The sequence below is a fragment of the Mesorhizobium sp. M0239 genome (genome assembly GCF_040321815.1).
GTDB lineage: Bacteria > Pseudomonadota > Alphaproteobacteria > Rhizobiales > Rhizobiaceae > Mesorhizobium.
In genome coordinates this window covers 1-223,433 of sequence record NZ_JAMYSG010000006.1, presented here as the reverse complement: position 1 = coordinate 223,433, position 223,433 = coordinate 1, and the positions used below count along the sequence as shown (strand labels likewise).

The 223,433-nt window shown below is 62.5% G+C and carries 231 protein-coding genes, 1 tRNA gene and 3 pseudogenes (1 of these 235 running past the window's edge); 107 read left to right on the top strand and 128 right to left on the bottom strand.

The features are described 5' to 3' along the window. Positions 1–368 carry the 5' portion of a response regulator transcription factor gene (locus NKI99_RS08385; RefSeq protein WP_352610521.1) on the bottom strand. 280 nt of this gene lie to the left of the window's left edge, so the window shows 368 of its 648 coding nt (coding positions 1–368); it begins with the start codon at positions 366–368; its stop codon lies off the left edge, out of view. Between the two features lie 309 nt (positions 369–677). Beyond that, positions 678–754 (bottom strand) — tRNA-Met (locus NKI99_RS08380). Positions 755–994: 240 nt separating this feature from the next. Between NKI99_RS08380 and NKI99_RS08375 the strand changes: the two genes are divergently transcribed. Further along, entirely contained in the window at positions 995–1,960 is a 966-nt protein-coding gene (locus NKI99_RS08375; RefSeq protein ID WP_352610520.1) for a Gfo/Idh/MocA family protein, read from the top strand. A 24-nt stretch (positions 1,961–1,984) separates the two neighbouring features. On the opposite strand, the gene mnmA is transcribed toward NKI99_RS08375, so the two are convergent. Further along, positions 1,985–3,175, bottom strand: a complete 1,191-nt coding sequence (gene mnmA / locus NKI99_RS08370; RefSeq protein ID WP_023809913.1) for a tRNA 2-thiouridine(34) synthase MnmA — start codon at positions 3,173–3,175, stop codon at positions 1,985–1,987. 288 nt (positions 3,176–3,463) lie between these two features. On the opposite strand from mnmA, the gene sciP reads away from it, so the two are divergent. Then, complete coding sequence (gene sciP, locus NKI99_RS08365; protein WP_013529904.1) at positions 3,464–3,739, top strand: CtrA inhibitor SciP; 276 nt, start codon at positions 3,464–3,466, stop codon at positions 3,737–3,739. A 64-nt stretch (positions 3,740–3,803) separates the two neighbouring features. On the opposite strand, the gene NKI99_RS08360 is transcribed toward sciP, so the two are convergent. Beyond that, positions 3,804–4,730 (bottom strand): NADP-dependent oxidoreductase, encoded by a 927-nt coding sequence (locus NKI99_RS08360; RefSeq protein WP_023809912.1) that lies wholly within the window; start codon positions 4,728–4,730, stop codon positions 3,804–3,806. 90 nt (positions 4,731–4,820) lie between these two features. On the opposite strand from NKI99_RS08360, the gene NKI99_RS08355 reads away from it, so the two are divergent. Further along, positions 4,821–5,219, top strand: a complete 399-nt coding sequence (locus NKI99_RS08355; RefSeq protein ID WP_023809911.1) for a winged helix-turn-helix transcriptional regulator — start codon at positions 4,821–4,823, stop codon at positions 5,217–5,219. A gap of 86 nt (positions 5,220–5,305) precedes the next feature. Here the strand turns inward: NKI99_RS08355 and NKI99_RS08350 are convergent, their stop codons facing one another. Next, positions 5,306–5,683, bottom strand: coding sequence for a flagellar export protein FliJ (locus tag NKI99_RS08350; RefSeq protein ID WP_013529907.1), 378 nt, complete (start codon positions 5,681–5,683; stop codon positions 5,306–5,308). Positions 5,684–6,135: 452 nt separating this feature from the next. Here NKI99_RS08350 and ctrA point away from each other — a divergent pair, with 452 nt between their 5' ends. Next, positions 6,136–6,831, top strand: a complete 696-nt coding sequence (gene ctrA, locus NKI99_RS08345; protein WP_006203583.1) for a response regulator transcription factor CtrA — start codon at positions 6,136–6,138, stop codon at positions 6,829–6,831. Between the two features lie 102 nt (positions 6,832–6,933). Here the strand turns inward: ctrA and NKI99_RS08340 are convergent, their stop codons facing one another. Next, positions 6,934–7,338, bottom strand: a complete 405-nt coding sequence (locus tag NKI99_RS08340) for a response regulator (protein ID WP_128303696.1) — start codon at positions 7,336–7,338, stop codon at positions 6,934–6,936. Between the two features lie 239 nt (positions 7,339–7,577). Beyond that, positions 7,578–8,207 carry a histidine phosphotransferase ChpT gene (gene chpT / locus NKI99_RS08335; RefSeq protein ID WP_024504504.1) on the bottom strand — a complete coding sequence of 210 codons (630 nt, stop codon included), beginning with the start codon at positions 8,205–8,207 and terminating at the stop codon, positions 7,578–7,580. 391 nt (positions 8,208–8,598) lie between these two features. Here chpT and NKI99_RS08330 point away from each other — a divergent pair, with 391 nt between their 5' ends. Together NKI99_RS08330 and NKI99_RS08325 are read left to right on the top strand one after the other, a co-directional pair. After that, complete coding sequence (locus NKI99_RS08330) at positions 8,599–9,135, top strand: DUF1134 domain-containing protein (RefSeq protein WP_245273156.1); 537 nt, start codon at positions 8,599–8,601, stop codon at positions 9,133–9,135. A gap of 189 nt (positions 9,136–9,324) precedes the next feature. Further along, entirely contained in the window at positions 9,325–10,461 is a 1,137-nt protein-coding gene (locus tag NKI99_RS08325) for a coiled-coil domain-containing protein (RefSeq protein ID WP_352610518.1), read from the top strand. 91 nt (positions 10,462–10,552) lie between these two features. Here the strand turns inward: NKI99_RS08325 and NKI99_RS08320 are convergent, their stop codons facing one another. From NKI99_RS08320 to NKI99_RS08295, 6 genes are all read right to left on the bottom strand, one after another. Beyond that, the gene (locus NKI99_RS08320) at positions 10,553–11,368 is read right to left on the bottom strand and encodes a TrmH family RNA methyltransferase (RefSeq protein ID WP_352610517.1); all 816 of its coding nucleotides are present in this window, start codon (positions 11,366–11,368) and stop codon (positions 10,553–10,555) included. Between the two features lie 164 nt (positions 11,369–11,532). Further along, positions 11,533–11,877 carry an ArsR/SmtB family transcription factor gene (locus NKI99_RS08315; RefSeq protein ID WP_023809905.1) on the bottom strand — a complete coding sequence of 115 codons (345 nt, stop codon included), beginning with the start codon at positions 11,875–11,877 and terminating at the stop codon, positions 11,533–11,535. Between the two features lie 152 nt (positions 11,878–12,029). Then, entirely contained in the window at positions 12,030–12,809 is a 780-nt protein-coding gene (locus NKI99_RS08310; RefSeq protein WP_023809904.1) for a HugZ family pyridoxamine 5'-phosphate oxidase, read from the bottom strand. 31 nt (positions 12,810–12,840) lie between these two features. Continuing rightward, on the bottom strand, positions 12,841–14,016 hold the full coding sequence (locus NKI99_RS08305) for a CaiB/BaiF CoA transferase family protein (RefSeq protein ID WP_352610516.1): 1,176 nt from the start codon (positions 14,014–14,016) through the stop codon (positions 12,841–12,843). A gap of 6 nt (positions 14,017–14,022) precedes the next feature. Then, positions 14,023–14,784: a 3-hydroxyacyl-CoA dehydrogenase gene (locus NKI99_RS08300; RefSeq protein ID WP_128303701.1), complete on the bottom strand. Its 762-nt coding sequence runs from the start codon at positions 14,782–14,784 to the stop codon at positions 14,023–14,025. A 60-nt stretch (positions 14,785–14,844) separates the two neighbouring features. Continuing rightward, positions 14,845–15,381, bottom strand: coding sequence for a GNAT family N-acetyltransferase (locus NKI99_RS08295; RefSeq protein WP_352610515.1), 537 nt, complete (start codon positions 15,379–15,381; stop codon positions 14,845–14,847). A 275-nt stretch (positions 15,382–15,656) separates the two neighbouring features. On the opposite strand from NKI99_RS08295, the gene NKI99_RS08290 reads away from it, so the two are divergent. Beyond that, positions 15,657–16,649, top strand: a complete 993-nt coding sequence (locus tag NKI99_RS08290) for a glutathione S-transferase family protein (RefSeq protein WP_023809900.1) — start codon at positions 15,657–15,659, stop codon at positions 16,647–16,649. 1 nt (position 16,650) lies between these two features. Here the strand turns inward: NKI99_RS08290 and NKI99_RS08285 are convergent, their stop codons facing one another. After that, a complete protein-coding gene (locus NKI99_RS08285) occupies positions 16,651–17,145 on the bottom strand; it encodes an NUDIX domain-containing protein (RefSeq protein WP_023809899.1) in 495 nt (164 codons plus the stop codon). 53 nt (positions 17,146–17,198) lie between these two features. Between NKI99_RS08285 and NKI99_RS08280 the strand changes: the two genes are divergently transcribed. Continuing rightward, positions 17,199–18,128, top strand: a complete 930-nt coding sequence (locus NKI99_RS08280) for a metallophosphoesterase family protein (RefSeq protein WP_128303702.1) — start codon at positions 17,199–17,201, stop codon at positions 18,126–18,128. Here the strand turns inward: NKI99_RS08280 and NKI99_RS08275 are convergent. The 4 genes from NKI99_RS08275 to leuA form a co-directional block, all read right to left on the bottom strand. Next, the gene (locus tag NKI99_RS08275) at positions 18,112–18,729 is read right to left on the bottom strand and encodes a hypothetical protein (RefSeq protein ID WP_023809897.1); all 618 of its coding nucleotides are present in this window, start codon (positions 18,727–18,729) and stop codon (positions 18,112–18,114) included. The genes NKI99_RS08280 and NKI99_RS08275 overlap by 17 nt on opposite strands. Before the next feature lie 113 nt (positions 18,730–18,842). Next, complete coding sequence (locus tag NKI99_RS08270; RefSeq protein ID WP_023809896.1) at positions 18,843–19,646, bottom strand: alpha/beta fold hydrolase; 804 nt, start codon at positions 19,644–19,646, stop codon at positions 18,843–18,845. A 198-nt stretch (positions 19,647–19,844) separates the two neighbouring features. After that, entirely contained in the window at positions 19,845–21,620 is a 1,776-nt protein-coding gene (locus NKI99_RS08265) for a tetratricopeptide repeat protein (RefSeq protein ID WP_023809895.1), read from the bottom strand. 184 nt (positions 21,621–21,804) lie between these two features. Then, entirely contained in the window at positions 21,805–23,481 is a 1,677-nt protein-coding gene (gene leuA, locus NKI99_RS08260) for a 2-isopropylmalate synthase (protein ID WP_352610542.1), read from the bottom strand. 712 nt (positions 23,482–24,193) lie between these two features. On the opposite strand from leuA, the gene NKI99_RS08255 reads away from it, so the two are divergent. Both NKI99_RS08255 and NKI99_RS08250 read left to right on the top strand, forming a co-directional pair. Further along, positions 24,194–25,360, top strand: a complete 1,167-nt coding sequence (locus NKI99_RS08255; RefSeq protein WP_023809892.1) for an ATP-grasp domain-containing protein — start codon at positions 24,194–24,196, stop codon at positions 25,358–25,360. A 4-nt stretch (positions 25,361–25,364) separates the two neighbouring features. Beyond that, a complete protein-coding gene (locus tag NKI99_RS08250) occupies positions 25,365–26,141 on the top strand; it encodes an esterase family protein (protein ID WP_023809891.1) in 777 nt (258 codons plus the stop codon). Positions 26,142–26,164: 23 nt separating this feature from the next. Here NKI99_RS08250 and NKI99_RS08245 read toward each other — a convergent pair whose 3' ends face one another. Beyond that, positions 26,165–27,700 (bottom strand): MFS transporter, encoded by a 1,536-nt coding sequence (locus tag NKI99_RS08245; RefSeq protein ID WP_352610514.1) that lies wholly within the window; start codon positions 27,698–27,700, stop codon positions 26,165–26,167. 146 nt (positions 27,701–27,846) lie between these two features. Here NKI99_RS08245 and NKI99_RS08240 point away from each other — a divergent pair, with 146 nt between their 5' ends. After that, positions 27,847–28,731: a LysR family transcriptional regulator gene (locus NKI99_RS08240; protein WP_352610513.1), complete on the top strand. Its 885-nt coding sequence runs from the start codon at positions 27,847–27,849 to the stop codon at positions 28,729–28,731. A gap of 122 nt (positions 28,732–28,853) precedes the next feature. Further along, positions 28,854–29,933 carry a siderophore-interacting protein gene (locus tag NKI99_RS08235; protein ID WP_023809889.1) on the top strand — a complete coding sequence of 360 codons (1,080 nt, stop codon included), beginning with the start codon at positions 28,854–28,856 and terminating at the stop codon, positions 29,931–29,933. Between the two features lie 36 nt (positions 29,934–29,969). On the opposite strand, the gene NKI99_RS08230 is transcribed toward NKI99_RS08235, so the two are convergent. From NKI99_RS08230 to NKI99_RS08210, 5 genes are all read right to left on the bottom strand, one after another. After that, the gene (locus NKI99_RS08230) at positions 29,970–31,073 is read right to left on the bottom strand and encodes an AbrB family transcriptional regulator (RefSeq protein WP_352610512.1); all 1,104 of its coding nucleotides are present in this window, start codon (positions 31,071–31,073) and stop codon (positions 29,970–29,972) included. Between the two features lie 90 nt (positions 31,074–31,163). Next, complete coding sequence (locus tag NKI99_RS08225) at positions 31,164–31,409, bottom strand: type II toxin-antitoxin system Phd/YefM family antitoxin (protein ID WP_023809887.1); 246 nt, start codon at positions 31,407–31,409, stop codon at positions 31,164–31,166. Between the two features lie 28 nt (positions 31,410–31,437). Further along, the gene (locus tag NKI99_RS08220; RefSeq protein WP_127290228.1) at positions 31,438–31,746 is read right to left on the bottom strand and encodes a putative quinol monooxygenase; all 309 of its coding nucleotides are present in this window, start codon (positions 31,744–31,746) and stop codon (positions 31,438–31,440) included. 63 nt (positions 31,747–31,809) lie between these two features. After that, positions 31,810–32,589: an SDR family NAD(P)-dependent oxidoreductase gene (locus NKI99_RS08215; RefSeq protein ID WP_352610511.1), complete on the bottom strand. Its 780-nt coding sequence runs from the start codon at positions 32,587–32,589 to the stop codon at positions 31,810–31,812. 150 nt (positions 32,590–32,739) lie between these two features. After that, positions 32,740–33,177 (bottom strand): DsrE family protein, encoded by a 438-nt coding sequence (locus tag NKI99_RS08210; RefSeq protein WP_023809884.1) that lies wholly within the window; start codon positions 33,175–33,177, stop codon positions 32,740–32,742. Positions 33,178–33,279: 102 nt separating this feature from the next. Here NKI99_RS08210 and NKI99_RS08205 point away from each other — a divergent pair, with 102 nt between their 5' ends. Further along, the gene (locus NKI99_RS08205) at positions 33,280–34,371 is read left to right on the top strand and encodes a hypothetical protein (protein WP_352610510.1); all 1,092 of its coding nucleotides are present in this window, start codon (positions 33,280–33,282) and stop codon (positions 34,369–34,371) included. Between the two features lie 245 nt (positions 34,372–34,616). On the opposite strand, the gene NKI99_RS08200 is transcribed toward NKI99_RS08205, so the two are convergent. Both NKI99_RS08200 and NKI99_RS08195 read right to left on the bottom strand, forming a co-directional pair. After that, positions 34,617–35,564, bottom strand: coding sequence for a cation diffusion facilitator family transporter (locus tag NKI99_RS08200; protein ID WP_352610509.1), 948 nt, complete (start codon positions 35,562–35,564; stop codon positions 34,617–34,619). Between the two features lie 5 nt (positions 35,565–35,569). Next, positions 35,570–37,759: an anthranilate synthase gene (locus NKI99_RS08195; protein ID WP_352610508.1), complete on the bottom strand. Its 2,190-nt coding sequence runs from the start codon at positions 37,757–37,759 to the stop codon at positions 35,570–35,572. Positions 37,760–38,077: 318 nt separating this feature from the next. On the opposite strand from NKI99_RS08195, the gene NKI99_RS08190 reads away from it, so the two are divergent. After that, entirely contained in the window at positions 38,078–38,848 is a 771-nt protein-coding gene (locus tag NKI99_RS08190; RefSeq protein ID WP_023809880.1) for an isocitrate lyase/PEP mutase family protein, read from the top strand. A gap of 273 nt (positions 38,849–39,121) precedes the next feature. Here the strand turns inward: NKI99_RS08190 and NKI99_RS08185 are convergent, their stop codons facing one another. The 4 genes from NKI99_RS08185 to NKI99_RS08170 form a co-directional block, all read right to left on the bottom strand. Beyond that, on the bottom strand, positions 39,122–40,177 hold the full coding sequence (locus NKI99_RS08185) for a succinylglutamate desuccinylase/aspartoacylase family protein (RefSeq protein WP_352553384.1): 1,056 nt from the start codon (positions 40,175–40,177) through the stop codon (positions 39,122–39,124). Positions 40,178–40,264: 87 nt separating this feature from the next. Continuing rightward, on the bottom strand, positions 40,265–41,437 hold the full coding sequence (locus NKI99_RS08180; RefSeq protein ID WP_292702147.1) for an MFS transporter: 1,173 nt from the start codon (positions 41,435–41,437) through the stop codon (positions 40,265–40,267). Positions 41,438–41,562: 125 nt separating this feature from the next. Next, on the bottom strand, positions 41,563–42,939 hold the full coding sequence (locus tag NKI99_RS08175; RefSeq protein ID WP_352610507.1) for an FAD-containing oxidoreductase: 1,377 nt from the start codon (positions 42,937–42,939) through the stop codon (positions 41,563–41,565). Next, positions 42,936–43,397, bottom strand: a complete 462-nt coding sequence (locus NKI99_RS08170; protein WP_352610506.1) for a DUF4126 domain-containing protein — start codon at positions 43,395–43,397, stop codon at positions 42,936–42,938. Before NKI99_RS08170 ends, NKI99_RS08175 begins: the two co-directional genes overlap by 4 nt. 140 nt (positions 43,398–43,537) lie before the next feature. On the opposite strand from NKI99_RS08170, the gene NKI99_RS08165 reads away from it, so the two are divergent. Continuing rightward, complete coding sequence (locus NKI99_RS08165) at positions 43,538–44,095, top strand: sugar O-acetyltransferase (RefSeq protein ID WP_352610505.1); 558 nt, start codon at positions 43,538–43,540, stop codon at positions 44,093–44,095. Positions 44,096–44,100: 5 nt separating this feature from the next. Here NKI99_RS08165 and NKI99_RS08160 read toward each other — a convergent pair whose 3' ends face one another. Next, entirely contained in the window at positions 44,101–45,096 is a 996-nt protein-coding gene (locus tag NKI99_RS08160) for a GlxA family transcriptional regulator (protein ID WP_352610504.1), read from the bottom strand. A 126-nt stretch (positions 45,097–45,222) separates the two neighbouring features. Here NKI99_RS08160 and NKI99_RS08155 point away from each other — a divergent pair, with 126 nt between their 5' ends. After that, positions 45,223–45,867: a cysteine hydrolase family protein gene (locus NKI99_RS08155; RefSeq protein WP_352610502.1), complete on the top strand. Its 645-nt coding sequence runs from the start codon at positions 45,223–45,225 to the stop codon at positions 45,865–45,867. Positions 45,868–45,932: 65 nt separating this feature from the next. Here the strand turns inward: NKI99_RS08155 and NKI99_RS08150 are convergent, their stop codons facing one another. The 8 genes from NKI99_RS08150 to NKI99_RS08115 form a co-directional block, all read right to left on the bottom strand. After that, positions 45,933–47,612, bottom strand: coding sequence for a formate--tetrahydrofolate ligase (locus NKI99_RS08150; RefSeq protein ID WP_023809872.1), 1,680 nt, complete (start codon positions 47,610–47,612; stop codon positions 45,933–45,935). 312 nt (positions 47,613–47,924) lie between these two features. Further along, positions 47,925–49,049, bottom strand: a complete 1,125-nt coding sequence (locus NKI99_RS08145) for a DUF2333 family protein (RefSeq protein WP_013529949.1) — start codon at positions 49,047–49,049, stop codon at positions 47,925–47,927. Between the two features lie 105 nt (positions 49,050–49,154). Further along, positions 49,155–50,465 (bottom strand): DUF6638 family protein, encoded by a 1,311-nt coding sequence (locus NKI99_RS08140; protein WP_352610501.1) that lies wholly within the window; start codon positions 50,463–50,465, stop codon positions 49,155–49,157. A gap of 195 nt (positions 50,466–50,660) precedes the next feature. Beyond that, a complete protein-coding gene (locus tag NKI99_RS08135) occupies positions 50,661–52,571 on the bottom strand; it encodes an AAA family ATPase (RefSeq protein ID WP_352610500.1) in 1,911 nt (636 codons plus the stop codon). A gap of 24 nt (positions 52,572–52,595) precedes the next feature. After that, positions 52,596–53,741 (bottom strand): hypothetical protein, encoded by a 1,146-nt coding sequence (locus NKI99_RS08130; RefSeq protein ID WP_352610498.1) that lies wholly within the window; start codon positions 53,739–53,741, stop codon positions 52,596–52,598. A 31-nt stretch (positions 53,742–53,772) separates the two neighbouring features. Beyond that, positions 53,773–54,861 (bottom strand): hypothetical protein, encoded by a 1,089-nt coding sequence (locus tag NKI99_RS08125; RefSeq protein ID WP_352610497.1) that lies wholly within the window; start codon positions 54,859–54,861, stop codon positions 53,773–53,775. Between the two features lie 311 nt (positions 54,862–55,172). Continuing rightward, positions 55,173–55,562 (bottom strand): c-type cytochrome, encoded by a 390-nt coding sequence (locus NKI99_RS08120; protein ID WP_352610496.1) that lies wholly within the window; start codon positions 55,560–55,562, stop codon positions 55,173–55,175. Positions 55,563–55,656: 94 nt separating this feature from the next. Then, positions 55,657–56,514, bottom strand: a complete 858-nt coding sequence (locus NKI99_RS08115; RefSeq protein WP_128303730.1) for a LysR substrate-binding domain-containing protein — start codon at positions 56,512–56,514, stop codon at positions 55,657–55,659. Between the two features lie 101 nt (positions 56,515–56,615). Here NKI99_RS08115 and NKI99_RS08110 point away from each other — a divergent pair, with 101 nt between their 5' ends. Continuing rightward, positions 56,616–57,512 (top strand): DMT family transporter, encoded by an 897-nt coding sequence (locus NKI99_RS08110; protein WP_128303731.1) that lies wholly within the window; start codon positions 56,616–56,618, stop codon positions 57,510–57,512. 70 nt (positions 57,513–57,582) lie between these two features. Here NKI99_RS08110 and NKI99_RS08105 read toward each other — a convergent pair whose 3' ends face one another. After that, positions 57,583–58,194 (bottom strand): thymidine kinase, encoded by a 612-nt coding sequence (locus tag NKI99_RS08105; protein ID WP_023809864.1) that lies wholly within the window; start codon positions 58,192–58,194, stop codon positions 57,583–57,585. A 258-nt stretch (positions 58,195–58,452) separates the two neighbouring features. Here NKI99_RS08105 and NKI99_RS08100 point away from each other — a divergent pair, with 258 nt between their 5' ends. From NKI99_RS08100 to choV, 3 genes are all read left to right on the top strand, one after another. Next, entirely contained in the window at positions 58,453–59,388 is a 936-nt protein-coding gene (locus NKI99_RS08100) for a choline ABC transporter substrate-binding protein (protein WP_023809863.1), read from the top strand. Positions 59,389–59,511: 123 nt separating this feature from the next. After that, positions 59,512–60,366, top strand: a complete 855-nt coding sequence (gene choW, locus NKI99_RS08095) for a choline ABC transporter permease subunit (protein WP_127266555.1) — start codon at positions 59,512–59,514, stop codon at positions 60,364–60,366. Next, on the top strand, positions 60,363–61,544 hold the full coding sequence (choV, locus tag NKI99_RS08090; protein WP_023809861.1) for a choline ABC transporter ATP-binding protein: 1,182 nt from the start codon (positions 60,363–60,365) through the stop codon (positions 61,542–61,544). The genes choW and choV overlap by 4 nt, the downstream gene beginning before the upstream one ends. Before the next feature lie 51 nt (positions 61,545–61,595). Here choV and NKI99_RS08085 read toward each other — a convergent pair whose 3' ends face one another. Continuing rightward, the gene (locus NKI99_RS08085) at positions 61,596–63,002 is read right to left on the bottom strand and encodes an ATP-binding protein (protein WP_023809860.1); all 1,407 of its coding nucleotides are present in this window, start codon (positions 63,000–63,002) and stop codon (positions 61,596–61,598) included. Continuing rightward, positions 62,999–63,715, bottom strand: a complete 717-nt coding sequence (locus tag NKI99_RS08080; protein WP_013529960.1) for a response regulator — start codon at positions 63,713–63,715, stop codon at positions 62,999–63,001. Before NKI99_RS08080 ends, NKI99_RS08085 begins: the two co-directional genes overlap by 4 nt. A gap of 252 nt (positions 63,716–63,967) precedes the next feature. Here NKI99_RS08080 and NKI99_RS08075 point away from each other — a divergent pair, with 252 nt between their 5' ends. The 4 genes from NKI99_RS08075 (at position 63,968) to clpS (ending at position 65,669) form a co-directional block, all read left to right on the top strand. Beyond that, positions 63,968–64,270, top strand: a complete 303-nt coding sequence (locus NKI99_RS08075) for a hypothetical protein (RefSeq protein ID WP_023809859.1) — start codon at positions 63,968–63,970, stop codon at positions 64,268–64,270. 39 nt (positions 64,271–64,309) lie between these two features. Next, positions 64,310–64,543: a hypothetical protein gene (locus NKI99_RS08070; protein ID WP_013529962.1), complete on the top strand. Its 234-nt coding sequence runs from the start codon at positions 64,310–64,312 to the stop codon at positions 64,541–64,543. A 215-nt stretch (positions 64,544–64,758) separates the two neighbouring features. Next, on the top strand, positions 64,759–65,124 hold the full coding sequence (locus NKI99_RS08065; protein WP_352610495.1) for a hypothetical protein: 366 nt from the start codon (positions 64,759–64,761) through the stop codon (positions 65,122–65,124). A gap of 239 nt (positions 65,125–65,363) precedes the next feature. Then, entirely contained in the window at positions 65,364–65,669 is a 306-nt protein-coding gene (gene clpS, locus NKI99_RS08060) for an ATP-dependent Clp protease adapter ClpS (RefSeq protein ID WP_023809857.1), read from the top strand. Positions 65,670–65,671: 2 nt separating this feature from the next. Here clpS and NKI99_RS08055 read toward each other — a convergent pair whose 3' ends face one another. Genes NKI99_RS08055 through NKI99_RS08040 form a run of 4 tightly spaced genes read right to left on the bottom strand, consistent with a single transcriptional unit; the run spans position 65,672 to position 72,596 of the window. Beyond that, complete coding sequence (locus NKI99_RS08055; RefSeq protein WP_352610494.1) at positions 65,672–67,750, bottom strand: hypothetical protein; 2,079 nt, start codon at positions 67,748–67,750, stop codon at positions 65,672–65,674. A gap of 57 nt (positions 67,751–67,807) precedes the next feature. Continuing rightward, positions 67,808–70,630, bottom strand: coding sequence for a DUF4159 domain-containing protein (locus NKI99_RS08050; RefSeq protein ID WP_352610493.1), 2,823 nt, complete (start codon positions 70,628–70,630; stop codon positions 67,808–67,810). After that, entirely contained in the window at positions 70,627–71,592 is a 966-nt protein-coding gene (locus NKI99_RS08045; protein WP_023809854.1) for a DUF58 domain-containing protein, read from the bottom strand. The genes NKI99_RS08050 and NKI99_RS08045 overlap by 4 nt, the downstream gene beginning before the upstream one ends. Further along, positions 71,592–72,596 carry an AAA family ATPase gene (locus NKI99_RS08040; RefSeq protein ID WP_352440366.1) on the bottom strand — a complete coding sequence of 335 codons (1,005 nt, stop codon included), beginning with the start codon at positions 72,594–72,596 and terminating at the stop codon, positions 71,592–71,594. Before NKI99_RS08040 ends, NKI99_RS08045 begins: the two co-directional genes overlap by 1 nt. Positions 72,597–72,750: 154 nt before the next feature. Between NKI99_RS08040 and NKI99_RS08035 the strand changes: the two genes are divergently transcribed. The 3 genes from NKI99_RS08035 to NKI99_RS08025 are packed head-to-tail and all read left to right on the top strand — an operon-like array spanning position 72,751 to position 75,274. Next, on the top strand, positions 72,751–73,380 hold the full coding sequence (locus tag NKI99_RS08035) for a DUF1285 domain-containing protein (protein ID WP_352440367.1): 630 nt from the start codon (positions 72,751–72,753) through the stop codon (positions 73,378–73,380). Continuing rightward, entirely contained in the window at positions 73,380–74,012 is a 633-nt protein-coding gene (locus tag NKI99_RS08030) for a CoA pyrophosphatase (protein ID WP_023809851.1), read from the top strand. The genes NKI99_RS08035 and NKI99_RS08030 overlap by 1 nt, the downstream gene beginning before the upstream one ends. Continuing rightward, the gene (locus NKI99_RS08025) at positions 74,009–75,274 is read left to right on the top strand and encodes a CCA tRNA nucleotidyltransferase (RefSeq protein WP_352610491.1); all 1,266 of its coding nucleotides are present in this window, start codon (positions 74,009–74,011) and stop codon (positions 75,272–75,274) included. Before NKI99_RS08030 ends, NKI99_RS08025 begins: the two co-directional genes overlap by 4 nt. 1 nt (position 75,275) lies before the next feature. Here the strand turns inward: NKI99_RS08025 and NKI99_RS08020 are convergent, their stop codons facing one another. The 3 genes from NKI99_RS08020 to hemF form a co-directional block, all read right to left on the bottom strand. Beyond that, on the bottom strand, positions 75,276–75,461 hold the full coding sequence (locus NKI99_RS08020) for a DUF1059 domain-containing protein (protein ID WP_013529972.1): 186 nt from the start codon (positions 75,459–75,461) through the stop codon (positions 75,276–75,278). A 227-nt stretch (positions 75,462–75,688) separates the two neighbouring features. After that, positions 75,689–75,949 carry a DUF1344 domain-containing protein gene (locus NKI99_RS08015; RefSeq protein ID WP_023809849.1) on the bottom strand — a complete coding sequence of 87 codons (261 nt, stop codon included), beginning with the start codon at positions 75,947–75,949 and terminating at the stop codon, positions 75,689–75,691. 310 nt (positions 75,950–76,259) lie between these two features. After that, complete coding sequence (gene hemF / locus NKI99_RS08010; protein WP_352610490.1) at positions 76,260–77,174, bottom strand: oxygen-dependent coproporphyrinogen oxidase; 915 nt, start codon at positions 77,172–77,174, stop codon at positions 76,260–76,262. A gap of 167 nt (positions 77,175–77,341) precedes the next feature. Between hemF and NKI99_RS08005 the strand changes: the two genes are divergently transcribed. Next, complete coding sequence (locus NKI99_RS08005) at positions 77,342–77,599, top strand: hypothetical protein (protein WP_013529975.1); 258 nt, start codon at positions 77,342–77,344, stop codon at positions 77,597–77,599. On the opposite strand, the gene soxR is transcribed toward NKI99_RS08005, so the two are convergent. Next, positions 77,596–78,057 (bottom strand): redox-sensitive transcriptional activator SoxR, encoded by a 462-nt coding sequence (gene soxR, locus NKI99_RS08000; protein ID WP_023809847.1) that lies wholly within the window; start codon positions 78,055–78,057, stop codon positions 77,596–77,598. The genes NKI99_RS08005 and soxR overlap by 4 nt on opposite strands. Before the next feature lie 140 nt (positions 78,058–78,197). Beyond that, positions 78,198–78,656 carry a tRNA (cytidine(34)-2'-O)-methyltransferase gene (locus NKI99_RS07995; protein ID WP_127290158.1) on the bottom strand — a complete coding sequence of 153 codons (459 nt, stop codon included), beginning with the start codon at positions 78,654–78,656 and terminating at the stop codon, positions 78,198–78,200. Positions 78,657–79,120: 464 nt separating this feature from the next. On the opposite strand from NKI99_RS07995, the gene NKI99_RS07990 reads away from it, so the two are divergent. The 5 genes from NKI99_RS07990 to NKI99_RS07970 are packed head-to-tail and all read left to right on the top strand — an operon-like array spanning position 79,121 to position 84,123. Beyond that, on the top strand, positions 79,121–79,516 hold the full coding sequence (locus tag NKI99_RS07990) for a hypothetical protein (protein WP_023809845.1): 396 nt from the start codon (positions 79,121–79,123) through the stop codon (positions 79,514–79,516). Between the two features lie 29 nt (positions 79,517–79,545). Continuing rightward, entirely contained in the window at positions 79,546–81,432 is a 1,887-nt protein-coding gene (locus NKI99_RS07985; protein WP_352610488.1) for an ABC transporter ATP-binding protein, read from the top strand. A gap of 10 nt (positions 81,433–81,442) precedes the next feature. Then, positions 81,443–83,326 (top strand): ABC transporter ATP-binding protein, encoded by a 1,884-nt coding sequence (locus NKI99_RS07980; RefSeq protein WP_352610487.1) that lies wholly within the window; start codon positions 81,443–81,445, stop codon positions 83,324–83,326. Between the two features lie 4 nt (positions 83,327–83,330). After that, a complete protein-coding gene (locus tag NKI99_RS07975) occupies positions 83,331–83,810 on the top strand; it encodes a GNAT family N-acetyltransferase (protein ID WP_352610486.1) in 480 nt (159 codons plus the stop codon). 1 nt (position 83,811) lies between these two features. Beyond that, entirely contained in the window at positions 83,812–84,123 is a 312-nt protein-coding gene (locus NKI99_RS07970; RefSeq protein WP_023809841.1) for a DUF6665 family protein, read from the top strand. 62 nt (positions 84,124–84,185) lie between these two features. On the opposite strand, the pseudogene NKI99_RS07965 reads toward NKI99_RS07970, so the two are convergent. The 3 genes and pseudogenes from NKI99_RS07965 to NKI99_RS07955 all read right to left on the bottom strand — a co-directional run bounded on the left by NKI99_RS07965 (position 84,186) and on the right by NKI99_RS07955 (position 85,229). After that, a pseudogene (locus tag NKI99_RS07965) lies at positions 84,186–84,531 on the bottom strand (cupin domain-containing protein). Continuing rightward, positions 84,532–84,954 carry a type II toxin-antitoxin system VapC family toxin gene (locus tag NKI99_RS07960; RefSeq protein WP_023809840.1) on the bottom strand — a complete coding sequence of 141 codons (423 nt, stop codon included), beginning with the start codon at positions 84,952–84,954 and terminating at the stop codon, positions 84,532–84,534. Next, positions 84,954–85,229, bottom strand: coding sequence for a type II toxin-antitoxin system Phd/YefM family antitoxin (locus tag NKI99_RS07955; RefSeq protein WP_031212730.1), 276 nt, complete (start codon positions 85,227–85,229; stop codon positions 84,954–84,956). The genes NKI99_RS07960 and NKI99_RS07955 overlap by 1 nt, the downstream gene beginning before the upstream one ends. Before the next feature lie 260 nt (positions 85,230–85,489). On the opposite strand from NKI99_RS07955, the gene petA reads away from it, so the two are divergent. From petA to NKI99_RS07925, 6 genes are all read left to right on the top strand, one after another. After that, the gene (gene petA / locus NKI99_RS07950) at positions 85,490–86,050 is read left to right on the top strand and encodes a ubiquinol-cytochrome c reductase iron-sulfur subunit (RefSeq protein ID WP_023809838.1); all 561 of its coding nucleotides are present in this window, start codon (positions 85,490–85,492) and stop codon (positions 86,048–86,050) included. A 16-nt stretch (positions 86,051–86,066) separates the two neighbouring features. Next, positions 86,067–87,368 carry a cytochrome b gene (locus tag NKI99_RS07945; protein WP_013529985.1) on the top strand — a complete coding sequence of 434 codons (1,302 nt, stop codon included), beginning with the start codon at positions 86,067–86,069 and terminating at the stop codon, positions 87,366–87,368. Positions 87,369–87,396: 28 nt separating this feature from the next. After that, positions 87,397–88,269: a cytochrome c1 gene (locus NKI99_RS07940; RefSeq protein WP_023809837.1), complete on the top strand. Its 873-nt coding sequence runs from the start codon at positions 87,397–87,399 to the stop codon at positions 88,267–88,269. A 127-nt stretch (positions 88,270–88,396) separates the two neighbouring features. Beyond that, a complete protein-coding gene (locus NKI99_RS07935; protein ID WP_023809836.1) occupies positions 88,397–89,092 on the top strand; it encodes an acid phosphatase in 696 nt (231 codons plus the stop codon). Between the two features lie 175 nt (positions 89,093–89,267). Continuing rightward, positions 89,268–90,413 (top strand): alpha-hydroxy acid oxidase, encoded by a 1,146-nt coding sequence (locus NKI99_RS07930; protein WP_128303835.1) that lies wholly within the window; start codon positions 89,268–89,270, stop codon positions 90,411–90,413. 9 nt (positions 90,414–90,422) lie between these two features. Further along, positions 90,423–90,968 carry an adenine phosphoribosyltransferase gene (locus NKI99_RS07925; protein WP_013529989.1) on the top strand — a complete coding sequence of 182 codons (546 nt, stop codon included), beginning with the start codon at positions 90,423–90,425 and terminating at the stop codon, positions 90,966–90,968. A 45-nt stretch (positions 90,969–91,013) separates the two neighbouring features. On the opposite strand, the gene NKI99_RS07920 is transcribed toward NKI99_RS07925, so the two are convergent. The 4 genes and pseudogenes from NKI99_RS07920 to NKI99_RS07905 form a co-directional block, all read right to left on the bottom strand. Further along, positions 91,014–91,484, bottom strand: coding sequence for a MaoC family dehydratase (locus NKI99_RS07920; RefSeq protein ID WP_023809834.1), 471 nt, complete (start codon positions 91,482–91,484; stop codon positions 91,014–91,016). After that, entirely contained in the window at positions 91,481–91,957 is a 477-nt protein-coding gene (locus tag NKI99_RS07915) for a MaoC family dehydratase (RefSeq protein ID WP_352610485.1), read from the bottom strand. Before NKI99_RS07915 ends, NKI99_RS07920 begins: the two co-directional genes overlap by 4 nt. Positions 91,958–92,084: 127 nt before the next feature. Next, positions 92,085–92,696 (bottom strand): annotated as a pseudogene (locus NKI99_RS07910) (CorA family divalent cation transporter); the annotation flags it as partial. 236 nt (positions 92,697–92,932) lie between these two features. Continuing rightward, positions 92,933–94,167 (bottom strand): annotated as a pseudogene (locus NKI99_RS07905) (solute carrier family 23 protein). Between the two features lie 234 nt (positions 94,168–94,401). Here NKI99_RS07905 and guaD point away from each other — a divergent pair. Next, positions 94,402–95,766, top strand: coding sequence for a guanine deaminase (gene guaD, locus NKI99_RS07900; protein WP_023809830.1), 1,365 nt, complete (start codon positions 94,402–94,404; stop codon positions 95,764–95,766). 67 nt (positions 95,767–95,833) lie between these two features. On the opposite strand, the gene ychF is transcribed toward guaD, so the two are convergent. From ychF to NKI99_RS07880, 4 genes are all read right to left on the bottom strand, one after another. Continuing rightward, entirely contained in the window at positions 95,834–96,937 is a 1,104-nt protein-coding gene (gene ychF / locus NKI99_RS07895; RefSeq protein ID WP_023809829.1) for a redox-regulated ATPase YchF, read from the bottom strand. 91 nt (positions 96,938–97,028) lie between these two features. Continuing rightward, positions 97,029–97,754: an aminoacyl-tRNA hydrolase gene (gene pth / locus NKI99_RS07890; protein WP_023809828.1), complete on the bottom strand. Its 726-nt coding sequence runs from the start codon at positions 97,752–97,754 to the stop codon at positions 97,029–97,031. Between the two features lie 23 nt (positions 97,755–97,777). Next, complete coding sequence (locus NKI99_RS07885; protein ID WP_023809827.1) at positions 97,778–98,419, bottom strand: 50S ribosomal protein L25/general stress protein Ctc; 642 nt, start codon at positions 98,417–98,419, stop codon at positions 97,778–97,780. Between the two features lie 249 nt (positions 98,420–98,668). Continuing rightward, positions 98,669–99,703: a class I SAM-dependent methyltransferase gene (locus tag NKI99_RS07880; protein WP_023809826.1), complete on the bottom strand. Its 1,035-nt coding sequence runs from the start codon at positions 99,701–99,703 to the stop codon at positions 98,669–98,671. 292 nt (positions 99,704–99,995) lie between these two features. On the opposite strand from NKI99_RS07880, the gene NKI99_RS07875 reads away from it, so the two are divergent. From NKI99_RS07875 to NKI99_RS07840, 8 genes are all read left to right on the top strand, one after another. Beyond that, complete coding sequence (locus NKI99_RS07875; RefSeq protein WP_128303836.1) at positions 99,996–102,002, top strand: putative bifunctional diguanylate cyclase/phosphodiesterase; 2,007 nt, start codon at positions 99,996–99,998, stop codon at positions 102,000–102,002. Between the two features lie 481 nt (positions 102,003–102,483). Then, positions 102,484–103,917 carry an LLM class flavin-dependent oxidoreductase gene (locus tag NKI99_RS07870; protein ID WP_352610484.1) on the top strand — a complete coding sequence of 478 codons (1,434 nt, stop codon included), beginning with the start codon at positions 102,484–102,486 and terminating at the stop codon, positions 103,915–103,917. 91 nt (positions 103,918–104,008) lie between these two features. Beyond that, a complete protein-coding gene (locus tag NKI99_RS07865) occupies positions 104,009–104,803 on the top strand; it encodes an ABC transporter ATP-binding protein (RefSeq protein ID WP_031212725.1) in 795 nt (264 codons plus the stop codon). Next, a complete protein-coding gene (locus NKI99_RS07860; RefSeq protein WP_023809823.1) occupies positions 104,800–105,681 on the top strand; it encodes a branched-chain amino acid ABC transporter permease in 882 nt (293 codons plus the stop codon). Before NKI99_RS07865 ends, NKI99_RS07860 begins: the two co-directional genes overlap by 4 nt. 3 nt (positions 105,682–105,684) lie before the next feature. Beyond that, complete coding sequence (locus NKI99_RS07855) at positions 105,685–106,755, top strand: branched-chain amino acid ABC transporter permease (RefSeq protein ID WP_128303761.1); 1,071 nt, start codon at positions 105,685–105,687, stop codon at positions 106,753–106,755. After that, complete coding sequence (locus NKI99_RS07850; protein WP_502905541.1) at positions 106,752–108,083, top strand: ABC transporter substrate-binding protein; 1,332 nt, start codon at positions 106,752–106,754, stop codon at positions 108,081–108,083. Before NKI99_RS07855 ends, NKI99_RS07850 begins: the two co-directional genes overlap by 4 nt. A gap of 205 nt (positions 108,084–108,288) precedes the next feature. Beyond that, positions 108,289–109,518, top strand: a complete 1,230-nt coding sequence (locus tag NKI99_RS07845) for an ABC transporter substrate-binding protein (protein ID WP_352610541.1) — start codon at positions 108,289–108,291, stop codon at positions 109,516–109,518. Positions 109,519–109,567: 49 nt separating this feature from the next. Continuing rightward, complete coding sequence (locus NKI99_RS07840) at positions 109,568–110,350, top strand: ABC transporter ATP-binding protein (RefSeq protein WP_352610483.1); 783 nt, start codon at positions 109,568–109,570, stop codon at positions 110,348–110,350. Between the two features lie 96 nt (positions 110,351–110,446). On the opposite strand, the gene NKI99_RS07835 is transcribed toward NKI99_RS07840, so the two are convergent. Then, on the bottom strand, positions 110,447–110,875 hold the full coding sequence (locus NKI99_RS07835; protein WP_352610482.1) for a MarR family winged helix-turn-helix transcriptional regulator: 429 nt from the start codon (positions 110,873–110,875) through the stop codon (positions 110,447–110,449). Between the two features lie 151 nt (positions 110,876–111,026). On the opposite strand from NKI99_RS07835, the gene NKI99_RS07830 reads away from it, so the two are divergent. Next, complete coding sequence (locus NKI99_RS07830) at positions 111,027–111,884, top strand: alpha/beta fold hydrolase (protein ID WP_352610481.1); 858 nt, start codon at positions 111,027–111,029, stop codon at positions 111,882–111,884. A gap of 71 nt (positions 111,885–111,955) precedes the next feature. On the opposite strand, the gene NKI99_RS07825 is transcribed toward NKI99_RS07830, so the two are convergent. Beyond that, a complete protein-coding gene (locus NKI99_RS07825; protein ID WP_352610480.1) occupies positions 111,956–113,197 on the bottom strand; it encodes an MFS transporter in 1,242 nt (413 codons plus the stop codon). A gap of 173 nt (positions 113,198–113,370) precedes the next feature. Between NKI99_RS07825 and NKI99_RS07820 the strand changes: the two genes are divergently transcribed. Beyond that, positions 113,371–114,255 carry an AraC family transcriptional regulator gene (locus NKI99_RS07820; protein ID WP_352610479.1) on the top strand — a complete coding sequence of 295 codons (885 nt, stop codon included), beginning with the start codon at positions 113,371–113,373 and terminating at the stop codon, positions 114,253–114,255. A 112-nt stretch (positions 114,256–114,367) separates the two neighbouring features. Here NKI99_RS07820 and NKI99_RS07815 read toward each other — a convergent pair whose 3' ends face one another. The 7 genes from NKI99_RS07815 to lgt all read right to left on the bottom strand — a co-directional run bounded on the left by NKI99_RS07815 (position 114,368) and on the right by lgt (position 120,197). Then, complete coding sequence (locus NKI99_RS07815; protein ID WP_013530002.1) at positions 114,368–115,303, bottom strand: ribose-phosphate pyrophosphokinase; 936 nt, start codon at positions 115,301–115,303, stop codon at positions 114,368–114,370. Between the two features lie 63 nt (positions 115,304–115,366). Continuing rightward, the gene (locus NKI99_RS07810) at positions 115,367–115,498 is read right to left on the bottom strand and encodes a hypothetical protein (RefSeq protein WP_281040476.1); all 132 of its coding nucleotides are present in this window, start codon (positions 115,496–115,498) and stop codon (positions 115,367–115,369) included. 42 nt (positions 115,499–115,540) lie between these two features. Next, on the bottom strand, positions 115,541–116,161 hold the full coding sequence (locus tag NKI99_RS07805; protein ID WP_352610477.1) for a hypothetical protein: 621 nt from the start codon (positions 116,159–116,161) through the stop codon (positions 115,541–115,543). A gap of 43 nt (positions 116,162–116,204) precedes the next feature. Then, positions 116,205–117,356: a M24 family metallopeptidase gene (locus tag NKI99_RS07800; protein ID WP_128303766.1), complete on the bottom strand. Its 1,152-nt coding sequence runs from the start codon at positions 117,354–117,356 to the stop codon at positions 116,205–116,207. Next, complete coding sequence (gene pgeF, locus NKI99_RS07795) at positions 117,356–118,150, bottom strand: peptidoglycan editing factor PgeF (protein WP_128303767.1); 795 nt, start codon at positions 118,148–118,150, stop codon at positions 117,356–117,358. The genes NKI99_RS07800 and pgeF overlap by 1 nt, the downstream gene beginning before the upstream one ends. A gap of 107 nt (positions 118,151–118,257) precedes the next feature. Beyond that, on the bottom strand, positions 118,258–119,346 hold the full coding sequence (locus NKI99_RS07790) for a class I SAM-dependent methyltransferase (RefSeq protein ID WP_128303768.1): 1,089 nt from the start codon (positions 119,344–119,346) through the stop codon (positions 118,258–118,260). After that, positions 119,343–120,197: a prolipoprotein diacylglyceryl transferase gene (lgt, locus tag NKI99_RS07785; protein WP_352610476.1), complete on the bottom strand. Its 855-nt coding sequence runs from the start codon at positions 120,195–120,197 to the stop codon at positions 119,343–119,345. The genes NKI99_RS07790 and lgt overlap by 4 nt, the downstream gene beginning before the upstream one ends. Before the next feature lie 166 nt (positions 120,198–120,363). Here lgt and NKI99_RS07780 point away from each other — a divergent pair, with 166 nt between their 5' ends. From NKI99_RS07780 to NKI99_RS07770, 3 genes are all read left to right on the top strand, one after another. Continuing rightward, a complete protein-coding gene (locus tag NKI99_RS07780; protein WP_023809810.1) occupies positions 120,364–120,666 on the top strand; it encodes an accessory factor UbiK family protein in 303 nt (100 codons plus the stop codon). A 344-nt stretch (positions 120,667–121,010) separates the two neighbouring features. Further along, positions 121,011–121,511: a type III secretion system chaperone family protein gene (locus NKI99_RS07775; protein ID WP_013893499.1), complete on the top strand. Its 501-nt coding sequence runs from the start codon at positions 121,011–121,013 to the stop codon at positions 121,509–121,511. A gap of 27 nt (positions 121,512–121,538) precedes the next feature. Further along, on the top strand, positions 121,539–121,898 hold the full coding sequence (locus tag NKI99_RS07770) for a tRNA-binding protein (RefSeq protein WP_023809809.1): 360 nt from the start codon (positions 121,539–121,541) through the stop codon (positions 121,896–121,898). Positions 121,899–121,978: 80 nt separating this feature from the next. Here NKI99_RS07770 and NKI99_RS07765 read toward each other — a convergent pair whose 3' ends face one another. The 4 genes from NKI99_RS07765 to NKI99_RS07750 all read right to left on the bottom strand — a co-directional run bounded on the left by NKI99_RS07765 (position 121,979) and on the right by NKI99_RS07750 (position 125,927). Beyond that, positions 121,979–123,001 carry a glycosyltransferase family 4 protein gene (locus tag NKI99_RS07765; RefSeq protein WP_352610475.1) on the bottom strand — a complete coding sequence of 341 codons (1,023 nt, stop codon included), beginning with the start codon at positions 122,999–123,001 and terminating at the stop codon, positions 121,979–121,981. A gap of 221 nt (positions 123,002–123,222) precedes the next feature. Continuing rightward, positions 123,223–124,638, bottom strand: a complete 1,416-nt coding sequence (locus tag NKI99_RS07760) for an ATP-binding protein (RefSeq protein ID WP_023809807.1) — start codon at positions 124,636–124,638, stop codon at positions 123,223–123,225. A gap of 49 nt (positions 124,639–124,687) precedes the next feature. Beyond that, positions 124,688–125,407, bottom strand: a complete 720-nt coding sequence (locus NKI99_RS07755) for a response regulator (protein ID WP_013530014.1) — start codon at positions 125,405–125,407, stop codon at positions 124,688–124,690. Further along, complete coding sequence (locus tag NKI99_RS07750; RefSeq protein ID WP_023809806.1) at positions 125,394–125,927, bottom strand: MarR family winged helix-turn-helix transcriptional regulator; 534 nt, start codon at positions 125,925–125,927, stop codon at positions 125,394–125,396. Before NKI99_RS07750 ends, NKI99_RS07755 begins: the two co-directional genes overlap by 14 nt. 246 nt (positions 125,928–126,173) lie before the next feature. On the opposite strand from NKI99_RS07750, the gene NKI99_RS07745 reads away from it, so the two are divergent. The 3 genes from NKI99_RS07745 to NKI99_RS07735 all read left to right on the top strand — a co-directional run bounded on the left by NKI99_RS07745 (position 126,174) and on the right by NKI99_RS07735 (position 128,306). Beyond that, positions 126,174–127,067 (top strand): branched-chain amino acid aminotransferase, encoded by an 894-nt coding sequence (locus tag NKI99_RS07745; protein ID WP_023809805.1) that lies wholly within the window; start codon positions 126,174–126,176, stop codon positions 127,065–127,067. A gap of 145 nt (positions 127,068–127,212) precedes the next feature. After that, complete coding sequence (locus NKI99_RS07740; RefSeq protein ID WP_352610474.1) at positions 127,213–127,530, top strand: hypothetical protein; 318 nt, start codon at positions 127,213–127,215, stop codon at positions 127,528–127,530. A gap of 137 nt (positions 127,531–127,667) precedes the next feature. After that, entirely contained in the window at positions 127,668–128,306 is a 639-nt protein-coding gene (locus tag NKI99_RS07735) for an MBL fold metallo-hydrolase (protein WP_024505622.1), read from the top strand. A gap of 126 nt (positions 128,307–128,432) precedes the next feature. Here the strand turns inward: NKI99_RS07735 and NKI99_RS07730 are convergent, their stop codons facing one another. The 3 genes from NKI99_RS07730 to NKI99_RS07720 all read right to left on the bottom strand — a co-directional run bounded on the left by NKI99_RS07730 (position 128,433) and on the right by NKI99_RS07720 (position 129,789). Beyond that, positions 128,433–128,861: a BA14K family protein gene (locus NKI99_RS07730; protein WP_023809802.1), complete on the bottom strand. Its 429-nt coding sequence runs from the start codon at positions 128,859–128,861 to the stop codon at positions 128,433–128,435. 182 nt (positions 128,862–129,043) lie between these two features. Beyond that, positions 129,044–129,256, bottom strand: coding sequence for a cold-shock protein (locus tag NKI99_RS07725; RefSeq protein WP_013530020.1), 213 nt, complete (start codon positions 129,254–129,256; stop codon positions 129,044–129,046). Between the two features lie 320 nt (positions 129,257–129,576). Continuing rightward, positions 129,577–129,789 (bottom strand): cold-shock protein, encoded by a 213-nt coding sequence (locus NKI99_RS07720; RefSeq protein ID WP_006202520.1) that lies wholly within the window; start codon positions 129,787–129,789, stop codon positions 129,577–129,579. A gap of 492 nt (positions 129,790–130,281) precedes the next feature. Between NKI99_RS07720 and NKI99_RS07715 the strand changes: the two genes are divergently transcribed. Next, a complete protein-coding gene (locus tag NKI99_RS07715; protein WP_352610473.1) occupies positions 130,282–130,704 on the top strand; it encodes a Kazal-type serine protease inhibitor domain-containing protein in 423 nt (140 codons plus the stop codon). A 31-nt stretch (positions 130,705–130,735) separates the two neighbouring features. Here NKI99_RS07715 and NKI99_RS07710 read toward each other — a convergent pair whose 3' ends face one another. From NKI99_RS07710 to NKI99_RS07680, 7 genes are all read right to left on the bottom strand, one after another. After that, on the bottom strand, positions 130,736–132,247 hold the full coding sequence (locus NKI99_RS07710) for an EAL domain-containing protein (protein WP_352610472.1): 1,512 nt from the start codon (positions 132,245–132,247) through the stop codon (positions 130,736–130,738). 190 nt (positions 132,248–132,437) lie between these two features. Next, entirely contained in the window at positions 132,438–132,656 is a 219-nt protein-coding gene (locus NKI99_RS07705; RefSeq protein ID WP_136615974.1) for a hypothetical protein, read from the bottom strand. 99 nt (positions 132,657–132,755) lie between these two features. Then, the gene (locus NKI99_RS07700; protein ID WP_164482279.1) at positions 132,756–132,893 is read right to left on the bottom strand and encodes a hypothetical protein; all 138 of its coding nucleotides are present in this window, start codon (positions 132,891–132,893) and stop codon (positions 132,756–132,758) included. Positions 132,894–132,932: 39 nt separating this feature from the next. Continuing rightward, positions 132,933–133,214, bottom strand: coding sequence for a hypothetical protein (locus NKI99_RS07695; protein WP_023809799.1), 282 nt, complete (start codon positions 133,212–133,214; stop codon positions 132,933–132,935). Beyond that, positions 133,211–133,480, bottom strand: coding sequence for a hypothetical protein (locus tag NKI99_RS07690; protein ID WP_352610470.1), 270 nt, complete (start codon positions 133,478–133,480; stop codon positions 133,211–133,213). The genes NKI99_RS07695 and NKI99_RS07690 overlap by 4 nt, the downstream gene beginning before the upstream one ends. A 144-nt stretch (positions 133,481–133,624) precedes the next feature. Next, positions 133,625–133,831 (bottom strand): cold-shock protein, encoded by a 207-nt coding sequence (locus tag NKI99_RS07685; protein WP_023809797.1) that lies wholly within the window; start codon positions 133,829–133,831, stop codon positions 133,625–133,627. Between the two features lie 219 nt (positions 133,832–134,050). Continuing rightward, the gene (locus NKI99_RS07680) at positions 134,051–134,461 is read right to left on the bottom strand and encodes a hypothetical protein (RefSeq protein WP_352610469.1); all 411 of its coding nucleotides are present in this window, start codon (positions 134,459–134,461) and stop codon (positions 134,051–134,053) included. Between the two features lie 94 nt (positions 134,462–134,555). Here NKI99_RS07680 and NKI99_RS07675 point away from each other — a divergent pair, with 94 nt between their 5' ends. Further along, positions 134,556–136,178 carry a tetratricopeptide repeat-containing sulfotransferase family protein gene (locus NKI99_RS07675; protein ID WP_352610468.1) on the top strand — a complete coding sequence of 541 codons (1,623 nt, stop codon included), beginning with the start codon at positions 134,556–134,558 and terminating at the stop codon, positions 136,176–136,178. A gap of 144 nt (positions 136,179–136,322) precedes the next feature. Here NKI99_RS07675 and NKI99_RS07670 read toward each other — a convergent pair whose 3' ends face one another. Further along, positions 136,323–136,676 carry a DUF1428 domain-containing protein gene (locus tag NKI99_RS07670; protein WP_023809794.1) on the bottom strand — a complete coding sequence of 118 codons (354 nt, stop codon included), beginning with the start codon at positions 136,674–136,676 and terminating at the stop codon, positions 136,323–136,325. 75 nt (positions 136,677–136,751) lie between these two features. Next, positions 136,752–137,180 (bottom strand): VOC family protein, encoded by a 429-nt coding sequence (locus NKI99_RS07665; protein WP_023809793.1) that lies wholly within the window; start codon positions 137,178–137,180, stop codon positions 136,752–136,754. Positions 137,181–137,416: 236 nt separating this feature from the next. Here NKI99_RS07665 and NKI99_RS07660 point away from each other — a divergent pair, with 236 nt between their 5' ends. Continuing rightward, positions 137,417–138,031, top strand: a complete 615-nt coding sequence (locus NKI99_RS07660; RefSeq protein WP_352610467.1) for a glutathione S-transferase family protein — start codon at positions 137,417–137,419, stop codon at positions 138,029–138,031. Positions 138,032–138,054: 23 nt separating this feature from the next. Here NKI99_RS07660 and NKI99_RS07655 read toward each other — a convergent pair whose 3' ends face one another. The 8 genes from NKI99_RS07655 to NKI99_RS07620 all read right to left on the bottom strand — a co-directional run bounded on the left by NKI99_RS07655 (position 138,055) and on the right by NKI99_RS07620 (position 147,577). Further along, a complete protein-coding gene (locus NKI99_RS07655) occupies positions 138,055–138,213 on the bottom strand; it encodes a hypothetical protein (RefSeq protein WP_352610466.1) in 159 nt (52 codons plus the stop codon). Positions 138,214–138,349: 136 nt separating this feature from the next. Further along, positions 138,350–138,658, bottom strand: a complete 309-nt coding sequence (locus tag NKI99_RS07650; RefSeq protein WP_127268663.1) for a HigA family addiction module antitoxin — start codon at positions 138,656–138,658, stop codon at positions 138,350–138,352. Between the two features lie 27 nt (positions 138,659–138,685). Next, entirely contained in the window at positions 138,686–138,964 is a 279-nt protein-coding gene (locus NKI99_RS07645; RefSeq protein WP_023809788.1) for a type II toxin-antitoxin system RelE/ParE family toxin, read from the bottom strand. A gap of 78 nt (positions 138,965–139,042) precedes the next feature. Further along, positions 139,043–140,569: an ABC-F family ATP-binding cassette domain-containing protein gene (locus NKI99_RS07640; RefSeq protein ID WP_352610465.1), complete on the bottom strand. Its 1,527-nt coding sequence runs from the start codon at positions 140,567–140,569 to the stop codon at positions 139,043–139,045. A 388-nt stretch (positions 140,570–140,957) separates the two neighbouring features. Beyond that, a complete protein-coding gene (gene uvrB / locus NKI99_RS07635) occupies positions 140,958–144,128 on the bottom strand; it encodes an excinuclease ABC subunit UvrB (RefSeq protein ID WP_352610464.1) in 3,171 nt (1,056 codons plus the stop codon). Between the two features lie 128 nt (positions 144,129–144,256). Further along, positions 144,257–145,879 carry a DUF2778 domain-containing protein gene (locus NKI99_RS07630; RefSeq protein WP_352610463.1) on the bottom strand — a complete coding sequence of 541 codons (1,623 nt, stop codon included), beginning with the start codon at positions 145,877–145,879 and terminating at the stop codon, positions 144,257–144,259. Positions 145,880–146,024: 145 nt separating this feature from the next. Further along, positions 146,025–146,279 (bottom strand): hypothetical protein, encoded by a 255-nt coding sequence (locus NKI99_RS07625; RefSeq protein WP_155930561.1) that lies wholly within the window; start codon positions 146,277–146,279, stop codon positions 146,025–146,027. 35 nt (positions 146,280–146,314) lie between these two features. After that, a complete protein-coding gene (locus NKI99_RS07620) occupies positions 146,315–147,577 on the bottom strand; it encodes a hypothetical protein (RefSeq protein WP_023809781.1) in 1,263 nt (420 codons plus the stop codon). A 106-nt stretch (positions 147,578–147,683) separates the two neighbouring features. Between NKI99_RS07620 and NKI99_RS07615 the strand changes: the two genes are divergently transcribed. After that, a complete protein-coding gene (locus NKI99_RS07615; RefSeq protein WP_352610462.1) occupies positions 147,684–148,742 on the top strand; it encodes a CapA family protein in 1,059 nt (352 codons plus the stop codon). A gap of 84 nt (positions 148,743–148,826) precedes the next feature. Further along, positions 148,827–149,777, top strand: coding sequence for a hypothetical protein (locus NKI99_RS07610; protein ID WP_352610461.1), 951 nt, complete (start codon positions 148,827–148,829; stop codon positions 149,775–149,777). A gap of 13 nt (positions 149,778–149,790) precedes the next feature. Here NKI99_RS07610 and NKI99_RS07605 read toward each other — a convergent pair whose 3' ends face one another. Next, entirely contained in the window at positions 149,791–150,711 is a 921-nt protein-coding gene (locus NKI99_RS07605) for a YegJ family protein (RefSeq protein ID WP_352440385.1), read from the bottom strand. Positions 150,712–150,723: 12 nt separating this feature from the next. Between NKI99_RS07605 and NKI99_RS07600 the strand changes: the two genes are divergently transcribed. The 4 genes from NKI99_RS07600 to NKI99_RS07585 all read left to right on the top strand — a co-directional run bounded on the left by NKI99_RS07600 (position 150,724) and on the right by NKI99_RS07585 (position 154,099). Further along, complete coding sequence (locus tag NKI99_RS07600) at positions 150,724–150,966, top strand: DUF1344 domain-containing protein (protein WP_352610459.1); 243 nt, start codon at positions 150,724–150,726, stop codon at positions 150,964–150,966. Between the two features lie 232 nt (positions 150,967–151,198). After that, entirely contained in the window at positions 151,199–152,821 is a 1,623-nt protein-coding gene (locus tag NKI99_RS07595) for an FAD-binding oxidoreductase (RefSeq protein WP_352610457.1), read from the top strand. A 17-nt stretch (positions 152,822–152,838) separates the two neighbouring features. Further along, positions 152,839–153,471, top strand: coding sequence for a hypothetical protein (locus NKI99_RS07590; protein WP_352610454.1), 633 nt, complete (start codon positions 152,839–152,841; stop codon positions 153,469–153,471). Between the two features lie 97 nt (positions 153,472–153,568). Beyond that, positions 153,569–154,099 (top strand): dihydrofolate reductase family protein, encoded by a 531-nt coding sequence (locus NKI99_RS07585; protein ID WP_352610452.1) that lies wholly within the window; start codon positions 153,569–153,571, stop codon positions 154,097–154,099. Between the two features lie 33 nt (positions 154,100–154,132). Here NKI99_RS07585 and NKI99_RS07580 read toward each other — a convergent pair whose 3' ends face one another. The 3 genes from NKI99_RS07580 to NKI99_RS07570 form a co-directional block, all read right to left on the bottom strand. Next, positions 154,133–154,654 (bottom strand): hypothetical protein, encoded by a 522-nt coding sequence (locus NKI99_RS07580; protein WP_023809774.1) that lies wholly within the window; start codon positions 154,652–154,654, stop codon positions 154,133–154,135. Positions 154,655–154,804: 150 nt separating this feature from the next. Beyond that, a complete protein-coding gene (locus NKI99_RS07575; protein WP_023809773.1) occupies positions 154,805–155,935 on the bottom strand; it encodes a hypothetical protein in 1,131 nt (376 codons plus the stop codon). Positions 155,936–155,941: 6 nt separating this feature from the next. Next, positions 155,942–156,376, bottom strand: coding sequence for a hypothetical protein (locus NKI99_RS07570; protein ID WP_127294990.1), 435 nt, complete (start codon positions 156,374–156,376; stop codon positions 155,942–155,944). Positions 156,377–157,090: 714 nt separating this feature from the next. Between NKI99_RS07570 and NKI99_RS07565 the strand changes: the two genes are divergently transcribed. Beyond that, complete coding sequence (locus tag NKI99_RS07565; RefSeq protein WP_023809771.1) at positions 157,091–158,029, top strand: diacylglycerol/lipid kinase family protein; 939 nt, start codon at positions 157,091–157,093, stop codon at positions 158,027–158,029. Positions 158,030–158,108: 79 nt separating this feature from the next. Here NKI99_RS07565 and NKI99_RS07560 read toward each other — a convergent pair whose 3' ends face one another. From NKI99_RS07560 to NKI99_RS07550, 3 genes are read right to left on the bottom strand one after another with little or no spacing between them, the layout of a single operon-like run. Continuing rightward, positions 158,109–159,026: an NAD(P)-dependent oxidoreductase gene (locus NKI99_RS07560; protein ID WP_023809770.1), complete on the bottom strand. Its 918-nt coding sequence runs from the start codon at positions 159,024–159,026 to the stop codon at positions 158,109–158,111. Next, positions 159,023–160,234 (bottom strand): mandelate racemase/muconate lactonizing enzyme family protein, encoded by a 1,212-nt coding sequence (locus NKI99_RS07555; protein WP_023809769.1) that lies wholly within the window; start codon positions 160,232–160,234, stop codon positions 159,023–159,025. The genes NKI99_RS07560 and NKI99_RS07555 overlap by 4 nt, the downstream gene beginning before the upstream one ends. Continuing rightward, complete coding sequence (locus NKI99_RS07550) at positions 160,231–161,847, bottom strand: GMC family oxidoreductase (protein WP_352610540.1); 1,617 nt, start codon at positions 161,845–161,847, stop codon at positions 160,231–160,233. The genes NKI99_RS07555 and NKI99_RS07550 overlap by 4 nt, the downstream gene beginning before the upstream one ends. A gap of 257 nt (positions 161,848–162,104) precedes the next feature. Here NKI99_RS07550 and NKI99_RS07545 point away from each other — a divergent pair, with 257 nt between their 5' ends. The 3 genes from NKI99_RS07545 (at position 162,105) to NKI99_RS07535 (ending at position 164,128) form a co-directional block, all read left to right on the top strand. Further along, entirely contained in the window at positions 162,105–163,046 is a 942-nt protein-coding gene (locus NKI99_RS07545) for a phosphoribosylaminoimidazolesuccinocarboxamide synthase (protein WP_352610450.1), read from the top strand. 366 nt (positions 163,047–163,412) lie between these two features. After that, a complete protein-coding gene (locus NKI99_RS07540; protein WP_023809765.1) occupies positions 163,413–163,808 on the top strand; it encodes an acyl-CoA thioesterase in 396 nt (131 codons plus the stop codon). A gap of 116 nt (positions 163,809–163,924) precedes the next feature. Further along, on the top strand, positions 163,925–164,128 hold the full coding sequence (locus NKI99_RS07535) for a hypothetical protein (protein ID WP_352555037.1): 204 nt from the start codon (positions 163,925–163,927) through the stop codon (positions 164,126–164,128). 150 nt (positions 164,129–164,278) lie between these two features. On the opposite strand, the gene NKI99_RS07530 is transcribed toward NKI99_RS07535, so the two are convergent. Beyond that, positions 164,279–164,647 (bottom strand): winged helix-turn-helix transcriptional regulator, encoded by a 369-nt coding sequence (locus NKI99_RS07530; RefSeq protein WP_164780174.1) that lies wholly within the window; start codon positions 164,645–164,647, stop codon positions 164,279–164,281. An 89-nt stretch (positions 164,648–164,736) separates the two neighbouring features. Here NKI99_RS07530 and NKI99_RS07525 point away from each other — a divergent pair, with 89 nt between their 5' ends. After that, a complete protein-coding gene (locus NKI99_RS07525; RefSeq protein WP_023809763.1) occupies positions 164,737–165,342 on the top strand; it encodes an NADPH-dependent FMN reductase in 606 nt (201 codons plus the stop codon). A 62-nt stretch (positions 165,343–165,404) separates the two neighbouring features. Here the strand turns inward: NKI99_RS07525 and NKI99_RS07520 are convergent, their stop codons facing one another. Next, positions 165,405–166,379 carry an MBL fold metallo-hydrolase gene (locus NKI99_RS07520; RefSeq protein ID WP_352610448.1) on the bottom strand — a complete coding sequence of 325 codons (975 nt, stop codon included), beginning with the start codon at positions 166,377–166,379 and terminating at the stop codon, positions 165,405–165,407. Then, positions 166,283–166,687, bottom strand: a complete 405-nt coding sequence (locus tag NKI99_RS07515) for a winged helix-turn-helix transcriptional regulator (protein WP_023809761.1) — start codon at positions 166,685–166,687, stop codon at positions 166,283–166,285. Before NKI99_RS07515 ends, NKI99_RS07520 begins: the two co-directional genes overlap by 97 nt. 97 nt (positions 166,688–166,784) lie before the next feature. Here NKI99_RS07515 and NKI99_RS07510 point away from each other — a divergent pair, with 97 nt between their 5' ends. Next, on the top strand, positions 166,785–167,765 hold the full coding sequence (locus tag NKI99_RS07510; RefSeq protein ID WP_352610446.1) for a quinone oxidoreductase family protein: 981 nt from the start codon (positions 166,785–166,787) through the stop codon (positions 167,763–167,765). A 109-nt stretch (positions 167,766–167,874) separates the two neighbouring features. After that, positions 167,875–168,801, top strand: a complete 927-nt coding sequence (locus NKI99_RS07505; RefSeq protein ID WP_023809759.1) for a DMT family transporter — start codon at positions 167,875–167,877, stop codon at positions 168,799–168,801. A 10-nt stretch (positions 168,802–168,811) separates the two neighbouring features. On the opposite strand, the gene NKI99_RS07500 is transcribed toward NKI99_RS07505, so the two are convergent. Continuing rightward, positions 168,812–169,720 (bottom strand): alpha/beta fold hydrolase, encoded by a 909-nt coding sequence (locus NKI99_RS07500; RefSeq protein ID WP_352610444.1) that lies wholly within the window; start codon positions 169,718–169,720, stop codon positions 168,812–168,814. Positions 169,721–169,829: 109 nt separating this feature from the next. Between NKI99_RS07500 and NKI99_RS07495 the strand changes: the two genes are divergently transcribed. Then, complete coding sequence (locus NKI99_RS07495) at positions 169,830–170,528, top strand: CGNR zinc finger domain-containing protein (RefSeq protein ID WP_032908926.1); 699 nt, start codon at positions 169,830–169,832, stop codon at positions 170,526–170,528. 55 nt (positions 170,529–170,583) lie between these two features. On the opposite strand, the gene NKI99_RS07490 is transcribed toward NKI99_RS07495, so the two are convergent. After that, positions 170,584–172,089, bottom strand: a complete 1,506-nt coding sequence (locus NKI99_RS07490; protein ID WP_128303796.1) for a winged helix-turn-helix domain-containing tetratricopeptide repeat protein — start codon at positions 172,087–172,089, stop codon at positions 170,584–170,586. A gap of 231 nt (positions 172,090–172,320) precedes the next feature. Between NKI99_RS07490 and NKI99_RS07485 the strand changes: the two genes are divergently transcribed. Beyond that, entirely contained in the window at positions 172,321–172,575 is a 255-nt protein-coding gene (locus NKI99_RS07485) for a DUF1127 domain-containing protein (RefSeq protein ID WP_023809755.1), read from the top strand. A gap of 381 nt (positions 172,576–172,956) precedes the next feature. Here the strand turns inward: NKI99_RS07485 and NKI99_RS07480 are convergent, their stop codons facing one another. Beyond that, positions 172,957–173,310 carry a winged helix-turn-helix transcriptional regulator gene (locus NKI99_RS07480; RefSeq protein WP_128303797.1) on the bottom strand — a complete coding sequence of 118 codons (354 nt, stop codon included), beginning with the start codon at positions 173,308–173,310 and terminating at the stop codon, positions 172,957–172,959. A gap of 129 nt (positions 173,311–173,439) precedes the next feature. On the opposite strand from NKI99_RS07480, the gene NKI99_RS07475 reads away from it, so the two are divergent. Together NKI99_RS07475 and NKI99_RS07470 are read left to right on the top strand one after the other, a co-directional pair. Next, a complete protein-coding gene (locus tag NKI99_RS07475) occupies positions 173,440–174,324 on the top strand; it encodes an NAD(P)-dependent oxidoreductase (protein WP_352610442.1) in 885 nt (294 codons plus the stop codon). A 1-nt stretch (position 174,325) separates the two neighbouring features. Then, positions 174,326–174,718: a hypothetical protein gene (locus NKI99_RS07470; RefSeq protein ID WP_352610440.1), complete on the top strand. Its 393-nt coding sequence runs from the start codon at positions 174,326–174,328 to the stop codon at positions 174,716–174,718. 27 nt (positions 174,719–174,745) lie between these two features. Here NKI99_RS07470 and NKI99_RS07465 read toward each other — a convergent pair whose 3' ends face one another. The 3 genes from NKI99_RS07465 to NKI99_RS07455 form a co-directional block, all read right to left on the bottom strand. Then, a complete protein-coding gene (locus tag NKI99_RS07465) occupies positions 174,746–176,056 on the bottom strand; it encodes a hemolysin family protein (protein WP_352555047.1) in 1,311 nt (436 codons plus the stop codon). Between the two features lie 105 nt (positions 176,057–176,161). After that, positions 176,162–176,593: a hypothetical protein gene (locus tag NKI99_RS07460; RefSeq protein ID WP_352610438.1), complete on the bottom strand. Its 432-nt coding sequence runs from the start codon at positions 176,591–176,593 to the stop codon at positions 176,162–176,164. A gap of 12 nt (positions 176,594–176,605) precedes the next feature. Then, entirely contained in the window at positions 176,606–177,307 is a 702-nt protein-coding gene (locus tag NKI99_RS07455) for an LssY C-terminal domain-containing protein (RefSeq protein ID WP_352610436.1), read from the bottom strand. A 110-nt stretch (positions 177,308–177,417) separates the two neighbouring features. Here NKI99_RS07455 and NKI99_RS07450 point away from each other — a divergent pair, with 110 nt between their 5' ends. Then, entirely contained in the window at positions 177,418–178,131 is a 714-nt protein-coding gene (locus NKI99_RS07450; protein WP_352610435.1) for a gamma-glutamylcyclotransferase, read from the top strand. Between the two features lie 12 nt (positions 178,132–178,143). Here NKI99_RS07450 and NKI99_RS07445 read toward each other — a convergent pair whose 3' ends face one another. From NKI99_RS07445 to NKI99_RS07435, 3 genes are all read right to left on the bottom strand, one after another. Further along, a complete protein-coding gene (locus tag NKI99_RS07445; protein ID WP_352610433.1) occupies positions 178,144–178,947 on the bottom strand; it encodes an extensin-like domain-containing protein in 804 nt (267 codons plus the stop codon). Between the two features lie 116 nt (positions 178,948–179,063). Further along, entirely contained in the window at positions 179,064–180,143 is a 1,080-nt protein-coding gene (locus NKI99_RS07440; protein WP_352610539.1) for an extensin-like domain-containing protein, read from the bottom strand. 186 nt (positions 180,144–180,329) lie between these two features. Next, positions 180,330–180,755 carry a DUF3775 domain-containing protein gene (locus NKI99_RS07435; protein WP_352610431.1) on the bottom strand — a complete coding sequence of 142 codons (426 nt, stop codon included), beginning with the start codon at positions 180,753–180,755 and terminating at the stop codon, positions 180,330–180,332. A 143-nt stretch (positions 180,756–180,898) separates the two neighbouring features. Between NKI99_RS07435 and NKI99_RS07430 the strand changes: the two genes are divergently transcribed. Continuing rightward, positions 180,899–181,438, top strand: coding sequence for a tetratricopeptide repeat protein (locus NKI99_RS07430; protein WP_352610429.1), 540 nt, complete (start codon positions 180,899–180,901; stop codon positions 181,436–181,438). A gap of 273 nt (positions 181,439–181,711) precedes the next feature. Continuing rightward, complete coding sequence (gene greA, locus NKI99_RS07425) at positions 181,712–182,185, top strand: transcription elongation factor GreA (RefSeq protein ID WP_027039333.1); 474 nt, start codon at positions 181,712–181,714, stop codon at positions 182,183–182,185. 55 nt (positions 182,186–182,240) lie between these two features. Here greA and waaC read toward each other — a convergent pair whose 3' ends face one another. The 3 genes from waaC to rfaD are packed head-to-tail and all read right to left on the bottom strand — an operon-like array spanning position 182,241 to position 185,163. Then, positions 182,241–183,218, bottom strand: a complete 978-nt coding sequence (waaC, locus tag NKI99_RS07420) for a lipopolysaccharide heptosyltransferase I (protein ID WP_352440408.1) — start codon at positions 183,216–183,218, stop codon at positions 182,241–182,243. Beyond that, positions 183,215–184,222, bottom strand: a complete 1,008-nt coding sequence (gene waaF / locus NKI99_RS07415) for a lipopolysaccharide heptosyltransferase II (RefSeq protein WP_352440409.1) — start codon at positions 184,220–184,222, stop codon at positions 183,215–183,217. The genes waaC and waaF overlap by 4 nt, the downstream gene beginning before the upstream one ends. Beyond that, positions 184,195–185,163 carry an ADP-glyceromanno-heptose 6-epimerase gene (gene rfaD, locus NKI99_RS07410; protein ID WP_352440410.1) on the bottom strand — a complete coding sequence of 323 codons (969 nt, stop codon included), beginning with the start codon at positions 185,161–185,163 and terminating at the stop codon, positions 184,195–184,197. Before rfaD ends, waaF begins: the two co-directional genes overlap by 28 nt. A gap of 147 nt (positions 185,164–185,310) precedes the next feature. On the opposite strand from rfaD, the gene NKI99_RS07405 reads away from it, so the two are divergent. The 6 genes from NKI99_RS07405 (at position 185,311) to NKI99_RS07380 (ending at position 189,490) form a co-directional block, all read left to right on the top strand. After that, positions 185,311–185,547 (top strand): type II toxin-antitoxin system Phd/YefM family antitoxin, encoded by a 237-nt coding sequence (locus tag NKI99_RS07405; RefSeq protein WP_023809741.1) that lies wholly within the window; start codon positions 185,311–185,313, stop codon positions 185,545–185,547. Further along, complete coding sequence (locus tag NKI99_RS07400; RefSeq protein WP_352440411.1) at positions 185,540–185,953, top strand: hypothetical protein; 414 nt, start codon at positions 185,540–185,542, stop codon at positions 185,951–185,953. The genes NKI99_RS07405 and NKI99_RS07400 overlap by 8 nt, the downstream gene beginning before the upstream one ends. A 36-nt stretch (positions 185,954–185,989) precedes the next feature. After that, complete coding sequence (locus tag NKI99_RS07395; RefSeq protein WP_352440412.1) at positions 185,990–186,622, top strand: LysE family translocator; 633 nt, start codon at positions 185,990–185,992, stop codon at positions 186,620–186,622. Between the two features lie 142 nt (positions 186,623–186,764). Continuing rightward, positions 186,765–188,258: a D-glycero-beta-D-manno-heptose-7-phosphate kinase gene (rfaE1, locus tag NKI99_RS07390; protein WP_023809739.1), complete on the top strand. Its 1,494-nt coding sequence runs from the start codon at positions 186,765–186,767 to the stop codon at positions 188,256–188,258. Positions 188,259–188,265: 7 nt separating this feature from the next. Next, positions 188,266–188,838, top strand: a complete 573-nt coding sequence (locus NKI99_RS07385) for a D-sedoheptulose-7-phosphate isomerase (protein WP_352610426.1) — start codon at positions 188,266–188,268, stop codon at positions 188,836–188,838. After that, positions 188,831–189,490: an HAD family hydrolase gene (locus tag NKI99_RS07380; protein ID WP_352610424.1), complete on the top strand. Its 660-nt coding sequence runs from the start codon at positions 188,831–188,833 to the stop codon at positions 189,488–189,490. Before NKI99_RS07385 ends, NKI99_RS07380 begins: the two co-directional genes overlap by 8 nt. A gap of 4 nt (positions 189,491–189,494) precedes the next feature. On the opposite strand, the gene NKI99_RS07375 is transcribed toward NKI99_RS07380, so the two are convergent. Then, the gene (locus NKI99_RS07375; protein WP_352610422.1) at positions 189,495–190,289 is read right to left on the bottom strand and encodes a glycosyltransferase family 2 protein; all 795 of its coding nucleotides are present in this window, start codon (positions 190,287–190,289) and stop codon (positions 189,495–189,497) included. Between the two features lie 251 nt (positions 190,290–190,540). Continuing rightward, complete coding sequence (locus NKI99_RS07370) at positions 190,541–191,020, bottom strand: Lrp/AsnC family transcriptional regulator (protein ID WP_023809735.1); 480 nt, start codon at positions 191,018–191,020, stop codon at positions 190,541–190,543. Positions 191,021–191,267: 247 nt separating this feature from the next. Between NKI99_RS07370 and trxB the strand changes: the two genes are divergently transcribed. Together trxB and NKI99_RS07360 are read left to right on the top strand one after the other, a co-directional pair. After that, positions 191,268–192,242, top strand: coding sequence for a thioredoxin-disulfide reductase (gene trxB / locus NKI99_RS07365; protein WP_023809734.1), 975 nt, complete (start codon positions 191,268–191,270; stop codon positions 192,240–192,242). 79 nt (positions 192,243–192,321) lie between these two features. Next, positions 192,322–193,218: a LysR family transcriptional regulator gene (locus NKI99_RS07360; RefSeq protein ID WP_023809733.1), complete on the top strand. Its 897-nt coding sequence runs from the start codon at positions 192,322–192,324 to the stop codon at positions 193,216–193,218. Between the two features lie 177 nt (positions 193,219–193,395). On the opposite strand, the gene NKI99_RS07355 is transcribed toward NKI99_RS07360, so the two are convergent. Together NKI99_RS07355 and NKI99_RS07350 are read right to left on the bottom strand one after the other, a co-directional pair. Beyond that, a complete protein-coding gene (locus NKI99_RS07355; RefSeq protein WP_023809732.1) occupies positions 193,396–193,893 on the bottom strand; it encodes a methyltransferase family protein in 498 nt (165 codons plus the stop codon). 719 nt (positions 193,894–194,612) lie between these two features. After that, complete coding sequence (locus tag NKI99_RS07350) at positions 194,613–196,664, bottom strand: elongation factor G (protein ID WP_352610420.1); 2,052 nt, start codon at positions 196,662–196,664, stop codon at positions 194,613–194,615. Positions 196,665–196,973: 309 nt separating this feature from the next. Between NKI99_RS07350 and NKI99_RS07345 the strand changes: the two genes are divergently transcribed. The 3 genes from NKI99_RS07345 to NKI99_RS07335 all read left to right on the top strand — a co-directional run bounded on the left by NKI99_RS07345 (position 196,974) and on the right by NKI99_RS07335 (position 199,068). Continuing rightward, a complete protein-coding gene (locus NKI99_RS07345; protein WP_128303813.1) occupies positions 196,974–197,369 on the top strand; it encodes a (R)-mandelonitrile lyase in 396 nt (131 codons plus the stop codon). Between the two features lie 182 nt (positions 197,370–197,551). Continuing rightward, the gene (locus NKI99_RS07340) at positions 197,552–198,049 is read left to right on the top strand and encodes an MFS transporter (RefSeq protein ID WP_352610418.1); all 498 of its coding nucleotides are present in this window, start codon (positions 197,552–197,554) and stop codon (positions 198,047–198,049) included. After that, a complete protein-coding gene (locus NKI99_RS07335) occupies positions 197,950–199,068 on the top strand; it encodes an MFS transporter (RefSeq protein WP_352610538.1) in 1,119 nt (372 codons plus the stop codon). The genes NKI99_RS07340 and NKI99_RS07335 overlap by 100 nt, the downstream gene beginning before the upstream one ends. Before the next feature lie 90 nt (positions 199,069–199,158). On the opposite strand, the gene NKI99_RS07330 is transcribed toward NKI99_RS07335, so the two are convergent. Beyond that, complete coding sequence (locus NKI99_RS07330) at positions 199,159–200,361, bottom strand: pyridoxal phosphate-dependent aminotransferase (protein ID WP_352610416.1); 1,203 nt, start codon at positions 200,359–200,361, stop codon at positions 199,159–199,161. 206 nt (positions 200,362–200,567) lie between these two features. Here NKI99_RS07330 and NKI99_RS07325 point away from each other — a divergent pair, with 206 nt between their 5' ends. Genes NKI99_RS07325 through NKI99_RS07315 form a run of 3 tightly spaced genes read left to right on the top strand, consistent with a single transcriptional unit; the run spans position 200,568 to position 203,050 of the window. Then, positions 200,568–201,458 carry an EAL domain-containing protein gene (locus tag NKI99_RS07325; protein WP_352440418.1) on the top strand — a complete coding sequence of 297 codons (891 nt, stop codon included), beginning with the start codon at positions 200,568–200,570 and terminating at the stop codon, positions 201,456–201,458. Next, positions 201,455–202,390: an EAL domain-containing protein gene (locus tag NKI99_RS07320; protein WP_352610414.1), complete on the top strand. Its 936-nt coding sequence runs from the start codon at positions 201,455–201,457 to the stop codon at positions 202,388–202,390. Before NKI99_RS07325 ends, NKI99_RS07320 begins: the two co-directional genes overlap by 4 nt. Before the next feature lie 51 nt (positions 202,391–202,441). Then, positions 202,442–203,050 carry a glutathione S-transferase family protein gene (locus NKI99_RS07315; RefSeq protein ID WP_128303818.1) on the top strand — a complete coding sequence of 203 codons (609 nt, stop codon included), beginning with the start codon at positions 202,442–202,444 and terminating at the stop codon, positions 203,048–203,050. 236 nt (positions 203,051–203,286) lie between these two features. Here the strand turns inward: NKI99_RS07315 and NKI99_RS07310 are convergent, their stop codons facing one another. Then, positions 203,287–203,499, bottom strand: a complete 213-nt coding sequence (locus tag NKI99_RS07310; RefSeq protein ID WP_010910991.1) for a cold-shock protein — start codon at positions 203,497–203,499, stop codon at positions 203,287–203,289. A gap of 276 nt (positions 203,500–203,775) precedes the next feature. Here NKI99_RS07310 and NKI99_RS07305 point away from each other — a divergent pair, with 276 nt between their 5' ends. Continuing rightward, positions 203,776–204,105 carry a hypothetical protein gene (locus NKI99_RS07305; RefSeq protein WP_023809723.1) on the top strand — a complete coding sequence of 110 codons (330 nt, stop codon included), beginning with the start codon at positions 203,776–203,778 and terminating at the stop codon, positions 204,103–204,105. 26 nt (positions 204,106–204,131) lie between these two features. Here NKI99_RS07305 and NKI99_RS07300 read toward each other — a convergent pair whose 3' ends face one another. After that, positions 204,132–205,022 (bottom strand): LysR family transcriptional regulator, encoded by an 891-nt coding sequence (locus NKI99_RS07300; RefSeq protein ID WP_352610412.1) that lies wholly within the window; start codon positions 205,020–205,022, stop codon positions 204,132–204,134. A 156-nt stretch (positions 205,023–205,178) separates the two neighbouring features. Between NKI99_RS07300 and NKI99_RS07295 the strand changes: the two genes are divergently transcribed. Next, the gene (locus NKI99_RS07295; protein WP_023809722.1) at positions 205,179–206,081 is read left to right on the top strand and encodes an MBL fold metallo-hydrolase; all 903 of its coding nucleotides are present in this window, start codon (positions 205,179–205,181) and stop codon (positions 206,079–206,081) included. A gap of 1 nt (position 206,082) precedes the next feature. Then, positions 206,083–206,472, top strand: a complete 390-nt coding sequence (locus tag NKI99_RS07290) for a nuclear transport factor 2 family protein (protein WP_128303820.1) — start codon at positions 206,083–206,085, stop codon at positions 206,470–206,472. 304 nt (positions 206,473–206,776) lie between these two features. Here the strand turns inward: NKI99_RS07290 and NKI99_RS07285 are convergent, their stop codons facing one another. Continuing rightward, positions 206,777–207,346, bottom strand: a complete 570-nt coding sequence (locus NKI99_RS07285; RefSeq protein WP_023809720.1) for a methylated-DNA--[protein]-cysteine S-methyltransferase — start codon at positions 207,344–207,346, stop codon at positions 206,777–206,779. Positions 207,347–207,527: 181 nt separating this feature from the next. Here NKI99_RS07285 and NKI99_RS07280 point away from each other — a divergent pair, with 181 nt between their 5' ends. The 5 genes from NKI99_RS07280 to NKI99_RS07260 all read left to right on the top strand — a co-directional run bounded on the left by NKI99_RS07280 (position 207,528) and on the right by NKI99_RS07260 (position 212,282). Further along, positions 207,528–208,433 (top strand): lytic transglycosylase domain-containing protein, encoded by a 906-nt coding sequence (locus NKI99_RS07280; RefSeq protein WP_023809719.1) that lies wholly within the window; start codon positions 207,528–207,530, stop codon positions 208,431–208,433. 5 nt (positions 208,434–208,438) lie between these two features. Beyond that, entirely contained in the window at positions 208,439–208,927 is a 489-nt protein-coding gene (locus tag NKI99_RS07275; RefSeq protein ID WP_023809718.1) for a GNAT family N-acetyltransferase, read from the top strand. Between the two features lie 251 nt (positions 208,928–209,178). Beyond that, positions 209,179–210,447 (top strand): ABC transporter substrate-binding protein, encoded by a 1,269-nt coding sequence (locus NKI99_RS07270; protein WP_352610409.1) that lies wholly within the window; start codon positions 209,179–209,181, stop codon positions 210,445–210,447. A gap of 46 nt (positions 210,448–210,493) precedes the next feature. Beyond that, positions 210,494–211,456 (top strand): carbohydrate ABC transporter permease, encoded by a 963-nt coding sequence (locus tag NKI99_RS07265; RefSeq protein WP_352610406.1) that lies wholly within the window; start codon positions 210,494–210,496, stop codon positions 211,454–211,456. Position 211,457: 1 nt separating this feature from the next. Continuing rightward, positions 211,458–212,282 (top strand): carbohydrate ABC transporter permease, encoded by an 825-nt coding sequence (locus tag NKI99_RS07260; protein ID WP_352610404.1) that lies wholly within the window; start codon positions 211,458–211,460, stop codon positions 212,280–212,282. A 13-nt stretch (positions 212,283–212,295) separates the two neighbouring features. Here the strand turns inward: NKI99_RS07260 and NKI99_RS07255 are convergent, their stop codons facing one another. Then, positions 212,296–212,631, bottom strand: a complete 336-nt coding sequence (locus NKI99_RS07255; protein ID WP_352610401.1) for a hypothetical protein — start codon at positions 212,629–212,631, stop codon at positions 212,296–212,298. Positions 212,632–212,776: 145 nt separating this feature from the next. Here NKI99_RS07255 and NKI99_RS07250 point away from each other — a divergent pair, with 145 nt between their 5' ends. Both NKI99_RS07250 and NKI99_RS07245 read left to right on the top strand, forming a co-directional pair. Continuing rightward, positions 212,777–213,520: a DUF899 family protein gene (locus NKI99_RS07250; RefSeq protein WP_352610399.1), complete on the top strand. Its 744-nt coding sequence runs from the start codon at positions 212,777–212,779 to the stop codon at positions 213,518–213,520. Between the two features lie 210 nt (positions 213,521–213,730). Further along, positions 213,731–214,285: a DUF4142 domain-containing protein gene (locus NKI99_RS07245; protein WP_352610397.1), complete on the top strand. Its 555-nt coding sequence runs from the start codon at positions 213,731–213,733 to the stop codon at positions 214,283–214,285. Positions 214,286–214,569: 284 nt separating this feature from the next. Here NKI99_RS07245 and NKI99_RS07240 read toward each other — a convergent pair whose 3' ends face one another. After that, positions 214,570–214,890, bottom strand: a complete 321-nt coding sequence (locus NKI99_RS07240; protein ID WP_352610396.1) for a DUF1476 domain-containing protein — start codon at positions 214,888–214,890, stop codon at positions 214,570–214,572. A gap of 204 nt (positions 214,891–215,094) precedes the next feature. Here NKI99_RS07240 and NKI99_RS07235 point away from each other — a divergent pair, with 204 nt between their 5' ends. From NKI99_RS07235 to NKI99_RS07220, 4 genes are all read left to right on the top strand, one after another. Next, the gene (locus tag NKI99_RS07235) at positions 215,095–215,478 is read left to right on the top strand and encodes a DUF6152 family protein (RefSeq protein ID WP_352610394.1); all 384 of its coding nucleotides are present in this window, start codon (positions 215,095–215,097) and stop codon (positions 215,476–215,478) included. After that, a complete protein-coding gene (locus NKI99_RS07230) occupies positions 215,479–215,940 on the top strand; it encodes a DUF6644 family protein (protein ID WP_352610392.1) in 462 nt (153 codons plus the stop codon). 350 nt (positions 215,941–216,290) lie between these two features. Further along, on the top strand, positions 216,291–216,683 hold the full coding sequence (locus NKI99_RS07225) for a RidA family protein (protein WP_352610390.1): 393 nt from the start codon (positions 216,291–216,293) through the stop codon (positions 216,681–216,683). A gap of 336 nt (positions 216,684–217,019) precedes the next feature. Beyond that, positions 217,020–219,575: a P-loop NTPase gene (locus NKI99_RS07220; RefSeq protein WP_352610387.1), complete on the top strand. Its 2,556-nt coding sequence runs from the start codon at positions 217,020–217,022 to the stop codon at positions 219,573–219,575. A 105-nt stretch (positions 219,576–219,680) separates the two neighbouring features. Here NKI99_RS07220 and carB read toward each other — a convergent pair whose 3' ends face one another. Continuing rightward, positions 219,681–223,184 carry a carbamoyl-phosphate synthase large subunit gene (gene carB / locus NKI99_RS07215; protein WP_352610386.1) on the bottom strand — a complete coding sequence of 1,168 codons (3,504 nt, stop codon included), beginning with the start codon at positions 223,182–223,184 and terminating at the stop codon, positions 219,681–219,683. Positions 223,185–223,433: the final 249 nt, after the last annotated feature.

Below are 223,433 nucleotides of genomic sequence, written 5' to 3'. Positions count from 1 at the left end.
CACTTCTTGCCCGCCGCCACCGCATTCACGCATTCGATGAGAAAGCGGTGGCTGATGCCGTCCAGAAACAGGCCGTCGACGTCGAGCGTCTGTATCTCCTTGACATCGAGCCTGCCGGTTGGCTGCACGATGAAGATGATGCCGAGAGCGCTGTTGCCGGCCTTCAGCCGTGAGGAAAGACCTGATGTCTGCTGGTCCGCGAGATCCACGCCCACGATGACGATATCAGGCTGATGGCGCTCCACATGAGCGAGAACGTCCACAGGGCGGCGACACTGGGCGACGACATCGTGTCCAGCCTTCTGCAAAACCCATTCCAGACCGGCGAGATATACCCCTCGCGGGTCCGCCACGACCAACGTCGACATGCGAACACCGTCCGTAAAAAACGCAACGAACTTGGTTAAACACCCGTTAAATCAGGAAACCAGAGCCTAGGCAGATTGTCAAGGAATAGCTAATATGCATGTTGCTATAATACGCGGCCGACAGGCGGGCTCCTCGCACCGCAGCAGGCCGGCTGACGATTCCGATTCCTGCAGAGGCGATACTGGACTTGATTGAAATGTCAGCGTTTCGATCGCGCCAGGATTCGCCGAAGCGAAATCGCGGGACATCTCACCGTGCTGCCAGGAGAGAATGCCTTTCCGACGGCATCAAAACGAATGTGAAGAACTTGGTAGCGGGAGAGGGACTTGAACCCCCGACCCCAGGATTATGATTCCCGTGCTCTAACCAACTGAGCTACCCCGCCAGGGCGGCGAAAGACCCGAAATCCGCCTCAAATCGAAAGGCATGTCGGGGGCGTTCGCCAAGGTCGCGCGGATATAAGGTTGGGAGGGTGAGCCTGTCAAGCTTCGAAGCAACCGGCTTGCCGGCTTATCGTCATTATCGAAAAGCTTTGCCGTGCGGACATTTGGTTGCCGCCGCCGGGGTTGAGTTCGAAGGGGCACGTCGCTATGTCTCGGCCAAGAGTTTTTAGAGTTTGAAACAGATGAAGCCGCGCATAGCAGTCCTCGGTTGCGGATACTGGGGCAGCAACCACATCCGCACTCTCAAGGCGCTCGGCGCGCTGCACGCGGTCTCCGATACCAACCGGGCTCGGGCAGAAGGCTTCGCCAGCGAGCAGGACTGCCTGGCGATCGAGCCGGACCAGTTGTTCGTGCGTGACGATATCGACGCCATCGTCATGGCGCTGCCGCCGCAATTCCATGCCGACCTTGCGGTACGCGCCGTCGAGAACGGCAAGGACGTGCTGGTGGAAAAGCCGATCGCGCTGACGGTTGCCGATGCCGAGCGCGCGGTGCGGGCGGCCAAGGACAATGGCCGCGTCTTCATGGTCGGCCATGTCCTGCGGTTCCACCCCGCCTTCGAGACGCTGAAAGGGCTGATCGACAAGGGCGAACTCGGCGAAGTGCGCTACATCCACTCGCACCGCCTCGGCCTCGGCAAGTTCCACACAGAGAACGACGCGCTGTGGGACCTGGCGCCGCACGATCTGTCGATGATCCTGGCGATCACCGGCACCGAGCCGATCGAGGTGCGCGGCGAGGGGGCCGCGCTGCTCGACAGTCTCAGCGACTTCGCGCATCTGCACATGCGCTTTCCCAACGGCCTGCGCAGCCATCTCTTCACCTCGCGGCTCAACCCCTATCGCGAGCGGCGGCTGACCGTGGTCGGCACCAAGGCGATGGCGGTGTTCGACGACGTCGAGCCATGGGAACGCAAGCTAGCCGTCTACCGCCACGCGGTGTGGCAGGACAGCGGCCAATGGGCCTTCACCACCAATGAGCCGTCCTATGTCGCGGTTGCCCAGGGCATGCCGCTGACACGCGAGCTGGAGCATTTTATCCAGTGCATCGAGACGCGTGCCGAACCGCGTACCAGCGGCGAGGAAGCGATCAGGGTGCTGCGCATCCTGACCGCCGGCACGGTCACCCACACCAAGTCGAATTCCTGAAGCGCGGATTATTCGGCGGGAACCTTATTCGGCAGGTATCTGGGCCGGCCTGGCGGCAAGCCGGGTCAGCATCGCCTCGGCCTCGGCGCCACGCTCCGAACGCTCGATGAAGCCGCCGCCGAACACGCGAGCTTCGTTGCCGTCATCGGAGTAGAGCACGCAGGCCTGGCCCGGCGCGATGCCGGACTCGCCGTCGATCAGTTCCACCCATGTGGCACCGGCACGATGATGCAGCACGGCCGGGCGCGGCGGCCGCGTCGAGCGGACCTTGGCGAACAGCTCCAGGCCGCCAGCAGGGACGTCTGTGAGCGGTCCGTCGCCCAGCCAGTTCATATTGCGCAGATAGATCTTGTGCGTCTCCAGCGCCTCGCGCGGGCCAACCACGACGCGAGCGCGGTCGGCATCGAGGTGGACGACGTAAAGCGGCTCGCCGGAAGCGATGCCGATGCCACGGCGCTGGCCGATCGTGTAGCGCAGGATGCCCTCATGGCGGCCGAGCACGCGGCCGTCGATGTGGACGATGTCGCCCGGATTGGCGGCGGTTGGCTTCAGCTTGGCGATGATGTCGGAATACTTGCCCTGCGGCACGAAGCAGATGTCCTGACTGTCCTGCTTGGCGGCAACCGCCAGCCCCATCTCCTCGGCAATGGCTCGAACCTGAGGCTTCGGCAGGCCGCCAAGGGGAAAGCGCAGATAATCGATCTGTGCCTGCGTGGTGGCGAACAGGAAATAACTCTGGTCACGGTCGGCGTCGACCGGCCTGTAGAGCGCGCGGTGGGCGCCGTTGGCGCCGGAACGGATGTAGTGGCCGGTGGCCAGCGCGTCGGCGCCGAGCTCCTTGGCGGTGGCCAGGAGGTCGGCGAACTTCACCGTCTGATTGCAGGAAACGCACGGGATCGGCGTCTCGCCGGCGACGTAGCTCTCGGCGAAGGGATCGATAACCGCCTTGCGGAAGCGTTCCTCGTAGTCGAGCACATAATGGGGGATGCCGAGCGTCTCGGAGACACGGCGGGCATCGTCGATGTCCTGCCCGGCGCAGCATGAGCCGGCGCGGTGCGTCGCCGCGCCGTGGTCGTAGAGCTGCAAGGTGACGCCGACGACGTCGTAGCCCTCACGTTTCAGCAGGCCGGCGACGACAGAGGAATCGACACCGCCCGACATGGCGACGACGATGCGGGTGTTTTCGGGACGTCCGGGAAGATCGAGACTGTTCATGATGCTTTCGTTCTGCACGGCGCCTCAATGCCAATGTCGAGAATATAGGTCAAGCTTTACCGGCGCGCCAGCGTGCAGGGCGATTCACCGGTTGCGTCCGATCTCCGCCAGGGGATGCATTTTCCCCGGCAAATCAGGGTTTGCGGGCAGATGTTTCAAATGCCGGCGAAAAGACTAACGCGGCGTTCATGATCCTTACCTAGTCATTAGGGTCTGCTTAGGCAATTTTTAAAGCTGTGGCGGTAACGTGGCGGGGATTGGGTCTTTGAGTTTTTTGTAGAGAGTACGATGACCGATCTGGTTAGACCGAGAGTCAAATATGTTATCGGGCCTGACGGCAGCCCTCTTACGATTGCCGATCTGCCGCCGACCAATACACGTCGCTGGGTTATCCGGCGTAAGGCGGAAGTGGTTGCGGCCGTGCGCGGCGGGCTTTTGAGCCTGGACGAGGCATGCCAACGCTACAAGCTCACCACCGAGGAATTCCTGTCCTGGCAGGCGTCGATCGACGAATATGGCCTTGCCGGGCTGCGCACCACACGCATCCAGCAATACCGGCACTGACCATTGCGAATTTAGACGAAGGGCGCGGCTAACCCCGCGCCCTTCTGTTTTTCACCGCTCCCGCTCAGAGCGATAGCACAACCTTGCCGATCGGCTTGGTGGCGAGGAAGGCGTGAGCGGCTCCCGCATGGTCCAGCGGGAAGCTCTTCGCCACATGGACGGCAAGCTTGTTGGCATCGATCAACCGAGCCAGTTCCAGCAGGCCCTCACTGTCGGGCACGACGGACATACGCTCGACCCGAATGTCTCGCGCGCCGGCCTGGGCCCTTGTGTTGTCGCTGACATCGAGCAATGACACCAGCACGCCGCCACGCTTGAGCACCTTCAGCGAGCGTTGGGCGTGGTCGCCGCCCATTGGATCCAGCACCAGATCGATGTCGCGGATCTGATCGGTGAAATCGCCCTTGGTGTAGTCGATGACTTCGTCGGCGCCCAGTTTGCGGACGAAATCGAGCTTGCCCGGGCTGGCCGTGGCGACGACGTAGGCGCTGCGCGCCTTGGCGATCTGCACCGCCAGATGACCGACGCCGCCAGCTCCCGCATGCACCAATACGCGCCGATCCGATTTCAGTCGGCCGTGACGAACAAGCCCTTGCCAGGCGGTGAGGCCGGCCAGCGGCAAGGCGCCCGTCTGGAGGTGGTCCGCGCCCTTCGGCTTCAGTGCGATTTGATCGGCAGGCACGGCAGCCAGCTCGGCATAGGCCGCCGCCTGCTTGGGGAAGCGCGGCATGCCGAACACCTCGTCGCCGATCTTGAAGCCGGTGACGCCGGGGCCGAGTGCTTCGACAGTTCCCGAGATGTCCCAACCCAGGATGAAGGGCGGCTCGCCGAGCAAGGGGTAGTAGCCGGCACGGACGGCGCCGTCGACCGGATTGATGCCTGCGGCCTTGACGCGAACCAGCACTTCGCCGGCCTCTGGCGTGGGATCCGGCTGATCGGCGATGACAAGGACGTCGGGTCCGCCGACGGATTTCTGGATAACGGCACGCATTGAGATGTCTCCTGCTCGGTTGATGCCACTATCATTTGGATAGTAATAGTCTCTTGTCCAGTATGTACCTTCCTGATATATACGCACCCCATGGATAGTGAAGATGATTGCGGTTTCGGCTATGATGCGTTCCGGCGGACGTGTCCTTCGCACACCGTGCTGGAGATGCTGGCCAGCAAATGGGTCTATCTGGTGGTTTGCGCGCTGCGCAAAGGCCGGCTGCGCAATGGCGAGCTCGCCCGCAAGCTCGAAGGCATCACGCCGAAGATGCTGACGCAGACGCTGCGGGTGCTCGAGCGCGACGGCCTGGTGCGGCGCGAGATCTTCCCGGTCATTCCGCCGCGCGTCGAATATGAATTGACCGAGCTCGGCCAGAACCTGGCGGGACTGCTTACCCAGATCAGGTCATGGGCGGAGCAGCATGCGCCGGATATCAAGGATGCCCGTGCAAGGGCAATTGCCGAGAGTGAAGGGGATTGGGCCGCGTAGGGCGGATTCATTTTTCACGCCGGAGCCGCAAGCCGCGACAATGCGCCAGCCTGATGGCGGGCGTTGGCGCGGCAAACCGCCAGGTCTTAGCCGATCATGGCGCTGCGGCCACCGACTTCCGCTTCGCGGATCTTCGTGTCGCGCGATTCCAGCATTTCCGCCTTGGAAAGCTCCGCTTCAGCTTCGCCGAGTAATGATTCGGCGGCGCTTCGCTGCTGGGCGAGGTCGCTTTGGGAATTCCTGAGGTTGTCGCGGCGCAGGCGAGCCGCCTTGGCGAAGGTCGGATAGGCGAAATGGTTGATGTCGGTGATGCCGGCCTTCTTTTCCTCGGCGGTGATCTGAAGCTCCAGTTCGACGGCCATGCGTTCGAACTCGGCGATCATCATGTCGAGCTGCAGCAGCTGCCGCCGCTTCTCATTCACCTGAAACTGTTTCAGCCGAACGAGGTTTTCACGTGACTTCATGATTCGGTACTCCCGGAAACGCACACCCGCATCTATCGTCCAAACCACCTGGAAACGCCCAGGCCGCACCCGTGTCCACCGCCTTTCCCCTAACTATGGGAAACAAAACCCTAAAGTTTTTTGCCGACGGTAACCATTCGTTTACGGGCATTGTTAATCATACGGGTCAGGACTTAAGGCCGGGTAAAAATTCCGGCCACCGATGCGGAAGCGACGTCGATGAGTCCCTGGAGTCGCTTAGTCCAGGTTGTTAATGTGTTGCATTAGGAATTTGGTTCTGAGATTCGTTATTAGATTCAAGAGGGTGTAGAAAGAGGTTAAAAAATCTGGTACCGTCATGGACGGGAAATTAGGATTTGTTAACCATTCAATGGCAGCCTCTGCACAAGGCAACCACTGCTCCGGGTCCGGACGGGTCGTGAAATGGTCCGGCAGCAGAAAAGGGGAATGAAATGCGTGTTCTGCTGATAGAAGATGACAGTGCAACCGCACAAAGCATCGAACTGATGCTGAAATCGGAAAGTTTCAACGTCTACACGACCGATCTCGGTGAAGAGGGCGTCGATCTAGGCAAGCTCTACGACTACGATATCATTCTTCTCGATCTCAACCTGCCTGACATGTCGGGCTACGAGGTCTTGAGAACGCTTCGCCTTTCCAAGGTCAAGACACCTATTCTCATCCTCTCCGGCATGGCCGGCATCGAGGACAAGGTGCGCGGCCTCGGCTTCGGTGCAGACGACTACATGACCAAGCCGTTCCACAAGGATGAGCTGGTTGCCCGCATTCATGCCATCGTGCGGCGCTCCAAGGGCCACGCCCAGTCGGTCATCACCACCGGCGACCTGGTGGTCAACCTCGATGCGAAGACAGTCGAAGTCGGCGGCCAGCGCGTGCACCTGACCGGCAAGGAATACCAGATGCTGGAGTTGCTTTCGCTGCGCAAAGGCACCACGCTGACCAAGGAAATGTTCCTCAACCACCTCTATGGCGGCATGGACGAGCCTGAGTTGAAGATCATCGACGTCTTCATCTGCAAGCTGCGCAAAAAGCTCGATGCGGCATCGGGCGGTCAGAACTACATTGAAACGGTCTGGGGGCGCGGCTATGTGCTGCGCGAACCGGAAGACATTCGCGTCAGCGCCTGAGCGACGAATCGTTCGAATCTTTTCAAAAAAACCCGGCTTCGGCCGGGTTTTTGCATGACGGGCTGGTAACGGTCTGTTTTTGGGCTTCCGAGCAGGAAACCGTCACGCACTTTTTCTGGAATTGCTCAAGGGTGCCGAATCAGTTGCGCTCTTCAAGGTGCGAAAGCGCTCGAGCAGTTGCGGGCGGTTGAACGGCTTCAAGAGATAGCCCTGGGCGCCGGCGCGCTTGGCCCGCATGATCGAAGCAATATCGAGCTCGACCAGGGAAATCAGGATCTGCGGCCTTATCGGGCTCTCCATGGCGCGGACGCGACGGATGAGATCGACCGCCGGTACGTCGGGCAAGGCGCCATCGACGACGATGATGTCGGGCATGTCGGCGGCGCACATCTCCAACGCGTCAAGTCCGCTGGCGGCCTCGATGACAATCATTTCGGAGCCGCCCAGGATGCGTTTTGCAACCTTCCTGATGACGCTTGAATCGTCGACGAACATGCAGCGTTTCATTTCCGGGTCCTCTTTGCCTTCTGGCAGTCCGGTAGCGTCGGGGGCATCCAGGGCGGACCATAGGCCAATCTGGTAAAGAAGCCGAAAAGGCGTTAGGTAAAATTTTTACAAAGATAGGCAGGTGCCTGCTTTTATTCGCGAATGCTTTGGCACTGCCTGGACGACCAGATGCATCTCAAGTCGATGAGCTGGAATTACAGATTTCAATGTAGAAATACTTCGCTTTATCGGCTGCGCAATCAGGCCGCAGAAAGGACGATTTCTTCCGGCGTCGCGTGGATCGATATCGTCATGCCGGCTTCGCGCGCCAGAAGCAGCGTGTAGTAGGGCTGCACGGAATGCGCGTCGATCGGTTCCTCCGGCTTGTGGCCGGAATGCAGTTCGAGGAACTTCGGCGGCACACGCAGCATCGGGCCGGCCGACGCAAGCGCGAAACGCGGTTCGGTCTCAAGATTTTCCAGCGTCACGGAAAGCTTGCCGCCGCGCGGAATGGCGGCATTGGCGACGAGGATCAGGTTGAGCAGCAGCTTGACCTTGTTCTTGGGCAGCAACGCGCGGGGCCCGTTCCAGGTCAGTTCCGGCTTTTCGTTCTTGAGGAAGGCGATGGCGACCGCTTCGGCATCGCCGGTATCGATCAACATGCCGGCCGAGCCGGCGGCACCGAAGGCGATGCGGGCGAACTGCAGGCGGGCCGAAGCGTTGCGGGCGCTCTGGCGGATCAGCTTCATCGCGTCCTCGTCGGCGCCGCCTTCATCAAGCAATTCGAGCCCGTTGTTGATCGCGCCGACCGGCGAGATGATGTCGTGGCAGACCCGACTGCACAAAAGCGCTGCCAGATCGGGTGCGGAAAGGGTGAACAGATCGGCCATCGGCGAAAAATCCCTGCAAAATCTCACAACTCATGGCCGGGCGATCGATCGTCGCCTGCCACACGAATCACGCACTCTCTCCTCGGGCTTTCTGAATACACAGCGCCCGTGCGTGCAGCAACAAATCCAAATTGTGGTTGTGGCAAATGGCGTGTTCACGCAGGCTGCCGGCCCCACTTGAGCGACCCCAAACAGCCTTCGAACCGCCATGTTCATGTGTGAGCTTAATGGTTGAAAAAGGATTACGGCATAGTTTGCCCCTAACAGTTACCCTTAACGGCCGGCTAAAAGAGCCGTACGGGGTGCGAGGCGTCGGCGAAGGTGCTCCCTGACGGAGATTGGAAGCATGTTTTCCCGATACTACGACCGGAGCTTTCTCCGTGTCTTCTCAATGGCGGTCACGCTCCTGGGCGTTCTCGTCTTCTCGACTTCAGCCCTGCGGGCCCAGGAATACACCGCTCAGGAGATTGTCGATTCCGGTCACAAATTTTTTGGCGCGACATCGGGCGGGCTCGCCACGGTGATCGAGAAGATTTTTGCCTCCTACGGCCTGCCCAACGGCTATCTGCTGGGCGAAGAAGGCTCGGGTGCGCTGATCGGTGGCCTGACCTATGGCGAAGGCACGCTCTACACCAAGAATGCCGGCGACCACAAAGTGTTCTGGCAAGGCCCGTCACTCGGCTGGGATTTCGGCGGCGAGGGGTCGCGGGTGATGATGCTGGTCTACAATCTCGACGATGTGGGCAGCCTCTACAACCGCTATGGCGGCGTCGCCGGTTCGGCCTATGTGGTGGCTGGCGTCGGCTTCAACGTGCTGAAGAACAACAATGTGATTTTGGTGCCGATCCGCACCGGTGTCGGTGCCCGGCTTGGCGTCAATCTCGGCTATCTGAAGCTTACCGAGCGCGCCACCTGGAATCCGTTCTAAGCTGAAGTCCTTGGCTGTCGTTGCCCAAAACCGGGACCGCTTTTGGGTCGACATGCATTAAACTCGTGGCGTTGCGGCAAACCCTTGCCGCAACGCTGGATTTCCGCCATGTCAACGTGGCACAGTCAAGCGCTCTATGCGCTTTTGGTTTATCTGGTTTGATGCTTACCGGCCACAACGGGTAGTCACTTGGTCCAGTCGGTCCTGTTCTTCGTCCTCGGCTTTCTCTGCGCTGGCTTTCTGGCGCTCATGGTGGCTCCGGCCATATGGCGTCGTGCGGTCGCGCTTACACGCAGACGCGTCGAATCCTCGATCCCTCTGACGCAAACCGAGATCCAGGCGGACAAGGATCGCATCCGCGCCGAATACGCTATGACGACGCGCCGCCTGGAAATCGGCGTCAAGGCGTTGCGAGAGAAGGCGGCCGAACAACTCGTCGAGATCAATCGCGGTCGCGAGGCCATAAAGGGCCTGGCGGTCGAGCGGACGGACAAGAACCAGGCGCTGACCGAGCTGGGCGCGAAGAACGAAGCGCTGCGTCAACGAGAGGGCGAGTTGCAGCAGCTTTCGGAGCGGCTGAAGGAAACCGAGCGCAAGCTGGAAAAGCGCGCAGTTGAGCTGGAAAAGCTGGAGCGCATGTATGACGACGCCAGTTTTTCCTCGAGCAGCCGGCAGATCGAGCTCGTGGCGCGAGAGTCCGAAATGCAGAAGCTCGCCAGTGACATTGCGATGCTGCGCGGCCAGCGCAAGGAAGCCGACAGGCGCGGCCAGGAAATCGTGGCTGAAAGCAAGGCCGCGCGGGAGGCCCTGAAAGCCGAGAAGAAAAGGACCGCCGAGCTCGACAAGAAGGTCGAGCGGCTGCTGGCCACACTTGCCGATCGCGAAGACAAACTCGACCGCCGCGAAAAGGAACTGGCACGCATGCGCGAAAGATCGAAATCCGAAGACAGCGCGCCAGCCTTGCGGCTGGTCGGCAAGGGCGGCGATGTCGCGGGGAGCGATGATTTCGACAAGGCAATCGCCAAGCTCGACAGCGACCGTGAGCAGCTCGAGGCGAGGCTGGCGGCGCTGGCGCGAGAGAACAAGCGGCTGAAGGCGGATCTCACCGCACTGGCAGTGTCCAAGGCCACGGACAGCAGCTCCGCCTTGCGCGAGCAGATGAACGAACTGGCGGCGGAGGTCGTCCATCTGACGGCCAAGCTCGAGGGGCCTGGTTCGCCGATCGCCAAGGCATTGGCGATACCGTCGGACGCACGCTCCGGCAATGGTGACCGCAGTCTTGCCGACCGCGTGCGCGCGCTGCAGAAGGCTGACGCGACAAGCTGAATCAGGCCTCTTTAGAGTATTTCACCGTTTCACGGAAACGGCGAAATGCCCGAACTCTTTGCTTTGACGCAATTCTGGACGGAAAACCGCTTCACACTTTTCCTAGAATTGCTCTAGCCGAAAAATGATGCAGCGCGATGGCTGAAGCCGCGGCGACATTCAGGCTGTCGAAGGCTTCCGCCATGGTAATCCGCACGTTGCGCAGGCTTGCGAGCAGGTTGTCCGGCAAGCCTTCGCCCTCGGTGCCGAGATAGAGCGCCAGGCGCTTACTGCGCTGCGCATCGCGGATGTCGGTCTTCCCGCGTGGCGACAGCGCGAATTGTTCGAAGCCACGTCGGGCGAGCATCGTTGTGAAGCCGGCGGTATCGGAGAACGATGCGAAGGGGATCTTGAGCGCGGCGCCGACCGAAACGCGGATCGCCTTGCGATAGAGCGGGTCGCAGCATGTCGCATCCAGCAGAACAGCGTCAGCGCCAAAGGCGGCGGCATTGCGGAAGATCGAGCCCACATTGTCATGGTTGGCGATACCGACGAGCACTACGACGAGCGCCCGAGGCGGCAAGCCATCGAGCAGGTCTTCGGCCGGCTGCGGCTCTCCCTTGCGGCCAATGGCCAGGATTCCGCGATGCATATGAAATCCGGCGATAGCGTCCATCACCTCGCTGGTGGCGACATAGACCGGGAGGTCGGCGGGCGCCTTGCTCAGGATGTTGTCGAGACCTGCCAGCCGGTTTTCCAGGACCAGGATCGATTCGGCGGCAAAGCGCCCGGTCGAGAGCAGCAGGTCGAGCACCACCTTGCCTTCGGCGACGAAGCGGCCTTGCCGGCCGGCGAGGTCACGCTCGCGAATGTCGAGATAGGCAGCGACGCGCGGATCTTGCGGGTCGTCGATGCGAATGGGATCCATGCATTCCTCGCGACCGTCGCATCGGCCCGAAAATCCGGACCGCTTCCCGGCGCTCACCTTGTTTGGAAAGCACGATGCGACAATTCGGGACAATCAGCCAGCTCTGTACGCCCCGGATGGGCGCATGTCGCTCTGAAATCACCGGCGAGATCGGCGCTATGTGGTCAGGTTCCAGCACGGCGCAAACGGTGCGCCATCTGGGACAGGTCATCCTTGCCGCTGCCGAAAATGCCGTCCAGCATGACAAGCAGTTCTCGCACGGCGTCGGATTTGCAGGAGTAGTAGATCATCTGCCGGTCGCGGCGGGTCTCGACCAGGTCGAGCGCCCGCAACTTGGCGAGGTGCTGGGACAGGGCGGATTGGCTGAGCATCACCTTCTCAGCAATGGCTCCAACCGACATTTCACCTTCGGCGAGATAGCTCATGATCAACAGTCGCTTCTCATTGCCCATCAGCATGAGAAACTCTGCCGCCGATTCGGCGTTCACGATTAGCTTTGTCGAGACCATCGATCCCCCATGCTTCCTGTTCATCCCGACGCCATGGGGGCAATGGCGTCTGATTCCATAAATTCACTTGTCGATCGGCGCTGGCGATTCAGCGTCACCAAAAGGTAGAGCATTTCACTTAAATCTCAAGTGTTGCTTTTGATCCAGCATAATTAAGTCTCAGTCCCGGCGTCGGCCATGGCTCGGCCGGCCTTGGCCATATCGACCAGAACGTGCCGCAATTCGCCTGCCGCCGCCAAAGGGTGTGGGTAAAAGACCCGGCAAACATCGTCGCCCGACACCAGATCCATGCCATCGGCATCGAATCCGGCAACACGCCAGCCGTTTCCGGACGCTTTGGCGAAATGCTGTGCGTAAACGGCGATTGCGTCGAGATGGTCGGCGTTCATGTGGTCGATGGCGGATTGTTCGCGCGCCGCGAGTTCCTCGACGACCGGTCCGCTGGCGAGCAAATCCGATCGATCGAGCTGATAGGCCTTGCCGAAGCCGCCGTTGAGGCTGGCGCGTTGCGGACCGAGGCGAAAGATCGAAAAGTCGCCGAGACCGGCGTAAAGATTCGCCCTGGGATTGTGATTGAGATAACGGCGCTCGGTGCGGGCGTGTTCGGCTGATCCGCGCTCAAGCCGTGCCGCCTGGCAGATCAATGTCAGGCGCGGGTGCGCCAGCGGGTCGCCCTTGCCCGGTTCGCCGAGCAACAGGGAACAGCGCGGATCGGCAAGCAGAGCGCCGGTGTGCGCCGAAAGCATCGAAACCAGGATCAGCGGCGCGCCGTCGATGTCGGTGGCCACGCCGACCCTGCTGGCCAGCGGCGAGCCGGTTTGCGGTTCGATCACCGCCAGGGCGCCAAAGCGGGCGCTGCGCAGAAGCGTCTTCGCCAGCCGGATCGCTTCGGCGTCCGTCTCGCGGATCACGTCCTTTTTCGGCTCGTCCAAGGCAGCACCACAGTAAGTTGATCTTTCTTCTCTAGTTATCGGTCAGCAAGCTGGATTTGACAAGATCGTCGATCTCGGCTTTCGCAAAGCCGAAACGTGCCAGAATTGCCGATGGCGACAAATCCTCATTGCCTGGCATAGTGGCCAATGTCGGTTGCGAGCTCGAGAAACGCGGCGCGGGGGCCGGGCGCTCAAATGCACCTGTCGTCACAGAGGCGTTGCGTGCCCGATTGTGCGGGTGGTGCTTCGCCTCTTGCAGCGACAGGACGGGGGCCACGCAGGCATCGGTTTGCGCAAACAGCAGGTCCCAGTTGTCGCGCGCTTTCTGCCGGACCCGTTCGGCAATGGCGGCGCGCATCGGCGGCCACAGGGCCTTGTCGTACTGGCCGGACACAAAGCGCCCGTCGAGCGGCAGCAGCCTGGCGAATTCGGCGAAGAATTGCGGCTCGAGGCAGCCAATGGCGATGTGCCCGCCATCCGCCGTCTCATAGGTGTCGTAGAACGGGGCGCCGGAATCGAGCAGGTTCGCGCCGCGCTTGTCGCTCCACAAGCCGGCCGCCGTCAAGGCGTGCAGGGGCACCGCCAGCATCGAGGCACCGTCGACCATCGCGGCGTCGATGACTTCACCCTTGCCCGTGCGCGAACGTTGGAACAGGGCGGCCAGCACGCCGGCAATCAGCATCATGGCGCCACCGCCATAGTCGGCGACAAGGTTGAGCGGCGGGACGGGACGGCCGTCGGCATGGCCGATGGCGTGCAGCACGCCGCTATAGGCGAGGTAGGTGATGTCGTGGCCGGCGCGGCCGGCGAGCGGGCCGTCCTGGCCGAAGCCGGTCATACGGCCGTAGATCAGCGCGGGGTTACGCGCCAGCACCGCTTCCGGGCCGAGGCCGAGCCGCTCCATCACGCCCAGGCGAAAGCCTTCGAGCAACATGTCCGCCTTTTCGGCAAGGCGCAGCAACAGATCGGTGCCTTCACGGCGCTTCAGGTCTAGGCGCAGGACGGCGCGGCCATGGCGGTCGATGTTGTACTCATCCGGCAGCGACAGGAGTTGACTCGTCCCCGCCCGTTCGATGCGCAACACTTGCGCGCCCATCTCCGACAGCATCAGGCCGGCCAGCGGCACCGGGCCGAGCCCGGCCATCTCGATCACCTTCAGCCCGGCCAGCGGCCCGGTTTTAGCGGCAGCGGACAGGCCGGCGCTCATGACCTTCTATTTCGGCGCCATGCGAATGGCGCCGTCGAGGCGAATGGTCTCGCCGTTCAGCATCTGGTTCTCGACGATGTGCAGGGCGAGAGCAGCATATTCGGATGGTTCGCCCAGGCGCGACGGGAATGGCACGGCGGCGCCCAGCGAATCCTGAACTTCCTGCGGCATGCCGGCCATCATAGGCGTCTTGAAGATGCCGGGAGCGATGGTGCAGACGCGGATGCCGGAACGGGCAAGATCGCGCGCCACCGGCAGCGTCATGCCGACGACGCCGCCCTTGGAAGCCGCATAGGCGGCCTGACCGATCTGGCCATCATAAGCGGCAACCGAAGCGGTGTTGACGATGACGCCGCGCTCGCCGCCCTGCAGCGGCTCGAGCTTCGACGCGCGCTCGGCAACGAGGCGGATCATGTTGAACGTGCCGATCAGATTGACCTCGATCACCTTGCGATACTGATCAAGGGGGTGGGGACCATCCTTGCCGATCGTCTTCACGCCGATGGCGATGCCGGCGCAGTTGACCAGGATCCGTGGCTGGCCAAGCTTGGCCGTAACGTCGGCGAGGGCAGCGGTCCCGCTGTCGGCGCTGCTGACGTCGCACTGGACGGCTATACCGCCGATCTCGGCCGCGACCTTGGCCGCGCGATCGATACCGACATCGAAGATGGCGACGCGGGCGCCCTTGGCCGCCAGCGCGCGCGCCGTTGCCTCGCCAAGGCCGGAGCCGCCGCCGGTGACGATCGCGATCTGGCCGTTCGGGTTCATGGCGTCATCCTTTGATCTCAGGAACAGTGGACGGATCAGGCGCCAGATCGATGGGAAAGGTCAAGCCATCGCCGCGGCAGGATCGGCCACCCTGGCCTGATCGGCGTGGCCGACCTCGCCCAAGAGCCTGGCGACCGCGCCCGGCGCGATCTCGTGCGACAGCAGCCGGTCGAGATCGACGGGGCGCGGCATCGAAATCTGGCCGCGCGGAATCCGCTTGAAACCGAGCGGCCCGTAATAGGGCTCGTCACCGACCAGCATGACGGCAGGTGCGCCGGTCTTGGCGGCGGCCTCCAGCGCGATCGCCACCAGCCGGCGGCCGATGCCGAGATTCTTGAAGGCCGGCCGCACCGCGAGCGGCCCGAGCATCAATGCGCGGCCGGCGCCGGCGGCGATGCGGGTCATGCGCACCGAGGCGACGACAAGGTCGCCGTCGACGGCGACAAAGGACAGCGAGCGCTCGTGCCCTCCGGCTTCACGGATCTTGTAAGCGGCCAGCACAAAGCGGCCGGGCCCGAAGGCTTCGTCGTTGATGGCTTCGATCTCGGGGTCGTGCGCCGGGGTTTCCGGCAGGTATTTCACGTCGGCAAGGCTCATGGTCGTTGCGGTCCGATACAAGGAGGAGAGGTTTGCTGCAAACGGCAGCATTCGCCAGTCAGCGCTTCATCAAGCGCGGGCGCCCTTTCGTCGTCGGTCAAACCGGATCAAAGCAAAGTCGAACATGCGGATTGTCCGCTAGCATCAATTTCCCGCCGCTGCAATCGGCCGTTTTTGTCCGTCATTTCTGCCAAGTGACGGTCTGTTCAGCACCTGACGTCTTCGACAGGGCAGCCTTGTGCCTACATCAACCAACAGGACGCAAGGAGATTTGCATGGGATTGCTGGTTGAAGGAAGATGGCAGGATCGCTGGTATGATACGGCGGACAATGGTGGCAGCTTCGTGCGGACGCAGTCGCAATGGCGCGACTGGATCACTGTTGACGGCAAGCCGGCTGAAGGCCGGACGCGCGGTTTCAAGGCCGAGCCCGGCCGCTATCACCTCTATGTCTCGCTTGCCTGTCCGTGGGCCCACCGGACGTTGATCTTTCGCGCGCTGAAGAAGCTGGAAGGCGTCATATCGGTGTCGGTGGTGCATCATTTCATGGGCGCCAACGGCTGGACGTTCGTGGCTGAGGACGGCGCCACGGGCGACACGCTTTACGGCCTCGACTTCCTGCACCAGATCTATGCCAAGGCCGATCCCGCCTATTCGGGCCGGGTGACGGTGCCGGTGCTGTGGGACAAAAAGGAGCAGACCATCGTCTCCAATGAGTCTTCCGAAATCATCCGCATGCTGAATTCAGCCTTCGACGAATGGGGCGACGCCAGCCTCGATTTCTATCCGAAGGCGTTGCGCGGCGAGATCGATCGGATCAATGCGCTGGTCTATCCCGCGGTCAACAACGGCGTCTATCGCGCCGGCTTCGCCACCACGCAACGTGCCTATGAAGAGGCGTTCGGTGAATTGTTCACAGCGCTGGATACGCTGGAGGAGCGGCTGTCGAAGCAGCGCTATCTCGTCGGCGATCGTATCACCGAAGCCGACTGGCGGCTGTTCACCACGCTGGTGCGCTTCGATCCGGTCTATGTCGGCCATTTCAAATGCAATCTGCGCCGTATCGCCGACTACCCGAACCTGTCCAACTATCTGCGCGATCTCTATCAGGTGCCTGATGTGGCCGGGACGGTGAATCTGCATCATATCAAGGCGCATTATTACGGCAGCCACCAGACAATCAATCCGACGCGGATCGTGCCTGTCGGACCGGATCTGGATTATGCCGCACGGCATGACCGGGCGCGCTTCGAGAAAGCGGCAGCCTGATCTACCAGTAGGGCGAGGGCTGCTCGCCGTCAAAAACCTCGGCGATCCGGCGCAGCGTCGCCGGCGTCGTGCCCTGCGGCAAGCCGTCGAGCGGGAAGAAGCCGGCTTCGGCGATTTCGTGGTCCGGCAGCTTCGGCGCCGTCTGGCTGAAATGCTCGAGCAAATAAAAGCCGACATGGTCGCGGCGGCTGGAGCGGCGGTTGAAATGCATCGATTTGAGCACCGGCGGGGCGGTGAGAGCGATGTTGCCTTCCTCGGCCAGTTCACGGGCCAGTGCCTCGTTCATCGTCTCGCCGACTTCGACGCCGCCGCCGGGAAGCTGCCAGCCCGGTACATAGGTATGGCGAATAAGGAAGACGGACCTGGACGCCCTGTCGTGGATCAAGCCGCGCACGCCAAGCGTCATCGGCCTCCGCAGCACGAAATAGAGATGGAACAGCCTGGCCCTCAAACCTGGCCAGCCGGTCTGGCGGAAGGCATCTTCAGGGCTCGTCATTGATAGCGAAACCGTGGGTGGAAAGCCGCGCGCGGGTCGCCTATGAAGGTTGTATGTTCAGGCTCGCGCATATTTCCGATGTCCATCTGGGGCCGCTCCCCGATGTATCCTATCGCGATCTCGCCTCCAAGCGCGTGCTCGGCTATGTCAACTGGCAGCGCAACCGCCGCCGCCATATGCATGATGCGGTCATTGACACGATCGTCGCCGACATCAAGGCGAACACGCCTGACCACCTCGCCGTCACCGGCGACCTGGTCAATCTGGCACTTGACGGCGAGATCGAGATGGCCAGGCACTGGTTGGAGACGCTGGGGCCGGCGCATGATGTTTCGGTCGTTCCGGGCAACCACGACGCCTATGTGCCAGGCGCCTTCGACAAGGTCTGCCGATCCTGGGCGGCGTGGATGAGCGGCGACGGCGTCAACACGCCGGTCGATCGTAACGCATTTCCCTATCTGCGCGTGCGCGGCAACGTCGCGCTGATCGGTGTCTCGACGGCGCGCGCCACGGCACCCTTCATGGCCAATGGTTTCTTCATGGAAGGCCAGGCGAAGCGGCTCGGCAAAATCCTCGGGGATACCGCCGGACAGGGGCTGTTCCGCGCCATCATGATCCATCATCCGCCGGTGCGCGGCGCGGTCCCGCAGCACAAGCGGCTGTTCGGCATTGCCCGCTTCAACAAGATCATTCGCCGCCACGGCGCCGACCTTGTCCTGCACGGCCATTCACATCTGCCGTCGCTGTTCTTCATCGGCGATCGCGGAGTCAGGATCCCAGCGGTCGGCGTCGCCGCCGCCGGCCAGGCGCCGGGCGGCAAGAACCCGGCGGCGCAGTACAATCTGTTCGACATTGACGGCGAGACGGGCAATTGGCGGATCCGGCTGACGCGGCGCGGCCTGACCGGGCCGTCCATGCCGCCATCCGATCTGCAGACGCTGGAACTCGGTGCCGTGACTGGCGCCGCTATGGCCGCAAGCTGACTACCATGGCGACGATGCGGTCCCAGAACAGGACGATGGACACGAGAAGACCGACCAGGGCACCGGCAGCCACAAGGCCAAGCCCGGACAGAAAGGCCGACCAGCGTTTGCCGCGCGCCGTCGCGCGCAGCGGCGGTTCGGCTTCCGGCACATAGGCACGTTTCATGCCGGCGACGGCCGGTTCGACGCCGCCTTCCAGCATCCTCTGACGCTCGACAATGCGCTCCGCGACATAGCGTGTCACGGAATGGGCAACCGGCTTCATCTCGGTGGATTCGGCAAGCACCACCCGGCCGATACGGGTGTCCTTGAGGAAGCGATAGGTCCGGCGGTCGCGCCCCATGGCGACATGACTGATGGCGTCGATCCACAAGCGCGGCTGCAAGCCGGACGAGACGACAAAGTCGAAATTGTCCATGTCGGCCGGAACATCGGCAAAAACCGGTGCCAGTTCGGCGGCGAGCAGATCGAGGCGCATGCGATGCGCCTCGCGCATGTCGACGACGACGTCGTCGCGGTCGGCGAAGGCATTTTTGACATCACGGATGGCATCGGACAGTTTCTTGGACTGGTCGATGGTCTTCTCGCCTGCTTCCTTCATCGGCGTCTGCCTCGTGGGTTTGGTTAACACCGGGTTAACACAGCCGCCGGCAAAATGCACTGGCGAGATCGACGGCCCCCGGGGTGCCCAGGAAGGTTGTCGTGCGAAAAAGGTCAGCTGGCTGCTGCGGCGAATTTCTGGCGATGTGGCCTGGCGCGACGATTGGTGTTGCGGCGAATGATCTCGGCAACAAGGCCGGGGGCTTCCTCAGCCAGCATATGGCCGGCCTCCAGCACGTGGTGCACGTGAAAATGCGCCGGCAGGTCATCCGCCTGGGTAAAGGGCAGCACCGCATCGTTGGTTCCCCATGCCACCATCACTGGCATGTTCAGTCCATCGAGGCGATCGTGCGGGATGACGCCTTGCCGACCGTCCACGGTCATGGCGGCTGCGATCTCGACCAGCTTTTCGAGTTGGCCGGGTCGCCTGCGCATTTCCCAAAGGGTGTCCACCATATGTTCGAGTGGCGGGGCTGAAGGTCCCGACATGACGGCGAGGCAGGAGCGGATCTCGGACCGATCCGAGGCTTCGGCATAGCGGCGCAATAGCGGTCCATTGATTTCGGGGCCAAGGCCGCCCGGCGCCAGAAGCGTCAGCGAGGCTATCTTTTCAGGCTCGGCCAGCGCCATCAGCGCCGCCACGGCACCGCCCATCGAGTGGCCCACGAGATGAACGCGCTTCAGGCGACGCTCAGAGAGATCGGCGAGCACGGCCTTGGCCGCCACCCTGGCCGGACCGGCGGCGGGAAAATCGAGCGACATCCCATACCCAGGCAGATCATAGGCCAGCGTATGCGTGGAAGGCGTCAGGGCGGAAATCACCTCGCGCCATACATCATGGCAGCCGCCGAAACCGTGCAGCAGGACGATGGCCTTCGAGCCAACACCCTCTTCGGCGGCAAAAAGTGATGCGGTCATGAAAGCTGATTTTTTTGTTATTGCAGAATGCGCGACACCAATGATGGCTGAATTGCTCCTAGTCCAACGTGATGACCAGTAAAATTTTCGCGATTTGTACGGTTGTGTACAGAACTTGGCCACCAATCGGCAATCGGCGATCGGAGCGCAGGAAATCCATCGGGACGCGGCGCAGCCAGTGCGCGGACGTCGATGGTGTCAGCTTGGGCTGCCGAGCCCGGCAGCGCGGAGTGCCTGGACCAGCCGGTCGGTCAGGTCGGCCGGATATTTCCGCTCGACGAAAGTCGCCCGCGGATCGGCGGCAAATTTGGGGAACTCGGTGGTCAGCTGTTTCAGCAGCGTGCTCACCAGATGGTCCTGTCCGGCAGCCTTGGCGCCGACCAGCCGCGCCGCCAGATAGTGTGATTTCGTTGCCGTCGTTCTCAGTGCCATGCTGGCCGCGACCGCCTTGTTCATGTCGCCGAGCATGAACTCACCAACGAACAGCCCGTAGTCCCACCATGTCGGGTGCCCGCTGAAGGTCTCCGCCGCATGATCGAGGATCGGCGTTCCCTCGGCATATCGTCCGGCGAAGATCAGCCCGTAGCCGTAAGCGGCGGCCATGCCGAGGTCGTAGGGGTTGAGTTCATAGGCCTTGCGCATCCAGCGGATCGCTTCGTCCGTATTGCCGAGGCGCGAACTGACATAGCCGTAGGAGCGATGCGCATAAGGGCTGGTCGGACCCATCTGCACGCCGCGATGGGCAAACTCGACGGCTGTCTCAATCGTCGCATTGGGCGGATAGGCGTAATGATCGGACACCGCCTCGAGATGCAGGGAAGCAAGTTCCGAATAGACGAGCGAGGACTTGGTTCCACCATTGGCCAGCTTCTCGAGGCAACGGTAGGCTGCCTCATGGGTCCTGGCGTTCTGGTCGAGATAATATTTGCCGTTGAGCAGCAGACATTGCGTCAGGCCGTTTGGCGTGCCGGTCTGCTCGATATAGTTGTAGATGGTGCCGGAGGCGGGGAGTGCCGAGCTCAGCATGTCGGCGATACGGTCTTCGACCGCGGCAGGTGCGCTGTCGGCGGGGGTGAGATTGCGCGATAGAAGCACCCGTCCGGACGCCATGCTTTGCAGTTCGATCGTGATGTCGCCCGCGTCCGGTCCGGGCAGGACGTCGAATATGAAGCTCGCAGCGTCGTCAGCCGGATCGCCGACGGTGTCGCGGCCGATGAAGTCGATGGTATCGAAGCCACTCAGGCCGGCGCGCAGCGATGCGGCGACACGGCTGGCGTCGGGGCCGTCAGCCTTGAGTCCGATATAGACTTGCGGAAGGGCGTCAGCCCTTGCCGATGCCGTGACGCTTGCGCTTGCGCCAGCGATCTCCGGCGTTGCCGAGATGTCGCCGCCTGCCAGCAAGGCAGTGCTGCCCTGGCGAAGGATCAGTACGCCCAGCATGGCGATGACCAAGGCGATCGCCATCCAGAAAAAGCGGAGATGGCGCGCCACCGAGGGGGCAGGCGAAATCGGTACGGAAGCCAGAGACATCGCGTCCAGCATGCCCGTGCCGGCTTCGTTGGACCGATCGGCGGATACGACGCCGTCCAGCCTGAGTTCGGGAACAGCCTCGGCAATATCCGGCAGGCGGATCGCGTTCAATTCATAGGCAGGAACATAGCCGCCGCGCGGAATGGCGATGCGGACCGGCTCGGCAATTCCCTCATTGGCAAAATAGTGCTGCAGAAGCTCGCGCAGCCTGCCTGCCTGCACACGCACCACGGCATCGGTGGACGGATCGAAGTCGCCGTCCTTGCCGAAAACATCCATGGCAATGGAAAAGCCCTTGAGCCTGTCGGCTTCGCCGGCCTGTTCACGTTCGACAAGATAACGCAGCAGCTTGCGCGCGCGTTCGGATCGGCCGAACGTTTGGCTGGCAAGCAGTCGCTCCAGTGTCTCGCGCACTGCGGGGGCGGCAGGCGTGGCATGCTGCAAGTGTCGATCCTCTCGAAGTCGGCACAGGTTGAGGCGCGATCATATAGGTCCCGCACCACCACACAAGTATACACCCCGTTATGCGATCACGTACCCACCGGATAATTCCGCGGTGGTTAATGGCCCGAAAGATCGGAACCGTTCACCAGGTTGGGAGGGTTCCGATCTTTGTTCCCGTCGGGCGTCAGCCGGCTTTTTTACCGACGATACGGTTCGCGGCAGACATCACCGCCTCCAGTGAGGCGGCGACGATGTTGGTGTTGATGCCGGCGCCGAACAGCTTGCCCTGGGGATACTCCATCTCGACATACGAAATGGCTGACGCGTTCGAGCCGCGCTGCATCGAGTGCTCGGAATAGTCGAGCACCGACATCTCGACGCCGACATGGCGCGACAGCGCATCGACGAAGCCGTCGATCGGACCGGTGCCTGTGCCGGAGATCGTCACTTCCTTGCCATTGTCCAGGATGACCGCCTCGACGACGCGCCGGCCCTTGATTTCGGTGCTGGGATAGGTGTGGTGATCGAGGAATTTCAGCCGCGCGGCCGGCTGATCGACATAGGTCTCGAGAAAGCGCTCGTAGATACGCCTGGCCGGCACTTCCTTGCCCTCGGCGTCGGTGATCGCCTGGATTTCCTGGCTAAATTCGATCTGCAGATTGCGCGGCAAGTTGAGGCCGTAATCGGCCTGCAGCACATAAGCGATGCCACCCTTGCCGGACTGCGAGTTGATGCGGATGATGGCTTCATAGCTGCGGCCGACATCGGCCGGATCGATCGGCAGATAGGGCACTTCCCACAGGCTCGTATTGGCCTTCTTCAGCGCCTTCATGCCCTTGTTGATGGCATCCTGGTGCGAACCGGAAAAGGCGGTGTAGACGAGTTCGCCGACATAGGGGTGGCGCTCGGGGATCTTCAACTGGTTCGAATATTCGTAGACGTCCTTCATCCGGTTGATGTCGGAGCAGTCGATCAACGGATCGACACCTTGCGTGTACATGTTCAGCGCCAGCGTGACGATGTCGACATTGCCGGTGCGCTCGCCATTGCCGAACAGCGTGCCTTCGACACGGTCGGCGCCGGCCATCAGGCCGAGTTCGGTGGTGGCGATGCCGGTGCCGCGGTCATTGTGCGGATGCAGCGAGACCAGCAGGTTCTCCCGGTTGTCGAGGTTGCGGCACATCCACTCGATGCGGTCGGCATAGATGTTGGGTGTCGACATCTCGACCGTCGAGGGCAGGTTGACGATCAGCTTGTTGTCCGCCGTCGGCCTGACGATCTCGGTGACGGCGTTGCAGATCTCCAGCGCCACTTCGAGTTCGGTGCCGGTAAAGCTCTCCGGCGAATACTCGAAGCGAAAGCCTCCGCCGGCCTTGGCCGCCATGTCGGTGATCATCTTGGCGGCGTCGGTGGCGATCCGCTTGATGCCGCCGACGTCCTTTTCGAAGACGACGCGACGCTGCAGCTCGCTGGTCGAATTGTAGAAATGGACGATCGGGTTGGTGGCGCCCTTCAGCGCCTCGAAGGTGCGGGTGATCAGCTCCGGCCGGCACTGCACCAGCACCTGCAGCGAGACATCGGCGGGCACGTTGCCTTCCTCGATGCACCAGCGGGCAAAGTCGAAATCGGTCTGCGAGGCCGACGGGAAGCCGATCTCGATCTCCTTGAAGCCCATGTCGAGCAGCAGGCCGAACATGCGTGCCTTGCGCTCATGGCCCATCGGATCGATCAGCGCCTGGTTGCCGTCGCGCAGGTCGACCGAGCACCAGATCGGCGCCTTGTCGATGACCTTCGAGGGCCATGTGCGGTCGGTGAGGCCGACGGTCGGATAGGACTGATATTTGCGGGCTGCGTCGGACATGCCCTTGTTCTGGATGCTTCGTTCCGCATCCTTGCCGGCTACCGCGGCATCGGAACGGATCTCTTCTCGTGCGTTCATCGTCTTTTCTCCCGGCGGCTCATGGATCCACCCTCAGGTGGATTGATGGCGAGCGGCGCCTTACCAGAATTTCGTTCGCTTGATGTGATTGCCAAGGAGCATGCGCTTGCGCGGCGGTTCGACCGCCGGGCGCTCCTTCAGCGAACCCGGCGATCGCCGATAAGGCCGAGAAGAAGCAGGGTCGAAGCCAGCGCGCGCACGGTCTCGCCGGAAAAACCGGTCGGACGGGAAGCGTTGGTGGTGCGCGTGTTCATGGCTGATCTCATATAGGAGCGGCTTGTGGGAGGCAAGTGGGGCCGCATTGCGAGTAATGCTGATGACTGCGAGTTCGGCAGTGTTGGCAGCTTTTGTGCCGGCAGCTTTCCACGATAGGAATTTTTTCTTGACTCGGTGACCTCAGCTATGGTACATATTCGTCCATGGTGCTGATCTGCGCCAGTGACCCGCCGCACAGGCGGGTTTTTCGTTTGATGCTCCGTCAGCCAACGCGCCGAAGGCTCCGAGGGAACCCGAGTTCGGTGCCTTGGCATTGCTGGCCGGATCTTGCTGGATATTGTCCCCACCGCACGTGCCCTTCCCCAGGCGCTGCAAATGCGCCAGACTTGGGCATCGACGGGTTGCGATGGGGTTGTCCATGAATTTCGTGTTCTTCTCGCCGCATTTTCCCGCCAACGGCGCGGATTTCTGCGACCGTTTGAAGAAGGCCGGAGCCAGGGTGCTCGGCATCGGCGACGCACCCTATGACGCACTCGACGCCAAGCTGAAGGCGGCGCTTTCAGAATATTACCGTGTCGCCGACATGGAAGACTACGATCCGGTGTTCCGGGCGATGGGGCATTTCATCCACAAATGGGGCCGCATCGACCGTTTCGAATCGCTCAATGAACATTGGCTGGAGCTGGAAGCCAACATCCGCTCCGACTTCAACATCTACGGCACCAAGCTCGATTTCGTGAAGAATCTGAAGCGCAAGAGCCGCATGCGCGCCTTCTTCCGCAAGAGTGGCGTCGACACCATCGCGCAGCGCAAATGCTCCGACCGTGCCGGGGCCATGACTTTCATCCGGCGCGTCGGCTATCCGGTGGTGGTCAAGCCCGACAGCGGTTCCGGCGCATCGAACACCTTCAAGATCTCCAACGCCAAAGAGCTCGACCAGTTCTTCCGGGACAAGCCCGAGGACGTGACCTTCGTCATGGAGCAGTTTATCGAGGGACTGGTGGTGACTTATGACGGGCTGGTCAACCGCGACGGCGAGGTGGTGCTGGCGGCCAGCCACCGCTATGACCAGAGCATCATGGAGGTGGTCAACAAGGACCGCCACATGAGCTACACCTGCTTTCCCAAGGTTAGACCGGCGATCGAGGAGGCCGGCCGCAAAATACTGAAGGCGTTCGACGTGCGCGAACGCTTCTTCCACATCGAGCTGTTCGAGACCAAGGACGACCGGGTCATCGCGCTGGAGGTCAACATGCGCCCGCCCGGCGCCTGGATGACCGATGCGATCAACTATACGTTCGACGTCGACGTCTATGCGGCATGGGCCGATATGGTGGTCAGAGATGCCGCCGGCGGCCCTTACGAGGGCAAATACTTCACCGCCTATGCCAGCCGCAAGCGACGCCTCCACTATTTGCACAGCCATGAGGACGTGCTAGCCGCGCACCGCGACAAGATCGTCCACCATCAGGCCATCGAAGAGGTTTTCAGCCGCGCCATGGGAAATTACGCCTATCAGATGCGCTCGAAGGACGAAGCAGCGTTGCGCGAGGCAGTCGCCTATATCCACGCGGAAAAGGCGTGAGGCGATGGACATTTCCTATCACAAGAATTTCTCGAGCCAGCTCGGCCGCGACATGGAATACAAGCGCTACGGCCATGCCGGCCGGCCGGTGGTGGTGTTTCCGACCTCGCAGGGCCGGTTCTACCAGTTCGAGGATTCCGGCGGCGTAGGCGCACTGGCCGAATTCATCGACACCGGCCGCATCCAGCTGTTCACGGTCGACGGCGTCGATTCGGAATCCTTCTTCGACAAGCATGCGGACGCCGCGCACCGCATCGCCCGCCACGAGGCCTATTTCCGCTATGTGCGCGAGGAGGCGCTGCCGGAGTTCCTGTCCGCAGCCGAGCAGGCCAATGGCGGCCGCAAGCTGAAGCCGCTGTTCTCGGGCTGTTCGATGGGCGGCTATCACTCGTCGAACTTCGTCTTCCGCTTTCCCGAACTTGCCAGCGGCGTCATCGCGCTGTCGGGCGTCTATTCGGCGCGCGACTTCTTCGGCAAAGCGCTCGAGGGCGACATTTTCTACAACTCGCCGCTGGACTATCTGCCCGGCATCGTCGATCCCAAACTGCTGACCCGGCTGAAGGCGCTCAGGCTGATCTTCTGCTGCGGGCAGGGCGCATGGGAAGAGCGGATGCTGGTCGAGACGCGCAGGTTGGAACAAATCCTGCGCGACAAGTCCATTCCCGCCTGGGTCGATTATTGGGGTGGCGATGTCAGCCACGACTGGCCGTGGTGGCACAAGCAACTGGTCTATTTCTTCGGCCGCTGGCTGGATGAGGACCTGATGCACAGGCTCGATTGATAGCGGGGGCCGTCCGCTGACTGCTACCCTTCCTGCGGCACTGCCTGGACGTCGACACTTTCACCTGAAGCCGATCCGCGACGCAGGCCAAGGAAGACGACGATGGCGGTGACGACGGTGATCGCCGCCAGCACGATCAGCAGCCTGTCGAACGCCGTCTCGTAGGCCTGGACCAGAACGATGGCTCCGGCCTGGGGCAGATGTTGTGCTGCTTCGCCGAGATTGCCGGTCACCAGCAGCTGGGCTGCCGCCGCTGCCTCCGTCGAAGATGCCATTCCTTGTGAGGCGAGCTGCGCGGCGGTAAAGCCGGAAAGGGTCGCCATGACGATCGCCAGCGCTACACCCTCGGAGGCAACGCGGGTGGTGTTGAAGATGCCGACCGCCATGCCGGCGCGCTCTCTCGGCACGACACTGACGGCAAGCCCGTCCATCAATCCCCAGGGCAGGGCGATGCCGACGCCGATCAGCATCAGCGGCGCCCCCAGCGCACTATCGACCGGTGGTGTCAGGCTCAGCCAGACAAGCCCGGCGGCAGCGACAAGCAGGCCGACGCCGCAGATCGTGGCCGGCGCGATCCAGCGCGCCAGCTGTCCGGCTAGCATCGGCAGGATCAGCAGCGGGCCTGATAGGCAGATCATCAATTGCCCGGCCTTGATCTCGCTCATGCCCTCGATGCCGATGAAGCGGATCGGCAACAGGACGAGCAGGACGACGAAGGCGTAAGCGGGTGCCGCAGCCAGAAACTGGACGCCGACGAAGCGGGGATAGGCAAACAGCGTGAGGTCAAGCATCGGCCGTTGTGCGCGTCGCTCGACAAAGACGAAGGCGACAAAACAGATGACAGAAGCGGCCAGAAGGGTGACGACAAGGGGATCGGCCCAGCCGCACTGCGGGGCCTGGAGCACGCCATAGGTCAGCGACGCCAGCGCGATCGTGAAGGTGCCGGCTCCCGCCCAGTCGAGGCCAGTCGCATCCGGATCTCGCGATTCCCTGATGGTGCGCAGGCCGAGCATGGCGGCGGCAATCGCGAGTGCTGCAACCAGAAGAAAAATCGACCGCCAGCCGAATGCAGAGATGAGCAGGCCCGACGCGATCGGGCCGAAGGCGAGGCCGATGCCGAAACTGGTGCCGAGAAAGCTGAAGGCGCGCAGCCGCAATGGCCCTTCGAATTCCTGGGCAAGTGCCGAGGCGCCGCCAGCAAAGGCGGCCGCACTGCCGATCCCCTGCGCGGCCCGGAAAATGTCGAACCAGATGATGTCCGGCGCCAGCATCGCGCCCAGCGATGCCAGGACATAGAGGGAGAGGCCGACGAGGAAGAGGCGCTTGCGGCCATGGTTGTCGGCCAGAGCGCCCGACGCCATCAGGGTGGCGCCAAAGGTCAGCATGAAGGCGTTGGTCACCCAGTTGAGCTCGATCGGACTGCCGCCGAGATCGGCCGCGATGCGCGACAGAGCGACGGCCGGACCGGTGAAGGTCAAGGGCATCGTCATCGCGGCAAGGCACACGGACAAGAGCACGAGCCATCTCTCGGCAGAGCCGGTTGTGGTCCTAGAAGTCATGGATTTCCCTATCTGAAGCAGTATCTGCCGGTAGCCGCGCGGTTGCGGAGCCGGTCGTGATGACAAGATAGGTCGCCGGCATTTCAGGAAAAATAGTGTTATATCTCCTGGTATATCGGACTGAAACGCTCGAATGGAATGACGCGATGGATCGTCTCAACGGCCTCCTGGCCTTCGCCCGCACCGCCGAGCTCGGCAGTTTCGTCGCTGCCGGGCGGGGACTTGGCATCTCGGCTTCCGCCGTCGGCAAAAGTGTCGCCCGTCTCGAGCAGGAACTCGGCGTGCGGCTGCTGCAGCGCAGCACGCGGCGGATTGGCCTGACGGAAGAGGGCAGACTGTTCGACGAGCGCGTGCGCCGCATCCTCGACGACATCGACGATGCCGAAGCGATGCTGTCGCGGACACGGGAAACACCGCGTGGGCGGCTGCGCATATCCACCCCGATCGTCACCTATCATCTGCTGCTGCCGGTGCTGTCGGAGTTCATGGCCCGCTATCCCGAGATTGAGCTCGACATCGATTTCAACGACCGGATCGTCGACGTCATCGACGAGGGCATCGATGTCGCGATCCGTAGTGGCGAACTGCCGGATTCGCGCCTTGTGTCGAGACCCGTTGCGCCCTTTCGCATGCTGCTGTGCGCGGCGCCCTCCTACCTCGACCGCCATGGCGCCCCCAGCGTGCCGGCTGATCTCACCAGGCATTTCGGCATAAACTTCCGCTTCCTGAACAGCGGCAGGCTGCTGGAGTGGCCGTTCACTACCGGAAGCGCCGAACCGCAGATACGCTCGATGCTGACATGCAACAACATGGAGGCGTTGAAAGGCGCCACGCTCGCCGGGCTCGGCATCGCCTGCATGCCGGATTTCCTGGTGCGCGAGGCGCTGCACGAAGACAGGCTGCGTACCGTCCTCGACGGTCATGTCGACGGCCGTGGCCAGTTCCGGATGCTGTGGCCCTCCAATCGCCATCTGTCGCCGAAGGTGCGCGTCTTCGTCGACTTTCTTCCCGAGCGGCTTGCTGCGCGGTAGGCGTTCATCGCTAAATATGAATTTTAGAATCAAGTTTATGTGGAAACGCCGCAGCGGCTGTGGCATGTCGCTGACGGCGGTGGCGCTGCGGCGCTTGCCGAATTGTTGCGAAGGACTGAGCGATGGACCAACTGAACGCGCAAACCCGGATCAGCGACGCGGCGATCAGGTTGGTGATGGACCGGCTGCGCGCAGAGCACAGCGAATTCGAGATTGACACTGGCGTTGCCGACCAGTGGGAGCTCCGCCTCTACTACGGCTCGTTGAGCGCTACGCTTGATGATGAAAGCGTGCTGATCCGGGTCGCGGCGACAGACGAAACCTGCCTGTCCTACATGAAGATGACGGTCGCCGGCCATGTCGCCGAACATCTCGGCACGACCAAGGGCATCCATTGGCAAGGTGACGGCAGCGACGCCGGTACGCCGGTCTTCTTCCGCGAGATCGCGGTGATGTCGTCAACGCGGATATCGGCGCACATGCAGCGCCTGCGCTTCGCCGGCAAGGATCTCGGCCGATTTACCCATGGCGGCCTGCACATGCGGCTGCTGCTGCCGCCGCCTGGCCGCCGGCTGGTTTGGCCGACGATGGGCGCTGACGGCTTGATCGTCTGGCCTTCTGGCGACGATGCGCTTGCCGTGCGGGTCTACACGATCCGGGCGGTGGACGCCGCAAGCGGTTGGCTCGACGTCGATTTCGTGTTGCATCCAGGCCAGGAGACGCCCGCCGCCGCCTTCGCGCAAAGCGCACAGGCAGGAGACGTGATCGGCATGATCGGACCCGGTGGCGGCGACGCCCCGGTGGCGCAGACCTTGCTTCTGCTCGGCGACGACACCGCACTGCCAGCCATCGGCCGGATTTTGGAGCATTTGCCGGCGTCAACCCGCGCCGAGGCACTGATCGAGGTCGATGGCCCGGATGACCGGATCGCGCTGGCGCAAGGGGACAATGTCGATATCACCTGGCTCTACCGGCACGGCCGAGAGGCCGGCACCGCCGGCCTGTTGCCAGCCGCCTTGCGGGAGCGCAGCCACATGGCGCTTGCCGACGGTCTTTATGTCTGGGCCGGATGCGAATTCGGCGATTTCCGGGAGATCCGCAAGATCGTGCGCAAGCAATGGAACCTATCGCGCAACCGGCACCTGGTCACCGCCTACTGGCGCCGCGACGCGCAAAGCGAGGATGAGGGCGGCGAGGAATAATCCGCGGCTTATGACCGTCTCCGGCGTCGGTTTTGCCTATTGTCTGACGCTTCTCGCCACCAGCCGCGCGACGCTCGGGCCGACCAACAGCACGATCAGGAAGCGTGCCGACTGCAGGGCCATGACGAAGGAGATGTCGACGTTCTGCGCTGCGGCGGCGATGATGGCGATGCTGTCCATGCCGCCGGGGCTGGTCGCCAGGTAGGCGGTCAGCGGATCGATGCCAAGCAGATGGCTGATCATGAAGGCCATGCCACCGCAGAAAGCGATCAACGCCACGATCGAGGCGATGATCTGCGGCAGAGCGCGCGCCGCATGGCGCAGGATCGCCCTGGTGAAGTTCAGGCCGATCGACCAGCCGACCATGGCGTAGCTGACCGCCAGCAGCCATTGCGGCAATTGCATCTCCACGCCCAAGCCGAGATGGACGACGGTGCCGAAGACGAAGGTGCCGAGAAAGAAGGGCGAAGGCAGCCGGCACAGCTTTCCCGCCAAGCCGCCGATAAACGCGATGCCGATGGTGGCGGCGAAGGCTTGGGCGTCGATCGGCGGGAACCAGACGATGGCGGGGATTTCGACGCCGGATGTGTCGACCCACATCTTGGCAACGAGTGCCGCCGTCATCGAGACGAAGATGACGCGCAGATATTGCATGAAGGCGACGAAACGCTGGTCAGCGCCGAAGGCACCGGCCATCAGCACCATGGCGGTGGCCGCACCCGGCGACGAGCCCCAGACGGCGGTGGTGCCGGGCAGGATGCGCCAGCGGCTGATCAGCCAGCCGAGCAGGCTGGAGGCCGTGACGGTTGCCACCACGACACCGAGAAACAGCGGCCATTCCTTGTAGAAGACCGGAAAGATGTCGGCCGAGATCGAAGCGGCTACAAGGCAGCCGACGATCGCCTGGGCGGCGCCGAACAGAAGGCGCGGCACGCGCACCGTGGCACCATTGGTGCCGGCGACGATGGCCGCCAGCATCGGCCCGATCAGCAGCGCCGCCGGCAGGGCCGCGAGTTCCAGCGCGCCGGCGAACAGCAGGGAAACAACCAGCAGGGCAAGCCACTGCCAGAGCTTGCGCATCCGCGCCATGCGCTCGAGTGTGGGCAGGTCCGGGGAGGGCTGCTCGGCCGAGGAATCCATGTTTCGCTCTTAGACCCGCAGGGCGAAAAATGCGAACCGCGGTTCATAGAAAACTATTGTTTCACCCGTCCAGGTGTCGAGTAACAGGTTTCATAAGCCGGCGTCGAACCGTTGCTCGATCTCATTGCGACCCATGCGGTCGAAATCGTCGGGGACGGAAAACTGGCCGGCCATAAAACCGACCCGTCGCGCCTGCAGAGCCGGTTGTTCGATCGGCACGATTCTGGCCAACGGCTTGCCGGCTTTGGCAATAACAAACGACTCGCCTTGGGCTGCACGTCTCACAAGGCGCGACAGATGGGCTTTCGCATCGCGAATGTTTACTGTCTGCGTCAAAGGTTGCTCCTCAAAGTTGGCATCGAACTCACCCCGTCTTGCCGTCGGCCAGGCCGAAGCCGCCGACAGGGTGGGTTTCGACCTGGAATTCGAAGCCGGCGATGAACGGCCGCGCCTTGGCGATCGCCGCCTGGACTTCGGGAAGCTGCAGCGAGGCCTTGTGGCTTTCGGCGTCGGTCCATACTTCGGTGACCCAGATCGCATCGGCATCCGCGGGGTCGCGGGCGATGATGTAGTTCAGGCAACCCGGCAGGGCGCCGGTGCTGGCGCGCAGGAGGTCGATGACCGCGTCACGCTGGCCGCGCGCCGCCCGCATCTTGCCGATCAGTCCGTACATTCCGTTGTCTCCCTTTGAGGTTTTCGACAAGAACATGCAGATCGCCAGTATGCCGATAGCCGCTCAAGGCATCAACTGGCCGCCATTCACCTCGATCACCTGGCCGGTGATGTAGCCGCTCAGAAGATCGGAAGACAGGAACAGATAGGCGCCGACGCAATCCTGCGCCGTGCCGGCACGCCCCTGCGGAATGGTAGCGATCATGCCCTTCATCTGCTCGTCGGTCGAATAGCGCTCGTGGAACGGCGTCAGGATAGTGCCGGGCGCCACCGCGTTGACGCGGATGCCGAAGCCGATCAGTTCCTTGGCCATGCCGCGCGTCACATTGGAGACGAAGGCCTTGGCCGAGCCATAAAGCCCGGCGCCGCCGCCGGCGCCATTGCGGGCGGCGATCGAGGAGGTGTTGACGATGAAGCCGCCCTGTTTCTTCAGCCACGGGATCGCCTTGCGCGAAGCAGTCAGTACCGAACGGGCGTTGAGGTCCATCACAGCGTCGTAATGCGCCTCGGTCTGCTCGGCATAGGGAATGCGGCCAAGCATGCCGCCGGCATTGTTGACCAGCCCGTCGAGGCGGCCGAAATATTGCGCGCTATCCTCGACGACGCGCTCGACATCGGCGGCAACGGAGAAATCGCCCTGAACGAGAAACACCTCGCCGCCCTTGTCGGCAATCGTCAGGCCGAGCTTCTCGGCGGCGTCTTGACTCGAATTGTAGTGCAGCGCCACCTTGCATTTCTGCGCTGCATAGGCCAGCGCGAGCGCCGCTCCGATGCCGGTCGACGCACCGGTGACCAGCACTGCCTTGCCGGCAAGATCGGGTATGCTGAGTGTGGTGGCTGGCACGGTTCTTCCTCCGGGACGTCTGCCTGTCCTTCGTAGGCCCTTGCCACCCCGGTGTTCAAGCCTTTGAGCAATTCAAGGAAACGTGTGAAACGGTTTCCCGGGAAAAGGAGTAGCGCTTTCCCTTGGGGAATTTGCGCCAAGCAAACCGCTCTACGGGTGCAGATAGGCGTAACCTTGGCCTTGCAGTTCGGCGAGTTTGACGACGCCGCCCTTGTCGGCGGCATGAAACCCGGCGAGCAGGTCGGGGAGCGAAATATCCATGCCTTGCATGGTGTTGGCGCAAGCATGGGATTCCAGCCCCTGCCGCACCAGGCCGGCGAAGCGCCCGGAAATCGCGGCCGATATTCCCTTCGACTTGAAGCTGGCCAAGGCCGGACCATGCACGACCAGCACGATGTCGACATTGCCGCCGGTGCCCTCATAGTGGTTCTTGATGTTGCCGAGCACGAAATTGACCTTGTCGGTGTCGCTCAAGTGGTAGGCGACTTTTTGCCTTGTGGGCTCGGTGGCGGCTGCCTGTGCTGCCCGCAAACCGAGAAGCGTTCCGGTTCCGGCAAGAACCGCGCGGAACATGTCGCGCCGACGCATGGCATCCTCCTTCGCTTGGCGGCCCGCCGCGAATTGCGTGGCTGCGGCCGCAATACTAGCATAAATTGACGTTGCGTCCTGTCGATGCGGAGGAGAGATCACGTGGCGTTCAGGGCAGGGGAATGGAAGACAATTGCTGGCGCGGCGCTGATTGCCACGCTTGCCGGCTCGGCCTTCGCCGATGATGCACTCAAGCTCACTGAACTCAGTCCCAACGGCACTGACGCCTGTTTCGGCCGCGTCTATGATGCGGCGCATCTCAAGGCGCACCCGAAGCAGAAGGTGGCGCGGATCTTCTTCTACTACGGCCATGATCCGGTCAGCCGGCCGAATGAAGAGCCGACCGTGAATTCCGACACTTCTTACAATGCCTTCATCGCCACCTCCGTGCGCGGCGCCAAGGCGCCGGAATGGGCCGGCGGCTGGTGCAATCATGTGTCGGAGGACGGCAAGACAGGCCCCATCCATTGCGGTATGGAGTGCGACCGGACGCTTGCATCGCTGAAGGTCGACGACAAGGGCCGGCTGCTTCTCTCGGATCTGCAGCCCGACATCTATCTCGATGCCGGATCGGAAGAGGAGCTTGGCGCAGCGGAGTATGACAGGCAGGCGCTCGGCTCGGAGGACGACAATTTCCGCCTCGACCCGATGCCGGCGGCGACCTGCAAGGCCGAGTTCGCGCGCATCGATCCGATCGCCCCTGCGCTCGGGGCTCCACTGCGCGAGCGGCTGAAGCCGGACCAGGCATTCTGCTATGGGCGCGACTACGATGCAGCGCATCTCGGCTCGCACCCCGATCAGCTCACCAAGTCGATCGGGGTTTTCCGCGGCCCGGTCGAACTGGCGTCGTTTGCTTCAGGGGGCGACGCAGCCAACTGGCCTGATGGCGCCGACATTGCCGTTACCGTCACCACACGGCAGAAATCGGCCAAAGTCACGCAGACCTATTCCTGCCAGGCCGAAGCCGACCAGTGGCGCTGCGCGGCCAGTTCGAAGATGAGCGATTTCTCCTGCGACATCGCGCAGAAGGAGATTTTCCTCAAGCGTGGTGCCGATGGCACGATGATGCTGGCCAATCCCAACAGTGCACTCGCGATCGTCGACCTGTGTTCGAAGGCCGCCGACGGCAAGACGAAATCCGACGACAAGGTCTATCGGCTGCAGCCGATGCCGCAATCGGCATGCGCTCCGTAAGCACCCAGCGTTTTCGTCATCCTATGGCGGAGCAAGGAGCGAAGCGACGCGGCGCAGACCATAGGATCCATGCCGTGACATCCGAGCGCTGCTGCGGTGCAGAATTCTGTTCCGCTGCACTCTGAGGCCAAGGTCGCGGCATGGATACTCGGGTCTCCGCGACGGAGCTTCGCTCCTGCTCCGCCCGTGGATGACGAAGTCGAGGGGCTTTGGCTAATTTTCCAAGGTCGTGACGGGAGACCGCCTCACGCAAACGGCACGGCCGTCGTGCCCTTGGGGAGCTTGGCCTCGTCGTCGGGCTCGACATGGATGGTGACGCGCACCGAGGGGATTTCGGCCTTCAGCGCGTCCTCTATCCGGTCGCAGATGACATGGCTGGCGCCGACCGACATGTCGGCATCGACGACCAGATGAAACTCGATGAAGGTGGCGCGGCCGGCGATGCGCGTCTTGAGGTCGTGCACCTCCAGCGCGCCCTTGCAATTGGCCGAGATGACGTCGCGGATGCGCATGTGTTCCTGGGTGTCGACGGCGCGGTCCATCAGGCCGTTCATCGACGAACCGATGACGTGCCAGCCCTGCCACAGGATGTTCAGCGCCACGAGGACGGCAAGTGCCGGGTCGAGAATCTGCCAGCCGGTCAGGATCGCTCCGACCAAGCCGCCGAAGACGCCGATCGAGGTGACCACGTCGGTCATGATGTGGTTGCCGTCGGCAACCAGCGCCGGTGACTTCTCCGCCCTGCCGGCGCGGATCAACGTCCAGGCCCAGAAGGCGTTGATGACTGTAGCGACGCCGTTGACGGCAAGACCTTCCCAGGGCTGTTCGAGCGGTGCCGGGGTCTGCCAGTGGCGCCAGACCTCGTTGAGGATCAAAAGGGCGGCGAGCACGATCAGCACGCCTTCCAGCACCGCCGAGAAATACTCGGCCTTGTGATGGCCGAAAGGGTGGTCCTGGTCGGCCGGCTTGTGGCTGACCTGGATCGCCCAGAAGGCTGCAACCGAGGCGATGACGTTGACGATCGATTCCAAGGCGTCCGAGTAGAGCGCCACGGAGCTGGTGACGTACCAGGCGGCAGCCTTCAGCGCGAGCACGACAAAAGCGACGATAATCGACCAGAAGGCGAGATTGGCGATTTTGCGCTTCGCGGCCGCCTTGGCCGCGATCGCCATCGTGTTCTCGGCTTCGGCCATGATCGTCAGGCGGCCTTTTCCTTGGCCTTGCGGGGCAAGTGGGCGACGATGTTCTCGATGATGCGCATGCCGGCATTGTGGCCGAGCGTCATGATCGATTCCGGGTGGAACTGTACCGCGGCGATCGGCTCCTTGCGGTGTTCGAAGGCCATGATGACACCGTCCTCGGTTTCGGCCGTGACGATGAAATCGTCGGGCAGGCGAACCGGATCGGCGAAGATCGAATGGTAGCGGCCGACGGTGACTTCCTTGGGCAGGCCGGAGAAGATGATGCCCGGCTTGGAAACGCGGATGCGCGACGGCTTGCCGTGCATCGGCACATGCAGCTGCCTGAGTTCGCCGCCATAGGCCTCGGCCAGCGCCTGCAGGCCAAGGCAGACGCCGAAGATCGGCAGGTCGCGGGCGCGCGCCTTCTTGATGGTGGCGGCGCAGTCGAAATCTTTCGGCGTGCCGGGGCCGGGCGACAGCACGACGAGGTCGGGCTTCAGCCGGTCGAAGACTTCCTCCGGCACCGGCGAGCGGACGGTCGAGACATTGGCGCCGGTCTGGCGGAAATAATTGGCCAGCGTGTGAACGAACGAGTCCTCGTGGTCGACGAGCAGGATGTTGACGCCGTCGCCGACGCGCGCGGTGGTTCGCTCGGTGCTGGCGGAATTGCCTGTCTTGGCGTCGCGAATGGCGGAGAGCATGGCGGATGCCTTCAGTTCGGTTTCGGCTTCTTCTTCCTCGGGAATGCTGTCGAACAGCAATGTGGCGCCGGCGCGCACTTCGGCAATGCCGTCCTTGATACGGATGGTGCGCAGGGTGAGGCCGGTGTTCATGTCGCCGTTGAAATTGACCATGCCGATCGCGCCGCCATACCAGGCGCGCGGGCTTTTCTCGTTCTGCTCGATGAAGCGCATGGCCCACAATTTCGGCGCGCCGGTCACGGTGACCGCCCAGGCATGCGACAGGAAGGCATCGAAGGCATCCATGCCTTCGCGCAGCCGGCCTTCGATGTGGTCGACGGTGTGGATCAGGCGCGAATACATCTCGATCTGCCGGCGGCCGATGACGCGCACCGAACCCGGCTCGCAGACCCGCGATTTGTCGTTGCGGTCGACGTCCGAGCACATGGTCAGCTCGGATTCGTCCTTCTTCGAGTTGAGCAGTTTCAGGATCTGCTCGGAGTCCGAAATGGCATCGTCGCCGCGCTTGATGGTGCCCGAGATCGGGCAGGTCTCGACGCGGCGGCCGTTGACGCGAACGAACATTTCGGGCGAGGCGCCGATCAGGTATTCGCCTTCACCCAGATTAATGAAGAAGGAATAGGGCGAGGGGTTGATTGCCTTCAGCTTGCGCGAAATCTCGGATGGCTGCGTCTCGCAGCGCTCGTAGAACATCTGGCCGGGCACGACCTCGAACAGGTCGCCGCGCTTGAACGAATCCATCGCCTTGCGCACCAGATCGGCGTATTCGCCGGGTTCATGGTCGCCGCGCGGCGGGATGCGGTCGGGGCTCTTGAACGGCTCGGCGATTTCGTCGCGCGGCAGCCCTTCGGTTGAAAACCCGTCGCCGGCATAGTCGTAGCGGTCGGTCCAGGCCTTGGCCGAATAGTGGTCGACGACCAGGATCTCGTCGGGCAGGAAAAGCACCAGATCGCGCTGGCTTGGCTTGCGCTCGAGCTTGTAGTCGACCGGGTCGAATTGGAAGGCGAGGTCGTAGCCGAAGGCGCCGTAGAGGCCGAGGTTGGCGTCTTCCTCGGTCTTGAACAGAGCGGTGATGGCGCGCAGGACCGTAAATACCGAAGGCACGCGGCTGCGCTCCTCTTCAGTGAAGACACGGCCGGGCTTGGCGACGTCGAGGCGGATCAGTTTCTCCGACGTCTCGGCGATGGTGACGTCGGCGAGGTCGCCCAGCGTCTTGCCGATGACCGGCAACAGCGTCTCGCCACGGCCGTTCAGCGCCTCGATGCGCATGGCACGGCCGCGCGCCGAGACGACCAGCGGCGGATCGATGATGGCGGTGTCCCAGCGCGTGTAGCGGCCGGGATATTCATAATTGGAGGAAAACACCGCACCGCGGCGCGAATTCAGGCCGTCGACATAGGCGTCAATCGCACCTGCATAGGGCCGGTCGTGGCGCGCGCGCGTGATGGTTATGCCACCCGCGGTCACGAAACTTTCCGCGCCGTTTTCCAGAACCTTCATCGTCATTGCCGTCTCCATCAGCTTCTTGGGCAACGGACCCGGGAATGGCTTGGAAAAAACAAATGGCCGCCCGGACTTTCCGTTGCGGCCACCCTCTCTTTTCACGCGCACGTGTTCGAACAGGCCGCTGTCAGCAGGCCCACCACCAAATGGTCTTGATCGAACGCATGTTCATGGCAAAATCCATAGCTGCGAAAGGGAGGATACGCAACAGGTTTGAAAAGCCTGTCCGGTGGCTGTCGCTTCTGCGCCTCATGGTACATCGCCAGAACCGGCTATGGCGCTTAGAATGTTCATCAACAGCAGGAAGACGAGAAAACAATCATGACCGAGCAGATCGAGCGTGCGCGGACGTTCCATTCCCTCCACGTCAAGGGAAACCCGATCGTTCTCTACAACGTCTGGGATCCGGGTTCGGCCAAGATCGTCGAGAAAGCGGGCGCCAAGGCGATCGCCACCGGAAGCTGGCCGGTGGCGGCCGCCTTCGGCTATGCCGATGGCGAGAAAATCCCGCTGGAGCTGGCGCTCGACAACATCAAGCGCATCGTCACTGCCGTCGACCTGCCGGTGACCATGGACCTCGAGGGTGGTTACGGCGTCGACCCGGAAATTGTTGCTCGCACGGTAACGTCGGCACTGCGGGCCGGCGCTGTTGGGTTCAATTTCGAAGACCAGGTTGTCGGTGGCAGCGGCCTGCACGACATCGCTGTTCAGGTAAAACGCATCGAAGCCGCGGCGGCGGCCGTCAAGGCTTCCGGGATACCGGCGTTCATCAACGCTCGAACCGACATCTTCCTCAAGGCGAAACCGGATGCGCATGATGACGCCCTGCTCGACCAGGCCATAGAGCGCGCACAGGCCTTCGAAAAAGCTGGCGCGCACGGCTTCTTTGCGCCGGGCCTTGGCGATGAGGGCCTGATCGAGACACTCTGCAAGGCAATCGCGTTGCCGGTCAACATCATCGCGCTGGCGCATGTGCCGCCGCGCCAGCGGCTGGCGGAACTGGGTGTCGCCCGCATCAGTCACGGCCCGGTGCCTTACCGGCAGATGGCCGAATGGCTGGAGGCGAAGGCGCGGCTGGCTATTTCGGGCTAGGCGGTGATGCTGCATGCAACGGGTTTGGGATTGGCCGAAGCCTCGCAACTTCGTCATCCACGGGCGGAGCAGGAGCGAAGCGACGTCGCGGAGACCCGAGGATCCATGCCGCGACCTCAGTTGAAGGGCGCAGCGGAACAGAATTCTGAACGTAGCGACGCTTTGAAGTCGCGGCATGGATTCTAGGGTCTGCGCCGCGTCGCTTCGCTCCTTGCTTCGCCCTAGAATGACGAAGCTATGGAGTGCTTCGGCAAACTACGAGGCAAAGCTTTCTCAATCTTCCAGCGTCCCCGACCGGGCGTCGGCGCTCTTCCTGTCGCCGACCAGCTTCAACAGATCCTCGCCGGCGCGGATGATGCGGCGCGAGCGGCGGGTCAGGATGATGCCATCCTGCGGCGCAAACACTTCGGTGCGGCCATCGGTTTCACCCGGTGCATGGACGATGGTGGCTAGGCGCGCGCCCTTGGCGACGCGGTCGCCGGGTTTCACGTCGTAGAGCACGGCACCGGCCCGTGGCGCCGGCATCATGTCGATGTTTTCCAATGGCGCCACGAAGCCGGTGAAAGGACCCGGCGCGGGCAGGGCGCTATCGGCGATCACGCCGCGTGCCGTCAGCAGCCGGTAGAGCCCGTCGGCGTCAGAGGCGGCCAAGGCGCCGTCGACATCGAGGATGCCGCGATATTCGACCGTGGTGGCGACGCGGCGGTCGAGCTTGGCTACATCAGCTGGGACATTCTGGTAGGGCATGATCGAGGCGCCCTCGAAGGTGCCGTCGGTGTCCTCGCTCCACAGCACGACTGCGTCGACGCCCATGGCCGCGGCGCAATCGGCCATATCAGGCCACAGGCTGGTGTGGACGTAGAGATAGGCGAGGCCCTCGTCATCGCAGTGCAGGTCGAGCACGATGTCATGGCCGAACGACAGCTGCACCAGCCGCGTCTTCAGCCGCTGGTCGACGCTGCCAAGGGTGGTGTCGGGCAAGAGGGCTGTGTCGGGCGCGGCGAGCAGCGGAAAGCCGCGGTTGAAATTGGTGCGCGTGCCGAGATGGAAGCGGCCCTGATGCTCGCCGAAATGATATTGCGCCCGGCCGACAGGGTTGGCCCAGGGCACGACGGTGAGGTTGCCCTTGATGCGGCCTTCGGCCTCCGCCCTGGCGAGCATCGGCATCAGCGCGTCGATGGCGACGACGCCCGGCAACTCACCGGCATGGAGCGCCGCCTGCAGATAGGCCGAAGGAGCAGCCTTGTCGGAACCAGTGAAGCGGAACAGCGGGAATTCGTAGCAAACCCCTTCGCTTTCGCCGGCGATGCGCTCGATCGATTTCTGCATGACTTCCTCCATCAAGGACCAGAAGACATGCGATTTGAAGGCGCCTATGTCGATTGGTCCAGCCCGCCGCGCTATGGGCGCAAGAGACTATTCAGCCGGGAGCGGGATGACCGGCGCGCGCCGGTCCAGCGCCTGCGACAGCACGGCGACGGTGACCGCCAACAAAGCGAGTGCTGCGCCGACCAGCGGCAAATTGGCATAGGAAACACCGGCGGAAAGGGCTACGCCGCCGATCCAGGCGCCGCTGGCATTGCCGACATTGAAGGCGCCCTGGTTCAGCGTGGCGGCGAGGTTCGGTCCCTCGGAGGCCGCCTCGACGACCCGGATCTGCAGCGGCGGCACGACGACGAAGATGAGCAGGCCCCACAGGAAGACGATGCCGACGGCAACGCTGGCGATTGCGCCGAACTGCCTGAAGCCAACGAAAAGCAGGGCCATCAGCAGCAGCGTGCCGATCACTGTCGGCATCAGTTTCCAGTCGGCCAGTCTGCCGCCGATAATGTTGCCGATGGTCATGCCCGCGCCGAACAGCAGCAGAACCCACGTGACTGCCGAGGTCGACAAGCCCGACACCTCGGTGAGGTAGGGTTTGATGTAGGTGAAGACGGTGAACAGGCTTGCGGAAGTCAGCGCCGCGATCAGCATGGCCAGCCAGACCTGCAGCTTGCCCAGCACGCGCAGTTCGCCGCGCAAGCCGCCACCGCTTGGCTGGGCGACATCGGACGGCACCAGCCAGGCGATCGCTGCCACCGAGATCAGGCCGATACCGACCACGGCAACGAAGGTGGAGCGCCAGCCGAAGGCTTCGCCAAGTGCGGTTCCGGCGGGAACGCCAAGGATGTTGGACAGCGTCAGCCCGGCGAACATCAGCGCGATGGCGCTGGCGCGTTTGTTGCGCGGCACCAGGCTGGCGGCAACGACCGAGCCGATGCCGAAGAAGGCGCCATGGCCGAACGCGGTGAAAACGCGCGCGGCCATCAGCGTCCAGTAGTTGGGCGAGATGGCGCAAAACAGATTGCCGACGACGAACAGCACGGCCAGCCCGACCAGCACCGGCTTGCGCGGCAAATGCGCGGTGGCCATCGCGACGATCGGGGCGCCGAAGACGACGCCCAGCGCATAGCCGGTGACCAGCAGACCCGCCGAAGGGATCGACACGCCGAGGTCGGCCGCGACCTCGGGCAGCAGGCCCATGATGACGAATTCGGTGGTGCCGATGCAGAAGGACGCAATGGCAAGCGCAAGGATCGGCAAGGGCATGGGGCGTCCAGACTGAATCGGTTCAAATCCAGACTGCGCGAAGGACGCCGCCGTGCGCAAGCGGCATTGCTGCATTGCAGCGATGCAGAAAAGGAAGAGCTTTGAAATGGGTCGCCAACAGGCTGTCAAGCCAGCGGCTTCAGTTCCTGAGCAATGGTGGGCAACAGTTCCGAGACATTCGGGTGGATATGCACGGCACGCGCGAGCGTGTCGACGGGCGCCTTGGCGTACATCAGGTCGAGCACGCAATGGATAACCTCGTCGCCGCCGGGTCCGAGCACCGAGCAGCCGAGGATCTCCCTCGTGTCTGCGTCGACCAGGATCTTCATGAAACCCTGCGTCTCGCCCTTTTCGATAGCGCGGCCGACGCGGGTCATCGGCCGCTGGCCGACCAGCGCGCGACGGCCGGATTTCTTCACCGCGGCCTCGGTCATGCCGCAGCGGCCGAGCGGTGGGTCGATGTAGAGCGCATAGGCTTCGATGCGATCACTGACCTTGCGCGGATCATTGTCCAGCAGGTTGGCGGCGACGATCTCGTAGTCGTTGTAGGAGGTGTGGGTGAAGGCGCCCCTGCCGTTGCAGTCGCCCATCGCCCAGATGCCGGGCACGCTGCTGCGCAACTGGTCGTCTACAGAGACGAAGCCGCGCTTGTCGACCTCCACGCCAGCCCTCTCCAGGCCGAGGTCATCGGTGTTGGGCGTCCGCCCCAGAGCCAGCAGCACGTGAGAGCCGACCACCGGCGGTTTGCCGGCGGAGAAGGTCACGGCAATGTCCTGGCCTTGTCTGGCGAAAGCGATGTCGTCGGCGCCGAGATGGACCGCGATGCCTTCGTTTTCGAGGATCGACAGGATGGCGGCAGAGACGTCCTCGTCCTCGCGGCCGGTCAGGCGTGGGCTCTTTTCGATGACTGTGACCTCCGAGCCGAAGCGGCGGAACATCTGTGCGAATTCGAGCGAGATGTAACTGCCACCGACGACGATGAGATGGCGCGGCAGCACGTCGAGATTCATCATCGAGGAATTGGTCAGATAGTCGATGTCGTGGATGCCGGGCAGGTCTGGGACCGAGGCGCGGCCGCCGGTGTTGAGGAAGATATTTTCGGCGGTCAGCAGATCGTCGCCGACGCGCACCGTGTTGGCGGATTCGAAACGCGCATGGCCGCGATAGAGGGTGCATTTGTCCATGCCGGCAATCCAGGTCTCGAGATTGGTGCGAGCGTCGATCGTCACCTTGTCCTTGCGCGCCTTGATCCTGGCATAGTCGACGCCGACGGGGCCACTGAGCGTCACGCCGTAGTCGGCGGCGCGGCGCGCCAGATGCGCGGCATAGGCGCTGGCGACCATGGTCTTGGTCGGCATGCAGCCGGTGTTGACGCAAGTGCCGCCGACCAGCTTGCGCTCGATCAGCGCCACGCTCCTGCCGGCGGCCGTCAGCCGGCCGGCCAGCGGAGGGCCAGCCTGTCCGGCACCGATGATGATGGCGTCGAAGGTTTTCGTCGTCATGCCACCGCAGCCACGATCAGCAGACCGCCGATGATCGCCACCGCGTCCTCGATGAAGGCGGCGGGCGGATCCTTGCCGAAGGCGGCTGCGAGCCGGCCGCGAGCTTCAGCGCCGCCCAGCGTGCCGATGACAGCGCCGATGGCGCCGGCAATCAAGCCGCCGATGGTGGCGCCGCCTGTCGCGCCGATCACCGCGCCGGTGAAGGCGCCCATGACGATGCGGGCGCCGAATTGCTGCGGCACTTTACGGCTCGGCGTCGACGGCAACTGGTCGGTGACCAGTTCGACGATGGCCAGGATGGTGAAGATGCCGACAGCCGCCCAGTGATTCATGAAGCTCGCCCAGGTGCCGGCAACCGGCAGCCAGCCGAGATAAGCGCCCCAGGCAACGGCAGCCGGCGCCGTCATGGCGCGAAGACCGGCAATGACGCCGATCAGAAGTGCGAGAATGTAGAGCATGGTCGATCCCCCTCGATCACCGGGCCAAGACGGCCTTGAGACACAGGCTACCATAGGTCCAATATTTGGCCAGTACTGGCATCGGCGCTTTTCTGTTGGCCGCACTTGTGCTTTGCAAGGACGTGAACTGGAGACGCGTCATGGTCGAAAGCGAGCGCGTGAAGATGGCGGCCGGCGAATGGTACACCTGCCTCGATGATGAGCTGGAGTCCTTGCGTGTTGTCGCGCGTGACGCGGTGTTCGAGCACAATTGCCTGCCGCCGCGGCAGCGCGGCAATCTCGGGCCGGGCTTGAAAACTTTGCTCGGCAACGCCGGTGAGGGCGCCCGCATCGAGGCGCCGTTCCACTGCGCCTATGGCTTCAACATCTTTCTCGGCGACGGGGTCTTTCTCAATGCCGGCTGCACCATCCTCGACACAGCGAGTGTGCGCATCGGCAAGGGAACGCTGCTCGGTCCCAATGTGCAGATCTATTGCGCCGAGCATCACAAGGAGGCCAGTGGGCGGCAGGCCGGACTGGAGATCGCCCGACCCGTCGAGATCGGCGCCAATGCCTGGATCGGCGGCTCAGCCGTCATCCTTGGCGGCGTCAGCATTGGTGAAGGTGCCATCGTCGGTGCGGGGGCGGTGGTAACGCGCGACGTGGCTGCGAACACCACGGTGCTCGGCAATCCGGCGCGGGCGATCAAGCGAGGCTGAACAGGTCAGGACGATAGGACGTACGTCATGCGCTCGTCCTGATCGGTCCTTCTGGAGAATTCCCGCCGGTATTGCGCCGGCGATGTCTTGAGCCGTGCCGAAAAATGCTGGCGCAGCGAGGTGGCGCTGCCGAAGCCGGCTTCGAAGGCCACTATGTCCATGGATTTCTCCGTCGCTTCCAGCAAACGCTGCGCCAGTTCGATCCGCTGGCTGGTCAGCCAATCGCCAAAGCTGGCGCCGATCGATTTCTGAAAGCGACGGGTAAAGGTGCGGCGGGTCAGGCCAGCGGCCTCGGCGACGCTGTCGAGGCTATGCGTCTCGCCAAGCGTCGCACGAACTGAGTCCAGGGCCTGGGTGAAGCGGTCGGCGTCGGCGCTTCTTGCCACCGGATGCTCGATGAATTGCGCCTGCCCGCCCTGCCGATGCGGAGAAAGAACGATCTGGCGGGCGAGCCGCAATGCCGCTTCCGCGCCGTAGCGGGCGCGCACGATGTGGAGACAGCAGTCGAGACCGGCGGCGACGCCGGCCGAGGTCACGATGTCGCCATTGTCGACATAGAGCACCGAAGCGTCGACGGCGACGTCGGGATGGAGTTTCTGCAACTGTTCGGAATAGGCCCAGTGCGTAGCGGCACGACGGCCCGAAAGCAGCCCGGCCGCGGCAATGGCGAAGGTTCCGAGGCACAGGCCGACGATCAAGGCGCCGCGTTGGTGCGCCCGGCGCAACGCCTCCATCAGCGGCGGCGATGCCGGCTCGCCGAGATGATGCCAGCTTGGAATGATGACGATATCGGCGCCGTCGAGGCCTTCGAGCCCATGCGGCGCGGCAATTGTCAGTCCGGCCTCGGTGTGGATCGGGCCGGGCTTGACCGCGCAGATGCGGAAGTCGAAGCGCGGCAGGCCAAGCGCCGTCCTGTCCTCTGCGAAGACCAGGCAGGGCACGGAAAGATGGAACGGGCTGATGCCGTCGAAGGCGAGGACGGCAATGATCGGGTCGGTCATGGGTGCTTCCGGCAGTTGAATGCGATTGTCCCAATTCTTTCGAATGATGTCAATTGGGCCACTTTCGGCAACCCAGCCACCCGGCTATTTTCGGTCCATCGCATTCGAGCCGGAAAGGAAAACACCATGTCTGACCCAGCCAACACCACGCCACGCCGGGCGCTGATCGTCGTCGATGTGCAGAACGACTATGATGGCGGCAGTCTTGCCATCCAGCATCCGCCGTTCCGCGACAGCGTCGTCCATGTGGCGCGGGCGATGGATGCAGCGACTGCTGCTGGCATCAAGGTGGTGGTCGTCAAGCAGATGGCGCCCGAGACATCGCCGATCTTCGCTAGGGGAAGCCATGGCGGCGAACTGCATCCCGAAATCGCCAAGCGTGAGCGCGACTATTATGTCGAAAAGAACCTGCCCTCCGCCTTCACCGGCACCGACCTCGAGGACTGGCTGCGCGCCAACGCCATCGATACGATCACGGTGGTCGGCTACATGACGCATAATTGCGACCTGTCGACCATCATCCACGCCGTGCATATGGGCTTTGCCGTCGAGTTCCTGTCGGATGCGACCGGCTCGGTGCCTTACGCCAACAGCGCCGGCTACGCCTCGGCCGAGGAGATCCACCGCGTGGTCACGATCATCCTGCAGTCGCGCTTCGCCGCCGTGCTCAAGACCGCCGAATGGGTCGAGTGCCTGAAGACCGGCGCGCTGCCGGAACGCGACACCATCTTCGGCTCCAACCAGCGGGCGCTCTCGCGCAGCGCTGCTTAGGGTTATCCGAAAACAGAAGGGCGCCGCATCGCTGCGGCGCCCTTTGCGGTTTGAACTGAAGGATTTTAGAACAGGCCTTCGATCTGGCCCATCTCGTTGAGGAAGATCTTTTCCGAGGACGGCGCCTTGGGCAGGCCGGGCATGGTCATGACCTCGCCGCAGATGATGACGACGAAGCCGGCACCGGCCGAAAGCCTGACCTCGCGCACCGGCACCGTGTGGCCGGTCGGCGCGCCGCGCAGGTTCGGGTCGGTCGAGAACGAGTACTGCGTCTTGGCCATGCACACCGGCAAGTGGCCGTATCCGGCGTCTTCCCAGGCCTTGAGCTGGTCGCGCACCGACTTGTCGGCGATCGCTTCCGAGCCGCGATAGATGCGCTGGACGATGGTGTTGATCTTCTCGAACAGCGGCATGGCATCGGGATAGAGCGGCGCGAACTGCGAAGCACCGGATTCGGCCAGTGCCACCACCTTGTTGGCGAGATCCTCGATGCCGGCCGAGCCGTGCGCCCAGTGCTTGCACAGGATCGCCTCTTCGCCCATCGAGGCGACATAGTCCTTCATCGCCTGGATCTCGGCGTCGGTGTCGGAGTAGAAGTGGTTGATGGCAACCACCGCCGGCACGCCGAACTGGCGGATGTTCTCGATGTGGCGGCCGAGATTGGCGCAGCCCTTCTTCACCGCTTCGACGTTTTCCTTGCCGAGGTCTTCCTTCTTGACGCCGCCATTCATTTTCATGGCGCGCACGGTGGCGACAATGACGGCCGCCGCCGGCTTGAGGCCCGCCTTGCGGCACTTGATGTCGAAGAACTTTTCAGCACCGAGGTCAGCGCCGAAGCCGGCTTCGGTGACGACGTAGTCGGCGAGCTTGAGCGCCGTCGTGGTGGCGACGACCGAGTTGCAGCCATGCGCGATGTTGGCGAACGGGCCGCCATGCACGAAGGCCGGGTTGTTCTCCAGCGTCTGCACCAGGTTCGGCTGCATGGCGTCCTTCAACAGCACGGCCATGGCGCCGTCGGCCTTGAGGTCGCGGGCATAGACCGGCGACTTGTCGCGGCGATAGGCGACGATGATGTCGCCGAGGCGCTTTTCGAGGTCCTTCAGGTCGGTCGACAGGCACAGGATGGCCATGACTTCCGAGGCGACGGTGATATCGAAACCGCCCTCGCGCGGGAATCCGTTGGCGACGCCGCCGAGCGAGCAGATGATTTCGCGCAGCGCGCGGTCGTTCATGTCCATGACGCGGCGCCAGACGACGCGGCGGGTGTCGATGCCGAGCTCATTGCCCCAGTAGATGTGGTTGTCGATCAGCGCCGAAAGCAGGTTGTGCGCCGTGGTGATGGCATGGAAGTCGCCGGTGAAGTGGAGGTTCATGTCCTCCATCGGCACGACTTGCGCATAGCCGCCGCCGGCGGCACCGCCCTTGACGCCGAAGTTCGGGCCCAGCGAGGCCTCGCGGATGCAGATGATCGCCTTCTTGCCGATGCGGTTCAGGCCGTCGCCGAGACCGACCGTGGTCGTGGTCTTGCCTTCGCCGGCCGGCGTCGGGTTGATGGCGGTGACGAGGATCAGCTTACCGTCCTTGTTGCCCTTCACCGATTTGATGAATTCAGCTGAGATCTTGGCCTTGTCGTGGCCATAGGGCAGCAAATGTTCGGTCGGGATACCGATCTTCTGGCCGATCTCCTGGATCTGCTTTTTCCTGGCGCCGCGCGCGATCTCGATGTCGGACTTCACTTCGGCCATGACGGCTTTCCTCTGGATTGGACGATGGAGGGGACGGGTTGATCTTACTCGCAGGCAGGTTGGACCCGGGCGCGGGCATGTTCTAACCCTGTCGCTGCCGCGGCGTCAACTTTCATGCAACTATGTTTCCTATAGAGAAAATTCCTCTGCGGACCGGCCGACCTGTCATCGGTTCTTCCTGGCTCCGTTGCCGCGCCGTATAGAAGCCAGAGGACACGCCGCGCCGCCGTCTCAAAACAGCCGCACAATGCACGGAATGCGACAGAGGCGACGGCGCAAATTCGCCATCGCCTGGTCCCTAATGGAACAGCGCTACTGCGTCAGAACGTTGCTGATTTCGACCATGTTGGAGCGCACCCTGAGCACATAGAAGCCCATCGTCGTCAGATGCGTCGGCAACAGCCAGCCATCCTCGCGGCCATTGGCGATGATGAAAGGCTGGATCTTCAGCGCCGAAACGAACTGCGAGTCCATTGTGTCCCACAGGTTCTGCAGATGCTTTTCCTTGATGACGTCCTCGAAGTCGGCCTGGGCGCCCTTCATCAGGCCGTAATAGCCATAGAGCTGGCCATAGGCGAACCAGTAGCGGTCGTCGGCGCGGAAGTCGAACCAGCCATTGTTGTGGTTCTCGGCGCGTTCCTTGAGGATCGCCGAGGTCGAGCCGATGTCGGACGAGATGCGGTCGATATACTGTTTCAGATTGTCGGCGCGGGCGTCGAATGTCGCCTGGCAGGTAGCAAGGCGAGCGTTGAAGGAACGCAGCATGCGCACAGCGTCGCGATAGTAGCTCGGTGTCGGCGTCTTGGGGCCGAACGGGTTCAGGCCGAAATACCAGGTCTCCTCGTCGAACTGCAGGTTGCCGCGGGCATTCTGCAGATCGCTGTCGATCTGCGAGGTGGTGCGGACGCGGCCGAGATTGTCAGCGAGTTCGGTCGCGGTGCGCCGCACCGCCTGGTTGATGCCGCGCTGGAAGGAGGCCTTGTTGTCCATCCACGGCGTGTTGTCCCAGTCGATGCCGAACAGGCCAAGCTTGTAGAGGATCATCGACGAGATCCAGGCATTCTGGTTGACGTTGAAGTCGGTCAGGTCGGCGGCGATCTGGGCAATGCCGGAGTTGCCGCAGGTCTTGGCGGTGTCGGTGCCGGCGCCGGCGGAGACCTGTTCGCCGGCGGAGACATTGCGCTTCTCGAACGTGTAGGTGTCGGGATAGTTCGGGTTGAAATTGTTCCACCATTGGGTGGCGTAGAAGAAATTGGCGTAGAGGCCGATCAGCACCAGCAGGGCGAGGCCGACCGCCGCCTTGAGGATCCAGCCGCGCTGCGTGTACCAGCGCCCGGCCCACAGGAACGGCCACAGGATGACGCCGATCAACAGGCCGATGCCGCGGCCAATCCACTGGAAAATGCGGGTGAAGAAATTCACGATCGGATCGAGCATGGCTGTGTCACCCCCTCAAAGCATGACGCCAAAAAGTTGCAGGCTTTTTGGATAACATCATGCGCCAAAACAAGAAGTTAGAACGACATAACGATTCATTTCGTTCTAGTCAGTCAGGCCGTAGAGGCGTGTGCGAAACGCCACCTTGTCCTTCAAATATGTGGTTTTGAGAACGTCCACAACATGCGATCGCCACGCGTCGCTGAAGCCGCCATAGTCCTCATAAAAGCCGTCCTTGTTGAAGATGTAGCGCGAAACGAAGTCCGACGGTACGAAATCCGAGATCAGCCGGTTGGTCAGCCAGGCGTCGGGGTGGTCAGGCTTGGCGCGGATGACAAGGAAACGTTGCTGCGGGAAGACATCCTCGATCTTGAGGTGGCCGAGTTGGGCGATCTCGCGCTTGGCGGCGTTGAGGAACGGAAAATTGCCGTCTCTGGTGATCAGGTCGGCATGGCTCTGGATCCAGGTCTGCAGCCAGACCTTGTCGACATCGGTCAAATTGCGGTTCGGCTCGGCATCGCGGATCAGCGCGCGCACCACCATCTCGGCGCGGTGCTCGAGATAGCCCGAGGTCTCCACCCAGGAGGCACGCGGCAGCTCGATGCGGCCGGTGGTGGCGAGGAACTTGAACACCTTGTCGGCGTCGTTGATCGAGAGATAGCTGACCTGCCACGGCCGCGAGCGGCGGAAACCGGGGGCGGCCGGATCGCTGATCACCGTCGTTATATCAGGGTCGACGAACACGTAGAGACCGCCGAAGTGACTGGTCCAGTAGGCATTGTGGCGGAAGATCACCTGGTCGGGCACCAGCGCGTTCTCGCGGATGTCGCCGCAGATCTTGGCAAGCTCCACCATCCGGTTCAGCATGGCGCTGTCGCGCCAGGCATCGGGCTCCTGCTTCAGCCGGTCCACGAGCTTGCCGAGTTCGGCGGCCTTGCCCAGCACATCCTCGGCCGACAGCACCTTGAATTCGACCTGGCTGATCGACAGCAAATCCTCGATGTCGTTGACCTTCGGAATGGAATCCTCGATCTCGCCGTAGATGACGTCCTTGATCGTCAGCGCATCGATGGCGCGCCGGTTCCTGGACATGAACTCGAACATCAGTTGCGAGGTGTTGGAGAAGGCGGTGTGCACCACCGGCAGGTCGATCTGCGACGGCGTCAGGATGATGAAGCGGCGGTTGACCTCGTTGGGATCGAGATAGTCATAATCATCGCATTCCTCGGCCACTTCAGGCGAGAAGCCGGTGCGGTCGATCTGCAAGCTCTTTAGTTTGGTCGGCTTCAAGCCGAATGCGGCGAGCGCCTTGTTGTAGCGCTGGATCAAATGCGGCTCGTCGACCGTCAGCAGCCGGCCATAGATCAGCTCGTTGTCGCGCAGGAGATCGGGTTTCTTGGCGGGTTTTGTGGTCAAGGTGCATCGCTCCCGAGGAGCGTGCCAGCACCCCCCTCTGGCCTGCCGGCAATCTCCCCCTCAAGGGGGGAGATTGGCAGCGTCGTCCGTGTCGCTTCTCCAGATAGGTCGAAGATTGGCAAAAGCGATGGTGAAAGTCGATCTCCCCCCTTGAGGGGGAGATGGCCGGCAGGCCAGAGGGGGGTAGGCGCGCACTCACGCATTCCACAGCCCCTTCTTCTTCATCTCCTCCATCTCGCGCGCGGCCCGTTCGCGCAGGCGGGCGTCGCGCAGCAGCTTTTGTACGGCGGAGTCGTCGGACTTGTCGGAATAGCGGAACTCCGAGTCGGCGTAGCGGTTGATCTCCTGCATGACCATGTCCATCGAAAAGGGGCCGCGCAGTTCCTCGATCATCGCTTTCTTCTCGTCATAACCCTTGCGCATGAAGACTTCCGGCTTCTCGAACCAGTCGTCGGGAAGCTCGATGTCCATGGCGCGCATCTTGATGGCGTCGGTGACGTTTTTGATGGCGCGGCCGGTGAAGCGGGGCTCGGCATCCTTGATCAGGTGCAGATAGGTGCCGATGTCGGCCATCGTTTTCGGCGCGCCGTTCTCCTTCATGTAGCGCTCGTAGACCTTCATCAGCCCGTCTTCTTGCGGCTTCTCGTGCCCCTCATAGGCTTCGGTCACGGCGCGCTGGATTTCCTGCGCGGCGTAGAGATCGTGGTCGCCGAGCGGGATCTTGTGGTTTTTTCCCGCCAGCAGGACAAAAATATCGATGTAGTCGTTGCGGCTCTGCGGCCCGTCGACCAGCCAGCGGGCGCCGGCGCGCTGGCGCAGCGCGTCGTCGACATTTTCGGGATAGTTGGAGAACATGCCGAACGAGCAATTGCCGCGCACCACGGTCGCGGCACCGGCGAAGGCATCCATCAACACGCCGGTGATTTCCTGCTGGCCGGCCGAGGCGCGGTCGTCTGAGCGGCGCGCCGCCACCTGGTCGATGTCGTCGATGGTGCCGAATCCGATGACGCGCGGGTTCAGCACATTGTTGATGAACTGGCGGCAGTTCTGGCCTGATTTGCCCTGATAGGACGAGATCTGGTCGACGCCGAAATTCTCGTAGGCGAAGGGATAGCCGGCGACCTGGCAGTAGCCGTTGACGAGGCCGGCGATCATCTGGATCAGGGTCGTCTTGCCGGTGCCGGGGGCGCCGTCGCCGATGAAGGTGAACAGGAAGCCGCCGAGTTCGACGAACGGATTGAGTTCGCGCTCGAAGTCGTAGGCCATCAGCATCTTGGCGAGCTTGACCGACTGGTATTTGGCGATGTGATTGCCGACGACCTCTTCCGGCTTCTTGAATGTCATCACCAGCGGTTTTGAACGCTTGCCCGGCGCGACGTCGAAACCATCGAGGGTGAAATCGTCGGCATCGATACGGATATGCGCGCTCTCGAACGGGCCGATGCCGTCGAAGCGGCCCTTGCGGGCCAGAAGCCCGTCGATGGCGACGCGGGCGAAGGCACGCGCCCTTGTCATCAGGTCGGCGTCGTCGGACGATCCCGAGATCGCCTTGTCGAGGCCGGCCAGGATCGACTTCACCGCATCCTGCGGCGTGTCGAACAGGAAGTCCGGTTCGGGACTGTCGTTGGGCGCCTCGCCGTCGCTGTCGATCAGCTGGAACAGGTAGGAGGCGAGGCTGAAGGCCGAAATGTAAGCCGAGGCCGACAGAAGCTTCTTGAAGGTAGACGCCTCGTCGCCTTCGAGCGGCGCGCGGGTGTTCTTGGCCTGCAGACTTTCAAGGTCCGAGCCCTCGGCAAAGACGTCCGATATTGCCAGCGCGATCGCCGTGCCGCGCCGGGCGCGAAACAGGAGCGTGTGCTGCGGGATGGTCAGCAGCTGATCATCGGGATGAACGGCGCCGACGGTCTTCGACAGCTCGACCTCGCGCGTGCGGCGCACCGAACCGACCGAGACGGTCGAAACGAAGCGGCGGTTGGTGCCGGCAAGTGCTGTGCCGGAGGAGCTAGACGGGTCCTCCAGCACGACGACACGGGTGATGAAGCTCTGCGCGGTAGCGCGGTGCTTCTCGATGGCGGCTTCCGGGATGGTGGTCAGGCCGGTATCCATGAAGGGTGCTCCGTGGTGTGACGGTCAGACGTCTGAGATGACCTGTCCGTTGGACAGGATGTGAACCTTGTAGCCGGCAAAGATCTTCTGTGCCTCGCCGGCGGCGTAGAGCGCCTGATAGGCCTCGTGCGGGATCAGCGCGTGGTTTTCATAGCTCGACACGCCCTGGCGCGCGGCTTCCAGATCGTCGGTGTTGATGAAGAATTCCTGGGTCGTCTTCTCGCTGGAAAACAGGCCCTTGCGGCCGGGCTTCTCGGCCTTGGAATAGACCTCCTGGATGGTCCAGGTCAGCAGCCAGGCATTTTCGGGCTTGCGCACCTTGGCGAGTACCTCGGTCACCGTCGAATTGTTGTCGGTAATGCCAGCCGAATAGAACGGGCCGAGCACGACGCGGCGCAGCTGCTTGGGGTGCAGCGGCTCGAAATCCTTGTCGAGATTGACCGCGATGGTCGCCGGCGACAGCGTGTAGGCGGAGTTCTTCTCGGTGAAATCGTCGAAACGGTGGGCAAGCTCGGGATTGAGCAGGCCATCGACCGGCAGCGGAATGTCAATCGTCTCGTTCAGCTTGCCGTTTCTATCGACAAGCTGGCGAATCATCGTTTCGGACGAATCCTCCACTGTCACCATGTAGACTAGCGGCAGGTTGGCGCTGCCGTCGAACGTCGCCCAGTGGACGAGATAATAAGGCCGCCCCGTCTTCGGATTGACCGAGACCTTGGCCGTTTGCGCCAAGGTGAACGGGCCGAACGTGTTCTCGCTTTTCACGTCCTCGAGATAAAGCCGCTCGGCTATCGACTTCTGCAGCGCCGCGGGGAATTCCTTGTGGCGCAGGATGAAGTCGGCCATTTCCTCGCGCAACTCGCCGGCGAGCGGAATGTTGGCAAGCCGCGCGTCGGCCTGGCGTCGGTCGTTTTCCAGTTCGAGCAAGTTCTGGAACACCGGAAATCCGCTTTCGGCGCGCGAAATGTGGAATGTGTCCATGAAGCCGAGCCGGTTGCGCCAGCAGGAAAACGACTTGTCGAGCCTGGCGATGTGTTCGGCGACGATCTTGGCGACGATGCCATGCCGGTAGAGCGGCGAGCGATCGTCGCGCATGAACACTTCAAGGCCGCTGAGTGCGGCCGTGATGGCGGAAAAATACCGTGCCGCCGTTTCGTTTTCGGGGGTCATGCCTGTGCGCTCGCGGGCAGTCCTGTCACTCCTAAGACTGCACGTAGTTCGCCGAATTGTGCTTCTTCAGCACCTCGTCGAAGCGGCGGGCAAAGGCATCGTCGGCCAGCTTCTTGCGGCGCTGGATGTCGGCGGTAGCGACCATGTTCTTCTCGTGCATCTCGAGCAGGTCGCCGATGTGCTTTTGCGAAGCAGCACCGATGCCGGCCATGGTTTCCTCGGCGGTGTTGTCGACCTGGCTGCCCAGCGTGTTGATCTTGTGGGCGACGTCCTGCTGGGCGGCGGTCTTCAGCGAATCTTCCAGCGCTTTGTAGAGCACGATGCGCTGCTCGGTATCGATGGTCAGCTTGTTGATCAGCGTCGATTGCGCGGCGATCTGGTTGTTGAGCGAATCGACGAAGGTCTGGAACATCGAGGTGTAACGCTCGAGCGTCTGGCTCTCGGCCAGCAGCTCCTGCTCCTTGGCCTGCTTTTCGTTGTATTCCGTCGCCAGCTTGGAGCGTTCGCCTTCGAGCTGCGTGCGGTCTTTCTGGCTGGTCGAAGCGGCGATCTTGTTTTCGATGTCGAGCAGCATCGGGTTGAGCTCCTCGATGCGCTTCTGCACGGCTTCGAGATTGGTCATGGTGGTCTTGCGGCGCTCGATAACCTGAGACAGGCTGGTTTCCGAGGTCTTGTAGCGTTGGTCGAGAACCTCTTTCTGCGCCTTCAATATGCCGACGATGGTGTCGGATTTGACCAGCAGTTCCTGCAGATTGCCGGCCAGCGACATGTTGCGAACGCGGTCGGTGCGCATGCGCTGCTTGCTCTGGCTGGAGAAGATGCCAATGAATTTTTCCCAGCCGGTGTAGTTCTTCATGCTCTCGAACTCGGCGCCGAAGACGTTGGTGGCGTCCTCCAGCCCGATGATCAGGTCGGCAATGTTGCCTTCCATCACCTTCTGCTGCTTCAGCACATCCTCGATGCGGGCGTTCTCGAGGTTGAAATTTGCGTCGCCGATCTTCTTGTCTGATGTGGCAAGCGTATCAAGCATGGTGCCGGATTGCTCGATCTTGGAGCGCATGTCCTGCACGACCTGCTTGGTCTTGGCAATTTCGGCGTCGAAATTCTGCAATGTCGCCATTGGGGCCTCCCGCTTCGGCATGACGTCGCTGGTCGCGAACAGCGGCGAATATATGTGGGGCATCAGGGGATTGAAAGACGTGAAGATAAGGGCGGCGTGAAAACAAAAAAATTCGTCAGGGTCTTGAAAACCAGTGAAGGCGTGGGCTTAGCGTGATTAGCTTGCCGACCAGCCATAGTTCAGCTGTCATTGAACTTTCATGCTGCAAGGCGAAGGCGCACGGATGCCTTTGTATTGGGCAAACCGCCGAAGCAATCGCGGCCGCGATATGCGAGGAGAAAGCCGGCTTTACAGAGCTGACGAACAGCGGATCAGGGCTTGGGATCGGCCTTCAGATAAGCAATGACGTTGGCGATGTCGTCGTCTTTGGCCAGGCCGGCAAACGCCATCTTGTTGCCGGGCACTTTCAGCTTGGGTGCTCTGAGATACTCGGCGAGATTGGCTTCATCCCAGACCAGGCCGGCGGCGCCGGCACTCTTCATCGCCTCGGAATAGCGGCCAAGAAAACTCTCCGCACTTCCGGCGGTGCGACCAACGACGCCCAGCAGATGCGGACCGACCTTGTCGCGGTCGGTGGCTGCTTCATGGCAGGCCATGCACCGGTTGAAGGCCTTCTTGCCCAGGGCCGGGTCGCCGCCGGCATGGGCCACAAGCGAGCTGGCAAGGAGAAGGATGCTGGCGGACGAAGCGGCTCGAAACATGCTGCCTCCGGAGAGTTCTGGCTGGCGGCCTTATAGTACCGAGGCTTTAACAAACGCTGCATCGCGGCGGGATTGCGGAAGACAGGCCCGCGAGTCAGGCCTGTTGTGCCAGATCGCGGCGCAGGAAATCATTCAGCCGCTCGACCGCCTGGGTCGTCGACAGCGGGTTGCGAAGGATGCCGATTTCGAGGTCCGGCAGCACCGGAAGCCCTTCATTGCCGCCGACGATGCGCAGCGACGGTGGTACGCTGCGCAGGGCGAGGCCAGCCACCGCGAGCCCGGCCTGGACGACGGCGATCAGGCCAAGCAGAGAGGCGCTTGAATAGGTACAGCGATAGGAGCGGTCGGCATCGCCAAGCGCCTGCAGAACATTCATCCTGGCGGCGCAGCCCGGTTCGAACAAGGCGACCGGAAGCGGATCGGTCTCCCAGGCGACATGGTTTGATGAGGCGACCCAGACGAAGCGTTCCAGCCGGATCACCTCAAGCGGCTGCTCCGGCAAGCGGGTGATGATCGCCAGATCCAGCCGCCCCTCCGCCAGCGTCTTCACCAGCGCGGTCGACTGTTCGCAGATCAACTCCACCGTCACCAGGGGATGCTCCGCCGCGAAGCGTGAGAGCACGGGCGGCAGGAGGAAGGCGGCATAATCGTCGGGCACCCCCAAGCGGACGCTGCCTGTTTCCTTAGGCCGGGTGACGCTTGCCCAGGCTTCATCCGACAGTTTCAGCAACCGGCGCGCATAGATCAGGAAATCCTCGCCGATCGCATTGGGAGTGACGGTTCTGGGACCACGCACCAGAAGCTGGTTGCCGACCATCTCCTCCAGCCGCTGCATCTGCATGCTGACCGCCGACTGGCTGCGGCCGACCCTGGGTGCTGCATTGGAAAGGCTGCCGCTCTCGACGACGGCGACAAAGGTTTTCAGCAGATTGAGATCGAGTGGCGCGGCCATGGTGCTATCAGTATATCGAATAGGTCATCACAAATCTATTCGCTTGTTTGAAGGTGGCGCCAGTGACCAGATGGTTGCTGGGATCGCTGGGAAACCACCACATGACGGACGCCTCGACAGCCCGCTTTCCGGCCGCGAGCCTTGCTCTGGCAATGGTGATCGCCGGTACGGTCGGCGCCTTCGCCACGGAATCGGGGCTGCATCCCGTTGCCGTCGTCTTCTGGCGATGTGTGTTCGGCGCGATATTCCTTTTCTTATGGTGCCTGTTGCGCGGCTATCTGCCGGATCGGACGCTGTCGCCGTCTCGGCTTGCCCTTGCAGCACTTGCCGGCGTGTGCATGGTGCTGAGCTGGACGGCCTTCTTCGCCGGCTTCGCCATGACATCGATCGCCACGACGACGATTATCTACCATATCCAGCCGTTCTTCGTGGTCCTGATCGGTGTCGTCTTCCTCAAGGAGCGCATCTCGCTCGACCAACTGCTGTGGATGCTCGGTGCGTTTCTCGGCGTCGTGCTGGCCAGCGGCCTCGTCTTCGCGCACGGCCACGACGATGCCAACTGGGCGCCGGGCATTGCGCTGACGCTGGGCGGCGCAATGCTCTACGCCGTTACAACGATCCTCGCCAAGGGCCTTGGTCAGCAGCGCGCCGAAATTACGGTACTCTGCCAAACACTGGTTGGGGTCGTCATGCTCGCCCCGTTTGCCGGCATCGGCCAACATATTGCGCCTGCGTCATGGGGCTGGCTGCTCGGCATCGGCGTGCTGCACACTGGCATCGCCTACGTGTTGATGAATTCGGCCTTTCCGCGCCTGACGACACCGGTGATCGGCGTCATCACCTTCATCTATCCCGTCGTCGCCATCATCGTCGACTGGGCGATCTATGGGCATCCGCTCGGACCGGCGCAGGCTGCCGGCATGGCGCTGATTGCAGTGGCGACGCTGGGTGTGCGGCTGGGTTGGCGGTTTCCGAAGTGGCGTGTCTCGACCGTATGAGCCCGGTGCAATTCCAAGAAAAGCACATAGCGCTCCCCCTGGGAATTGCTCCAAAAACCAAGAGACAGAGTCAGCCCTTGATAAAGCCGATGAAGTCGTCGGGCGCGGCGCGGCCCATTTCTTCTTCCCAATGACGGCGGCAGAGCGAGACATAGACGTCCTTGCCGATCGCCACCTGCTCGCCCAGGCGCGCCACTTTGCCATCGGGGCCGAGGCGCACGACCATCGTCGCCTTGCGGCCGCAGCGGCAGATTGTACGCACTTCGCGCAAATCGTCGGCGATGGCCAGCAGCGCGCGCGAGCCGGAAAACAGCTTGCCCTGGAAATCGGTGCGCAGGCCGTAGCACATGACCGGGATATTCAGCCGGTCGGCGATGCGGGCGAGCTGCCAGACCTGCTCCTCCTCGAGGAACTGCGCCTCGTCGACGAAGACGCAATGCACTGACGTATGCGCGTGATGATCGGCGACGCGGGTGAACAGATCGTCGCCATCGCGGAACATCTCGGCTTCCGTCTCCAGGCCGATGCGCGACGAGATCAGGCCGGTGTCGCCCTTGCGGTAGTGGCCGGCGACGAACAGCATCGTGCCCATGCCGCGCTCGCGATAATTGTAAGAGGCCTGCAAGAGCATCGTCGTCTTGCCGGCGTTCATAGTCGCGTAGTGGAAGTAAAGCTTGGCCATGCCGCTCTTTTAAGCCGACTTGCCCTGATACGGGGAGGGGCGGTCGCCCGCATTCCCCTGAAAAAGCCCGCCCGTCTTCGAAAAAACCGTCCGGCATGGCAAAAGCGCCTGATGTGTCGCTGATTGGCCAGCCCGCGCCGTTGATCGTGATTGTCTTAATGCTTGAAACCACACCAGAATGGTGTTTGGCTGACGAAACAAGGCGGGCATAGAAACCGTAGCTACGCTTCGCCAAAGAATCACAATGGGAGACTGTCTATGTCGCGTATGAACTCTTTCGTCGCCGGCCTCGGCCTGGCGGCTTTTTTGTCCACCAGCGCTGCCTTTGCCGGCGATCCGGCGAGCTGCAAGGCGGTGCGTCTTTCCGATGTCGGCTGGACCGACATCCAGGCGACGACCGGCGTCGCATCGGTACTGCTCACCGCGCTCGGCTACGAACCGCAGACGATCCAGCTGTCGGTGCCGGTGACCATGGCGTCGCTGAAGAACAAGGATCTTGATGTCTTCCTCGGCAACTGGATGCCGTCGATGACCAACGACATCAAGGACTACACCGCCGACGGTTCGGTCGAGACCATCAGCGAAAACCTCAGTGGCGCCGGCTACGGTATCGTCGTGCCGACCTATGTCGCGGACGCCGGCGTCAAGACGCTGACCGACCTCGGCAAGTTCAAGGACAAGTTCGACGGCAAGATCTACGGCATCGAGGCCGGCAATGATGGTAACCGCATCATCCTCGACATGATCAAGAACCCGAAGGACAATCTCGAAGGCTTCGAGCTGGTCGAATCCTCGGAGGCTGGCATGCTCACGCAGGCCGAGCAGTCGATCAAGAGCAATGAGTGGATCGCGTTCCTCGGTTGGACGCCGCATCCGGTGATGGGTGCCATGAAGATCACCTATCTCGATGGCATGGGCGACAGCGGCTTTGGCGCAGCCACCGTGCATACCAATGTGCGCAAGGGTTACACCACCGAGTGCCCGAATGCCGGCAAATTCATCGCCAACCTGAAGTTCAATCTCGACATGGAAGGCGAGATAATGGACGCGATCCTCAAGGGCGCCGATGCCAATACGGCTGCGACCGACTGGCTCAAGAAGCATCCGGACGCGGTTGCTCCATGGATTGCCGGCGTGACCACTTTCGATGGCGGCGACGCGGCTGCAGCCGTGAAGACTGCGCTCGGAAGCTGAGCAGGTCTTGCGTTCGGCGTGACCGATCAAGAAGGGCAGTCACTTTAGAAGGGGCTGCCCTTTTTCATATCCTGTGACAAGATGACCGTCCGGCAAGGACGGCGACTGTCAAAGAGGGGCAAGATGGATCCGATTTCAAAATTCTTTGTCAGTTACAAGATCCCCATAGGCGAATGGGGCAAAGCGTTCTTCACCTTCCTTACCGACAATTTCAACACCTTCTTCCGCGGTCTCTCCGGCGGTTTGAATTTCCTGCTCGACGGAGTGGTCGACACGCTGCTGCTGGTACCCCCGGTCCTTCTCATCGCGCTGATTGCACTGCTTGCCTATTATCTGCAGCGATCGAGAGGCTTGGCCGTGGCTGTCTTTCTCGGGTTGCTGTTCATCCTTAACCAGAACCTCTGGAAGCAGACGGTAGAGACGCTGGTGCTGGTGGTTGCCGCCGCCGCCGCCTCGATGGCCATCGGTGTGCCACTCGGTATCTGGGCGGCGCACAAGCCGAAGGTCTATCGCGTCATGCTGCCGGTGCTCGATTTGATGCAGACGCTGCCGACCTTCGTCTACCTGATCCCGGTGCTGACGCTGTTCGGCCTCGGCAATGCGCCCGGCCTCATCGTCACGATCATCTTCGTCATCCCGACCGCGGTTCGTCTCACGCATCTCGGCGTCGTCTCGGTGCCGAAGTCGATCGTCGAGGCCGGCGAGGCGTTCGGCGCCACCAAGAGCCAGTTGCTGTGGAAGGTGGAGCTGCCCTCGGCGCTGCCTACCATCATGGCCGGTCTGACGCAGTGCATCATGCTGTCGCTGTCGATGGTGGTGTTTGCCGCACTGATCGGCGCCGGCGGCCTCGGCACCGAAATCAACCGGGCGCTGGGTTCGCGCAAGATCGACCTCGGGCTTGAGGCGGGCCTCGCTATCGTCGTTTTGGCCATCGTGCTCGACCGGATGACCCGCATCGCCGTTGGAGGCAAGAAATGACCGTCGCCGTCGATTTCCGGAACGTCGATATCGTCTTCGGCGCCGACCAGGCCGGATCGCTGAAGATGGTCGACGCCGGAGCCAGCCGCGCCGAGATCCTCGACAAGACCGGCAATGTACTGGGTTGCGCCGGCGCCAGCCTGACCGTGAACGAGGGCGAAATCTCCGTGCTGATGGGTCTCTCCGGTTCGGGCAAGTCGACATTGCTGCGGGCGGTCAACCGGCTCAACGTGGTGTCGCGCGGCCAGGTGCTGGTCAAGGATGGCGACAAGACCGTCGACGTCGTCACCTGCGACGAGGCGACCCTGCGGCGCCTGCGCCAGAAACAGGTGGCGATGGTGTTCCAGCAGTTCGGCCTTTTGCCCTGGCGTACGGTGGAGGAGAATGTCGGTCTCGGCCTCGAACTCGCCGGCGTACCGGAAGCCGAGCGCAAGGAGCGCGTGCAACGCCAGCTCAAGCTGGTCAATCTCGACCAGTGGTCGAAGAAATACGCGCATGAGCTGTCGGGCGGCATGCAGCAGCGCGTCGGCTTGGCGCGGGCCTTCGCCACCGAGGCGCCGATCCTGCTGATGGACGAGCCGTTCTCGGCGCTCGACCCGCTGATCCGCACCAAGCTGCAGGACGAATTGCTGCAACTGCAGGCCGAGTTGAAGAAGACCATCATCTTCGTCAGCCACGACCTCGAGGAGGCGCTGAAGATTGGCTCCCACATCACCATCATGGAGGGTGGGCGCATCGTGCAAACCGGCGCGCCGGAGGACATCGTGCTGCGGCCTGCCAACGACTATGTCCGCGACTTCATCGCCAATGTGAACCCGCTGTCGGTGCTGACCGCCTGGAACGTGATGCGCGACCGTCGCGATCTGGAGCACGGCAAGGACGGCTGGGTGTGGCTCGACCGCCGCAAGACGACGCGCTTCAAGATCGACGATCACGGGCTGGTGGCGGCGGCCGAACGCGACGGCAAGCCGGCGGTGTGGGTGTCGTGCGCCGACGTCGAAGGCCAGCCCGAGGAAGTAGCGCAGGTGTTCTGGGCCAATCCGGGCACCTCGCTGAAAACCGTCATGCTGGCCATGCACCGCTCGCAGACAGCACCCGTGGCGCTGTTCGACGACCAGTCGCGCTTCGTCGGCGCCATCGGCATCCGCGATGTGCTGAGCGCGGTGCTGCGGCGGTAACGCCAAATTCGTGGACGCCGCCGCGGGCAGCGGAGGCTGCTTGAATGCTTTTTATGCCGCCAGCGGCAGGCGCAGTTGCGTCAGCAGGCCACCGCCCGGGTTGTTGGACAGGCGGATCTCGCCACCTGCGGCGCGCGCGATGTTGCGGGCAATGGTCAGGCCGAGGCCCAGACCGCCGGTCTGGCGGTTGCGCGATTGTTCGAGGCGCACGAACGAGCCGAACACGGCGTCGATCTGTGCCTGCGGTATCCCGGGCCCTTCATCGCGGATGGTGAGCAGGATCATGTCTTCCGACCGGCGCAGCGAAAGATGCGCCTTCTTGCCGTAGGTGACCGCGTTCTGCACCAGATTGGTGACGCAGCGCTTGAGCGCGACCGGCCGCGCCATGCAGATCAGCCCGCGCGAACGGGTCTCGTCGTCGAACGACACGTCGTCATAGCCGTCGGCGATCGATTCCACGAGCGACCAGAAATCGATGCGTTCGTTCTTTTCCTCGGTCACTTCGAAGGTGGCGAAGTCGATCACCGAGCTGGCGATGCCCTCGACGTCGGCGAGGTCGTGCGCCAGCGCCTCGCGGACCGCCGATTTGCGCAACAGCTCCAGGCGCAGGCGCATCCTGGTCATCGGCGTGCGCAGATCATGCGCCAATGCCGCCGCCAGATGTTCGCGGTCCTCGACATATTCGCGCAACCTCGCCTGCATGGCGTTGATCGCCTTGGCGGCGGCACGGACCTCGCGGCTGCCGCTCTCGGCGATCGGTGGGCTCTTCAGATCCTTGCCGATCCGGTTCACGGCGGTTTCCATCATCCGGTAGGGCGCCGTCAGCCGGCGCAGCGACCAGATCGACATGATCACCACCAGCCCTGCGATCAGCGAATAAAGCGGCAGGCTGTCGAAGCTCAGGATCGGGCCGACGGGCGTGATCGGTTCGGTGAAGTTCAGCCATTGGCCGTCGGCGAAGCGCAGCGAGGCCGTCAGCTTGTCGCTCTGGGCGAAGTCGGCGGCCAGCACCAGAAGGTCACGCTCGACCTGTCCGATGTCGGGTCCCGGCGCCGTGCCGTCCGCGTCATCGGCCTCGCGCGTCGCCGGATCGCGGCGCACGCGTGCATCGGTGATGCCGAATTTCGACAGCCGGCCGACGAGGATGTCTTCGAGTTCGGCCAGTTCGTCGTCGCCGGCGATCGACGAAGTGACCGCCGGCGTGTCCGAAACGGTGAGCGCGTAAGTGGAGTTGAAGAGGCCGGTCGCCGTCGCCTTGCGCTCGTCCGGACTGGCGTCATGCATGAGCTGAACCAGCGAGAAGGCACGGTCGTTGAGCCGGTAGAGGTCGACGACGCCGTTGGCGGCGGCGCGGTCGCGCGACACGATATAGAGGGTCGCGACCTGGCTGATCAGCAGGCCGGCAATGACGATCAGCAGCACCCAGACAGGCAAGGTCTGCGGCAGGAAACGTCTCATTCGGAGGTCGTCTCGGGCAGGAACTGGTAGCCGCCGCTGCGTACGGTCAGGATCAGCTTGGGCGTCTTCGGGTCATCCTCCATCTTGCGTCGCAGCCGGCTGACCAGGATGTCGATGCTGCGGTCGAAGGAATAGTCGCTGTCGCCGCCGGACAGCTCGATGAGCTGGTCGCGGGTCAGCACGCGCTGCGCGCTCTTGACGAAGGTCTGCAGCAGATTGAATTCGGCCATGGTCAGTTCGACCCTGACATCGTCGGGTGCGATCAGCCGGCGCCGAGCACAATCCATCGTCCAGCCGGCGAAGCGGTAGATCTGCTTGGTGGTGGCGCGCTTCGGCTCGGCGGCGCCATTGCGCCTGAGCACGGCGCGGATACGCGCCAAAAGCTCGCGCGGGTCGAAGGGTTTGGGCACATAGTCGTCGGCGCCCATTTCCAGGCCGACGACGCGGTCGGTCGTCTCGGTGACGGCGGTCAGCATGATGATCGGCGTCGAATACTGGGCGCGCAGGTCGCGGCACAGCTCCAGCCCGCTCTTGCCGGGCAGCATCACGTCGAGGACGATGAGGTCCACCTGGACGCGCCGCAGGATGGTCTCCATCTCGATGCCGTCGGCGGCAACCGAGGTGTGCAGGCCCCGCTTCTGGAAGAATTCCTGCAGCAGGTCGCGGATACCCTTGTCGTCGTCGACGATCAGTATGTGTGCGTCGGATTTCACAGCAGCCCTGTCATTGTTGCCAAGCCCTTCTGTCTTTGATTGCCAAGCCCTTCTGTCGCAACCCACACGATAGAATTCAGGCCATATGTTGGCCAGTGGCTATGACGGGTTCACACCGGCTTTCTCAGACACAATCCAGAAACAAAATTCTACAGTTCAGAAAAACTCCTGAAAAATTTCAAGGGCATAACTGATCTCGTGGCGGTCAGGTCATCGGCTGCGACGCTAGTCTCCGGGTTTACGGATAAACCGATGCCAAGGTTGTCGATCAGTTTGTTGGGTGCGTTGCTGGGCTTCTGCCTGGTCACTGCCGCTGTCGGACAATCGGACGCAAAGGTGACGCTCACAACCCGGAGCGAACGGTGCGCCAATCTTAGCCACCAATTTGATGAAGCCCTCGAAACCCATGCCACGGCAACGCAGGTCACCGCGGCAAAGGCACTTCAGAGAAAGGGCAACCGGTACTGCGCCGCCAAGAAACAGGCGCAGGGCATCCGGATGCTCGCCAGTGCTTTGAAGCTGCTTGGAGTGACGCCGAACGACCCGGTTCAGTAACACTCCGAAACTTGACCCGCATAAAAAGGAAACGAAGCCATGAAAAAGTCCATCCTCTCCGCAACCGGTCTCGCCGTCGCTCTCGCCTTCGCGATGCCGGCTCTCGGCAACGCCGCCGCCACCACGACCGCTGCTCCGGCTGCTTCGACGACCACTGCTCCGGCGACTGCCGCTCCGGCCAAGGCTGCTCCGAAGAAGGTCGTCAAGAAGACCGTCAAGAAGCACAAGAAGGCTGCCGAGAAGGCCGTCAAGAAGGACGCCCCCAAGACGTAATAAGGTCCGGCACAAAATGCCGGTCTGTTGACCAAGGCCGCTCCAGCTGGTTTCGGCTGGAGCGGCCTTCTTCCTGTCCGAACCGCTGAAGCCCTGACATTGGCGATGAAGCGGGTCGATGGTTCAACCGATCTTTGGCGAAGTCTGGCACCGGCAGCTTCCGCCTCGACTGACACTTAACCCGTTTGCAACGCCGGCCGTGTAGGACAATCCGCATGAAGAAGCGGCTTTCGTCCATTTTGCGCTCGATGGTGATCGGCGGCCTGGTTGCCACCGGCGTCGCCAGGGTGCTGATCCTGTTCACCGCCAGCCCGGTGCCCGATCCGGCCAGCGGACGCACCGAGCCTTCGCTATTCGCGCCGGCGATTTCCACCAACTGGGACTACATCACGCCGGCACAGACCTGGCTGCTGGTCGTGCTGACCGGCGCGACGCTGATCTGCGTCGCCGCATGGCCGATCGCGACCTGGCTGGAACGCCGGGCGGATGCCGGTGGAAACCGCTTTCGGTCCGATATGCCGTCGGCCACGGCCGCTCGGCAGATTCCGAGCCGCCGCATGTTCGGCCGTCAGGACCGTTGAACGGCAACCGACACTTTCCCACATAGTTGCGAATGGCCGCGCCCGCGGACATCGGCTTTGCGCGTCGCTCGAAATAGACGGCCGCTTTCGCTGGTGCCAGAATGGCGGCAAGGTTGCTACGCCAGAGCAATTCACCGTTTCGCGGAAACGGCGAACTGTTCTGATCTTTTGTCTTGACGCAATTCCGGGCGGAAAACCGTTTTACACTTTTCCTGGAATTGCTCTAACGGTCGGTTCCGATGCCTGAAATCACCACAAAACCGCGCGTCCAGGTCAAGCCGCAGGTCGAACGGCCAAAGCTCTACAAGGTCATCCTCATCAATGACGATTTCACGCCGCGCGAATTCGTGGTGACGGTGCTGAAGGGCGAGTTCAAGCTCAGCGAAGACCAGGCGCACCGGGTGATGATCACCGCGCATCGGCGTGGCGTCTGCGTCGTCGCCGTGTTCACCAGGGATGTCGCCGAGACCAAGGCGACGCGTGCCACCGATGCCGGCAAGGCCAAGGGCTATCCGCTGATGTTCACGACGGAGCCGGAAGAGTAGCCCTACCGTCCTTCGCGGTACCACATCGAACCCATTGCCAGAAGCAGCAGGCCGAGGCCGAGGAAGCCGCCGAACAGCGGCACGCGCGAGACGGCCTTGAGCACGCTGTCGTCCGTGGTGCGCAGTCCGATCCAGTCGTTGCCGGACGCGGCACCAGCCGAGCGCACCGGCACGATGGAGGGCAGCGTCACGTCGCTGCCAAGGGCTGTGGACGACGCCAGCCGGCGCACGCTGCCGCCGGTGGCTTCTGCCGGCGCCTTCAGCCGGCTTTCGGTGGAAATGACGTCGGCGAATTCCGGTGCGTTGACCGGCCCGACATGGGCGAGCGCGGTCAGGTCGCCATTGGCGACCTGATAGAGGCCGATCTCGCTGGTCTCGACGCTGCCGAGGAAGACGCCGGGCTCGGATTTCTCGAGCTTGACGGTCAAGGTCTTGCCGGACGGGGTGATGATCTGCGCGGGGCCGGGATCGTCGGCCATCGTCTGGCGGCGGATTTCCAGCACCATGCCGCGGCCGTCGGCGGTCAGCCGCTCTTCCTCGAGTTCAGGCTCCTTCATCAGCCAGTGGGCGATGCGCCGGTAGAGCTGGACATGCGGGCCGCCGCCCTCGAAGCCGCGCGCCCACAGCCAGCCCTGATCGGACAGCAGCATGCCGACGCGGCCTTCGCCCTTGCGGTCGAGCAACAGCAGCGGCCGGTTGTCGGCGCCCTTCATCACCACTGCGCCTTCGGGATTCTGCACGCCGATGGTGCGGAACCAGCGGCTCCAGTGCGGCGGCTCGGTAGCAGAGCCATCCAGCCCACGCGTCACCGGATGGCGCTGGCCGAGTTCGGTGAGGCGCGGATAGAAGGCCTTGTCGACCACCTCGCCGGTCGGCATCGCCGGCAGGGCGGACATCAGCGGCGTGCGCGCGATCGAGCTTTCGCCGGCATATTCGGGGCCGGCCGCGATCAGCAGCGCGCCGCCCTTTTCGACATATTCGGAGATGTAGTCGTAATAGAGGATCGGCAGCACGTCGCGGTGCTGGTAGCGGTCGAAAATGATGAGGTCGAAATCCTTGATCTTCTCGACGAACAGCTCGCGGGTCGGGAAGGCGATAAGCGACAATTCGTTGATCGGCGTGCCGTCCTGCTTTTCCGGCGGCCGCAGAATGGTGAAGTGGACGAGATCGACCGAGGCATCGGATTTCAGCAGATTGCGCCAGGTGCGCTCGCCGGCATGCGGCTCGCCGGAGACGAGCAGGACGCGCAGGTTCTCGCGGATGCCGTCGATCAGCGCGATGGCGCGGTTGTTGGTGTCGGTCAGTTCGCCCGGTTCGCGGTCGATGGCGAGTTCGACGATGTTGCGCCCGGCACCCGGAATGGTCACCTGCAGCGGCATCGCCTGGCCAACGGTGGCGTGCTCGACCGCGACCTGTTCGCCATTGACCGAGACGCGCACATCGACCGGGCCGGTCTCGTTTTCGGTCGAGATGACGCGGTAGGTCATGTCGAGCGGCTTGCCGACAAGGCCGAAGCGCGGCGCGTTCTCGAAGCGGATGCGGCGGTCCTTTTCGTGGTCGTTGCCGGTGATCAGGGCATGCAGCGGGGCGTTGAAATCGGGCGCGCCCGGGGGGGCGTCATGGACCTCGCCGTCGGTGATCATGATGGCGCCGCCGATGCGTGACGGCGGCACGTCGCGGAAGGCGCCTTCCAGCGCACCGAACAGCCGTGTCTCGGTGCGCTCCTCGGCGGCCTCGGATTTACCCGCCTCGACGAGGCGCACGTCGAACTGCTTGAAGCGGCCAAGCCGCTGCTGCAGCCCCGCCAGCGCTTCGTCGGTCTGTTTGGTGCGGTCGCCGATATCCTGGCTCTGGCTGCGGTCGACAATGAGAGCAACGACGCTTTTCAGCGGCTCACGCTCCTCGTTGAGGAACACCGGGTTGAACAAAGCGGCGGCGAGCGCCAGAAGGGCGATGAAGCGGAAGACCGAACCGCGCTGGCGAAACCACAGGCCGACCAGCGCAAGCAGCGCCAGCGGCACCAGCGCCAAGGCCAGCAGTGGCCAGGAGATCAGCGGTTCGAAGGAGATCGACCAATTCATTCCTTACCCTCCCATCTGGGAGGGTCGATCCGCGGAGGTGCAATAAAAGACATCATCTTACTGCCCCAGCCGTTCGAGCAGTATGGGCACGTGCACCTGGTCGGATTTGTAGTTGCCGGTCAGCATGTACATCATGATGTTGACGCCGGCGCGCAGCGCGTAAATGCGCTGCATCGGGTCTGCCGGCACGGTCGGAAGCAGCGGATCGCCGTTCTCGTCGACCGCCCAGGCGCCGGCGAAATCATTGGCGGTGATCATGATCGGCGAGACGCCATCGCCGGTACGCACCGGCCGGTTCTCGGCGTTGCTGGCGTCGAGCGAGGCCTCGACCCAGAGCGGGCTGCCGGCGAAGCGGCCGGGGAATTCGGGCAGGATGAAGAAGGATTTGGTCAGCACGTGGTCGGACGGTACCGGTTCCAGCGGCGGCACGTTGAGGTTGCCGAGGATGTCGCGCAGCCGCTCCGTCGCTGGGCTGGTCGAATCGGCGCCGATGCCGTTGGCGAACTGGTCGCGGGTGTCGAACAGCACCGTGCCGCCCTGCTGCATATAGGCGTCGATGCGGGCGATGGCGGCCTGGCTGGGCATCGGGGCGGCCGGATCGATCGGCCAGTAGATCAGCGGATAGAACGACAGCTCGTCCCTCGATATGTCGACGCCGGCCGGCTCGCCCGGTTCTAGTGCCGTCTTTTCGACCAGGAAGCGGGTCAGGCCCTCGAGCCCGGCGCGGCTGATCGAATCGTCACCCGGCACGCCGGTCAGCACATAGGCGATGCGGGTCTTCGAAATCGCCTCGATGGCCACCTCGTCTCCCGGCGTGGCGTCGTCGGCGCGGGCAAGGTCGGCATGACCGAACAGGCTACCCAGCGCAATAAGGACCGCGGCGGTGGTTGCCACGGCACCGGCGCGACGCGGCCGGCGTGAAAACAGGCCGCCCATCCAGAACACCGCCAGCGTATCAAGCAGCATCAGCACCAGGGCGGCCGCGACCAGCGCGCCTTTCAAATTGCGCGATTCGTCAAAGGCATACTGGATCGAGGTGATGGGAACAGTGATTTGCGGGCGCGCCAGCGGAGCCAGCGTGCTGTCGGCTTCAAGCAGATTATGGGCAAATACACCTGTCTCGGAACCATAGAGACCGGGCGGGTTTTCAAAAGTCACCGGCAGCGCGCCGGCGCCCGGTACAAGCGGCCGCGCGTCCGGCGTCGGCGGCACCAGCGAGCCGTCGGCTGCAATCATGCGATAGGGCGCCAGCGACGCCGCGGCGGCTTCGGCATTGGCGATGGCCGCGCCCTGGTTGCGCGACAGCTGCACGATGCGGCGCAGCATCTCGACGAAGCTGCCAGAGATCGGCAGGTTCGACCAGGTTGCCTCAGGGGTGACGTGGAACAGCACCAGCGTGCCCTTGCCTTTCTTCAGTCCGGTGACCAACGGCGTGCCGTCGGCAAGGGCCGCCCAGGTGCGCTCGACGATATCGGGTGTCGGCTCGGCCAGCACCTGCCTGCTGACGGTGACCTCGGTCGGGGGCGCCAGATCGGCGAACGGGCCGGCCTTGGGGAATTCGGTGACAGGCTGCGGCGACGTCCATGATAGCGCGCCGCCGAGCGAACGCTCGCCGGTGCGAAGGCGGACCGGCAGCAGATCGTCGTCATCGCCCGCAGTAGCCAGCCGCGAACCGGCGAAACGCACCAGCGTGCCGCCATTGTCGACCCAATCGACAAGCCTCTGCCGGACTTGTCCGGGAATGGTGCCGATATCTGCCATGACGATCATCGCGGGCTTCTGGTCGAGGATCTGCGGGATGGCGTCGGCAAGATCGGCGCTGGAGGGTTCGACCAGATCGGCGAATGGCTGCAGCGCCCGCCTGATGTAGTAGAGCGGCGACAAAAGCGGCTGTGCCTGGTCGGCCTCGGCCTGCGACAATAGACCGACGCGCCGCCGCTTGGAGCTTTCGTCGAGCACGCGGACCGCACCGGCCTGCCGCTCGCCGTCGAGCGCGATGGATGCGAAGTCGTTGCGCAGCTCGAACGGCACCGCCATGGTGCCGGTGGCGGTGGTTTCGCCAGGCGAAAAGGTCAGCGTAGCATCGGCGATGCGGCGGCCCTTGTCATCGAAGGCGCCGGCGGTGACCTGAGCCGGGGCAGGGTCGCCCGGCGCGCGGATGGCGGTCAGTGCAAAGCCGTCGACCTGGTTGTCGGCGGTGGTCAGGCCGGTCAGCGACAGCCTGTCTGCGGTTGCCCAGACGACACGGGTGGCATTTTTCGACAAAAGTGTGTTGAAGGCGGCTTCATCGCCTTTTGCCGCCAGGCCGTCGGCAAGCACGGCGACACTGGCCCCGGGCAAGGTCTCCAGCACGCCGGCGACGCGGGCATAGACGGCGGGCCGGTCGGTCGGGATCGGCCGCGGCTTGGCGGCGCGCAGCCGGTCAAGGGCGGTGGCGGCATCGAACGGCCCGATCTCGGCATTGGCCTTTTCGGCGGTGAAGGCGATGACGACCGGCACGCCGTTGGAGCCGGCGTCGTTGATCAGCCGCTCGGCGGTGGCGACGCGTTTGCCCCAGTCGGCGGCACTTGCCCAGTCATTGTCGATGACGAGCGCAAGCGCTGCACCCTCGGCCGGCAGCTTTTCGCGCGGATTGAAGACCGGGTCGGCCAATGCGGCGACGATGAGGGCCGCCATCAAGAGCCTGAGCAGCGTCAGCCACCACGGACTCTGCTGCGGCGTCTCCTCGCGCTTCAGCACGCGGGCCAGGATCTTCAGCGGCGGGAAGATTTCGGTCTGCGGCTTGGGCGGCGTCAGCCTGAGCAGCCACCAGATCACCGGCAGTGCCAGGAGGCCCCACAGCACCATGGGGGCGCCAAAGGAAAGCGGCAGCCAACTCATGCGACAGCCTTTCCTGGCCGATCGCCACCGGCGATCGTGCCGGCACGACCGTCAGCGGTCGGCCTGACCGAGGGGCCATCAGTGGTCATCGCCATGTGCAGCCGCACCAGCGCGTCGGAAGCCAGCCGATCGGTGTGGTTGACGGTAAAGCTCCAGCCAAGCCGTTTGCACCAGGCTGCCAGTTCGTGGCGTCGGGCGGCGTAGAGCAGGCGATACTCATCCCCCAGCATTTCGGCGCGGCCGGCGGTCAGCTTGTCGCCGGTCTCGGGATCGGTGAACTCGGTTCGGCCAGCATAGGGGAAGGTCTCCTCGGCCGGGTCGGCGACCTCGATCAGGTGGGCACGTACGCCGTGGCGGGCCAGCACGTCGAGCCAGGCCATCGTCTCTTCGACGGGATCGAGGAAATCGCTGACGATGACGATGTCGCAGAAGCGCCTGATATCGGACAAATCGGGTTTTGCCGGCAAATCGCCGGCATGCATCAACTGGGCGGCGATGCGTTCGGCGCCGTTGCGGGCGGTGAACGGATCGGTGAGGCCCGGCCAGGCGATGCGCTCGCCGCTGCGCGACAACAGCTCGGCCATGGCCAGCGCCAGCACCAGCGCGCGCGATTGCTTGGAAACGCTGGCGCCGGTCGATTTGTAGAGCATCGACGGCGAGGGGTCGGCCCACAGCCAAACGGTATGGGCGGCTTCCCATTCGCGGTCGCGCACATAGGTGTGGTCGTCGCGGGCCGAGCGGCGCCAGTCGATGCGCGAGGAATCGCCCTCGACATAGGGCCGGAACTGCCAGAAATTCTCACCGATGCCGCGTTTGCGGCGGCCATGCCAGCCGGCGATCACGGTGTTGACGATGCGCCGCGCCTCAACCAGCAGGTCTGGCACAAGCGAGGCCCGCAACCGGCCACGGGCGAGCGCGTCACGCGTCGCTGCCGGAGCCTGGACCTCGCCGATGCGCGGCATCAAATCCCTTTCACGAGTTTCGCCACCACGTCACGCACGCTGGTGCCTTCGGCGCGGGCGGCGAAGGTCAGCGCCATGCGATGCTGCAGCACCGGCTCGGCCAGCGCACGCACGTCGTCGACCGAGGGCGCCAGCCGTCCGTCGTAAAGCGCGCGCGCCCTTGTGCACAGCATCAGCGCCTGGCTGGCGCGAGGGCCGGGGCCCCACGCGACGTTCTTGTCGGTTTCGGCGTTGCCTTGGCCGGGACGCGCCGAGCGCACCAGCGTCAGGATCGCTTCGACGACGCTTTCCGGCACCGGCATGCGGCGGATCAGCGTCTGGATCTCCTTCAGCCGCACCGGCTGCAGCACGTTTTGCGCTTTCGCGTCCTCGATGCCGGTGGTTTCCAGAAGGATGCGGCGCTCTGCCTCGATTTCGGGATAGAGGATATCCACCTGCATCAGGAAGCGGTCAAGCTGGGCCTCGGGCAACGGATAGGTGCCTTCCTGCTCCAGCGGGTTCTGGGTTGCCAGCACATGGAAGGGGGCCGGCAGGTCATGGCGGGCGCCGGCAATGGTGACGTGGTATTCCTGCATGGCCTGCAGCAGCGCCGACTGGGTGCGCGGCGAGGCGCGGTTGATCTCGTCGGCCATCAGCAACTGGGCGAAGATCGGCCCGGGAATGAAGCGGAAGGAGCGTTTGCCGGTCTCGTCCTGCTCCATCACTTCGGAGCCGAGGATATCGGACGGCATCAGGTCCGGCGTGAACTGGATGCGACGCGAATCGAGGCCGAGCACGATGCCAAGTGTTTCGACCAGCTTGGTCTTGGCGAGGCCCGGCACGCCGACCAAAAGCGCATGTCCACCGGCCAGCAGCGCCACCAGCGTACGCTCGACGACGCTTTCCTGTCCGAAGATGACCCGGCCGACCCCGTCGCGGATCCGGGAGATGTCGGCAAGCGCCTTTTCGGCCTCGGCGATCATGTCCTTTTCGCTGATCGGGCTTTCCTTGACCATCACGCTCATGCCGCATCGATCCTTGTGGTTGGAATACCATGGCTGGAACAACGGCTGCACCATACCATAAGTTGCCGCGATTCGGCCTCGCGTGGCGCCTATGTCGAAACTTAAATCACAGACTTAGGCTGACAAGCGGAACAACAGTGACTATTTCGTGACCATGACGGGACCCTTGGGACATCGTGAAGAAAGCCTGACTGATGCCACCGAGGCGCGTGGTCTCGAGGCGCTGATCTCGCGCGCCGCCCGTGCCGGCAAGGGCGCGGCACCCGTCGAACGCTGGAATCCCGACTTCTGCGGCGATCTCGACATGGAGATCAAGGCCGACGGCACTTGGTTCTATCTGGGCACGCCGATCGGGCGCATGCCGCTGGTGCAGCTGTTTTCCTCGGTGCTGCGCAAGGACGCCGATGGCAGGACCTATCTGGTGACACCCGTGGAAAAGGTCGGCATCCGCGTCGCCGATGCGCCGTTCATCGCCGTCGAGATGGACGTTGCGGGTAGCGGCGAAGCGCAGACTATCACCTTCCGCACCAATGTCGGCGATGTCGTCGAGGCCGGGCCGGAGCGCCCGCTGCGCTTTGTCGACGAGAACGAGACCGGCGGGCTGAAGCCCTATGTGCTGGTGCGCGGCCGGCTGGAGGCGCTGGTGGCGCGGCCGGTGATGTATGAACTGGTCGGGCATGGCGAGGAGATCGAGATCGGCGGCAAGACGATGTTCGCGGTGCGCTCCAAGGGCGCCGTGTTCCCGATCATGCCGGCGGACCAGTTGAAGCGGCTGAGTGTGTGATGGACCAGGTGACGCCGGCGCCGTTTTCATCCGCGGATTTTCGCGCGCGCTTTGCCGTGCAGCCCGATGCGCATGCAGGCGACGATTATGGCGATCATCGCTTCAACCCCGGCCATCCGCGCCTCAATCAGGGCATGGCGCTGCGCAATGCCGCGGTGCTGATCCCGGTGGTCGATCATGAGGGCGATGCGACGGTTCTCCTGACCAAACGGGCCGAAAAGCTGCGCAGCCATTCGGGGCAGGTGGCATTTCCGGGCGGCACAATCGATCCGACCGATCCGAGCCCTGAGGCTGCGGCGCTGCGCGAGACCTTCGAGGAGATCGGGCTTGGCCGAGACCGCATCGAGATCATCGGCCGCATGCCCGACTATGTGGCCGGCAGCGGCTACCGCATCGCGCCGGTGCTGGGCATCGTGCTGCCCGGTTTCCAACTGACGCTCAACGCCGACGAGGTCGACGCCGCTTTCGAAGTGCCCCTGCGCTTCTTGATGGACCCGGCCAACCACAAGCGCGACAGCCGTATGTGGAACGATCTCGAATGGTTCTTCTACGACATGCCTTACGGCGAACGGCGCATCTGGGGCGTCACCGCCGGCATCATCCGTACCCTCTATGAAAGGCTTTATGCGTGAGTGTCTCGATCGCGGAAAGGGCCGACTGGCTCGGCGACAAGCATCTGCAGCGCCTGCTGTTCGCACTGGCCGAAGGCGGTGAAGAGGCGCGAGTCGCAGGCGGCGCGGTGCGCAACACGCTGATGGGCCAGCCGGTCGCCGACATCGACATCGCCACCACCTGCCTGCCAGAGGAAACCCTCCGCCGCGCCGAAGCGGAAGGGTTCAAGGCGGTGCCAACCGGCATCGAGCATGGGACAATCACCGTGGTTGCCGGCGGAAAACCTTATGAAATCACGACCTTGCGCGCTGATATCGAGACCGACGGGCGGCGCGCGAAAGTGTCGTTCGGGCGCGACTGGAAGCTCGATGCCGAGCGGCGCGACTTCACCATCAACGCGCTCTATGCCGGGGCCGATGGCAAGGTGGTCGACCTGGTCGGCGGCATTGCCGACATCGAGGCACGCCGCCTGCGCTTCATCGGCGACCCGGAAGCGCGCATTCGCGAAGACTACCTGCGCATCCTGCGCTTCTTCCGCTTCTTCGCCTGGTACGGCGACGGGCGGCCGGACGCCGAAGGGCTGAAAGCCTGTGCCCGGCTTAAGGAAGGGCTGGCCCAGCTTTCGTCCGAGCGAATCTGGTCGGAACTGAAGAAACTTTTGTCGGCGCCCGATCCGTCACGGGCGCTGCTCTGGATGCGGCAGGCAGGTGTCTTGACCGCAGCGCTGCCGGAAAGCGAGAAATGGGGCATCGATGCCATCCATGGGTTGGCCAAGGCCGGGAAGGATCTGGGCTGGGCACCCGACCCGCTGCTCAGACTGGAAGCGATCGTGCCGCCCGATGCCGCGCGCATGAAGACGCTTGCCGAGCGGCTCAAATTTTCGACCGCTGAAGCGGATCGCCTGCGCCACTGGGCGCTTGCCACCGCCGTCGAGCCGAAGACGACCGAGGGCGAACTGGCGAAAAGGCTCTATCGCGGTGACCGGCAGGGGTTTGTCGACCGTCTGCGGCTGTCGCTTGCGGCAGCCAGGGTGCGCGCCGTCGAGGACAATGAGGCGCTGCTCGAAGCCGGTGGCTTTTCGCGCCTGCTCGCCTTCGCCATCAAATGGGAAAAGCCGTTGTTTCCACTGAAAGGTGCCGATCTCACGGCGCTCGGCGCAACTCCAGGACCGAAACTCGGCGAAATCCTAAGGAATCTCGAGGCGGAATGGGTCGAAGCCGGGTTTGCCCCTGATCGCGACGCGCTCCTCAAGCGCGCCGCCGAAGCCTTGAAGGCCGGGTAGATCAGGCCGCGTCGCGGGTCTTTTCGATGCGCGAGCGGATCGCCTCGATCATCGTCTCGCGGATCACCGTCTCACCATGCGTCTCGCGCATGTGCTCGACGGCACGGCGCATGACCTCGGCCTCCTCGTCGGCACGCGTGTGCCAGTCACAGCCGGGCACGAGCGACCCGCAGTGAAATTCCTTCATGAGATTTCTCCTTTTCCTCCGTGGAGCCCGAGGCTCCGGCACTTTTTTGGCTGACGGTCCAAATCCGAGATCGGATACTGGGGCCGCGAGCGGGAGAAGCATAACACAGGTAGAGTGGCATTGGTTGCAGTCAACGGCGAAAAGGCGGAGCAGGCGCTGCTCCGCCCTCTTACGCTACCCCCAAACAGGACCGGATATCGTCTCATCCTGCTCTGGCGGGCAAGCCATCATTTTGCGACCTTGACGGCCTCGGCGACCTTGTTCTTGCCCTTCATATCCCATGAGACGCGGACCTTTTCACCGACCGTCAGGCCAGGATCCTTGAAGGTTTTGGGAAGCGTAAAAGACGATCCATCATCGAGGACCAGGCTCATGGCCGTCGTGTCAAAGGTCTTGATCGTTCCGGTGGTGTGCTTGACGGCGGCGAATGCCACTGAACCGGAAGCGAGAAGGGCAGCGGCGGCAGCCGAAACAATGATCTTGCGCATTGCGAAGTACTCCTGGAAAGGCGGGTATCTTTTGACGAAGATGTCCCGCATCGTCTTGGGCCGTCCGGTCGCGTCGGGTCGCGGCTCGCTTTGTCTTGACGCAATTCCGGTCGGAAAGCCGTTTCGCACTTTCCTGGAATTGCGCGCAGGCGAGCCGCCGGCGCTTCCCGACCCGGCGCCACAAATAGACCAGTCTTTTCAACAGCCTATTAGACGAAAAAGAAATTTTTCGCCGCACCGTGTGCCACATTCCATGCCCATTTCGAGCGAATGGGACATCAATGCGGCTCACGCCGGGCTCACCATTTTGTTACGGCCAGCGGACCTCGGGCGGCAGGCTGGAGAGAATGGACGCGACATTGCCGCCGGTCTTCAGTCCGAAGATGGTGCCGCGATCGTGAAGCAGATTGAATTCGACATAGCGGCCGCGGCGGATGAGCTGTTCGTCACGGTCGCCATCGGTCCAGTTCTCGTTGAAGTTGGCGCGCACCAGGTGGCCATAGACGACGAGAAAAGAGCGGCCGACATCCTGGACGAAGTTGAAATCGGCATTCCAGCCGCCTTTGTCGTCACCCGAATGCAGCCAGTCGAAGAAGATGCCGCCGGTGCCGCGCGGCTCGTTGCGGTGCGACAGATAGAAGTACTCGTCGCACCAGGCCTTGAATTTCGGGTAATCGGCGACCGCGGCATTCTTCTCGCAAGCGAATTGCATGGCGCGGTGGAAGGCGACGGTATCAGGGTCGTCCTGGGTGCGGCGGCGATCGAGCACCGGTGTCAGATCGGCGCCGCCGCCGAACCATTGGCGAGATGTGACCACCATGCGCGTGTTCATGTGCACGGCCGGAACGTTTGGGTTCCAGGGATGCGCGATCAGCGAAATGCCAGATGCCCAAAAGCGCGGGTCTTCCTCGGCGCCCGGCATCTGCTTCCTGAATTCGGGTGAGAACTCGCCGTGGACGGTCGAAGTGTGGACGCCGACCTTTTCGAAGACGCGGCCGTGCATCATCGACATGGTGCCGCCGCCGCCGCGCCCCTCGTCACGTTCCCATGGCGTCTTTTCGAAGCGGCCGGGCGACCACGAGGCCAGCGGCCCGCCAAGATCCTGCTCGATCTGCTCGAAGGTGGCGCAGATGCGTTCGCGCAGCGCCTCGAACCACAGCCTTGCCTTCATCTTCTTCTGTTCGATGTCGGCGGGCAGGCCTGCCGGTATTTCTGGTCGTTCCAAGTGCCGTCTCCGGTTGGGGCGGCGAGTCCCACAAATGACTCGTCTTTTGCCGGCGCGATCCCTAATCTCTTAAGGGCAAGGGTCAAGTCACTTTGGTTTTGCGCATGATCCTTTCCGAAACTCGATTCCGATTTCGGGGTCATGCGCCAGGTGCAAGGAGTTGTTTCGTGCGCACCCCGGCAAGACCGCCGCTGGATGGCCTGAAGAAAAGGCTCGACCAAAGCCGTGCCGAGCGTGTTCGTATGCCGCGCGACGGTTTCCTGCGCGAGACCTTCGTGCTGCCGCGCTCCGATGCGCGGCTCAAGGCCAAGGAATGGTTCGAGCGCTTTCCCAAGCAGGCCTACTGGACCGAGATCGAAAGCTGGTTCGAGCGGCCGGGCGACTTGATTGAGTTCACCATCAGGCGCTTGCCTGCGGCTGACTAGGATGTCCTCGAGAGAGGCGGAGCAACCAGCCTTCTTGCCCCTGTCCCCTCGCGCGCCAGCCGGTCGCCCTTGTTACGCAGCGGGCATTTGTCGATCGACATGCAGCCGCAGCCGATGCAGTCGGTCAGCCCGTCGCGCAGTTTCTTCAACTGGGCGATCTTGTGATCGAGCCCGTCGCGCCAGGCGGTCGACAAAAGGTTCCAGTCATCGCGCGTCGGCGTGCGGCCTTCTGGCAGCGATGCCAGGGCTTCACCGATCTCGGCCAGCGAAATGCCGACCTCCTGCGCCACCTTGATGATCGCCACGCGCCGCAGCACGTCACGGCCGTAGCGGCGCTGATTTCCCGCCGTGCGGTGGCTGCGGATCAGGCCGCGGGCCTCATAGAAATGCAATGCCGACACCGCCACACCGCTGCGCATGGCGACCTGGCCGACCGTTAATTCCGTTATCGGTGCCATCTCTGTTTTTCGTCCCGATTTTTCCGCTTGACCTCAAGTTAAGTTGAGCTTGTAGCGAAGAAACCCAGGATCTGCAAACGAAGGAGAAGGCGATGTGCGCCTGGGTCAAGATGACGGGAGACGGGCTTGCCGGCGAACCCCTATCCCAGTTGCCGGATGGCTTCGCCCGCCACCATGGCGACGGAAAGCGCGACATTGATGCTGCGCGCCGCGCCCTGCATGGGGATGGTCAGCCGCGCATCCGCCGCCTGATGAACAGGATCCGGAACGCCTGCGGATTCGCGGCCGAACAGGAGGATGTCGCCATCGGCGAAGGTGAAGCTGGTGTAAGCGGTCGTGGCTTTGGTCGACAGCAGCACCAGCCGGTGCGCGCCGGCTTTGCGCCAGTCCTCGAAGGCGTGCCAGTCGACATGCCGGATCAAAGCAGCCATTTCGAGGTAGTCCATGCCGGCTCGCTTGAGCGCTTTGTCGGAGAGCGGAAAGCCGGCCGGTTCAATGATATCTACGCCGAGCCCGAGGCAAGCGGCGAAGCGCAGGATTGTCCCGGTGTTGCCGGCGATATCCGGCTGGTAGAGCGCGATGCGGAGACGACAGTTCATTTCCGCGTCTTTCTAATAAGTGGCAAATCGGCCACAGCGGGCTCGCGGTTTTGGAAATTGCTGGACCTGCGGGTGGCCATTTTCTGCGAAGTCGGGTATGTCAGCTCCATTGTCAACCCGAACCGATGGAGGGGTAATTCATGATGACCATGCACATCCAGCGCCCCTCTTATGGGCTTACCTGCCTGCCGGCGGTTTCGGTACGACGATTCTCCTGACTCTCTAAGACTTGATCGCACCGATTCCCGCCGAAACGATTTTTCGGCTCTCGAAGGAATCCTGCGATGTTTTTCAAAAAGTCAAAAGGGCTAAACGCCCCAACTGAAGCTGTCCGGACCGATGCTTGTCGTGTCCGGACCGATGCTTATCGTGTCCAGACCGACGCAAAGCGCGCCTCCGGCCGAATGCCGGCGGACGATATTGCTTCGCCTTTTTATCTCGATTTTCACACGGAGGACGGACCGATGTTCGATCCCTATAGAATACCTGGCTCGAGGAGCCTGCATATCCACCGACTGCCGACCTGGGCGCTGCTGATCGGCGACACCTATTCGTCTGCGGTTCACGCCGAGGTTCGCCGCCGGCCGCATCGCGGCATGCTGCCGGATGTCGATTTTTCGCGCGCGGTTCCCGATCCGAGCCGCCCGTCGCTGGTGCGCCGGATCATCCGGCTGGTCAGGCCGGGCGCGAAAAACCGGGCTGGCGGCACCGTGTCGTCAGGATCGGCTGGCGCAGCTGTCGGCGAAAAGCCCGCGAGCCCCTATATTGCACGAGGCATGGCCGACGGTCCGGGTGATTCCAGACCGTCGGCCCTTGATGCCATGGGTACCGGGGATTTCGTACGCTCACGTGCCGCGTAAGCGGCAAACACATTTCACAGGCATAACCTATGTTGTTGTTTAGCTGGTTTGAAAAAAGGCTCGATCCGTTCCCCGCAGCGGAACCGGCCGAGCCGCCCAAGACGCTGGTTGCCTTCTGCCTGCATTATACGCGCGGCGCATGGCCTTATATCCTTTTCGACGCGGTGCTGGTGACGGCCATCGCGATCGCCGAAGTATGGATGTTCGGCTTCCTCGGCCGCATCGTCGACTGGCTGTCGGGGCAGAATCGCGAAACCTTCCTGCAGACGGAAGCCTGGAAGCTCGCCGGCATGGCCTTCATCGTGCTGTTCGCGCTGCCGGGCACGGTATGGCTGCATTCGTTTCTCAACCAGCAGACGCTGATGGGCAATTATCCCATGCGCATCCGCTGGCAGGTGCACCGCTATCTGCTCAAGCAGTCGATGAGTTTCTACCAGGACGAGTTCGCCGGCCGCATCGCGACAAAGCTGATGCAGACGGCTCTCGCCGTGCGCGAATGCGTCATCAAGGTGATCGACGTCCTGAACTACGTTATCGTCTATTTCCTCGGCATGCTGCTCATCGTCGGCTCGGCCGACTGGCGGCTGGCCGCGCCGCTCGGCGTCTGGCTGGTCGGCTATATCCTTTTGCTGCGGTTTTTCATTCCCCGGCTGGGCAAGGTTGGCGAGGAACAGGCCAATGCGCGCTCGATCATGACGGGCCGTGTCGTCGACAGCTACTCCAACATCCAGACGGTCAAGCTGTTCAGCCATGCACGCCGCGAAGCGTCATTCGCCAAAGACGGCATGTCCGGCTTTCTCGAAACGGTCTACCGGTCGATGCGGCTGGTGACAGTGCTTTTTGGCTCGCTTTACATCCTAAATGCATTGCTCTTGTTCTCTGTCACCGCGATGGCGTTGTGGCTGTGGCTGGGGCAAGCAGTGACGATCGGCGCGGTCGCCGTGGTCATCGGCCTTGTGCTCAGGATGTGGGGGATGTCGCAATGGATCATGTGGGAAATGTCGGGCCTGTTCGAGAACATCGGCACGGTGCAGGACGGCATCGCCTCAATCTCGCTGCCGCGCCTTGTCAAGGACAGGCCGGACGCGAAGGAGATCAGCGTTTCCAGGGGTGAGATCCGCTTTGAGGACATTCGCTTCCACTACGGCAAGCAGAAGGGTGTGATTGAAGGCCTGTCGCTGGCGGTGAAACCGGGCGAGAAGGTCGGCATCGTCGGCCGTTCCGGCGCCGGCAAGTCGACGCTGGTCAACCTGTTGCTGCGCTTCTACGACCTCGAAGCCGGGCAGATATTGATCGACGGCCAGGAGATCGCCGGTGTGAAGCAGGATTCGCTGCGTGCGCAGATCGGCATGGTCACGCAGGACACCTCGCTGCTGCATCGTTCGGTGCGCGAGAACATCCTTTATGGCCGGCCCGATGCCACCGACGAGATGCTTGTCGAGGCGGCGCGCCGCGCCGAGGCGCTGGATTTCATCGGCGGGCTTTCGGATGCCAGCGGCCGCAAGGGCTTCGATGCCCATGTCGGTGACCGCGGCGTCAAATTGTCCGGCGGCCAGCGGCAACGCGTCGCCATTGCTCGCGTTATGTTGAAGGACGCACCTATACTTATCCTTGACGAAGCGACTTCGGCGCTTGATTCCGAAGCCGAGGCGGCGATCCAAGAGAATCTCTACAAGCTCATGCAAGGCAAAACCGTCATCGCCATAGCGCACCGGCTGTCGACCATCGCGGCGATGGACAGGCTGGTGGTGATGGACAAGGGTCGTGTCATCGAGGAAGGTTCGCACGAGGAACTCGTCGCCAAGGGCGGGCTCTACGCGCAGCTCTGGCAGCGCCAGTCGGGCGGGTTCCTGCTTGAGGACGGTCCCGCCGACGCCGCCAACGACGCACTTGCAAAGGGGCAAGCCGCAGAATGATGGCCGCCGCATGATGACAGCCGTCTATCGCTGGTTCGAGAACTGGGTCTATCCGTTCAGGGAGCCAGCGAATCTTCGGCCACCGACCAGCGTCGGCGGCTTTCTCTGGCACTATGTCGGCCAGGCGAAGTTCGCCTTCTTCGCCATGCTGGTCATCGGCGGCATCGCGCCGCTGGTCGAGGCCGGCCTGTTCTACTTCGTCGGGCGGCTGGTCGATATTCTCGACCAGCTTCCCGCCGAGCGCAGTTGGCACGCACTGTGGGCCGCCGCAGGCCCTGAACTGGTTTTCATGGCCGTGGTGGTGCTGGTCATCCGCACCGTCGTCGTCGGCCTTTCGGCGCTGGTCGACGAACAGACGATCACGCCCGGCTTCTACAATCTGGTGCGCTGGCAGGCGCACCGGCATGTCTCGCGCCAGTCCGACGCCTTCTTCCAGAACGATTTCGCCGGCCGCATCGCAACAAAGGTCTGGCAGGCGGGCCAGGCCACCGGCGACCTGATGGAAAGCTTCATCGAGGTCGTCTGGTTCATGATCGTCTATACGGTGACGACGCTGGCGCTGGTCGCAGGCCTCGATCTCAGGCTGGCGGTGCTGGTGGTGATCTGGATTTCCGCTTTCGCTTGGCTGGCCAAGCTCTATCTGCCGGCAATCCGCAAGCATGCCGAGGAAACAGCCGAGGCCGGCTCGATGATCACCGGCCGCATTGTCGATTCCTATTCCAACGTGCAGACGCTGAAACTGTTCTCGGCCGATGGCGACGACCGCTACATCAGGAACGGTTTCGACATCTACCTCGACGCATTGCGCCCGTTCACCCGCCGGCTGACCGGCGTGCGCATGGCGCTGACGACGCTGTCGGGCATCATGATCACGGCGATCGGCTGTTTTGCCGTCTATCTCTGGGTCGAGGGCTCGATCACCGTCGGCGCTGTCGCCTTCACCCTGTCGCTGGTGCTGCGGCTCAACATGCTGCTTGGCCGGCTGATGATGCAGCTCAACAGCATCTTGCGAAACCTCGGCGTGCTGGAGAACTCCAAGGCGCTGATTTCGCAGCCGCTCGGCCTCACGGATGCGCCCCACGCCAAGGAACTCGTGGTGGCAGGCGGGCGTATCGAGGTGAGGAACGTCGAGTTCCATTACGGCAAAGGTTTCGGCGTGCTGAACGGCATCGACCTTGTCGTCAAGCCGGGCGAGAAGGTCGGGCTGGTCGGACCGTCTGGCGCGGGCAAGACGACCCTCGCCAATCTGATCCTGCGGCTCTACGATCTGGAGAGCGGGTCGATCACCATCGATGGCCAGGATGTCGCCAAAGTCACGCAAAATTCGCTGCGCGCCAATATCGGCGTCGTCAGCCAGGACACGGCGCTGTTCCACCGTTCGCTGCGCGACAACATCAAGCTCGGCATGCCTGACGCGACCGATGCGGAGGTGATCGCGGCGGCGAAAAAGGCCGAGGCGCACGAGTTCATCCTGACCTTGCGCGACAACAGGGACCGCGCCGGCTACGAGGCCTTTGTCGGCGAGCGCGGCGTCAAACTGTCGGGCGGCCAGCGCCAGCGCGTGGCGATCGCCCGTGTCTTCCTGAAGGACGCGCCGATCCTGATCCTCGACGAGGCGACCTCGGCGCTCGACTCGGATATCGAGGCGGCAATCCAGGAGAATCTGACGCGGCTGATGGAGAACAAGACGGTCATCGCCATCGCCCACCGTCTGTCGACGATCGCGGCACTCGATCGGCTGGTGGTGCTCGATGGCGGCCGCATCGTCGAGCAAGGCACGCATGACCAGCTGGTGGCGCTCGACGGGCTCTATGCGCGGCTGTGGAAGCGGCAGTCCGGCGGCTTTCTCTATCACGAGGACAGCGTGCTCGAAGAGACGCGGCCTGCGGAGTAGCTCCATGGCTGGATCAACAGGCGCCATCTCAGAGGTCGGCTACGTGCTCAAGCGGCTCCGGCCGACCATGCCGGCCTTCGACACGCTGAAGGAAGAGAGCCGGCTGGAAGGCTACTGGATGCTGGTGCGCCTGGCGGATGGCTGGGCAAGTGGCCGCAACAAGTTCCTGAAACGGGGCGAGGCGCTGTACGGAGCTTGGGATGGAAGGGAACTCGCCGGCGTGTGCGGGTTGAACATAGATCCCTATTTCGAGGCCAGGGACCACGGCCGGGTCCGGCACCTGTTCGTCAGTGCGCGGCACCGTCGCGCCGGCCTTGGCCGGATGCTGGTCGAGACCGTTATCGACAGGGCACGTCACCATTTCGCCGTGCTGAACACCCGCGCGCCGCAAGAAGCCTTCGGTTTCTACGAACGGCTTGGCTTTCAGCGCGTGGAAGGCGAAGAATTCGTCACACACCGCATGGTCTTCGGGAAAGGAAGCTGAAATGTCCTTGCGTCCGCCATCTCATCTAGCCGGCGCCTCGTCCGCGGAAGCCGCCTTCGACGCGCTCGGCCATGAAATATTGGCGGAAAAGGCGGCAGCACTTGGCCGCGCCGGCCAGCGGGTAGAGGAAACGTTGGCCAGGCTGCGCGACAATGCCGACGAGCAACTGCGCCCCCGGCTGCTCAAGGATGCCGCCGAGGCGGTGCATGGCTATTTCATCCAGCGCGAGCTGTGCGGCTTGCGCAAGCACGATACCGTCATTCGTGAATACAACATCCCGAAAGCGGTGCTGGCCAGGCTCGGCGCGAAATAACTCTCTTTTGTTGGACCATGATCTTATTCCGAAAACCGGTTCCCACTTTTCGGGATCATGGTCTACTCAAGCCATTCGGTGATGAAGCTGCCATTCTCGTGGATGTCGGTCGTCTCCAGCGGGCCTGGGCCGAGATTGGTGAATTTGTGCGGCGTATTGGGCGGCACGATCAGGATCTGGCCGGCGGATGCCTCGATCTCCTGGTCGCCGACGGTGAACAGGCCGGTGCCCTGGCGAATGATGAAGATCTCAGCGTAGGGATGTGTATGCAGGCGGGGCCGCCTCCGACGCCAGGCAGATAGTTGAAGATCAGGCAGGAGAGCCGTAGGCGCCACATTGCAATTCGCCCTTCCAATGGTCGGAACGAACAGACCAGGTGTCGCGGTCTATGATTTGTGCCCTGGCTATCTAGCCCTTCGCGGGTATCCAGGGATTGAAAAGCTTCACCCCGGTGCCCTCAAAATCCTTGGTATTGCGTGTCACGACTGTCAAATTATTGACAAGCGCGCTGGCGGCAATGAGAGCATCGCGTTCCGGCTTAGGGTCAGGAACGTGGAGGTTTGCGCAACGCACGACAACGGCCGTGTCTATGCTCAGTATCCGGTCGTCGAACTGTGGAATTAGTATTTGATCCAACCACTCACGGTACATGGCGGCCTGGCGGGTGTCCTTCCTCGACAACAACAGTGTTCCGATTTCGAGTTCCAGGATCGAAATCACCGACATGAAAAAGCTGGCGACGTCGTGGGTCTCAGACCAGGCTAAAACGTTGCGATCGGCCTTGTCCCGACGACGCAGATTCGAAACGACATTGGTGTCGAGAATAAACATCAGTCGAGATCGGGAATCTTGAAAAACGGTCCTTCCAGGCGAGGTGGTTCCCAGTCGAAGTCTGCTTCGGGGCGATCGTCGGCAATCGCGTCCGCGAGGCTTCTCGGCTTCTTCTCCAACCGCTCGTATTCCTCCATCGAAATCAGCACATGGGAAGGCTTGCCGCGATCGGTGATGATAACCGGTCCGTTCCTGGCAGCCCGCTTCGCAAGCGCCGTGTCCTGGTTGAATTCACGGCTCGACATGATGGTGATCGTCTTCGTTGAGATGTTCATTTCAGCACCTCCGTCGAGTAGATGTAGACATATTGCTACATTTAGCCAAGCACGTCAAATTCATCGCTGTGCGGAACGCCCGCGACAATCTGCCCTTGTGCCTTCACCCGTCTGGACAAAAACGGGCTTCACGCATAAACCGAAGTCCAAATGCCGGAGGAATTCGCAAGCCTGTTCGCCATGCGCTGTCGGGTTGGCGTAATTGAGCGGGGAACAAGGCTCAGCCACCGGCACGGAAGAGGCGAAAGGATCAGGCACCCGTGAGCGCAACCGACACCCAGGATCCCAACCGTCGTGATTTTCTCTACGTCGCCACCGGCATGGCCGCAGTGGTCGGCGCGGGTGCTTTCGCGTGGCCGTTCATCGACCAGATGCGCCCCGATGCCTCGACGCTGGCGCTCGCTTCCGTCGAAGTCGACGTCGCCTCACTGACGCCGGGCATGTCGCTGATCGTCAAGTGGCGCGGCAAGCCGGTCGTGGTCCGCAACCGCACCGAACAGGAAATGAAGGACGGCGAGGCTGTCAATCTCGCCGATCTCAAGGATCCGATCGCCCGCAACGCCAATCTGCCGTCCGATGCGCCGGCGACCGACGCCAATCGCACCACGCCCGGCAAGGAGGCCTGGATGGTGATGGTTCAGGTCTGCACGCATCTCGGCTGCATTCCGCTTGGCCAGGAAGGCGATTTCGGCGGCTGGTTCTGCCCGTGCCACGGTTCGCAATACGATACGGCCGGCCGCATCCGCAAAGGCCCGGCGCCTGAGAACATGGCGGTTCCGGTATTCAAGTTCATTTCCGATACCAAGATCCTTATCGGTTGAGGCAGGGGATATTTCGATGAGCGAGGGACACTCGACCTATACGCCCAAAACCGGTCTCGGACGCTGGTTCGACGCCCGCATGCCGCTGCCGCGGCTGGTCTATGACAGCTTCGTTGCCTATCCGGTGCCGCGCAACCTCAACTATGCGTGGACCTTTGGCGGCATCCTTTCGATCATGCTGGTGGCGCAGATCCTGACCGGCATCGTGCTGGCCATGCATTACACGGCTGACACCAATCTGGCCTTCGGCTCGGTCGAGAAGATCATGCGCGACGTGAATTCCGGCTGGCTGCTGCGCTACATGCATTCGAACGGCGCCTCGTTCTTCTTCGTCGCCGTCTACATCCACATCTTCCGTGGCCTCTATTACGGCTCCTACAAGGCGCCGCGCGAACTGCTCTGGATCCTCGGCTGCATCATCTATCTCCTGATGATGGCGACCGGTTTCATGGGCTACGTGCTGCCATGGGGCCAGATGAGCTTCTGGGGCGCCACCGTCATCACCGGCTTCTTCAGCGCCATTCCGCTGGTCGGCGACTGGATTCAGCAGCTGCTGCTCGGCGGCTTTGCCGTCGACAACCCGACGCTGAACCGTTTCTTTGCGCTGCACTATCTGTTGCCGTTCATGATTGCCGGCGTCGTCGTTTTGCACATCTGGGCGCTGCATGTCGTGGGCCAGTCGAACCCGACGGGTATCGAGGTCAAGTCGAAGACCGACACTGTCGCCTTCACCCCCTACGCGACCATCAAGGACGCGTTCGGCATGATCGTGTTCCTGTTCTTCTTCGCTTATTTCGTCTTCTACCTGCCGAACTATCTCGGCCATCCCGACAACTACATCGTCGCCAACCCGCTGAAGACGCCGGCCCACATCGTGCCCGAATGGTACTTCCTGCCGTTCTACGCGATCCTGCGCGCCATCACCTTCAATGTCGGGCCGATCAACTCCAAGCTCGGCGGCGTGCTGTGCATGTTCGGCGCCATCGTCATGTTGTTCCTGGTGCCGTGGCTCGACACTTCGAAGGTACGCTCGGCCGTTTACCGGCCCTGGTACAAGCTGTTCTTCTGGTTGTTCGTGGCCGATGCCATCCTGCTTGGCTGGCTGGGCTCGCAGCCGGCCGAAGGCAGCTATGTGTTCATGGCGCAGATGGCGACATTGTTCTACTTCGCCTTCTTCCTGATCGCGCTGCCGGTGCTCGGCCTGATCGAGACGCCGCGACGGCTGCCGAACTCGATCACCGAGGCGGTGCTCGAGAAGAACAAGGGCGGCAGCGGACATCCGGCGGGCGCTACGGCGGCTCCGGAAACCAAAGGCTGAGCGGGTAGAGAATCTAAGGGGATTTGGCATGAAAAAGATTCTCACCTCGCTGGCGCTGATCGGCCTCGTGGCGGTCGCCGCTGGGGCCGCGGGCACTCGGGCGATCGCCGCCGAAGAGGCACACAATGTGGCCAATCCGACGCATTTCCCGATCGACGAGCCAAAGGAAATGGACTGGAGTTTCACCGGCCCATTCGGCACTTACGACAAGGCGCAGTTGCAGCGCGGCCTCAAGGTCTACAAGGAAGTCTGCTCGGCCTGCCATTCGATGAACCTGGTGGCGTTCCGCACGCTGTCGGACCTCGGCTATTCCGATGCGCAGATCAAGACGCTGTCGGCCGAGTACACAATCCATGACGGCCCCAACGATGCCGGCGACATGTTCGACCGTCCCGGCAAGCCGTCCGACCATTTCCCGCCGCCCTTCGCCAATGAGGAAGCGGCTGCTGCTTCCAATGGCGGCGCTGCCCCGCCCGACATGTCGCTGCTGGCCAAGGCGCGCGGCGTCGAGCGCGGCTTTCCGCAATTCGTCTTCGACATCTTCACACAATACGATGCCGGCGGTCCCGACTATATCCACTCGCTGCTGACCGGCTACGACCAGACGCCGCCGGCCGGCATGGTGATCCCGGAAGGCACCCACTACAATCCGTACTTCATGTCCGGCGTGTCGCTGAAAATGCCCAAGCCGCTCTCCGACGGCCAGGTGACCTATGATGACGGTGCGCCGCAGACCGTCGACCAGTATTCCCGCGACGTCTCCGCCTTCCTGGCGTGGGCGGCCGAGCCGCATATGGAAGACCGCAAGAAGACCGGTTTTCGCGTTCTGGTGTTCCTGCTTTTGTTCGGCGCGCTGGTCTATCTCACCAAGCGCAAGGTGTGGGAAGGCGTGGCCCACTAGGCCACACAATCAAGTGATCGCGAAGGGCGCCGTGAGGCGCCCTTTTGCATTTCCGGAGGCTGGTCATGTCACATGGCCGTCATCGCATCCGGCGATCCTGTGCTGCTCTCATCAAAGGATCGCATTTATGAAAAGATACGCATCGCTCGCGGCAGGCCTGTTGCTGCTCATCCTCGGCTCGGCAGCGCAAGCGGAAGACGCCCAGCCCTTCGTCACCAACAAGGACGTCGACCTGACGATGATCCTGCCGCCGCCGCCGGCAAACGATTCGGCGCAGACCAAGGCCGAACTCGGCGAGGTGCTGACGCTGCAGGTGACGCGCACCCCGGAGATGGTCGCCAGCGCGGTGGCCGATGCCGAGGAGAATGTCTGGCGCTTTGCCGACGTCATGGGGCCGAAATTCAACAAGGAAACGCTGCCGAAATTCAGCGCTTTCTTCGATCGCGTGGTGGCTACCGAAGGGGCTGTCGTCGACCCGGCCAAGGATGTCTGGAAGCGCCCGCGCCCGCATCAGCTCAGCGATCTCGTCAAGCCGGCGGTCAAGCTGTCGAGCTCCGGTTCCTGGCCGTCCGGCCATGCCACCGTCGGCACGATGATGGGCATCATCCTGTCCGACATGGTCCCGGAAAAGCGCGCCGAGATCATGGCGCGTGCGGCCGAATACGCCCACAACCGCGAGGTCGGCGGCATCCACTATGCGTCCGACGTCGAGATGGGCAAGATTTCCGGCAGCGTTATTGCCGCGGTCCTGCTCAACCGGGACGACTTCAAGGCTGAATATGAAGTGGCCAGAGCCGAGCTTCGTTCCGATCTCGGCATGTAATCTTTGTCGGCCGGGTCAGACGGGAAGGGGCGCTTCAGGCGCTCCTTTTCCGTCTGCACCAGTGCTCAAGCGAAAGTTCGGCAATTAGTCCGTTGGCATGGCGGCATCAGGTTGATATTCGACGCATCGAACGGTGGCGAGAAGCTCGTCCCGCCATGGCCTTTGGAATTCGATGATGCGGCTCAGCGACTGTCACAACTTTTCCGATTTCCGGCGGATGGCACAGCAGCGGCTGCCCGGGCCGATCTTCAATTACATCGACGGCGCGGCCGACGATGAGGTCACTTATCGCCGCAACACCGAAAGCTTCGAGACCTGCGACCTTGTTCCCAACGTGCTGCGCGGAGTGAGCGAGGTCGACATGTCGGTGACGGTCATGGGCCAGAAGCTGGCGATGCCGTTCTATTGCTCGCCGACCGCCTTGCAGCGCCTGTTCCACCATCAGGGTGAGCGCGCGGTCGCCAGGGCCGCCGCCAAATACGGCACCATGTTCGGCGTCTCCTCGCTTGGCACCGTCAGCCTCGAGGAGGCGCGCGGCATCAGCAGCAGCCCACAGGTCTACCAGTTCTATTTCCACCGGGATCGCGGCCTCAACCGGGCGATGATGCAGCGCGCAAAGGCGGTCGGCGTCGAGGTGATGATGCTGACCGTCGACAGCATCACCGGGGGAAACCGCGAGCGCGACAAACGCACCGGCTTTGCCATTCCCTTCAAGCTCAATCTCGCCGGAATGGCACAGTTCGCGCTCAAGCCGGCCTGGGCGATCAACTATTTCACCCATGAGGGGTTCAAGCTGCCGCAGCTCGACGAGCATGTCGACATGGGCGGCGGCACGATGTCGATCAGCCGCTACTTCACCGAGATGCTAGACCCGTCGATGACGTGGGACGACGTGGCCGAGATGGTCAAGCTTTGGTCGGGTCCGTTCTGCCTCAAGGGCGTCATGTCGGTGGAGGATGCAAGACGCGCCGTCGACATCGGCTGCAGCGGCATCGTGCTGTCGAACCATGGCGGGCGGCAGCTGGATGGCTCGCGGGCGGCGTTCGATCAGCTTGCCGAGATCGTCGACGCCGTTGGCGACAGGATCGACGTCATCATGGATGGCGGCGTGCAGCGCGGCACGCATGTGCTGAAAGCGCTGTCGCTGGGTGCCAAGGCCGTCGGCGTCGGACGCTACTATCTGTTCCCGCTCGCGGCGGCGGGCCAGCCCGGCGTCGAACGGGCGCTTGAGCAGATGCGGGTCGAGATCGAACGCGGCATGAAGCTGATGGGCTGCAGTTCGATCGAACAATTGTCGCGCAAGAACCTCCGTTTCAGGTAATCTCGACCCATGAAATCCTCCCTCGAAGACACATTGCTCGCCGCGATCCGCACCATTCCGGATTATCCCAAGCCCGGCATCCTGTTTCGCGACATCACCACGCTGCTCGGCAATGCGCGCGCCTTCCGCCGCGCCATCGACGAACTGGTGCATCCCTATGCCGGCCAGAAGATCGACAAGATCGCCGGCATCGAGGCACGCGGGTTCATCCTTGGCGGCGCCGTCGCCCATCAGCTCTCGGCCGGCTTCGTGCCGATCCGCAAGAAAGGCAAGCTGCCCTACGAGACGGTGCGCGTCGCCTATAGCCTGGAATATGGGCTGGACGAGATGGAGATGCACAAGGACGGCGTTGCTCCGGGCGAGAAGGTGATCCTTGTCGACGATCTGATCGCCACCGGCGGCACCGCGGAGGCGGCGGTCAAACTTCTGCGCCAGATCGGCGCCGACATCCTCGCTGCCTGTTTTGTCATCGACCTGCCGGACCTCGGCGGCCGCGCCAAGCTCGAAGCCCTCGGTGTGCCGGTCAGAACGCTGATAGGGTTCGAAGGACATTGAGGAGTGCTCTCCCTTCTCCTACAAGAAGGGAGAGGGAAAGTGGCGTTACTCGGCCTTCACCAGAACGGCGCTTTCGAACTCGAGCACCTTGTCGCCGGTGGAATCGAAAGCTTCCGAACGCAGCGCCAGCAGCCGCCAGCCGGGGCGTGAGGCGATTGGGCGGTGCGACAGCGCGGTGCGCGTGAAGGTGATGGTTTGCCCGGCATAGACCGGCTTCAGCCATTTCAGGTTCTTGAAGCCGGGCGAGGGACCGAATTCCGGCACTGGACCGGGACCGCTCCACGCAGCGATCTCGGCGTCCATACGGTTTTCCAGATTGAGTTTCATCCAGGTCGCGGCCGTGTGCCAGCCGGACGCGCAGAGGCCGCCGAGCACACTTTTCTTCGCGGCCTCCTCGTCGATATGGAAGATTTGCGGGTCGTACTTACGGGCGAAGGCCTTGATCGCCTCGGGCTCGAATGAGTGCGAGCCGAGCGTGACGGTGGTGCCGATACGGAAGAACTCGTCCAGTGTCATGCTTGGCTCCCCGCGGCATCGCGCGTGAGGAACATGACGGAGTTCTCGAGCTCGAAGACGCTTTCGCCACGCTGGTTGAACAGTTCGCTGCGCATGGTGACGAAGCCGAGTTGCGGCTTCGATTTCGACAGGCGCTTGGCAATAACCATCAGGGTGCCGGTCAGTTGGTCGCCGGCCAGGACCGGCTTCTTCCATTTGACCTGATCGACTCCGGGCGCGCCCTGGCAGGTCGAGTCCAGCAGGAAGGCATCGCACAGCATGCGCATGAACATTGCGCAGGTGTGCCAGCCCGACGCTGCCAGCCCGCCGAGGATGCTGGCCTTGCCGGCTTCCTCGTCGAGATGCATCGGCTGCGGGTCGAATTCTCCGGCGAATTCGACGATCTCGGCGGCACTCACGAGCTTCGAGCCGAGGTCGATCGATGCGCCCTCGACGAAGTCCTCATAGGCCCATGTTTTTATCTCTGCAGTCATGGTCTGGAATCCGGCTTGTCGACCCAAGATCCCCAGGATCGGGGTTTCCGGATGCAGGCCGGCGTTCATTTGGTCAAGCGATTTTTACTGCGCCAGCCTGTGGCCGCCGATCGACAGGGCCACTCAGAGCCAGCCGCGGCGGCGAGATCAGGCTGTCGCGGATCGAGGAGGCAATGTCCTCCTTGCGGCCGATGGCTTTCAGCAACTCCTGGAAATCACGGTTGCGCTTGGAAACCTTGGTCGACCGCGCCTCGAAGATATCGCGCGAGATCGCCTCGATGTCGCGGCCGGCGCGTTCCAGAATGTCGGCGAGACGGTCGACGATCGCCTCCAGCAAGCCGATCAGGATGGTGTCGCCGCTGGTGCAGCCGGTCGCCACCTTCTCGGCGCGCTGCGGAAAGGTCTTGAAGGCCTTCGGCTCGTGGTAGCGCACCGTGATCAGCCTTGTGCCGGCGAGCACGAAGGTGACCGGCGACATCAAGGGATCGTCGACCTCGGTCTGGGCGGGCAGGGTGGCGGTCATGAAGTAGGCGCCGTCCTCGACATAGAGGCGGCTCGAAATCTCGATCTCCTCCATCTCCTCGCGCGTCGGAATGGCAACGCCGAGCCAGCTCTCGATCGTCGCTTCCTCTTCCTTTGTCGGGTTGAACAGGTCCGCCCAGACGATGGTCTCGCTGTTTGCCAGGAGATCGTCGACGACGCGCAGGCGGTCATTGTCCACGACGAAGGCCTTGATCATCGCCTGATATCCCTTGCTGGGGCCAAAGGGTGCGTTCGGATTGACGCGTCGTGTTGGATTGCACGAGACGGACACTTTCGCCGAAAGCGCCGACCGCGTGCCCCAGCCGATTAGACCCGTGATGTGACAAGGTCAAGGCAGGCCATGCCGCCCGCAAAACAGGTCAACGGCAAGTGCTGTCAACGATGCAGAGAGATAGCGGACGGCACATTGCCGCCCGCCATCTTAGGATACGTCTACCGGGAGTTTGGCAGGATCTGGTGCAGCACGATGGCCCAGACGGCGCCGAAGGCGATCGATGAGCCGAGGATGTACTGCACGAGGTCGGGGAGCGCCTTGACGAAATCCGGCGGCGCCAGCGTGGCAAACAGCGCCATCAGGATCGGCAGACCGATGACCAGCATGTTGCGCTCGGTCAGGGGTGTACCGCGCACGACGCGGAAACCGTTCATGGCGATGACGACGCAGAGGACGCCGAAAACGCCGCCGATGACAGGCCCCGGTATCGAGGCGATGACCGCCGAAAGCTTGCCGATCAGCCCGAACAGCACCAGGAAGATGCCGGCGGCGGCAAAGGCGGCGCGGCTGGCAATGCCGGTGATGGCAATGATGCCGGCATTGGACGAATAGCCGGTCACCGGGGTGCTGCACAGCAGCGCGCTGACCAGGCAGCCGAGGCCTTCACCTGTCGCGCCCTTGTCGAGCTGCTCGTCCGACAGCGGCTTGTCGATGACCCGCCGACGGCGAACCAGGTGCCGGTGGTTTCGGCGAGAACGACGATATAGACGATCAGCATCGTCAGTGTCGCCGACAGCGAGAACGTCACGTCGAGATTGAGGAAGGCGATTCGCGGCATGGAAAACCATGTCGCGTCCGCAACGCCCGCCATGTTCAACTGGCCCATGAAGGCGGCGGCCACGCTGCCTGCCACCAGGGCGATGATCACGGACAGCAGGCGCAGCCAGGCGCCCTTCGCGCCAAGTGCCATGCCGGTCAGCATGCAGCCGACGAGGAAGGCAGCGGCGATAAAAGCGAGGACGATGTTGCCGCCGACCGTGGCGGTGCCGTGGACCGCGAACACGCTCTCCTTGAGCGCCACCGGCATCAAGGCGACGCCGACGACGATGATGATCGCACCGCCGACGATGGGCGGTACGAAGCGGTTGACGAGGCGATGGAAGATTCTTGTCGGCGAACCGAGCAGGATGACCAGTATGGCGCCCGGAATGAGCGCTCCGACCACGGCGGAGAGACCGCCAACCCCGCCGCCTGCTCCGAAGGCGATGGCCAGCACCGCGCCGATCGGGACGAAGGACGGCCCCTGGACGACCGGCAGCCGCATCAAAAGCTGCGACTGGATCAGTGTGGCAATGCCTGCGGCCACGAATGCGGACTGGATAAAGGCGCCGGCATCGCCGACGCTGAAGGCGAGCACCGATGCGATGATAAACGGCACGATGTAGACGTCCATCGCCAGTACATGCTGGAGGCCGAGCAGCGCTGCCTTGCCCATGGCAGCGGATCGTCCGGTTGGGCAATCAATGTGATCTCTGACGCAACGCGTTCCATGTACCGTTCCCCTTCTGACCCCTCTGGAAATTCCCGCTCGATCATGGGATCAGTCGGTGCCGAAGGACAGCGGCCACAACATTTGCCAACTGTTTTTTTGTAGGCCAAGCAGACCGTTAGCCAAACCGGAGCCGCAATGACGAGAGAACCCTTCACGCTGCTCGGCACCGCCTTCCACACGCCCCAACGCGGCAGGCTGGAGGTGCTGAAGGACCATCTGTTCAGCGTCGATGCACAGGGGCGCATCGCGGAAATGCTGGCGCCGGATCATCGCGAGTACGAGGTCAGGCAGAACGCTGCCCGCCTGGCGGGCACGCTTGTTGAGCTTGCCAATGGCCAATTCCTGCTGCCCGGTCTCATCGACCTGCATATCCATGCGCCGCAATGGCCGCAGATGGGCAAGGCGCTGGATGTGCCGCTCGAAGTCTGGCTGCAGAAATACACCTTTCCGCTCGAAGCCCGCTATGCGGATGTCGATTATGCCCGCGAGGTCTATGCCGATCTGGTCGATAACCTGCTGGCCAACGGAACCACCACGGCGCTCTATTTCGCCACGGTCCATGTTGACGCGAGCCTGGCGCTTGCCGAGACCTGTCTTGAGAAGGGTCAACGCGCGCTCGTCGGCAAGGTGGTGATGGACGATCCAGAGCAGTGTCCACCTTTCTACCGCGATGCCGATGCGGCAAGCGCGGTATCGGACACCAGACGGTTCATCGAGGCGGTCAAGTCGCTGGATCCGCGCGACAGGCCGCTCGTCCAGCCGGCGATCACACCGCGCTTCATCCCAAGCTGCACGGATGCGGCGCTGCAAGGACTCGGCGAGCTGGCAACCGAATTCGGCTGCCACGTGCAGACGCATTGCTCGGAGAGCGACTGGGCAAAGCAGTTCGTCGAGACGCGCTTCGGCCGCACCGATGCGGCAAGCCTTGATGGTTTCGGCCTGCTCACCCGGCATACGATCCTGGCGCATTCGAATTTCATCGATGAGCAGGATATGGACCTCATAGAGGAGAGGGGCGCGGCTGTTGCCCATTGCCCGCTGTCCAATTTCTATTTCGCCAATGCCGCATTTCCGCTGCGCGCAGCACTTGACCGGCACATGCACGTCGGGCTCGGAACCGACATTTCCGGAGGCTACAGCCCGTCACTGTTCGATGGCTGCCGACATGCATTGTCAGCGTCGAGGACGCTGCAAAGCGGTGTGCATGCCGGCCTGCCGCCGGAGCAACGCGGTGCGCCCGGCGAACCCATCACGCACCAGGAGGCGTTCTGGCTGGCGACCGCCGGCGGTGCGGAAGCACTTGATCTGCCGACGGGCAATTTTCGCGTCGGCTATGAGTTTGACGCGCTGCTGATCGACACCAGCGCCAGGGCATCGAACATCCACATCGGCATGGCCGACGATACGCTTGAGGAGATATTCCAGAAGATCGTGCTCAACGCAGCGCGGGCCAACATCGCCACGGTCTGGGTGAGTGGCCGGAGGGTAGTTGGGCAATAGCTGGTTTTCCCGGGCTAGCCGGAGAGGGCGCTGATCACGCCGCCACGGCGGCGTGACATCCGTCACATCAGGTGTTGAACTTGAACAACAGCACGTCGCCGTCCTGGACGACATATTCCTTGCCTTCGTCACGCGCCTTGCCGGCTTCCTTGGCCGCCACTTCGCCGCCCAGTGTGACGAAGTCGTTGTAGGAGATGGTCTGGGCGCGGATGAAGCCGCGCTCGAAATCGGTGTGGATGACACCGGCGGCCTGTGGCGCCTTGTCGCCCTTATGGATGGTCCAGGCGCGCGTCTCCTTCGGCCCGGCGGTGAAATAGGTGATGAGATGCAACAGGTCGTAGCCGGCGCGGATGACCTTGTTCAGGCCGGGTTCGTCGAGGCCCAGCGACGACAGGAATTCCATTTCTTCCTCGTCGGAGAGCTGGGCGACTTCCGCCTCGATCGCCGCCGAGATCACCACGGTGCCGGCGCCTTGGGCGGTGGCCATGTTTTCCACGGCACTGGTGTGCTCGTTGCCGGTGGCGGCGTCGGCCTCGGCGACATTGCAGACATAGAGCACGGGATGCGAGGTCAGAAGGTTCAAGCCCTGCAGGATGCGCAAATCTTCGGGCGAAATACCCTTGAGCAGAATGCGGGTCGGCTTGCCGGCCTGCAGCAGTTCGAGCGCTGCCTCCATCAGCGGCAGCACGGTCGTCGCTTCCTTGTCCTTGCTGCCGGCGCGCTTGCGGAATTGCACGATGCGGCGTTCGAGGCTGTCGAGGTCGGCGAGCATCAGCTCGGTCTCGACCGTCTCGGCATCGGCGACGGGGTCGATGCGGCCCTCGACATGGGTGATGTCGTCATCCTCGAAGCAGCGCAGCACATGCACGATGGCGTCGACCTCACGGATGTTGGCGAGAAACTGGTTGCCCAGCCCTTCGCCCTTCGAGGCACCGCGCACCAGACCGGCAATGTCGACGAAGGATATGCGGGTCGGGATGATCTCCTTCGACTTGGCGATCGCGGCGATCTTCTGCAGGCGCGGATCTGGCACCGCCACCTCGCCGGTGTTCGGTTCGATGGTGCAGAATGGATAGTTGGCGGCTTGCGCCGCAGCCGTTCTGGTCAACGCGTTGAAAAGCGTCGACTTGCCGACGTTGGGCAAGCCAACGATGCCGCATTTGAAACCCATTTTTGTTCGGTCCTATCGGGAAAATAGAAATTTGATCAGGGCTATGGGCGATAGGGGTGATCAACGTCAAGCCCTTCGGTCCCCTTGATGCTCAGTCCTTGCCGCCGAACAGCTTCTTCAGCATGGCGGCCATTGGACCGCTTTCCGGCAGCTTGACCACCGGCTGTTGAGGCCGTGCTTGGCGGACGTGACTTTGCTGCTTCTGCGCCGGCTGCTTCGGTGCCGGCTTTTCCGGTTGCGAGCCGGCCTTGCCCTGGACGGCGAGGCTGGTCTTGTTCATGAAGCCGGACTCGTCGCCCTTGGCGATCATGGCGGCGTTGTCGGCGATCGCGTCGAGCAGCGGGTCGAGCCATTCGCGGTCGGCCTTGTCGAAATCGCCGAGCACATGGTGCTGGACCATTTCCTTGACGCCGGGATGGCCGACGCCGATGCGTACGCGGCGATAGGCGTTGCCGACATGGCCGTCGATCGAGCGAATGCCGTTATGGCCGCCGGCACCGCCGCCAGTCTTTATGCGCAGCTTGCCTTCGGCAAGGTCGATCTCGTCATAGAAGACGGTGAGCGCGGAAAGCTCGAGCTTGTAGAAGCGCAGTGCTTCGCCGACCGACTGGCCGGACAGGTTCATGAAGGTCTGCGGCTTGATCAGGACGATTTTTTCGCCGCCGAGCGTGCCCTCGGAAATCAGGCCCTGGAATTTCTTCGACCAAGGCGAAAAGGAATGGCGGCGGGCGATTGCGTCCGCCGCCATGAAACCGACATTGTGGCGGTTGTCAGCGTATTTCGCGCCCGGATTGCCGAGACCTGCAAACAGCAGCATCGCCTGCTCCGGGCGTGAAAGAGTTACTTCTCTTCGGCGGCAGGAGCCGCTTCAGGTGCAGCCGCTTCAGCCGTCTCTTCCGTCTCCGGCTTCATCGCCGACGAACCGGCAATGGTCGCGATGGTGAAGTCGCGGTCGGAGATCACAGGCTTGACGCCAGCCGGCAGCTTGACCGCCGAGATGTGGATCGAGTCGCCGATGTTGGCGCCGGTGAGATCGACGGTGATGAATTCCGGGATCGCATTGGCCGGGCAGTGGAACTCGACTTCGTGACGCACGATGTTGAGCACGCCGCCGCGCTTGATGCCGGGCGACTTGTCTTCATTGATGAAGTGGACAGGCACGTCGACATTGACCTGGGTGTCCTTGCCGATGCGCAGGAAGTCCACATGGACAGGGAAATCCTTGACCGGGTCGAGCTGGAAGTCCTTCGGCAGGACCTGGATCTTCTTGCCGTCGACATCGATCGTGGCGATCGTGGTCAGAAACCCGCCGCCATGGATCTTGTAGTAGATGTCCTTGTAGGTGAGCGCGATAGCCAGGGGAGGCTGCTTGTCACCATAGATTACTGCAGGCACTTTACCGTTGCGGCGAACTGCACGGGCGGACCCCTTACCGACCTGTTCGCGTGCTTCGGCCTTGAGCTCGTAAGTGTCGTGGCTCATGGCATTTCCTTTCGGTTTGTTCTGGAGCGCTCACGGTGGGCAGAGTGCCTGGACCGTAAACGTCGAAAGCCGACATACCCATGCATGATCTGGTCCGAAAACCGGAATCCACTTTTCGGGATCATGCGGGAAGGCGGCCTTCCGCCGCGTTGCCTCCAAGGGTGTCTACGCGGGTGGCGGCTCTATAGCGGAAGGCGGCCGGAGGTGCAAGCCAAAGGCACGCCCGGCCTGGTGCAGTCCAGGCGGTCGCTATCCGCGCTTTTCGATGACGGCATAAAGCACGTTGCGGTTCTCGCCGAAGAACACCTGCGCCTCGACGGTGTTGCGGTCGACGCTGGCATTGACGATGTTCCACATATCGATCTCCGATCTCAGCAGCAACACCCAGTCCATGAATGTCTCCCGGTAGCCGGCGTCAGGCGTGCCCTCGGCGTAGTTCGCAAACAGGAAGGTGCCGTTCGGCTTCAACATCTGCAGGCAGGTCTTCGTGAGTTTCACGGCGACGTTGTGGGCGAGGTAGTCGTAAAGGCCGGAGGCATAGATGAAGTCGAATTTGCCGAGCTTGTGGCCTCGCGTGAGCACGGTTCGCACCGAGCCGTCGATGGCTTCGACCGCGGTGCCCTGGAAGTCGCGCGCGATAAGCCCAACGCTCTGGGGGTCCTGGTCGAGCGCAACCCAGCGCTTGAGCCGGCCCTCCGTCAGGGCGACCGAACGATTGGCTTCCCGCAAATGGCCGGCCGCGATCGCCAGGACCTCGGTTTCCGGTCCATTCTTGGCCGCGATCTGATCGACATATCGGGTCAAGAGATCGCGCCGCTCCCGTGCGGCGACGCATGACGGTACGTTCTGGGTATGGCTGTACAGGGCCTTGCCGATCTCCGAGGCGTTGGCCACGCTCTCTGCCACATGCGGATCGCAATAGATGTAATCAAGCAACTGCGCGTCGCCGGAATAGCCCCTGGGCTTGGTGAAGGACCAGTGCGTCAGCGGATCCTCGAGAAAATACTTCAGGATCGGATGGTTCTGCGCGACCGGTATCAACGCATGCCAGACGTCGGGATGAACCTTGGAATGCAGGCCATTCAGAAAGGACAGCAAGCGACCGACGATCTCGGCCGGGTTCTTGTCCTGTTCGACCTGCTGCTGTGTCGCGTGGAGAATGAGGGCCAGCTCAGCACGCGCGGTTTCGAACGCTTCGCCATGATGCTCGAGCTTTCCCCGAGGCAGCGTGCCGGCGAGCATCTCGGCAGTAATCAAGCTTTTGCCATCGAGAACGGTCTGCACGCCATCACTCCATAGTTAACAGTCGGTTAACTTATTGCGTAGAATGCTCCCTTTGCCAATGTCGGGCCGACGGCATTTTATCGTTATGATTAATTTCCCGCCAACCATGTTCCTCTTTAGACGGCTTTCGGCCCGAATTCCGGGTTCGAGTTAACGGAAACTTGTCTTGCGCGATTGCATTTGTTTGCCCGGCGTCGCAATCGCCGTCGCGTCCAAGGAGCCGGCCCGCGTGGGGGCAGAAGCTGGAAATGAGTTCGGAAAACAAAATCCCTTTCAAACGGGGTCTATTGTGATGAACGAACACCTGTCCTCCGTATTGGTCGATGCGGTTGATGCGGAGCCGTACGAGCCGCGCTACGAACTGGGGGCCGACGAGCTTCGCACCCTTTACCGCACGGAAGCGCAGGCGACGCGAAGAGGGGAAGCCAGGCCAGGGCTTTGGATCGCGGTTGCGATCTATCTCTTGTTTTCGGCAACCGATCTGCTGCTGATCCCGGATGTGGCCGCCTATACGATCACGGCGCGCTTCACGGTCGGATTGAGCGCGCTTTTGATCCTGGAAGCGCAGCTTCGCCATGGCGTCGGGACGGAATGGCTCGACGTGACCTGCGCCGGGGCCATTATCTTTGGCTATGTTGGTTGGCTGTGTCCGGCGATTATGGGCGCGGACAAGGAAAGTGTCTCTTACTATATGGTCTTTGGGACCATATTCATGATGAGCGCCAATCTTTTCTTTACGTTCAATTTCAAGCTTTCTATCGTAACTTCCGCAATAATTTTATGTATACTTTACATTGTAAACTACTTTGTTCCTTCAACCCTCACATACAAAATGGTTTTTGGGGCTTTCTATGTTTCTTGTTTCACGTTCACCTCGTATGTGAACTGGAAACTAAATGAGGAACGCTACAACGTCTTTCTGAATGCCCTGGAAGCCAAGATCCAGCACAATGAGGCGACCGAACGCGGCAAGGCCCTGCTGAGATTGTCGCGGACCGATCCGCTTACAGGTCTGGAGAACCGGCGCGCGATCGACGAGAAGCTGCGGGACTACTGGAGCGATTGGCAAAAGGTCGGCACCAGCTTCGGGGCGATCCTCATCGACGTGGACTTCTTCAAGAAATTCAACGACTGCTACGGCCATCAGGAAGGTGACCGCTGCCTGATCCATGTCGCCAATGCCCTTAGCGAGATGATCAAACAGTATAATGGTTCCATAGGCCGCTACGGCGGCGAAGAGTTCATCGTCCTGGCGCGCATGGAGACAAAAGAGCAGATCCTGAACATCGCGGAAGCCATTTGCAGCACGGTGGAGAACCTGGCGCTTACCCACGAGCTCCGGCGCGACGGCGTCTCGATCGTAACGGTGAGCGTTGGCGCCGCATTCACCAGGACGCAGACCGGGGCCAAGCTGGAGAAGATCATCCACGAGGCCGATCGCGCTCTCTATCTGGCAAAAGCCGGCGGCCGAAATTGTGCCCGGCTGTTCGATCCAACCGATCCGCAAAGCAGCGACGAGAGTGAGAACATTGCGGCCTTGCTGAAGATCGCGATCGGCCAGAATCTCGTTTCACTCGTTTATCAGCCCATCCAGGATGTCAAATCGGACCGGGTCGAAGCGGTGGAGGCTCTGATGCGCCTCAAGATGCTGGACGGCACATCGGTTCCGCCCAGCCTGTTCATTCCCGTCGCCGAACGAACCGGCGCGATCCTGGAACTCGGGCGCTGGGCGATAAGGACAGTGTGCGCCGAGCTCCTGGCAGACGATCACGTCCATGTCGTCAGTGTCAACGTCTCCCCGATCCAGCTTAAGACACCGGGCTTCGCAACGTCTGTTGCGACCATTCTGGGCGAGACCCGCGTCGCCGGCAGCAGACTGGCCTTCGAGATCACCGAAGGGCTGGAGATGGAGATGCATTCGGACATCCTGCGCTGCATCAGCGACCTGAAGCTGCTCGGGATCAAGATATGGCTCGATGATTTCGGGACGGGCTTCGCGGGCCTTTCGTGGCTTCGCCTGATCGATTTCGATACGGTGAAGATCGACCGCTCGTTTCTTCACGACTGCAGCTCCCCGAGCGGCAAGGCAATGCTACAGGACATTATCACCCTGGTCCGAAATCGCGGCCACAAGATCCTGGTCGAAGGGGTGGAAACCGACGAGCAGATGGTCTTGATGCGCGAATTCGGCATAGACAAGATCCAGGGCTTCCATGTCGGCCGCCCCGCTCCCGCCGTCAGTTTCCAGGCAAAGCGGGCCATGCGCAAACGGTCATTTGCCGTGCTTAAGTCCGCATGATGACGTGTGGGCGGTGGCATTTGGCTTAGAGCTTAGGCCGCTATTTGGCCGCGACGGGCCAAAAGCCGAAGCCTAGCTGACTTCACCTGAGCGCCGCGCCGGCTTCCAGTTTCTGGCCTGCTTCATATCGGCAGGAACACCGTCAGCGGGCTGAGCCGCGGCGGATGTCGAGACGCGGCCCGGCACCAAAGACGACCACGTGGAGAAGGCCGGCGCCAGATCAGCCCGACCATCGCCGTCAGGATCATCGCACCATCCGCTTGGCGGACCGGGTCAAGATCGCCACCGGCGGCAAGGTGATTGCGTCTACTTTTTCCTGATGGGGATCTCGCGCAAAACACCTTGCTTCCGCGAAACGGCTCGATCGAGGAATGCTATTCCCTAGATTAGTCTATTAAACCATATATTTACTTTGATATTTGGCTCCCGGCCCTACCCTGCCAGCTCAACCACGATTGCTTGCAGGATTCCGGAACCGACAATGAGCAAGACCATCCGCTTCAATGCCTTCGAAATGAACTGCGTCGGTCACCAGTCGCCCGGCCTCTGGCGCCACCCGCGTGACCGGTCCTGGGACTACAAGGATCTGGAGTATTGGACAGATCTCGCCAGGCTTTTGGAGGCCGGATTCTTCGACTCCGTCTTCATCGCCGATGTGATCGGCTATTATGATGTCTACAAGGGCAACCTCGACAATGCGTTGCTGCAAGGCGTGCAAATCCCGGTGAACGATCCGTTGCAGCTCGCCAACCCGATCGCCTTGGCCACCAAACATCTCGGCATCGGCATCACGGCTTCGACGAGCTTTGAGCATCCCTACACCTTCGCACGCCGCCTCTCGACGGCGGACCACCATACCAAGGGCCGTATCGGCTGGAACATCGTCACGTCCTATCTGGAGAGCGGGGCCAAGAACATCGGCCAGGGCGGGCTGCGCAGCCACGACAATCGTTATGACGTTGCAACCGAATATATCGAAGTCCTCTACAAGCTGTTCGAGGGCAGTTGGGAAGAGGGAGCCGTGCTGCGCGACAAGGAGCGCGGGATATTTGCCGATCCGACAAAAATCCACGAGATCGGCCACAAGGGAAAATATTTCGATGTGCCGGGCTTTCACCTATGCGAACCTTCGCCACAGCGCACGCCCGTTCTCTTCCAGGCCGGCGCCTCGGGTGCCGGCAAGCAGTTCGCCGCCGGCCACGCCGAATGCGTGTTCATCTCGACGCCTCTGAAGGATGCCACCCGCGCCTATGTCGCGGAAATCCGCAAGCGCGCCGCCGAGCAGGGTCGCGATCCGAAAAAGGTGCTGATCTATGCGATGGCAACCATCATCGTCGATGAAACCGACGAAAAGGCACGGGCTAAATATCAGGATTACGCGAACCACGCCTCCTATGACGGCGCCTTGGTCCTGATGTCTGGCTGGACCGGCATCGATTTCGGACACTACAAACCGACGGATACGGTCAAGAAAGTCAAGACAAACGCGATCATCTCCGCCGTCGAGCATCTGGCCGGAGGCGACAAGGTCTGGTCCATCGAAGAGCTTGCAAAATGGGGCGGCATTGGCGGTCTCGGGCCGCTTTTCGTGGGATCGCCATCGACGATCGCCGATCTTCTGCAGGAGTGGGTCGAGGAAACCGACATCGACGGCTTCAACCTGGCTTATGCGCTGGCGCATGACAGCTTTGCCGACGTCATCGGATACGTCGTGCCGGAACTGCAGAAGCGCGGGGTCTACGCGACGCAGTATCGCGAGGGCACACTGCGCGAAAAGCTGTTCGGCGAAGGCCCCTATCTGCCGGGAAACCATCCGGCCCATCGCTTCCGCGACATCGAACGCGTCAAGCGCGACGAGGCCGCGGCGCAATCAACCTTGACCGAAGGGCACGCCCGCCAATCCGAACCGGCCTGACATCATCCCTGCACGGCGCCGAAGGGAAAGCGGCCCGCGCCGCCGGACCGTCGGACTTTGCCTCTGTTAGCCACCATGGAGCGCTGAATTCATGACAACGCCATCCGCACCCGCATTGGAAGTCAAGAACATCTCCCTCGCATTCAAAGGCGTGAAGGCGATCTCCGATCTCAGTTTCGAGGTGGCGCCTCAGGAAATCTGCGCCCTGATCGGCCCGAATGGGGCGGGAAAAAGCTCGCTGCTGAACATACTGAACGGCGTCTATGTTCCCGATTCAGGCGAGATCATCTTCGAGGGCGAACATTTCCATCGGATGCAGCCGCTGGAGGCCGCGCGCCGCGGCATCGGCCGCGGGTTCCAGAACAACGCGCTGTTTTCGGGAATGAGTGTCGCCGACAATGTCATTGCCGGCCTGTCCAGGCATGCTCGCGCAACGCTCCTGGAAGAAGCACTGCTTTTGCCGCGCGCACGCGCCGAGGCGCGCCGTTTCCGCGAGCGCGCCCATGAAGTCCTGCGCCTCTTCGATCTGGAGCGGCATGCCGAGACCACCGTGGCCTTGCTGCCCTACGGCGTGCAGAAGAAGGTCGAACTAGCGCGCGCCATTGTCGCGGCTCCCCGCCTGCTGCTTCTCGATGAACCGCTGGCAGGCATGAACAGCGCCGAGAAACAGGAAATCGCGCAGATCATTGCCAGGCTGAACCGCGACCTGAAGCTGACGATCGTGCTGATCGAGCACGATATCGGCATCGTGCTGAAGCTCGCTCACCATGTCGTCGTGCTCGATTACGGGCGCAAGCTGGCCGATGGCGCGCCGGATACCATTCGCGACAATCCCGAGGTCATCGCCGCGTATCTGGGCCACGACAAGGTTGAGATCGCCGCATGAACATGTTTCTCGAAACCCTCATCGGCGGCCTGCTGGCGGGCACGATGTACTCGCTCGTCGCCATCGGCTTCGTGCTTATCTACAAGGCCTCCGGCGTCTTCAACTACGCGCAGGGGTCCATCCTGCTGTTTGCAGCCCTGACCTTCGTGTCGCTGACCGATCAGGGTGTGCCGGTGCTGGTGGCGCTGGCGATCACGGTGGTCGTGCTTGCGCTGATGGCAGTCGGGATCGAGAGGCTGATCCTGCGCCCGCTCGTCAACCGCAGCCCGATGACGCTGTTCATGGCGACGCTCGGGCTGGCCTACATCGTCGAAGGGACAGCCCAAGGGCTCATGGGGTCGCAGGTCAGGGCGCTCGATCTCGGCATCGAGGATCTGCCGATCTTCCTCGGTGACATCATGATCAGCCAGTTTGATCTCACCGCCGCCGCAGTCGCGCTCGTCCTGGTGGTGGCCCTGTCGCTGCTGTTCAACAAGACCCGCCTCGGAGTTGAGCTCAGGGGCGTGGCCGACGATACTCGCGCCGCTCTCTCCATCGGCATCGATGTCAACCGCATCTGGCAGATCGTCTGGACCATTGCGGGGCTCGTCGGGCTTGTGGCCGGTCTGCTCTGGGGCGCCCGCCAGGGCGTGCAGTTCTCATTGTCGCTGGTGGTGCTGAAGGCCCTGCCGGTGCTCATCATCGGCGGCTTCACCTCTATTGCCGGCGCCATCGTCGGCGGGCTCGTTGTCGGTGCAACGGAAAGCCTAGCCGAAACCTATATCGGCCCCTTCCTCGGCGGCGGCATCACGCCCTGGTTTGCCTATGCGCTGGCGCTCGCCTTCCTCTTCATCCGCCCCGCCGGTCTGTTTGGCGAACAGAAAATCGAAAGAGTCTGAATCATGTCCGATATTGAACTCCGGCTTACCGGCGGCATAGGCGAGGGCGCAAGCACCCGGACACTGGCCGGCATAGCCGCAGCTGCCCTCATTGTTGCCCTACCTTTCCTCGCCACGGAATACTGGATCAATGCTATCGCCGTGCCGTTCCTTATTCTGTCGCTGGCAGGTCTCGGCCTTAACCTTTTGACGGGTTATGCCGGCCAGATATCGCTCGGCGCCGGTGCGTTCATGATGGTGGGCGCCTATGCGGCATTTGCCTTCCAGCTGCGGCTGCCCGAACTGCCGCTGCCATTCGCGCTGATAGCTTCCGGCATCGTCGCCGGCGCGGTCGGGTTCGCCTTCGGCTTTCCCTCGACCCGCATCAAGGGTTTCTATCTGATCGTCAGCACGCTTGCCGCGCAGTTCTTCTTCGAATGGCTGTTTCTCAAATTTCCGTGGTTCTACAACGGTGATCCGTCCGCCACGATCTCGCTTCCAGCGGGTCTGTCCGTCTTCGGCATCGATCTCAACAGCCCGCACGGACGCTATTACCTGACGCTCGCCAGCGTCGCCGTGCTGACCTGGCTTTCCTACAATCTCGTGCGCAGCCAGACCGGTCGCAACTGGATGGCCATCCGCGACATGGATACGGCAGCGGCCGTGATCGGCGTGCCGATCCTGCGCGCGAAACTCCAGGCCTTCGCCGTATCGAGCTTCATCTTGGGCATTGCGGGCGCACTCTGGGCATTTGCGTATCTCGGATCGGCCAGCGTGCAGAGCTTCGGCCTGACGCGATCCTACCAGATACTCTTCATCATCATCATTGGCGGCATGGGCACCATTCGCGGCGCTTATTTCGGAGCCGCCTTCGTCAGCCTGTTGCCGCTGGCGCTCGACTGGCTGTTCCAGCGGCTGCTCGGCGGCCATGTCGACGCCGGACTGCTTCAAAACATCCAGAAGGTGATCTTCGGGGTCCTCATCCTCTGGTTTCTCATCAAGGAACCGGAGGGACTAGCCCGCTTGCTGCAAAGACAGCGTGGAGATTTAGGCAATCGCCGCCTTGCGCGGCTCAAAATCAGGAGACAGACGTGAAGAAACTGATCATTGCCGCGCTTTTGGCGGGTGGCGCCTTCGTGGCGAGCCCCGCCACGCTCAACGCCGCGGACGTGTCGCAATATATCCCGCTGCCGACCTATCGTGTCGGTGCCTACGCCTCTTCGGGCGAACTCTGGTGGGCAGGCGAAAGGGACTATTTCCGCTATATCAATGAGGTCGAGGGCGGCATCGACGGGATAAAACTCAACTACGAAGAGTTCGAGACCGAGTGGAGCCCGGACCGGACTGTCGAGGTCTACGAGCGGGTCAAGGGCGGCAAGGATGGTTCGCCGATCGCTTTCTTCTTCACGCACGGCACGCCCGCGACCTATGCGCTGCTCGAGAAGGCTGCCGCCGACAAGATCCCGCTGATCGATCCGGCCGGTGGGCGCACCGAATCCATCGACGGCAGGGTGTTCCCGTATGCCTTCCCGCTGCTGTTCAGCTATTACAGCCAGGCCTCGACCGGCATCAACTATATCGCGTCCAAGGTCGGTGGGTTCGATAAGCTCAAGGGCTTGAAGATAGCAACCGTCTATCACGACAGCGCCTATGGGCGTGCCACCCAGCCCGCTGTCGACCTGCTCGCCAAGAAATACGGCTTCGAGAACATCCAGATCCCCGTCGCCGATCCAGGCAATGAACAGTCGCCGCAATGGCGCCAGGTCCATGAGCTGAAGCCGGACTGGGTGTTCTTGCGCACCTGGGGTGTCTCCACCGTGGTGGGCATCAAGACGGCAGCCCGCTTCGGCTTTCCGGCCGATCATATCATCGGCGACGTCTGGGCCGGCTCCGAATCCGACGTCATCCCGGCCGGGAAGGCGGCGATCGGCTATTCCGCCCTTGCGCCTTATCCGGCGGGGGCCGATTTCGAGATCCATCAGCGGCTCAAGAAATTCATTCTCGACGCCGGCAAGTCCGACCTGCGCGATCAGAAGTATTTCGGCGCCGTCAATTACAATGTCGGTCTGGTCAATGCCGCGCTCGCCGTGGAGGCGCTCCGCACCGGCTACAAGAAGTTTGGCGCTCGTCCCCTGAATGGCGATGAAGGCCGGTGGGCCTTCGAGCATCTGACCATCGACGAAAACCGTCTCAAGGAGATCGGCTTTGTCGGCCTGCTGCAGCCGATCCAGATCACGCCGCTTGACCATGAAGGCGGCGGCGCTGCCCGCATCCAGAGCTGGGATGGCAAGAAGTGGGTTCTCCAGACCGACTGGATCAAGGCCGACCACGAAGCGCTACGGCCGCTGATCGAGCAGCAAGCCGCCGCCTATGCCAAGGAACACGGCATCGCACCGCGTACGCCAGATACCGAAACCAATTGATATTCCACTTGATAGTCCCACCGGGGGAGGGGCGTCGTGCCCCTCCTTGCCTGAAACAGGAGTTCACCATGCACCAAAAGCTCGCCATGCACCAAAAGCTCTTGCGCGCTGCCCTGGCGGCTGCCACTTCGTTGCTGCTGCTTGCCAGTGCAGCCAAGGCCGTTGAAACCCAGCCGGGTCCCGACAGCGACAACAGTTTTTCCCGATCGCCAGCTATCGCGTCGGCCCCTATGCGGCGTCGGGCGCTTCCATCTGGGCCGGGCAGATCGATTATTACCGCTATATCAACGAAGTCGAAGGCGGCATAAACGGCGTCAAGATTGTCTGGCAGGAATGCGAGACCGAATGGACGGCCGAAAAGGGCATCGAATGCTATGAGCGCTTCAAGCACGGGTTGAACGGCGCTCCGGTCGCCGCCTATTTCCCGAACGGCGCGCCGGCCGCCTATGCGCTTTCCGACCGCGCGGCCACGGACAAGATACCGCTGGTAACACTTGCCTACGGTCGCACCGAGGCCACCGACGGGCGTGTGTTCCCCTATATCTTTCCGGTCATGGTGACCTTCTACAGCGAGGCGTCGGCGGTCGTGAACTATGTTGCCGAGCGCGAAGGCGGCTTCGACAAGCTCAAGGGAAAGAAGATCGCCACCGTCTACCATGACAGCGCCTATGGCCGCGAGACGCTTGATCCGCTCGCCCTTCTGGCAAAGAAATACGGTTTCGAGAATATCCAGATTCCCGTTGCCGATCCGGGCAGCGAACAATCCTCGCAGTGGCGGCAGGTCCGCGAAGCAAAGCCGGACTGGGTGTTCCTGAGAACCTGGGGGGTTTCGACGCCGGTAGCCATCAAGACCGCGGTGCGTTTCGGCTTTCCCGCCGACCACATCATCGGCGATGTCTGGGCTTCGTCCGAGGAAGACGTGATCCCGGCCGGCGAAGCGGCGAAGGGATATCTGGCGCTGACGCCTTATCCGGCCGGCGCCGACTTCAAGATCCACGAGCGTTTGAAGAAGGACATCATCGACGCCGGCAAGTCCGACCTGCGCGATACCAAGGCCTTCGGCAGCGTCTATTACAATTCAGGTCTCGTCGGCGCCCTGCTCTCTGTGGAGATCGTTCGGCAGGCCCAGGCCAAGTTCGGCAACCGCCCGATCACCGGAGAAGAAGGCCAGTGGGCGCTGGAGCACCTGAAGCTTGATGACGCAGCCCTTGAAAGGGCAGGTTTCCGAGGCCTGGTGCAGAACCTCCAACTGACGCCCGCGGACCATGAGGGCGGCGGCGCGGTGCGCGTGCAGCAATGGAACGGGTCCAAATGGTCTCTCGTCAGCGACTGGGTGCAGGCCGATCGCACAACGCTGCGTCCGTTGATCGACGCGAAATCCGAGGCCTATGCCAAGGAGCATGGAATTACGCCCCGCGATATCGGCAGCAACTGACAGGACGCGGCGGCCGCTTTGACGGTTTCCCACGATAAGGAGAAACGCCATGACCACGACATCGAAGCCCGTCGCCCCGGCGGCTGATCAGGACACCCTTCTCGAAGTGTCGGGCATCGAAGTCGTCTATGGGGGCGCCATTCTGGCCGTCGCCGATGTGTCGCTGACGATCGGCAACGGCGAAATCGTTGCTTTGCTTGGAGCGAACGGTGCCGGCAAGAGTACTGTGCTCAAGGCGATTTCGGGCCTGGCCAGCGCCGATCGGGCCAAGGTGGGCCGGGGGCATATTCGCCTCGACGGTGAGGATATTCTCGGGCTTGCGGCCAACAGACTGGCAACGCGGGGCATCGTCCACGTCATGGAAGGGCGCCATGTCTTCTCGCATCTGACGGTCGAGGAGAACCTCTTGACCGGCGCATTTCTGCACCGGCCAAGCCGCAAGGAGCTGCAGCGTCAGCTCGACGACGTCTACGGCTGGTTTCCACGCCTGCGCGACAAGCGGCGCACGCATGCCGGGCTTGCGTCCGGCGGCGAACAGCAGATGCTGGCCATCGGCCGGGCGTTGTTGACGCAACCAAGGCTCGTCCTGCTCGACGAGCCCTCCATGGGGCTCGCACCGCGCATCGTTCAGGAAATCTTCGCGATCATCGCGCGCCTTAACCGGGAGAAAGGGACGGCCTTTCTGCTGGCGGAGCAGAATGCGGCTCTCTCGCTTGCCTACGCACAGCGCGGCTATGTTCTTGACACCGGCCGCGTGGCGCTCGAAGGGCCGGCGGCCGACCTTGCAGCGCGTGACGATCTCCACCGCATCTATCTGGGCGACGCGCCCTGACGCAGTCGTCGCGTTCGATCCGCGAATGTCTTCGAGGATGCATCTCGCGGGCAGAGGCCGGCGGGTGAGGTCCGACCGTCGAGAAGGCCGGGCCGGCTACCGGTCGCCGATCAACGCGGCGCGTAGCGCCTGGATCTGCCGGTTCAAGGCATCGAGCTCGGCCAGCGTCATGCCCGAGCGTTCGACCAAGGTCTCGTTCAGACAGTTGCACTGGACCAGCAGCGCGCGCCCGGCTGATGTCAGGTCGACCTGCACCTGGCGTTCGTCGGTCTGGCTGCGCTGGCGGGTCACCAGCCCGGCTTGCTCCATTCGCTTCACCAGCGGCGTGACGGTGCTCGATTCCAAAGCCAACCGGTTGGCGATGGTGCCGACCGACATCCCATAGGCCTCTCCAAGTGCGTTCAGCACCAGGTACTGCGGATAGGTGATGCCCATCTCGTCCAGCATCGGCTTGTAGGTGCGGTTGATCGCCATGCTGGTGGCATAGAGCGTGAAACAGAGCTGATTGTCCAACGGGAGAGGCACGGCGCATTCCTTTTGCCAATATGGGCATCAATTCGATACCACGAAAAATGATATCGCGATACATATTTTTGTAGACAAGGGTTTTGGGCTCCGTTAGCTATATCGTTATCGCGATATTGTTTATCGCGGAAATAACCAGAAGGAGATTGAGATGACCTCGCAAACCAAGCCCAGCTCCGGTAGCGGCACGATCACCACCAAGGACGGAACGCAGATTTACTACAAGGACTGGGGGACCGGGCAGCCTGTCGTCTTTCATCACGGCTGGCCGTTGAGCAGCGACGATTGGGACGCCCAGATGCTGTTCTTCCTGTCACAGGGCTACCGTGTCATTGCCTATGATCGCCGAGGTCACGGCCGCTCGACCCAGACGGATATCGGCAACGAGATGGATACCTATGCCGCCGATGTGGCGGAACTTGCCGCCCATCTGGGTCTCAAGAACGCCATTCATGTCGGCCATTCGACCGGCGGCGGCGAAGTGGCACGTTATGTCGCTCAATATGGCGCCGGCGGCCGTGTCGCCAAGGCAGTGCTGATCGGCGCGGTACCGCCAATCATGCTCAAGACCGCGGCCAATCCCGACGGCTTGCCGATCGAGGTTTTCGATGGCTTCCGCTCCGCCCAGGCAGCCAATCGCGCCCAGTTCTTCCGCGACATTCCATCAGGTCCGTTCTACGGCTTCAATCGTCCGGGTGCGGAGGTATCGCAGGGCGTCATCGACAATTGGTGGCGCCAGGGCATGATGGGCGGCACCAAGGCGCATTATGATTGCATCAAGGCCTTCTCGGAAACCGACTTCACCGAGGATCTGAAGGCGATCGACGTGCCTGTGCTGGTCATGCACGGCGACGACGACCAGATCGTTCCCATCGCCGACTCGGCGCTGCTGACGATCAAGCTGCTCAAGAAGGGCGAACTCAAGGTCTACAAGGGCTTCCCGCACGGCATGGCCACGACCCATGCGGACGTCATCAACGCCGACCTGCTGGCCTTCTTCAAGGCGTAAGGCGCTTCCGAAGAGACTACAAAGCACCCGCCCTCAGGCGGGTGCAGTTTGTGGGTTCAGATCCGCCTGATCTAGGCGGCCGCCTGCGCCTTGCGCGCTTCCTTCATGTTCGGCAGGAACACGGTGAGCAATCCAAGAAACGGCAAATACGAGCAGATCTGGAAGACGAAATCGATGCCCTTCATATCGGCGACGATACCGAGCACGGCCGCCGCGATGCCGCCCATGCCGAAGGCGAAGCCGAAGAAGATGCCGGCGATCATGCCGACGCGGCCCGGCACGAGCTCCTGCGCAAAGACGACGATGTTCGAGAAGGCCGAGGACAGGATCAGGCCGATCAGCACCGTCAGCACCATTGTCCATTCCAGATTGGCGTAGGGCAGGGCGAGCGTGAAAGGCAGCACGCCGACGATGGAGAACCAGATCATCGCCTTTTGCCCATAGCGGTCGCCGAACGGGCCGCCGAGCAGGATGCCCAGCGCCGAGGCACCGAGGAACAGGAACAGCATGACCTGCGACATCTGCACCGAAACGCCGAACTTATGCATGGAATAGAAGGTGTAGTAGCTGGCGAGGCTGGCGATGTAGGCATTCTTGCTCAGCACCAGCAATGTCAGCACGATCAATGCATTCGTCACCTTGCGGCGCGGGAAAGGCGAAACGAAGCTCGCCGCCTTGCGGGTGCCCTGCGCGGCACGCAGCCGGCTGTACCAGCCGCCGACCTGCCACAAAACGATGATGCCGATCAGCGAGCCGACGGCGAACCAGGAAATGCTGGTCTGGCCGAACGGCACGACGATGAAGGCCGCCAGCAGCGGCCCCATGGACTGGCCGAAATTGCCGCCAACCTGGAACAGCGACTGCGCCAAGCCGAAGCGGCCGCCGGAGGCGAAGCGGGCGATGCGCGAGGATTCCGGATGGAAGATCGCCGAGCCGATGCCGATCAGCGAGGCGCCGATCAGCAGCAGCGAATAATGCCCGGCATAGGCGAGCACGATCAGGCCGATCAGCGATGCCGCCATGCCGTAGGGCAGCGAATAGGGCATCGGCCGCTTGTCGGTGATCATGCCGATCACAGGCTGCAGCAGCGATGCCGTCACCTGAAAGGTGAAGGTCAACAAGCCGATCTGCCAGAAATCGAGGCCATAATTCTCTTTCAGGAGCGGGTAAATGGCCGACAGCAGCGACTGCATGATATCGTTGATGCAATGGCAGAAGCTCACCGCCAGGATGACGGTGAAGGCCGTCGCCTGGGCTGAAGCGTGACTGGTGGTCGCCGGTGGGGCGACGCTGGCGGCTGTCGTATCGGTCAAGGTAGGCTCCGTGGTCTTTTTGGCGGGCACACCCGCAGGCAGTTGACGGACGCTCCTGCGGCCGCCTTGTCGGACGCTCCTGTGGGGCGCCTGGGGACGGTGCCTTATAAGCCGCTTGCGACACGACTTCTTTCGTGGTTTGGTCCAATAGTTTCGCAAGTGGGCCATATCGGATGCCGCACGGCAAAGAAGTCTTTCACGTCGGCAATGTCAATCTCGGCCAGTTGCACGAGAGCCGTTGGCAATGGCTTGAGCAAGTGGCCGGGCCGGCGGTGGCACTGCCGACCGAATATCCGGACGGCTACCGCGTGCCGCAGCACCGCCACAGCCGCAGCCAGCTCTTGCATGCGCTTGTCGGCGTGGTGCTGGTGACGACGCGGTACGGGCGCTGGATGGTGCCGCCCGACCACGCGATGTGGATTCCAGCCGGCACCGAGCATTCCGTCGAGATGCTGGGCGATGTCTCGATGCGTTCGGTTTATGTCATGCCTCAGGCGATCCCCGGGCTGCCTGAAGGCTTGCGCGTCGTCGGCGTCACCGACCTGATGCACAGCCTGATCGTGGAATCGGAAAAGCTGCCGCAAGGCGGCGTTCTGGAAGGACGCGGTGGGCTGATCATGAACCTTTTGCTGCACGAAATCCCGACCTTGCCGGAACGGCCTCTCGGGCTGCCATTCCCGTCCGATCCAAGGCTGTCGGCGCTGTGCCGGTGCTTCGTCGCGGCACCGTCGCCGCACGCGACGATCGACGAGTGGGCCGATGCAGCCGGCATGAGCCGGCGTTCGTTCACGCGCGCCTTCCAGCGCCAGACCGGCCTGTCGCTGTCAACATGGCGCCAGCAGGCCTGCCTGTTCGCGGCGCTGCCCAGGCTGGCGGACGGCGAGCCGATCACCAGGGTGGCGCTCGATCTCGGCTATGACAGCGTGCCGGCCTTCATCACCATGTTCAAGCGCATGCTGGGGACCTCGCCGCGCGGCTATATGCGCGGCGCACGAGAGAGCGTCGAGGTCGCTCGTCGCCTGATCGGGCCGGTTCGGTTGGAAAGCTCTGCGCCGTAACGGCAGGTGCTGTTCTAGAAGCATCTCACCGTTTCACGGAAACGGCGATCTGCTCTAACTCTTTGTCGCAGTTCTAGACGGAAAACCGCTTCACACTTTTCCTGGAATTGCTCTAGTCGAACAGGCTCGACACCGATTCTTCGGTCGCGGTGCGCGAAATGGCTTCGCCCATCAGGTCGGCGATCGAGATGACGCGGATGTTGGGAGCATCGAGCACGCCCTGCGTCGGCTGGATGGAATCGGTGATCACCAGTTCCTGGAGCTTCGAACCGCTGATGCGGGCAACCGCGCCGCCCGACAGCACGCCGTGCGTGATATAGGCGGTGACGCTGGTGGCGCCGTTGGCCAGCAGCGCATCGGCGGCGTTGCACAGCGTGCCGCCGGAATCGACGATGTCGTCGATAAGCAGGCAATCCTTGCCGGCGACCGCGCCGATGATGTTCATGACTTCCGATTCGCCGGGACGCTCGCGGCGCTTGTCGACGATGGCCAGTTGCGCATCGAAGCGCTTGGCCAGCGCACGGGCGCGGACCACGCCGCCAATGTCGGGCGAGACCACCACGACGTTGCCGAGCTGCTTGTATTTGGCCTTCACGTCGCGGGCCATCACCGGCACGGAAAACAGATTGTCGGTCGGAATGTCGAAGAAGCCCTGGATCTGGCCGGCATGCAGGTCAAGCGTCAGAACGCGGTCGACACCGGCGCGGGTGATCATGTTGGCGACCAGCTTGGCCGAGATCGGCGTGCGGCCGGAGGCGCGGCGGTCCTGCCTGGCGTAGCCGAAATAGGGGATGACCGCCGTGATGCGCTTGGCCGAGGAACGCATGAAGGCATCGATCATGATGAGCAATTCCATCAAATGATCGTTGGTTGGGAACGAGGTCGATTGCAGGATGAAGACATCCTCGCCGCGCACGTTTTCCTGGATTTCGACGAAGATTTCCTGGTCGGCGAAGCGCCTGACCGTGGCTTTGCCCAGCGGGACGTTGAGGTACCGGGCGACCGCTTCGGCCAGCACCCTGTTGGAATTGCCCGCGAAGAGTTTCATGCACGGTTCCTGGTGGAGGATGATGAGACCTGACGGACTCGCTTGCGCCCTTTAACCGGGCTTTTAGCGGCCCGCGCCGGTATTGCAAGCGCCGAGATCGGGAATCCGCCGGCTAAACTCAAGAAAGCTCCGCGCCATCGCCGGGCTGCCACAGGGAGCAGCGGACTTGCGCTGCTCCTTCTTCTCGTTGGGCATCGGATTTTCCCAAAACTGTCTCCACTTTTGGGTCCGATGCCTCTAGCCGGCCTTGCCGCCGAGCCAGGCCGCGAATTGGTCGATGGTCTGGTCGGCGATCGTCTGCATGGTGGCCGGCGAGACCCCCTTCCAGCTGTCGCCGCCCACGCTGGCGCCGGAATTGACCGACGGGGCCTTCTGCTGACCATTGATGCGGTGCAGCCGGTTGCCGGCGGGGTCATAGACATCCCAGACATAGATGACGGTGGTGTCGGCGCCTTCCGACATCGTCGAGAAATAGCCCTTCAGCACATGTGTCACGGTCTGGTCGGCGCTGCCGGCGAGCGTGATACCGCGCTGCCTGGCGCGGGTCTGCAACTCCGCCGTCAGAGGTGTCGCGGCTTCTACCGAAGCGCCGACGATCGGCGCGATCTGCAGGCGGGTCTTCGACAGGATGGCAGCGCTTTGGGCTGATGTGACCGGTGCGGCGGTGGTTGCGAAAGCGCCCGCCGTGCTGGTGGCGGGCCCGGCCGGAACCGTGCTGCCTGACGTTGCGGGCAGCGTCTGGGTCGACGTCGCCGGCGGCGTGATCGCCGACGGTTCGAGCACGTCCTTTGCGTTGGTGCAGGCGGCAAGAGCCAATGCCACAAGCAATGACACGGTCGTCACATGCGATCGTCTCATTTGCCTTCTAACTCCTTGGCGAAGAACGCCTCCCATTGTGGATTCACTGTACGATCAAGTCGAGATCATGGCGGGACAGCGGCTTGGGCTGGGATTCGGTGGTCAGGTAGGTGCGGCCAAGCGTCATCGCCGTCTCGGTATCGGAGTCCATGATGATCATATGGGCGAACAGCGTCATGTTGGGCGCGATCGGTTCGGGATTGCCCTGGTAGAACATCGGCATGTCCATCCAGGACGGGGTGAAGCGGGCGCCGACTGAATAGCCGCAGGCGTTCAGCCGGTGCTTGGTCAGGCCGTGCGCCTCCATGGTGCGGGCATGAGCATCGAAGACGTCGCCGAAGCTGTTGCCCGGCATCATCGCCTTCTCGACAGCCAGGAGTGCTGCGCGGGCGGCGTCGAACAGTTCCTGATGGCGCTTCGACACCTTGCCGGTCAGCACCGTGCGCATCATCGGCGCATGGTAGTGGTTGAAGACGCCGGCCCATTCGAGCGTCAGCTGGTCATTTTTGGTGAGCTTGCGGCGGCCGGCCTTGTAGCGGCACAGCAGCGCATCGACGCCGGAGCCGATGATGAATTCGTTGGCCGGATAGTCGCCGCCGCCGGCAAAGATCGCACCCTGCATGGCGGCCAGGATCAGGGCTTCGTCGCCGCCCTGCTTGATCAGCGGCAGCGCCGCGTCGAGCGCATCATCGGAAAGATTGGCGGCCTTCTCGGCCTTGGCGACCTCGGCCGGGCTCTTGAACAGGCGCAGACGGCCGACAATGCCGGACGCATCGGCGATCTGGCCGAAGGTCTGCAACTGTTCGTCGAGCCGTCGGCCATTGAACGCGGTCAGGCCATGGGTGTCGTATTCGACACCGATGCGGGCGCCGAGCAGGTCGAGTTCGTTGAGCAGATTGCGCAGGTCGACCGCCGGATTGGCGCCGTTGCGGTCCGTCCACAAGACGATATTGTCGATAATCGAGGTCTGACGCGCCTGGCGCAGGTCGGCCGAGCGGGTCAGAAGCACCATCGAACCGTCGGCCTTCACTACCAGGCACTGGAAGAAGCAGAAGCCGAACGTGTCGTAGCCGGTCAGCCAGTACATGCTTTCCTGCGCGAACAGCAGGATGGCGTCGAGCTTCTTTTCGGCCATCTCGATGATCAGCCGGTCGCGCCGCGCGTCAAATTCAGATCGTTCAAAATGCAGCGCCATTATTCCCTCTCCAAGACAATTGCCGAAACCTGCCGGCCGTAATCGGGCTCCTTGCGATGCGTGGTGCGCCGGTAGGAGTAGAACAGGCCTTCCTCGGCGTAAGTGCAGCGGTCAAGGCCCTCAGCCGTCACGCCGGCCTTGGCCAACCGGTCAACCGTGTAGCGGTTGAGATCGAACATCGCATGGCCGGCATTGGCGGACGGCGCGAAATAGAGGATGTTTTCGGCGGCGACTTCGACAAAGCGGGCGACGAATTCCGGGCCGACCTCGTAGTTTTTCGGGCCGATGGAGGGGCCTAGCACGGCGACGATGTTTTGGCGCCGGGCGCCGAGGCTTTCCATCGCCAGGATGGTGTTTTCGAGCACGCCGGTGAACGCGCCTTTCCAGCCGGCGTGCGCGGCGCCGATGATGCGCGCCTGCGCATCGGCGAACAGCACGGGACCGCAATCGGCGGTAGAAGCGCCGATGGCGATGCCCGGCCGGTCGGTGACGATGGCGTCTGCCTTGGGCCGCTCGCCGGCAAAGGGCTCCCTGGCGATGATGACGTCGGGCGAATGGACCTGCCAGGCGGTCAACAGATGGCTCGCCGGCACGCCCATCCATGCCGCGACGCGGCCGCGGTTCTGCGCCACAAGCATCGGGTCGTCATTCGATCCGGTGCCGATGTTGAGGCCCTGGTAGATGCCGCCGGAGACACCGCCGACGCGGGTGAAATAGCCGTGGCGGATGCCTTGTGCCCGCGCCTTGTCCAGCAGCGGCGACCGAACGGGATCCGGTTTGGTCTGATTCAGCATGCGGGCGTTGTTGTCCGTGTGGGCGGTTTCGTCAAGAAGAAGGTGCTTGGTCGAGAACAGGCGCTGCAAAGCGCGGACGGGAGATTGGGAGGGGTGGCGGTAAAAAGTCAATCCGCCCCGGCGAAAGGCCGAACCTCCACGCCGCGGGGTAGCACCGCAAGCACCTTGAACAGCTCGCCCATGGCTTGCGGCCCTGCGAGGCGCTCGACGTCCCCGGCGATCCTTTCGCGCGCCGCCTGGCCGGCATCGGCGCCAAGCCGGCCGGCGCGCTCGAGGATACCCATGCCGAGGAGGAAGTCGCCCTGTGTCGTCAGATGGGCTTCGAGGCCATGTGCACGCACGATCGCGGCAAGGGCGGCGAAATCGACATGGGAGGTGAGGTCGGCCTCACCGGGATTGGCCAGCACATCTTCGTGATCGTGGCTGCGCAAGGCCTGAAGCGTGTCCCCGACACCCGGCTGGAAATGGCCGTAGTCGAGAAACAGGCCAACGCCGCCATGCCTGGATATGCGCTCGGCGATCGTTGCCATGAGCGCGGTGCGGGCAGGCGCCACTTCGGCAATCGCACCTTGCGGCGCTTGAGTGGCATCGGCGGGCAGCAGCGTCGGGTCGACCGAACCGGCGCCGGCGAAGAAGCAAAGGTCGTTGGTCTCGTCGAGGCCGACCATGCGCTCGCGCCAGCCGGTGCCGGCTCGGACGAACTGGCGGATGGGCACGGCGTCGAACAGTTCGTTGCCGACGATGAACAGCGGTTGCTGCGGCAAGGTCTCGATGGTTTCATGCCAGCCAACCGCGAAGGGTGTGGCGCCAAGCGTCTGCTTCTGCACCTCGGTCAGGCGCGGGCTGGTCTCGATCATGGCGAAGGTGGCGCCGCTGGCCAGATCAGGATCGAGCCGCGACAGCGTACGCAACATGTCCTTCATCAGCGTGCCGCGGCCGGGGCCGATCTCGGCGATGGTGGCCGGCAGCGGCCGGCCGCTCGCCTGCCACGCCTGGTACATCCACACGGCGACCAGTTCGCCGAACATCTGGCTGATTTCCGGCGCGGTGATGAAGTCGCCGCCCGCACCAAAAGGCTCGCGCGTCGTGTAGTAGCCGTCCGCCGGGTCGAACAGGCACAGCGCCATGTATTCGTTGATCGGAAGTGGCCCCAATGCCTCGATCAGGTCGACGATGCGGGTTTTCAGCCGTGTCATGCCGGCTGCGGCTGCGCCACCGGCCTGGCGGTCAGCATCGCCCAGATACCGGCCAGCACCATCGGCGTCGACAGGATCATGCCCATGGTCAGCCAGTTGGTGCCGAGGAGGTAGCCGAGCTGCTGGTCGGGCTCGCGGAAGAACTCGACGAAAATGCGCGACAGGCCGTAGCCGCAGATGAAGGCGCCGCCGACGAAGCGCGGCGTCTTCAGCTTGAGGCGCGAATGGGTGAGGATGCGCAGCACGAGGAACAGCACCACGCCTTCGAGAAGCGCCTCGTAGAGCTGGCTCGGGTGACGGGCAAACGGCCCGCCATTGGGAAACTCGAAAGCCCAGGGCACGTCGGTTGGCCGGCCCCACAGCTCGGAATTGATGAAATTGGCGACGCGCACCAAGCCAAGGCCGACCGGCACGCCGGCGGCCACGACGTCAAACAGCGACCATGTGCGGATGCCGCGCTTGATGGAAAACAGCGTCATGGCGAGGATGACGCCAAGCAGGCCGCCATGGAACGACATACCGCCTTGCCAGACCGCCAAGATGTCGAGCGGGTGGGCGATGTAGCGCGGCAGATCATAGAACAGCACATAGCCGGTGCGGCCGCCCAGCACGACGCCGATGGCCGCCCAGACGATGAAGTCGTCGAGATCCTCCGGCTTCATCAGCAGGACGCCGTTCGGCCATAGCTTGGCATTAGAGGCGAGCCGCTTGGCATACCACCAGGCGAACAGGATGCCGACGATATAGCCGACGCCATACCAATGCACCGCCAGCGGCCCGATCTGGATGAGGATCGGGTTGATGTTGGGGAAGGGTAGGGAGGCCAGCGGCAGCAGGAAATATTCGTTCAACGGGGAACTCTCATTGCGAAACGCGTTTGCGCGCGGACCATGCGGCAGGGTTTTGGCAGGGTCAAGGCAAGGTGGGCGCCCTCGACTTGATGCCGCAGCGCGGCGCAACATGCTTGCATTCGACGCGCGGCGCCATTACCTCATTTCGAGCAAGCGAGGATTTGCCATGTCGACCGGACCGAACCGCATTCTCGATGAATTCGCCAAGCTGATGACCGATGCCGCCGGCGCTGCCCAGGGCGTGCGCCGGGAGGTGGAGACCGCCTTCAAAGGCCAGGCCGAACGCATCCTCAACACCATGGACGTGGTGCAGCGCGAAGAGTTCGAGGCCGCGCGCGAGATGGCCGCCAAGGCCCGGGAAGAAAACACCCGCCTTGCCGCCCGTATCGAGGTGCTCGAGGCGAAGCTTGCGGAACTGGCCGGTGACGCCGCACCGGCGGCGGCGGCCAAGCCCCGCACAAAAAAATAATCGTTAAACTTTTCCACATAGCCCGATCCTGAAAAGCGCTTTGCCGTGAATCGCTTAACGGCATTGCATGAATCTTTGTGACAGCGGCTTTCCACATGCGAATGACGCAGTGCGAAAAATTGGGCTGTTCACGCGACTCCCGATCAATAGACTGAATTTGTTGCATGATTCGGAGCAGGGTCATGCGACCGGGCGGTGGGGTCCGGTCTGGGGTCTTTGCGTCGAGAAGTAGTCTTTTGCGCAGGAAAGTCCTGGCCGTCCGAGTTCTAGACAAGATTGTTCGTTGTGTGTGCCCTCCCGCGGAGCGTGTGGCGGCGCTCGTACAGAACGACAGGAAGCATTCCATGGAACTTCTCGAACTCGAATTCTCCCGCGAAATCCATCCGGTGGATGTTATCGAGCAGGTGGCCCACAACAACGACTGGTCCTTTGAGCGGGCAGGCGACGACGAGATTTCGATCTCGGTTGCCGGAAGCTGGACCGACTATCACGTCTCCTTTTCGTGGATGGAGGATTTCGAAGCGCTGCACCTGGCCTGTGCCTTCGACATCAAGGTGCCGGAGACCCGCGCGCTGGAAGTGATGCGGCTCTTGTCGTTGATCAACGAGCAGATGCTGTTTGGCCATTTCGACCTTTGGGAGCAGGAGGGCGCGATTATGTTCCGCCAGTCGCTGCTGCTGGCCGGCGGGGTCGAGCCGTCGAGCCAGCAGGTCGAAGTGCTGCTGTCGTCGGCGCTGGAAGCCTGCGAATGCTATTTCCAGGCGTTCCAGTTCGTCGTCTGGTCGGGAACCTCGGCCAAGGACGCCCTGGCCGGCGTGCTGTTCGAGACCTACGGCAACGCCTGAGTCCCCGTAAGGCAGACAAGAACCAAGATGAGTTCGAACAGCGAGCGCAAGCCCGAGATCAGTTTTGCCGATTTCGATCGTGTCGACATCCGCGCCGGCACGATCGTCGAGGCCGAACCGTTTCCCGAGGCGCGCAAACCCGCATTCAAGCTGAAGATCGATTTCGGCCCAGGCATCGGCATCAAGAAATCGTCGGCGCAGATCACCAAATATTATACACCGGAGACGCTGATCGGCCGGCAGGTGTTCGCGGTGGTCAATTTCCCGCCGCGCCAGATCGGTCCATTCATGTCGGAAGTGCTGACGCTCGGCTTTCCCGACGAAGAGGGCGCTGTGGTGCTCGGCGCGATTGAGCGCAAGGTGCCGGATGGCGGGCGGTTGTTTTAGGCTAGAGGAACGACCGTCGCGTTCCTTCGCGCTTCCTCCGTGTTGCTGATGTCGAACAGTACGGTGCCGCCAGCCTTTGGTCAGGCCGCCAGCTTGCGCGTTGTGCCCAGTGCTTCCTCGACCGTATCGAGAAACATCTCCGCACAGGCTTTCCAGCTATAGCGCATGGCACGTTCGCGGGCTTCGGCACGGTCTACATTGAGCGCGGCAAGCGAGGCCTCGCGCAGATCGTTGGAGACCGCGCCGCCAAAGCCGTCGCCGACGATGTCGATCGGCCCGGTCACCGGATAGGCGGCAACCGGCGTGCCGCTGGCCAATGCCTCGATGATGACGTTGCCGAACGTGTCGGTGCGGCTCGGGAAGACGAAGACATCGGCCGAGGCATAGATCTCGGCCAGTTCGTCGTTGGGGCGATGGCCAAGGAAATGCGCTTGCGGATATTTTGCCTTGAGCCTGGCAAGCTCGGGGCCTTCGCCGACGATCACCTTGCTGCCCGGCAGGTCGAGGTCGAGAAAGGCGGAGAGGTTCTTTTCGATGGCGACGCGGCCGACGCAGAGGAAGACAGGGCCGGGGAAGCCGGGATCCTTCTTCTTGTCGGGCCGGAAATGGTCGGTGTCGACGCCGCGCGTCCACGGCCGCAGCTTGGTGAAGCCGCGCGCTGAGAGGTCGTCTGCGAGCGACTGGGTGGCGACCAGCGTGCCTTGGCCGGAATTGTGGAAATCGCGCAGCCAGCGATAGGCCCAGTTCTCCGGCACCGGCAGCCGTGCGCTGAGATATTCGGGGAAGCGCGTGTGATAGCTGGTGGTGAACGGCCTGCCGGCATTGCGGCAATAGCGCCGCGCCATGATGCCGAGCGGTCCTTCGGTGACGATGTGGATGTGGTCGGCTCTGCCGGCGTCGATCAGGCGCGCGACATGGCCGGGCGTGGTCAGCGCCAGCCTGATGTCGGGATAGGTCGGCAAGGGCAGGGTGCGAAAGATGTTCGGCGTCAGGAAATCCACGGCGACATCGAAGGATTTCAGCGTCTCGGTGAGCCGCTCCAGCGTGTGGACAACGCCGTTAACCTGCGGCCGCCAGGCATCGGTGACCATCAATATGCGCATGGCGGCCCTTTGCAGGAAAGGTCGACGGTTGCCTTGAGACGATGCCGGAACGGCGACCAGCCCGCTGCTCTCGCTTCGCTCCAGCGCACCCGGACGGGCACGGGGTCGAAGTGAGGCGGCAAGGCCGAATCAATTGAGGTCGCGCGCTTCATGCACGCTCTTGATCATGGTTTCATGACGGGCGGATGAAGCCGGTTTCCACTTTTCGGAATCGTGCCCCGTTATGCGGGAACCTTGATGACAGCGCGCAGTCCGCCGAGCGGGCTGTCTTCAAGGGTGATGTCGCCGCCATGGGAACGGGCGATGTCGCGGGCGATCGACAGGCCGAGCCCGGTGCCGCTGGCATCGAGGTTGCGGGCCTCGTCGAGCCGCACGAAGGGTTTGAACACATCTTCGCGCCGGTCAGCGGGGATGCCCGGACCATCGTCGTCGATGGTGACCAGCAGCGAGCCGCGGCCATGGGTGGCGTTGACTTCCACCGTCTTGGCATAGCGGAAGGCGTTGCCGATCACGTTGGACATCAGCCGGGCAAAGGCGTTCGGCCGCACATGCACATCGGGGTCTCCGGCAAGCGTCGTCGACAGCTTGCGCTTGCGCAGCCTGGCCTCCTCGTCGAGCTTCTCGAAATAGGCCTCGAGATCGAACCGTCCGGCGTCTTCCGAAGCCTCGCCACGGGCAAAGGCGAGATAGCCTTCGAGCATCGACTGCATGTCGTCGATGTCCTGGTCGAGCGCGGCCTTGGTCTCGGCCTTGCCGCCGGAAAGCGCCAACTGCAGCTTGAAGCGGGTGAGGATGGTTCGCAGGTCATGGCTGACGCCGGTCAGCATGGCGGTGCGTTGCTCGATCTGGCGCTCGATGCGCTCGCGCATCTGCATGAAGGCAAAGCCGGCGCGGCGAACCTCCTCGGCGCCGCGCGGCCGGAAGTCGCGCGGCATCGGCCGGCCCTTGCCGAAGCTTTCGGCGGCTTCGGCGAGCATCAGGATCGGCCGGATCTGGTTGCGCAGGAAGGGAATGGCGATCATCAGGAGCACCAGCGAGGTGCCGACCATCCAGATCAGGAAGATGTGGGTGTTGGAGGCATAGGCCTGGCTGCGGCGTACGAAGACGCGCAGCACCTTGCCCTCGAGCTGCACGCGCACCTCGACGATGTTGGAGTTGCCGACCGTGTCGATCCAGAACGGGCGGTTGATCTGGCGGGTGATCTCCGACGAGAGAACATCATCCAAAATCGAGAAAAACGGTTTTGGGCCGGGCGCGGGCAGCGGGTCGGGCGGCAAGAGGTCGACCTTCAACTGCATGCGGTCCTGGGCGATGCGGATGATGTTGGTGTAGTCGGCATCGCGCGGATAGGTCTCGATCAGGTCGATGATGGCGGCAATGTCGCGCACGGTGGCCTGCGACAGGCGCTGCGTCACGGTTGCCCAATGACGTTCCATGAAGACGAAGGCGACGACCGATTGCAGCAGGATCATCGGCGCGATGACGATGATCAGCGAGCGGGCATAGAGCCGCTTGGGCATATAGAGCGAGACGAGGCGCCAGAAGCGGTTCCAGGCGCGCGGCACCGCCTTCAGCGTCCGCGCGGCGCGTGCGCTCAAGCCGCCATTGCCCGGCTGTTCCAGTTCCGTGGTTGCCATTCGCTCATTTCGCTTGCCCGCAGCCGCTCAGCAGGCCGCAGGCGGCATTCTATTCCACGCTGAGCCGATACCCAATACCGCGCACGGTCTGCAGCCAGACCGGGTTGGACGGATCGCGCTCGATCTTGCGGCGCAGCCGGTTGATCTGGACGTCGATGGTGCGCTCGCCGACCTCCGAATCGTCACCGACAAGCTCGTGGCGGGGTATCGTCTCGCCGGCCCTTGCCGCGAAGATCGCCAGGATCTCCTGTTCGCGGTCGGTCAGCTTCAGCGCCTCGCCGCCACGCTTCAATTCGCGCCGGGCGATCTGGAAGGTGTAGGGGCCGAAGACCAACTGCTCGACCTTGGGCGTGGTCGCCGGGCCACCACGGCGAAGGATGTTGTTGATGCGCAGGATCAGCTCGCGCGGATCGAACGGCTTCGGCAGGTAGTCGTCGGCGCCGGCCTCAAGCCCTGAGATGCGGCTGTCGGTCTCCGACAGGGCCGTCAGCATCAGGATCGGTACGTTCTTTTCGGCCCGCAGCGACTTGGTCAGGTCGACGCCCGTCTCACCCGGCATCATGACGTCCAGCACCAGAAGGTCGAAGTCGAGGCCGGCAAGCTTGCGCCTGGCTTCGCCGGCATTGCCGGCGACGGTGACGCGAAAGCCGTTTTCGGTCAGATACTGCTTGAGAAGATTGCGGATTCGGGTGTCGTCGTCGACCACAAGCAGGTGTGGCGCGTCGTCGTCCGGTGCGGCCGCGTGATCGACCCGTTCAGTGCTCTCCATGGCTTTTCCCTGACATTTTTGCGGACCCAACGTCGATCTGCGCCCTCAGTTCCGGATTGACCATCGCTTCGAGGAACCGTTCCACCAAGGTTCGTTCGGCTATTCCGGAATCTCCCAATGCAGCATGGATGCGGCGCGACTGTGGCCGCGCCAGCGCCAACGCCAGCGCACGGCCCTTGGCCGTCGGGTAAAGCTCGCGCTGGCGGCGGTCGCGCGGACCTTGCAACTGCACGACATGGTCGGTGTCGATCAATTGCTTGAGCACGCGGGCCAGGCTCTGCTTGGTGATCTTCAGCACGTCGAGCAGTTCGGCGACCGTCAGGCCAGGCCTGCGGTTGACGAAATGCAGCACCCGGTGATGGGCACGGCCGAAGCCGTAGTCGGCCAGGATCTGGTCCGGATCGGAGGTGAAGTCGCGATAGGCAAAGAAGAGCAGTTCGATGATGGCGAAGTCGATGCCGTCCTCGACCGACATCGCGGTCCTGATCGGTTTTCCGGCGGCTGGGCTTCGATCCGTCATTATTTCTCCGTGGGAAAGAGAGATTATGTCAGTACTATTGACGTAATTTCCCTGCAATGGTAATTTTTGACAAGCTTTTGGGCGGATTGCGAACGAAAAGGCAAGGGAAGCCGGTTTTTCCGGAATTTCCTAAGTTTGCCAGAGCGCAATTATCCGCCTACGCTCCACCATAAAAGCCGCTTTGGGCGGCCGACACGAAACACACAACGATACAACTATCCGGGCTGCCGCCCGTGGGAGGTTACCATGGCATCCGTTCCCTTCGATCAACTCGATGGCTTCATCTGGATGAACGGCGAATTCGTCCAATGGGGTGACGCCAAGATCCATGTGCTGACGCACGGGCTGCATTACGCCAGCGCCGTTTTCGAGGGAGAGCGTGCCTATGGCGGCGAGATCTTCAAGCTCAACGAACACACCGAGCGCCTGCATGAATCGGCACGCCTGCTCGGTTTCAATATCCCCTATTCGGTGGCCGAGCTCAACGACGCCTCTTCCACGCTTCTCAAGAAGCAGGGTTTCCAGGACGCCTATGTCCGGCCGATTGCCTGGCGCGGCAGTGAGCAGATGGGCGTCTCGGCGCAGAACAACCGCATCAACTGCGCCATCGCCATCTGGCAATGGCCGAGCTATTTCGATCCTGCGCAGAAGCTGAAAGGCATCCGTCTCGATGTGGCGGAATGGCGCCGGCCCGACCCGCGCACCGCGCCTTCCAAGTCGAAGGCCGCCGGCCTCTACATGATCTGCACCATGTCCAAGCACGCCGCCGAGGCCAAAGGCTATGCCGACGCCATGATGCTCGACTGGCGTGGCCAGGTCGCCGAAGCGACCGGAGCCAACATCTTCTTCGTCAAGGAGGGCAAGATTCACACACCCAAGCCCGACTGCTTCCTCGACGGCATCACCCGCCGCACGGTCATTGGGCTGGCCAAGGATCGCGCCTTGGAGGTGATTGAACGCGCCATCCTGCCGGAAGAGCTGGAAAGCTTCGAGCAGTGCTTCCTGACCGGGACGGCAGCGGAAGTGACGCCGGTTTCCGAGATCGGGCCTTACCGATTCGAGGTCGGCGAAATAGCCAAGAATCTTATGAATGACTATTCTGCGGCCGTTCAGCCCAAGCACGCGATCGCCGCAGAATAACGAAAGTCACAGCTTTTTTAGGAAGTAGGGGCGGTTTTCGGGCCGCCCCTTTTATTTCAGCGTTTCTGCATTTGACTTTCGTCCAATTCGGCGTCTCATGATGGTGTCGGCCCGGGAGGCTGACAGCTATGGAGGGACTAATCATATGGACATGAACACGCTTCTTCCGATCATCATACAGATGATTACTGGCGTCATCGGTGGTCAGGCGGTCGGTGCGGCGCTCAAGACGGCGGCGATGGGTCAGCTTCCCAAAATCCTGGGCGGAGCCATTGGCGGCGTCGGCGGTGCGGCGATCCTCGGCAGCCTGCTGGGTGGCGGTGCGGTCGATCCGGCGGCTGCGGCAGCAGCAACGAGCGGTCTCGGCAGCGCGCTGAACCTGCAGAACATCGTCGGCGGCGCCGGCGGCGGCGCGATCCTGACCGCCATTCTCGGCGCGGTCATGGGCGCCATGAAGAAGTAGGCAGGCCGTTTCGGTCTTTTCAAATGGGTGGCTTCGGCCGCCCATTTCCGTTTTCGGAGCTACCGATGTTCGTCTTTCGAGGGTGGACGCCCTTTGTCCGCGCCTCTACATCACCCGTGAACATCGAAAGGACGATCATGGGTCAGCTCAATGCCGGCATCGTGCCGGTCACACCGTTCCAGCAGAATTGCACCATCCTGTTCGACATGGATGACAAGCATGGCGTCGTCGTCGATCCTGGCGGCGATATCGACAAGGTGCTGGCGGTGCTGAAGGACAATGCGATCTCAGCCGGGGCTATCTGGATAACGCATGGCCACATCGACCATGCCGGCGGCGCAATGGAGTTGAAGGAGGCGCTCGGCGTCGAGATCATCGGTCCGCATGAGGCCGACAAGTCGCTGCTCGACAATCTGGAAAACCAGGGCAAGCGCTACGGCATCGCCGGAGCGCGTAACTGCGTGCCCGACCGGTTCCTGGCCGAAGGCGAGACCGTGTCGTTCGGCGGCCATGTGTTCGAGGTGCTGCACTGCCCCGGCCATGCACCAGGTCACGTTGTTTATTACAACCGCGCGGCCAAGTTCGCCCATGTCGGCGACGTGCTGTTCCGCGGCTCGGTCGGCCGCACCGACCTGCCGGGCGGCGACCACGCGGCGCTGATCGCTTCGATCAAGGACAAGCTCCTGCCGCTCGGCGACGACATCGGCTTCATCTGTGGCCACGGTCCCGGCGGACGTTTTGGCGAGGAGAGGCGGACCAACCCTTTTTTGACTTGAACCAGGCTCGGAACCGTAGCTGTTTTCATCAGCCTCAAGCGACCGTTGACATTGTAGGGACCACAACAAAAAAGCGCTGGCCTTGCGGTCAGCGCTTTTCTGTTTTGGGGCAGGGAAGCCCTTGGTTTAATTGGCAGTGCAGAAATGCTGTTCGCCGTCATTGCCGGTGAACGTTCCGGTACGGGAATTGAAGCTGCGGTAGCGGTCCGAGCAGTATTCGTACCAGTCACGCGTCCACGGCTCGGCATAACGATCGGCGTAGACCACCCGCGGCTCCGCATAGTAGCGGCGCACCGGGGCCGGGCGTATCACCACGTCACGATCGTAACCGTCATCGTAGTAGCGGTCAGCGCCGGGCGGCGGCCGGTCATTGGCCAATGCACCACCGATCAGCGCGCCGGCCGCGAGGCCGAGCACGCCGGCGGCAATGGCATCGCCGTTGCCATGATGGCCATGATGACGGCGCCAGTCGCGTGCATTGGCGGCGGGCAAGGCCGTGAGCGTGGTAGCGACCACCGCAGCGGCCAGGACGGCGGTTTTGAAAATTCGGTTCATGTCGATCTCCTTCGTGCCGGCCCGTGTAGTTCGGGGATGCGGTCCGGCTTTACCGAAGACTAATATGCGACCGTGGCTGAACGGGGGCTGAACGGATTTTTACGTGTCTATTCAAAACAGACGTCAAAAATCATAGGCTCTCAAGGGAGCGATCTGCCTGGGATCGCCGGTTTGAAGCCGGCTCAGCCGACCGACAGGTTGACGGCCTTGGGACCCTTGCCGCGCTTGTCCGGCTCGGTGTCGAACGACACTTTCTGGCCATCCTCGAGACCGGGAAGACCGGACGCCTGCACGGCTGAAATATGGACGAAAACATCCTTCGCTCCATCATCGGGCGTGATGAAGCCGAAGCCCTTGGCATGGTTGAAGAATTTGACGGTGCCGGTCTGCGGCATGGGAAGCTCCTTTGTCCCATAGACTCCAGTCTCGGGCCGGCAAATGCCCGAGTGGAAATTTGTCCTTTATTTTAGCGTCATCGGCAAGGGAAAGTTTTGCGGGCGTCTAAAGCACGTTGCGGCATGCTTTGGGTCTTTGTTTTTATGCACGTCGTTGCCCAGAACCTGGCGGCTTGGGCGACATCACCGGCCCGCGCCTTCGATAAGGAAAAGGCGCGACGAAGATCGCCGCGCCTTTCAAAATTCAGATCCCTCTCCAAGCCAGGTGCAGGCATGGAGCCTCCCTCGCACGTCCGAGTGACATGCGGCGCGCCGATGGCTCAGGCTGCGCGGAGGTTGACGGCCTTGGGGCCCTTGCCCATGCGGTCCGGCTCGACGTCGAAGGTGACCTTCTGGCCGTCGACGAGCGTGCGCAAGCCGGAGGCTTCGATCGCGGAGATATGGACGAACACATCCTTGGCGCCACCATCGGGCGTGATGAAACCGAAGCCTTTGGTCGCGTTGAAGAATTTAACGGTGCCGGTCTGGGCCATTGGGGAAACTCCTTCACCCGTTCAGTCTTTGGTGGTCCCGCCCGCCGCCTGGCGCAAAGGGCAGTTCCCGGTGGTTGCTTCGGCAGTCATGCATTGGCGCATGGTCAAACCCCCCGCCGAAAACGGGGCCGTCAGAGATTCACAGTATCGGGGAAAGGTCGTCCAAAACGTTCCGCTCTCCGGGTCGCAAATGCCCGAACACGGAATTTATCGCACGGAAACGTGATGGTTGCAAGATACCGCCGCGGGCCGCCACACTGGGCGCATCCCGACGCAAGGATCGACTGACTTGGGCATCGATGGGCTCGGCATAGGCTTGCTTGCCGGTCGGGTCATCGGCCAGAGCCAGCCCACGAATGGGCCAGACATCGGCGGCGCGCTATCCCCCCTTGCGGGCCAGGCGCCGTTGTCGTTTGCGAGGCTCAAACGGGGTTGCATTTGGCAAAGGAATGGCGAGGATCGGTAACCGGGGACCGATCGTGGGAGATCATCATGAAATTTCTGGCGGCAATCTTTTCGCGGCAGGGTTTTGTCATCCTGTTGCTGTCGGCAATTCTTGCCGCCTGCACCGTCGTCGTCGATGAGGGACCAGGGCCGCGCCCGCGTCCGCCACGGCCCGAACCGCAATATTGCAGCAAGCAGTACGAGCCGGTCTGTGCCCGCCGCGGCGGCGACCGCCAGACCTTCGCCAATGCCTGTCTTGCCGACCGGGCCGGCTACCGCATCGTGCGCGACGGCCCGTGCCGCGACGGCGGCGGTGGCGGTGGCGGTGGCGGTGGCGGTGAAGAGCAGACGTTCTGCACCCGCGAATATGCTCCGGTCTGCGGCCGCCGTCATGGCGAGATGCGCACCTTCCCCAATTCCTGCGAAGCCCGCGCCGCGGACTATCGCGTCGTTGGTGACGGGCCGTGCTGAGAACGATGCGCCTTGTTGAGGACGACAGGCGTCAAGCCGTCGGCTTCACCTGGCGACAGTAGGCGATGAACTCGGACGCGGGCATGGGTCTGGCGAAAAGCCAGCCCTGGGCGTAGTCGACGTCGCGCGCCGCGAGGTAGTCGGCTTGCGCCTGCGTTTCCACGCCCTCGGCAACGATCTTCAGCTTTAGTGTCTTGGCCATGTCGATGATATGCGGGGTGACGGAACTGGTGGCAGAATTCGTGCTGATCGTATCGATGAACGATTTGTCGATCTTGAGCGCATCGAGCGGCAGCCCCTCGAGATAGGACAGGCTGGAATAGCCGGTGCCGAAGTCGTCGATTGCCACTGCGTGGCCAAGTTCGCGGGCACGAACGAGCGTCGAGCGGGCCGAGTTGATATCGACGAAACCTCGCTCCGTCGCCTCGAGCCAGATTTGCTGGGGCCGGATCCCGGTGTGCTGCAACGCCTTTTCGATGATAGGCAGGACCCGCGCGGTGCCGACATCGGTTGCGCTGAGATTGATGGCGATGTGAAGCGAGCGGTCGGCGACCAGAAGCCTGTTCAGGTCGAACACAACCATCGCAATGACCTGATCGGTGATCGCCGTGATCAGGCCGCTCTCTTCCGCCAGCGGAATGAAGAGATCGGGCCGGACCAGGGAACCGTTCGGCCGCTTCCAGCGCACCAGCGCTTCCGCCCCGATGCAATTGCCGGTCCTGAGTTCGACGATCGGCTGATAGTGGACGATGAATTCGCGCTTGCGTACGGCGATCTGCAATTCTCCCAAGGGCGAAAGCCGCCTTCGCGACAGCCACACAACCATGCCGATGATGAAGGCGGCCATGAAGGCGCCGAGCGGGAGCAGCAGAAATTGCTGCTGGCGAACGCTGCCCAGGATCTGGCTTGTCGGTTCGGTGGCGACAGCGATCCAGCCCGTCTCGCGCGCCGTGGCAAACAGGAGATCGTCATCGATGCCTTTGCTGGGGCCGGCGATGATCTTCTCGACGCGGGCGGGATCCGGTCCGTTCAGCGCGCCAAGCAGGATGCCCGTTTGCGTCGTCAAAGCGAGCTGGACACCGGGATCGACGATGACGTCGACAAAGCGTACCGGATCGACAAGGACATTGTGGTCCCTGTATTGCAGCGCCATCAGAAAATGGTCCTCGCTCATCACCGGCTGCATGCGGGCGGTGACGGCAATGCCGTCCCTGGTGGTGAAGTCCGGGATGGATTGCGCAACGCGCCCTTCAGTCAGTCCCCAGGAAGAGCATTTGAGCAGGCCATTTTCGAAATAGCCCATCTCTTCGATCGGGCGCGTGTTGATGGTGAGTTGCCGCATGCGGGCTATATGGTCCGCCGAACAGCGGATGCCGGTGAACTGGTCGATCTGCCGCAAAGCGGCGGTGGCATCCTTGAGCGAGATGTCGGCCCTGGCGATGGCGCGGCTGGCGAACAGCTGCAGCCGCTCATGTTCCTTTTGGACGGCCTGAATCCAAGCGAGATGAAACATAGCCGCGATTGGCACGATGGCGCCCAGCATGGCCAACACACCGCCGTCACGATGATGCGCGACCTGTCCATGCGCCTCCTGCCTTCTGGTATGAGCGGCGATCGTGGGTGGTCGCCCGCAACGTCTCGGCCACCAATCGCGGCAGCGGCCCGGTTCAGGCGGATCTTAGGGCCTCGATCTTACGTGAACTTTAATGGAGTCGTTGGGCAGCACCGCTGCTCTAAACCGGATAGGCGCCGTCGGCCGGGCCGGCATAAAGCTCGCTGCCATTGTCGTCGCAAATGCGCAGGCGATCGGGGATTTGCGGCATGGCCAGCGTGTGGAACAGCGCGGTGGCGCCCTGCAGCGCGGCGCGCAGGTTCGGCGCCTCCAGTGATACCTTGTCGAGAGTGGCTTCGTCGGCGTCGCGCGACCGGTAGAACTCGATGACGAAATTCAAGCGCGCCTCCGTGGCAGAGCATTGCGCGGGCCTGTTCAGTCAATTCGTCCCCCACAGAGGGACAACGGAGAGGACGCACGAGGCGCGCCCTCCAGTTTGTCAGCCCTTCGACTTCGGCTTCAGGCTGCTCTCCGCCTGCTTGACCGAGGAGCCGAACGGGGAGGCGGGCTTGGCCACGACCTTGTCCTTCTTCGGCTTGCGCGTTTCGCGGTTGCTTCGCTGTTGACCTTTGGACATGTCGTGCTCCTGCTTCAGTGTTGGCTTGGCGGTGGGGTCTCAGATAAGCGGGTTGCTGGCAACAACCGGGTTGCCGGCAACAACCGGATCTGCCGGTTCGAGATTGTCTTCGGTGGTGACCCGCTCATAGGTCTCCTGCTCGCTGCGGATGCGGTACTGCGGCGAACCATCCTTGACCGGCAGCCTGCTCTTGATCTGGAACAGTTCGGCGGTCTTCTGGACGAGGCCGGTGCGGCTCTTCATGCGCACGGTCTGACCGATCGAAAACTGGTGCGCGGGCGTGTCGGTACGCGGGCGCGCATTCTGCTGGAAACGGATCATGCTGCATTCTCCCTGTCGCGCTTCAGCGCTGTTTCGAGTGCGAGGTAATCGATGGCGACAAGCTGGCTGGTGGGCGGGTTTTCCGCTGCCCTTGCCGGCAGATGGATGAAAGTGGCGACGCGGCGCCAGGCAAGCCGCGACATGCCCTCGATCAGCTCTTCGTCGTGGTCGATGTCGTAGTCGCCGGCCGGCAGCTGCCCTTCCAGTCCGCCGAGCACGAAAGGTGCGGTGAAGTGCGCGATGGAGTGGGTGGTGCGGTCCGGCATTGTCTTACCTATGCAAAGCAGCGGTCCTGAAAACAAAAAAGCGGGGACGAGCCCCGCTTTCCTATTTCCGGCAGTCGCTGGAAATAAGCCGCTTTCGAGAGCTGCCAGTACATCCGTGGTCAGCGTTCATCGAATTCGGCCGGATCAGATCAATTGCAAATTGGCGGCCGACTCGCGGCCCTTGGTGTCACGCTCCAACTCGAACTGCAGCTTCTGGCCTTCGGCGAGGCCGGGGAAGCCGGCGCGCTCCAGTGCGCTGACATGGACAAAGACGTCCTTGCCGCCATCGGTCGGCTGAATGAAGCCGAAGCCCTTCTGGCCATTGTAGAACTTCACGGTTCCGGTGTTCATGTCGGTCTTTCGAAGAATGAGAATGGTCGCGCGGAGCGAATATGCCGCGCGCCCGGTATCGATGATTTGGAATGAGATTGGCGGGTCGAGAACCTCTGACGCCGCGAGATGCCAATTCTGGCCCAAAGCGATCCTGTACAAATAGGCCTTTGTTGTAATTTAATCAAGGCGTTTTAAAATAAAATTGGGTTTCATTCAAAAAATTGCGCGCTGTAACTATCAGAAAAATGATGATACAAATTCATACAATTCAAAAACTGTTTGAAGCTTAGCGGGAATAATTCTCCCGGTATTTTCATTTTTCTTGTGAATTGAAGAAGGAGACCTCGTGATGTCCGTAAAGACGCCAACAGGCACCCCCGTAACGATCACGCCGGTCGCAAAGCCGGTAATGGCAAAGCCGATGGTTGTCCTGTCGCCGCGGCTGACTGTCAGAAGTGACGAGGCGGCAAAGCGAAGGATCGCCGACACCGATGGAACGGTCCGGCGTGCCAGGCAGGTTGCCGAGACCAATCGCCTGATTTGATCTTTCCGCACCGACGAAAGGACGAGACAGCAGGCGAAGCCTTGAACCTGCGGCGCCGATGGCTTAGATCGCCACAGGCGGACAAAACACGGCAGGTTTCCCATCAACAGAGATCAAAGACGAGCGGCGGGTGCGGGAGCCAGGTCTGGCGCAGGCGGACAGCCGCCGCTGGGCCTCGACCAGTATGTGCAGCAGGCGTTGCAACTGCATCAGGCCGGGCGCCGGCAAGAGGCTGAGACGATCTACCGGCAGGTGCTGGCGCGTCAGCCCAAGCACGCCGCCGCCGCGCATTTCCTGGGACTGCTGCTGCACCAGACCGGGCGCAGCGAAGAAGGGCTGGATCTCATCGAACGGTCGGTGAGCCTGCAGCCGACGAATCCCGATTTCCTCAACAATTTCGGGACGGTGATGCGCGACCTCGGCCGCCCTGCTGCGGCCATCGATTTCTTCCGCGGGGCGGTGGATCTGCGGCCGGACCAGCTCGCGGCGCGCGACAATCTAGGCTCATCGCTGAAGCAGGTCGGCCAGTTCGAAGAGGCCGAAGAGATTTATCGCGGCACGGTTGCACGCAACCCATTTCATGTGCGCGCCCGCATCGGGCTTGCCGAAACCCTGCAGGAAGCCGGGCGGCTGGATGAGGCGCTCGCCGTCTTCCGCGAAGCGCTGACGATCCGGCCCAAGGATGCCGACCTGCTGCACGGGCTCGGCGTCGGGTTGATGGAAAAGGGCAAGCTTGACGAGGCGGCCGACCTGTTCCGGCAGGCGTTGGCGATCAATCCCGCCATGGCCACAGCCTGGCTGATGCTGACGCAGGTCAAGCGCCAGAAGGAGCGCGACAGCGAGCTTGGGGGCATGGAGGCCCAGCATGCCAAGGCGCCGCAGGACAGCCTGGCACGCATGCAGCTGTCTTTCGGACTCGGCAAGGCGAATGACGATCTCAGGGATTATGGCCGGGCCTTCGACTATTTCGCCGAAGGCAATGCGATCCGCCGCAAAGACATCGACTACGATCAGGCCAGGACGCGGGCCGAGTTCGAAGCGATGAAGGCCACCTTCGATGCCGGCTTCTTCGAGAAGCACAGGCCCAGCTCAATCAGCGACGACACGCCGATCTTCATCGTCGGCATGCCGCGTTCGGGCACGACGCTGGTCGAACAGATCATTGCCAGCCATCCGCAGGTCTACGGCGCAGGCGAGCTCAGCATCTTGAAGAAGGCGGTCGGCAAGCAGTTCCCGGCGACCATGCCGGGTGGCTTCCCATGGGGCGTATCGGATACCGGCGATGCGGATTTTGCCGAGGCAGGCCAAGCTTATCTCGACATGCTGCATGCCCGCTATCCGAACATGCGTCACGTCACCGACAAAATGCCAGGCAACTTCCTGCTTGTCGGCTTCATCCACATGATGATGCCGAAGGCCAGGATCATCCACTGCGCGCGCGATGCAGCGGCCACCTGCCTGTCGATCTACAAGGTGCATTTCCGCGGCGACAGCCATCGCTATGGCTACGATCTCGGCGAGCTCGCCGACTTCCACAATCTCTACACCGACATCATGAAGCATTGGCACACGGTGCTGCCGGGCGTCGTGCATGATGTACGCTACGAGGATTTTGTCGCCGACCAGGACGGACAGACGCGGGCATTGATCGCTCATCTCGGCCTGCCTTGGGACGATGCGGCACTATCGTTCCACGAAACCGACCGACCGGTTCGCACGGCTTCAGCCGCACAGGTGCGCCAGCCGATGTATCAGGGGTCGGTCGATCTGTGGAAGCGCTATGGAGACCGGCTCAAGCCGCTGCTGGACAAGCTGGATTAGTGCAACGCTATCTAGCTGATCGCGTGGCCTTAGAGATTGGCCTAAGCACTCGCGTCGTCATCCTAGGGGCTTCGCGACGGAGCTTCGCTCCTGCTTCGCCCTAGGATGACGAAGCTGAGGCTTCTTCTAATCGCTACCGGCTGCTCAAAGCTCAATGAATGGCTTGAAGCCACCGAAGATCATGCGCTTGCCGTCGAACGGCATGTCCGCCCAATCGGCCTTCAAGCGCGGGTCGGCCATCACCTTGGCCATGACGGCATCGCGGCTCTCCCGCGACTCATAGACGGCCCAGGCGAAGACGACGATCTCGTCGTCCTTGGCCTGCACGGCACGCGGGAAGGACGTGACCTCGCCATAGGGCACGTCGTCGCCGATGCATTCGACATAGGCGAGCGCGCCATGTTCCCTCCAGATAGGCCCTGCGAGGTTGGCCAGCTTCTTGTAGTCATCGAGTTTTGCCTTGGATACGGCAAGTACGAAACCATCGACATAGGACATTTTGGATCTCCTCCTGGAAGTTCACGGGGCCTCACCGGCGCTGGCCGGTGAGGGGCTCGGGCCATCGGCGGCAGATCAGGCTTTCTTCACCGGCGCGTTCATCGCCCATTCGACGCCGAACGGGTCGCGCATATTGCCCCATTGATCACCCCAGAACATGACCTGGAGCGGCACGGCGACTTCGCAGCCGGCATCGACGGCGCGCTTCCACCAGGCTTCGATATCGTCGCTGCCGAGGTGAAGCTGCATTGTGTAACCCTGCGGCTTGACGGCGGGCATTCCGTTTTCCGGATAGAAATCGGAGAGCATGAGCGTCGAGCCGTTGATGTAGAGGTGAATGTGCATGGTGCGGCCTTTTTCGTCCGCCGGATAGGCAAAGACCTGCTCCGCGCCGAAGGCCTTCTTGTAGAATTCGGCAGCCTTGAAGGCGCCATCCAACTGCAGATAGGGGGTCAATCCGCCGAGCACTTTGGCCGCGGGCTGAACGGGGGTCTGGTCAGTCATTTGTTGTTCCTCTTTGCGTTTGGCCTTGCGAGCCAAAGGACGGATGAGGCGGCGGCGATCCTACATGGCGGCGAATTTTTTTTGGCGGTCGGCCCTTGATAATCCCGGACAGCCCGCGGGCTCGAGCGAGAGGCCTGAAACGAACTTGCGTCGGCGGCCCCCAATCAGAGCGCAATTCTCGCTGCTCGCGGGCTAGAACAGTTGGACGCGAACGCCGCTTCAACCCCGGGATGGCAATGATCCTCTACTATCAGACCCACTCACCCTTCGCGCGTAAGGCGCTCGTCTTCGCTCATGAGGTCGGCATTGCCGATCGGCTCGAGGTCATTCATCACGAGACCAGTCCGACCTTGCGCAATGCTCGCGTCTACGCCGAAAATCCGCTCGGCAAAGTGCCGGTGCTGTTGCGGCCCGACGCGTCGCCGATGTTCGATTCCGATGTCATCTGCGCCTATCTCGACACACTGCATGACGGCCGCAAGCTGCTGCCGCAGGGCGGCGAGGCGCGCTGGCAGGCGTTGCGGCTGCAGTCGGTTGCCCAAGGCCTGGCTCAGACGGGTATAGCCTTGCGCTGGGAGACGGAAAGAAGACCCGAACAGCTGCGTTATAGCGCTCTCGCCGACGGACACCGGGAAAAGATCGAGGCGAGCTACGATTGGATCGAAAGCACGCTGGACGACGAGGCACCGCTCCATGTCGGCCATATAGCCTTGGCCACGACGCTGTCCTGGATGGCGTTCCGCCACCTTCCGCCTTTTCGCTCACGGGCGCGGCTGACGCGCTGGTTCGACGCTTTCGAGAAGCGCGTATCGATGCAGGCGACGCCGCTTTCAGGCGATACGCATGACTGACCAGCACCTCGTGACATTCGGCGTCAATAGCGGCGGCCGTTTTGCGCGTCGAAGACGTCCGGAAAGCCGATATCCTTGCGCAGCGAGGCTGGCAGTGAAAGCAGGATGCGCTCGCTGCGGTGACGAGCGCGCGCTGCCGCATATCGGGTTGCGACGCGACCGATGGATGAAAGAACCGACATGATAAATTCTCCCTGGGTTGGCGCCGGCATCATCGTGTCGGCATCCCAAGGACGCGACGGGCTGAGGCTATCCGACAGACCGTCGAGATTTTTTATCGCGGCGTCTGATGGTCTGTCCGAATGCTGCCGTGCGGACCTACGCAACCCTGAGCGTAGGGATCGCTGAAACATCAACTTCACGCTCTGCGTGCCAAGCATCGAAAGCCGCTTGCATTCGAAGCCAAATCGCGGCGCCGTCGCCGAACAGCTTCCCGAGGCGAGCGGCCACAGCCGGCGAAACCGGCTTCTTTTCGCGGATGATGTCATAGAGCTGCTGCCGGGAGATCCCGAGCAGATTTGCAATTTCCACCTTGGTCTTTCCAGTTGCCGGGATAATGTCCTCAAGCAGCGCTCCCGGGTGGGAGGGACAACGCTCAATAGGACGCGTCGGCTCGTGCACGGTCATAAGTCGAACTTCTCCAGTCTGGCCGCCTCAGTGATATTGCTCGAAATCGACGCGGGCGGCGTCCTTGCCGTCGAACTCGAATGTGATGCACCACGGACCGTTGACGTGGACCGTGTAGCGGATTGGATCGAAGCCTTTCAGCGGGTGGAAATCGAAGCCGGGAAGGTTCATTTCCTCCGGCTTCTCCGAAGCTTCCAGGCGGTCAAGCCGGACAAGAATGCGCTTGTGCATCTTGGCGTCGATCTTGCCGGTCTTTCCAGTTTGAAAGAGGTCCGACAGCGCCTTGTTCTTGAAGGACTTGATCATCGGTATATGTAAACAGATTGCTTACAAAAAACAAGGTCTGTAAGCAAATAATTTACATGCCAGTCGACTCCGTTGGCCTCATCCTGCCGTTTCAACCACCGAGCGGAAGAAATCCTCCGGGTCTTCGACTTCGGTGAGCTTCCGCTTCTCGATCAGCCAGAATCGGTTGCCGATGGCGCGGATGAAGGAGCGGTCGTGCGAGGCGAGCACGCAGCTTGCCTGATGTGCCAGCAGTTCCGCTTCCAGCGCTTCCTGGCCGTCGATGTCGAGATGGTTGGTCGGCTCGTCGAGCAGATAGAAGTTGGGATCGGCGACCCTGAGCGCCAGCATCATCAGCCGCGCCTTCTGGCCGCCGGACAGCACGCCGATCTTTTTCTCCTGCATCTCGATGACCACGCCGGCGCCGGCCAGCAACGACCGTGCGCGCTGCTCGCCGATATCGTAGCGCCGCGAGACCAGCGCCAGCGGCGTGTCGTCGCCGCTGATGCCGGACAGCGCCTGGTCGCTGTAGCCGAGCACGGTCGACGGCGTCACCTTCACATTCCGCAACGTGTCCGGTTCGATGATGGCATTGCGGATCAAGGTGACGAAGCGCGACTTGCCGACGCCATTGCGGCCGAGCAGCACGATGCGGTCGCCCTGGCAGATGTGGCGCTTGCCGGTCCGAAACAGCAGCGTGCCGTCGGGTGTTTCGACAGCCGCGTCGTCGAGCGTGATCAGCACTTTGGCATGGGTGCCGCGATTGGCCAGTTTGATGGCACCCGCCGACTTCTCGCGATGCGCCGGGTTCGCCGCTTCCTCCAGTTTTTCGGCCCGCTGGTTGAGTTGCTTGGTCTTGACCGTCAGCAGATCGCTGCCCGAATTGATGCCGATGTTGTTGAGCTTGGCCGCCTGTCGGCGCAATTGCTGCGCCACCTTCATGTCGCGCTGGAACTTGCGCTCCGTCGAAGCATCGACCTCGTCGAGCGCCAGCCTGGCGCGGGAGTAGGGCAGGGCAAACACCGGCGACTGTTCCGGGCGCAGGAACAGCGTCCGGTTGGTGGTGGCGTCGAGAAAGGCGCGGTCGTGGCTGGCGATGACGACGGGCACCTCGCGCGGCAGCGTGTTCAGCCAGGTTTCGAGCTGGCTGATGCGGGCAAGGTCGAGATGGTTGGTCGGCTCGTCGAGCAGCAGCACGTCCGGATCGGTCACCCAGACGCGGGCGATCAGCGCCAGCCTCTGCCAGCCGCCGCTCAGCGCCTGCATTGGCCGCTCGCGCATCGGCTCCGGCACATCGAGCGAATCGAGAACCACGTCGACACGCCACAGCTCGCTGTCGGCCTGCTCGGCCGGCAAGGCGTCGGCCACTACCTGATGGAAGCTGCGGGTGAGAAGGGCCGGGGCAACAGATTGCTCGACATGACCGACGCGCAGGCCGCGCGTGCGGGTGATGTCACCGGAGGTCGGCTCCATCTCGCCGGTTAGGCATTTCAGCAAGGTCGACTTGCCGCGGCCATTGGCGGCGACAATGCCGAGCCGGTCGCCGGAGCCGATGGTGAGGTCGAGATTGGCAAACAGCGGCGCACTCATGGTGACGCCGAGGGATTTGAGGCTGATCAGGGCCATTTTGATTTCTCTGGTCTTGCCGGAGGAAAAGTCCGGTTCAATGCACTTTGACGGTGCGCAGGCTGGCCATCAGGCTCGGCGTTGCAACACCACGAAGGGCAGACCAAAAAATCGAAGCGGGAAAACCCGGACCGTCCCTGGTCAGCCCTGCAAGCAAGCTCGCAGGGCAGAAATCGGGCCACGCTGACGATGGTGACGATGAAACGTAAACACGTGAGCCCTCCTTTCAAGACGTTCGAGTGTGCGGAGCGATTACACCAAAGGCGAGGCTGGTGGCAAGTGGGCGGTCCAGGAGGGAGCGAAGCGCTGAAGCTGCCAATCTCCCCACTCGTGGGGGAGATGTCCGGCAGGACAGAGGGGGGCGCTGTCCTGCCGGCGTTTGAATGAATTACTTCCCTGGCCGTCCGGTCTTGCCGGGCCTGCGCTTTTCGCGGCGGGCGTCGCTTGGATCCTCGTAGGAGCCGATGCCGGCGCGTTGGCGGACGATTGGTTTGCCGTCGTGTTCCTTCGCGCCCCCCTCTGTCCTGCCGGACATCTCCCGCACTTGGGGGGAGATCGGCTGCGGCTTGGCAGGCACTTTTCCTTCTACCGGCTTTTCGGTCCGCCGCACGGTCATCTCATCAAGCGAGTTCTTCTTGAACAGCGGCTTGACCGGCTCGCCGGGAATGCCGAAATCGGAGCCATGTGCCTCTTCGGCCGACTGTTTCTTGAACAGCGAGCGCGACACGGCGCCGGCCGGTGTCGTCATGTCGGTGCCAGGGCCCATATCGTCGATCGAAGGCTTGGCAAACAGCGGCTTCTTTACCGGTACGGCGCCATCGGCGCCCATTTCGTCGAGCGCTGGTTTGCGGAAGAGGTTGGGCCGGGCGGCCCTGGCGACTTCCTCTGCGGCCTGTGCCGCGTCGAGCTTGCGGAAACGCTCCTGTTCCTCTGCTGTCCGATGTTTGGCCACGCCCTTGTTGTGCTTGCCCTTTTCGCGACCTGAGGCAGGGCTTTCCATATCGGCGTATTTGGCCAGCGGGTCTTCGGAGATGGACAGTTCCATCTCTCGCAGACGCTTGATCTCGTCGCGGATGCGGGCTGCCTTCTCGAAGTCGAGATTGGCCGCGGCATCGCGCATCTGCTTTTCCATCGCGTCGAGATGGGCCTTGAGGTTGTTGCCCATCATGGCGCCGGCATTGTCGGTGAACTGCGAAATGTCGGCGCGGACGTGGTCCTTCTCGTAGACCGAATCCAGAATGTCGGAGATGCGCGACTTGACCGATTCCGGCGTGATGCCGTTGGCCTCGTTCCATTCCACCTGCTTTTCGCGGCGGCGGTTGGTTTCGGCCATCGCCCGTTCCATCGAGCCGGTCACCTGGTCGGCATAGAGGATGACCTTGCCGTCGACGTTTCTGGCGGCGCGGCCGATGGTCTGGATCAGCGAGGTTTCCGAGCGCAGAAACCCTTCCTTGTCGGCGTCGAGAATGGCGACGAAGCCGCATTCGGGAATGTCGAGGCCTTCGCGCAGCAGGTTGATGCCGACCAGCACGTCGAAGGCGCCGAGGCGCAGATCGCGCAGGATCTCGATGCGCTCCAGCGTGTCGATGTCGGAGTGCATGTAGCGGACGCGGATGCCTTGCTCATGTAGATATTCGGTCAAATCCTCGGCCATGCGCTTGGTCAGCACCGTGACCAGCGTGCGATAGCCGGCCTTGGTGGTGTCGCGGATTTCGCCGACGACATCGTCGACCTGGGTCTTGGCCGGGCGAACCTCGACCGGCGGATCGATCAGGCCGGTCGGGCGGATGACCTGTTCGGCGAAGACGCCGCCGGCCTGCTCCATTTCCCAGCCGCCAGGGGTCGCCGAGACGGCGACCGAAAGCGGACGCATGGCATCCCATTCCTCGAAGCGCAGCGGCCGGTTGTCCATGCAGGACGGCAGACGGAAGCCGTATTCGGCCAGTGTCGCCTTGCGGCGAAAGTCGCCGCGATACATGCCGCCGATCTGCGGCACGGTGACATGGCTTTCATCGATGAAGACCAGCGCGTTGTCGGGAATGTACTCGAACAGCGTCGGTGGCGGATCACCCGGCTGGCGGCCGGTGAGATAGCGCGAATAGTTCTCGATGCCGGCGCAGGAGCCGGTGGCTTCCAGCATTTCGAGGTCGAAGCGGCAGCGCTGTTCCAGCCGCTGCGCCTCAAGCAGGCGGCCTGCGCGCTCGAGTTCGACCAGCCGGTGCTTGAGCTCTTCCTTGATCGACTTGATCGCCTGGTTCAGCGTCGGGCGCGGCGTCACATAGTGCGAATTGGCGTAGATCTTGACGCTTTTCAGCTCGCCGGTCTTCTGGCCGGTCAGCGGATCGAACTCGGTGATCTGCTCGATCTCGTCGCCGAACATCGAGATGCGCCAGGCGCGGTCTTCCAGGTGGGCGGGGAAGATCTCGATCGTGTCGCCACGCACGCGGAACGAGCCGCGAACGAAATTGATGTCCTGCCGTTTGTACTGCTGGGCGACGAGATCGGCGAGCAGCGCGCGCTGGTCGAGCCGGTCGCCGATCTGCATCTGGAAGGTCATCGCCGTGTAGGTCTCGACCGAGCCGATACCATAGATGCAGGACACCGAGGCGACGATGATGACGTCGTCGCGCTCGAGCAGCGAACGCGTCGCCGAATGGCGCATGCGGTCGATCTGCTCGTTGATCGAGGATTCCTTCTCGATGAAAGTGTCGGTGCGCGGGACGTAGGCTTCCGGCTGGTAATAGTCGTAGTAGGAGACGAAATACTCGACGGCGTTTTCCGGGAAGAATTTCTTGAACTCGGAATAGAGCTGCGCCGCCAGCGTCTTGTTCGGCGCCAGGATCAAGGCAGGGCGCTGCGTCTCCTCGATCACCTTGGCCATAGTGAAGGTTTTTCCGGAGCCGGTGACGCCGAGCAGCACTTGGGTCCGGTCGTTGTTGTCGACGCCTTCGACCAGATCCTTGATCGCGGTCGGCTGATCGCCGGCCGGCTCGAAATCCGAAACCATCTTGATGGCAATGCCGCCTTCGGATTTTTCCGGGCGGGCAGGGCGATGCGGCGTCCACAGCACGCCGTCCTTGTGCAGCGGATTGCCGGATTCGATCAACGCCGACAGTGCCGCCACCGTCGCGGTGACGCTGCCCGAAGCCATGGTCTCGGCGTCCTCCAGCGAGATGTCGAGGCCAGCGACCGGATTGAGGCCGGCTGCCGTGCGCTCCCTGGCTGACGCCGCGCCACCCATCGAGGTGCCGCGCGAACTGCGTCCCGGCGAGCTCGAGCGCTCGGGTATCTTCTTCGACGGCTTCGGCGATTTGCCGCCGTCGCCCTTGCCGACAAGACGTCCTTCGTTTTCGGCTTCCTGCTCGATCTGCTCGGCCCAATCCGCGATCGAACCGGTCAGCGGCGTGCCAGAGAGCTCCGGCTGCGGCATCTCGGCGAAACCGCCTTTGTGCAGCGGCTCGGAGGCGTCGAGGAAATCGGTCAGCGGGCTGCGCCGCTTCGGCGCGGCGCGGTCGTCGTTCGCCGTCGGCGGCGTTTTCTTATCGGGGGATTTGGCCATGTCCCGAATATGGGATTTCCTGGCCAAAATGGAAAGAGCGCGGTGGGGAGAGGCGTGCCGAACAGCGCTGCTCCTGACAGCAGGCTGTCAGGAGCAGGCGGGAAGGTGCGGCCGAAAGCCTCTTGTCGCTACACGCCCCTGGCGGCTGATGCGACCTGCGTCGCCGACCCGTTCAGGCGCGGCACCACGACAAGGCGTTTGATCTTGCCCTTCTTGTAGGCGGCGAGGAAGCGCGCATAGTCCTTGAAGGCGACGCAACCGCTCGACTGGCCGTAGCGGCCTCGAAGCAGGTAGGTATGGGCCAGAAAGCCGTCGCGATTGTATTTGTTGCGGCCATCGGCCGGTGTCAGGCGCAAGGCCTCCACTCCGTGGAAGCGCGTCTCGCGCAGCGACAGATTGTAGGTGTTGGGCGGTGTCGGTCCGCGGTTCTTCTGGTCGGCATAACGCGGCTGGTCCGTCATGGCGCCGATGCCAGAATGAGCCTCGAGCCTTGAGCCGTCAGGCATGTAGACGGTGCCGGCGCTGATATCGTAGACGGCGACGCCATTTCCGGCTCCGCTTCTGGATCCCGGCGAGTTGAACAGATTTCTGAACGCCTTGCCAAGGCCGCCCGAAGGCGTGTCGGGCTTAGCATAGGCCAGCACATCGCCGCCATCGGCTGGCCGGCCTTGCCGCGTCGGTTTCGCCGGCTGGGCCTGCTGGACCGTCTCGCGTGCCGGCTTCGATTGCTGGGCGGGCTTGAGCTGCTGAACAGATTTGGGCTGCTGAACGGGCTTAGGCTGCTGCTGGACGATTTTGGGCTGCGGCGGGTCGAATTGCGGGCGGCGGGTCGGCAACGGCACGTCGTCGGTCAGCGCGTCCGGCAGCGAGGCGGCATCGCCGGGTTGATCCTGCTGGGTTTCGACGGGTGAAACCGCGACATCGGCTGACGATTCCTCGATCGGCAGCGGTGAGGCGAACGCCTCGTCGTCGGCCGGCAGCGACTGCACGAGGGCAAGCGCCAACTGCGAATTGTCCGGCGTATCGGATTGGGCAAAGCCCATCGGCTGCGGTGCGGTCTGCACGACCACCGAGCCGGTATCCAGCCGGGCGAAACGTTCGGCCGCCGGAACTGGCATGTTATCGGACAGGCTGGCCGTGACCTGGACGGACGGCACCAGCGACGCCTCGGCAATTCGCGGTGCGACGGTGGAGATCACCGGGCGCGTGTTGGCAGTGGCGGCAGGCTTTCCGGCGTCGGCAAAGGCAGCGGCCAGCTTCATCGGCGAAAGCGACGCTTCCATGCGTTCGAAGCGCTCCTGCGCCTTCGACTTCACGGCGGCTGGCATCGGCTTTGCCTGCGCTACAAGGCGTTCGGACTTTTCCGCCCGTGAGCTTACCCTGGCCAGCTTGAAACAGCTGGCACCGCACTGCACCGAATGATCATGCAGGGCCTGAGTGCCGCCATTGGCATTGGCCAGCACGAAGGGTGCTTTCAAGAAGTGCTGTTTCAGCGGATCGGTAAATGCGAGCGATCCCGGCATGGACAGCGTCTGGGGCAGGCCAACCGAAGTCGCCGACAGCGAGGCGCCGACGGAACTGAGGCCGGCCATGGTGCCGATCAGCCAAAGGCCGATGGCAGTGCTGACGCAGGGCAGTGCGACCCAGCGGGCCACCCGGCCAGCGTTGAAGGAAGAGGAACGCGGAGCATCGACGAACTCGCCGCCCTCACGCTGTCCCCGGTTTTTTTTATGTGTACTCAACAACGCCATGCAACCAATCTCGCTTCAATCGGTTTCCCCGTACGTGGCCTTGAGAGCCGCGACGACCATTCTGTGAGTGATCCCAGGTGGTCCCCGACGCGTTTGCCGCGTCTGTAGTTGGTTGCCAATTGCTTCAAAATATGGACAAAGTTGGTTAATCAATTCCTCTCAAAACCAACGACGAGATGTGGATTTTGGCCAAATCAGCCTTCGTCCACGGCCAGGAAAGTGGTGTTGTCGCCCTTCCGACCTGGTTTTGCTGCCTGTTTTTGGCGGCCGAGTCAAGCAAAACAGCCGCTGCTAATTTTTGCGAAGCGCCTTCGCGCGGCATCTGCAGTGAGGTGACTGCCAGCAGACATCGCTTGGGAAAGGCGCCTGTTTCCAGTAAAAATGTTGCCGGTCTTGCCAAGATTTCCCCTGCGGAAGAGCCTCAACATCCCGCCCTCAGTTGAACCAGAGCGCAAAGGTCAGAAACCCGCCGCCGCCGAACTGGCGCTGGATCTGGTCGAAATCGCTGCTGGTGACGAGCTCGCCGCTTTCGAGGTAGGGCGCGATGGCCGGGCCGGTGATCGACAGCACCAGATCGAAGTTTTTCGGGTCATCGAAGAAGCGCTTCATGTTGATGCCAAGGCCCGTGCCGGCGGTGACGCGGAAATGCGGCAGCAACTTGCGGCCCTCCAGGAGATCTTCGGCCATGGTCAGGGCGGCGAGCCAGGCCTGAACCTGCTCCTCGCCGACTTCGAGGCCGGTGAGCGGGTTCTCGCCCTTCTGCTGCGGTCCAGGCAGCCATTCGCGGTCATTGTCGGTCTCGGCGCGGATCGCCTTCCAGTCCTCGCGCGACAGCCGGATCATTTCCAGCAGGTGGCGGCGCGCCGCTTGCCGGCGCTCCGGTTCGACCACCGGCCAGTTGATGAGATGCACCATCGAGATGAAATCGGCGATGCGCCATTCCGACGAGAAGATGCTCGAGCCCATGTCGCCGGCCGGCGGCACCAGAATATCCTGCAACGGCAGCTTGGCGCGCGGGAACAGCATGTGGAACGAGCCGTCGAAGGTGCTCCTGAAATCATGCGCCAGCCAGAAATCGGCCTGGGCCATCAGGAACTCGGCATAGCCCTGCAGCCAGTACCCGTCGGCGCGGTCGAAACGGAAGGTGAGCGTGGGGACGGCGTCGTCCGATGTAATGCCGCCACGGGACAACGCGGCGATGATCGCCGCCATGCTCTCGTCCGGAGCGATGGTGCCGTCCTCGTTGAGGTCTATGCCCGCACGGGTGAGATCGATCGCCATGCCGATATCGGCGTTCGCCGGCACCGACGCAAACGTCGCCGCGGATTTTTCCAGCCGGTCGCGGAAGCCGACCAGGATGGCGCGGAACTGCTCGTAAGTCAGCGGCTCGGGATTGGGATTGTCGGGCACCGGCAACCGCATCAGTGGCAGCATGAAGGACTGCGGGCTTTCGAAACCATGGCGGTGCAGGCCGGTGGCCAGGATCTCCAATGCGGTGAAGAACTCGCCCGCCCCGGCCGCATAGGCGGATGCCGGGTCGTTTGGCGCGGCGGCCTCCAGCATCGACAGGGCAGCGTCGCGCGCGGCCACGCTCTTCGCCTCGAACAGTCGGGTAGCCGCTTCGGGCATTGCCGCCGACGCGGAAGACAGCGGCAGGAGCAAAATGAAAGCGGTCAGCAGGCCTGCCAGTCGTGTCATCTTTTCCCCCAATATTTGTCGCGCAGCGCAGATATACACCATTTGCAGCGCTGCGCTTCAACCCGCCCGCCGGACGGTCTACACAGGGCAAACAATTGGGCATCGCGTGTCGAATTATCCGTTTTCCTACAAACTGTCCTGGCTGCCGCGTTTCTTGAAGCCGTCTCTGGCCGGCGACGTGCAAGACTTTGCGCTGATGGCTGGGACGCTTATGGATCCGCCGCCGAGGCAGACAATGCGGCTTGCCTTTGTCGGGGACATCTCGGCGGTGGCCAACCGCAGCGCGCCGGATTGCGATCCGGCGATCAAGGCGCTGCTCGGCGCTGCCGATCTGGTGATCGGCAATTGCGAAAGCCCCGTGGTGGACAGACCAAGCGCGGCGCTGGGCACAAGGCTCGGCACGCATCATGCGATGAGCGAGTTGTTTCTGGCCGAGGCGCTGGCGGCGGTTGGTATTGCGCGAGAAAGGCTCGTGCTGTCGCTGGCCAACAACCATGTGCTGGATCAGGGCGTCGCCGGTTTCGACGAGACGGTGGCGGCGTTGCAGCGGCTCGGCATCCGCACGGTCGGCCTGGCCGCCAATGGCCCGGTGGTGCCTGTCCAGGTCGGACCGCTTGATATCGGCTTCGCCGCATTCACGCTGTGGCGCAACGCCGATGAAAAACTGTTTGCGGGGCGCGTTTCGATGGACAGCGATCCGGCGGGCTGGCCGCGCGCTGGCTTGGATCTTCTCTGCGCCGTGCCGCATTGGGACTGGGAGTTCCGGCATTTTCCGCGTGCCGAGACGCGGGCGCTGGCCAGGCGGCTGTCCGGGCAGGGCGTCGGACTGATCGCCGGCCATCACGCCCATGTCGTGCAGCCGGTGGAAAGGATCGACAAGACGGTGGTAGCTTATGGACTTGGCGATTTCCTCGGCACCGCCTTCGCCCGCCAGCCATGGCCGGGTCGCATCGGTTCTATCCTCACTGTCGATGTCAGTGCCGATGCCGGTACGCGCGGCACGATCGCGTCTTACCGGCTGCATCCCTTCATGCGCCTGCGCGCCGGCGACCATGAGCGGCTGGTGTTGGTGGAGGCTTTGGGGGGCCGAGTGCGTGACAAGGTCGAGGGGCGACTGAAAGCGATCTTCCCTTCTCCACCAACCGATCAAGGCGTACCCGCTTAAACGTCTGGCGGCCCCTGCAAAACCGACTATCATGCTCCCGCAGAGGCAGGATTGCGGGGGATAGCGGTGGAAACAGCGGATTTCATGCCGAGCGAAACGGTCATCGCCGGCATCCGGAAAGACATCGCGGCCTATGAAGCGGCGAGGGCGTCGGCGGTCAGGCAGGTGCGCTGGCGGGTGCCGGTGTTCGTCGGCCTGGTGCTGGTGGCCGTGGTGCTGGTCGCCTGGCTGTTCAACAAGGTCGCCGACCCCAACGAGCAATGGGTCTCGACGCCGCATGTGTTCCTGTATGTCATCGGCTTCGCGGCTTCGATCCTGCTCTATTTCCAGGCCAGGAAACCGGCGACGCGGCTGCAGCAATCGTTCCGCGAGACGCTGTTGCCGATCATCTTCGGCTTCATCGCCGACATGCGCTACCAGCATGGCGTGACGCCGAATTCCTTCGACCGATTGCCGCGCACGGCGGTTGGTCCGTTCAACCGGCAGGCGTTCGATGATATCGTCGCGGGCCGCTACGAAGGGTTTCCGTTCGAGCTCTACGAGGCGCATCTGCGGGAAGGGTCGGGCAAGGGCTCGTCGACGGCCTTTCAGGGCGTCATCGTCGCCTTCGAAACCATCGCGCCGTTCCCCGGCATATTGGTGGCGACGCGCCGGACCAACGCGGTCATCAGCTTCTTTCGCGGCATATTCGCCAGCAAGCTGCAGGAGCTGTCCAGTGGCGACGTGGCGCTCGACGCCGCGTACGAGTTCCGCACCGACAATCTCGGGGCGGCACAGCCACTGGTGAGCGGCCGGCTGGCGCAGGCGCTGAAATGGCTTGGCGAAACCTGGCCGGACGATCCGGCCCGTGTCGCGCTCAATGGCAGCGATGGGTTCCTGCTGTTGCCGCAGACGAAGAACTTCTTCGAGTTGCCGGATATTTCGGTGCCGCTCGACTACATCACGCATGTCGCGCCGATGATATCGGACATGGGCGCGATGCTGGCGACGGCGGCACTTGTGCGCAAGATCGGCGCGAAGGACGAGATCGATTAGTTGGGCCTCGCTGTCAGCAGTCAAAGCCGTATTGGTCGCGCATGGTGTCCGCCTCCTCTTTCGACATTTTGTTGAACATAACGCAGACGGTGAAGCTGCCGACCTGATGGCCGGCGCGCATATAGCCCCAGTCGGAAATATCGTTTCGGGTGAATTCTATATTCTGCCCGAGGACCACATTACGCACTTGCTCCGGCTGGTTCGCCAATATGCCGACAAAGCCTGTTTCAGTGCGGCGGAACGGGATGACCCAGAAGTGCTCGCTGACGTTGCCGTCGCGCACCTTGACCTTCAATTTGAACCTGTCGGTGTCGGAGGAAGGAGCCTCGGACAGTGCCAGGAATTCATCCAGGCTGGCGAGCGCCTGCGCTGTCGCTGCCGCCATCTCGGGATCGTCCTCGGTAAACATAATCGTCTTGTCATCGCCCGGATCCGCGCCTTGCGCACAGGCGGACCCCGGCGCAAGCGCCAGCATCAGGGACATCGCGGTCCGGACTGCAAGTTTCATGGAAGGCCCCCTTTCATCGTAACGGCGCACCATCCTGCATCCGTTCCCGATTTGCAACCGGAGCGCGAGTTTCATCCACTTCGGAGCGGCGAGTTGAGCTGATCCATGAAACAAAATGTGTATCGATGACCGGTCGGCAGTCTGTTTCGTGATGCCGCTTGAGACGGATTGCGGCGGCCGCGCCGTGATCGAAACCGCCCGCCACAATCCGGCTAAACGACTCTTTTCGCGGACAGAAGTCCGCTCATTGGGGGAGCCGAAGCGGCCTGAAATGATCTCGGTCGCAGACAATGTGTCGGAATTAAGCCTATGATATTGTTTGCAAAAATTCACCCAACGTGATTTGCGGAGCGAGCGCTTCCGTTCCAGTTTAAGGCCGTCCGGTGCTGTCGTTTCCCAAGGCGGCCCGGAAAAGTGAAACAGCACGGAGTGCACCCCATGAAGAAGACCCTCGCAACCACCGCCGCTCTGCTCGCCTTCCTCGGCACGGCCTATGCCGCGACCGTTCAGGGCACGATCCAGGCCGTCGACCCGACGACCAAGTCGATCACCCTTGACGACGGCAAGATCTACCAGCTGTCGCCGGAAGCGGCGATCGGGAAATTGAAGGTCGGCGCCAAGGTGGCGGTGACTGTCGATGACAAGACCGGCATCGTGACGTCGATCAAGAAGGCCTCGTAAGGCGAGAGCATCGTGCGTCGGCAGACCTGCTGACCGGATTTTTCAACCCTGTTGCACTCATGGCCGGTCCCTCCGGGGATCGGCCATTTTCATGCCTCGGCTCTCGATGCCGGGCGACCTGGATCAGGTCTTCCGGCTGGGCTCCAGGGCCGGCCGGCGGAACGCTGTCCGGCGGCATCGCTATGGTTTTTGCCAAAAAGCCGCGCTATCCCTTGGCCAACGGGGGATATTCATGGCCGACAAACAAAAAGGGTTTCGCCCGTCGCGGCGATTGCTGCTGGGTGCGGCTGTCCTAGGTGGCGCGGTGCTGTGGGGCGGCAACACGGTGGCGCGGCTGGCGCGCGCGCCTTCGGGGCCGAAGAACGCCGGACGGATAGCCGATATTGACGGCTTCGCGTTGCCTTTGAAGCCGCTGGACAATGCGCCGGCCTTCGATGCGTCGCTGCCCTGGTCGGCAAAAGGCGGCGACATCAACGATGCCAGCGGCCTGTCGATGACGCCGGTCTACGGCGTCGTCGAGGTCAGCGAGGACGAGCACATCGCCAATGCGCTGGCCTTCGCGCGCGCCAATGGCTTGAAGGTCTCGCTTGCCGCCATCCGCCATTCGATGGGCGGGCATGCCTTCGACGACAACGCGCTGGTGCTCGACCTCAGAAAGTTCAACAAGGTGACGGTCGACGCGGCGGCGAAGACCATGACGCTGCAGCCGGGCGCATGCTGGCACGACATTCAGAACCTCCTGCATCCACACTTTGCGGTGAAGGCGATGCAGTCGACCGACATCTTCTCGGTCGGCGGCTCGCTGTCGGTCAATGCGCACGGTATGGACCACCAGGCGGGTTCGGTGGCGGGCTCGATCCGCTCGATGCGGGTGATGCTGGCTGACGGCTCGGTGACGACCTGCTCGCCCACCGAGAACACCGATCTGTTCCGCCACGTCGTCGGCGGCTACGGCCTGTTCGGCGTGGTGCTGGAGGCGACGCTCGATATCGTCGACAACGCCGTCTACCGGACCTCGCGCGAAATCATCAGATCGGACGATTTTCCGAAATTCTTCGCCGAGGTGCTGGAGCCGAACAAGAATATCGGCCTGTTCTACGGCCATCTGTCGACGGCGCCGGGCAATTTCCTCGAGGACATGATCGTCTACCGTTACGACAAGGTGGCGGAGCAGCCGCCGGCGGATCAGCCTGAGATCGGCGAGCCGGGTTCAGTCGGGTTGAAGCGGGTGATCATCAACCTGGCGAAATGGGGCAGCCTGTTCCAGGAGTTGAAGTGGTTCACCGAAAAGACGCTGGAGCCGAAATTCGAAAGCTGCACGGTGGCGCGTACTTCGGCCATGGCCGAGGGCGAGGCCTGTCTCGTCACCCGCAACAACCCGATGCACGATTCGGTGCCCTATCTCTTCAACGATCAAATAGAAGAGACCGACATCCTGCACGAATATTTTATTCCACGTGCCGCCTATGTCGAATTCATCGCGGAAGCGCGCGAGATCCTGCGCAACCAGACGCTGCCGGTGCTCAATGCTTCGGTGCGCATTGTCCATAAGGAGGATGTGGCGCTGACCTACGCGCCGGAGCCAGCCTATTCGCTAGTGCTCTACATCAACCAGCCGACCGATGCCGACGGCAATGCCAGGATGCGCGCGCTGACGCGGGCGCTGATCGACGTGACGATCAAGCATGGCGGGCGCTTCTTCCTGCCTTACCAGCTGCATTATACGGCCAGGGAATTGCTGGCCTCCTATCCCGAACTGCCGGCCTTCCTGGCGGCGAAGCGGCAGTATGACCCTACGGAACTGTTTTCCTCGACCTTCTACCGTGCCATCAAGGCGCTGAGCGGGGTGGCATAAGAAGCAGGAGAACAGCCATGCGCATGGTATCGGCGGCGGCATTCACCCTCATCGCGCTGTGCGCTGGACCGGCCGGGGGCGAGGATCTCAAAGCCTTCAAGCTGACCATCGACGGGGTAACGATCGATATCGATCCCGGCGAGAGCACTGATGTGACGCTACCCGGCGGTAAGCACAGCAAGGTGACGCTCGAGCGCAACGACTTCGCCACCTTTTCCGGCAGCGTTTTCTCCTTCGTTCACCCCAGCAGCATTTCGGTGACCAAGACCGATCTCGGCGATGATATCACGCAGTATCTGATGGCGTCGGCTCTCGGCACGATCGTCGTCGTGCAGGAATATGGCACGATGAACCCGGTGTCGCTCAACCAGCTGATGCTGCAGGAGATGACCAAGGAATCGGTGCAGGCCGGCGCCAAGCTGACGCAGGAGCCGACGACGCGCAAACTCGCCGACGGCAAGGAATTGACCGGGATTCGCGCCGAGGTGAAGACACGCACCGACACCGCCGATTTCGAGATCGTCGGCTTCGGCCTGGCCGATCGGGGGCTGCTGTTCATCACCCGCGTTGCCGGCGAGGATGCAGCGACCGAAAAGCCGCTTATCGACAAGTTCTGGCAGAGCCTGAAAGTCAAGCTGCAGCGGGACTAGGCTCGTCTCTCAGTTTGGGTTTCGGGGGGGAATCCATACTTTTGCATAACGGCGGCTCAAGTTATTCTGACGATCCGGATGTTGGAGATCCTGCAGCATGGCGAAGCTCATTTTCAGAATGAACCAGTCCCTCGACGGCTATGTCGACCACCAGAAAATGCCGTCAGGCCCGACAATCTTTCGTCACTGGATAGAGCAAGTGCGCAATTTGAGCGGCAGTGTTTACGGTCGCGGCATGTACGAGGTCATGCGTTATTGGGACGAAGACAGTCCTGAATGGAGCGCGGAGGCGCACGAATTCGCGGCGGCGTGGCGGAGCCAACCGAAGTGGGTTGTGTCGCGCTCTCTGAAGTCGCTCGGCCCCAACGCCACACTTGTCGGGGACGACGTCGAGGCGGTGATAGGTGGGCTTAAGGCTGAGCTCGTCGGGGAGATTTCAGTTTCCGGACCAAACCTGGCACGAAGCCTGACCGACCTTGGTCTTATCGATGAATATCAACTCTACCTCCACCCGTTCGTGCTCGGTCATGGCAAGCCATTCTTCGCCGGCCCCCGGCCGCCGCTTCGCTTTGTGGCCAGCGATTTGATCGGCGATGACGTAATCAGGTTGACCTATGTGCCTGCCTGATTAAGCGGTCGTCAAACCGAGACGCTAGCAGGACTACAGCCCCTTTGGCACTAAGCCGGCCAGCCAGTTCACGGAGCGTTTCGCGGCATCGGCGGTCGCCGAGGCGGCGCGGCCGAGATCGGTCTTGACCACGGCGTAGCCGTTCTTGGTGCGATAGAGCACGCCGGTTCCGCCATCGACCACCTGTTCATAGGCGACGGGCCGGGCGGCGTCGGCTTCCATGGCCGTCGTCGGTGAACCGACCGAAACGCTCGGCCGGTGGCTCAATTCAGGCGGTAGCGGGCTTTCGGTCCTGACAACGCGGCTGGCGGGCTTCAGTTCCGGGCGCGATGCGGTCGCGGCCAGCTGCGAGGAGGACGACGAACCCTTCGTGCGGCAAATGCCGGAGACGAGCGGATAGTTGAAATTGCGCTCGTGCAGCATCTGGCTCTTCATCGCCGCTTCGCACTCGGCGACGGTCGACCACTTGGCCGGCGTCTCGCCGATATATTCGCAAAGCTTGGCGTCGCAGTCGCAGCCGACAATGGTCATGGCGACAAGGGCGGTCTTGATCACGGTCTTGTCCCTTCGAGATGCCCCCCGGCAACCCATCCATTTCTTCCCATTCCTTCGCGCGCGAACAAGGCGGGATTTGGCCGCGATTGTGGAATGGGCGTGGCGGAGCGCAGGAAATGCATAATCCTGGCCGGGCGTGGCCGAAAGGCCTCAGTAGTCGTAGACGTGTTCAAGCCTGGCGCCGGCCTTGATCAGCGCCGGCAGCACGAGATGCAGCTTGCGCACGGCGACGATCATGCCGGTGCGGCGCGTGGATTGATCGGCCGGCAGCGGATAGCTGAACAGGATGCGCATGCCTTCGGGAACGGCGATCGTATCGGTGGAGAGCACGGTGACCATGATCTCGTCATTGCCGCCGATCTCGACGAAGGAGACGCCCTTGTCGATCAGGCGCGGGACCATTTCGGTGAAGACCTGATAGCGCCTGGTGACGAAGATGGTGCCGTCAGCGCCCATGTCGCGTTCGAGCAAGGTGTCGGGCTCGTTGCGGGTGGCTTCGCCGACGGGTCCCTTGGCCCAGACATGGACGTCGAGCAAGGCAGGGTCCATCGTGGCGGCGAGGGCCTTTTTGATCAGGTCGGCATAGCCCTGCTTGATGGTGTCGGCGAGGCCGAACGCCAGCTTGCGTTCGCTGGTCCGGATCGAGCTGTCTCCCGGCGCCGGCTGCACGGCAAACAGGCCGGCGCGCTTCTCGGCATAGGGGAACTGATACCAGGGCACCTGGTCGAGAAACCCTGCATAGTCCGCCGCCACCTTGGCCTGATAGATGTCGGCGGCGGTGCGCTTGGCCGTCGTCGCCTCGGTGATGCGGCCGACCGTGTTCTCATAGGCCCACTGCAGGATATGCTCGATCGAGTGGCTGGTGCCGATGATGACCAGCATCTGGTGGTTGGCGTAGTTGAACTTGTAGGCAGAACTGGCGCGGATGACCATGGCGTAGTCCTGCCAGAAGCGGCCGACATAGGACCAGTAGGGAAAGCCGCTCGGCTGGTCCTTGTCGACGAAGCCGGCATATTCGCGCGCGGCGTAGACGATCGCCCATTCCGGATAGGTGAGGAAGGTCGATTCCTCCGGCCGCTGGTAGAAGGGGATCTCGGCGCGGACCTTGTCGGCCAGCGCCTTGGGCGGGGCGCCGTCGGCAATGCCGGGCAGCGGCGTCTTGTCGAGCGACGACGTCGTCAGGAAGCCGTAGCTCAGCCCGGCGATCGGGATGAGGATGACGATGACGATCACCCACAGGATCGTCTTGATGATGCGCTTCAGCCAGCGGAACAGGAACATGCCAGATCAGGCCGTGGCGAAGTGTTCGTGTATGCGCCTGGCCAGCCGGAAGCCGACATAGACGGCGAAGCCACCGATGACCAGGTGCGGCAGGTTGGCGAAGAAGCGGGCCGGGAATTCGATATCGTTGAGGGAGCGGAAGCCGTTGATGAAGATACCGGCATCGAGGCAGCCGGAACCGGTGACCAGACCGAGCACGCCATCGAACAGGTAGACCGAACCGAACAGCTTGAAATAGAACACCGCCTGGCGGTGCGAGATGAAGGCGGCGGCCAGCGCCCAGACGCCGGAGAAGGCGTGCAGCAGGTCGTCATACCATTGCAGCGAAAACAGACCGAACAGATTGCCGCCAGCGTCATTGAACGCGGGTATGTAGCCAATGGCGACGACGCCGAAGAACAGGAAGGCATAGGCGACGGCAAGCTTCTGGATGAGCGTCATGAAGTATCCCCCTCGAAGAGTCCGCCTGAAAACAGACTCTGAGGCTGGGATACTAACCGATTTTGGCGCGCGGTGAAGCGGCGCCCGCGAGATCGCCGGCGAAATATCGAGGGCAAAAAGACAGTCGGCGCCGGGATTTCTCCCAGCGCCTCCCTGTCAGATCAGGACACGGTCGCGGCAGCAACTTCCGTAAAGTCGTCGCGCCTTGCCGGCCTTGATTTTGACGGTCCTGCCAGTCCGCCGCCCGAGAGCAGCGTCCGTTCGGGACCACGCTGGTTTCCACCCTTGCGGGCTTTGCCCTGCGCACCATCGAAGGTTTCTGCCGTCCTTCATGGCAGCATCGGTCCGCCGTCGGCGTTGGCACGCTTTCCGCGGCCCCGTAGGTCTCGGCTCCGTCCCTCGAAACAGGCAAGCCTGCTCTCGCTTCGGGCCGTACGGGCCTCAGGAAATCCGCCTTTCACTTCGCCTTTCGGCTTGATGATCGGTAGCCGCCTGAGATGGGTTTAACCTACGCCGGGTAAGGGTCCTGGGGAATGGCCGGAGGCCTGTGGATAACGGGATTATCGGGGATCAAGCTGGGGTAACGAAATTTTCCTGTCCGCCACGATGGGCGTCATCGGCGGACATTCGGCCTTGCTCTGCGGGCGGGTGCAGTCTTCAATGCCGGCAAAGGATTCGAGGCGCCGAGCGCCTCGATCCTTGCGGGAGGGTTGCTTGAAAGTCGGAGTGGTTCTCAACCCGATTGCCGGTGGGGGCCGGCTGAAACGGCATTGGCCTGATGTCGCCGTGTCGCTGAAAAAGCATTTTGGCGAATTCGAGCTGCGCGAAACGCAGGCGGAAGGTGACGCCGAAAGGCTGGCAATCGATCTCGCGATGATTGGCTTCGACCTGGTGATTGCGGCCGGCGGCGACGGCACTGCCAGCGAAGTGGCCGATGGACTGCTGCAGGCGTTCCAGGAAAGCGGCCGGACCACCGAGCTCGGCCTCTTGCCGTGCGGCACCGGCATCGATTTCGCGCGCGGGCTCGGCCTGCCGAAAGAGGTGGATGCCGTGCTGAAGCGGTTGGCCGAAGCCAAGGGTCGCAAGGTCGATGCCGGGCGCATCTGCTACATCGACGATCACGGCGCGCTGGCCAGCCGGCATTTCATCAACATCGCCAGCCTGGGGCTTTCCGGCGCCACTGACCGCGCCGTCAATGCCGACAAGCGCAAGGGCAGGATGTCGGCCAAGGCGCTTTTCCTGTGGCGCACCGTGGTCGAGTTCATCCGCTACCGCTTCCAGGACGTCAGGATCACGGTCGACGACGGCGCGCCCGTCGAAGCGCGCATGGCGCTGGTGGCGGTCGCCAACGGAAAATTCTTCGGCGGCGGCATGATGATCGCGCCGGATGCGGAACTGACCGACGGGCAGTTCGACATCGTCATCCTGCGCGCCGCCGGCAAGCTGAAGCTGATCTGGGACATCCGGCTGCTCTATGGCGGCCGGCACCGCAACCATCCAGCGATCACCATCTTGCGCGGCAGGAAAGTGGTGGTCGAACCGCTCGGCGATGTCGAGAAGAACGGCGCGCTGGTCGACATAGACGGCGAGTCGCCGGGACGCATACCCGCGACCTTCGAGATCCTGCCGGGTGCGTTGACGCTCAGATACTGAATCAAGCCGTTGACGGATTGATTCAGATGAATCCGCCGATCCAGCCAACTCGCTGAAATCGCTTAATATCCAGCCGGCGTTAGAGTTCGAGCTTGGCCGGGAAACCAGGTGCGCGCAGGTCGGTGCCGACGGCATCTTCCAATAGTTTGACGATCTGGGTCGACCAGGCGCCGCCGCCATAGGCGGCCTTGCCTTGCTGAAAAATCGCGTTGACGCGCGACGCCAGCTCAAGCGGCACGCCTGACTGTTCGCCCATGGCGAGCGCGAAGCTGAGGTCCTTCAGCGCCAGATCCATGGTGAAGCCGATATCGTAGGAGCCGTTGAGAATGAGCTGGCTTTCGGTATCGTGGACGAAGCTGTTGCCGGAGGAGGCGACGATGGCGTGATAAGCTTGGGCGAGGTCGAGCCCGCCTCGCTTGGCCAGCATCAGCGCCTCGCCGGCGGCGACGAGGTGAACGAAGGCGAGCATGTTGGTGATCACCTTGATCACCGCCGCCGAGCCGACCGGCCCCATCAAGAACGATTTCGCGCACATCGCTTCGATTGCCGGGCGATGGCGCGCATAGAGCGCTGGATCGCCGCCGACCAGCGCGGTGATCTTTCCGGCCGCCGCCAGATGCACGCCGCCGGTGACCGGGCATTCCAGCGTCTCGATGCCTTTGGCCGAGGCGAGGGCCGCGAGGCGGAGAATCTCGTCGCGGCCGTTGGTCGACATCTCGATCCAGGTGCCGCCTGTGGGCAGGCCCTCCAGCAGACCATCGGCGCCCGCCAGCACGGCTTCGCTGACCTTCGGAGAGGGCAGGCAGGAGATGGCGTTGCCGGCCCGTGCGGCGGCCTCGGCGGGGCTGCTTGCCGCTGTGGTCCCGAGCGCCACCAGGCGCTCGACGGCGGTGGGATCACGGTCGAAGACGGTGACGGCAAAGCCGTTGCGGATCAGGCTGGCGGCAAGGTTGCCGCCGAGGTGGCCAAGACCGATGAAGGCGTAGCTTTCGCTCACGGCATCAACGGCGTCTGCATCATCTGCAGATGCAGGTCCTTGCCCGTATAGGGGTGCGCGTCGCAGACCGCCTCGTTGAGCTCGACGCCGAGGCCGGGCTCCTTTGAGGGGATGATTTTGCCGTCCTGCCACTCGATCTTCTTCTTCAGCAGCGTGGCGTGGAAACCGTCCCACTGCTTCAGCGATTCCAGGATGAGGAAGTTGGGCAGCGTCACCGCCAGCTGGATGTTGGCCGCACCGACGATCGGTCCGCAATAGCAATGCGGCGCGATCTGGATGTGGTAGGCCTCGGCCATGGCGGCGATCTTCTTGGTTTCGAGAATGCCGCCGGAGCGGCCGAGGTCCGGCTGAAGGATGGTCGCGGCGCGGTTCTCGATGACGCGGGCGAACTCGAACTTGGTCGTCAGCCGCTCGCCGGTGGCGATCGGGATCGAGGTCGCGCGGGCCACTTGGGCCATGACCTCCGGCATGTCGGGCGGCACCGGCTCCTCGAACCACAAGGGATCGTAGGGCTCGATGGCGCGCGCCATGCGCAGCGCGCCGGACGCCGTGAACTGGCCGTGCGTGCCGAACAGGATGTCGGCGCGGGTGCCGACCGCCTCGCGGATCGCCTTGATCATGCGGGTGGACAGGTCGATATCGACGAGGCGCGGCTGATGGCCGTCGAAGGCGGTGTAGGGGCCGGCCGGGTCGAGCTTCACGGCATTGAAACCCTGCTCGACATATTCGAGCGCACAGGCAGCGGCGAGATCTGGATCGTTGTAGACGTTCTTGCCGTGCGCGTCCTCGGAGTGGACGCTGCCGCTGTGCGGATAGAGATAGGTGTAGGAGCGCAGCGTCTCGTGCACCTGTCCACCGAGCAATTTGTAGACCGGCTTGTCGGCCTCCTTGCCGATAATGTCCCAGCAAGCCATCTCCAGCGCCGAGAAGCAGCCCATGCCGGAGACATCGGGGCGCTGGGTGAAACCCGAGGAATAGGCGCGGCGGAAGAAGTTCTCGATGTCGTGCGGATCGCGGCCGACGAGATAGCGCTCGGCCATGTCCTCGACCATCCGGGCGGTAACATGGGCCGAGAAGGTGGCGTTGTAGGCCTCGCCATAGCCGACCACGCCACCATCGGTGGTCAGCTTGACGAAGATGAAATACTTGCCGCCGATGCCGGGCGGCGGATTGCCGACAACCCAGGTCTTGACGTCGGTGATCTTCATTCTTGGTCCTCCAGAACCAGTTCGGCGCCTTTCCAACCGGTCATGATCGAGGCGGCGTTGGTGTTGCCGGTGATGTTGTCGGGAAAGATCGAGGCATCGATGACGCGCAAACCTTCCAGACCATGCACCCTGAGACGCGGATCGACGACGGCGCGCGCGGGATCCGGCCCCATGCGGCAGGTCGAGACCGGGTGATAGACGGTGCCCGAGCGCTTCCTGAAATCCTGGACCAGATCGGCGTCCGAGGTGATCGACGGGCCGGGCAACACCTCTTCCTCGATGATCTCGGCCATGGCGGGCATCGAGGCGATCTTGCGCACGAATTTCACCGCCGCCAGCATCTCCTCGACATCGGCATTGGTGGAGTAGGCATTGGCCGTTATCTTGGGGTAGTCGCGTGGGTTGGCCGAGCGGATCATGATCTCGCCACGGCTCGACGGGCGGCAGTTGGACAGGCCGATGGAAAAGCCCGGCCATGGGTCCGGCGTCAGGATCGGGCGCTCGCCGCTTTTGGGAATGACGGTCGAGAAGGCCTGGAAATAGAGCTGCATGTTTGGCCGCGTCGCCGCCGGGTCGGTGCGGAAGAAGCCACCGGCATTGTTCATCGACAGCGACAGTGGGCCGGAGCGGGTGAGGATGTATTGCATGCCGACCAGCAGCTTGCCCCACCAGGGACGCAGCGTCTGGTTGAGCGTCGGCAGCCGGCCCTTGAACGTGTAGTTGATGCCGACATGGTCCTGCAGATGCGCGCCGACATTTTCGTTGGCATGGACGGCGGGAATGCCCAGGCCCTTCAGTAGCGCGGAAGGGCCGACGCCGGACAGTTGCAGCAATTGCGGCGAGTTGATCGAACCGCCCGACAGGATGATTTCGCGGCCGGCACGCGCCGTCTTCATCCCGCCGTTCTGCTGGTATTCGACGCCGACGGCACGCTTGCCCTCGAACAGGATTTTTGTCGCCAGCGCCTTCATCTCGACGCGGACATTCCCGCGCTTCATCGCCGGGCGCAGGAAAGCGCGCGCCGCCGACATGCGGCGGCCGTTGCGGGTCGAGATCTGGTAGATGCCGACGCCTTCCTGGGCGGCGCCGTTGAAATCCGGGTTGAGCGGCAGGCCGGCCTGCTGGCCGGCGGCGAGATAGCGTTTGGTCAGCGGATGGACTGCGTCCGAACAGTCGGTGACATGCAGCGGGCCGCCCGTGCCGCGCCATGTGTCGGCACCGGCCTGGTTGTCCTCGAGCGCCTTGAAGGCGGGAAGCAGATCGTCATAGCCCCAGCCGGGATTGCCGGCGGCGGCCCAGGCATCGAAATCCTCGCGGGCGCCCCTGATCCAGACCATGGCGTTGATCGAGCTTGAACCGCCGAGCAGCATGCCGCGCGGCCAGTGGTCGGTATTGCCGGCGAGGCCCGGATCCGGCTCGGCCTTGTAGTTCCAGTTGACGGCAGGATCGAAGAAGGTCTTGCCGTAGCCGAGCGGCATCTGCACGTAGAAGCGGCGGTCGGTGCCGCCGGCCTCCAGCACCAGCACCGAGAAGCGTCCCGAGGCTGAGAGTTTTTCGGCCAGGACCGAGCCGGCCGAGCCGGAGCCGACGATGATGAAATCATAGGTCTGCATGATGATGCGGGCGGCTCCGGAAAATTGGCTGCAGCCTAGACGCGACGGCATTCCGAAGTCGCCGCGCCATCCGGCATCAGTTGTGAAAAAAGCGACCGTCGAACTGGCCGGGTTTGCGGGGATGCCCGACAATCGCGCTTGATATCTACCTTCTCGACAGCCTATGCGATGGCATTATTTTGGCGCATGATTTTCTCCGAAAGTCTGCAACTTTTCGGAATCATGCTCTGGCCACTCTGCGGAAGGCAGGAAATCATATGCGAACCCTCCCTGACGCGTTCATCCCCGAACTGCCGGGCCACTACAGCGGCAAGGTCCGCGAGAACTACGACCTTGCGGATGGCCGGCGCATCATCATCGCCACCGACCGCCTCAGTGCCTTCGACACCATCCTGACTTCGATCCCGTACAAAGGAGAGATCCTGACGCAGACGGCGCGCTACTGGTTCGAGGAAACCGCCGACATCTGCCCGAACCATGTTCTCGAATACCCCGACCCGAACGTCGTCGTCGGCACGAGGCTCGACATCCTGCCGGTCGAGATCGTCGTGCGCGGCTATCTGGCGGGCACCACCAGCACCTCAATCCTGACGCGCTACAAGCGCGGTGACCGCGACATGTATGGCATCCACCTGCCGGACGGCCTGCGCGACAATGAAAAGCTGGCGGAGCCGATCATCACGCCGACCAGCAAGGCCGCGCATGGCGGCCATGACGAACCTCTGTCCAAAGCGGAGATCCTCGAGCAGGGTCTTCTCACGCAGGCGCAGTGGGATACCGTATCGGACTACGCCTTGCGGCTGTTCGCCCGCGGCCAGCAGCGCGCCGCGGAACGCGGCCTGATCCTCGCCGACACGAAGTACGAATTCGGCACCGACAAGGACGGGACCATCATTCTTGCCGATGAAATCCACACCCCGGACAGCAGCCGGTATTGGATCGCATCGAGCTACGGACAGGCGCTCGCCAGCGGCAGCCGGCCGGAGAGTTTTGACAAGGATTTCATCCGCTCCTGGGTCTCGGCCAGATGCGATCCTTACAAGGACCCGATTCCAGAGATACCCGACGAGATCGTCGAACAGGCTTCGCGGGTCTATGCGCAGGCCTATGAGGCGATCACCGGCAAGGAATTTTCTCCAGACCTTTCCGGGGACAGCGTGCTCGATCGTATTCGCACGAACCTCAGACGCTATTTCTGATCGACCTTCGCCGGGTGATGCGAACTGCCGTCTTCCACCCATCGCAATGCCAGAGCCCACCAACTCGGGTTAACGGAGCCTTTGCCGGGCGTTGGCTGACGGTGCATCAAACGAAAAACCCGCCTGTGCGGCGGGTCACTGGCGCAAATCAGCACCATAGGCAAAAATGTACCATAGCTGAGGTCACCGAGTCAAGAAAAAATTCCTATCGTGAAAAGCTGCCGGCAAAAAGGCTGCCGACACCGCGACCCGGCTGTCGCAGGTCTTTTGTCAGTTCGGAGTCTCGTGGCCATGCCGTGGCGCGTTGACCTTCAGGCGCCGTGACGATACGGGATCGAGGGCAGCCGGTCTCGAAGGATTTCTCGCATGGTGCACTACGCTGAAGGACGGCCGCTTGGCGATCTGACGCTGCGCACTCTGGCCATGCCTTCGGATGCCAATGCGGCCGGCGACATTTTCGGCGGCTGGGTGATGGCGCAGATGGACCTCGCCTGCGGCATCCGTGCCGCCGAGCGCGCCAAGGGCCGCGTGGTGACGGCTGCGGTCAAGGAAATGTCCTTCGCCAAGCCGATGAAGATCGGCGACACGCTGTGCATCTACACCCATGTCGAGCGCGTCGGCCGCACCTCGATGACGCTCAAGGTCGAAGCCTGGGCGCAGCGCTACCTCTCCGACCTGATGGAAAAGGTCACCCATGCCGATTTCGTCATGGTGGCGCTGGATGGCGAGGGCAAGCCGAAAGCAGTTCCTGCCGAAAGCTGACGCGAGCCGTTTTTCCCACGCTTGGTCATTTGTAACAGTGCCCCGCCTGGAGACCCGTTTCGCGACATCCGATGGTTGCCTCCAAGCCTGATCCTGCTGCAATCGGAGGAGAGACAATGCGTCAACATCTGCTGAACGGTTGGCTCGTGGCAGCCCTGGTGGCGACGACCTGCCTGCTCGGCGTGACTGCCTACGCGGAGGTGAAGGAAGACATCTCGCGCATTGCCTGCACGCATGAGGACAAGGCTCCCGGCGAGCGGGGCGCACGGTGTGATACCTGTGCCGCGGCGCGATGCGATGTCCGCATGTCAGGAGCCTGAGCGGCAGCCGTCAGCGGACGGCATGAGCGGCAATCTGCCTGCCAAAACGGCGCGTGCATTCGGGCAACGATCCGCGCAGCCGAGATAGAATTTCCGATCAGGCAAGCCGGATGTTGCGTGCGGGGCTGAATCCCTTGCGGCGCAAGGGTTTCAGGCGTGCGTGCCGTCGAATTTTTCGCGCGCCGCCTTGACGCGCATGGTGTTCGCGCGCGCCCATTCGCTCAGTGCGCTGACGGGGATCAGCAACTCGTGGCCGAGCTCGGTCAGCTCATAATCGACGCGCGGCGGAATGGTTGGAAACACGGTGCGGGTGACGAAGCCGTCACGCTCCAGGCCGCGCAAGGTGGTGGTCAGCATTTTCTGCGAGATGCCGCCGACGGCGGCGCGCAATTCATTGAAACGCATCGGTCCGTCGCCCAGCTTGCCGACGACCAGAACAGTCCATTTGTCGCCGACGCGCTGCAGAATTTCCGAGATGGCGCGGCAGTCCTCGGTGCGGTGTGGGTGCCTCGGTAACAAAAAAGTGCCTTCTTGTGCATCGCGTTTGCAGTATCTCATATAGCGCAGGTATCCAAATGATACCAGTACTTCGTGCAAGGAGAGCCCTTATGTCCAAACCCAAAATTGCCATCGTCGTCGGATCGACGCGCGCCGCTCGTTTCGCCGATGTGCCAACCCAGTGGATCGCCAAGATCGCCAAGTCGCACGCCGACATCGATGTCGAGATCGTCGACCTGCGCGACTTCCCGCTGCCGTTCTTCGACGAGGTCGCATCCTCCGCCTGGGCGCCGTCGCAGAACGAAGTGGCACAGCGCTGGCAGAAGAAGGTCGCCGAATTCGACGGCTTCATCTTCACCGCCGCCGAATACAATCATGGCCCGACGGCCGTGCTGAAGAACGCCATCGACTACGCCGCCAATGAATGGAACAAGAAGCCGGCCGGCTTCGTCGGTTATGGCAGCGTCGGCGGCTCGCGTGCCGTCGAACAGCTTAGACTGTATGCCGTCGAATTGCAGATGGCGCCGGTCAAGTCGGCCGTCCATATCGCCTGGGGCGATTTCCTCGCCGTCCGCCAGGGCGAGAAGAAGCTGGAAGACCTCGAGCATCTGAACCAGGCCGCCACCGCGCTGGTCAACGATGTTGCGTGGTGGGCCAAGGTGCTCAAGGCGGCGCGTCAGGCCGACGCCGTTGCCGAGGAAGTCAAGGCGGCCTGACCGCCAATTCGAATTATCCTCCCAAGGATCCGGGGGCGGCGTCTTGCGCCGCCCTTTTTCAATTATAGCGGCTCGAATTGAAAGCTGGCGCCGGATCGGACGACGCGGCCGACACCGGGCGAATCCAGATGCGCGCCGGCGACGAAACAATGATCGTCGGCTGCAAGCGCCAGCAACCGCAACCGGCTTTCGCGCGCCTGGTCCTGATCGGCGTCGAATTCCCATGTCAGCTCAGGTCGATCGAACTGAAGCGATGGGACGTGAACGGTGTCGCCCCAAATCAAAATGCGTTCGCCGCCGGCAGAAACGCGAAAGCAGCTGTGTCCCGCTTCATGGCCATGAGCGCCGACAATGTCGACATGTGTCCCGATACGGTCTCCGGCTTCGAAGGGTTCCGCCGTGCCGTGAAATCGTTCGAGCCGCGCTTCGGCGCGAAAAAAGCCGAGTTCTTCCCCGGGAACGAGCAAGCGCGCCAGACGCGGGAAAGCGTCGCGGCCGTCGGCAAGCACAAGACCATGGATGTGGTCGAGATGCGTGTGGGTGAAGCAGACGGTATGGACTCGTCCTGCATCGATGCCAGCTTCGTCCAGCGCCTCGGGAAGTCGGCCCATGGTGGGATGCCAGGCGTTCGAGGCGCCGGTATCGATCAAGATGATCCCGTTTCCATCGTCAATCGCGAAGGCATTGACGGAAAGCCTGAGTTGACCACCAACCAACGCGACTTGTTTCGGTAATTCATCGCCAAATGGCTTGTCGCCGCGTTGCCGAAGCCGTCCGATCGGCATGTCGACATAGCCATCGCGCAAGGAGGTGATGCGCAAGTCACCAAGATCGTAGGTCTGATAAAGGTCGCCCGAAGCTATGCGGCGCATTTTTTCGATCCGTTCTGTGGACATCGACAACCTGCGACGGGCAGCCCGCGTCGCCCCGTCAATTCGATTTATGCCATTTGTGCATGCGTCGCCTGCCTCGGCCGTATGATGCAGTCTGCGAGGCGGTTCGTCTCGTTCAACTCGTCGGCGTGGTGCTGGCCCCATTGGCAGAGCGCCAGCAGGATCGGCTCGAGGCTGAGGCCGAGGCGCGTCGCCGAATATTCGACGCGCGATGGCACTTCGGCGAAGATTTCACGGCTGACCAGGCCGTGCTCTTCCATTTCGCGCAGCTGCTGGATCAGCACTTTCTGGGTGATGCCCGGCATCAGCGTCTTGAGCGCCGACAGGCGCCGGGGACCATCGAAGAGATGGTAGAGGATAACCGCCTTCCAGCGACCCGCGATCACTTTCAGCGCCCGTTCCGCCGGCAGCATCGGCAGTCTTTTGATCGGCATTCTCTTGGGATCTGGCATGGTCACCTCCTGGTCAGCAGGGGACAAATGAGTGTGTAGTCGAGGCTCCGCAGATAGTGGCAAACCGCTGCCGATGCCAGTGCTATCGGAGTTTGCCATGAAAGCCATTCAACTCAGCCGCTTCGGTGGTCCCGAGGTGCTGGAGGTGGTCGATCTGCCGGCGCCGGTGCCGCAGTCCGGCGAGGTGCTGATCCGTGTCCACGCCGCCGGGATCAACTTCTTCGAAGTGCTGATGCGCGCGAACCGCTACGCGGTGACGCCGCAACTGCCGATGATCCCGGGCGTCGAGGCGGCGGGTGTCGTCGAGGCCGTCGGGCAAGGCGTGGATGCACAATTGCTGGGTCGCCGCGTGGCCGCGCCTTTGTTCATGTCGCAGCGTCCCCACAGCGGCTATGCGGAGCAGGTGACGATGTCAGCCGATCTCGTCGTGCCGCTGCCGGATGCGCTGCCGTTCGAGGCTGCCACGGCGCTGATGGTGCAGGGGCTGACGGCCCTTCATCTGCTTCGGCAAAGCCCGCCCGATGACAAGGCGGTGCTGGTGCCGGCCGCATCGGGCGGTGTGGGAACGCTGCTTGTCCAACTGGCCAGGCTGAAGGGCGCACGCCAGGTGATCGCAGCCGCCGGCGGCAAGGCAAAGCTGGATTTCGTCTTGTCGCTCGGCGCCGATGCCGCAGTCGACTATACCAAGCCGGACTGGCCCGCTCGCGTCCGCGACCTCACCGGCGGGGAGGGCGCCAACGTCATCTACGACACAGTCGGCGGTGCGCTGACCGCTGCCTTGCTTGAGGCCTTGGCGCCTGGCGGCGAACTGGTGTTTGCTGCGCTCGAGCGCTTTGGCCTCGCTGCCTCCGATCTGGAGCAGTTGATCGGCCGCAACCAGTCACTCAGGGGTTTCGCGCTGCTGCCGCTGCTGTCTGCCGATGTGCTGAAAGCCAGCCTGTCCGAACTGTTCCAAATGGCGGCAGGCGGCCAACTGCAGGTCACGATCGGCGGCAGATTCCGGCTCGACCAGGCCGGGGAAGCGCACCGGTTGCTGGATGAGCGCCGGTCGACCGGGAAGGTGGTACTGATACCCTGATATGGCGATAGCCGCGAACACGACGCCAATCGGGGTTGGACTGCTACATCGACGGGACTGCCATCTGGTCGCGCCCTGTGGCCTGATATATCCGGCTGCAATCCGTCACATGAGTGAAGCCGTGAAGACATCCAGCCTGACCGGCGCCGTTTCCCCGATGATCCCGGTGCTCGTTTGCGCGCTTGCGATCTTCCTGCTGTCCGGGATGGATGCGGCGATGAAGATCCTGGTCATCGCGGTCGGCGTCTACAACACCTTGCTATGGCGCAGCATGGTCGCGACCGTGGTCGCGGGCGCGGCCTGGTTGGCGGGACCGCGCCTAACGCCAACCGTTCCGGTGCTGAGGCTGCATGCGCTGCGTGCCGCGATTGTCGGCATCGTCCTGATATCCTTCTTCTGGGGCTTGGCCAGGCTGCCGCTCGCGGAGGCGATCGGGCTCAGTTTCGTGGCGCCCTTGTTTGCCCTGTTTCTCGCCGCGCTGCTGCTGGGCGAACGGATCCGGCGCCAGGCTGTCTGGGCATCTTTGGCCGGCATTGCCGGTGTCGCCATCATCATGGCCGGCCAGTTCGGGAAGGCAGACTATTCGCAAGATGCCATGCTCGGCACGGCAGCGGTGCTCGTGTCGACGGTGTTCTACGGCTACAATCTGATCCTCGCCCGGCAACAGGCGCAGTTGGCCAAGCCCATCGAGATCATGCTGTTCCAGAACCTTTGCGTTGCCATCCTCCTCGGCCTCGCAGCACCCTGGCTTGCCGTCGCCCTACCGAGCAATCTTTGGCTTCCTTTGGCCGGGGTGACGGTGCTGTCGCTTGCCGGGCAGTTCCTGATGAGCTGGTCCTACGCCCGCGCCGAAGCGCAATATCTGATCCCGACTGAATACTCGGCCTTCATCTGGGCGGTCGCGCTCGGCTGGTTCTTCTTCGGTGAGGAGGCGACCTGGACCACCTTGACCGGAGCGTGCCTGATCGTGGCCGGCTGCCTGATCGCCGCGCGGGCCAATCCCAGGCTTGCCGAGCCCATCGAAGTGGCGGTTTGAGCGCCGACGTTTAGCGCCCGGCAGGTTCGCGAAATACCCCAGTCTCCACCTCGTGGATGAAGTGAGCGATGAGAGCCGCGCATTGGCGATGATGCGTTTCGAGAAGCATGTGTCCGCTCTCAAAGACATGGATTTCGACTGCGTCGAGGTCGCGGCTGTAGGCCATGATCTCGTCCAGCGCGAAGAAGGCGTCGTGCCGTCCCCACAGCACGAGGCATGCTGGCTGTTGGTCGCGGAGATAGGCCTGGATGGCCGGGAAGCGGGCGATGTGCGAGCCATAATCGGTGAAGAGTTCGAACTGAATGTCGGTGTTGCCGGGCCTCGCCAGACGCTCCGTATCGAGATACCAACCCTCGGGCGGAAACAACACCTTCAGACGCTCGGGGAGACCGCCGATATATTGGTTCCGGGTCCCCTCGAAATTCATCCAGTCCGGCAGTTTGGCGCGGTTTTCTTCAGTCGGTTCGGCGAAGAACGCCTTCGGCGCGTCCCATTCCGGTCCCAGCCCCTCGTCATGAGCATTGCTGTCCTGCGCGATCAGGCCGAGGATGCGATCCGGCCGCCGTGTGGCGAGATGATAGCCGACGGGCGTGCCGAAGTCAGTGATGTAGAGGAAGAATCGCTGGAGGCCGAGGGCCTCGATGAAGGCTTCGATCGTGTTGGCCAGGTTCTCGAACGTGTAGTCATAGGCATCGATGGAAGGGGCGGACGAAAAGCCGAAACCGGGCAGATCCGGCGCCACCACATAGGCTGTCTCCGCCAGCGGTTCGATGACATTTCGATAGACGTGCGACGAAGTCGGATACCCGTGCAGCAGCAGGATTGCCGGCCTGCCCGGGTCGCCGGCATGACGATAGAAGATGTCGAGGCCGTCGACATTGATGGTCTGGTGGCGGGTCTTGTAACGATTGCTGCACATCCTCTCTCTCCAGGCTCTCGCGCCGATCTGGGGTGGCTTTTACACCGTATATCGGTGTGATAGTGATTCATCTTGTAACCGTATAATGCAAGTAATGAGGTTATGTTCCGTGAGCCATGCACACACCGAATGGGTGCCGGATCACTTCATAGGCGGGCATCCCGCTTTGGACCTGTCGAACGCCGTGTTCGACCGGCGGGTGCCAGCAGCTGATAATGAACTGTTTAAGTCCGTCCGGGATGTTGCGAACTGGTTCAACGCCTCAGGGCTTGCCGACGATCGCCAGGCGCAGGCCGTCGCCGAGATAGCGGATGGGCGGTTCGTGGAACGGGTCCGCGAAGTGCGGGAGGCGTCATTTCAGGTTTTCGAGTCAATCGCCGCCGGCAAACCGTCCGCGGTCGAACCGCTAGATCATTTCACCGTTTCACGGAAACGGCGAGCTGCTCTAACTCTTTGTTTTGACGCAATCCCGGACGGAAAACCGCTTCACACTTTTCCTGGAATTGCTCTAGGCGTGTTATTCTCGCGCACGGCAAGCTCGCTTGCCGCCGGCTCTATCGAGCTGGATCGCACCAGACCGAAGCTTGCCCTTGCCCGGTGGCGGGACCCGGATGCCGTCACCGCCTTGCTGGCCATGCTGTCCATCGAAGCGTTCTTCACCCTGCCGCGCGACAGGCTGCATTCCTGCCCTCGCTGTGGCTGGCTTTTCCTCGATACGTCGCGAGGCGGCAAGCGGCGCTGGTGCAGCATGCGCACCTGCGGTAACCGCGAGAAGGTCTCGCGCCACCGAGATCATGCCCATGCCTAGATCCGGGTTAGCGCACCACTTCGCCTTTGCCACGGGCAGGCCGGATGCCGGCGCGTCACTCCGGAAGACCGGCCTTGCGAAAACCATCGACGAAATGCTCGAGCGTAGCGGCGTCGCGGAATGGCTCGGTCGTCGCCCAGTGATGGGTTGTGAAATGCGGGTTGCCGACGAGAAACAGCTCGGCCTCCGCGCGCGCCTCATCCAGCCGGCCGAGTTGCGCCAGGCTTGCCGCCAGGAAACGGCGTGAGCTTGTGCGATAGGTCTCGTCACGGCGCAACGTCTCGATAGCGGCTTGATAGTCGCGCGCCGCATATTGCGCCTGGCCGAGCGTCAGATAGTACCAGCTCGCCGGAAACGGGTTCAGCCGGAACGCCTTGCGAATGTGCTCAAGGCCCTCTTCGACCCGGCCGGCCAGAACCGCGATGTCGGACAATGCAGCCCAGGTGTCGGCCTCGTTCGGGTCGAGCTCGATCGCCTTGGCGAATTCGGCATCCGCCTCGGCGAAGCTGCGCTCATAGGCAAGCAGGTAGGCCAGGATCCAGCGACAGCCAGCATCGTTGGGATCGATCGCCACAGCCTTGCGCGCCAGCTCCAAGGCAACGCTGCGGGCAGCTTCGGTTGGTCCGCCCCAATGCACCTGTCCCATCCAGTGGTTCATGGCAAGCCAGCGATAGGGCTCGGCGTATCCGGGATCGAGCGACACCGCGCGCGTCAGCATCAGATGCGCTTCCTGCGCCATCTGCGGCGAGTCGTCGATCAGCTTGCGCGCCCGCACGCAGAGATCGTAAGCCTCGAGATTGCTGGGCCGGTTGCGCGGCGGCAGCGTGCGCAGACGGCCAAGCAATGCCTCCACGATCTTGGCCGTCACCTCGTCCTGAACGGCAAAGATGTCGTCCAGGCCGCGATCGAAGCGTTCCGCCCACAGATGATCGCCGCTCACCGCGTCAACCAGCTGTGCGTTGATGCGCACGCGCCCCGCGGCGCGTCTTGCGCTGCCTTCCAGCAGGTAGCGCACGCCAAGGTCCCCGGCGATCTCGCGCACGTCCATCGCTTTTCCCTTGTAGGCAAAGGTCGAGTTGCGGGCGATGACGAACAGGCCGGAGATCCTGGACAGGTCGGTGATCAGGTCTTCGGTCAACCCGTCCACGAAGGAATCCTGCTCGGGATCGTTGCTGAAATTGACGAAGGGCAGCACGGCTATCGATGGTTTGTCGGGCAGCGGCAAGGGTTTTCGCTTGGCCTCGCCGAGCTGTTCGACGGCCCCCGTGAAACGGTAGCCGACGCGCGGAACGGTGGATATCCATTCGCCGTTCTCGCCGACAGGACCAAGCAGCTTGCGCAACTGCGCGATCTGGACGGTGAGGTTGCCTTCCTCCACGGCCGTGCCCGGCCATGCAGCGTCCATCAACTCGGCCTTTCCCAAGATTTCACCGGGCCGCCCGACGAGTGCTGCAAGCAGGCTCAGCCCGCGATAGCCAACGGCAACGGGGACGTCGTTCCGAAGCAGCGTTCCCGCACCCGGATCAAGCACGAACGGACCAAAGGCAAAACGCGATCCCATAGGCGCATCTATAGAGCAATTCCAGGAAAAGTGTGAAGCGGTTTTCTGTTCGGAATTGCGTCAAAACAAAGGGTTAGAGTAGGTTACCGGTTCCGTGAACCGGTGAACTGCTCTAGCTCGTTTGGAAGTTTTGAGAACTATTTGGGAGGGCTTAATTACGGCGCCGTCCGTATCGCGCAGAATTCAACCTCATCGAGAGCCCTTAGGCCCTCAAACCATATGGAGGTTGCCATGACCAATACACTTGCATCAGCCCAGCGTTGTGCAGCGCGACCGGGAACGCCCGTGCGGCCGGCATCGCGCCGGCTCCTGAAGACCCTGCGAAGCATCATAGCGAGCTGGCACGATCGGACCTGGCGCGAACGGATACGCTTTCGCTGGCAACTCAGGCAGATGTCGAAGGACAATCCGCATCTGATCGACGATATCGGCCTGACGATAGAGCAGGTCGAGGGAGAGATCGCCAAGTCCTTCTGGGAACGATAGAGCGAATGCCGCAATTGCTCGGGCGTCAGCGCACCGCCTCGCGATGGGCGCCTGCCAGGCGGGATGCGGCGGCCGTCGAGATCGCCACCTCGAAGCGCCAGCCCTGCGCGTCGACGCATTCACCAGTCGCCGGCATAATGCATGTGCGCCAGCACATAGCCGGCGACGGAGCCCGGTGATGGGAGAATGCCGGCCGTTGTGGCGGTGCGAAACGGTAGTACTCGTCATGGACCAGCACCATCGGAACGCCTTGAATCTCGACAGGACATCGAGCGCGTCGCACCCCTGAAGCGTGTCCCGTACGAACGGGTTCAGGCGTTTTAGGTCCTCGTTTTTATGCATGTCGTTCTCCCAAACCGAGGTCGCTTTGGGCGACATGCATCAGAGGGCATCCATATGTACGCCATTGGCAATCTGAGGGCAGCCGGGCAGGCCGAATTGCTCGGCCCACAGACATAGTGAACCTGCTGCTGCGTTGAGCGCCGCGCCGCGTTCTGTCAGCGAATAGACTACCTTCGCTGGAACCACGGAAAAGACTTTACGGTCGACAAGGCCGTCGGCCTCCAGTTCTCGCAATTGTTGCGCCAGCATCTTTTCACTGATGCCAGAAAGCGCCTGTTTCAATCGACCAAATCTGCGCGACGCCGTTCCGAGCTCGCAAAGGATATCTACTTTCCACTTTCCTTCGACCATCCTGACGGCCGCTGCAAAGCCATTGTCCGCGGAATTGTTCATCGCGCGTTCCTTACCTTCTGGTGACCACTTACGCCTGGGTGCGTATCGCGCGCCGCTCGTTTTGACATACCTCTCAAGACGATCACAGCAAAACGCGGTCTGACGCCGCCAATTGATATGGAGTGTGGAATGAAGCTTTCAATCACGGTCATTGGAACGGGCCGTATGGGCTCGGCGCTCGCCGGCAGCCTGCTTCAGTCGGGATATCCGACGACTGTCTGGAACAGAACCAGACAGAAGACCGATCCACTCGCCAGGCTGGGCGCAATCGTCGCGTCCTCCGTGGAGGAAGCCGTGAACGCAGGCGAGATCATCATTGTGAATGTCAGCGACTATGAGGCGACAAAAGCGCTTCTCCACAGTGACGCCATCGCCCCAGCCATTCGCGGCAAGCTGATCGTGGAGTTGACTTCGGGGACGCCGAGTGGCGCACGGGAAGCCGCTGAATGGTGTACGAAGCACGGCGCAAACTACCTTGATGGCGCGATCATGGCGACGCCGGATTATATCGGCACGGACGCTGGGACCATCCTGCTTGCCGGGCCAAGGGAGGCTTTCGACACGAACCGCGATGTGTTTCGCGCTTTGGGTGGCAATGTTCAGCATGTTGGCGAAGAACCAGGGCGTGCGAACGCGCTCGATAGCGCACTACTGGCTATCATGTGGGGCGCTCTGTTCGGGACGCTCCATGCGATCGCCGTGTCGCAGGCCGAAGAGATCGAACTCGGTGAACTGGCGCGGCAGTGGTCCGCGACGGCGCCGGTCATTGACGGCCTGGTGACCGACCTCATCAAGCGGACGAGCGCTGGCCGATTTGCCAGCGATAACGAAACGCTCTCGTCGATCTCGGCGCACCACGGCGCAATGCAGCATCTATTGGAGTTGATGCAGTTCCGCGAAATCGACCGTTCAATAGTCGATGGTTATGATGCGATATTCAAACGGGCCATAGCGGCGGGCCACTTGCACGATGATTTCGCCGCGCTCTCGCATTTTCTGGCGATAGGGAAGTAGCATGCCTTTGACGCATCTCATTGATAAGTATTGTTCCTCGTGGTCCACCGAAAACGTCGAGAAGCGGCGAGTGTCGCTGCTATCGATCTTGAGCGAAGGCGCGACGTATACAGATCCAACTGTTCACGCTGTTGGTGCCGAAGAACTGCTAGCCCACATTGCAGGAATTCAGAGCAAGCATCCTGGTGCCTGCATTCTGCGGACCAGCAACGTGGATGTTCATCACGGCGTCGCGCGCTTCGCGTGGAAGTTTGTGATGCCTGACGGTTCGTCTTTACCCGAGGGCCTGGACATCGCCTTTCTAGATGAGGAGCAGAAACGGATAACGCGCATCATTGGCTTCTTCGGTTTGTTGAAACCAGTTCGACCTCTGGCAGAGGGCGGCGTCAGCTAACCGGCCAAAAGCTGACATTCGAACATGTCAGCGCACCGCCTCGCGGTGGGCGCCGGGCAGGCGGGTGGCGATCAGCTTGTCGATGCGGCGGCCGTCGAGATCGACCACCTCGAAGCGCCAGCCCTGCGCGTCGACGCATTCGCCAGTCGCCGGCAGATGGTGCATGTGCGACAGCACATAACCGGCGACGGTTTCGTAATCGCGGTTTTCCGGCAAGTCGATGCCGAGAATGTCGGCCATCTCGTCGGCCTGCATGTAGCCGGCGAGCAGCCACGAGCCGTCCTCGCGCTTGACGGCGTTTTCCTCATCACCGGCGTCGGTGTCCGCGCGGAACACGCCGGTGATGGCTTCGAGGATGTCGGCCGGGGTGACGATGCCTTCGAAATGGCCGTATTCGTCATGCACCAGCGCCATCGGCACGTCGGATTCCTTCAGCTTCTGCAGCACATCCAGTGCGTCGGCCTGGTCGTACACGATAGGGGCTGCGCGCACATGCCTGCGCGGGTCGAGCACGCGGCCGGCAAGCAGTGCGGCCAGCACGTCACGCGTCTGGACGACGCCGACCATGACGTCAACGCCGCCGTCGCCTGCCGGCAGGCGCGAATGCTGGGTTTCCATGAGCAGCTTGCGGATGGCCGCCTCGTCGGATTGCAGATTGATCCAGTCGACCTCGGTGCGCGGCGTCATCACCGCGCGCACGGCGCGGTCGCCAAGCCGCATGACGCCGGCGATCATGCGCCGCTCGTCCGATTCGATCGTGCCGTGATGCTCGGCCTCGGCGACCAGCATCTTGATCTCCTCATCGGTGACTTTCTCCTCGCTTTCGCCGCGCTGGCCGAGCAGCCACAATATGGTGCGGCCGGAGAAGTCGAGCAGGAAGACCAGCGGCGCCGAGATGGTGGCGAGGATGGTCATTGCCGGAGCGACCCTGGCGGCGACCCGCTCTGGGTCGCGCAAGGCAATCTGCTTGGGCACCAGCTCGCCGACGATCAGCGAGAAATAGGTGATGATGGCGACGACGATGCCGACGCCGAGCGGATCGGCGACGGTCTCGCGGATGCCGGTCGAGGCCAGGAACTGCGCCAGCCGTTCGCCGAGCGTGGCGCCGGAAAAGGCGCCGGAGAGGACGCCGACCAGGGTGATGCCGATCTGCACCGAGGAGAGGAACTTGCCGGGATTCGAGCCAAGCTCGAGCGCGCGGCCGGCGCCATTGATGCCGCGGTCGATCATCGCTTTCAGGCGGGCCGGTCGCGACGAGACGATGGCAAGTTCGGACATCGACAGAAGGCCGTTCACACAGATGAGGACGACCACGATAGCGATTTCTACGTATAACATGAGCGGTCAATAGCATTGCGGCGCGGTCTTCGAAAATAGTCTGACGTGTTTTTTGAGAAATGACCGGCATTTCGGTCACGCGGCATCCGCAGCGGTGAGGAACCGTCAGGGATTTGGCATTGCTCTGAAGGGTCCGAAAAAGCCGACGACCTGCGACAGTTTTCCCTCCTTGGAAACGCGGCACATATCCATGCTGTCGGTGCCTCGAAATCCGTTTTCGCCTCTCTGCACCCAGCCAAAACGCAGGAAGTCATGATGAACATCGACCAAGGTCGTCCGTTCGAGCCAGAAGCCCGGACGGGCTTTCAGCACCTGATCAATGTGTCGGAGCAGCGCCTCGGCTCCGGAGATATGCACCGTCGGATCAATGTATGTGCCTTGCGGTTCGAATGAGGCGAACAACAGCCGGCGACGCTCCTCAGCTTCCGGGTCGAACCAGGCCCTGCAGTAGCTAGTCACCACACTTTCCGCGTCGAACATCAAAACCTGCTTTTGAAACCGCCCTTTTTTGAACCGCTTGGCTGTTTCAGCCTGCAAGGCCCGCGCGACCTACTGTTTGAGGACACCGACAATCGCCTCGCCGTCCGTGAAATAGGGATCGCCGCCGCCATTGCGTCCCGTACTGGTGGCGCCGACGCCCGATATGTCGCTGGTCGAGATCAGCGTGCCGGCGGTGGCTAGGTCGCGCATCAGGAAATCGCGCTCGGCGTCGATGTCGGGGCCGATATGGTGGGTGACAGCGCCGGTGTCGTGGCTGAGGCCGACGCCGCGATCGAAGCTGGCCGAGCCCAGCCACAGCGGCCGGCCATCGTCGCCGCTTGCATCGGTCTGCCAGAAGCGGACATGATGCCGGCGGTCGGCGCTGAGGCCCTCCGGCTTTTCGAAGGCGAGATCCTGGGCGCGGCCATCGAACAGCAGCCTGCTGACCGGCGCATCGGGGTAGGGGTGGTCGAACAGCACGCTTTCACCGATTTCGATCGCGGTCTTCAGGGTCACGGCGTCGGCGGTGTCCCAGCCGGCGACGGCGAAGGCATGGACCACCTCCTTCTGCGTGCCGACAAGGCCGACATTGATCGGGTCGCCCGGAATGCCTTGCGGCGTGTGCGTCAGCATCTCGAAGCGCTGCGTGCGAAAACCGCGATCGCGGAACGTCCAGAATTCCGGTGCGGCGAAATAGGCGAGCACCAGATAGGCAGCCAGCAAGGTCGCCACCCAGATTGCAACGCGTCGCCGAAAACTTCGCTGGCTCATGAACGCCGCCCGATCCGTGCGATATCTGTTGCCTGACGGACCCTGGAAATCAATGGCCAGCGGCGCGCTGCCGGTCTATCGTGGGCCATCGTTTCTTCGCGGGGGCAGCAATGGAGCGGAAGCTGGCAGGCCGCAAGCCCATGGCGTTGACCGCCGAGCTTGTCGCGCAAGTTGAGCGTGTCGAGCCTGATCCCGGGCCAGAGCCCGGAACCAGCAAGCACACCGATGCGGAGTTCGATGGCCTGGTGGAGCAACTGCTTTCGCAGTATCGGCCCGACACGCTTTGGGTCTTCGCCTATGGGTCGTTGATCTGGAATCCCGAATTCGCCCATGTCGAGCAGCGTCCCGCAACGGCGACGGGATGGCACCGCTCGTTCTGCCTGAAGCTGACGCGCTGGCGCGGAACACGCGAATTGCCGGCCTTGATGCTGGCCCTCGACCGTGGTGGCAGTTGCAACGGGATCGTCTACCGATTGCCCGCGGAAGACCATTTCGGGCAACTCGGCCAGCTCATGCGCCGCGAGATCGACGCCAACCCGCCCACCAACGTGCCATGCTGGATCAAGATCAAGACCAGGGACGGGCCGCTTCGTGCCTTGGCCTTCGTCGCCGCGCCGAACGGCAGCGCCTATGCCGGCCGGTTGCCATTGGAGCAGGTTGCCGACACGCTGGCGCGGGCTGCCGGTCATTGGGGCTCTTCGGCGCAGTATTTGTTCAGGACCGTGAGCAAGCTTGAAGAGAGCGGCATCCGCGACCGCAATCTCTGGCGCATCCAGGACTTGGTCGCACGGCAAATCGCCGCTTCAACCGGTGGCGCCGATTAGGCTGATCTCTTCCTAACGGCAGGCGCGATAACCGTTCTTGCGGTTCTTGATGTCGAAATGGAAATGGTTGCGGTGGTCGTAATTGTAGCCGGGGCCGAGCACGGTGGTGAAATACTGGCAGCCGTCGGCGCGCACATTGTTGAGGAAGCCGCGGGTGCGGAAAGCGAACAGGCCGGGCTTGCGCACGTCGATGTCGTCGCCATTGTTGAGCTCGATGCTCATGACGTCGAGCGCATTGCCCTTGCCGTGCTCTGACAGCACACCTTCGCCGGCAATCCTGCGGCAGGAATAGCTGGAGCCTTGGTGGATGGTCTTGACGCCTGAGAAATAACGCCAGCGGGCGGAGGGGACGAGCTCGTTCTTGGTCCAGCCGGCGAAGGTAGCGGCCATGTCGCAGGTCAGGGTCGCTGCGGGCTTCATCTGGATGTTGCCGATGGCCGAAACCTTGACCGGATAATCGATGCCGCACTGGCCTTCATGGATCGGCGCCAGGTCGGTGTAGGCGACACCGAGGCGCTTCAATTGCTGCCGGCAGTCGGTTTCGCTGGCCGGCATCTGCTCGACGGGCGACATCGGCTCGTCCATGCGCGGATAAGCGGCCTGCGTCATATATGGATTGGAAGGGACAAGCTTCTGCATGCCGGCATATTGCGGCACCGCAGCCGTCTGCGCGCCGACGTCGACGGCCGGCTGCAGCGACAGCACACTGCCGGTGTTGCAGGCGGAGAGCGCCGCCAGCGCCAGGCTGGCGGTCAGCATTGCTGCATATTTTGACAGGCGCGCGGTGGAAAACACGGCCCGAAATTTGCCGGCCATTGGCGGAATCCCGTTGATGGATATCCGGCATTTTAACGATCAAGGGTAAAGGAAAACTCAGCGCCCGCGTTCATGCCTGCGGCCGAATTGCGGCACGCGGCCTGGATCAGCCATGGTCACTGGCAGAACGTGCCGCCATGCCGGCGCGGTTCGAGATCGAGATGGAAATGCAGGGAGTGATCGGCATCGGCGCCCGGACCGAGCACTGTCTTGAAGGGACCACAGGCCGCCTTGCGCACGGCGTTGAGGAATTTGGCGTCCTTCTCGGGCGGCGCCGGGCCGACCTCGATCTTCTTGCCGTCCGACAGCGTGAAGCTGGCGATGTCGAGCGCGTTGCCGAACGCATGCTCCGACAGTTTTCGGGTGCCGTTGCGTGGCCGGCAGACAAAGGCCGATGCCTGGCCGATTGATTTCAGGTCGGCGCCGAATTCGGCCTTCGCCGCCGGCTGGATCACATCGGTGGCAAAACGCGCTGCCGCCTCGGCCATCTTGCAATTGAGTTCGGTTCCGGCGGCAATCGCGATCGACTTTCCAAGCGTCTTCAGCACCAGGGGATAGGGGATCGAGCAGCCGATTTCGGGGTTGCTTTCCGCTTTGTGCTCCTCGAATTCGACGCCGAGCGTCTTCAGCCGCTCGCGGCAGGCGACCTCTTCGGTGGGCATCTTCCCCTCGGGCTGGTCGGCCGAGCGCGGGTCGGGCAGCATTTTTTTGTCGCTTGTATCGGCCGGCTTTTGCGGCGGCTGAGGTGCGACGACCGGCGGCCCAGCCTCGGGCTCCGCGATGTCGGGTTTTGGCGTCGGCGTCGGTGCAATGGCCGGCGGCTCCGGCTCGCTTTCCCCGGCTGACGGCTCCTGAGCGGACGGCTCGGGACGTGTCTGCTTTTCCTGGTGGGATTTTTCTTGCTTGAACCGGTCGGGCGCTCCGGCGCTCTTCGGAGCTTCCGGCTTTTGCTCCTCGGTCTTTGCAGCGTCAGCCTTTGGAGCGTCCGCCGGGCGTGGCTCGGGCACTGGAATGCCGGGCTTGGGTGCTGGAATACCGGCCTCGGGCATCGGAACATCGGCGGGCGAGGGCAGCGGAGCCTGCGTTTTCTGCTGTGTCCGGTTCGGTGTGACCTGCCGGTGGCGCCGTGGTTTCAGGCTTTTTCCGCGCCGGTGTTTCAGGGGTTGGTCGGCCCGCTGTGTCAGCGGCTGCTCCATTCGCGGCGTCAGCGGCTGGTGATGGCGGTGGCGATGTTTGGCGTCAGCCGGTGTCACCAGCAGAGCCGTGACGGCCATGACCAATGCGATCCTGAATGTTCGGGAAAAGACAAGCGACCCCATCGCCGTCAACGGCGCCGACGCGAGGAAGTTGCCTTGGTCTCATCACGAACGGTATCCGCTCCGTTACGCACCGATCGCTTCCAGCCCTTCCTCCAGCCAGTCGGCGAGCAGCGGCATGCCGAGCAGGTATTTTGCGGTGCGCTTGTTGGCGCGTTCGCGCGCGGCCGCCAGCGCGTCCGCCCATTCGGTTGCGTCGTAGTCGCCGCGACCGACCCAGGCCAGCGCGATCAGTTCGGCTGCTTCATCGACATTGAGGTCGTTGATCAGCTCACGCAGCTCTTCTTCGGTCAGATTCTCGGAGCTTTCCTCGGCAAGGCCGTCATGGTGATGGTTGACATGGGACTCGCCATCGAGTTCGATCTCGTGCTCGGCGCCATCGGCATAGTCTTCATTGACGGCCGCACTCAGCGCCTTGGCCTTGAGGATGAACAGGCGCACAGTGTCGGGGCCGATCGAAAGTTCCCAGTCCTTTTCAAGCCGCCGCTGCAAGGGCCGTCTCCCTCAGGTCGTTTTGCCGGATGATAGCGGATTTGCGGCATCCGTCACCTGATGTTCTCCCGCACGCAATTTTCCGGGATGAAACGCAAGCCGACCGGCGTTAGTGTTGCATTCTCACCCCCCAGGAGGTTTCGATGCATAAGAGAGTGCTGATCCAGGCTGCGACCGCGCTACTCGCGCTGCAGTTCCTCGCCGTTCCCGTATACGCCGCCGGCAGCGATGGCGGCGGCGGTGACGAAACCGTCACCCAATGCAAGAAGGGCGAGGTCTGGGACAAGAAGAAGAAAAAGTGCGTCGCACCTCAGGAAGGCATGCTCGACGACGACAGCATCTATGATGCTGGCCACGCGCTGGCGCTGGCCGGGCGCTATGACGAGGCGATCGCCGTGCTCAGCCTCGCCGCCAACAAGCAGGATCCACGCATCCTCAACTATCTCGGCTATTCGCACCGCCATTCTGGCCGCGTCGCCGTCGGCCTCGGCTATTACGAGGAAGCGCTGCGCATCGATCCGAACTACACGCTGGTGCGCGAATATCTCGGCGAAGCGCATCTGCAGATCGGCGATCTGGCCGGCGCCCGGCAGCAATTGATGGAAATCGAGAAGCGGACCGGCAAGGGTTCGCGTGAATATGGCATGCTGGCCGAGCAGATCGACCATTTCATGAGAAGCTGAAAAGATCCCAGGGCTCTTCCAAGCGGCCGCGAGCGATCGCGGCCGCTTTTTTGTTGCCCCCAGTCTCATTCACCGCCTGCGGCTGATGAAAACGGGGATGATTTTAGCAAAACCGATTTTTAGGCGTGAAAAACCCGCTGACATTGCTATATTCAGGGAAATTGCGGTGAAACGGTTCCGTTAGCCCGAGGCTGCCGGACCCGTTTTCTTTTTGTACCCATCGACAAGGCTTTCCCCGAAACGCGGGGGTGGCAGCAGGAAAGGTCAGGCATCATGAACAAGGTCCCGATGACAGGCGAGGGGTTCGCGTCATTGAAGGAAGAACTGCGCTGGCGCCAGCAGGAAGAGCGGCCGCGCATCATCGAGGCGATCTCCGAGGCGCGCTCGCATGGCGACCTTTCCGAAAATGCCGAGTATCATGCCGCCAAGGAGTCGCAGAGCCTGAACGAGGGCCGCGTCAACGAGCTTGAAGATTATATCGCGCGGGCCGAAGTGATCGACGTCAGCAAGCTCAGCGGTGACAAGATCAAGTTCGGCGCCACTGTGGTGCTGGTCGACGAGGACACCGAGGAAAAGAAGACTTACCGGATCGTCGGCGACCAGGAGGCGGACGTGAAGTCCGGCCGCATTTCGATCTCCTCGCCGATCGCGCGTGCGCTCATCGGCAAGGAAGTCGGCGACGCCATCGAGGTCAATGCGCCTGGCGGTGCCAGGGGGTATGAGATCGTCCAGGTGCAGTTCATCTAGAGCAATTTGAGGTGGGCGCGGCAGCGCTAGCCTTTCAATTCAATTATTGACTAAATCAACCGGTGCTGGCGCCGACTTTAAGCGCCAGCAGCCTTTCTGCCTCCGCCACCACCTCCGCCGGCATCACACGCCCCCTGGGCGGTGCCAAAAGCGTCGACGCATATTGCCCGCGAGGACCCGTCAACCCGGGCTCGGTTGCCAGGAACACCGCGACCGTCGGCAGGCCAAAGGCACTGGCGAGGTGAGTGAGCCCGGTGTCGGCGCCGATGACCAGTTCCGAGCGGCCGATGAACGCAGCGATGTCGGCCAGCGGTGACTTTGGCACCACAACTGTCGATGGCACTGCCTTGGCAATGGCTTCGGCCACGGCCTTCTCACGCTCGTTCGACCAGGTCGTGACCGGCGTCATCCCACGTTCAGCCAGCAGGCGGGCGGTTTCAATCCAGTCTTCGGCCGGCCATTTCTTGTCTTCGCGGCTGGTGCCGTGCAGCAGGAAGGCGGTTTTTCCAGAAGGGCCCGCCAGAGTGCCGGCGGGCGGCACGATGCCGGAGTCCAGGGTCGAAAGATCGGGCTGATAGCCGAGCGCCAGCCCGAACAGCCGCCGTGTCCGTTCGATGGCGTGCAGGTCGCGCGGCACGGGATAAGTGGCATCGTAGAACAGCGTCGCAGAAGGTTCGCGCGCGCTCGAACGGTCGAAGCCGGCAATGTGGGAGCCCACCTGTCTTGCCACCAGAGCCGATTTCAGGAGGCCTTGCGCATCGATGACGAGGTCGTACCGGCAATCGCGCAAGGTCCGGCGCAGGGCGGCCGCCTCGCGCCAGGTGGCGCCGTCGAGCAGCGCCTTGCGCCAGCGCCGGATCGCCACCGTATGAATCCGGTCGATCGCCGGGTGAAGCGCGACGATACCGGCAAATGCCTCTTCGACGCACCAGTCGAAGGTCAGGTCCGGGCGGTTGCGACGGGCATCCTCGACGGCCGGAAAGGTGTGAATGACATCGCCCATCGATGACGTCTTGACGATCAGCACCTTCATGCCGCTGCCGGGATGTCCAGCAGCCGCTCCGCCGCTGCTGCGACCTGGCCGACTTCAAGCGTCTTCAGGCAGTTGAGGTGGCCGAGCGGGCAGACCTTCTGGTGGCATGGCGAGCACGACAGGCTAAGCCAGACCAGTTCCCGGTGCTCAGCCAGCGGTGGCGTGTTCTCGGGCGAGGTCGAGCCGTAGACGGCGACGATCGGCGTGCCGACGGCGGCCGCGACATGCATCAACCCGCTGTCGTTGGACACGGCCAGCCTTGCGGCGGATATCAGGTCGATGGCGTCCTCCAGCCGCGTCTGTCCGGCGAGGTCGACGACGCCGGGGGCCAGGGCCGCGATCTCCGCCGTCACGTCGCGGTCGTTCTTCGAGCCGAACAGAGCGACCTTCAAGCCTTTGCCCATGAAATTGCGGGCAAGCCCGGCATAGCTTTCGCTGGGCCAGCGCTTGGCCGGGCCGAATTCGGCGCCGGGCATCAGGGCCACGAATTTTTGCGGCGCTAGGCCGAACCGGCCGAGCAGATCGACCTGGTTTTTCGTGTCCACGCTAAGCCGTGGCGCCCGGAAACCACCGCCCTGGGCAAGGCCGAAATAGGCCTGCGCGGTGCGTCGTTTGATGCTGTCGGGCAATGGCACGATGTCGGTCAACAGGCCATAGCGCATCTCGCGCAGGTTGCCGACCCGGCGCGGAATGCGGGCAAAGAACGGGATCAGCGCCGACTTCCAGCTGCCCGGCAGGATATAGGCGATGTCGTAGCGGCCGCGCAGCAGGCGGCCGAAGCGGCGGCGATGGGTGAATTCGAGCGCGCCGGGTTTGAGCGGAAAGTCGATCTGCTGGCGGATTTCGGGCATGCGCTTGACCAGCGGCGCTGCCCAGGCCGGCGCCAGCACATCGATGGCGGCGTTGGGATGCAACTCCTTCAGCGCCGAAAACAGGCACTGCGCCATCACCATGTCGCCCACCCAGCGTGGGCCGATCACGAGGATCGTTGGGCTTTCAGCCATTCGACATAGTCTCTGACACCGGTTTCCACTGTCCGGAATTGGCCATTGTAACCGGCCGCGCGCAAACGGGACATATCAGCTTGCGTAAAGCTCTGGTAGCTGCCCTTGAGATGGTCGGGGAAGGTGATGAACTCGATCTCGCCCTTGCCCAGCGTGTCGATCACTGTTTCCGCTATGGCGCGGAAGGGCTGGGCACGGCCGGTGCCGCAATTGAAGATGCCGCTTGAGCCCTGTTTCCACAGCCACAGATTGACGTCGGCGACGTCGCCGACATGGATGAAGTCGCGGCTTTGTTCGCCGGGCCCGAACCCGTCATGGGCGCCGAACAGTTTCGGGTTCTCGCCGCGTTCGACCTGGTTGAACAGATGGAAGGCGACGGAGGCCATGGCGCCCTTGTGCGCCTCGCGCGGGCCATAGACGTTGAAGTAGCGCAAGCCCACGACCTGTGAATGGTCGGTATCGAAGGCGGTGCGCCCGGCGAACACGGTTCGCCTGACGAAGTCGTCGAACAGCTTCTTGGAATAGGCGTAGACGTTGAGCGGCCGCTCGAGCGCCGGATCCTCGCGAAACTCCGAGCCGCCGCCATAGACGGAAGCCGAGGAGGCGTAGAGGAAGGGCACGCGCAGCGCCTGGCTTGCGTGCAGCAGCCGTTTCGAGAAGGCGTAGTTCACCTCCATCATGAACTTGCCGTTCCACTCGGTGGTGGTCGAGCAGGCGCCCTGGTGGAAGATGGCCTCGATGCGGCCGAGCGAGCCTGCCTCCATGCGGTCCAAGAAATCGTCCTTGTCGAGATAGTCGGCGATCTTGAGATCGGCAAGATTGGCGATCTTGTGACCGTCGGTAAGGTCGTCGACGACGAGGATGTCGTCATGCCCTTCGGCATTCAGCGCGGCGACGATGTTGGAGCCGATCATACCGGCGCCGCCCGTGACGATGATCATGAAGGGCCTCTGGTTGCTTGCGATTCCGGCCCTTATAGGGGAGGCTAGGCGGGCTGTCGATAAAGCCAGGCATGTGCCTGTCCTGCCATTTTTATGGGCTTGTCTGTTTTGTCTGTTTTGTCTATTATGGACAAAACGGGACATCCCATGAAAAACTATCCATCGACCGATCTGAAACAGAATCTTGGAGATGTGCTTGCAGCTGCCAGCCAGCAGCCGGTCTCCATCACTCGCCACAACAAGCCGAGATACGTCCTGATGAGCATCGAGGCCTACGAAGCGCGCTTCGGCAACGACAGCCGCCGCGTCTACGCTGCGGAGGATGCCCCGACCGAACATGTCGAGATGCTTGAGGAGTACGCCGCGGAATTGGACCGTGATTAAACCCGCCGCTGCGGACGTCTGGCGATATCCATATCTTTGGCATCGCCAACACGGAGACGGCGAGACCGAAGGCCGGAAGTCACGGCCTGTAGCCTTTGTGGCTGTCCTTCCTGGGAAAGCCGGCGGTACGAACCTCTTCATCCTTGCAATCACTTCCACGCAGCCGGGCCGTGATCGCGTTGCCGTCAGCATCCCGGAAATTGAACGCCACCGTGCGGGCCTCTACCCTATGCCCCTTTGGGTCATGGTCGACGAGTACAATCATGATATCCTGGAAGCGTCAGCCTATTTCGAGCCGGGTGCGCGAATCGGCGCGTTCAGCCCGTCATTTCACAAGAAAATTATGTTCGCTTTTACTGCGGTTGTCCGCACGGGTCAGTCCAAAGCCATCCCGCGCGCGGACTGAATCGACAGAACAGAGCACGATCGTGAGGGACCAAAAATGCCATCGACCGAACTGCTCATCGCGTTTTTCGCCACCACGGCGATCTTCGCCTACATTCCAGGGCCGGCCATGCTCTATGCCGCCGCGCAGACGATGGCGCGCGGCCGCTGGTCCGGCCTGACGGCGGCACTTGGCATCCATCTGGGCGGCTACGTGCATGTTTTCGCCGCGGCTGCCGGGCTGTCGGTGCTGTTTCATGCCGTGCCGACCCTCTACCAGGCGGTCAAGCTGGTCGGCGCGCTCTATCTGATCTGGCTTGGCGTCTCGCTGTTTCGCAAGCGCGCGGACGGCGATGCGTCGCTGCCTGCCATCGAGCGCAAATCGGCACGGCGCGCCTTTTTCGAGAGCATCACCGTCGAGGTGCTCAATCCGAAGACAGCGATCTTCTTCATGGCGTTCCTGCCGCAATTCATCGACGCCTCGGCGGCGTTTCCGGTCTGGCTGCAGTTCGTCGTGCTCGGCACGATCGTTAATCTGATGTTCTCCTCGGCCGATATCGTCTGTGTGTTCCTGGCGGGCGCCGTGATCGGCCGTTTGCGGCGTTCGAGCCGCGCACAGCGGCTGATGCAACGGGCGGGAGGAGCTGTGCTGGTCGGGCTGGGCGTCCATGTCGCCCTGCAGAAGAGCTGACCGCCCGAGCCTGCCGGGATCATGCCTGCCGTTGCGCTGCGTGAATTTGCGGTATATCGGCTTTCGCCATGAGCGATCCGACCAGTCGATTGATGAGCACTTATGAGATTGAAATCGGCCTTTTCCCTGTGTTGCCAGTGACATGATCAAGCACAATCCGCCTTCTCCCGAACCGTTGCACCGCGCCATTGCGCGGTTCGGCCAGGCCACCGTGCTGGTGGTCGGCGACTTCATCCTCGATCGTTTCGTCAACGGTGTCATCGAGCGGATCTCGCCGGAGGCGCCGATCCCGGTGCTGCACGGGCGCGGCGAGACCTCGACCATGGGCGGTGCCGGCAATGTCGTGGCCAACATCGTTTCGCTTGGTGCTGCCGCTGTTCCCGTCTCGGTCATCGGCACCGATGTGGCAGGCGATAGCCTGGTGCGGATGCTCGGCGAGCTTGGCGCCGATACGGCGGGCCTCGCGCAGGAGCGTGGTCGCATGACCTCGTCCAAAAGCCGCTTCAGCGCGCTCAACCAGCAGGTGCTGCGCTTCGACGAGGAGGAAATCAAGCCGTTGGGTGCTGCGGAGCGAGCCGGCCTGATCCGGCATTTCCGCGCCGCACTGACGCGCGCCGACATCGTCATCCTGTCCGACTACGGCAAGGGCATCCTGCTCGACGGCGTCGCCGGCGACTTGATCGCCATCTGCCGCGAGGCTGGAAAGCCGGTGCTGGTCGACCCGAAGGGCCGCGATTATGCGCGCTATGCCGGGGCGACCGCCATCACCCCCAACCGCAAGGAACTCGGCGAGGCCGTCGGCCATGCGGTGTTCGCCGATGACGAGATCGTGGCTGCCGCACGCGAGCTGATTTCGGCACATGGTTTCGATTTCGTCGTTGCGACGCGCAGCGAAAAGGGCATGAGCGTGGTCGGTCCCGACGAGGCGCGCCACATCGCCACCCAGGCGCGCGAAGTGTTCGACGTTTCGGGCGCCGGCGACACGGTGATCGCGAGCTTCGCGCTGGCGCTGGCCGTGGGCGCCGATACGGTCATGGCCGCTTCGATCGCCAATGCCGCTGGTGGCGTCGTGGTGGGCAAGCGTGGCACCGCGCGGCTGACGGTCGAGGAACTCACCGGCGCGCTGTTCCGTTCACATGGGCCGACCGCCCACAAGGACGCCATCCTCGATGCCACATCGGCCGCCCGCATGGTGGCGGCGTGGAAGGAAGAGGGCCTGAGCGTCGGCTTCACCAATGGCTGCTTCGACATCCTGCATGCCGGCCATGTCAGCTTGCTGCACGCGGCGCGCAGCCAGTGCGACCGGCTGGTGCTCGGCCTTAACAGCGATGCCTCGGTGCGGCGACTGAAGGGCGCCGGGCGCCCGGTCAACGACCAGCACGACCGCGCCTGCGTGCTGGCAGCACTTGCCTCGGTCGATGCGGTCGTGGTGTTCGAGGAAGATACGCCGCTGGCGCTGATCGAAGCGCTGCTGCCCGACATACTGGTCAAGGGGGCCGATTACACGGTCGACACCGTGGTCGGCGCCGATGTGGTGCAGAAGGCCGGCGGACGCGTCGTGCTGGTCGATCTGGTCGCCGGAAAAAGCACCACCAACACCATTGGCAAATTGCGCGCCGGCGGCACCACAAACTGAGGGTTTCATGTCCGAGTTGAACGATTATCTTGTCCGCTCCGCGGCTGCCATATCAGCCATGGTCGAACGGGACCTGACCGGTGAGATGGGGCGGGCAGCGAGCGCGGTGGTGACGGCGCTTTCGTCGGGGAAAGCCTTGCTCATCGCCGGCAATGGCGGCTCGGCCAGCGACGCCATCCACATTGCCGGCGAACTGGTCGGCCGCTTTCTCAAGGAGCGCAAGGCCTACAATGTCATCGCGCTGCCGGCCAATGCAGCGGTGCTGACCGCCTGGGGCAACGACTATGGATTCGACATGGTTTTTTCGCGCCAGGTCGAGGCGCATGGCTCCGCCGGCGGGGTGCTCCTGGCGATCTCGACCAGCGGCAATTCGCCGAGCATCCTTGCCGCCGCCGAACAGGCGCGGAGGATGGACATGACGGTGATCGGCATGACCGGCGACACCGGCGGCAAGCTGAAGCCTCTGTCCGATATCCTGCTCAACGTGCCGTCGACCTCGACGCCGATCATCCAGCAGGGGCATCTGTGCCTTTACCATCATTTGTGCGAGGTGGTCGAAGCGCGCCTCAGCAATGGCTGATCCCCCGACCTCTGGCCGCTATCCGCTGGCGGAGCCTGGCCTATGGGTCGAGCAGGTCGGCTCAAGGGTGTTCGCCGCCGGCTCGCCGGCGCTGTTCCTCGATCGCGACGGCACCATCAATGTCGATACGGGCTATCCGGATGATCCTGCCGAAATGGTGCTGCGCGCGGACATAGCCGCGGTGATAGCCGCCGCCAACCGGGCCGGCATTCCGGTCATCATCGTCACCAACCAGTCGGGCATCGCGCGTGGCTATTTCGGCTGGGGCGATTTCGCTGCCGTCAACGGCCGCGTGCTCGAGCTGCTGCGCGCCGAAAATGCGTTCGTCGATATGGTCGTCGCCTGCGCCTATCACGAAGCTGGCACCGGTGTGCTTGCGGTCGCCGATCATCCGATGCGCAAGCCCAATCCGGGCATGCTGCTGGAGGCGGCCGGGCGCCTCGGGCTCGATCTGCGGCGTTCGCTGATCGTCGGCGACAAGGAGGCCGACATGGAGGCGGGACAACGCGCCGGCCTCGCGCAGGGCTGGCTGGTAGACGGGCAAGCAGCTGTCCGATCGGGCTTCACAATTCAGCCTTGGTGCGCCCGCGCGGATTTCGACGGCCTGCTCGCCGCAATAGCTGCGCTTGGCACCGCCTCGGGCGCGCCGTGACGGCTTACATCCGATCTTTGTCTCGCCAGGCTTCATAAAGCTTGGCCTCTGTCGCGAACGAATACAGCATCACCAGCATCGAATAGACGAACCCGTGCCGGCCGCACAGGAAGTAGCGTTTGGCCAGGTAGAACTTCAGGAAGTTGCCGAGAGGCGACAGCACCAGTCTTATCAGGCCGGGCTTCTTGGCTCGTTCGACAAGCGTGGCAACCTTGAGGCTGGAGTAGGTGTTGGCTCTTGCCAGATCCTCGGCAATGGTCATTTCGCGGCGATGCAGCAGCACGCCATTTTCTATCGTGCCGGTTTCGCCTGGCACCTCGAACGACTCATGGACCCGCAGATTAAGGTCCATCGTGGCCTTGTCGCGGCGGAAAAGACGCAGCAGCCTGTTGTGAAGCACCCAGCGGTGCGCATAGCCATAGCCCTTCAGCTTGTCGCGGCGTCTGATGTACCATCCGTCGAAGGCGTCATTCCCAAGCTGGGTCACATTCATGATTGACTGCCTGAGCACGTCGTCGATGGCCTCGTCGGCTTCAATCGAAAGGCACCATGGTTGCGTGGCCTGATCGAGCGCGAATTGCCGCTGACGAGGAAAGCCCGGCCAATCGTTGTGAAACAGCCTTATCGGGTAGCCTTTGGCGATGTGCCCATTGACGACGTCCAGAGTGCTGTCCGTCGAGCCCGAATCGACGACGATGATCTCGGCGCAGAAATCGACGCTTTCCAGGCACTCGCCGATCATTTCGGCCTCGTTCATGCAGATGACCAGCGCCGAAACCGGGCTAGAAAATCGAGTCATCGTCCCACCCCACGGCACACTGTTCTCGGAATTGGGCTGCCCTGCGCCACCTGTTTACGCAATCCCGAAAGCGCTATGCGCTTTTCCCGGGAAAACCGTTAGATACTTTTTCTGGAATTGCTCTAGGAAACCAACAAGACGGCTACGGCAGAAATTCCGGCTTCACAGGAGAGCTATCGAACGCCAAAGCGGCGCTGATATGGCGAGGCGTTCAAGCCGCATCGGCGAAAGCCCGCTGCGGTTCAACCGGCTCAAGGCTGTGCGAACGAGACCAGCCCTTCGTCCTTGACCCGGCGGATGGTGAGCGCTGTTCGCACCGTGTCGACATTCGGGGTCGAGGTCAGTTCCTCGATGACGAAGGTCTGGAAGGCGCCAAGGTCGCTCGCCACGCAATGCAGCAGGAAATCGGATTCGCCCGACACCATCCAGGCGTCGCGTACGATCGGCCAGCCGCGGGTGCGCTCGGCAAAGATGCGCAGCTCGGCATCGGCCTGATGATGCAGGCCGACCAGGCAGAAGGCAACGACATCGAGGCCGAGCGCTGGCGCATTGAGCAAGGCACGGTAGCCACGGATGATGCCGGCTTCCTCCAGGCGCTTGACGCGGCGCAGGCATGGCGGCGCCGAAATGCCGACGCGGTTCGACAGTTCGACATTGGTCATGCGGCCGTCGCCCTGCAATTCGCGCAGGATCTTCCAGTCGATGGCGTCGAGGTCGGCCTTGAGCGGCATGGGGGTTCTCGATCATCAGGGGCAATACGCAAGAATCTTGCGTGATTTTGTAATTAAACGACTTCGCTGTCCATTCCTCCTTCGCCCGGAATATTTCACGGGATCAGCGGGCGACAGGTGTGACAAAGCTTTCCGGGGACGAACTCCAACTTGCCTTGCTGGCGTCGTGGGCAACACTTACATTACGCGCGACAATGATCGAGTTTTCCATGCCGCAATTGCCGGCAGCCCTCCGCAGAGGCTTTAGATGACCACCAAGCACGCGCCCGTTCTCATCATCGGTTCCGGTCCGGCCGGCTATACGGCGGCGGTCTATGCCGCCCGCGCCATGCTGAAGCCGATGCTGGTCGCCGGCCTGCAGCAGGGCGGGCAGTTGATGATCACCACCGATGTCGAGAACTATCCCGGCTTCGCCGACCCGATCCAGGGTCCGTGGCTGATGGAGCAGATGCTGAAACAGGCCGAGCATGTCGGCACCGACATCATCAACGACATCATCACCGAGGTCGACCTCAACGTGCGACCGTTCCGTGCCAAGGGCGATTCCGGCACCACCTATACCGCCGACGCGCTGATCATCGCCACCGGTGCGCAAGCGAAATGGCTGGGCATCCCGACCGAGCAGGACTTCATGGGTTTTGGAGTCTCGGCCTGCGCCACCTGCGATGGTTTCTTCTACAGGGGCAAGGATGTCGCGGTGATCGGTGGCGGCAATTCCGCGGTGGAAGAGGCGCTCTATCTGTCCAATCTCGCCAAGAGCGTGACGGTCATCCACAGGCGAAGCGATTTTCGCGCTGAACGTATCCTGCGCGAGCGGCTTCTGAAGAAGGACAATGTCCGCGTCATCTGGGACACGATCGTCGACGAGATCACCGGCCGGCCCGGCAAGACGCCGCTGCCGCCCTCGGTCGAGGGGCTGAAGCTCAAGCATGCGGTGACCGGCGAGGTGTCGCACCTCAAGGTCGACGGCGTGTTCGTGGCCATCGGCCATGCGCCGGCGGTTGAACTGTTCGCCGGCAAGCTCAAGCAGAAGCCGAACGGCTATCTGTGGACGGCGCCGGATTCGACCCGCACCGATGTGCCGGGCGTGTTCGCGGCCGGCGATGTGACCGACGATATCTACCGCCAGGCGGTGACGGCGGCGGGGCTTGGCTGCATGGCCGCACTCGAGGCGGAGAAGTATCTGGCCGGCATCGAAGTGCATCGCGAAGCGGCCGAGTAGAGAGTTCAGAGAGCGGCTTAGAAACGCCGTGTAAAAGCCTGATTTTTCATTCAGACGCCAAAACAGAACGAGGGGAATCATGGCGTTGGACTGGGACAAGCTACGCGTGTTTCACGCTGCGGCGGAGGCGGGGTCGTTTACCCATGCGGCCGAGACATTGCATCTGTCGCAATCGGCGATCTCGCGGCAGGTCAGCGCGCTCGAGCATGATGTCGGCGTGCCGCTGTTCAACCGCCACGCCCGCGGGCTGGTGCTGACCGAGCAGGGTGAGATGCTGTTTCGCACGGCGCATGACGTGCTGATGAAGCTGGAGACCATCAAGTCCCGGCTGACCGAGACCAAGGATCGCCCGTCGGGCGTGCTGCGGGTGACGACGACGGTGGGGCTGGGCGCCGGCTGGCTGACCGAGCGGGTACAGGAATTCATCGAACTCTATCCCGAAATCAGCCTGCAGCTGATCCTCGCCAACGAGGAACTCGATCTCACCATGCGCCAGGCCGATTGCGCCATCCGGCTGCGCCAGCCGCAGCAGCCGGACCTGATCCAGCGCCGCCTGTTCACCGTGCATTTCCACCTCTACGCGGCCCCATCCTATGTCGCCAAGCATGGTAAGCCGTCTTCCGTCGCCGAGCTGAAGGCCCATCGCATCGTCACCTTCGGCGTGCCGGTGCCGTCGCATCTGTCGGAGCTGAACTGGCTGGAAACGGTCGGTGATTTCGAAGGCGGACAAAGGGTGCCGACGCTGCAGATCAACGACATATTGTCGATCAAGCGTGCGGTGCAGGGCGGTGCCGGCATCGCCATGCTGCCCGACTATGTGATCAGCAAGGACTCCGATCTGGTGCAGCTGCTGCCGGAGACCGAGGTGCCGTCTTTCGACACCTATTTCGCCTATCCCGACGCGATGAAGAACCAGGCCAAGCTGCATGTGTTCCGGGACTTCATCATCGCCAAGGCCCGAAGCTGGTCCTTCTGAGGGCATGCCGATATTCAAGTGAGGCCGGCCCGCGAATGGCCGCTTCCTGCGCTTCCCCGTCTACCGCATCGCGGTAGAACTGTGCTCACGTACTTAAGTACGCTCCGCTCCGGTTCTCGGCAGCCACCATTCTCGACTCGGCCTGACCTGAATCTCAACGCGCCCTGCGATGGTGGCTCAACCACGCCAGGGCGACAGTCGAGGCAGCCAGCCCGGGACGTTGCGGCGGTAGGTGTCGTATTCGGCGCCGTAGCGGTGAGCCAAGGTCGGCTCCTCGTAGAACCGCACGAAAGAGCCCATGACGATCGCGCCGATGACTGCATAGGCGACAAGCGCCCAGCTCGAGAACAGCAGCGCCTGGCCGAGGATGATCGACAGCACGGCGACATACATCGGGTTGCGGACATGGCGGTAGATGCCACCGATCACCAGCCTCTCGGTCGGGGCGACCGGTGCGGGTGTGCCCAGGCCCTCAAGCGCAAAACGGCCGAAGGCATGCAGGAGTGCCGCGACCGCGGCGACGATCAGAAGCCCGCCGACAGGGACAAAGCCCGGCAGACCAGACCACGGCAAGCCCCAGCGATCGGTCAACAGCCAAGGCACCAGCCCGGCAACCACGCAGGGCGCCGCGATGAAGAAGGCCGCACTGCCCGCGATCGCCGAAAACGTCCGCATTGGCTGCTTCCTCCCCGATTGCCTTAGAAATGCACGCCTGCTGCCCGCTTCCACATCATTGCCCAGTTTTGGCATTTCGAGCCGACAGCCAGCCGAGATTGGCGATTCTGTAGTTGCAATTGCCCGATTCAGCGCTCCATTTCGACGATTTTGCTGGTCCTATTGGCTTCTGGAATGGGTTAGACCACAGCCTGCGTCTTTTTGCATGTGTGTGTTGCAAAATAGATGCTTGTTTCTTGGGCATGATGAGCACATATATAGATCATCTCCTGGGCGCGTTCTCCTCCCATTAGCGCCCTCGAGTGTTCCCCTCTGGAGGTTAGCCTTAACAGGCACTCCAATCAAACTCAGCCGGATCTTCATTGATCCGGCTTTTTTGTTGCCTGTGCCCTGCTGGGCCGGCCAAAAATTCCATCACAATTGCCACGTAACGGTGACATGTAACCTCTGGTAACATATCCCGGACGCTCGCGACCTGCTATGTAGATCATAGGACGCGGTGTGGTTCGGACGGGAGATGGGGGCATCACTCGTACGGCCCGGGCTCAGGCGGCTACCGCGTCCGAACCGTTTTTCCGCCGAACACGGCGGTACCAAATGCGGCGGACCTGACGTTTTACCTCCCAAGGAAACGGTCCGCGAACAAAACGACGTCCGGCCCCGCCGGACGTCGTTTTCTCTTGTTCCCCCGAATCAGGTTCGAGAGGAACGCCACGCCATCAGGCAGCCTTGCCGTTGGTGTTCATCGCCTCGTCGGCCAGACGGCCGGTGAGTTCGGCCATGTGGTCGAAGACGGCACGATAGCTGGCAACGCCCGCGGTCGCGGAGCGCAACTCGATGATCAGGTCGCCGATCTCGGCTTGCGGCATGGTTGCCTCGACGACATCCCATCCCGGCCAGTCGGGCCGCGCGTCGTAGCCGAGGATCTGACCGCGCCGCTGCGGGATGAGAGCGATGATCTTCGAGGTGGCGTCGGAGGGGGTGACGATCTCGACCTTCATCACGGGCTCCAGGAGCACCGGCAAGCACGCGGCCATGCCTTCCTTCATCGCCAGCCTGGCCGCCATCTGGAAGGCCATGTCGGAGGAATCGACCGCATGATAGGAGCCGTCCGACAGGTTGACTGCGACATCCACGACCGGAAAGCCCAGCGGCCCGAATTTCAGATAATCGCGCACCCCGGTCTCGACCGACTGGATGTAGGTCTTGGGCACGACGCCGCCGGTAATTGTATCGGTGAACTGGAAGCCGGAACCGCGCGGCAGCGGCTTGATCTCGATCACCACGTCGCCGAACTGGCCATGGCCGCCGGACTGTTTCTTGTGACGGCCGCGCTGCTGCGCCGATTTGCGGATCGTCTCGCGATAGGGCACCGCCGGCGGATGGCCTTCGACCGGTATCTGGTTCTTGCCTTCCAGCCGCTCGCGCACCACGCGCAGATGCATCTCGCCATGGCCCGACAGCACGGTTTCGGCCGAGTCCTGATTGTGGCGCAGGCTGAGCGAGGGGTCCTCCTCGGCCAGCCGCTGGATGGCAGCCGACATCTTCACTTCGTCCTTGCGCTCCTTGGGGCGGAGCGCGAAGGCGAAGACCGGCTGCGGCGGCTCGAACTGGACGAGCGGCTTGGTGCCGCCCTTGGCCGAGCTCAGCGTCTGGCCGGTCTTGACCTCGTCCAGCTTGCCCAGTGCCACCGTGTCGCCGGCCTTGGCGATGGAGAGCTTGGACTGGTCCTTGCCGAGCATCCGGTAGATGCCGGAAACCTTGGCGGTGTCGCCGCCGGGCAGCCAGAGTTCGGAACCGTCGACGACCTGACCGGAGAGGATGCGCGACACCGACAGCTTGCCGCCATGCGAGGTGTGGATGGTCTTCATCACCTGGACCAGGGTAGCCGCGCCGTCGGGTGCACCGAGCCGTTTGCGGGTCGCCTCGATGTCGGGCGCGTCGTGGCGAATCGCCTTCAGGAGGCGCAGCACGCCGTTGCCTTTCTCGGCGGTGCCGATCAGCACCGGGATCACCGCACCGTCGCGCAGGTCGGCGGCGAGGTCGTCGAAGATCGCGTCCTTGGGCGGCTCGATCTCCTCGAGCAGCTGTTCCATCAACTGGTCATCATGGTCGGCCAGCGTTTCCAGCATCGAGAAACGCGCTTCGAGCTCGCGCGCCTTGTCGTCGCCGGGAATCTGCGCCACCTCGCTTTCGGCATATTCGCGATAGATGTAGGCGCGCTCCAGCGCCAGGTCGATCGAACCAATGACGACGCCGTCCTTGCGCAGCGGAATCTGGCGCAGCAGCAACGGCACGGCACTGGCCGGCTGCAGCATCTTCAGCGTGTCGCGCACACCGATGATTGCCTTGTCGACCTTGTTGAGGAACAGAATGCGCGGCACGCCGAGATCGTCGAGCTTGCGCATGATCAGTTGCAGGGCAGGGATCTTCTTTTCGTCGGCCTCGGCTACGACCACCGCGAGGTCGCAGGCGGCCAGCACCGGCTCGGCCTCGAAGGAGAATTCGATGGAACCGGGACAGTCGACGAAGGTGATCTGCTCGCCCATGAACTCGGTCGTGGCGACCGTCGCCTCGACGCTCATGGCGTGGGCGCGCGCCTCGGGCGAATGATCTGAAACGGTGTTACCTGATGAAACGGGATTTTGTCGGGGAATTGAGCCCGTACGGGCCAATATGGCTTCGAGAAGTGTCGTCTTACCGCTTGCGAAGGGACCGACTATGGCAATGCATTTCGGTCCCGTGCGTCGTCCTCCGGCGCGAGTACCCATGACTGACCTCCACTCAGGCGTTTCCCGTAGGACCGACTGGCATGTATGGTTCAGGCTTGGTCAATCGGTCCTGAGCGGCGGCCGGCCTGTTCGACCGTCGCGGGCGGGTTCTTTTCAAGTGCCACCTGCCCAAAGCCATCGTCCCACTTGTTTGCCGGCAGGGCAAGAAAAATAGAAACCCTTTGCTCGGCCGTGGACCGTGCGGATCATATGCTGGGCTGGCAGCCGGAAGCTGTTGCACGTCGACCGATATCGGCCGAAACTGAAAACAGGCGATCCGTCGCCCGCTGTTTGAAGGACCATCGACCCATGAAGATCATTGCCTGCGGCAGCGTGCCGACCGTCATCGCACCGGAAAAATACTTTACCGGCCGGGTGCTGCAGACGCCGATCATCGAGAAAGAGGCGCCGGCGCGGCTGCGGGCCACGCTGGTCAGCTTCGAGCCGGGCGCGCGCACCCACTGGCATACGCATCCGCTTGGCCAGACGCTTTACGTGACGGTGGGCGCCGGGCTTGCCCAGACGTGGGGCGGCCCGGTCCAGGAGATCAGGGCCGGCGACGTCATCTCGTTCGCGCCTGGCGAAAAACACTGGCATGGCGCGGCGCCGAAATCGGCGATGACGCATATCGCGATGCAGGAGGCGCTCGACGATGTCCATGTCGATTGGCTGGAGGGGGTGACATCGGAACAATATGGCGGCTGAATGCTCAGTCCGCAGGAAGCCGGCTTCTCTTCCAGCCGCTACATTTTTAGAAGAGGGCGACTCGCGGCGAGTCCCGTATCGTGGCGCAGGCCATGCTCAATCGCCGGATCGACAGCGCCATGCCGCCCGTTCAACTGACCGTCGGTCAGTGATGATTGCGAAACTCACGTCCGGACGTAGCCATGTCAAAGCACCGTCTGCCCCTGGTCGCCGCTGTCTATCTTGGTTCGTTCGTGGCTCTGCTCGACGTCAGCATCGTCAATGTCGCGCTGCCGACCATCCAGCAGGCGTTGCAAACCGATTTCGGCGGCCTGCAATGGGTGGTCGACGCCTACACGCTGTGCCTGTCCGCCTTCATGCTGTCGTCCGGCCTGATCGGCGACCGCTATGGCCGCAAGCGCTCGTGGCTGGCCGGCGTCGGCATCTTCGTGGCCGGCTCGCTGATCTGCGCCGTCGCGCCCAATCTGCCGGTGCTGCTGGCCGGCCGAGTGGTACAGGGCATCGCCGGCTCGCTGCTCATTCCAGGCGCGCTGTCGATCCTGACGAGGCCTTTCCCGATGCGCGCCAGCGCGCCGGCGTCATTGGCGGCTGGGCGTCGTTCGCTGCCATCTCTCTGCTCGTTGGTCCCGTCCTCGGTGGCATCCTGGTCGAGACCGTCGGCTGGCAAAGCATCTTCCTGATCAACCTGCCGCTTGGCTTGATCACGATCGCGCTCGGTGCTGCTTCGATCAACGAGACGGCGCATCCCGAACATGCCCATCTCGATCTCGTCGGCCTGGCTCTCAGCATCCTGTGGCTGGGGGCGCTGACCTTTGGCCTGATCTCGGCCGGCGAGAATGGCTGGGGCGAGCCAAGGACGGTCGCGGCGCTCATCGCCGGCGTCGTCGGCCTGGCTGCTTTCCTCGGCTTCGAGGCGCGCACGGCACGGCCGATGCTGCCGCTTGGCCTGTTCCGTGACGTTCGCTTCGCCGTCGCCAATGTCGCTTCGTTCGCGCTCGGCTTCACCTCCTATTCCAGCGTCTTCTTCTTCTCGATGTTCCTGCAGCAGGTGCAGGGCTGGTCGCCGACGCAGACCGGCCTGCGCATGGCGCCGGCCTTCATCGTTCAGATCGTGGTGTCGCCATGGATCGGCAGGCTGAGCGCGCGCTATGGTCACTCCGCGCTGATGACCATCGGCTATGTTGCTATCGGCCTGTCCATGCTCGGCATGTGCTGGGCCGGTCCTTCGACGCCCTATGCGATGCTGTGCCTTCTGTTCGCCATTGGCGGCCTCGGCAATGCGCTTGCAATCCCGACCGGCAGCGCTGCCGCCATGTCCTATGCGCCGCGCGAACGCTCGGGCATGGTGTCGGCGGTCATCAATGCCACCCGCCAGAGCGGTCTTGCCATCGGCATCGCCTTGCTCGGCGCCTTGATGAGCATGCGGGCGACCAACCTTTTGACCGGGTATCTCGGCGACGCCGGTGTCGCCGACGCGGAAGCGGTGGCTCGTGCTGCAATTTCGCGGCATGATTTCGCAACCGATGCGGCGATGGGCGAAAGCGGCGTGCATGAACTCTATGCTGCCGCCTATGCCGGCGGCTTCCACGCCGCGATGCTGACGGCAGCGATCGGCGCGTTCCTCACCGCCGCACTGCTGGTTGCCGTGTTGGCGCCGGCCGAGGCGCGCTCTGCCAAAGAGACCAAGCACGAGGCGTGAGGCTGACGACCCATTAAAAACGGCGGTGATGAACTGACCCCCGAAAGTTGGATACAACCTTCGGGGTTTTTCGCGTTCATAGTGCGTCGGTCAGGTCAGCGAAGCCGTAAAACGCTGGATGCGTGTGCAGGCTTCTTCCAGAAGCCTCTCCGAGGTCGCGTAGGAGATGCGGAAGTTGGGCCCAAGGCCGAAGGCCGAGCCGAACACCACCGCGACGCCCTCGGCTTCGAGCAGTTCCGAGCAGAAGGTCTCGTCGGTGTCGATCAGCCTGCCAGCTTTGGTCTTCTTGCCGATCAGCTGGGCGCAGGAGGGATAGACATAGAAGGCGCCTTCCGGCGACGGACAGGTGATGCCGCGTGCCTGGTTGAGCATCGACACGACAAGGTCGCGCCTGCCTTGAAAGATCGCCTTGTTTTTGGCGATGAAATCCTGCGGGCCATTCAGCGCCTCGACGGATGCCCATTGCGCAATGGTGCAGGCGCCCGATGTCTGCTGACCCTGGATCATGTCCATCGCCTTGATCAGTTGAACCGGACCCGCCGCATAACCGATGCGCCAGCCGGTCATTGCATAGGCTTTCGACACGCCGTTCATGGTCAGCGTGCGCTCGTAGAGCTTAGGCTCGACCTCGGCGATGGTTTTGAAGACGAAATCGCCATAGGTCAGGTGCTCGTACATGTCGTCGGTCAGCGTCCAGACATGCGGATGCCTCAACAGCACGTCGGCCAGTGCGCGCAGTTCGGCCTCGGTATAGGCAGCGCCGGACGGGTTCGACGGCGAGTTCATCAGCAGCCATTTGGTCTTCGGCGTGATCGCCTTTTCCAGCACGGAAGCGGTCAGCTTGAAGCCCTCGTCGATCGAGGTGTCGGCAAACACGGAGGTGCCGCCGCAGATCGCCACCATCTCGGGGTAGCTGACCCAGTAGGGGCGAGGAATGATGACCTCGTCGCCGGGGTTCAGCGTCGCCATGAAGGCGTTGAACAGGATCTGCTTGCCGCCGGTGCCGACTATGGTCTGCTCGGGCTTGTAGTCGAGATTGTTCTCGCGCTTGAACTTTTTTGCGATCGCCTCGCGCAGCGGCACGATGCCCGAAACCGGCGGATACTTGGTTTCGCCACGGTGGATTGCCTCAATCGCCGCATTCTTGATGTTGTCTGGCGTGTCGAAATCCGGTTCGCCGGCGCCAAGCCCGATAATGTCACGGCCGGCATTTTTCAGCTCGCGCGCTTTCTGCGTCACCGCGATGGTGGCGGAAGGCTTCACGCGGGAAAGGGTGTCGGCAAGAAAGGCCATGAGCTTGACGTCTCCATGGAAGATCGGCGCGGCCAGGAGCGACCGCGGCGCTTCTCATGTCGCATGATTTCGCGCAACGCAAGCATTGTCGGCTGATCCAGGTCTCAAGGAGCCGTGATCGGGACCCGGTCGGCAACAATAAATTCATTAACGAGCGGTAGAGGCTTGAGTGGCAGGATCGCAGACCAATTGCGGAGCGAGGAACCGTGTCGCGCAGCGTCGGGCTTGCCCACATCATCCGTCAGGACGACGGCACCTCCACCGGTGTCTGGGGCATCTACACGCTGCAAAGCGCCTTCCAGCCGATCTTCGCCTTCAAGGAAGGCAAGCTGTCGGTGGTCGCGTTCGAAGGGCTGATCCGACCGTTCCGCGACGGCGAGCCACAATCGCCGATGAATTTCTTCTCGACCTGTCCGGCCGCCGACCGGCTGCATATCGAGGCGCTGACCAGGACGCTGCATCTTCTCAACGCCGGTGCCTGCCTGCCGCGGGAAGCGTCGATCTTCGTCAATTTCGACCCGTCGGTGTTCACCGAACGCACTGTTGCCGACGCTGCCTTGCGCGACATGCGGCTCGTGCTGCACGAGGCCGGCATCGACCCGCGTCGCGTCGTCTGCGAGGTGACCGAGCAGCGGTCGGCGTCGCAGGAAGCCTTGCACGGCTTCGTCGCGGCACTGAGGGCCAACGGTTTTCGCATCGCCGTCGACGATTATGGCGCCGACGATTCCGACATCAATCGGGTCAAGGAGTTGAAGCCGGATATCGTCAAGTTCGATGCCTACTGGATCACGCAGCTGATGGAGTCCGGTGCCGGCTTTGCGTTGCTGACCGCCATGGTGAAGAACTTCGAGGAGCAAGGCATCCATACGGTGTTCGAAGGCATCGAGGAGGGCTGGCAACTGGAGCTCGCCGAGAAATCGGGTGCGTCGATGGTGCAGGGTTTCGTGCTGGCGCGGCCCGAATTGGCGCCGACCAGCTTTGGCGTCTTCGACAAGGCCAGGCAGGCGCCTGTCGCTGCTGCCGTCGACACGGTTCCTGCCGTGGCAACGCCTTCGGCGCGGCCGGTCAAGGCCTTCGGGCGCCGTGTGGCGACATGAGAGATGATCGGCGGCGCAATGTCGGCGATGCGATCCAGGTCGACGAAGTCGGCATCGAATACGGCATATATGGCGAGTTCCGGCTGCGCAGCGCCTACCAGCCGATTTTCGCGCCGCGCGGCCGGTTCCTTCACGCGGTCGCGGCCGAAGCCCTGATCGAGCCGCACCGTGCCGGCCGCCCCGGCGCGCCGAAGGTATTCTTTGAAAGCGTTGCCGTCTCGGACCGGCTGTTTGTGGAAACCATGTGCCGGGCGCTGCATCTCAGGAATTTCCGCAACATCGGCGTCGACGGCCTCGACCTGTTCTTCAACTACAACCCGTTGATCAACGACCATGCCGGGCGGGCACTGGCCGAAATTCGCCTGATGACCAGGCATCTCGGCGAGTTCGGCCTGGCGTCGGCCATGCTGGTCTGCGAAATCACCGAACAGGCGGCCGACGATGCGCTTCTCACGCGGCTGGTGCGCGAAATGCGGCGCGACGGCATGCGCATCGCCATCGACGATTTCGGCACCGGGCACTCGACCGAGGAGCGGGTGAGCCTGCTCAAGCCCGACATCGTCAAGATCGACGGCACCTGGTTCGCGGAGTTCTGCCGCCACGCTGCCGCCGAACGGTTCTTCCGCCCGCTGGTTTCCAGCCTGCATGACCGCGGCGCCAAGGTGCTGGTCGAAGGCATCGAGCAGCCCACCCATCTGCGCGTCGCGCTCGAAGGCGGCGTCGACCTGCTGCAGGGTTTTCTCCTCGCCCGTCCCGCGCTTGCCGGCACGGTATTCGAGGAAAAGCCGCTGGTCATCGATGCGCTGCTGGGCCGGGACAGCAAGGTCGTGCCCCTCTTTGGCCAGGGCATGCCGACAATTGGTGCCGTGAGCGTCCTTGGACGCTTTGCATCAGCGGCGCTGATCGTCGTACCAAAACAAATCATTGGTTGAGGCCGCCGCCGCTGCGATAATCGCGCGGAGACAGTGCTCCGGAGAACAGCCATGATACTCTACGGCATGATCGACAGCGGCAATTGCTACAAGCCGCGCCTGCTGATGGCCAAGCTTGGCCTTGCCTTTACCAATGTCGGAGTGAGTTCGCACACAGGCGACACACGCAAAGCCGATTTTGTCGCCAAGAACCCGAACGCCATGGTGCCGCTGCTCGAGTTCGACGATGGCCGGCGGCTGGCCGAATCCAACGCCATCCTGCTCTATCTCGCCGAAGGCACACGCTTCCTGCCGGCGGACAGGTATGAGCGTGGGCTCGCCTATCAATGGCTGTTCTTCGAACAATACAGCCACGAGCCCTACATTGCCGTGCGCAAGGCGCTGCTGACCTTCCCCGAACGTGCCGGGGATGCGACCCCGGAGCGGCTGGCGGTGACGCTGGAGCGCGGCAACAAGGCGCTCGGCGTGATGAACAGGCATCTGGAAAACAATGCTTTCTTTTCCGGCAGCACGCTCAGCGTCGCCGACATCGCGCTGTATGCCTATACGCATACGGCGGAGCAGGGTGGTTTCCAGCTCGACGCCTATCCGGCGGTGGCGGCCTGGCTTGGCCGGGTAGAGGCCGATCCGGGGCATGTGCCGATCGATTGGGTGGAGTAAGTAACGCCGGTGGTCGTATCGCCTGCGGCGCCGATCTCCAGACAGCAAAAAGGCGGGATAAATCCCGCCTTCCATGCTTGGTAGCCTGATCGGGAGCGTCGGGTCCGGGCTGGCAGCTATCTGCTGATCCAGCTTGTCGGGTCTTTCCGCTCCAGCGCGCTTCTCGCGCGACTGTCAGTACATCCGTGACTTGCCGCGCGCCCCGAGCTCTCGCCCGGCGCGCGCACTTCGCAAAATCAGGCTGCCTTGCTCAGAGATCCCGCGGACGACTTGCCAGTGCGGCGGTCCTGCTCGATCTCGAAGTTGATCTTCTGGCCTTCGACCAGGGTCGACAGTCCAGCACGCTCGACAGCGGAGATATGGACGAAAACGTCCGCGCCGCCCGCGTCAGGCTGAATGAAGCCGAAGCCCTTGGTGGCGTTGAACCACTTGACCGTTCCTGTTGCCATTTTAGATAGTCCTTCAACATTTGCTTTAGATTGACCGGACCGAAGTCCAGCCGGTGTGCATCGAGATTTTGGAGATAGACGTCAGCAAACGCGAAGATCGCGAGGCCCGGATCGATCGGCCGAAATATCAATGGAAGGCATATAGGCTGGTTTCGCATAAAATACAAGACTGCGTGAGAAAGCCGTGATCGAGCGCTGCCCAACGGCTGCCCCAATCTGCTGAAAACGTTGCGGCAGATCACGCTGTTCTCGAGCGGCGGATCAGGGGAGACGACCATGAAAATCATTCTGCTTGCCGCCTGCCTCACGCTTGTCGCCGCTCAGGCGCAGGCGATCTCGCGCTACGACCCGACGCGTATGAGCTGCGGCAAGGTTCAGGGGACGATCGCCCGGCAAGGGGCCGTCATCCTGCGCTATCAGTCGAAGCGGGTGCCTGGGCTGCCGCTCTACGACCGCTATGTACAGAGCCAGCGATTCTGCAGCATGGGCGAGGTGAGGACACGGGCCTACGTGCCGAGCGCCGACACAAAGTCCTGCCCGGTCTACAACTGTAAGCGGCCGGACAATGACCGGCATTTCCGCCGGCGGTTCTTCCACAACAACTAGCGCTTATCGACCGGCAGCCATTGCTCTCAATCCCGGATGTGTTCTGTGAGCATGGACACAAATTGCGTCACCTTTTGCGGGCGAAAGCGCGCTGCCGGATAGACCACGTGAATGCCGCCGGAGGGCAGCACCCAGTCGGGGAGCACGTGGACGAGGCGGCCTTGCGATAGGTGGTCGACGACCAGATAGTCCGGCAGAACTGCCAGTCCGCCCCCGGCGAGCGTCGCTTCCAGCACAGCCGGCGTCGAGTTGATGGAGAATGCCTCGCGCAGGGTGATGGTGCGCGGCTCGAAACCGCCTCGGGTGAAGTTCCAGGTGAACGGCTTGCGAAGCACGGCATTGGCAACGAGCGGTAAGGAAGAAAGGTCTTCTGGCTTGTCTACTCTGATCCCGGCGGCGAAATCCCGCGACGCGACCAGGATTTGCCGGAAGGTGCCGATGCGGCGCGCCTGCTGGCTGGAGTCCTCCAGCCAGCCGACCCGGATGGACAGGTCTATCTTGTTGTCGATCAAGTCAATTATGGCATCGGAAATGAGCAGTTCGACGCCGCAGGCAGGAAATTTCTGGCGAAAGCGGGCGGCGATCGGGGCCAGCACGATCGCGCCATAATCATTGGACGCGGAAACACGCAGCACACCGGCCACCTCGGCGTTGGTCTCGCCAACCTCGGCGATCGCTTCTTCGACATCCCGCAGGATCAGAACGCAGCGTGCATGCAGAAGACGGCCTGCTTCCGTCGGCTCGACCCTTCGCGTCGTGCGCACGAGAAGCGTGGTTCGCAGCTCAGCCTCAAGGCGCGCGACCTGTTGGCTGACAACTGTTTTCGTGATGCCGAGCCGCTCGGCCGCGCGGGTGAAGGAACCCGCGTCGACCACCGTGGCAAAATAGGCGAGGCGATTGAGGTTTATCGATTCCACCACGAAGGCTCATTGTAAGCTTTCAACATACAGTTTGTATTATTATAGCCAATTTATTGATTAATCCAAAGAGCCTACCGTGCCGTTCCACCGTCCGTCCTGCGGCCGGCGGGTGCGCAGCCGCATCCGATCCCTTTCATTCAACGGAGATATTCCATGTTCACGAGGAGACAGATCATGAAGACCTCATTGGCCCTCGGCGCAACCGCCGCTTTCGCTCCCATCGACAGCGGCCGAGCCGCCGGCGCCAAGCTTGGCTGGAAACACTTCCCGGCGGGTCCAAACGGCTTCTTCCGTGCGCCGGTGCTGCTGTCGGGGCCGAGCGAAGCCCTGTTGATCGATGGCGGCTTCACCTATCCGGACGGCAAAGCGCTCGCCGATGCCATCAAGGCCAGCGGCAAGAAGCTGACCACCATCTACGTCACTCAGTCCGATCCCGATTACTACTTCGGCCTGAAGCCGGTGCGGGACGCCTTCCCGGAGGCGAAAGTGATCGCCGCCTCCGCCACGCTGGAAGCCATCAAGGGCAATGTGGAGAAGAAGCTCGCCGTCTGGGGTCCGCAATTGAAGGAAAATGGCCCGCAGGCGCTGTCCGACATCGTCTTCCCCGAGGCATTCGACGGCGCAACGCTGACCGTCGATGGCGAGACTGTCGAGATCGTCAATGCGGAAGAAGGATTGGCCAACCGCCGCTATCTGTTCGTGCCGTCGCTCAATGCCGTTTTCGGCGGAGTGATGATCTTCTCGGGCGTTCATGTCTGGACCGCCGACACGCAGACCAGGGAGAGCCGCGCCGCTTGGATCAAGACGCTGGACGCGATTGCCGCCCGCAAGCCCGCTGTCGTGGTGCCTGGCCACATGGCCCCCGATGCCGCGATCGGTCCTTCGGCGGTGGAGTTCACCAAGTCCTATCTCATCACCTTCGAGGAAGAACTGGGCAAGGCGGCAGACAGCGCCGCGTTGAAGGCGGCCATGGAGGCCCGCTTCCCCGGCCTCGGTATGGGCGTCGCCCTCGATGTCGGATCCAAGGTCGCCAAGGGCGAGATGAAGTGGGGCTGAGATGGCGACGAACCTCGATTTGATCCGTAGAACCTACGAGGGAACTTCCGAGGAGAACGGCCGCAATCTGCTGGCCGTTCTTTCCGCCGACATCGAATGGACCGAGGCGGAAGGGTTTCCCTATGCCGGCACCTATATCGGCGTCGAGGCCCTGATGCAGGGTGTTTTCAAGCGGCTCGGCTCGGAGTGGACCGGATACCACGCCGCCGTGCACAGTTTCATTGCCGATGGCGACCGGGTGGCGGCCTTCGGCGTGTATTCCGGTACATACAAGGCGACGGGAAAATCCATGACGGCCCCCTTCGCTCATCTCTACGAACTGCGGGACGGCAAGATCATCCGCATGCGGCAGTATGTCGATACGGTCCTCGTCGCGCGCGCACTGACCTGACACCGACGCAACCAGGGAGACATCCATGCTGCAACTTAAACCCGACGATGACGGACGGTCGCGACTCGGTCAGGCAGCTTCTGGAAAAGATGGGAGTTGCCCATTGGCCGAAACAGGCGGTCGACTTCAAGCGGGTGATCGCCCAAGGCGATCTTGTCATGCCCCAGGTCGTTCAGCCGAAAACGGCTGACACGCCAGAGACGGTCATCGTGGATATTTTCCGCGTTGGAAGCCGGTGCCCGCCAACCCGGTCAACAGGCGATCGATGTACTGATCCCGGCTTACTGCCAGCACCGGCCGCCGTTCAAAACCCGAACGACACCTGCGCCGGTGGCAGCGGGCCGACGCGCACGCCTTCCATGGCCAGCATCTTCTCCTTGGTGATCGATCCGCCGGGCGCCGAGAAGCCGCCGATCTTGCCGCCGGCGGCAAGGATGCGATGGCAAGGGATGACCAGCGGCACCGGATTGGCGCCAAGGGCGGCCCCGGTTTCGCGGGCGAGCCCGGCATGGCCGGCGGTTTTGGCCAGCTCACCATAGGTGGTGGTTTCGCCGAAGGAGAGTTTTCGCGCCGCGTCGTAAATGGCGAGGCGGAAATCGTCGACGCCGTCGAGATCGACCGGCACGGCGGAGAAATCGATGTCCTCGCCCGCCGCATAGGCCTTGATCGCTGCGATCAGCTCGACCACCCATGGCGGCTGCGCCGTGGAGGTGGAAACGCCGCCATGGCGCAGCAGGCGCCGCTCCACCGCTTCGCGGCTGCGTTCGGGCAGGCAGAGCCGGATCAGGCCCTTTTCGCTCCAGGCAATGCCCATGAAACCGATCACTGTTTCTAACACTGCGTGGCCGGCCGTGATCGAAGCTGTCGTGACCATGATGCGCTCCTTCCCGCAAAGTGGCGAAATCCGGGATTCGTCCCAGTACATATCCGGAACAATATGGCACCACCGCCTGCGTCTCGCCACCCGAAAACCACCTGATCGCCCCGATTGCCCGGCCTGAATCGCTGGTGTAAGGGATTTCTTAACAACCCGACAAACCGGACCCGAGCGCGGCTTGCCAGCAAAACTCAACCTTATCGCGATCGGCGTGATCCTGGCCGCCGCCGGCATCAGCGGCTGCACGTCGACCTCGCAGATGAAGTCCGCGCCTGCTCTCACCGAAACAGCGACCGTCGCCGGCACTGACGCCGGCTTCACCGTGCCTCTGCCGGAGACGGTTTCGGTGCTGCCGGAATCATCGGGAATCGCCCCCGCTCAGACGGCCGAACTGCCGCTCGATCCCGCCGCACAGCCGGCTGCCGCGACCGCCGCTTTTGCCGGATCGACACCGGCGGCACCAGCCGTGCCCGCGGTGATGACCGCCAATGCCTGGCAGGCGCCGCCGCCGGCAAAGGCGAGCGAGCCGGTCAAGGCGGCCGAGACCTATACGACCGCGGGGCTCGTCATACCGGCAACCGCCAAGGGCGATCGCATGCCGGGCGTCCAGCAGGTCGCCTATGTCGTGCCGCAGAACCCGGCGGCCCTGGTCCAGTTCCCGGCAGGGCCCGTGCAAGAAGAACACGCGACGGGCGTGCGTGGCGATGTCGAGCGGCTGATCGAGAAATATGCGGCGATCTATCAGGTGCCGGTGGATCTGGTGCGCCATGTCGTCAACCGCGAGAGCACCTTCAACCCAAAAGCCTACAACAACGGCCATTGGGGACTGATGCAGATCAAACACGCGACGGCGCGCGGCATGGGCTATGACGGGCCGGCCAAGGGCCTGTTCGACGCCGATACCAATCTGAAATACGCGGTGAAATATCTGCGCGGCGCCTGGCTGGTGGCCGGCGGCAACGCCAAGAAGGCCGACTGGCTCTATCAAACCGGCTATTATTACGACGCCAAGCGCAAGGGCCTGCTCGAGGCGACCGGCCTTGGCCGCGACCGCCAGCGCCGCCGCCTGCAGCCCGACGCCTGAGCGCAATGCCTGAACCGCGCCCGCCGGCTCTGAATGACATCCGGCTGTGCAAAATCCTCGACGAGACGCTGGTTCCGCCGCACTGGCCGGAGGGTTTTGTCATGCGCAGCTTCGAGCCCGGTGACGCGCCCGCCCTGCATGCGCTTTTGACCGAAGTGTTCGATGACGACGCCGATGGTCCGTTCGACGAGTGGTGGCCGCGTATCGCGGACGATCCCGAATTCGACCCGGCGCTGTGCTTCCTCGTCATCGACGCCAAGGGCCGGCTGGCGGCGGCGGCACTGTGCTGGACCCGCGGCTTCGTCAAGGACCTCGCCGTTCATCCCGAGGCGCGCGGCAGGGGTGTTGCCGAAGCGCTGATGTGGCACGCCTTCGCCGTTTTTCGCGAACGCGGCGCCGATCATGTCGACCTCAAGACCAACACGGTCGAGAATCCCGCCGCGGTCCGGCTCTATGAGCGGCTGGGGATGATGCCTGTCGCCTGGGAAGGCTAGGGTGTGCGGATATTCAGGTGATGCCGGCCTGCAAGCGACGGTTCCCTGCGCTTCCGGCCTTCGCCGGCCGAAGCACCCATAGTTGCCTGACCTGAATCTCAACACACCCTGATGCATGTCGCCCACGCAGGAACGGCATGATTTGGGAACCCAAAAGCGCCGCTTCGCATTTAATGGGAGGTGAGGGCCTGACAAGCTGCCGGCGCGTGGGAGGATTTTCCGTCACCGGCTGCGGAGGGACATCCACCACCATGACGTTTTCTCACGCATTCCTTGCGGTCGGCGTCGCTGCCATGCTCGCTGGCACGCCAGCATGGGCCGTCGATCTGTCGATCGTGTCGGGCGATACCGGCGATGGCATCAAGGTGCTGCGCGAGATCCTCGACCGTTACGAGAAAGACAGCGGCAACAAGGTCGGCATCGTCGTCATGCCGGCGTCCGGGACCGACCAGTTCGGCCAGTACCGGCTTTGGCTTGCCGCCGGAAACAGCGACATCGACGTCTACCAGACGGATGTGATCTGGGCGCCGCAACTCGCCAGCCAGCTCGTGGATTTGACCGCAGCGACCAAGGATATCGTGGCTGAGCATTTCCCGTCGATCATCCGGTCGCAGACCGTCGACGGCAAGCTCGTCGCCTTGCCGATCTTTACCGATGCGCCGGCGCTCTACTACCGCAAGGATCTCCTCGACAAATATGGCGCCAAGGTGCCGGCCACCTGGAAGGAACTGGCCGACACCGCCAGGCTGGTCATGGACAAGGAGCGTGCGGCTGGCAATCGGGATATCTGGGGCTTCGTCTTTCAGGGCAATGCCTATGAGGGGCTGACCTGCGACGCGCTCGAATGGGTGATGTCGAATGGCGGCGGCCAGATCATCGAGCCGGACGGCACCATCTCCGTCAACAACAGCCAAGCGGCGGCGGTGCTCGACATGGTCAAGGGCTGGGTCGGGACCATCGCGCCACCCGGCGTGCTCGCCTACCAGGAAGAGGAATCGCGCGGTGTCTGGCAGACAGGCAATGCGGTGTTCATGCGCAACTGGCCCTATGCCTACGCGCTCGGCAACGGCGAGGGCTCGCCGATCAAGGGCAAATTCGACGTGGTGCCGCTGCCGGCCGGCACGGGCGAGGGCGCCCGACCGGTCGCGACCCTGGGCGGCTGGAATCTCGCCGTCTCCAAATATTCGAAGCATCCGGATGCCGCGATCGAGCTGATCAAGTTCATCGCCTCGCCCGCGATGCAGAAATACCGCACGCTGAAGACGTCCAACCTGCCGACCATCCAGGCGCTGTATGACGATGCCGACATCGCCAGGCAACAGCCGATCGTTCCGCGCTGGAAGCAGATCTTTCTCGATGCGGTGCCGCGCCCCTCGGCCGCGACCAGGATCAAATACAACGAGGCGTCGAGCCAGTTCTGGAACGCCGTGCACAACACGCTGTCGGGCGACGGCACTGCCGCCGACAATCTGGCCGATCTCGAAGCGATGCTGACCAAGTTGAAGGGCCGAGGCTGGTGACGATACTGGGACAGCCACCCGGCGGGACCGCAACGAGCGGAGCGAGATGACAGGGACGGAACCGGAAACAGCCAGAGCCGCGCACTCGCAGTTGACGGCGCAGCGCGTTCGCTCGGCGTGGCTTTTCCTGGCGCCAATGCTGCTGGTGCTCGCCGCGGCGGCCGGCTGGCCGCTTGCCCGCACGGTCTATTTCAGCTTCACCGATGCCTCGCTGGCCGATCTCGATGCGCGCCAATGGGTCGGCTTCGGCAATTATTTCTCGGTGTTCAGCATGCCGAGCGGCAGGACCCTCTATGACGGGTTGCTCGTCGATCCGGTCTGGTGGCATGCCGTCTGGAACACGGTTCGTTTCACAGTGATTTCGGTGACCTGCGAGACCATCCTCGGCACCATCGTTGCCCTGGTTCTCAACGCGGAATTCGCCGGCCGCGGCATCGTCAGGGCAGCGATCCTGATCCCCTGGGCGATCCCGACGATCGTCTCGGCGAAGATGTGGCAATGGATGCTCAACGACCAGTTCGGCATCATCAATGTCGTGCTGCTCAATCTCGGCCTGATCAGCACCAAGATCGCCTGGACGGCCGACGCCGACACGGCGATGGCGGCGGTCCTTATCGTCGATATCTGGAAGGCGACACCATTCATGACGCTGCTCATCCTGGCCGCGCTGCAGATGCTGCCGAGGGAGATCATCGAGGTCGCCAGGCTCGACGGCGCCAACCCCTGGCAGATCTTCTGGCGGGTGACCTTGCCGCTCATCCGCCCCGCGCTGATGGTGGCCGTGATCTTCCGCGCGCTCGATGCACTGCGCATCTTCGACCTGATCTATGTGCTGACGCCCAACAATGTGCATACCAAGTCGATGTCGGTGTTCGCCCGCGAGAACCTGTTCGAGTTCGACAAGTTCGCCTATGGCTCCGCCGCCTCGACCTTGCTCTTCCTGATCCTCGCTTTGCTCACCATCGTCACCATCCGGATCGGCCGGATAAGCCTGGACGGAGGCCGCTGACATGTGGATCCTGAAGCGCACGGCCTTTTACCTGCTGGTCGCGGTCATCGTCTTCGTCGCCGTGTTCCCGTTCTACTACGCCATCGTCACCAGCCTGAAATCGGGGACCGACCTGTTCCGAGCCGATCTGTGGCCGACGACGATCCGTCTTGCCAATTACCGGAATGTGCTGACCGAGGGCAGCTTCGTGCGCAACCTCGCGAACTCGCTCTTCGTCTCCGGCGCAGTCGTCGCGTTGTCGCTGTTGCTCGGCGTCACATCAGCCTATGCGCTGGCGCGCATTCGCTTTCGCGGTCGCTCGGCCCTGCTGTTCATCATCCTGTCGGTGTCGATGTTCCCGCAGGTGGCGCTGCTGGCCGGGCTGTTCGAACTGGTCCGCCTGTTCGGCCTCTACAATTCGCTGTTCGCGCTGATCTTCTCCTACATGATCTTCACCTTGCCGTTCACCGTCTGGGTGCTCACCACCTTCGTCCGCGACCTGCCGGTCGAGGTCGAGGAGGCGGCGATCCTAGACGGCGCGACGCCGTGGATCATCATCACGTGGGTCTTCCTGCCGCTGATGTGGCCGGCGCTGGCGACCACCGGCCTGCTGGCTTTCATCGGCGCGTGGAACGAGTTCCTGTTTGCCCTGACCTTCACCTCCAACAACGCACAGCGGACCGTGCCGGTAGCGATCGCGCTGCTCTCCGGCAACTCGCAGTTCGAGATCCCTTGGGGCAACATCATGGCGGCCTCGGTGATCGTCACGGTGCCGCTGGTGGTGCTGGTGCTGATCTTCCAGCGCAAGATCGTCTCCGGCCTCACCGCCGGCGGGGTCAAGGGGTGAGGGGGCGAAACGCTCAGATGTCCGGTGCGTTGCCGATCCTCTGCTTGAGCTCCAGCGCCCAGGCGCGGCCTTCGTCGCCGCCCCACAGCAGCCAGGCAATGTAGCCGGCCGAAGGGTTTTGCTCATTGCCGTAGTTTCTGCCGCGCTTGTCGATCTCGTGGCGGGCGAAATAGCTGACCATGCGGCGGATGGTGGAGGGCGCGAGCTTTTCCCGGTTCTTCAGCTCGGTGGCGCGGGCCACGCCGATCTCGGTGCCGCCGCGGCCGAATTCTCCGCGCAGCCTGAGGCCCTTGGCGGCATTGTCGGCCACCACTTGCGGGCAGCGCAGATCGATCTCGTCGTCGTGCATATTGTTCCCCGGATCGCGCTGCCCGAACAGGTATTACGACATCTCACCAGGCGCAATAAATGTCGGGACCGATCGCCGCCAAACGTCCTTGGGTCGCAGAGCAACCGCGCCGGGACGCCGGCGCCGCGACTTGAAGGAGCCGATCATGATCACCTTTCCAAACGAATCCGCGAAATACCGCACCGCGCGCGAAAAACTGCTGCGCAAGGAAATCGAGCTGCGCCGCGTCATGGAAGAGGTCGCCGAGGCCCGGCGCGCGCTGCCGCCGGGCGGGCTGATCCGCCAGGACTATGAATTCGACGCACTGGATGCCCAGGGCAAGCCCGCAAAGACAAGACTGTCGGAGCTGTTCGCGCCGGGCAAGGATACGCTGATCCTCTACAACATGATGTTCCCGCGTCACCCGCAGGAGAAGCGCGATGGGGCGACCAGCGGCGGCACGGCGAAGCTTGCCCGACCGGACCAGCCATGTCCGTCCTGCACGGCATTGCTCGATCAGTTCGACGGCGCGGTAGGGCATCTCCAGGCCGCCGGCTTCAATTTCGCGGTGGTGGGCAAGACCGCGCTCGAAAACCTGGTCACGCTCGGCCGCGACCGGGGCTGGCGCAACATGCGGCTGGTGTCTTCGGCTTCCAACAGCTTCAAGCGCGACTACAATGCGGAGGCGGCCGACGGCGCACAGATCCCGCTGCTGTCGGTGTTCCACCGCGACGGCGACGGCATACGCCATTTCTGGAGCTCGGAACTGGATTTCGCACCGACGGAGCCGGGCCAGGACCCACGCGGCCTTGGCACCTGCGAAACGCTGTGGAACCTGATGGATTTCACGCCTGAAGGCCGCCCGAACTGGAACGAGCAGTTGCAATATGGCGAGGCGTGTTGCCACTGAAAGGCAGCTCTGGTCAGCCGCCGCGTTTCAGTTTTCGGAACATGAGTCCCATGGCTGGCTCGAACGAGGGCATCGGCGAGGGTTCGAGCCCGGCACGGATACGGTGGGGCAATTGAGGCGACATGCGCAGGCTTCTTCCTCATGAGCTGCAACCGGAGTGCCCAAGCGACGTTGGATTGTCCGAGGGACAATTCCAACCGGAGACATGCCATGAAGACGCTTACCATTCTGACCGCAGCAGCATTGCTTGCCGGCGCGCCGGCCTTTGCCCAGTCGAACACGACCGCCACGACCACGCCGCTCGCCACGACGACGAAGGTCGACACTTCGACCTTCATCAAGACGGTGCCGAGCGCCAATGAGTTCGAGATCGAGTCCAGCAAGCTCGCCGAGCAGAAGGCGACCGACGCCGACGTCAAGGCGTTCGCCAAACAGATGATCGCCGATCACACCAAGGCCGGCGAGGAATTCAAGGCGGCGCTTGCCCAAGGCCAGACAACCTCGGCCACAGCGCCGTCCGGTCCGGCCCTGCAGCCCAAGGAGCAGAAGATGCTCGATGAACTGAAGAGCGCCAGCGGCGATCAGTTCCAGGCGAAATACATCGAAATGCAGACCAACGCCCACAAGGAAGCCGTCGCGCTGTTCAGCGGCTATGCAAAGTCAGGCGACGACCCGGCGATGAAGGAATTCGCCAAGAAGACGCTGCCGACGCTGCAGATGCACGAAAAGCACGTGAAGGAACTGGCGGCCGCGCATCAGGGGTGAGGGCGGTTCAGGTCGGCGCTCTACGGCGCCCCCCTCTGTCCTGCCGGACGTTCGTTATTTGGAAAGCCAAGCAATTGGCTTTCCATCCGCTTCGCGGACCACTCCTCAACCCCCACAGGTGGGGAGATTGGCTGTCACCACGGCCTCTGCCAATTTTCCAACGCTGCAAGGAAAAAGCCGGCGCCGAAGCTGCCAATCTCCCCACCTGTGGGGAGATGTCCGGCAGGACAGAGGGCGGCGCCGTAGAGCGCCTGGTTGGCAAACCAAGCACCATTGACCGCTGCTCAGGTCGACCTGATCTGCTCGACCGCGGTCACCAGCAGGTCTTCCATGGCGGTGCGTATCTGGGCATCCGACTGGGCGATGCCTGCCGCGTCGAAATCGGCGCGGACCTTGCGGAACACATCGTTGTCGCCGGCCTCTTCGAAGTCCGCGTGCACGACCTCCTTCGCATAGCCGTCGGCATCCGCACCGGATTTGCCGAGCTGTTCGGCGGCCCACAGGCCGAGCAGCTTGTTGCGGCGCGCCATGGCCCTGAACTTCGTTTCCTCGTCCATCGCGAACTTCTTTTCGAAGCCTTCCTGACGGTCTCTCATGCTGCTCATGGTTTGCCTCGTTTGGATGTGAGTCCGGTCTTCAGCCCAGGGGAAGAACGGCCAGGAAGGAGAGAGTGGCGCGCATGGATGTCATTAGCAAGGCAAGGTCCCCGGTGATCGAGCGGCGCCTGGCGGCTTCGCCTGATGTGATTTGACCTTGCCGTGCCGCGTCCTACTCTTCAATCCCTGCGGGATGAACCGAGGAGACGAGCGATGCAGTTCAACGGAATTCGCGGCGTCTTGCTGACGGCGGCCGTGATCCTTGCCGCCGGCACCGCGGCCTATGCCCATCATGGCTGGTCGTGGACGCAGGACGGGTTTTTCGAACTCAGGGGCAAGATCACGGCCATCTATATCGGTAATCCGCACGCCACGCTGGATGTCGATGCAGAGGGCGAGGCCTGGCGGGTGGAGATGGCGCCGCCCTCCCGCACCATCGCCGCCGGCTTCACCGAGCAGGTGGCCAAGGTCGGCGACGAGGTGACTGCGATCGGCAATCGCTCGGTCGAGGCGAGCGAAAAGCGCATGAAAGCGGTGCGCCTCATCGTCAATGGGAAGACGTATGATGTCTATCCCGACCGTGTGCCGCCCGCCTAGATGACGGAGTTTTTCACCGGCATCGAGCACCTTGCGTTGGCGCGGTGGCTGAAGGGCTCCTTCGTCGCCTACCCCGTGGTCAATGCGCTCCACATCATGTCGATCGGCGCGCTGCTGACCAGCGTCGTTCTCATGGACCTCAGGATATGCGGTGCTTTCCGTTCGCTGCCGCAAGCGGCGTTCGTCGGGCTGCTGCGCCACATTGCGTTGGCGGCGTTCGCGGGCGCGCTCGTCACAGGCTCGCTGCTGTTTTCAGTGAAGGCGAGCACCTATGCGGCGATGCCGGTTTTCCTCGCCAAGATGGCACTCATCCTTCTCGCCGGCGTCAACTTCCTCGCCTTCATGCGCTTCTCCCGCGCAACAGGCCGCGGCGAGCCGGCAGGTGGGACCGTCCTGGCCGTGCTCTCGATTCTGCTGTGGATTTCCGTGCTTTTCGCCGGACGGTTCATCGGTTTTCTCTGATTAGAGCGAGCGCCTGCACTGGTGTTCCGCCAGTGCAGGGATAAGCTCCCTGAAGCACCTGGGTTGTCACCTACAGTTTTTTTGCGAAGAGGACCCCCACCCCTAACCCCTCCCCACAAGGGGGAGGGAGACTTCCGTTGGCGCTGACCTAGGCAAATCGTCTGTCTTTCGGCGCCAAAGAAGAATTTAAAGGCCCGCGGCAGCGTTCCCTCCCCCTTGTGGGGAGGGTTAGGGTGGGGGTCCTTCTTCGCAAGAATCCACATGCGATAGCCCTGCCCTTGGGGGGAAGGTTAGGGGGCTCTTCATTAGCGCTAACGCGGCAGCCTGCTGCATACTCAGGGAGAACCACCATGAAGAAAGAAATCATCGAAGTGCCGGTCATGTCGGACAAGGTGCGGGCGCTCGGCCTTCCCTGCTCGACAGCGGTGAGGGCCAACGGCTTCGTGTTCATCTCGGCGACGCCGCCGGTGGACATGGTGACCGGCGAGATGGTGCGCGGCGACATCGAAACGCAGACCGAGGCGTCGCTGAAGGCGCTGAAACACTGCCTGGAAGCGGCCGGCACCTCGCTGGACAATGTGGTGATGGTGCGCATCTACGCCGTCAATTCCGGCTTCTACAACGCCATCAACCGGGTTTATGCGAAGTATTTTTCGACGAACCCGCCGGCGCGGAGTTTTGTGCCGGTGGCTTCGTGGCCGATGGAGTTTGATATCGAGATCGAGTGTGTCGCGGTGTCGTGAGAAGCTCCGGCAAGGATCATCCTCCGCAGATCCTGCCTTGTTGATATCGTGCGCCTCCGTAACTATGTTGAGAAATAAACAAATATTTTATAAATTAACACTGTCAAGTTATATTATCGTCTTAAAGATTTATCTAAAAACATAAATTATTTCCATTTCCAAATTCCTCCATCTGGAAAATAAATATGTAATATGACTTGTAGTACTCGGGACATGTCAAGGGCTCAGTGCGATCGAATCGAAGCGCCTGGTAGCAACTGGATTGAACGCTGCATCGAGTTGGGTTAGTGATTGTGTCACGAAAAAGCATAGCGAAGAAAATTTTTTGGGGGGGGTATGCGACTCGATTCTGGTGATGAAGCTTTTCTAATAAAGAGCATTATGCAAGGGGATGCGCTTCTTATTCTCGGTGCTGGTGCATCCATTTCATCTAAAAATTCCTATGGCCAGCCCGTTAAAACCGGAGGATCATTAGCCAGGTTGTTCGCGGAACGTGCCGCCCTTCCGTATGATTCCGAAACTTTGACGGAAGTAGTATCCGCAATTCGAGGCCAATACCTGAGTGACGTTCAGATTGTTTCGATTCTGACTAAGGAATACAAAGGAACATTTCCATCTGATGAGCTAGTATCTCTTCTGCAAGTTTGTTGGAAGCGAGTATATACATTTAACTATGACGATTCGATTGAAAATATTCAGAAAAGAACTGCCCAAATTCGCCGATACTACAACGGCATGGTTGACTCCGCCGCCGAGTTTGAAGGCCCCCGTTTCCTTCACGTGGTGCATCTGCACGGAGATATCAACAAACCGGAGTACGGGTTTGTGCTTTCTGACACCGAATACTCGAAGCACATTATTAGTAATAAGAATTATTGGTATGAGAGAGCTGGGCAGGACTATATTTCGTCGTGCCCTATATTTATAGGAACATCAATAAATGAGCCAATTTTACTAGCCGAGATCGAGAGAGCGAAAAGCAACGGTAGGTTCTCTTCGGGGCGCGGGTATGTGGTGACTCCAGATAAGCTGTCTCTTATTAAAAAAGAAGGTTTGAAGTCAAAGGGGCTGGTGCATATCGAGGGCACGCTCAAGGATTTTGCGGCTTGGGTCAAATCGGCATTTCCAAACGGAAACGATGCTCGTGAAGTCGTGGCGAAGGCCAATGAATTTGGCGCCACAGCGCTTAACTCAATTACAGCTTCAGATATAGATGTTGCGCACTCCCTTTATCCCATTTCTGTTAGGACGCTCGCTGAACGCTTGAAGCAGATGCGTCCAGGTGAGGAGGCTCTGATGGGGCGGCAGTTCCTCCAAGGTTTTCCCCCGAGCTGGATGCTGGCGGCTTCCAAGGTTCCCGTTCGTCTTGAGGCATTTGAAAGTTTGAAAAAGGAACTCTTTGAGTCAATCGAACGAGGCGATCGACTTTTTGTCGCAACTGGGCAGGCCGGGAGCGGGAAGACAACTGCAACAATGATGGCGATACTCGACTACGCTAGCGATAATCCGGAAGTGCCTATCTATGAGATGAGCAGAGATGTGGTGTCCACCACTAAGGCGTTTTCATTGCTGAATAGATTGCATGGTGAGCGGTGTATCGTTTTTGCCGGAGATCTTTTCGTGTATGGCGACGGATTCTCGGACTCTCTTCTCTCTATAAAAGCCGGTAGTATAACGGTTGTTTCCTCATCTCGCACGGGTGAATGGATCGAGCACCTTTCGCGATATCTGGGGGAATTCGCGCGCCCGGCCTTGTTCCAGCGATTTGTAAGGCGGGACTATGATCCCTTGATCGATCGTCTCGTAGAATATGTACCTGCGCCGCGTTTCCGAAAGATGACACGATTGCAGCAGCACGCTGAGCTGGCGAAATCGAAAAGCCAACTACTGATCGCTCTCCGAGAAGCGACAGATTCTCAAAATTTTGATGATATTATTACGAATGAATTCGAAAAACTGCCAGACGCAGACACTAGGCGTCTTTTGCTGATTGTTGGCGTCTCAACGCTGGCGAGAATTGGGGTGAGCGCGGACGTGGCCCGTGAGGCTTACTCCAAATTAAAGCCTACGAGAACATTTGATAAAGCCTTGGAAGCTCTTGACGGTATAGTGTCGTATACAGAGAGTAAAAGGCTAATTGCTAGACATGATCTGTACGTAAGGCACATATTTGATGAAGTTGCTAACTTCGACGACATACGTGACGCAATTAGGGAACTACTCAGAACGTATATAAAATATGCTATGCCTATTGTTAAGCATGTTCATAGACAGGACGCGCAGCTATTCAGATTCATACTAAATCATACGTTTGTTAGTGAAATAACTCAGCGCAAAGGTCGTGACGAAGATGGGTCTGTGATCTATTCTGACTTTGAAACTGACTTTCAACTTGATGGGCATTACTGGCTTCAATACGGTCTTTATTTGGCCGCGCAGGGTAATCTGACGGAGGCTGTCGCTATGATGCAGCGCTCGATAAGCGCCTATTCCGGCAACCCATACGCAGTTCACGCTCTTGCTGATCTACAGTTGCGGTCTGCACGGCAACGCTTGGAGTATGACACGGTAACGCGCGACCTTATTGATATTGCCGTCAAAACCCTCAGGATAATGGATTCACAGCAATCTTTGAAAACTGACCAATACCCTATCGTGACATTGTCTGTTGGACATGTTGGTGCTCTTGTTAAGCATTCTCAGCCTGATTTGGCTAAGAAATTCGCGAAAGAATACTATGAGAGGGTAAAATTTCTTTCGAGAAACGTTAACTCTTCGATGCTCGACAGGGCTGAAGAAAGGCTTTTCCGTTATATTACTTTGGGTGATTGGGGAGATTCGCAAAGCGCAGCCAAATCGAAATCGGGGCGGCAGGCAAAGCACCGTCGCTAGTCTAGTTGACTCCGTACTGATTGATGCACTTCACGTGCTAAGACAAGTGGGGCGATACCTTAAGGTCTATTGCAACAGGGCGGAATTCAAAAAGGAACCTTCATTTCAGGCAAAATACTCCTGCAGCGGCCTGACCTCCAGGCTCCCCGCCTTCAGCGCCGCAATCGCCTCGGCCACCGCGGCCGCACCCGACAGCGTCGTATAATACGGCACCTTCTGCATCAGCGTCGCGCGCCGCAGCGACTTGGAGTCCGACACTGCCTTCTGGCCATCCGTCGTGTTGAAGACGATCTGCACCTGACGGTTGCGGATGGCGTCTTCGATGTGGGGGCGGCCTTCCAGCACCTTGTTTATTTTCTCGGCGACAACGCCGTTTTCGGCGAGGAAGCGGGCCGTGCCGGAGGTGGCCAGCACCTTGAAGCCGAGGCCGGCCAGGCGCTTGACGGCCGGCAGGATGCCCTTCTTGTCCTCGTCGCGCACCGAGACGAACAGCGTGCCGGAGCGTGGCAGGTCGACGCCGGCGCCCAACTGGCTCTTGGCGAAGGCGAGCGCGAAGTCGCGGTCGAGGCCCATGACCTCGCCGGTCGAGCGCATTTCCGGCCCGAGCAATATGTCGACGCCGGGGAAGCGCGCGAAGGGGAAGACGGCTTCCTTGACCGCGATGTGGCCGGGGTTTCTGGGGTCGGGCATGGCGCCGTAATGGGCGAAAGCGTCTTCCAGCTTTTCGCCGGCCATGATGCGGGCAGCAATTTTCGCGATCGGCCGGCCGATGGTCTTGGCGACGAAGGGCACGGTGCGTGACGCCCGCGGATTGACCTCCAGCACATAGACCGTGCCGTCCTTGATCGCATACTGCACGTTCATCAGCCCGCCGACATTGAGTGCGCGGGCAAGCGCCGCCGTCTGGCGCTCCAACTCGTCGACCAGCTCCGAGGGCAGCGAGTGCACCGGCAGCGAGCAGGCGCTGTCGCCCGAATGGATGCCGGCCTCCTCGATGTGCTCCAATATGCCGGAGACGAAGGTCGACTTGCCGTCGCAGAGGCAGTCGACATCGACCTCGATGGCGCCCGACAAATAGGTGTCGAACAGCAGCGGGTTCTTGCCCAGCAGCGTGTTGATCTGGCCGGTCTTGTCGTTGGGGTATTTCTGCTTGATGTCCTCCGGCACCAGGCCGGGCACGGTGTCGAGCAGATAGGTCTGCAGCATGCCCTCGTCATGGATGATCTGCATGGCGCGGCCACCCAGCACATAGGACGGGCGCACCACCAGCGGGAAGCCGAGTTCGCCGGCAACAAGGCGGGCCTGCTCGACCGAATAGGCGATGCCGTTCTTCGGCTGGCTGAGGCCGAGCTTGTGCAGCAGCTTCTGGAAGCGGTCGCGGTCTTCGGCGAGATCGATCATGTCGGGCGAGGTGCCGAGGATGGGGATGCCGGCCTTTTCCAGCGCATCGGCCAGCTTCAGCGGCGTCTGGCCGCCGAACTGGACGATGACGCCGACCAGTTCGCCCGACGACTGTTCGACGCGCAGGATCTCCAGCACGTCTTCCGCTGTCAGCGGCTCGAAATAGAGCCGGTCCGAGGTGTCGTAGTCGGTCGACACGGTCTCCGGGTTGCAGTTGATCATGATCGCTTCATAGCCGGCGTCGCGCAGCGCGAAGGCGGCGTGGCAGCAGCAATAGTCGAACTCGATGCCCTGGCCGATGCGGTTGGGACCGCCGCCGAGGATGACGACCTTTTTGCGCGACGAGACCTGCGCCTCGTTGGCCAGCGCGCCGGCAAACGGCACTTCATAGGTCGAGTACATGTAGGCGGTGGGCGAGGCGAACTCGGCGGCACAGGTGTCGATGCGCTTATAAACAGGATGAACGTCGAGCTTTTCGCGAGCTTTCTGAATCACTTCGGCGTCGGTCTTCGTCAGCGACGCGAGGCGGGCATCGGAGAAACCCATGGCCTTCAGCATGCGCAGGTTGACGGCATCCTCGGGAATGCCGTGCTCGCGGATGCGGGCTTCCATGGCGACGATGCCTGCGATCTGTTCGAGGAACCACGGGTCGATCTTGCACATGGCGTGGACGTCTTCCAGCGAGGTGCCCATGCGGATCGCCTGCGCCACCATGCGCAGCCGGTCCGGCGTCGGCGTGCCCAGTGCGGCCCGAATGGCGTTGCGGTCGTCGGCGTGGTTAGCGGTCGCGGCACCATAGCCGAGGCCGGGGATCTCGATTTCATCCAGGCCCGTCAGGCCGGTTTCGAGGCCACGCAGCGCCTTCTGCAGCGATTCCTGAAACGTGCGGCCGATGGCCATGACTTCGCCGACCGACTTCATGGCGGTGGTCAGCACCGGCTCGGCGCCGGGGAATTTCTCGAAGGCGAAGCGCGGGATTTTTGTGACGACGTAATCGATCGACGGCTCGAACGAGGCCGGCGTGGCGCCGCCGGTGATGTCGTTCTCGAGTTCGTCCAGCGTGTAACCGACGGCGAGTTTTGCCGCGATCTTGGCGATCGGGAAACCAGTCGCCTTGGAGGCCAGAGCGGACGAGCGCGAGACGCGCGGGTTCATCTCGATGACCACCAGGCGGCCGTCGGCCGGGTTGACGGCGAACTGCACGTTGGAGCCGCCGGTCTCGACGCCGATCTCGCGCAGCACCGCGATCGAGGCGTTGCGCATCATCTGGTATTCCTTGTCGGTGAGCGTGAGCGCCGGGGCGACGGTGATCGAATCGCCGGTGTGCACGCCCATCGGGTCGATGTTCTCGATCGAGCAGACGATGATGCAATTGCCCGCCTTGTCGCGGACGACCTCCATCTCATACTCCTTCCAGCCGAGCACGCTCTCCTCGATCAGCACTTCGGTGGTCGGCGAGGCGTCAAGGCCGGACTGGACGATCTCGTAGAATTCGGCGCGGTTGTAGGCGATGCCGCCGCCGGTGCCGCCCATGGTGAAGGACGGGCGGATGATGGCGGGCAGGCCGACATGGTCGAGCGCTTGTGCCGCGATCGCCATGCCATGGCTGATGTAGCGCTGCTTGCGGTCGCCTTCGCCGAGGTTCCAGCTTGTTTCCAGCGCGTCGAGCGCGGCGTCGAGATCGGCCGGGGCCTCGGCCTTGACGGCGGCGCGCTCGGCCTCATGCGTCTTGCGGTCCGTGTTCTTGACGTCGGTGGCGTTGGCCAGCATCGACTTCGGCGTTTCCAGGCCGATCTTCTTCATCGCCTCGCGAAACAGCGCGCGGTCCTCGGCCTTGTCGATGGCCGTGGCGTCGGCGCCGATCATCTCGACATTGTAGCGCTCGAGCACACCCATGCGGCGCAGCGACAGAGCGGTGTTGAGCGCGGTCTGGCCGCCCATGGTCGGCAGCAGCGCGTCGGGCCGCTCCTTGGCGATGATCTTGGCGACCACTTCAGGCGTGATCGGCTCGATATAGGTGGCGTCGGCCAGTTCCGGGTCGGTCATGATGGTGGCCGGGTTGGAATTGACCAGGATGACGCGGAAGCCTTCCTCCTTCAGTGCCTTGCACGCCTGCGTGCCGGAATAGTCGAACTCGCAGGCCTGGCCGATGACGATGGGGCCGGCCCCGATGATCAGGATCGACTTGATGTCAGTGCGTCTTGGCATGTCAAAGGTCCGTTCGGCGGGCGGCTTGCACAAAAAACCGGGACGGGAAGACCCGGCCGGTTGTGCTCGCGATTCTGGTATCAGGCTAGGAGGGCCTTATAGGGAAGAGTTTTGACTGATGTAACCCCGAAAATGCGAGGTAGGGGAGTAGGGGAATAGGGGAATAGGGGAATAGGGGAATACGGGAATAGGCGAATACGAGACTCGGTGAATACGGGAATAGGAAAATTGTCCATAATGTGATTATGG

Coding starts and splice junctions, on each gene's coding strand:
- NKI99_RS07810 (WP_281040476.1), bottom strand. CDS start 115,498: ATGCCCAACGAGAAGAAGGAGCAGCGCAAGTCCGCTGCTCCCTGTGGC.
- NKI99_RS07480 (WP_128303797.1), bottom strand. CDS start 173,310: ATGAACAATTCCGCGGACAATGGCTTTGCAGCGGCCGTCAGGATGGTC.
- NKI99_RS07220 (WP_352610387.1), top strand. CDS start 217,020: ATGCGACTCGATTCTGGTGATGAAGCTTTTCTAATAAAGAGCATTATG.
- NKI99_RS07455 (WP_352610436.1), bottom strand. CDS start 177,307: ATGAGCCAGCGAAGTTTTCGGCGACGCGTTGCAATCTGGGTGGCGACC.
- NKI99_RS08145 (WP_013529949.1), bottom strand. CDS start 49,049: ATGCTCGATCCGATCGTGAATTTCTTCACCCGCATTTTCCAGTGGATT.
- NKI99_RS07930 (WP_128303835.1), top strand. CDS start 89,268: ATGCGGCTCAGCGACTGTCACAACTTTTCCGATTTCCGGCGGATGGCA.
- NKI99_RS08160 (WP_352610504.1), bottom strand. CDS start 45,096: ATGACCGACCCGATCATTGCCGTCCTCGCCTTCGACGGCATCAGCCCG.
- NKI99_RS08045 (WP_023809854.1), bottom strand. CDS start 71,592: ATGCCGCGCATCGGCGAGGTCCAGGCTCCGGCAGCGACGCGTGACGCG.
- NKI99_RS07305 (WP_023809723.1), top strand. CDS start 203,776: ATGAAAATCATTCTGCTTGCCGCCTGCCTCACGCTTGTCGCCGCTCAG.
- NKI99_RS07780 (WP_023809810.1), top strand. CDS start 120,364: ATGTCGACCGGACCGAACCGCATTCTCGATGAATTCGCCAAGCTGATG.
- NKI99_RS08320 (WP_352610517.1), bottom strand. CDS start 11,368: ATGGATCCCATTCGCATCGACGACCCGCAAGATCCGCGCGTCGCTGCC.
- NKI99_RS07575 (WP_023809773.1), bottom strand. CDS start 155,935: ATGTTCCTGTTCCGCTGGCTGAAGCGCATCATCAAGACGATCCTGTGG.
- NKI99_RS08290 (WP_023809900.1), top strand. CDS start 15,657: ATGGGATTGCTGGTTGAAGGAAGATGGCAGGATCGCTGGTATGATACG.
- NKI99_RS07490 (WP_128303796.1), bottom strand. CDS start 172,089: ATGGGATCGCGTTTTGCCTTTGGTCCGTTCGTGCTTGATCCGGGTGCG.
- NKI99_RS08105 (WP_023809864.1), bottom strand. CDS start 58,194: ATGGCCAAGCTTTACTTCCACTACGCGACTATGAACGCCGGCAAGACG.
- NKI99_RS08360 (WP_023809912.1), bottom strand. CDS start 4,730: ATGCGTGCCGTTATCCAGAAATCCGTCGGCGGACCCGACGTCCTTGTC.
- NKI99_RS07290 (WP_128303820.1), top strand. CDS start 206,083: ATGGCGACGAACCTCGATTTGATCCGTAGAACCTACGAGGGAACTTCC.
- NKI99_RS07685 (WP_023809797.1), bottom strand. CDS start 133,831: ATGAACACCGGAACCGTGAAGTTCTACAATGGCCAGAAGGGCTTCGGC.
- NKI99_RS07640 (WP_352610465.1), bottom strand. CDS start 140,569: ATGGCCCTGATCAGCCTCAAATCCCTCGGCGTCACCATGAGTGCGCCG.
- NKI99_RS08165 (WP_352610505.1), top strand. CDS start 43,538: ATGGTCGAAAGCGAGCGCGTGAAGATGGCGGCCGGCGAATGGTACACC.
- NKI99_RS08355 (WP_023809911.1), top strand. CDS start 4,821: ATGGATAGTGAAGATGATTGCGGTTTCGGCTATGATGCGTTCCGGCGG.
- NKI99_RS07990 (WP_023809845.1), top strand. CDS start 79,121: ATGTTCGATCCCTATAGAATACCTGGCTCGAGGAGCCTGCATATCCAC.
- NKI99_RS07980 (WP_352610487.1), top strand. CDS start 81,443: ATGATGACAGCCGTCTATCGCTGGTTCGAGAACTGGGTCTATCCGTTC.
- NKI99_RS07520 (WP_352610448.1), bottom strand. CDS start 166,379: ATGGGGCCAGCACCACGCCGACGAGTTGAACGAGACGAACCGCCTCGC.
- NKI99_RS07750 (WP_023809806.1), bottom strand. CDS start 125,927: ATGACGGATCGAAGCCCAGCCGCCGGAAAACCGATCAGGACCGCGATG.
- NKI99_RS07445 (WP_352610433.1), bottom strand. CDS start 178,947: ATGGCCGGCAAATTTCGGGCCGTGTTTTCCACCGCGCGCCTGTCAAAA.
- NKI99_RS07540 (WP_023809765.1), top strand. CDS start 163,413: ATGGTGCACTACGCTGAAGGACGGCCGCTTGGCGATCTGACGCTGCGC.
- NKI99_RS07470 (WP_352610440.1), top strand. CDS start 174,326: ATGCCTTTGACGCATCTCATTGATAAGTATTGTTCCTCGTGGTCCACC.
- NKI99_RS07725 (WP_013530020.1), bottom strand. CDS start 129,256: ATGCCGCAGACCGGCACCGTCAAATTCTTCAACCATGCCAAGGGCTTC.
- pth (WP_023809828.1), bottom strand. CDS start 97,754: ATGCTGCTGTTTGCAGGTCTCGGCAATCCGGGCGCGAAATACGCTGAC.
- NKI99_RS08175 (WP_352610507.1), bottom strand. CDS start 42,939: ATGACGACGAAAACCTTCGACGCCATCATCATCGGTGCCGGACAGGCT.
- pgeF (WP_128303767.1), bottom strand. CDS start 118,150: ATGCTGAATCAGACCAAACCGGATCCCGTTCGGTCGCCGCTGCTGGAC.
- NKI99_RS08285 (WP_023809899.1), bottom strand. CDS start 17,145: ATGACGAGCCCTGAAGATGCCTTCCGCCAGACCGGCTGGCCAGGTTTG.
- NKI99_RS08330 (WP_245273156.1), top strand. CDS start 8,599: ATGGCGGTCACGCTCCTGGGCGTTCTCGTCTTCTCGACTTCAGCCCTG.
- NKI99_RS08300 (WP_128303701.1), bottom strand. CDS start 14,784: ATGAACCCGAACGGCCAGATCGCGATCGTCACCGGCGGCGGCTCCGGC.
- NKI99_RS07275 (WP_023809718.1), top strand. CDS start 208,439: ATGCCTGAACCGCGCCCGCCGGCTCTGAATGACATCCGGCTGTGCAAA.
- NKI99_RS07340 (WP_352610418.1), top strand. CDS start 197,552: ATGTCAAAGCACCGTCTGCCCCTGGTCGCCGCTGTCTATCTTGGTTCG.
- NKI99_RS08150 (WP_023809872.1), bottom strand. CDS start 47,612: ATGGCCGAAGTGAAGTCCGACATCGAGATCGCGCGCGGCGCCAGGAAA.
- NKI99_RS07670 (WP_023809794.1), bottom strand. CDS start 136,676: ATGTCCTATGTCGATGGTTTCGTACTTGCCGTATCCAAGGCAAAACTC.
- NKI99_RS07225 (WP_352610390.1), top strand. CDS start 216,291: ATGAAGAAAGAAATCATCGAAGTGCCGGTCATGTCGGACAAGGTGCGG.
- NKI99_RS08230 (WP_352610512.1), bottom strand. CDS start 31,073: ATGGATTCCTCGGCCGAGCAGCCCTCCCCGGACCTGCCCACACTCGAG.
- NKI99_RS08125 (WP_352610497.1), bottom strand. CDS start 54,861: ATGGCGACATTGCAGAATTTCGACGCCGAAATTGCCAAGACCAAGCAG.
- NKI99_RS07315 (WP_128303818.1), top strand. CDS start 202,442: ATGATACTCTACGGCATGATCGACAGCGGCAATTGCTACAAGCCGCGC.
- NKI99_RS07350 (WP_352610420.1), bottom strand. CDS start 196,664: ATGGGTACTCGCGCCGGAGGACGACGCACGGGACCGAAATGCATTGCC.
- NKI99_RS07360 (WP_023809733.1), top strand. CDS start 192,322: ATGGCGTTGGACTGGGACAAGCTACGCGTGTTTCACGCTGCGGCGGAG.
- NKI99_RS08100 (WP_023809863.1), top strand. CDS start 58,453: ATGTCGCGTATGAACTCTTTCGTCGCCGGCCTCGGCCTGGCGGCTTTT.
- NKI99_RS07600 (WP_352610459.1), top strand. CDS start 150,724: ATGAAGAAGACCCTCGCAACCACCGCCGCTCTGCTCGCCTTCCTCGGC.
- trxB (WP_023809734.1), top strand. CDS start 191,268: ATGACCACCAAGCACGCGCCCGTTCTCATCATCGGTTCCGGTCCGGCC.
- NKI99_RS07375 (WP_352610422.1), bottom strand. CDS start 190,289: ATGACTCGATTTTCTAGCCCGGTTTCGGCGCTGGTCATCTGCATGAAC.
- NKI99_RS08305 (WP_352610516.1), bottom strand. CDS start 14,016: ATGAGCGCCGGCCTGTCCGCTGCCGCTAAAACCGGGCCGCTGGCCGGG.
- NKI99_RS08250 (WP_023809891.1), top strand. CDS start 25,365: ATGGACATTTCCTATCACAAGAATTTCTCGAGCCAGCTCGGCCGCGAC.
- NKI99_RS07270 (WP_352610409.1), top strand. CDS start 209,179: ATGACGTTTTCTCACGCATTCCTTGCGGTCGGCGTCGCTGCCATGCTC.
- NKI99_RS07405 (WP_023809741.1), top strand. CDS start 185,311: ATGAAAAACTATCCATCGACCGATCTGAAACAGAATCTTGGAGATGTG.
- NKI99_RS07720 (WP_006202520.1), bottom strand. CDS start 129,789: ATGGCCCAGACCGGCACCGTTAAATTCTTCAACGCGACCAAAGGCTTC.
- NKI99_RS07295 (WP_023809722.1), top strand. CDS start 205,179: ATGTTCACGAGGAGACAGATCATGAAGACCTCATTGGCCCTCGGCGCA.
- NKI99_RS07920 (WP_023809834.1), bottom strand. CDS start 91,484: ATGACACTGGACGAGTTCTTCCGTATCGGCACCACCGTCACGCTCGGC.
- NKI99_RS08180 (WP_292702147.1), bottom strand. CDS start 41,437: ATGCCCTTGCCGATCCTTGCGCTTGCCATTGCGTCCTTCTGCATCGGC.
- NKI99_RS07235 (WP_352610394.1), top strand. CDS start 215,095: ATGCAGTTCAACGGAATTCGCGGCGTCTTGCTGACGGCGGCCGTGATC.
- NKI99_RS07995 (WP_127290158.1), bottom strand. CDS start 78,656: ATGAACTGTCGTCTCCGCATCGCGCTCTACCAGCCGGATATCGCCGGC.
- NKI99_RS07535 (WP_352555037.1), top strand. CDS start 163,925: ATGCGTCAACATCTGCTGAACGGTTGGCTCGTGGCAGCCCTGGTGGCG.
- NKI99_RS08030 (WP_023809851.1), top strand. CDS start 73,380: ATGGACCAGGTGACGCCGGCGCCGTTTTCATCCGCGGATTTTCGCGCG.
- NKI99_RS08065 (WP_352610495.1), top strand. CDS start 64,759: ATGAAGAAGCGGCTTTCGTCCATTTTGCGCTCGATGGTGATCGGCGGC.
- NKI99_RS07310 (WP_010910991.1), bottom strand. CDS start 203,499: ATGGCAACAGGAACGGTCAAGTGGTTCAACGCCACCAAGGGCTTCGGC.
- NKI99_RS07925 (WP_013529989.1), top strand. CDS start 90,423: ATGAAATCCTCCCTCGAAGACACATTGCTCGCCGCGATCCGCACCATT.
- NKI99_RS07790 (WP_128303768.1), bottom strand. CDS start 119,346: ATGACACGGCTGAAAACCCGCATCGTCGACCTGATCGAGGCATTGGGG.
- NKI99_RS08235 (WP_023809889.1), top strand. CDS start 28,854: ATGGACCAACTGAACGCGCAAACCCGGATCAGCGACGCGGCGATCAGG.
- carB (WP_352610386.1), bottom strand. CDS start 223,184: ATGCCAAGACGCACTGACATCAAGTCGATCCTGATCATCGGGGCCGGC.
- waaF (WP_352440409.1), bottom strand. CDS start 184,222: ATGGCTGAAAGCCCAACGATCCTCGTGATCGGCCCACGCTGGGTGGGC.
- NKI99_RS07775 (WP_013893499.1), top strand. CDS start 121,011: ATGGAACTTCTCGAACTCGAATTCTCCCGCGAAATCCATCCGGTGGAT.
- NKI99_RS07970 (WP_023809841.1), top strand. CDS start 83,812: ATGTCCTTGCGTCCGCCATCTCATCTAGCCGGCGCCTCGTCCGCGGAA.
- NKI99_RS07265 (WP_352610406.1), top strand. CDS start 210,494: ATGACAGGGACGGAACCGGAAACAGCCAGAGCCGCGCACTCGCAGTTG.
- NKI99_RS08280 (WP_128303702.1), top strand. CDS start 17,199: ATGTTCAGGCTCGCGCATATTTCCGATGTCCATCTGGGGCCGCTCCCC.
- NKI99_RS07355 (WP_023809732.1), bottom strand. CDS start 193,893: ATGCGGACGTTTTCGGCGATCGCGGGCAGTGCGGCCTTCTTCATCGCG.
- NKI99_RS08170 (WP_352610506.1), bottom strand. CDS start 43,397: ATGCTCTACATTCTCGCACTTCTGATCGGCGTCATTGCCGGTCTTCGC.
- NKI99_RS07440 (WP_352610539.1), bottom strand. CDS start 180,143: ATGGAGCAGCCGCTGACACAGCGGGCCGACCAACCCCTGAAACACCGG.
- NKI99_RS07260 (WP_352610404.1), top strand. CDS start 211,458: ATGTGGATCCTGAAGCGCACGGCCTTTTACCTGCTGGTCGCGGTCATC.
- NKI99_RS07255 (WP_352610401.1), bottom strand. CDS start 212,631: ATGCACGACGACGAGATCGATCTGCGCTGCCCGCAAGTGGTGGCCGAC.
- NKI99_RS07765 (WP_352610475.1), bottom strand. CDS start 123,001: ATGCGCATATTGATGGTCACCGATGCCTGGCGGCCGCAGGTTAACGGC.
- NKI99_RS08245 (WP_352610514.1), bottom strand. CDS start 27,700: ATGACTTCTAGGACCACAACCGGCTCTGCCGAGAGATGGCTCGTGCTC.
- NKI99_RS07590 (WP_352610454.1), top strand. CDS start 152,839: ATGCGCATGGTATCGGCGGCGGCATTCACCCTCATCGCGCTGTGCGCT.
- NKI99_RS07510 (WP_352610446.1), top strand. CDS start 166,785: ATGAAAGCCATTCAACTCAGCCGCTTCGGTGGTCCCGAGGTGCTGGAG.
- NKI99_RS07475 (WP_352610442.1), top strand. CDS start 173,440: ATGAAGCTTTCAATCACGGTCATTGGAACGGGCCGTATGGGCTCGGCG.
- NKI99_RS07385 (WP_352610426.1), top strand. CDS start 188,266: ATGTCCGAGTTGAACGATTATCTTGTCCGCTCCGCGGCTGCCATATCA.
- mnmA (WP_023809913.1), bottom strand. CDS start 3,175: ATGAACAGTCTCGATCTTCCCGGACGTCCCGAAAACACCCGCATCGTC.
- NKI99_RS07960 (WP_023809840.1), bottom strand. CDS start 84,954: ATGTTTATTCTCGACACCAATGTCGTTTCGAATCTGCGTCGTCGGGAC.
- NKI99_RS08210 (WP_023809884.1), bottom strand. CDS start 33,177: ATGCGTCGGCGCGACATGTTCCGCGCGGTTCTTGCCGGAACCGGAACG.
- NKI99_RS08085 (WP_023809860.1), bottom strand. CDS start 63,002: ATGAGACGTTTCCTGCCGCAGACCTTGCCTGTCTGGGTGCTGCTGATC.
- greA (WP_027039333.1), top strand. CDS start 181,712: ATGAACAAGGTCCCGATGACAGGCGAGGGGTTCGCGTCATTGAAGGAA.
- NKI99_RS07345 (WP_128303813.1), top strand. CDS start 196,974: ATGAAGATCATTGCCTGCGGCAGCGTGCCGACCGTCATCGCACCGGAA.
- NKI99_RS08015 (WP_023809849.1), bottom strand. CDS start 75,949: ATGCGCAAGATCATTGTTTCGGCTGCCGCCGCTGCCCTTCTCGCTTCC.
- NKI99_RS07585 (WP_352610452.1), top strand. CDS start 153,569: ATGGCGAAGCTCATTTTCAGAATGAACCAGTCCCTCGACGGCTATGTC.
- NKI99_RS07710 (WP_352610472.1), bottom strand. CDS start 132,247: ATGCTGGGCGCCATCGTGCCAATCGCGGCTATGTTTCATCTCGCTTGG.
- NKI99_RS07525 (WP_023809763.1), top strand. CDS start 164,737: ATGTCCAAACCCAAAATTGCCATCGTCGTCGGATCGACGCGCGCCGCT.
- NKI99_RS07755 (WP_013530014.1), bottom strand. CDS start 125,407: ATGGAGAGCACTGAACGGGTCGATCACGCGGCCGCACCGGACGACGAC.
- NKI99_RS08190 (WP_023809880.1), top strand. CDS start 38,078: ATGACCGAGCAGATCGAGCGTGCGCGGACGTTCCATTCCCTCCACGTC.
- NKI99_RS08075 (WP_023809859.1), top strand. CDS start 63,968: ATGCCAAGGTTGTCGATCAGTTTGTTGGGTGCGTTGCTGGGCTTCTGC.
- NKI99_RS08020 (WP_013529972.1), bottom strand. CDS start 75,461: ATGAAGGAATTTCACTGCGGGTCGCTCGTGCCCGGCTGTGACTGGCAC.
- NKI99_RS07975 (WP_352610486.1), top strand. CDS start 83,331: ATGGCTGGATCAACAGGCGCCATCTCAGAGGTCGGCTACGTGCTCAAG.
- NKI99_RS07645 (WP_023809788.1), bottom strand. CDS start 138,964: ATGATCAAGTCCTTCAAGAACAAGGCGCTGTCGGACCTCTTTCAAACT.
- NKI99_RS07815 (WP_013530002.1), bottom strand. CDS start 115,303: ATGAAACTCTTCGCGGGCAATTCCAACAGGGTGCTGGCCGAAGCGGTC.
- NKI99_RS08050 (WP_352610493.1), bottom strand. CDS start 70,630: ATGAGTTGGCTGCCGCTTTCCTTTGGCGCCCCCATGGTGCTGTGGGGC.
- NKI99_RS08340 (WP_128303696.1), bottom strand. CDS start 7,338: ATGAAACGCTGCATGTTCGTCGACGATTCAAGCGTCATCAGGAAGGTT.
- clpS (WP_023809857.1), top strand. CDS start 65,364: ATGCCTGAAATCACCACAAAACCGCGCGTCCAGGTCAAGCCGCAGGTC.
- NKI99_RS07885 (WP_023809827.1), bottom strand. CDS start 98,419: ATGAGCCACGACACTTACGAGCTCAAGGCCGAAGCACGCGAACAGGTC.
- NKI99_RS07860 (WP_023809823.1), top strand. CDS start 104,800: ATGAACATGTTTCTCGAAACCCTCATCGGCGGCCTGCTGGCGGGCACG.
- NKI99_RS07380 (WP_352610424.1), top strand. CDS start 188,831: ATGGCTGATCCCCCGACCTCTGGCCGCTATCCGCTGGCGGAGCCTGGC.
- NKI99_RS07500 (WP_352610444.1), bottom strand. CDS start 169,720: ATGTGCAGCAATCGTTACAAGACCCGCCACCAGACCATCAATGTCGAC.
- NKI99_RS08220 (WP_127290228.1), bottom strand. CDS start 31,746: ATGTACGGACTGATCGGCAAGATGCGGGCGGCGCGCGGCCAGCGTGAC.
- NKI99_RS07620 (WP_023809781.1), bottom strand. CDS start 147,577: ATGACACGACTGGCAGGCCTGCTGACCGCTTTCATTTTGCTCCTGCCG.
- NKI99_RS07800 (WP_128303766.1), bottom strand. CDS start 117,356: ATGGCGCTGCATTTTGAACGATCTGAATTTGACGCGCGGCGCGACCGG.
- NKI99_RS07700 (WP_164482279.1), bottom strand. CDS start 132,893: ATGTCCAAAGGTCAACAGCGAAGCAACCGCGAAACGCGCAAGCCGAAG.
- NKI99_RS07805 (WP_352610477.1), bottom strand. CDS start 116,161: ATGAGACGATCGCATGTGACGACCGTGTCATTGCTTGTGGCATTGGCT.
- NKI99_RS07940 (WP_023809837.1), top strand. CDS start 87,397: ATGAAAAAGATTCTCACCTCGCTGGCGCTGATCGGCCTCGTGGCGGTC.
- NKI99_RS07555 (WP_023809769.1), bottom strand. CDS start 160,234: ATGAAGATCACCGACGTCAAGACCTGGGTTGTCGGCAATCCGCCGCCC.
- NKI99_RS08155 (WP_352610502.1), top strand. CDS start 45,223: ATGTCTGACCCAGCCAACACCACGCCACGCCGGGCGCTGATCGTCGTC.
- NKI99_RS07370 (WP_023809735.1), bottom strand. CDS start 191,020: ATGCCGCTCAAGGCCGACCTCGACGCCATCGACTGGAAGATCCTGCGC.
- NKI99_RS07730 (WP_023809802.1), bottom strand. CDS start 128,861: ATGAACCGAATTTTCAAAACCGCCGTCCTGGCCGCTGCGGTGGTCGCT.
- NKI99_RS07695 (WP_023809799.1), bottom strand. CDS start 133,214: ATGATCCGTTTCCAGCAGAATGCGCGCCCGCGTACCGACACGCCCGCG.
- NKI99_RS07865 (WP_031212725.1), top strand. CDS start 104,009: ATGACAACGCCATCCGCACCCGCATTGGAAGTCAAGAACATCTCCCTC.
- NKI99_RS07570 (WP_127294990.1), bottom strand. CDS start 156,376: ATGACGCTCATCCAGAAGCTTGCCGTCGCCTATGCCTTCCTGTTCTTC.
- NKI99_RS08350 (WP_013529907.1), bottom strand. CDS start 5,683: ATGAAGTCACGTGAAAACCTCGTTCGGCTGAAACAGTTTCAGGTGAAT.
- NKI99_RS07770 (WP_023809809.1), top strand. CDS start 121,539: ATGAGTTCGAACAGCGAGCGCAAGCCCGAGATCAGTTTTGCCGATTTC.
- NKI99_RS07820 (WP_352610479.1), top strand. CDS start 113,371: ATGCCGCACGGCAAAGAAGTCTTTCACGTCGGCAATGTCAATCTCGGC.
- rfaE1 (WP_023809739.1), top strand. CDS start 186,765: ATGATCAAGCACAATCCGCCTTCTCCCGAACCGTTGCACCGCGCCATT.
- NKI99_RS07680 (WP_352610469.1), bottom strand. CDS start 134,461: ATGGGAAACCTGCCGTGTTTTGTCCGCCTGTGGCGATCTAAGCCATCG.
- waaC (WP_352440408.1), bottom strand. CDS start 183,218: ATGAAGGTGCTGATCGTCAAGACGTCATCGATGGGCGATGTCATTCAC.
- NKI99_RS07760 (WP_023809807.1), bottom strand. CDS start 124,638: ATGGCAACCACGGAACTGGAACAGCCGGGCAATGGCGGCTTGAGCGCA.
- NKI99_RS07740 (WP_352610474.1), top strand. CDS start 127,213: ATGGACATGAACACGCTTCTTCCGATCATCATACAGATGATTACTGGC.
- NKI99_RS08275 (WP_023809897.1), bottom strand. CDS start 18,729: ATGAAGGAAGCAGGCGAGAAGACCATCGACCAGTCCAAGAAACTGTCC.
- NKI99_RS07735 (WP_024505622.1), top strand. CDS start 127,668: ATGGGTCAGCTCAATGCCGGCATCGTGCCGGTCACACCGTTCCAGCAG.
- choV (WP_023809861.1), top strand. CDS start 60,363: ATGACCGTCGCCGTCGATTTCCGGAACGTCGATATCGTCTTCGGCGCC.
- NKI99_RS07430 (WP_352610429.1), top strand. CDS start 180,899: ATGCATAAGAGAGTGCTGATCCAGGCTGCGACCGCGCTACTCGCGCTG.
- NKI99_RS08295 (WP_352610515.1), bottom strand. CDS start 15,381: ATGAGCCTTGCCGACGTGAAATACCTGCCGGAAACCCCGGCGCACGAC.
- NKI99_RS07330 (WP_352610416.1), bottom strand. CDS start 200,361: ATGGCCTTTCTTGCCGACACCCTTTCCCGCGTGAAGCCTTCCGCCACC.
- NKI99_RS07320 (WP_352610414.1), top strand. CDS start 201,455: ATGAGAGATGATCGGCGGCGCAATGTCGGCGATGCGATCCAGGTCGAC.
- NKI99_RS07245 (WP_352610397.1), top strand. CDS start 213,731: ATGAAGACGCTTACCATTCTGACCGCAGCAGCATTGCTTGCCGGCGCG.
- choW (WP_127266555.1), top strand. CDS start 59,512: ATGGATCCGATTTCAAAATTCTTTGTCAGTTACAAGATCCCCATAGGC.
- NKI99_RS08035 (WP_352440367.1), top strand. CDS start 72,751: ATGACGGGACCCTTGGGACATCGTGAAGAAAGCCTGACTGATGCCACC.
- NKI99_RS08185 (WP_352553384.1), bottom strand. CDS start 40,177: ATGCAGAAATCGATCGAGCGCATCGCCGGCGAAAGCGAAGGGGTTTGC.
- NKI99_RS07465 (WP_352555047.1), bottom strand. CDS start 176,056: ATGTTATACGTAGAAATCGCTATCGTGGTCGTCCTCATCTGTGTGAAC.
- soxR (WP_023809847.1), bottom strand. CDS start 78,057: ATGGCACCGATAACGGAATTAACGGTCGGCCAGGTCGCCATGCGCAGC.
- NKI99_RS08195 (WP_352610508.1), bottom strand. CDS start 37,759: ATGACGATGAAGGTTCTGGAAAACGGCGCGGAAAGTTTCGTGACCGCG.
- NKI99_RS08135 (WP_352610500.1), bottom strand. CDS start 52,571: ATGGATACCGGCCTGACCACCATCCCGGAAGCCGCCATCGAGAAGCAC.
- NKI99_RS07485 (WP_023809755.1), top strand. CDS start 172,321: ATGACCAATACACTTGCATCAGCCCAGCGTTGTGCAGCGCGACCGGGA.
- NKI99_RS08375 (WP_352610520.1), top strand. CDS start 995: ATGAAGCCGCGCATAGCAGTCCTCGGTTGCGGATACTGGGGCAGCAAC.
- NKI99_RS08315 (WP_023809905.1), bottom strand. CDS start 11,877: ATGGTCTCGACAAAGCTAATCGTGAACGCCGAATCGGCGGCAGAGTTT.
- NKI99_RS08130 (WP_352610498.1), bottom strand. CDS start 53,741: ATGACCCCCGAAAACGAAACGGCGGCACGGTATTTTTCCGCCATCACG.
- ctrA (WP_006203583.1), top strand. CDS start 6,136: ATGCGTGTTCTGCTGATAGAAGATGACAGTGCAACCGCACAAAGCATC.
- NKI99_RS07505 (WP_023809759.1), top strand. CDS start 167,875: ATGAGTGAAGCCGTGAAGACATCCAGCCTGACCGGCGCCGTTTCCCCG.
- NKI99_RS08255 (WP_023809892.1), top strand. CDS start 24,194: ATGAATTTCGTGTTCTTCTCGCCGCATTTTCCCGCCAACGGCGCGGAT.
- NKI99_RS08240 (WP_352610513.1), top strand. CDS start 27,847: ATGGATCGTCTCAACGGCCTCCTGGCCTTCGCCCGCACCGCCGAGCTC.
- NKI99_RS07830 (WP_352610481.1), top strand. CDS start 111,027: ATGACCTCGCAAACCAAGCCCAGCTCCGGTAGCGGCACGATCACCACC.
- sciP (WP_013529904.1), top strand. CDS start 3,464: ATGACCGATCTGGTTAGACCGAGAGTCAAATATGTTATCGGGCCTGAC.
- NKI99_RS08040 (WP_352440366.1), bottom strand. CDS start 72,596: ATGAGCGTGATGGTCAAGGAAAGCCCGATCAGCGAAAAGGACATGATC.
- NKI99_RS07660 (WP_352610467.1), top strand. CDS start 137,417: ATGATCCTCTACTATCAGACCCACTCACCCTTCGCGCGTAAGGCGCTC.
- NKI99_RS07545 (WP_352610450.1), top strand. CDS start 162,105: ATGCGAACCCTCCCTGACGCGTTCATCCCCGAACTGCCGGGCCACTAC.
- NKI99_RS07630 (WP_352610463.1), bottom strand. CDS start 145,879: ATGGCGTTGTTGAGTACACATAAAAAAAACCGGGGACAGCGTGAGGGC.
- NKI99_RS07855 (WP_128303761.1), top strand. CDS start 105,685: ATGTCCGATATTGAACTCCGGCTTACCGGCGGCATAGGCGAGGGCGCA.
- NKI99_RS08070 (WP_013529962.1), top strand. CDS start 64,310: ATGAAAAAGTCCATCCTCTCCGCAACCGGTCTCGCCGTCGCTCTCGCC.
- NKI99_RS07935 (WP_023809836.1), top strand. CDS start 88,397: ATGAAAAGATACGCATCGCTCGCGGCAGGCCTGTTGCTGCTCATCCTC.
- NKI99_RS07875 (WP_128303836.1), top strand. CDS start 99,996: ATGAACGAACACCTGTCCTCCGTATTGGTCGATGCGGTTGATGCGGAG.
- NKI99_RS07655 (WP_352610466.1), bottom strand. CDS start 138,213: ATGTCGGTTCTTTCATCCATCGGTCGCGTCGCAACCCGATATGCGGCA.
- rfaD (WP_352440410.1), bottom strand. CDS start 185,163: ATGATCATCGTCACGGGCGGCGCCGGTATGATCGGCTCCAACATCGTC.
- guaD (WP_023809830.1), top strand. CDS start 94,402: ATGACGAGAGAACCCTTCACGCTGCTCGGCACCGCCTTCCACACGCCC.
- NKI99_RS07985 (WP_352610488.1), top strand. CDS start 79,546: ATGTTGTTGTTTAGCTGGTTTGAAAAAAGGCTCGATCCGTTCCCCGCA.
- NKI99_RS07690 (WP_352610470.1), bottom strand. CDS start 133,480: ATGCCGGACCGCACCACCCACTCCATCGCGCACTTCACCGCACCTTTC.
- NKI99_RS07230 (WP_352610392.1), top strand. CDS start 215,479: ATGACGGAGTTTTTCACCGGCATCGAGCACCTTGCGTTGGCGCGGTGG.
- NKI99_RS07515 (WP_023809761.1), bottom strand. CDS start 166,687: ATGCCAGATCCCAAGAGAATGCCGATCAAAAGACTGCCGATGCTGCCG.
- NKI99_RS07285 (WP_023809720.1), bottom strand. CDS start 207,346: ATGGTCACGACAGCTTCGATCACGGCCGGCCACGCAGTGTTAGAAACA.
- NKI99_RS07945 (WP_013529985.1), top strand. CDS start 86,067: ATGAGCGAGGGACACTCGACCTATACGCCCAAAACCGGTCTCGGACGC.
- uvrB (WP_352610464.1), bottom strand. CDS start 144,128: ATGGCCAAATCCCCCGATAAGAAAACGCCGCCGACGGCGAACGACGAC.
- NKI99_RS08270 (WP_023809896.1), bottom strand. CDS start 19,646: ATGACCGCATCACTTTTTGCCGCCGAAGAGGGTGTTGGCTCGAAGGCC.
- NKI99_RS07395 (WP_352440412.1), top strand. CDS start 185,990: ATGCCATCGACCGAACTGCTCATCGCGTTTTTCGCCACCACGGCGATC.
- NKI99_RS07955 (WP_031212730.1), bottom strand. CDS start 85,229: ATGAACATCTCAACGAAGACGATCACCATCATGTCGAGCCGTGAATTC.
- NKI99_RS07240 (WP_352610396.1), bottom strand. CDS start 214,890: ATGAGCAGCATGAGAGACCGTCAGGAAGGCTTCGAAAAGAAGTTCGCG.
- NKI99_RS07595 (WP_352610457.1), top strand. CDS start 151,199: ATGGCCGACAAACAAAAAGGGTTTCGCCCGTCGCGGCGATTGCTGCTG.
- NKI99_RS07550 (WP_352610540.1), bottom strand. CDS start 161,847: ATGCAGACCTATGATTTCATCATCGTCGGCTCCGGCTCGGCCGGCTCG.
- NKI99_RS07745 (WP_023809805.1), top strand. CDS start 126,174: ATGGCATCCGTTCCCTTCGATCAACTCGATGGCTTCATCTGGATGAAC.
- NKI99_RS07665 (WP_023809793.1), bottom strand. CDS start 137,180: ATGACTGACCAGACCCCCGTTCAGCCCGCGGCCAAAGTGCTCGGCGGA.
- NKI99_RS08055 (WP_352610494.1), bottom strand. CDS start 67,750: ATGAATTGGTCGATCTCCTTCGAACCGCTGATCTCCTGGCCACTGCTG.
- NKI99_RS07715 (WP_352610473.1), top strand. CDS start 130,282: ATGAAATTTCTGGCGGCAATCTTTTCGCGGCAGGGTTTTGTCATCCTG.
- ychF (WP_023809829.1), bottom strand. CDS start 96,937: ATGGGTTTCAAATGCGGCATCGTTGGCTTGCCCAACGTCGGCAAGTCG.
- NKI99_RS07250 (WP_352610399.1), top strand. CDS start 212,777: ATGATCACCTTTCCAAACGAATCCGCGAAATACCGCACCGCGCGCGAA.
- NKI99_RS07450 (WP_352610435.1), top strand. CDS start 177,418: ATGGAGCGGAAGCTGGCAGGCCGCAAGCCCATGGCGTTGACCGCCGAG.
- NKI99_RS07610 (WP_352610461.1), top strand. CDS start 148,827: ATGCCGAGCGAAACGGTCATCGCCGGCATCCGGAAAGACATCGCGGCC.
- NKI99_RS07840 (WP_352610483.1), top strand. CDS start 109,568: ATGACCACGACATCGAAGCCCGTCGCCCCGGCGGCTGATCAGGACACC.
- NKI99_RS08110 (WP_128303731.1), top strand. CDS start 56,616: ATGACGGACGCCTCGACAGCCCGCTTTCCGGCCGCGAGCCTTGCTCTG.
- NKI99_RS07915 (WP_352610485.1), bottom strand. CDS start 91,957: ATGACTGCAGAGATAAAAACATGGGCCTATGAGGACTTCGTCGAGGGC.
- NKI99_RS07650 (WP_127268663.1), bottom strand. CDS start 138,658: ATGACCGTGCACGAGCCGACGCGTCCTATTGAGCGTTGTCCCTCCCAC.
- chpT (WP_024504504.1), bottom strand. CDS start 8,207: ATGGCCGATCTGTTCACCCTTTCCGCACCCGATCTGGCAGCGCTTTTG.
- NKI99_RS08120 (WP_352610496.1), bottom strand. CDS start 55,562: ATGTTTCGAGCCGCTTCGTCCGCCAGCATCCTTCTCCTTGCCAGCTCG.
- NKI99_RS07870 (WP_352610484.1), top strand. CDS start 102,484: ATGAGCAAGACCATCCGCTTCAATGCCTTCGAAATGAACTGCGTCGGT.
- leuA (WP_352610542.1), bottom strand. CDS start 23,481: ATGTCCGACGCAGCCCGCAAATATCAGTCCTATCCGACCGTCGGCCTC.
- NKI99_RS08115 (WP_128303730.1), bottom strand. CDS start 56,514: ATGGCCGCGCCACTCGATCTCAATCTGCTGAAAACCTTTGTCGCCGTC.
- NKI99_RS08200 (WP_352610509.1), bottom strand. CDS start 35,564: ATGGCCGAAGCCGAGAACACGATGGCGATCGCGGCCAAGGCGGCCGCG.